This window comes from Methylobacterium oryzae, from assembly GCF_021398735.1.
GTDB lineage: Bacteria > Pseudomonadota > Alphaproteobacteria > Rhizobiales > Beijerinckiaceae > Methylobacterium.
Map to the genome: position 1 here is coordinate 895,921 of NZ_CP090349.1, position 218,762 is coordinate 1,114,682.

Consider the following 218,762-nt stretch of genomic DNA (forward strand, 5'->3'; position numbering starts at 1 on the left):
CGTCGCCGCGACAGCCAAGCGCGCGCTGCGGGCCGGGGAGCGGCTCGACGGCGAGGGCGGGTTCACCGTCTACGGCAAGCTGATGCCGGCGGCGGATTCCCTGGCGCAGGACGCCCTGCCGATCGGCCTCGCCCACAACATGGTCCTGAAGAACGACGTGCCCGCGGGCCGGGCCGTGCGCTGGAGCGACGTCGCGTTCGACGCAGATCAGGAGGCGATCCGCGTCCGGCGCGAGATGGAGGCCCTGTTCCGCGGGGCGGCGGGGCGGGCCGCCGGGTAGCGCCTCAGGCGCGCCGGCCGGCCGTGCGCCCGGTCGGCGAGCGCCCGACGAGCTTCCGGAACGTGCGGCTCATGGCACTGGCGCTCGTGAAGCCCGATCGCGCGGCGACCTCCGCCATCGATCCCGCGCCGGAGCGGATCAGGGCCTCGGCCCGGCCGACGCGCTCGCGCATGATGTACTGGTAGGGCGTGACCCCGGTGGTCTGGCGGAAGGCTCGGATGAAGTAGCCCTCGCTGAGCCCGACGATGCCGGCCAGGGCGGAGACGGTGATCTCCCGGTCCAGGTGCTCCCGGATATACGCGCAGGCCCGCCCGGCCTGCGACGCCGAGAGGTCGGGCGCCGCCGACCGGCCCGGAGCGCGCGCGGCGACGACCGAGCGCAGGATCGCCAGGTGGAGGCTCTCGATCAGCAGCGCGTCGGGCGACGGGTCGTCCCGGTGCGCGCAAGCCAGCGCGTCGAGGATGTGCCAGGTGCTGCGGCAGGCGCGGAGATCGCGCCCGTCCGCCGCGAAGGCGATCTTGCCGATCGGCGCCTCGGCCAGCCGCTCGACGGCGGCGGCCGAGAAGGAGAGGACGCGGCCGGCATACGGGCCCGCCCAACGGGTCGTGCCGTTCAGGCCGGGACGCCGGACCAGCAGGCCCTCGCGCTCGCTCAGCCGCGCCGCGATCTCGTAATCGACCGCGTGGTGCGCCCCCGCGGGCTGCGTGCTGGCGGCGACCTCGAGGCCCGTGACCGCGTGCGTGCTCCACCCGCCGGTCGGGAAGCGGAAATCGATGAAGGCGACCTCCGGGAGGCCGCGGTCGCTCGGTGCGTAGCAGGTCAGCTCGGGGCGGCCGGAGAGATGCCCGGTGCTGCCGCTCGTTGCGTACGCGATCGTCTCGGCTGTGGTCGCGGCTGAACTCTCGGCTGTGCTGTCCATGCGGGCCCGTGATTCCGGTGTCGTCGCGGTCACGCCCCGCGACGGAGGAGGGCGGCCCCGCGGCCGCCCTCCCGGTGTCAGACCGTCAGCGCAGGGAGCCGGTCACGCCGCCGACGACACCGCCGACCGCGCCGAGCACGCTGCCCACCAGGCCGCTCACCAGACCGCCGACCTGGCCCACGACCCCCGAGACCGCACCGAGCTCCTGGCTCGCGTCGACCCCGAGGCCGACAGTGAGGCCGACCCCGAGGCCACCGCCGACCTGGTCCAGCTCGGCGGCGCTCAGCTCGCGGACGGTATCGATGCTGTCCTGCATGATCGTTCTCCAGATTGAGATTCAGGTAGAAGGTTATTTGCTTCGATCTATTGCCTGATCGTAGCGTCTAGGCGCCTTGGACGTCGGCACCTGCCTTTAGGATTACAGAGATGTGCTTCGTGTCAATCGGTCATGGCCAGCCGATAATGCTCGCGGACGATCGAGCCCGGCCAATGCGCAAAAACTGACAGGCCTTGTCTTTCCCAGGCCGTGCTCCAGACGCTGTCGGCACTGCGGCCGCCTGCGCTGCGAAGCGGCGCGTCTCACCGCGTCTCACGCCGTCGAGTTTTCGCAGCGCAGCACGCGATGATGCAAAAACTGACGTCCTGTTGCGCTGCAAAGTAAGCTCGACGACGAACCGGAATAAGCCGTTGAAATACAGACGGTTTTCAACACGTGCGCGACGTTCTGACGCGGCCAGGATTATTCAAAATTCGCCGTGTCGGCAAGTGTTGACATGAAACTCCCGTGATGCGACCGAGTAAGGTGGCAAATGCGCTGAGCATTGTCCTCGAATACGGCTGTCTCCTTCAGGAAGGTTGCTTTCTCCGGGTGCCAAGTCCGCTCTTTCGACTTGAGGTTATCGAGGCGCGACGCAACGCGTGGCTGGGCGAGGCGCAGATCATCCAGCCTCTGCCGGTCCGCCTCGTGGCCGCGGCCTGCGTGATCATGGTGGCGGCGGTCGGCCTGTATGGCTGGCAGGGCACCTACACGCGCCGCATCCACGCCGTCGGCCTTCTCGCGCCCGATATCGGGCTGATCAGCCTCGCCAGCCCGGTGGCGGGGCGCGTCGGCTCGACCGGCGTCCGCGAGGGCGACAAGGTCGCGCGCGGGCAGCTCCTGTACACGATCGACCTCGACGCCGTGTCGGCGAGCGGCCCCACGCAGGAGCGCGTGATCGCCGAGCTGGAGCGCCAGCGCCAGAGCGTCGAGCGGCAGCGGACCGCCCGGGCCGATCTGGCCGGCACGGAGCGGCAGGCGCTGCGCGAGCAGGTGGCGAATCTGAGCGAGCAGTCGGCCCAGCTCGCCAAGCAGATCGACCTGCAGGACAAGCTCGTGCCGCCGCTCCGGGCGCGGGTCGAGGAACTCGCCGACGCCGTGGCGCGCGGCTACGCCCGCGCCGCCGACTTCCAGAGCCAGAACTACCTCTACATGCAGGCGAGCGCGCAGCTCGCCCAGTTCCAGCAGAGCCGCCTCCAGATCGACGGCAAGCTCGCCGACACGAAGTCCCAGCTCGCCGCCTACGACGACCGGTTGGCCCGCGACCTCGCCGACCTCGACCGGACCGCCGCCCAGCTGGCGCAGCAGAAGGCCGAGAGCGAGGCGCGCCGCGCCATCGAGGTCCGGGCGCCGGAGGCCGGGACCCTGACGTCGATCCGCGCGCAGGTCGGCCAGACCGTGGCGGCCGGGGCGACGCTCCTGACCCTGCTGCCGAGCGCCGGGCGCCTCCAGGCCAACCTGTTCGTCGATTCGTCGGCCATCGGCTTCGCCGAGGCCGGCGCGCCCGTGATGCTGCGCTACGCCGCCTTCCCGTTCCAGCGCTTCGGCCTGCACCGCGGCGTCGTCACCGAGGTCACGCGGGCGCCGCTGGGCAGCGACGACGCGCCCGACTTCGCGCGGCGCGCCGCCGCCCGGGGGGAGGGGACCGACCTCTACCGCATCGTGGTCCGGCCCGATTCCGACACCGTGCTGGCCTACGGCGAGCGGCGCAGCCTCGAGGCGGGCATGCGCGTCGAGGCCGACATCGCCCTGGAGAAGCGGTCGCTCTACCGCTGGCTGCTCGATCCCGTGACGCATGTCCGGGAGAGCCTCGCCCTCGTCACGCGCGGCGGCCTCGACGCCCTGCCGGTCCGGAAGGCCGCCCCGTGACGGCGCCGTCCCTCGCCGCCCGGCTGGATTTCGGGCTCCGCCGCCGGGTGCCGGTCGTCCTCCAGGCCGAGGCCGCCGAGTGCGGCATGGCCTGCCTCGCCATGGTCCTGGCCTATCACGGGCGCCAGATCGACCTCGCGACGCTGCGGCGGCGCCATCCCCTGTCCCTCAAGGGCATGACCCTGCGCAACCTGATCGACCTCTGCGGCGCCCAGGGCCTGACCGCCCGCGCGCTCCGGGTCGAGCTCACGGACCTGCCCCGCCTCCGGTTGCCCTGCATCCTGCACTGGGGCCTCAACCACTTCGTGGTGCTGACCCGGGTCGAGCGCGGCGGCCTCGTCATCAACGATCCGGGCCGCGGCCGGCGGCGGATCAGCCTCGCGGAGGCCTCGCGGGAATTCACCGGCGTCGCCCTGGAGGCGGTGCCCAATCCGGGCTTCCGGCGCGAGCGGGCCGCCCCGGGCCTGCGGCTGCGCGACCTGTTCCGCAACATGGCCGGCATCCGCGCGGTTCTGGCCCAGGTCCTGGCCCTCTCCCTCGGGATCGAGCTCGTCGCCCTCCTGATGCCCATCGCCTCGCAGGTCGTCATCGACGAGGTGATCGTGAACGCCGACCACGACCTGCTCCTCGTGGTGGCGATCGGCCTCGCGCTGCTGCTGCTGCTCCAGCTCGGCCTCAGCATCGCCCGCACCTGGGCGATCATGCTGGCCGGGACCCGGCTGAACTACCAGTGGTCGGCCGGCCTGTTCGACCACCTGTCGCGGCTGCCCCTCGACTACTTCGAGAAGCGCCATGTCGGCGACGTGATCTCGCGGTTCGGCTCCCTCGCCACCATCCAGAAGGGCCTGACGACCGATCTCGTCCAGGCCATGCTCGACGGGCTCATGGCGGTCGGCATGCTGGTGATGCTGACGGTCTACGGCGGCTGGCTGGTCGCCGTGGTCCTGGCCTCGACGGCGCTCAACGCGGTCCTGCGGGTCTTCGCCTACGGCGCGTACCGGGAGGGGAGCGAGGAGGCCCTCGTGGCCGAGGCCCGCCAGCAGACGCACTTCATCGAGACGGTCCGCGGCATGGCGAGCGTCAAGCTCCTCGACCTGCGCGAGCGGCGCGGCGGCGCCTGGATGAACCACTTCGTCACGGCCCTGAACGCCCGGCTGCGGCTGCAGCGCCTCGACCTCGTGTTCGGCCGCGCGAACGAGTTCCTGTTCGGCCTCGACCGGCTGATCCTGCTGGTGCTCGGCGCCCGCGCGGTCATCGGCGGGTCCCTGTCGCTCGGGATGCTGGTGGCGTTCCTGGCCTATCGCGACCAGTTCGCCACCCGGATCGGCAGCCTGATCGACGCGTGGTTCAAGCTGCGCATGCTCGACGTGCAGACCGACCGGCTCGCCGACATCGTGCTGTGCGAGCCGGAGGAGCAGGATCTCGCCGCCGGGGCGCGGCCGGGGGCGCCCCCGGTCGTCGCCCTGAAGGCCGGAACGCTCGCCGGCGCGGGCCTGGCGCTGCGCTACGGGGCCGACGAGCCCTGGATCTTCCGCGGCGTCTCGCTGTCCGTCCGGGCCGGCGCGTGCTTCGCGATCACCGGTCCCTCGGGATGCGGCAAGACCTCGCTCATGAAGGTGATGATGGGGCTGACGCCGCCCAGCGAGGGGATCGTCACCGCCGACGGCCAGGACATCCGCACCGCCGCCGGGTCCTACAGGCGCCGGATCGCCGGCGTGATGCAGAGCGACGGCCTGTTCGCCGGCTCGATCGCCGAGAACATCGCGGCCTTCGACGAGCATCCGGACGCGGGCTGGATCGCCGAGTGCGCCGCCCGGGCGGCGATCCTGGACGACATCCGCCGCATGCCCATGGGCTTCGAGAGCCTCGTCGGCGACATGGGCTCGACCCTGTCGGGCGGCCAGAAGCAGCGCATCGTGCTGGCGCGCGCCCTCTACCGGCGGCCCGAGATCCTGTTCCTCGACGAGGCCACGAGCCACCTCGACGAGGCCACCGAGGCGGTGATCGCCCAGGCCCTGCGCGACCTGCGGATGACGCGGGTCATCGTCGCCCACCGCCCGGCGACGATCGCCCACGCGGACGCGGTGTTCGATTTCCCCGCCCAGGTCCGCGACCGGGCGGATCTCGCCGCCGCGGGCTGACGCGCCCGACGCGCTTCGCCTAGGGGAGCGCGGGCCGGAGGTCGCCCGGGGCCAGGCCGAAGCGCTTGCGGAAGCCGCGGTTGAAGGTCGGCACGTCGGTGAAGCCGCACGCGTAGGCGATCGAGGCGATCCGCAGCTTGTCGTCGCGGCGGGCCTCGAGGCGCCGGCGCGCGAGGTCGAGGCGCGCGTCGCGGATCGCCGCCGCGATGCCGCCGGTCTCCGCGAAGGCGCGGTACAGGCTGGTCCGGGAGAGACCGAGCGCGCGCTGGATGTCCTGCGGGTTCAGGTCGGGATCGTGCATCCGCCGCGCGATGTGGGCGCGGGCGAGCGACACGACGGCCGCCTGCGAGACCGCCTCCGGATCGCCGCGCCGGGCCGCGCCGTCGACGAGGTGGCCGAGGAGGTGGAGCACGCCCTCGACGGCCGCCTGCGCCTCGTCGGCGGACATCCAGGCGACCGAGCCGGCCACCCCGCGCAGCCGCGCCCGAACCTCCGCCCCGGCCGGGAGCGGGCCGAGGCTGCGGCCCGCGAAGGCGTCGGCGTCGCCGACGAAAGCCTCGAACATCTTGCGCGGGACGGCGAGGCGGATCTCGCCGTAGGCGCTCTGGGTGCCGGCCACGAAGGGCCGGTTCCGCGTCAGGAAGCTGATGTCGCCGGGGGTCAGCTGGGCCCCGCGGCCGTTCTGTTCCTGGTAGCCGACGCCGTCGAGCGCGAGGCCGATCACCACCATCCCGCGGGCGTTCCGGTCGACGTGGCGGGAGCGGAACTCCACCGCGACCGGGCTGCTCACCGTGTGGGTCAGCGACCAGCCGGCCGAGGCCACGCTCAGGCGCTTGGCCGCGAACCGCTCCCGGGGGTGCCGCCGGCCGATGTCGCCGAACCCGGCCAGGGCCGTGCAGCGCCAGAACTCGAAGGTCTGCTTGGGGTCGACGTGGCTGGTCGTCTCGACGAGGCTCGGGACGAGCACCGGGCTAGACACGTGTGACACCCCCGGCGTGCCCGGCGGTTCCGTCCGGCTGCCTGCGCAACTTTATCGTGTGAATCTTGCCAGATTGGCAACCGACGCCATCCGGCGCGGCGCCGCGGGTCGGAGACCCGCGCTTCCGGGTTTCCCTAAGCAAGGGCCTGCCCGGACAGGCCGCGCGGTCCGGCGAGGAGCAGGGCCGCGCTCGCCGCGAGGACGAGCGTGATCACCGCGAACATCGCGTGCGGCCCGTAGGCCGAGAGGATCGGCAGGAGGATGATCGGCGCCAGCGCGGCCGCGACCCGGCCGCCGGCCCAGGCGCAGGTCATGGCCGAGGCCCGCAGCGGCGTCGGGAGCAGCTCCGTCGCGTAGACGGCGAGGATGCTGCCGTAGGTCGCCGCCGCGGTGTTGAAGGCGATGCCGACCAAGACCAGGGTCAGGAACGTGCCGCTCGCGGCGAAGGCCGTGCCGAGGGCCGCCATCGCCGCCGCCAGGGCCGTCAGGACGGCGCGCCGCTCGAGCCGGTCGATCGCCAGCGCGGTCAGCAGGGTACCCAGGGGCGGGCCGAGCATCGACAGCGCGGCGAAGACGAGGGATTGATCGACCTTGAAGCCCTTCTCCACCATCACGACGGCGCTGAGCAGCGGGAAGGCGATCGTCGCCAGGGGGGCGAGGGTGTAGAGGCCGACGAACAGGGCCGTCCGGCGCAGCTGGCGCGTCTCGGCGAACAGGCCCCGGAACCCCGCGGGCCCGGTCGCGGGCGGGTCCGTGTCCGGGTCGGCGGGGGCGGCGACCCGGCTCCGGCCGGCCGCGCGCTCGAACCGGCGGCAGGCGGCGTCGGCCTCGGCAGAGCGCCCGACCGAGGCGAGCCACCGCGGTGATTCCGGCAGCCGCGCGAATAGGACGCCGCCGAGCGCCGCCAGGGCGCCCCCGAGGATCAGCGCCCAGCGCCACGGCTCGATCCCGAGCGGCGCGGCCGGTGCCATCATCTGGACCAAGCCGATCGCGGCCAGGCCTCCGAGGAGCCCGAGTCCGGCGCAGACCAGCAGCGTCGCGCCGCGTCGGCGCGCGGGCGTCACCTCGGCGAGGTAGGTGGCGACCAGGGGCGGGAACCCGCCGATCGCGAACCCCGAGACCGTCCGGGCGATCGTCAGCGCCGTGAGCCCCTGGCTCGCGGCGGCCGCCAGCGATCCGGCGGCCATCAGCGCGAGGGAGGCCTGGAGCGCGCGCCTGCGGCCGAGGCGATCCCCCAGCATCCCGAAGACGGGCGCGCCCACGGCGCCGCCGGCGAACACGGAGGCGAGGAGCAGCGAGAGGCTGCCCCGCGACATGTTGTGGGGCGGCGCGAGGAAGATGGCCGCCAGGGCGTTGCTCAGGGCGACCTCGGCGATGTCGGTGAACAGGCCCAGCGTGCAGACGGCGAGCGCCGCCGCGTGAAGCCGCGTCATCGGAAGGGAATCGAGCCGCCGCGAGACGGCCGCGATCGACCCGGCGACCGATGCGGCGGCATCGGAGGCACTCGCGGTCTGGCTTCCGGCGTCGATCAAGCGTGTGAGTCCTCTCCGGCCGGAGCGTGCCCGCAACCGGTGACGCACCGCCACGGCAGCGTGTTCCCCACCGGGGAACGTGACGGCGTTCACAAATGCACCATGCGCGCCATGGTTGCGGGTCGCAGGGAGGTCGGCGGTCCGCGGGTCTTGCGGAGCTGTCGATCCGCCCTCCGCCGGGAGCCTCGGCGCGGGGGCCGCACCGCCGTTCCGCGCCTTGCTGATCGTCGATCGGGAGGACATCCTGCGCGGGGGATGTCGGGGCGGATGGCCGGGGCACGATGTTCGAGATCGCGCGGGACGACCTGTCCGATACGCAGACACGGGCGCTGCTGGCGCTCCATCTTGCCGGCATGCACGCATCCTCGCCGCCGGGCAGCGTGTTCGCTCTCGACCTGTCAGGCCTGCAAGCACCGGACGTGACCGTCTGGACGGCGCGCCGCGGCGGGCGGGTGGCGAGCGTCGGGGCGCTCAGGATGGCGACGGACGGCACCGCGGAGGTGAAGTCCATGCGGACGCACCCCGACTTCCTCCGCCTGGGAGCCGGCGCGGCGATCCTCGACACCATTATCGCGGCCGCCGCCGCCCGCGGCGCGCGATGCCTCAGCCTCGAGACCGGATGCGGACCCGCATTCGCGCCCGCGCTCGAACTCTATCGGCGTCGGGGCTTCGTGAACGGCCCCGCGTTCGGGACCTACGTGCCGAGCGACTTCAACCAGTTCCTCCATCTCGCGATCGCCTGACGGGTCGGGTCGGCGTCCTCGTCGCGCCGCCGTTCCCGAAGCGGCCCGCGCCGCGCGTCCGCGATCCGTACGTCCAGGCGCAGAGGCCGACTGGGTTAGGGCCAGCAAGGCTGGCTGTCGGCCCGGTGAGTCGCGCGCGTCAGGGGCCGCCCAGGACCCTCAAGGCCCGTCCAGGAAGCCGAGGAGCGCCGCGTTGAAGAGCGCCGGATCCTGGAGGAACGCGAAGTGGCTGGCATTGGGCAGGATCAGCAGCCCAGCCCCGGGAATCGTGGCAGCGAGGTACTCGGTGTGCGCGCGCTTGATAACCTCGTCGTGGTCGCCGTCCGCGATGAGGACCGGCGCGCGGATCCGCTTCAGATCGGCTTCGGTCCAGCGCGGCTGCCCGCCCCACATCCGGCCAACCGCGTCGACGAAGGCGGCGTAGTCCTTCGGGGTCGGCGAGAGGGCCTCGTACTCCTTGCCGGCTCGGTCGATGAAGGCGGCGAAGGTCGGGTTCGTCTCCACGCCCTCGATCAGGCCCGACGGGTCGGCGTTGGCCCCGAACGCGAACACCTTGCCGACGCGGTCGGGGTGGCGCATCGCCATGTCGAGACCGAGGATCGCGCCGTCGCTCCACCCGACGATGTCGGCGCGCGGGATCTTCAGCACGTCGAGCAGCCCGACCACGTCGTCGGTCATCAGGTCGTAGCCGAATGGCCGATCGTCCCGGGTGCTGCGGCCGTGCCCGCGGCTGTCCACGAGGATGACCGTGCGGCGGGCGGCGAGCGCCGCGACCTGGTGGCCCCAGTAATCGGAGTTCGACAGGCCGCCGTGCAGCAGGACGACCGGCGGACCGTTGCCGATCGTGGCGTAATACAGCCGGATGCCGTTGACAGCGGCGCGACCGGAGACCGTGCCGGCGACCGGCGCGGGGGTCGGCGGCAGGTCCTGCCAGCGCGGTCCGGCCCAGGCCGGGGCTCCGGCCAGCAGAAGCGTCACGGCGATCGCAGTCCGAAGCATCGAGCACCTGTCGTCGTTGCCGGGGCCGGGCTGCCGGGGCGATCCGGTCCAGCGCGACCCGCCGCGACCGCGATCTGCGGTCGACCTGCGCGCGGACCGTGACCGGCTCGGATTACAGAACGATTTCAGGCCGTGGCCCGCGGGCGGCGAGCGCCGTCTCCGCCGACGCCCGGGCGCCGAAGGCCGGCGCGCAGCACGGCGCTCGCGCGAGGAGCGGGGCCTCTAGAAGCGCGGGCTCGTGCGGCGGGGCCGGTCCGGCCGGGGCGCGGGGGCGGCTGGCGCATGTCGATGGCCGACCACGTCGCCGTTGCGGTAGGCCTCCTGGATGTTGCGTCGCGCGGCCCGCCCCGCCGTCCCACCGGGCTGCGTCACGGCCGAGTCTCCGGACGGGGCCAGGACGGTCTGCGCTGAGGCCGGTCCGATGCCGAGGAGAAGGAGGGCGACGCAGCCAGACAGACCCTTCATGGCCAGATCCCTCTCACCCGATCGCGTTGCCAGACGGGCCAACCCGCAGTGCCGGCACGCGCGCGCCGCCCCGCCCAGCGCATCTACGTCCGTGCGGGCCATCGGTTCACGGGGGCTCGGCGGACGGGCTGCGTCGATCAGGCGGCCTTGCTGCCGAGCCGGATCGCCTTGGCGATCTCTGACCGGCGCTCGGCGTAGCCCGGCGCGGTCATCGGGTAATCGTCCGGCAGCCCGTAGCGCGCGCGGTAGAGTTCCGGCGTCAGCCCGTGCGCCGTGAGATGCCGCTTCATGGTCTTGTACGACCGGCCGTCGATGAAGCTGACGATGCCGTCCTGGCGGACCGAGCCGCGGATCTGAGCGGCGTCGGGCTGCTCGGGCGGCGCCTCGACGACCGCGGGCCGGTCGGTGAGCGCGGAGAGCGCGCCGTGCACGGTGAGCAGGAGCGGCGGTATGCTGGTGTGCGGCAGCGCGTTGTTCGACAGATAGGCGGTCACGACGCGCAGGGCCACGTCGCTGATGGTCGGCTCGAGCTGGTCCTGGTTCTTGCGCAAAGCGATCGACCCCTTCTTCGACCCTGCCAACACCTATTATAGACCAGGAATACTCGGACATTATCGTCTGTCAATGCAGAATGACATGCTTGGCAAGTAACGAATTTTGAATGCAGAATTTCGATGCGACGCGCGCCGTCCGGTTGGTCAATGACATGGCCATGGTCCTGGCCGAGATTGGGAGAGCGCCGCCGGATTTTTCGGGTCGCGCCTGCCGGACACTTCGCCGGCGCGGTTCCGACGCTTCCACTTCGCAGATCTTCGTGATCCAATACGCTTCGAGCGCATCGCGAAGTCCGTTCATGGCCGCCACACGCCGCCCGTCCGTGCCGAGGTCGAGGGTCCGGAAGTCCCGCACCGTGCCTGGGGCGGGATGGGGACGCGCGATGCTGGCGGCGCTCCTCGGAGGCATGCTCGCGGCGCCGTTCGCCCACGGGCAGGGCGCCGACGATCTGGAGGCCGAGATGCGGGCGCGGGTCGCCGCGGCCTTCCCGGATGCGGGCCTCGTGAGATTCCGCAAGATCCGACCGATCCCCGCCGAGGCGGAGTCCGCCGTGGCGTTCTGCGGCCAGGTCAGCAGCGGCCCCGTCGGGCAGGGGCGGTCGGATTTCCAGGTGTTCCTGTACGACCGCACCGCGTCGGCCGAGACCGTCCGCATCCTCGGATCGGAATCCCTCAACGGCTACCGCGTCGGCCGGAAGCTGATCGGCGCCCTGCGGCGGGTCGGCTGCCTGTGAGGCGTGCGGCCGGGGTGGTCTGTCTCACACGTGACGAAAATGTGGCAGAAGCTTGACTATTGCTCCAAGGTCGGTTTATAGCTTGACCGTGGCGTTGCGGTTACACCCCCGAGTCCCATGGAGGTTCGGATGTGCGCGCGGAAGACCTTCTACATTTTCGTTTCGGCCTCGGACGAGGAGCAGTTCTGCGCCGTCCGACAGGACCAGCCCATCCCGTCGCTCATCGACGGTGTCCGATGGATGTATGTCGGCTGCATCGATACGACCCGGGACAGGCCGTACGGATTCGACGTGGACGCGGCGCACGCGGCGATGCGCCACCGCGGCGTCTACTTCTACCGGCGCGAATTGATGTTCCGCCGGGCCAACTTCCTCCTCGAAGCCGCCTGATGGTGGCTGCCCCCGGACCGATCCTGGCCGGCGCCCTCGTGGTCGCCGGTCTCGGGTTCGCGTCCGCCGCCGAGGCGCAGGTGCCGACGCGGGTCGGCACCTGCGCGGCGACCACCATCGCGCGGATCGGGACCCGGTTCAGCGACACGCTCGTGAAGCCGAAGGGCGACGGGATCGGCGACGGGACGAGCGTCGATCTCAAGAACGGCGTCTACGGCGTCTCCTACGCGTATGTCGAAGCGGTCGCGCGGTCGCGGGTCGGCGACCGGGTCATGACCTGCCTCGTACTCGTGCCGACGGGCTGCCCCAAGGGCGACGATCGCGGCAAGATGTACACGACGACCAACCTGCGCACGCTGGATTCCTGGACTTTGCCCGACTCCCAGCACATGTGCGGCGGGGCCTGATCGGGCGTCCGTGAACCCGCCGCCCGGAGGGGCGTGCTGCCTCAGGGGGTGGGATCCGGGGCTCGGTGAAGAGGAGAGGGATCCGTGTCGCTCAGGAACGCTCTTGCCGCCCTCGCACTGGCGGTGGCGGGCTCCGCGCCGGTCCCCGCCTGGGCGTGGGGCGTCCCCGGATGCATCAACCTTCCCGAGTACAACCGCGCCCTGGGCGCCCTGCAGGGCATGACGAGCGCCTGCGACATGAGCGTCGAGGAAGCCCGCCGGATCGTCGCCGCCCGTGACGGCGTCGCGCCCGGGCCCCCGGTCGCCGCCGCGGAGCCGCCGGCGGCGCCGCGGGTCGCGCCGCGGCACCGCAGGGCGCGGGCGCACCGGAGCGCGCGGCCGCGGCATCACCGCTGAGCCGGCCGACCGGCGCTCAGGTCCCGTCCTCCGGCGCCCCCGGGGGATCCGCGCGGGTGCGCGCCCAGTCCCGGTCGCGCTCCGCCTGCCGGGCGCGCTGCTCCGCCACGTAGGCCTCCTGGTCGGCGCGCTCCCGCTTCCGGCGGCGGTCGGCGGCGGCCGCGCTGCGCTTGCGCCACGCCTCCGTCTCGGCCTTCTGGCGCAGCAATTCCTCGACCGTGACGGGTGTCACCGGTTCCTTGGGTTGCGCCCAGGGATAGGACCGCCGGGGCGGGGGCGGGCGGGCCGCCCGATCGGCGGAGGCCTGCCCGCTCCGCCGGAGCGCCTCGGCCGCCGCCGCGAGGGTCAGCCCGGCACCCCGGGCGATGCGCTCGGCGGCCGCCCGGGCGGCCGCGCGCTCGCCCGCCGTGGCCCCCTGATCGGCGAGCGCGAGGCACTTCTCGAACCGGTCTCGGTCGGCGGGCGTCATGGGCGACGTCATGGGCAGCGTCTTATCGCCGAGTCGACCCGCCTGTCCCGTCGCACCGGATCCGTCGATCCGGTTTCGCGCCAGCCTCCGTGCCGGTCAGGCCGCCGCGGCCGCGCGTCTCGCCGGCCGTCCGGCGCCGCGACCCGCGCGGCTACGTCTGGGCGCGTCCGTTCCCGCCCGGACCGATCGCCGGCAGTCCGGCCCCGTCCGGCAGGCCGCCGAGCACCACGAGGATCCGTCCCAGGAGCACCCGCGAGTGCCGCGCACCGCTGCCGATGGCCGTGAGGTCCGGCCGGCCCGCGCGGGCCTCGTAGGCCGCGCGCAGCCGGTCGAGCTGCCGCCTGCGCGTCTCGGGATCGCTGGAACCCATGGCCCATCCTCCCGGCGGGCCCTGGCTCGCGGTGCGCCCCCGCGAGCGAGCCTTCGACCATCCCGAGTCGGGGAGTTGGAAAACCGTGTCTGAACGGTCCCTACGACCTTTAGCGCCGGAACGCCTGGACATACGCCGCAGGCTCCCCGACCGTGTGGCCAAGGATACGGGTGCCGTTGTGGTCGGCACCGACCATCAGACAGGGGGTTCCACGCCCCAGGGCCGCGCGTACGGCCCCGCTGGCCTTCTAGTCGCCTCTAGGAAGGAAATCCAGCCCGGCGTGCCGCGCCGCGCTCGAGTCGGCGGAAACCGCCGTCGATCAGGAGCGCCAGCGCGGACACGACGAGGCCGCCCTGCAGGACGTAGGCGGTGTTGCCGGTCAGCAGGCCGGAGATGATCACCTCGCCGAGGGTGCTGGCGGCGACCGTGGAGCCGATGGTCGCCGTCGCCAGCCCGATGATCGCGGCGAGGCGGATCCCCGACAGGATCATGGGCAGCGCCAGGGGCAGCTCGACGCGGACGAGTCGCTGCCGGTCGGTCAGACCCATGCCGCGGGCGGCCTCCATCAGCGCCGGGTCGAGATCCTCGAGCCCGGTGAGCGCGGTCTCGAAGATCGGCAGGAGCCCGTAGAGGACGAGGGCGATCAGGGTCGGGACCGCGCCGAACCCGAGGATCGGCACGGCCAGGGCCAGGACCGCGACGGGCGGGAAGGTCTGCCCGATTCGGGCCACCGACCGGGCGAAGGGCAGCACGTCGCGGCCGGCCGGCCGCGTGGCCGCGACCGCGAGGCCGAGGGCGATCGCGGCCGCGGTCACGGTCGCGGTGGCGACGAGCAGGAGGTGGTTGACGGCGAGCGTCAGCAGCGGCGTCTGGGCGTAGATCGGCGGCGTGTCGCCGGGGGCGAAGGGCCGGAACAGGGGCGCGAACCACCCCGGAGCGACCAGGAACGCCCCGAGCAGGGCGAGGAGCGCGGCCCGGGCGATCTGCGGGGCGCGGATCACGGCCGGGCGCCCCGCGCCTCGAGGGCCTCCCGCGTCACCCGGCCCAGGACGACGCCGTCGCGGCTGACCGGCAGCGCCGGGCGCCGGGACCACAGGCTCTCGGCGAGGGCGGCCCGCACCGTGGTCCCGGCCGGGATGGGCGGGCCCGGCGCCGGGCCGGGCTCGATCAGATCGTCCACGGCGCGCAGGGCCATGAGCTGGAAGGCCCGGTCGCCGCTGCCGAGGAGGGCGCCGACGAAGGCGGTGGCGGGCGCGCCGACGAGGTCTGCCGGCGCGGCCTCCTGCACGAGGCGCCCGCCATCCATCACGGCGACCCGGTCGCCGAGATGCAGGGCCTCGGTCATGTCGTGGGTCACCAGCACGATCGTGGTGCCGTAGCGCGCCTGGATCGCCAGAAGGTCCGCCTGCGCCCGCCCGCGGATGATCGGATCGAGGGCGCCGAAGGGCTCGTCCATGAGCAGGATCGGCGGCTCGGCCGCGAGCGCGCGGGCGACGCCGATCCGCTGCTGCTCGCCGCCGGAGAGCGCCGCCGGCAGGCGGTCCCGGTAGATCGCCGGATCGAGGTTGAACAGGCCGAGGAGCTCGTCGACCCGCGCGGCGATCCGCCGGCGGTCCCAGCCGACGAGCCTCGGCACCACCGCGATGTTCTCCGCGACCGTGCGGTGGGGGAACAGCCCGTGGCCCTGGATGGCGTAGCCGATCCCGCGCCGCAGCAGGTGCGGCGGCACCTCCCGGACGTCCCGGCCCGCGATCCGGATCGTCCCGGCGCTCGGCTCGATCAGGCGGTTGATCATGCGCAGCAGGGTGGTCTTGCCCGATCCCGAGGTGCCGACCACCGTCAGGATCGTCCCGGTCTCGACCCGCAGGGTGACGTCCGCCACCACCGTGCGCCCCTCGAAGACGCGGCTCACCCCGGCGAGGTCGATCATGGGATCCGCTCCGCCGCGCGGCCGCGGCTCAGGTCGATGACGGCGTCGAGCAGCACCGCGGCGCCGGTCGCCATGGCGACGGTCGGCAGCGCGCCGAGCAGGACGAGGTCGCCCGCGTTCTGGCTGATGCCCTGGAAGACGAACACGCCGAGGCCGCCGCCGCCCACGAGACCCGCGATCACCGCGAGGCCGATATTCTGGACGAGGACGATCCGGATCCCGGTCAGGATCGCCGGCAGGGCGAGGGGCAGGTCGACCTGGAACAGCCGCTGGCGCGCGGTCATGCCGACGCCCCGGGCGGCGTCGCGCACCGGCCGGGGCACCGCGTCGAGGCCCGCGACGGTCGCGGCGGCCACGGGCAGGAGCGCGTAGGCGAACAGCGCCACGAAGGCCGGCGCGGCGCCGATCCCCGCGATGCCGAGGGCGGCCGCGCCCGGCACCTCCCGGCCGATCCAGGCCAGGGGCGCGATCAGCATGCCGAACAGCGCCATGGACGGGACGGTCTGCACGACGTTGAGGCTCGTGAGCAGGCCCGCCCGCAGGGGCTGGACCGGGCGCGCCAGCACGGCCGCCGGGATCCCGACCAGGGCGGCGGCCGCCACCGATGCGAGGGCGAGGGCGGCGTGGGTCCGCAGCTCCCGGCCGAACGTGTCGGAGCGGCCGGCATATTCCCGCAGGACCGAGAGGTTGTCCCAGAAGCCGGTGCGCAGGGCGAGCCCCGTCGCGGCGACCAGCAGGGCGAGCGCGGCGATCCGCAGGACCGGCCCCGGCCGCAGCCGCGCCAGCCCGTCGCCGGCCGCGAGGGCCGCCGTCCCGGAGGCGAGCCACCAGCCCGCGTCCGGCGAGACCCGGCCGTACCGGTCGCCCGGCGCGGTCAGGTGATCGGCCGCCCAGCCGGCCGCGAGGCCGAGCAGCAGCAGGACCGCGGCGGCGGCAGCCAGCCGCAGGATCGGCGCCGACCGCAGGACCAGCGGCGGCAGCGCGAGGGCGACGACGCCCCCGAGGAGGAGCGCCGCGCCGGGAGGGAGCGCCGACCACGCCGTCAGCGCGGTGCCGGCCGCGATCCGGTTCGGCCGGGTCGTCATCAGCGGCAGGGCGAGCAGGCTCAGTGCCAGGACGGCCGCGAAGGCCGCGCCCAGCGGATCGACGCCCGGGCGAAACCGCCCGGTCGCGAGGGATTCCCCCATCCTCACGCTGCGGCGGCGCCCGGGGGCGCGACGATGGACGGAAATGCGGCGGGTCTCATGAGGCGGGTCACCGGCGTCGCGACGCTCTCGGGCGCCCCGCCGCGCATCCTTGCCGGCGGAGCCCCGGCTTGTCGACGCGGGATCCCGCGGGCCGCGGACGGCTCCGCCGGTGAGGGCGCGTCGCGCCGCGCTGTCCGCGCGGCCGGCTCACCGCACGAACCCGTTTTGCCGGAGGAAGTCCGCCGCGACCGCAGAGGCCGGCTCGCCGCCGATCTGGACCCGGCCGTTGAGATCCCGGAGCGTGGCCAGATCGAGCTTGCGGAAGATCGGGTCCAGCACCGCGGCGATCTCCGGATGGGCCTTGAGGACCGCGCCGCGGACCACCGGCGCCGGCTGGTAGACTGGCTGGACGCCCTTGTCGTCGTCCAGCATGACGAGGCGCGCGACCGCCATGCTGCCGTCGGTGCCGAACACCATGGCGGCGTTCGTGCCGGAGGTGCCCCGCGCCGCCGCCGCGATCGTCGCGGCCGTGTCGCCGCCGGCCAGGATGACGAGCTGGTCCGGCCGGAGGGTGAAGCCGTAGGCCCGGCCGAAGGCCGGCAGCGCCCCCGGGCTGGTCACGAATTCCGACGAGGCGGCGAGCTTGATCGCGCCGCCGCCCGCCACGTAGCGGCCGAAGTCGCTCATGGTCCTCAGGCCCGCGGCCCGCGCGACCTCCTCGCGCACCGCGATCGCCCAGGTGTTGTTGGCCGAGGCGGGCGTCAGCCAGACGAGGTCGTTGGCCGCGCGATCCAGGTCCCGGGCCGTGCGGTAGGCCGCCTCCGGGTCCTTCCAGACCGGGAGATCGGCCTTCCCGAAGAAGAACGCCGCGTTGCCGGTGTATTCGGGATAGATGTCGATCTGCCCCTCGATCAGGGCCTGGCGGACGATCGCGGTGGCGCCGAGCTGGATCTTGTCGACGGTCGGCAGGCCTCGGGCCTGGAGCGCCTGCAGGATGATGTTCCCGAGCACCCCGCCCTCCGTGTCGAGCTTGGAGGCGACGACGATCCCGGCCGCCGGCGCGCCGGGCGTGGGCGCGCACTGGGCTGTCAGCAGCGCGAGCCCTGCCGCGACGAGCCCCGCCCGGATCCGCTTCACCATGGCCTCCGGCTCTGCCCTGCGCCCCGTCGGTCCGGTCGGGCGCCCGCTTTCCGACATCTAGGGCCGGTCCCGGTCAAGTTGAGGCGGAGGCGCACCGAGCCTGTGCCGCACGGGAGAGGGGAATGGCGCGACTGACTCCGCCCGAATCGTCGTCCGTCGAGACCGCTGCGACACGATTGGGCACGGCTCTCGGGCCGGCGCCGCGGCGTGATTCGGTGCCCGAACCCGGTCGACAGCCGCGTCTCCCGCACCGGACCGATCCGGCGTCGCGGGCCGCGCGACCCCCGCGAAGACCTGCGCGCCCGGCGAGTCCAACCGGGGCCGTATCAAATCAACACATTCCCGTTAACGTTGTTTAACCTTTACACGATCCTTCCGCGAACGATCCTGGCTTTGACGATATAATCTTGAGTACATGCTTTGTGTCGAAAGGAGGGGGGATATGTCGTATTCGATTCTGGTTCGCGATCTCACCCGCGAGACCGACGGTACTCCCAAACTTCTGGCCTACGACATTCGCGACCGCTCGGCGGCCGAGACTCTCGTGTCGGTGATCGCCACTTCGTACCAGGATCACGGTTTCAATCCAGCGACCCGCGTCCACTGGTTTCGCCACGCGGGCGGGCTGCGCGAGATCTTCACGTGGCCGCGGTCCTGACCGGCGGCGCGCGGGCTCAGGTGCCGCAGAAGGTCCGGTAGCCGACGCCGCCGCCCGCGGGCGCCTCCGCGAAGGCGGCGTGGTCCGGCTGGTCGTCGTAGGGGCGGGCCAGGACGGCGAGGAGCGTCGCGAACGGCGCGAAGTCGTCCCGCTCCACGGCGGCCTCGATCATCGCCTCGACCCGGTGGTTGCGCGGGATGAAGGCCGGGTTCTCCCGGCGCATCGCGGCGGCGGTCTCGACCGGGTCGCGTGCCTCCTGCGCCAGCCGCGCGCGCCACGCGGCCGCCCAGGCATCGTAGCGCGTCGGGTCGACGAACAGGTCGCGCACGGCGGCGTCGGCCTCAGGCCGCGCCGCCGCGTCGCAGAGCCGGCGGAACGTCAGGGTGAAGTCGGCCTGGTTCTCGGCCATGCCCTTGAGGAGGTCGCCCGCCAGCTCGGCGTCGCCGTCGCGGGTCTCGGCGAGGCCGAGCTTGCGGGCGAGGCCGCCGTGATAGGCCGCCTCGAAGCGCGGCGCGAAGGTGGCCAGCGCCGCTTCGGCCTCGGCGACGGCGGCGTCCTCGCCCTCGGCGAGGAGCGGCAGCAGGGTCTCGGCGAGGCGGGTCAGGTTCCAAAGCGCGATCCGCGGCTGCTGGCCGTAGGCGTAGCGGCCGTTGCGGTCGATGGAGCTGTAGACCGTCCGGGGATCGTAGGCGTCGAGGAACGCGCAGGGCCCGTAATCGATCGTCTCGCCCGCGACCGACATGTTGTCGGTGTTCATCACCCCGTGGACGAAGCCGACGTGCAACCAGCGGGCGACGAGGGCCGCCTGGGCCGCGACGACGCCCTCCAGCAGCGCCCGGTAGGGATTGCCGGCCCCGGCCGCGTCCGGATGGTGCCGGGCGACGACGTGGTCGGAGAGCGCCCGCAGGCCCTCGACGTCGCCCCGCGCCGCGAAGAACTGGAAGGTGCCGACCCGGATGTGGCTCGCCGCCACGCGCGTGAGGACCGCGCCCGGCAGGAGCGTCTCGCGCACCACCGGCTCGCCGGTCGTCACGGCGGCGAGGGCCCGGGTGGTCGGGATGCCGAGCGCCGCCATGGCCTCGCTGACGAGGTACTCGCGCAGGACCGGGCCGAGCGCTGCCCGCCCGTCGCCCCGCCGGGAGAACGGCGTCGGGCCCGCGCCCTTCAGCTGGATGTCGCGGCGGCGCCCGTTCCGGTCGACGACCTCGCCGAGCAGGACCGCGCGGCCGTCGCCGAGCTGGGGCACGAACTGGCCGAACTGGTGCCCGGCATAGGCCGCGGCGATCGGGTCAGCGCCGTCCGGGACCGCGTTCCCCGCGAGCGCCGCGACGCCGTCCGGGCCGGCGAGCCAGTCCGGATCGAGACCGAGCTCCTCGGCGAGCGCACGGTTCAGCCGGACGAGGCGCGGCGCCGCCACGGGCGTCGGCGGCCGGCGGGCGTAGAAGCGCTCCGGCAGGCGGGCGTAGCTGTTGTCGAAGGGGAGTGCCGTCATCGTCGGGATCTATGGAGCGCGGGGTCGGGGGGCAAGCGGGGCCGTCGGGGCCGCGGGATCCGGGCGGTGCCGTCGGCGCCCGTGGGCCTCTCGGACATCGACCGGAGCCGCGCGGCGGCGACGGAACCGCGGATCGTCCACCGGGTCCGGGTCATCGTCGCGCCTTCCCCGCCCCCTGGCCCATCCGCCGGGCGCGGGGATGTTCGCGGCCCGACCCGTTCTCAGGCGTCGGCGGGCCGGATCGCTTCGAGCGCCTCGATCCTCCGGGTGGTGGGATCGCGCGCGGCGGGATCGGCCGTCGACCCGCGCCGCCGGGCGCGGCAGGCCAGGGCCGCGAGGGCCAGGAGACCGCCCGCCAGCACGTCCGGCAGGTAATGACCGCCCGACCCGACGGTCGCGACGATCACGGCGGCGTTCAGCAGGACGGCCAGGGGGCCAAGGAGCGGCATCGGCGCCAGCGCCCAGGCCGTGAGGATCGCGAGGCACACGTGGAAGGACGGGAAGGTCGCGAGGCCGCGCAGGTCGCCGAGCGCCAGCGTGTGCAGGGTGCCGGCCCGCAGCCGCGCCACCGGCTCAAGGTGCCAGAGCGCGCCGACCGTCTCCAGGGGCTCGGACGGGACGACCCGCGGGGCGTAGTGGGCGTAGGGGCCGAGGGCCGGCAGCAGGGCGGCGAGGACGATCACGCACAGCAGCGTCGCGGAAAACAGCCGGATGTAGGTCCAGAGCCGGCCGAGGCGGCGGGTCGCGCTCAGCGCGATCACCACGAGCCCGACCTGCGGGCCGCTGGAATGGTAGGCGAGCGCCAGCCACCACGACAGCGTCGGGTGCCGCGCCAGGAACGCCACGTGACCGGTCCAGTCGAAGCCGAGGGCGGCCTCGATGCGGGCCAGCGCGGGATCGACGAAGGGCAGCCCGATCCCGGCGGCGAGGAAGTGCAGGACCGCCACCGGCACCGTGAAGGCGATGAGGAACGCGCTCGCCAGGGCCATGCCGCGCAGGGGCGGGTCGGACTTCACCGTGCTCAGGCAGGAGGCGGCGCTCAGCAGGACGAGGACGGCGAGGCCGGCGAGCGCGAAGCCCAGGGGCGCGGCGGCGATGCCGGACGCGGCCATCCAGACGGCGTCGACCGCGACGATCGCCAGGGTCAGGGCCCAGAGACGCGGGTCCGGCGCGGCGATGCCGGTGCTGTGCCGGCGCAGCAGGCGCCACCAGGGACGTGCCGGGTTTCGAGCGCGGACGATGGGCGCGCGGCCGGCGTGAACGGCCCGGTCTGGACGCATGATCCGGCTCACCTCGCCCGACAGGGCCGATGCGCGGCCGGGACGAGGCTCGGCCGCGACGGGGATGTGGCCGCCGGCCGGGGGTGGCGGCGGGCGGACAGGGTTGGGGGTGAGGGGGGCGGACTCTACCGGCCGGTCGTCGGGGCGTCGCCCGTGGCCGGTGGCTTGCCGGTACCGACCGCGCCCTCGGTCGGCGGCACGGCGGAGGGATGCGTGACGGCCTCCGTCGCGGTCTTGCCCGGGTCCTTCGTGTCGGCCGCCGGCTTCGGCGCGGTCTCGGCCGGTGGCGCCGCCCCGGGGCCGGGCCGATCCTGCGCCCGGGCCGCGGCCGGAAGGGCGGCCAGCGTGGCGGCGGCGAGGACGAGGGCGGGGATCGATCGGGTCAAGCGTGGCTCCGTCGCGCGGTCGGGCGTTCAACCGGCCCAACGGCTGGCCGCAGGGGTCGTTCCGACGCGCGCCGGTCCGGGACCGGCCGGGAGGTGACGGGTGGGTCCGGCGAGGCCGTACCCGGTCCCGTCATCTCAGGTCCTGGCGCGCGGGGCGCCGGCAGTGCGCGCCGGTGCACGCGGCCGGGGGCCTCACGCCTCCGCGGCGGCCTTCCGGGTCTTGCGGCCCTTGGGAGCCTTCGTGCCGGCGCCGGCCTCCGCCGCGACGGTCTCCGCGGGCTCGCTCCGCTTGGCGGCCGGGCCGCGGCGCTTGTGGCCGAGGCCGGCGTTGCGGGCGAACTCGGCGCGCATCGCCGAGTAGTTGGACGCGGTCGTCGGGTAGTCCGGCGGCAGCCCGTAGCGCTGCCGGTACTGCTCGATCGTCATGCCGTTGCCGGTGAGATGCCGCTTGAGCGTCTTGTACGGCTTGCCGTCGATGAAGCTGATCAGGGCGTCGGGCGTGATCGACTTCTTGATCTGCGCGGGCGTCGCCTTCTTGAATTCGGGCTCCGACGTGACCGTCGCGTGCCCGAGACCGGCCAGCGCGGCGTGGACGCCGGACAGCAGCGACGGGAGGTCGGGAACCGGAACGGAGTTGTTGGCGACATAAGCCGAAACAATGTCGGCGGTCAGCTCGACGAAATCGATCGGGTCCTGATGCGGTGCAGGATTGCTATCTTCCATGGGCGCCTCTCACGTGTGAGTGATCCATGAACGTGCATTCGCTTCTCGGCAGTCAAGTCCTTATCTGCACGAAGATAACCCATTATGCCTGTTATCTACCGAATGGAGTGGCGAATACCAACATAGATCAGTGGCGCATTTCGCGCCGGATCTTTCGCCCGCCGGCACCCCGACTGCCGGATCCTCGGGCGCCTTCGGCCGCAGCCGACCAGCCGGACCGGGCGGGGCTCTTCACAAAGCGTTAACCCTGACCGTGGTCACTGACAGGGTCGCTCCGGCTTTGGGGGTAAGAAGCCGAACGACAGGCGGGCCGAGCCCTGCCCCTCCATGCTCGGCCCGCGCCCTCGCGCCGCGGCGACGCTCAGGCGTTGGCCGCGGTCCCGATCGGCGTGGCGATCGCGCCCCGCGTCCCGGGCGGGATGACGGCCTGCAGGACCCGCGCGGGCCCGGCCGCGTAGTCGGCGCGGTAGCTGCGCTCGAGGGTCATCAGGGTGCGCATCGGCGCCTCGGCCAAGTCGAGCAGGCGGGCGTCGCGCCAGCGGAGCTTGGTGAGGCCGGTGCGGCTGAACCACCGCGGCCTCTCTTCCTCGACGAGCAGGACCAGCTTGCCCGTCCACGTCTTGCGGAACCAGAACCGTCCCGTGAGCTTGGCCGCGCCGAACATGCAGCACCTCGCGTGAGAGCCCCTCGAGGCAACGCGGGTCAAGCTCGGCGGTTTCCGCGCGCGGCCCGTCGTCGGGCACCGGGCCGGCGCCGCGGCCATGCGCTGCCAGCATGGGCGGCGCGACGCGGCTCAGCCGCAGGTGCGGTCGCCCAGATCGCGGCCGGCCAGGGTGGTGCCGGTCACGGGGCCGCCGGCGAGGGCGCGGTCGGCCAGGATCGCGAGCGGGCGGCCCGCCAGGGCGCCGACGAGCCCGGCGGCGGCCTTGATCAGGAAGTCGTCGAACCGGCCGTGGCGGGTTCCGGTGAGGGTCTGGCCGGCTTCCAGGCCGCCGGCGAGGACGACGCTGCCCGCCAGGATCCAGAACCAGTGCCGCGGGTAGGCCACCGTCATGAGCAGCCCGGCCAGAGCGTAGGCCGCGACGCGCTCGTAGCCGGGATTGGCCGTGACCACCGGGCGGAGGCCGATCGGCACCAGCGTGACCGCGGCGATCAGCGCCACCAGGATCCAGGCCGCGACCCGTATCAGGCCGTGCCACTGCGCGTTCGATCTCAGCATCGCGGAAACGTAACCTCACGGCGACGGCGGCCGCGTACAACGATGGCGCGCCGCCCGACGTATCATAACGACGGCCGGGGACCGGAACATCTGATCATGCGTGGTACTCTGGTCGTCGCGACCCTTCTCGCCTTCTCGGCGGTGCCGGCCGCCATCGCGGCCAATCCGGTGCGGGACGTGCTCTGGGTGGCGCTGCAGGGCTGCGTGCTCGCCAAGAAGGCCGCGGACCGGAGCTTTCCCTGCCTCGCGGTCGATCTCGGCGACGCCGCGCGCCCGGGAACGGCGGTGCTGCGGGCGCCGGGTCAGCCCACCCACACGGTGGTGATGCCCACCGACAGCGTCTCGGGCATCGAGGCCCCCGTGCTCCAGGGACCGCGAGGGGCGGCCTACTGGCGGGCGGCGCTCGCGGCCCGGCACTACGTGTCGGACGCGCTGCAGGGCCGTCTGCCCCCCTCCGCGGTGGGCCTGGAGGTGAACTCCGTGGGCGGCCGCAGCCAGGATCAGCTGCACATCCACCTCGACTGCATGCGCCGGAGCGTCACGGCGGCCCTGAAGGCCCACGGCGACGCCGTCGGCGACAGCTGGGCCCCGTTCCCGGTGCCGCTGGCGGAGGTGTCCTACCTCGCCATGCGGGTCCCGGCCGACGCGGTCGCGGCGTTCAACCCGTTCGCCGCTCTGGCCCGCGTGCCCGGCTGGCAGGGCCACCTGCACGACGCGAGCTTCGCGGCGGTGGAGGCCGATCCCGGGGATCCGCGGGGCGGGATGATCCTGCTCGCCTATCGGGAGCCGGAGGCCAGCGCCGAATACCTGATGGATCACGGCTGCCGGGTGGCCAGGCACGGCCGGGCCGGCTGACCGGCCGCCGAGCCGACCCGCGCCCACCCGCGCCGAGCCGCGACCACTGTTGCTGCTACGTTCTATCCCTCGGGGGCACGAATCGGGCATAGAGCGAGCATGCGCATGCCGGTGCTCAGCTTGTCCGCGATGCTCCTCCTGACCACCGGACCCGCGGTTGCGGGGCCGGCCGCCGGAGCCGCCGATCCGGCCGAGCTGGAGCGCGCGTGGCACCGCTGCCTGCGGGACGCCACGGGGCATCAGCCGACGGGGCAGAGCCGCGCCGGCGACGAGCGCAACGCCCTCGACGAGTGCAAGACCCGCGAGGATGCCCTGGTGGCGGCCCTGATGTCCGGCGCGCGCCCGGCGGATGCCCGCACCGGCACGGTGTGGTCGCGGACCTGGGCGGCGTTCGTGGAGCCGCTCACCGCGTGGCTCGGCGCGCTGCGGCGCTGAGCGCGTCGCGGTCTCCGCGCCGACCGTGCCGGGTGGTACGGCGTCAGGCGCCGCCGATGCCGGTCGTCACCGTGCCGCTGCCCCGGCATTCGGAGCACTGCGCATCGGCGACCTTGCCGGTGCCGCCGCAGGTCCGGCACAGGTTCTCGCCGGTACCCGGCGTGCCGGGCGGGGCCTCGTCCCCGGGTTTGCGCGGATCCGCCTCGGCCATCGTCAGCCCTCTCCCGACGCTCGTTCCTGACCGGCAAACCGTGTCGGTCCGGCGCTGTTCCCGGTCGCGTGCGTCGTCGAGGCTCGGGGCCGTCCGCGGCGTCGCACCGCGCACGGCCCGGCGAACCGCGGCCCGCGCGGGCCGTTGGCCGACCATGAGCGATCAGACCTCCAAACCGCACCCGGATCCCGTCACCGAGGCGCGCCGGCGCGAGATGGCGACCGAGCATCTCCTGTTCGGGACGATGCGGTTCCTGGCGCGGCAGAACCCGGAGCTGCTGGACGAGCTCGAGGGCAGCCTCGTCCATCTGTGGGACACGGTCGAGGGCGAGGCGCGGGACGATGAGGCCGTGCGCACCATCGCCCGGCGCATGCTCAAGGGGCTGCGGGCCGAGCGATGATCGGCCCGGCCCGGCTCACCGCTGGGCGGCGTCGGTCACCTTGATGGTCGGGATCATCGCCACGGCCTGCGCGGTCACGCGGTCGAACGTCTCCCCGGTCAGGCCCCGCTCCGTCGCGAGCTTCCGGATCCGGTCCGCGTGCTGCGAGAGGGTCAGGCCGAAATAGGTCTTCTCTGCCGCCTGTTCGACAGACTCGTTTGCCACGTGGTCACTCCTGTTCATGGTCAGTGGAGGCGCGCTGATCTGGGCCAGGGCGGCCGGGGCTTCAACCCCCGGCGCGGCCACCGCACCCCGGCCATGAACCGCGGTCATGGCCGGGGCGCCGTCAGGACTACCGTCGTGCCGACGCCTTGCCGCCCCCGGGCAACCTCTCAGCGGTTGCAGCCGATGCAGATGCCGCGGGTGATCGCGTCGTTGCGCTCCTCGACGGCGTCGCGGCGCTCGATACTGCCGGTCTCGTTCGGGCCGAGGGCGCCGGGATTGGGCACCGTCTGGCCGGTCGCGGCGGTATGGGGCGCCTTGGCGGTGGTGGCGGGCCCGCCGCCGGTGCCCGTCTGGCTCACCGGGTCGGCCCAGGCGGTGACGGAGGCCAGGGTCAGGGCGGCGGCCATGGCGAGAGTCGCGGATCTGCGCATGTGAAGCTCCCAGCACTGCGTGCGTCGGTCTGTGCGAAACTGACGCACGCGCGCGCGAGAAGTTCCCGCCCCCGCGCGCGATCCGCACCCCGGCGCGAGTCGTTCGGCGGCTGAATGCGGCCGTTCACCTTCGGGCGTAACGGCTAAGCCATTTTGAGAACTGTCTTCGCTTCCGAATTCGGGAATCGTGGTGCTGTAACATTCGGAGGCGTACGTCATGAACCCGACCGTCAAGGCCGTGCTGCTGAACGAACGGGCCTCTGTGCTCTCGGCGATCGCGGCGCGTCAGGGCACCGTCTCCGACCTCCTCGTGCAGATCAACGGCGTCGAAAACGATATCTGGCGGCTGCGCCACCGCCTCATCGATATCGAGGCGTACCTGGTCGGGCATCGCGTCGAGCTGCCGGATCTCGGCGAAGGGCAGACGGAGACTGCGGACGGGACGGAGGTTCTCGTTCCGCGCAATGCGGCGCCGCAGGCCGCGCCCCGGTCGGTCGAGGTGATCGGACTGCCGACCTGCAAGCCCCTCGGCGATTTCGTCCGCCCGAAGACGTCCGCGCGGAAGGCCCAGGCGGCCGCGGGGCCCCGCCAAGTCGAGACCGCCTGAGGTCGTCCGGGGATCACGCCCATGCACCGCATCCGCCTCGGCCTTCGGCGGAGGGCCCCTGTGCCGCCGGCGCCGGCGCTGCCCGAGAGCCTGACCCGCTACGTGTCGCCGCCGGCTCCCGAGGCCGGGTTGATCACCGCACCGCTCCGGGACATCGGCATGGCGCTGCTGGTCGGTGTCGTCGTCGCGCTCGTCGGCGGCCGGATTCTCGAAGCCTGGTAGCCGGTCCTGACTGTGTCCCGGCCATGGCCTATGAGGATCGGTGAGGATCCCGAGGGGGTGGACGGATGGGCAACGGCGACGGCAGCGGCGCGCCGAGCGCGAAGATCGCGGAGGTTCAGCGCCTGGCCACGGCGCTCGCGGCGCGCGTGCGCTACGCGCAGCTGGTAGGCCGGCCGGTCTACGAGGCGCAGATCTCCGCGCTGGTCGGCGCGGCCCGCCTGATGGATGAGGAGAGGGCCCCCTGGCCGCCGATGGTGGAGGAGGTGCTGACCGAGCTCGCCCGCGCGATCGATGGGGCCGAACCCGCCGCGGAGGGCGCGGCGGACGATACCGGGGGAGACCCGGCGAAGGACGCGCCCGGACAGCCCTGAGCGCACCGCTCCCGTCGCCACAGTCCCGTCGCCGGCCCCGCCGCCCGCCCCGTCACAACCCTTGTACCGGTCATCGCGCGATCGCGCCGGGCTTCCGGCCGGGATCACCCGGAGACTGGCTGCGCCTGTCGCGCGCCCTCAGCCAGATGGCGGCATCCAGCATGACGACGGGCGCCACCGCCAGGGCCGCCGCCAGGGTGCGGTTGCGCCGCGGGTTCGAGGGCGTGGCGCGGGCCGCCAGCAGGCCGGCATCGAGGAGATCCCCGCCCACCCGCAGGCCGAGAAGCCGCTCCGGCTCGGCGGCAGCCAGGATCGCCGCCCCCGAGGCGATCTCGCGAAGGCCGTAGAGCTGGATCAGGCCCTCGTGGCCGTCGAGGCCGGTCGCGGCCGCGACGCGCCGGGGCGCGAAGGTCTCGGCGAGGCCGAGCCCGATCCCGAACCAAGCCAGCCCGCGGGCCATCTGCCTGTCATCCATCTGCGATCCTGCCCCGCGCGGCCACCGGTCCATGGTTGGCCAACCGGGCGGGCCCGGCCGTGTTCCGGACCGCCGCGAGGCCGGAACTTCGGGGCGAAGGGCTGATTGATCAGGGTGCCGGCACGGAGATCCGCGCCGCCGCCGCGGTGCGACGATCGCCTCCGGTCGCACACCCTCAACCCGCTCGCGTCGTGAAGGCGATGGCCGCATGATCCTGAGCCTGCAGGCCGTGCAGGTCGCGACCGGCAGCGACGATGCCGAGAGTCAGCTCGTCTTCGCCGACGGGTTCCTGGTCGCGATCCTGGTTCGTCTCTCGGCGCAGCACGGGGCCGATGCCGGGAAATGGTTCCTTGAAGCCGGGTTCGGCCCGATCGATCCCCTCGCGCCGCCGCTGTTCGCGGACCTGCCGGCGGCCCGGGCCTGGATCATGCGGCAGCTGATCGCCGCGGCCTGACGGCGTCGACGGCGAAACTCGGGGCGATCCTCAGGACGGCGTCCCGAGCCAGCGGAGGGAGCGCTTCAGGCGCGCCGCACCGTCCGCGGCGAACCAGGGTCCGTGCGCGAACACGACCCGCTCCGGCGCCAGGCCGACGAGATCCGCGGCCGCCCGCGCGGCGTCGCGCCGCCGGAGCTTGATCACGAGGCGCAGGTAGGGCGGCGGCTCGCCGTGCGGCGGCGTCATGCGGGCGAGGCGCAGGAGCGGACGCAGCAGCGCCGGCATCTTCGCGGGCTCCAGGTTGAGGACGAGATCGGTCAGGATCAGCGTGCGGCTCGTGCTGTGGAAGAACGCGACTTCCCGGAAGCCGAATCCGCCCGGCACGACGATCTGGCGCAGGTCCGCCGCCCAATCGGGCGGCGGCGCATCCTCCAGGACCCGGTCGACGCGCAGGCCGGCGCGGCGGACCTGGCGACGCTCGCGCAGGTTGGGGGCTGCCCAGGTCAGGGCCTCCGGACACTGGGTCTGCCAGTCCTTCAGGAAGGTCCAGTGGGCGATGTTGGGCGCGACCAGGTGGCGGATCGGTCCGAGCGCGGCGATCGCGCGGTGCAGTCCCGCGTCGTAGCGCGTGGGGGAGTGCAGCCAGACCGATCCGTCCCCGAGACGGACGACGGTCATCCGGACGGGCAGGGGGATGCCGAGGGCGCGGAGCGGCCCGCTGTCGACGATCCAGACGCCCTCGGCCACCGGCTTGAGCACGTCGAGGGGTGGATAGGTCGCGTCCGGCAAATCCCGCTCTCTTCCTCGGCCGCGGGACGTCACGCCCCCGCACCTGTGCAACGGCGGGGCCGCGGCGGATTTCCCGGATCGATCGCCGCAGGCGCAGGGTGCCTCACGCCCGCGCGCAGTCGGGCGCGACCGGCTCCATCGGCGGGACCGGGGCGGCGCGCAGCAGCGCGATCGCGAGACCGAGGATCGTCAGCACGTCGCAGGTCAGGCCGAAGACCGAGCCCACCAGCAGATTGTGCCCGGCCCAGCACAGGGAGGCGCCGAGGAAGAGCTGCCGCATCGCCTGCGGCGCCGCCTGGAGCCGCGCGCCGGTGGCGAGCAGCGAGCCCGCGGCCGCGCAGGCCGACGGCCAGCCGTTCCACGTGGCCGCCGTCAGGCACGCCGCCGCGAGGGTGCTCGCGGCGAAGACCGGCGGCACCCAGCCGCCCCGGCCGGGCGCGCCGACGCAGCGGAGGGAGACGAGGCTCTGCAGCACCGAGATGGCGCACATCGCCGTCCCGGTGAGCGCCCCGAGCGTCAGGTAATGCGCGCCGAAGCAGGCGGCACAGGCCGCCGAGGCCGCGAGGATCCAGGCGCGCCGCGGCATCACCCCCGCAGTAAAGCCCAGGATCAGGCCCAGCGACCCGAACAGATCGAGGTGCGTCGCGGCGGCGGCGGACCAGGAATACAGGAATGATGCGGCGTTCATCGTGCGCGACCGGCCGGCGCGGGGGCGCCGTTTCAGTCGATCGCGCTAGGATCGCCCGGTAATCGGATGGTTAACGCCGCCTCCGGCGACGATCGCGACCCGGCGAGCGTGTCCGCGCCGCCGCACCGCGGTCCCGCGCGGCGACCAGCCGTGCCCACATGTCGGTGGGCCCGATCATCGGTCATTCCGTGTGTCGATCTACATCATGTGAGTATTAAACCAAAACAAGATGTTTGAAATCCGGGATTAACATAGATCAGGGGCCGATCTGCGCGTATTGCGCAGGGAACAACGCCTGCGGCTTCCGGTTCTCCGGGCATTCGAGTCGGGACGACACCGCGGCCGGTCGGGCGGGGGTGCGCGCGCCGGCTACCGGTGGTGTGAACCGACGCTCCGATGCAGCTTCCCACGTATGACGATCACCATCCCGTCGCCGCGCGGTTCCGGGACTTCATCGGGCCTGGACGACGCCCGCATCTACCTGGCCCTGCTCGCCTTCCTCTGTCGGTACCGCGCGGTACCGCGCGCAGCCGGGCCTGTTCCGGAGCTTCGCGGTGCTGTTCGACCGGGGACGTCCGCCAGGTCGCCGCCGGTCGCGCGTCGTGCGCCTTCGTGATGCACCGGATGGACAGCTGAGGGCCGACCGATGACGCGTTCCGTTTCGACTGCCGCTCCGTTTCCCGCGGACGAGGAGGCGGTGCTGGCGCTGGCGCGCGCCCTGCGCGAGACCGGCTACACCTTCACCACCGTGACTCCGGCCACCCACGCCCACGTCAACGCCCGGCCGCGGCACGCCGAGGCGCGCAGCCTGCGCGACGTGTTCGGTTGGAGCCGGCCGTTCCGCGCCGACCTGGTCCCGGAGCCGATCCTGCGCCTGATGCGGGCGGCCGGCGCCGTGATCGAGGACGGCCCGCTGCTGCGGCCGACGCTGCGCGTCTCCAGCCTCGACGGCGAGCTGTTCGCCCATTCCGCGTATCCCCCGAGCGCGGCCGACGCGGTGTTCTTCGGTCCCGACACGATGCGCTTCGCCGCGGGGGTGATCGCGCATCTCGAGGCGCGGTCGCGGCCGGTGCGGCGCGCGGTCGATATCGGCTGCGGCTCGGGTGCGGCCGGGATCTGCGTCGCCAAGCGGGCACCGGGCGCCGAGGTGGTGCTCGTGGACATCAACCCGGCGGCCATGCGGGCGGCGCGCGTCAACGCCCGGCTCGCCGGGACCGACGGGGTCGATGTCCGCCGCAGCGACCTGCTGCGCGACGTCGAGGGCCCGTTCGACCTCATCGTGTCCAACCCGCCCTTCATGATCGACACGGCGGAACGGGCCTACCGGCACGGCGGCGGCCCCCTCGGGGCCGGGCTTCCGCTCGCGGTGGCCGAGCAGGCGGCCGGGCGGCTCGCGCCCGGCGGCAGCCTCGTCCTGTTCACCGGCGCGGCCATCGTCGACGGGGCGGACCCGTTCCGCGACGCCGTGGCCGACCTCTGCGGCTGGGCCGGGCTGGACTGGACCTACCGCGAGTTCGATCCGGACGCGTACGGCGAGGAACTCGCGACGCCCGCCTACGACGCGGTCGAGCGGCTCGCCCTCGTCGTCCTGACCGCCACGCGCCCGGTGACCCGGCCATGACCGACAGCATGACCGACAGCTCGACCGACAGCTCGACCGACACCTTCCTCCGGGACGCCCTCGCGGGCCTCTCCGCCGAGCCGAAGACGCTGCCGGGAAAGTATCTCTGGGACGAGACCGGCTCGGACCTGTTCGACAGGATCTGCCACAGCGCCGACTACTACCCGACCGCGCAGGAGATGACCGTCCTGCCGCAGGTCGCCGCAGACGTGGCGCGCCGGGTGACGCCGGGGGTGACCGTCGTCGAGTTCGGCAGCGGCGCGAGCCGCAAGATCCGCACGCTCCTCGACGCGCTGCCCGAACCGGCGGCCTACGTGGCGATCGACATCTCCGGGGCGTACCTGGAGGCCGCGATCCGGCGGCTCGCCGCCGATTACCCCGGCATCCCGATGATCCCGGTCTGCGCCGACTACTCGCAGCCGGTCCAGCTGCCGCGAGGTGCCGGGCCGGGGGGCATCCTGGGCTTCTATCCGGGAACGAGCATCGGCAACTTCGACCCGCGCGGGGCCCGGCAGTTCCTCGAGCGCGCGCGCGCCACGCTCGGGCCGAGCCTCTTCCTCGTCGGCGCGGACGGCACCGCCGACCCGGATCGCCTGCAGCGCGCCTACGGGCGCGCCGACGGCCTCATGGCCGCGTTCCACCGCAACATCCTGATGCGGCTGAACCGGGAACTCGGCGCCGATTTCGACAGCGACAATTTTCGGCACGCCGTGCGGATCTGCCCGGACCCGCTGCGGGTCGAGGCCCACCTCGTCGCGACCCGGCCGGCGAGCTACCGGCTGGGCGACCGGACCATCGCGTTCGCGGCGGGGGAGAGCGTCCGGACCGACACGTCGCACAAGTACCCGGCGGACGCCTTCCGGGCGCTCGCGGCCGAGAGCGGCTGGCAGCCCCGCGCCCTGTGGACGGGGGACGGCGGAGATTTCAACCTCCACCTGCTGCAGGCGGAGGCCTGACTCGGCGCGGAACTCTTCTCCCGACACGCTCGCGCGCGCCGGGCCAGTAGTTGATCCGGCGGCGGGCGCTCTAGACGGCCTCGATCGGCGCGTGCTTGCCGTCGTGGGCGGAGCCCGACTCCATGCTCCGCGTCTCGCCGGCCTGCCGCTGGTCCCGGGCCGGCGGCGGGTAATCCGTCAGCGGGCGCCAGGGGGCGGACGGAGTGCCGAGGCGCGCGCCGGACGGCCGCATCGACATCCAGATCGCGACGGCCATCCACGGGACGACGAAGAAGACGAAGGCGGCGAGCCCCACGGCGATCCTCCTTAGGTACGGTGACGCCGGGAGAACGCCGGAACAGCGGCCGCGGATCCGACGCGATCGGGCCTGGAGCCCGGCGCGGTCAGAACCTACAAGGATGGGCCGCTCGGCCGGGCCCACCGGGCCTGATCGGCGGCCCCGCCGGGCGCGGCCCGGTCCGGACGCCCGCGCGGCGCCGCGCAGCCTGCTGGAGCGAGCAATGGCAGATCTTTCTGGAAAGACGGTCCTGGTCACGGCGGCGGGTCAGGGGATCGGGCGCGCCAGCGCGCTCGCCTTCGCCCGCGCCGGGGCGCGGGTCCACGCCACCGACATCAACGCGGACGCCCTCGCCGACCTGCGCGCCGACAACCTCAGCACCGCGACCCTCGACGTGCTGGACGCGGAGGCGGTCGGGGCCCTGGTCGCGCGCATCGGCGCGGTCGACATCCTGTTCAACTGCGCCGGCACCGTCCACGCCGGCACCATCCTGGAGATGCGCGACGACGAGCTCGACTTCGCCCTCGACCTCAACGTCAAGGCGATGATCCGCACGATCCGGGCGGTCCTGCCCGGCATGCTGGAGCGCCGCGACGGCGCCATCGTCAACATGGCCTCGGTGGCCTCCTCGGTGAAGGGCGTGCCCAACCGCTTCGCCTACGGGGTGACGAAGGCGGCGGTGATCGGCCTGACCAAGGCGGTGGCCGCCGACTATGTCGGCCACAACGTCCGCTGCAACGCCATCTGCCCCGGCACGGTGGAGAGCCCGTCGCTGCAGGAGCGCATCCGCCAGCAGGGCGACTACGAGCAGACCCGCGCGGCCTTCATCGCGCGCCAGCCGATCGGCCGGCTCGGCACGCCTGAGGAGATCGCCGACCTCGCCGTCTACCTCGCGGGCGCGACCTACACGACCGGCCAGGCCGTCGTGATCGACGGCGGCTGGACGATCTGATCCGCCGGGGCGGGCCTCAGAACCGGGCGACCAGCGCCACGCCGCCGATCATCAGGGCGCCGCCGAGGATGCGCCACAGGCCGGCCTCGTGGACCTTGAAGCCCACGAGGCCGAAATGGTCGAGCAGGATCGACGTGACGACGCCCGCCGTCACGATCAGTCCGAGAAAGGTGGCGGCCCCGATCCGCGCGGAGACGGAGAGCTGCGCCATCGTCAGGCCCGCGCTCATCACGCCGCCGAGCCACGCCCACCAGGGCACCTGCGCGAGGCGGTCCAGCGTCGGCCACCCGTACTGCCCCGTCACCAGCATGGCGACGCAGATCGCCGCGACGCTGACGACGAGGCTCACCACGCCGGCGAGCAGCGGCCGCGCGAGGGACTTGGCGAGGCCCGCGTTCTGGCCCGGTTCGATCGCGGTGGCGATGCCCGCGAGCAGCGCGAAGCCGTACAGGAAGAGCATGCTGGGATCCTGAGGGTGCGAGGCGTTCGGATCGACGGGTCCGTCAGAACGCCGCCACGAGGGCGACGCCCGCGACCATCAGCGCGCCGCCGAGGATGCGCCAGCGCCCGGCGCGGTGGCGCGCGAAGCCCACGAGGCCGTGATGGTCGAGGATGATCGAGCCGACCACGCCCGCGGTGATCACGCAGCCCAGGAATGGCGCCGCGCCGACTTTCTCGGAGATGTAGAGCTGCGCCAGGACGACCGCCGCCCCGAGCACGCCGCCCGGCCAAGCCCACCAGGGCACGGGCGTGGCCGCTTCGGCCTGGGAGCGGCCGCGCAGCCGGGCGACGGCCATCGCGGCGAGGAAGCAGGCGATCGCGAGGCCGAAGCAGAACAGGCCGGCCAGCATCGGCTGCCCCGTGACCTTCGCCAGCGTGGCGTTCTGGCCCGGCTCGATGGCGTTCGCGACGCCGGCCACGAGGGCGATGCCGTAGAGATACCACTTGGACAAGGCGGCGCCTTCCCGACGAGGAGCGGATCGCACCCGGACGGGGCGGTCTGCTGCCAAACCCGCCGCCGCGCCGGGTGACTGCATCACAGGCCTGGTCGGCGCCGGGACACATCGCCCCAGGGCGGGGCGGGGCAGGGTGAGGCCGGGCGGGCCGGGCGCGGCGCGGGAACGTTTCCGGCCCCTCGCGTGCTGTGCCTGTGGCAGCCCGAGTGGACGATGGACGCCCGCAGCCCGACGATCACGCCGACGACGCAGGACCGTCAGGCCGAGCTGACCCTGCGGGGGATCGCGCTCGGCGCGGCCATCACGGTCGTGTTCATGGCCGCCAACCTCTACATGGGCCTGAAGACCGGGATGACGTTCTCGTCCTCGATCCCGGCCGCGATGATCTCGATGGGCGCGTTCCGGCTGATGGGCGGCGCCGGCATCCTCGAGAACAACATCGTGCAGACGCAGGCCTCGGCGGCCGGCACCCTGTGCAACGTCATCCTGGCGCTTCCCGGGCTCGTCCTCGTCGGCCACTGGCACGGCTTCCCGTTCTGGCAGACCACGGCGGTCTGCCTGCTGGGTGGCCTGCTCGGCGTCGCCTTCTCGATCCCGCTCCGCCGCGCGCTCGTGTCGGGCAGCGATCTCCCCTATCCCGAGGGCATCGCCGCCGCGGAGGTGCTCAGGACCGGCCACGAGGAGCAGGGCGGCCACGGCCTGCGGGACCTGCTCGGGGCCGCTGCGGCCGCCGGGACGATCGGGCTCGCCACCACGGGGCTGAAGGTTCTGGGCGAGGGGCTCAACGGCGCGGTCAGCCTCGGCGGCGCGGTGTTCCGCACCGGGACCGGCTTCTCGCTGGCGCTGGTCGGCGTCGGCTACCTCGTGGGCATCGGCGCCTGCCTCGCGCTGCTGACCGGCGTCCTGATCGCCTGGGGGATCGCGGTCCCGATCCTCACCGCCCTGTCGCCCGATCCCGCCAAGTCGGCGGGCGCGGCCGCCGAGGCGGTCTGGTCGGGCCAAGTGCGCCTCATGGGCGCCGGGATCATCGCGGTGGGCGGGCTCTGGACCGTGGGCTCGCTGGCGCGCCCGATCCTCGGGAGCATCCGCGCCGCCCTGTCGGGCAGCGGCGGTCTCGGCAAGGATCACCCGCGCGAGGACCGCGACCTGCCGATCACCTGGGTGGCCGCCGCGACCCTGGGCCTGTGCGTGCCGCTCGCGCTGCTGTTCTGGGCCTTCGCCGGGGCCGCCGACCTCGGCGGCCTGACGATCGTGCTGGCGGTGGCCGCCACCCTGTTCACCGTCCTGTTCGGCTTCCTGATGGCGGCGGCCTGCGGCTACCTCGCGGGCCTGCTGGGCTCCTCGTCGAGCCCGATCTCGGGGATCGGCATCCTGACCACGATGGCGACCGCGCTGCTCCTGCCCCTGGTCCTGGGGCATTCCGCCGGGCCCGAGGGAGACCGGTTCGTCACCGGCATGGCGCTGCTGCTGACGTCGGTCATCATCACCACCTCGTCGATCGCCAACGACAACCTGCAGGACCTGAAGACCGGGCAGGTGCTCGGCGCCACGCCCTGGCACCAGCAGGTCGCGCTCATCCTCGGCGTCGGGGTCGGCGCCGTGGTGATCGCCCCGCTCCTGTCGCTGCTCTACGAGGCCTACGGCTTCGTCGGTGCCCCCGCGCGGGACGGGCAGGACGCGGGGAGCGCCATGCCGGCGCCCCAGGCGGCCCTGATGACCCAGATCGCCAACGGCATCACGCACGGCGAGTTGCCCTGGACCATGGTGCTGATCGGCGCCGGGCTCGGGGTGGTCCTGGTGGCGGCCGAGACGTGGCTGAAGCGGCGCGACCTCACCTTCCCGGCGCTGACGGTCGGCATCGGCATGTACCTGCCGCTCTCGGTGGAGATGACGATCGCCATCGGCGGCATCCTCGGCTGGGTCGCCGAGCGCCGGCTGCGCGCCCGGGTCGGCGCGAAGGGCGACGCGAAGGCTGACAGGACGGTCGGCACTGCCCGCCGCCGGGGTGTCCTCCTCGCGTCCGGGTTCCTCGTCGGCGAGAGCTTCGTGGGCGTGCTGCTCGCCGGCACCGACCTACTGGCGGGCCACAGCTCGGCGATCGCCGTGGCCGGCAAGGATTTCGCGCCCTACGCCACCGGGCTCGGCCTCGCGGTCTTCCTGGCGGGGCTCGCCGTCTACCTGCGGATGGTCTCGCGACCGGAAGCGGTCCCGCGGGAGGCGTGACGGATCCGCCGGCGCCCCGGGCGGGTTCCCCGCAGGACGCCGTCGCCCGCGCGGCCGCGGCCTCCGCCACGCCGGAGTTGCGCATGAGAGCGGCTGACAGAGCGGCTGACAGAGCGGCTGACAGGGCGGTTGAGAGAGCGGCCGACACCCGGGAGCGCGTCTTCCCCGTGAGCGCCGGCATCCTGTTCGGGCTCGGCCTCGGCGGCTTCTTCGACGGGATCGTGCTGCACCAGATCCTGCAATGGCACCACATGCTGAGCAGCTGGTACCCGATCGACACGATCCCGAACCTCGAGCTGAACACCCGCTGGGACGGCTTCTTCCACAGCGCGACCTACGTCTTCGTGGTCCTCGGGCTGTTCCTCCTCTGGCGCGCCGCGCACCGCACGCACCTCTACTGGTCCAGCAAGCTGCTCGCCGGGTCGCTCCTGATCGGCTGGGGCCTGTTCAACCTCGTCGAGGGCCTGATCGACCACGAGATCCTCGGCGTGCACCACGTCAACGAGCGGGCACCGCCGGAGCAGTGGCTCTACTGGGACATCGGCTTCCTGCTCTGGGGCGGCGCCATGCTGGCCGCGGGTCTGGGCCTCGTGGTGGTCGGCAAGGGCGAGGAGGCGTCGCTGGCGCGGAATCCCGCGTGAGGGCCGCCGGTCCCGGCCTGCGCCCGGTCCTGCCCTGGCTCGCCCTGGCGGCCGGCCTGATCCTCGCCACCCTGCCGGCCTGGCGGCCCCTGGTCTTCGGGACCGCGCTCACCGTCGAGGATCTTCTCACGCTCCGCTGCCTGACGCGCTGAATCCCGCGTCCCGGCCCGTTCCGTAGGCCCCTTCTCACGCCCCTTCGGCCGCCTCGCCGAGCAGCGTCCGGACGAACCGGCGGGTGCGCGGGTCGGCCGGCCGGGCGAAGACGTCGGCGGCCGCGCCCTGCTCGACGATATGCCCCCCTTCCAGGAACACCACCGTGTCGGCGACGCGCCGCGCGAGGCGCAGGTCGTGGGTCGCCATCAGCATGGTCGTGCCCTCGCCCGCGAGGCCGGCCAGCACGTCCACCACCTCGGCGGCGAGTTCCGGATCGAGGGCCGAGGTCGGCTCGTCGCAGAGCAGCAGGCGCGGGGACGGGGCCAGCGCCCGGGCGATCGCCACCCGCTGCTGCTGGCCGCCCGACAGGCTGGCGGGCCAGTCCGCGGCCTTGTGGGCGAGGCCGACGCGCTCCAGCAGCTCCAGGGCGCGCGCCCGGGCCCGGGCCTGCGGCCACTTGCCGACGGTGACGAGCCCCTCGGTGACGTTCTCCATCACGGTCCGGTGGGGGAAGAGCTGGAAATTCTGGAACACCATCCCGGTCTGCCGGCGCACGGCGAGCACGTCCCGCCGCGCCGGCGGGCTGCCGGGCCGGAAGGTGAGGCGGATCTCGCCGAGGGTCAGCGTCCCGGCCTGCGGGACCTCCAGCAGGTTCGCGCAGCGCAGGAGCGTCGACTTGCCCGAGCCCGACGGGCCGATCAGCGCCGTGACCCGCCCCTCCGGCACCGCGAGGTCGACGCCGCGCAGGACCGGGTTGTCGCCGAACCGCTTCTCGATGGCCGACAGGGCGATCACGCGCGGGCCTCCAGGTAGCCGCCGTAGCGCCCGAGGCGTCGCTCCAGCAGCGTCTGGAGCCAGGACAGCAGCGTCGACAGGACGAGGTAGATCAGCGCCACCTCGATGTAGAGGATCAGCGGCTCGTAGGTGACGGCGACGATGCGCTGGGCCGCCTGGAACAGTTCCGGCACCGTGATGGCGGCCGCGAGCGAGGTGTCCTTCACCAGGGCGATGAAGGAGTTGGCGAGCGACGGCACCGCCACCCGCGCCGCCTGGGGCAGGATCGTGCGGCGCAGGGACTGGACCGGATTCATGCCGGTGGCGTAGGCCGCCTCCCACTGCCCCTTCGGGATGGAGGCGATGGCCGCGCGGACGATCTCCGACGTGTAGGCGCCGACGTTGAGGGTGAACCCGATCACGGCGGCCGGGAAGGCGTCGATCAGGATGCCGGCGCTCGGCAGGCCGTAGAAGATCACGAACAGCTGCACGAGGAGCGGCGTGCCCCGGAAGATCCACACGTAGAGCCACGCCAGCGCGGCCAGCGGCCGGGGCGCGAACAGGCGCACGAGGGCGGTCCCGAGCCCGAGCGCGAGGCCCAGCGCGAAGGCGATGAGCGTCAGCGGCACGGTGAAGCGCAGGCCGGCCGCGAGCAGCGGCCCCAGCGACTGGAGCATGAGGTCGAGCCAGTGCGGCACGGGGCGGCGTCTCCTACCGGGCGATCGAAGCGTGGGGCTGTACGGGGCGGCGCCCGGGCGAGATCCGTCCGGGCGGGCCCTCTGCGGACGGTCTACTTGGAGACGTCGGCCCCGAAGTACTTCTGGGCGATCGCCGCGTAGCTGCCGTCGGCCTTGATCGCCTCCAGCGCCTTGTCGATCGCCGCCTTCAGCGCCGGGTTGTTCTTGCGCATGATGATCCCGGAGGCGTCCGCGTCGGCCTGCTCGGCGGCGATCTTCACGGGGGCGTTCGGCTTCTGCTTGTGGAAGTCCAGGAACGACAGGCTGTCGTTGACGGTGGCGTCGGCGCGGCCGGTGAGGACGAGCTGGATCGACTGGTCGAAGCCGTCCGTCCCGACGAGCTCGGCGCCGGACTGCTCGGCGAGGCGCGCGAAGTTGCTGGAGAGGCTCTGGGCGGCCTTCTTGCCCTTGAGATCCGCGAAGGACTTGATGTCGGACCGGTCCGCCCGGGTGATCAGCACGGCCCGCGCGCGGATGTAGGGCTCGGAGAAGTCGAACTTCGCCTGCCGCTCCTTGGTGATGCCGACCTGGTTGATCACCACGTCGTAGCGCTTGCCGTCGAGCCCGGCGATCAGCCCGTCCCACTTGCCCTCGAGGAATTGCGGCGCGACGCCCAGCTGCTCGGCGACCTTGCGGCCGATCTCGACGTCGAAGCCGACGAGCTGCCCGGACGCGTCGTGGAACGTGAAGGGCGCGTAGGTGCCCTCGGTGCCGATGCGCAGGGTCTTGGCGGCGCGAATCGCGTCGAGATCGTCGGCCCGCGCGGGCGCGCCGGCGATTGCGCCGAGGAGCGTCGCCGCGACGAGAGCCGCGACGCGGCTCGCAGAGAAGAATCGCATTACAGTAGCTCCGAAAAGAAAACGCCGTTCTCGTGCGGCCGCCGCGCCCGATCTCGGCTGTCGATGGACAAAGCAAAGAAGATCTCGGCCGTACAGGAAAGTTGGCGGGCTTGTCGACAGCGCGTTGCGTGCCCCGAACGCGCCAGGATCGAGGCCGCGTGCTAAGAGGCGGCCGGATCCCGCCCGCGGACACGGTCGTCCGCCGGGATGCGCGATCCCGGCAGAAGGACCGCGCATGACCTCGTCCGTCCCCGCCTATCGCGGCGTCTTTCCGGTCGCCCCCACGGTCTTCGACGCCGCGGGCGCCCTCGACCTCGACGGGCAGCGCCGGGCCGTCGACTTCATGATCGACGCCGGCAGCCAGGGGCTGTGCATCCTGGCGAACTTCTCCGAGCAGTTCGTCCTCACCGACGACGAGCGCGAGCGGGTGATGCACGCCGTGCTGGACCACGTGGCCGGCCGCGTGCCGGTGATCGTGACGACGACGCACTTCGCCACGCAGGTCTGCGCCGAGCGCTCGCGCCGCGCCCAGGAGGCCGGCGCCGCGATGGTGATGGTCATGCCGCCCTATCACGGCGCCACGATCCGCGTGCCGGAGCTCGGCATCGTCGACTTCTTCCGCGCGGTCTCGGACGCGATCGCGATCCCGATCATGATCCAGGACGCGCCGGTGGCCGGCACGCCGCTGTCGGCACCGCTCCTGGCGCGCATGGCCCGGGAGATCGCGAACGTCGCCTACTTCAAGATCGAGACCGCTGGCGCCGCGGCCAAGCTCCGCGAGCTGATCGCGCTCGGCGGCGACGCGGTCGTGGGCCCCTGGGACGGCGAGGAGGCGATCACCCTGATGGCCGACCTCGACGCCGGCGCGACGGGTGCGATGACCGGCGGCGGCTACCCGGACGGCATCCGCCAGATCACCGACGCCTACGCGGCCGGGCGCCGGGAGGAGGCGATGGACGCCTACGCGCGCTGGCTGCCGCTGATCAACTACGAGAACCGGCAGTGCGGCCTGCTCGCCTGCAAGGCGCTCATGGCCGAGGGCGGGGTGATCGCGAGCGAGACCGCGCGGCTGCCGATCCAGCCCCTGCACCCGGCGACGCGGGCCGGCCTGATCGAGCTCGCCCGGCGGAACGACGCGCTGGTCCTGCGCTGGGGCCGCTGAGCCGCCTCCGCCCGACTCAGTGCGCCGCCGCGGCCGGCGCCCGGGTCCCGAGCACGCCCGCGAGCCGGCGCACCGCCTCCCGCGCCAGGTCCGGGCTGATGGCGAAGCACATCCGCACCAGGCCCTCGCCCTCGGGTCCGAAGGCGGTGCCGGGCGCCACGCCGACCTTGGCCTCCCGCAGCAGGCGCAGCGCCAGGTCGAGGCTCGGCTCGTCGCCGCCCATCCGGGCCATGAGGTAGAAGGCCCCGTCCGGCGGCGCGACCGTGACGCCCGGCAGGCGCGACAGCCCTTCCACCAGGATCGCCCGGGCCTCGGCGCAGCGATCCACCATCGTGCGGATGAAGCCGTCGCCCTCCTCGAGGGCCGCGATGCAGGCGTGCTGGACGAAGGTCGGGATCGAGGTGGTGCTGTACTGCCCGAGCTTGGCGAAGGTCGGTGCGAGGCCGCGGGGATAGATCACCCAGCCGGCCCGCCAGCCGGTCATCGCCCAGTTCTTCGAGAAGGTGTTGGTCACGATCAGCCGGTCGTCCTCCGTGCAGATCTGCAGGAAGGACGGCGCGATCCGGTTGCCGTAGGTGAAGTGGGCATAGACCTCGTCCGAGAGGATCCAGAGGCCGCGCTCCCGGGCGAGGTCGCGCAGGGCCGTCATCTCGGCGAGCGGCATGGTCCAGCCCGTCGGGTTCGAGGGCGAGTTCACCATGATCACCCGGGTGCGCGGTGTGATCGCCGCCGCGATGTCGGCGAGCGGCAGCGCGAAGCGCCCGTCCGGCAGGCGGCGATACGGCACCGTCACGGGCACGCCGCCGGCGATGCGGACCGCCTCGCCGAGGTTGGGCCAGGCCGGGGAGGGGATGATCATCTCGTCGCCCGGCTCCAGCAGCACCTGGGCCGCCTGCATGATCGCGTTCATGCCACCCGCCGTGACGCCGAACCGGTCCGGCGGGATCTCCACGCCCCAGTGGCGGGCGTGGTAGGCGCCGAGCGCCGCCCGCAGCGCCGGCAGCCCCAGCGACGTGGTGTAGCGGGTGTGCCCGTCGAGCATCGCCCGGTGCGCGGCCTCGACGATGAAAGGCGGCGTCGGCAGGTCGCCCTCGCCAATCCACAGTTTCACCACCTCCGGGTCGTCCCGCCCGCGATCCGCCACGAGGCCGATCTGGCTCGTGCCGATGCCGCGGATGCGCGCCGACAGCGCGGCGGCGAGATCGACGGGCGCGGCGGAGACGAGGGTGTCGGCCATGGCGGCGCGTGCTCTCCGTGCGTCGGGACGCGGCGTCCCGTCGCGCGGCGCGCGTCCAGGGGCCCGCGTGGTCCCGACCTGTAGGGAATGCCGAGACCCTGACGCGTTCGGGCGCGGACGTCCAGACCCCGAGGCCGGACCGACCCCGGACGCCGGCGCATGGCCAGGGCGCCGCATCGGCGACACAGGATGTTTTGACTTTTCAGAAATTTCTGAAATTGCTATACGCCGAGTCGCGCACAGAGCCGGAGGCACGACGTGCTCGCCAACCTCGATCCCTTGATCCTCGCCCGCATCCAGTTCGGGTTCACGGTCGCCTTCCACATCGTGTTCCCGGCCTTCTCGATCGGCCTCGCGAGCTTCCTCGCCGTGCTGGAAGGGCTCTGGCTCGCCACCGGGCGCCAGGTCTTCATGGATCTGTTCAAGTACTGGCTCAAGATTTTCGCCATCGCCTTCGCGATGGGCGTCGTGTCCGGCCTGGTGATGTCCTACCAGTTCGGCACGAACTGGTCGGTCTTCTCCGACAAGACCGGCCCGGTGCTGGGGCCGATGATGGCCTACGAGGTGCTCTCGGCCTTCTTCCTGGAGGCGGGCTTCCTCGGCGTGATGCTGTTCGGGATGCGCAAGGTCGGGCCGCGGCTGCACTTCGCGGCGACGCTGATGGTGGCGGTCGGGACCTGCTTCTCGGCGTTCTGGATCCTGGCGGTGAACTCGTGGATGCAGACGCCGGCGGGCTACGGCACGAATGCCGAGGGCCAGTTCGTGCCGCTGGACTGGTGGGCGATCGTGTTCAACCCGTCCTTCCCGTACCGCCTCGTGCACATGGTCCTGGCCGCCTACCTGACGACGGCCCTGGTGGTGGGCGCGGTCGGCGCGTGGCACCTCCTGCGCGACCGGGCCAACCCGGCCGCCCGGACGATGTTCTCGATGGCGATGTGGATGGCCGCCCTGGTCGCGCCGGTCCAGATCCTCGCGGGCGACGCGCACGGCCTCAACACCCTGGAGCACCAGCCCGCCAAGGTCATGGCCATGGAGGGCCACTTCCAGAGCCACCCGGACGGCGCGCCGCTGGTGCTGTTCGGCCTGCCCGACCAGGAGGCCGGGACGGTGCGCTACGCGGTCGAGATCCCGAAGCTGTCGTCGCTTGTGCTGAAGCACGCCCTCGACGCGCCCCTGAAGGGGCTCGACAGCCTGCCGCGGTCGGAATGGCCGCCGGTGCCGATCGTGTTCTGGTCGTTCCGCATCATGGTCGGCCTCGGGATGCTGATGCTGCTCCTGGGCGCGCTCAGCCTCCTCGCCCGCTGGCGCGGCACCCTCTACGCGTGGCGCCCCCTGCACCGGTTCGCGGTGGCCATGGGCCCGGCGGGCTTCGTGGCGGTGCTGGCCGGGTGGATCACCACCGAGGTCGGGCGCCAGCCCTACACGGTCTACGGACTGCTGCGCACGGCGCAGTCGGCCTCGCCGCTGCACGCGCCGGCGGTGGCGGCCTCGCTCACCGCCTTCGTGGTGATCTACTTCGCGGTCTTCGCCATGGGCACCGGCTACATGCTGCGCCTGATGGGCCAGCCCCCGCATGCCGGCGAGAGCGGGATCGAGCCCGGCGCGCCGATCCGGACGGCCGGCATCACGCCCGCCCCGGCGATCGACCCCGACCGCCACCTCCAGCCGGCCGAGTGAGGGACCCATGGCCTACAGCTTCGACCTCACGGTGGTCTGGGCGCTCGTGATCGCCTTCGCGGTCTTCGCCTACATCGTCATGGACGGCTTCGATCTCGGCATCGGCCTCCTGTTCCCGGTCCTGCCGCCGGGCGCGGAGCGCGACACCGCCATGAACTCGGTCGCGCCGGTCTGGGACGGCAACGAGACCTGGCTGGTTCTCGGCGGCGGCGGCCTGTTCGCCGTCTTCCCCCTGGCCTACGCGGTGATCCTGCCGGCGCTCTACGCGCCGATCATCGCGATGCTGCTCGGGCTGATCTTCCGCGGCGTCGCCTTCGAGTTCCGCTGGCGCGATCCCCGCCACCGCGCCGCCTGGGACGTGGCCTTCGCGGGCGGGTCGCTGGTGGCGGCCCTCGCCCAGGGCATCACGCTGGGCGCCCTCCTGCAGGGTATCGCGGTCGAGGGGCGGGCCTATGCCGGCGGCTGGTGGGACTGGCTCACGCCCTTCAGCGTCCTCGTCGGCGCGAGCCTGGTCGTCGCCTACGCGCTGCTCGGGGCGACGTGGCTGGTGATGCGCACCGAGGGCCTGCTCCAGCTGCGGGCCCGGCGCCTGGCCCTGCGCCTCACCGCGGCGACGGTGGCGGCCATCGCCCTCGTCAGCGCGGTGACGCCGTTCCTCCAGGGCCGCTACTACGAGCGCTGGTTGGCGATGCCCAACGTGCTCGTCACCGCGCAGGTGCCGCTGCTCGTGGCGCTCGCGGCCTTCGCCCTCTGGCGCACCCTGCGGGGCGGCGCCGAGCGGGCCCCCTTCCTGATCGCGCTGGGGCTTTTCGCCCTGACCTTCCTGGGGCTGGGCATCAGCATCTTCCCCGACATCGTGCCGGGCCGGATCACGATCTGGCAGGCGGCCGCCCCCGAGGCGAGCCAGTTCTTCCTGCTCGCCGGCGCCTCGGTTTTGATCCCGATCATCCTGTCCTACACCGCGTACGCGTACTGGGTCTTCCGCGGCAAGGTCGACGCGCACGGATATCACTGATGGCACCCGCAGCATCACAGCCCCTCTGGAAGCGCCTCGCGTGGTTCGCGGGGCTCTGGGCCTCCAGCATCGTCGGTCTCGGCTTCGTCGCGACGGTCCTCCGGTATTGGCTCAAGAGCTGATAGACCGGGGGGCGCCCGCCTGACCTCTCCCCGCGTCGGATCCCTGCCGTGCAGCTGCCCCCGCTCGTCCAGACCTTCGTGCTGCATTTCGGCGAGATGGGCTCGCGCTGGGGCATCAACCGGACCGTGGGGCAGATCTACGCCCTGCTGTTCGTGGCCGAGCGGCCGCTCAACGCCGACGAGATCGTCGAGCGGCTCGGGGTGTCGCGCTCCAACGTCAGCATGGGCCTGAAGGAGCTCCAGGCCTGGAACCTCGTCCGGCTCCAGCACCGGCCCGGCGACCGGCGCGACTACTTCACGACGCCCGAGGACATCTGGCAGATCGTCCGCACCCTGGTCGAGGAGCGCAAGAAGCGCGAGGTCGACCCGACGCTGACCCTCCTGCGCGAACTCCTGATGCAGGAGCCGGCGACCGAGGAGGAGCGGCACGCCCAGGCGCGCCTGCGCGAGATGCACGACCTCTTCGAGCTGTTCGCCGGCTGGTACGCGGACGTGCGCCGCCTCGACACCGAGCGCCTCGTCCAGCTCCTGACCCTCGGCTCGAAGGTCCAGAAGGTCCTGGAGATGAAGGATCGCCTGACCCGCCTGCCGGGCCGGATCGGCGGCCGGTCGGCCAAGTCGGACTGAGCCGCCTCGCGGCCGATCAGGCCTCGGCGAGCGCCCCCCGGTAGAGGGCGATGAGCGAGGCGCCGACATGCTCGATGTGGCGCCGCAGGCACGCGGCCGCCGCCTCGAACGCGCGGTCCTCGCACAGGGCCAGGATCTGCGCGTGCTCGCTGACCGCGCGGGTCGCGTCCTCGGAGGTCGCGATCTGCAGCCGCGTCGGCCGCTCGCAATCCTGCAGCAGCGCGGACACGATCGCCAGCGACCGCGGCCGGCCGGCGTGCCGGATCAGGTCGAGGTGGAAGCGGCTGTTCAGGTCGCCCCACCGGAGGACCTGACCGGTCTCCAGCGCCGCGCCGTACTCCTTCGAGAGGGCGTCGAGATCGCGGATGTCGTCGGGGGTCAGGTGCGGGGCGGAGAGCAGGAGCAGTTCCGGCTCGAGCTGGACGCGCAGCTGGAAGATGTCCTCGACCTCCTGCAGCGAGAGGCCCGTCACGACCGCCCCGCGATGCGGCACGATCCGCACGAGCTTGCTGGCTTCCAGCTGCAGCAGGGCCTCGCGCACCGGGATCCGGCTGATCCCGAACTCCTCCGCCAGGGCGTCCTGGCGCAGCTGCACCCCCGGCGGCAGTTCACCGTTCAGGATCTGCTCGCGGAGCGAGTCCGCGACGGCCGCCGCCACGGTCTTGTGCCGCAATCGGTCGGGTGCGGGACGTCCGGGGACCACAGGGGACATCAACGCCTCAGAAGAATCGTATACATTTATACGCGGCACGCTCATGCCCGGAAATTCCGTGGCTGTCCAATGCCAGATTGCCTTCGATAAACTTGAAGTTGGCTCACCCGGGGTTCGCAACCGCGCGGTAGGTCTCGGCGGTTCTCCCGGAGACGGAACAGCAAGGAGCAGGCCGTTGCCGGAGGCGCACGTGCTCGCCGGTAACGCACCTTCGTGAATACGGCATTGATCCAAGTAAATGACGCGCTCGGATCGAGCGCGCCGGCGCGGATTCACCGATTCGTCGAATCGTGCCGGAGGGGCGGCGCGGCCCAGGGTGCCTGGCCGAGGGTCTGGGCGAGATGGGCGATCAGGGCCGTCACCCGCGCCGGCCGCGGATCGCCCGGCGGCATGACGAGGTGCAGGGCGATCGGCGGCGGCGACCAGTCCGGCAGCACCCGCTCGAGGCGCCCGGCTTCGAGGTCGTCCCAGATCATGAAGTCGGGCTGCAGGGCGAGTCCGAGGCCGGCCCGCAGCGCCGGCGCCAGCGCCTCGGCGTTGTTCGCCCGGAGCTGGCCCGCCGGAACCACGACGGCCTCCGCGCCGCTCCCGTCCACGAAGCGCCAGCGGTCGGGTGTCGGCAGGTAGGCGTAGCCGAGGCAGGTGTGGCGGACGAGGTCGTCCGGGTGCCCGGGCCGGCCGTGCCGGTCGAGATAGGCGGGCGTGGCGACCAGCGAGCGGCGGATCTCGCAGAGCCGGCGCGCGCGCAGGGAGGAATCGGGCAGGGCCGCGATGCGCAGCCCGATGTCGAACCCGCCGCCGACGAGGTCGACGACCGCGTCCGACAGGTGGAGATCCACCGACACGGCCGGGTACTCCCGGAGGAAGGCCGGCAGGGTCGGGGCCACGTGCATCACCCCGAAGGTCATCGGCGCCGCGAGCCGCACGAGGCCGCGCGGCTCCGCGGCGCCCGCCGTCGCCAGCGCCTCCGCGGCCTCGCCCTCGGCGAGGATGCGCGCGGCGCCGTCCTTGGCGGCCTGCCCGGCCTCGGTGAGGGCGAGCTTCCGCGACGTGCGGTTGAACAGGCGGGCGCCGATCCGGAGTTCGAGCCGGCTCACCGCCTTCGAGACCGTGGCCTTCGACAGGCCGAGCTCCGCGGCGGCGCGGCCGAAGGAGCCGGTCTCCACCACCTTGGCGAACACGGCCCAGGCCTCGAAATCGGGCAGTCTCATCGATCAGATCCGGAAACGATAGGTTTCCACCGTTTCTATTTTCGCCGCCCATGGCAAGGGGCACATTCCCGTCATCGCAACAGGCCGCCCGCCGCGGCCTTCCGTCGGGAGACATCGCCATGGTTCAGACCGGCCTCCACCACGTCACGGCCTTTTCCGGGCCGGCCCTGCGCAACCTCGACTTCCACACCCGAATCCTCGGGCTGCGTCTGGTGAAGAAGACCGTCAATTTCGACGATCCGGGCACCTACCACCTGTACTACGGCGACGCGGCCGGGCGGCCCGGCACGATCCTGACCTTCTTCCCCGTCGAGCACGCCGCGCCGGGCCGGGTCGGGATCGGCGAGACCCAGGAGACGGCCTTCCGGGTTCCCCGCGCCTCCATCGGCTGGTGGACCCACCGGCTCATCGAGAAGGGCGTGGCCCACGAGCCGCTGGTCCAGGTCTTCGGCGCGCCGACGCTGCGCTTCCGCGACCCGGACGGCATGATGCTCGCGCTGGTGGGCGTCGATGTCGGCGACGCGGAGGGCTGGGCGTCGAGCGAGGTGCCGGCCGAGCACGCGATCCGCGGCCTGCACGGCGTCACGCTCCTCCTCGACAGGGCCGAGGCGACCGCCGCGATCCTCACGGAGGTGCTCGGGCTGGAAGAGGTCGGCCGCGAGGGCAACCTGATCCGCTTCGCGGGCAGCGCCGAGCTCGGCGGTCTCGTCACCCTGCGGGCCGTCGGCGGGTTCCTGCCCGGCCGCCCGGGGGCGGGCTCGGTCCACCACATCGCGTTCCGGGCGGCGGACGACGCCGCGCAGGCCGCGATGGGCCGGGCGCTCGCGGCGCGGGGGCTCCACGTCACCGAGCAGCGCGACCGCCAGTACTTCCGCTCGATCTACTTCCGCGAGCCCGGCGGCGTGCTGTTCGAGATCGCCACCGACGCGCCCGGCTTCGCGGTGGACGAGCCGATCGAGGCCCTCGGCCAGGCCCTCAAGCTCCCCGCCGGCCTCGAGCCGCACCGGGCCGAGATCGAGGCCGTCCTGCCGAAGGTCGCCTGAGCCGCGACACCACCATGCCCGCCCCGCGCCCGCGCGGGGCGGGACCTCTCCCCGTCACCCGTGAGGCCATCATGACCCAGGACACCGCCGGCTTCATCCACCGCTTCGAGCCCGGTCCCGACACCGCCCGTCCCCTGCTGCTCCTGCACGGGACCGGTGGCGACGAGACCGACCTCCTGCCCCTCGGCCGCACGGTCGCGCCGGAGGCCGCCCTGCTGGCGCCCCGCGGCGCCGTCAGCGAGAACGGCATGCCGCGATTCTTCCGGCGCCTGGCGGAGGGCGTCTTCGACGAGGCGGACCTGCGCCGCCGCACCGGCGACCTCGCGGCCTTCGTGGCGGCCGCCCGGACGCGGTACGGGCTCGGGACGCCGGTGGCGCTGGGCTTCTCGAACGGCGCCAATATCGCCGCGTCGCTGCTGCTGCTGCGGCCGGAGACCCTGGCGGGCGCGGTCCTGATCCGCCCGATGGTGCCGTTCGCCGAGCCCCCGGCCGCGGATCTCGCCGGCCGGCCGGTCCTGATCCTCTCCGGGGCGATGGACCCGATCGTGCCCGTCGAGAACGCGCGGCGCCTCGCGCAGCAGCTCACCGCGGCCGGAGTTCGCGTCGAGCACCGGATCCTGCCGACGGGCCACGGCCTGTCGCAGGCCGATATCGGCCTGGCGCTGAACTGGCTTCGCGGCCTCACACTTCCCGAAGCGGCCTGAGCCGGCCGCGCACGACAGGACGGAGCGTTCGACGATGCCCCCGATCTATTCTTCCAGCGCGACCGCCCTGTTGCCGGTGACCGGCCGGGTCCTGATGAGCGCGATCTTCCTCGTGAGCGGCGCCGGCAAGCTCGCGGCCCCGGCCGCGACGCTCGCCACCATCGAGGCCGCCCACCTGCCGCTGCCGCCGCTCGCCTACGCGGCGGCGACCTCCGTGGAGGTCGTCGGCGGGCTGCTGCTCGTCGCCGGCTACCGCACGCGGCTGGTCGCCCTGGCCCTCGCGCTCTTCGCGGTGGCCACCGCGGTGACCTTCCACGCGGCCCTCGGCGATCAGAACCAGATGTTCCACTTCCTGAAGAACCTCGCCATGGCCGGCGGCTTGCTTCAGGTCGCGGCCTTCGGGGCCGGCCCGCTCAGCCTCGACGCGCGGCAGGGCCGAGCCTGACCGGTCCGTCGGTCCGCGCGACCCCTGCTTCTCGCCCTCTGCCTTCTCGACCCTCGGGAGACCACGATGCCCTACGTCACCGCGCAGGACGGCACCCAGATCTACTACAAGGACTGGGGCGCCGGGCAGCCGGTGGTCTTCAGCCACGGCTGGCCGCTCAACGGCGACGCCTGGGAGGACCAGATGCTGTTCCTCGCGGAGCGCGGGTTCCGGGTCATCGCCCATGACCGGCGCGGGCACGGTCGCTCCGGGCAGCCCTGGTCGGGCAACGACATGGACACCTTCGCGGACGACCTCGCCGGGCTGATCGCCCATCTCGACCTGCGCGACGCGGTGCTGGTCGGCCACTCCACCGGCGGCGGCGAGGTCGCCCGCACCATCGGGCGGCACGGGACGGCGCGCATCGCCAAGGCGGTCTTGGTCGGGGCCGTGACGCCCCAGATGGTCCGGACCGACGCGAATCCGGGCGGCCTGCCCCGGGACGTGTTCGACGGAATCCGCGACTCGGTCCTGCGCGACCGGTCCCAGTTCTTCAAGGACCTGAGCGGCCCGTTCTACGGCGCGAACCGCGCCGGCGCCGCGGTCAGCGAAGGCCTGCGGGACACGTTCTGGATGCAGGGCATGATGGCGGGCCTGCGGAACGTGCACGCCTGCGTGGCGGCCTTCTCGGAGACCGACTTCACCGAGGACCTGAAGCGCATCGACGTGCCGACCCTGCTCGTGCACGGCGACGACGACCAGATCGTGCCGATCGACGCCGCCGCGCGCGCCGCCGTCAAGCTCGTGCCGGGCGCCGTGCTGAAGGAGTATCCGGGCGCCCCGCACGGGCTGGCCGCCACCCACAAGGACCGGCTCAACGCCGACCTGCTCGCCTTCATCCAGGGCTGAGATCCCGGGTCGCGTTGACCGGCGGTCTTCCCCGCGCCGGTTCGGGCTCCTAAAGCCTGCGACGGGCCGCGCCCCGCGGCCCGTCAGACGCCAGAAGCCGCACGGATCCCCGCATGCCGACCTCCGACGCACCGCTCACCATCGGGATCATCGGCGCGGGAATCATGGCCGAGCGCCTGCTCGGCGCGATCCACGGGGCGGCGGACTCGCCCGTGCGGGTCGCGGCGATCTGGGATCCGGCCCCGGCGGCCCTGGACCGGATCGGCGCGGCCTTCCCGGCGGTGCCGCGGGTGGCCGATTCCGCCGCCGTCGTGGCGGCGAGCGACTGCGTCTACGTCGCCTCGCCGCCCGCCTCGCATCTCGGCTACGCCCGCGCCGCCCTGGCGGCCGGCCGGAGCGTCTTCTGCGAGAAGCCGCTGGCCATCGATCGCGCCGATGCCCGCGCCTTCGTGGCGGAGGCGAGGGGCGCGGGCGCGGTCAATTTCCCGTTCGCCTCGTCGCCGGGCGTGGCGACGATCGAGCGCTGGATCGCGGCCGGCGCGGTCGGCACGCCACGGGCGCTCACCGTCGCGGTGGCGTTCGCCCGCTGGCCCCGGCCCTGGCAGGCCGACGCCGCCCGCTGGCTCGACGCGCGGCGCGAGGGCGGCTTCACCCGCGAGGTGGTCTCGCACTTCCTGTTCCTGGCCCGCCGCCAACTCGGCCCGCTCGCGAGTCTCGCCGGACGGATCGCCTTCCCGGAACCGGGCCGGTCCGAGCGCGCGATCGACGTGACGCTCACGGCGGGCGGGATCCCCGTCACCCTGACAGGCCGGGTCGGGGGCGTCGCGGCCGACGACCACAACACGTGGACGCTGGAGGGCGACGCGGGCGCCGTCCGGCTGCGCGACTGGGCCATCGCCGAGCGGCGGGGCGCCGACGGGCGCTTCGAGCCGGAGCCCGACGCGATCCCGAACGAGAAGCTGCGGCCGATCACGCTCCGGCGCCAGCTCGAGGGCGTCGTCCGCATGGCGCGCGGCGAGCCCCACCACCTCGCCACCTTCGCGGAGGCGCTCGACGTGCAGGAGGTCGTCGAGTCGATCCTGACCCTGTGAGGGCGGCCCGCGACGGGGTCAGGAATCCAGCAGGTCGATCAGGAACGGGATCAGCGGCGCGTCGGCGGGCGGCATCGCGAGGTCGCGCAGGGCCTTGGGGCGCACCCACTTGAGCGCCTGCCCCTCCATCGACCGCGGCGTCCCCGTCCAGCGCCGGCAGATGTAGAGCGGCATCAGCAGGTGGAAGTCCGGGTAGGCGTGGCTCGCGAAGGTCAGCGGCGCGAGACACGGCTCCTCGACCTGGATGCCGAGCTCCTCCGCCAGCTCGCGGATCAGCGTCTGCTCGGGGCGCTCGCCGGGCTCGACCTTGCCGCCGGGGAACTCCCACAGGCCGGCGAGCTGCTTGCCCGCCGGGCGCTCGCTCACCAGGACGCGGCCGTCGACGTCGACGAGGGCGACGGCGACCACGAGGAGCAGGCGCAGGGGGAGGCCATTGGGGGTGCTTCCGGGGGCGCTCACTGCGCCACCGCGAAGGTGGCCGAGACCTCGGAGGACATCGGGATCGTGCCCGCCTCCAGCGGCACCCGCCGTCCTTTGGCCGCCATCGGCGCCGCCCGGGCCATCTCCAGCACCGGGCGGTACGGCGTGCCGGCCGCGGTTGTGCTCAGCGTGCAGAGCGGGCCGAGCTTGGCGCCGACCGCCTCCGCGAGGGCCTCGGCGCGGCTCCGCGCGTCCCGGGTCGCCGCCACCTGGAGGGCCGCCTCGCTCTTGTCCGGGTCGCGCAGCCCGAAGCTCACGCCATCGATGCGGTTGGCGCCGGAGTCGAGGGCCTGCCGGAGCAGGTCGCCGAGGCGGTCCATGTCGGCGAGCCGGACGGTGACGAGGTTGCTGGCGCGGTAGCCGTCGGGCTCCTCGGTGACGGCGCCCCCCGGCCGGGCGACGGTGCGGGTCGCGGTCTGCAGGGTGACGGCGGCCGTGCCGAGATCGGCGGGCGGGATCCCGAGGGCGCGGGCCTGCGCTGAGACCCCGGCCACCGCCTTCGAGGCCGCGTCGAGGGCGGCCGCCGCACTCGCGCCGCGCGCCTCGATGCCGATCGTCACCTCGGCGAAGTCCGGCGCCCGCGTCTCCGACGCGCGCCCGACGACGCTGATGTGGCGCTTGCACGCCGCGTCGTCGGCCCGCGCCGCGGTCGCCAGGCTCAGGACGAGGAGGGCGCCGGACAGGACCGCCCTCACGAGCGGTAATCCCCGTTGATCTCGACGTAGGCCTTGGTCAGGTCGCAGGTCCAGACGCGGGCCGCGCCGCTGCCCAGGCCGAGATCGACCCGGACCGCGATCTCCGGCTCGCGCATCACGGCGCTCGCCGCCGCCTCGCTGTAATCGGGGTCGCGGGCGCCCTGGACCGCCACCCGCACGTCGCCGAACCAGATCGCGAGCCGGTCGCGGTCGGCGGGCTCGCCGGCCTTGCCCACGGCCATCACCACGCGGCCCCAGTTGGCGTCCTCGCCGGCCACCGCGGTCTTCACCAGCGGCGAGTTGGCGATCGACATCGCGATGCGGTGCGCGGAGGCGTCGCTCTCGGCGCCGGTGACCCGCACGGTGACGAACTTGCGCGCGCCCTCGCCGTCCTTGGCGACGAGCTGGGCCAGCTCGACCAGCAGGCCGTCGAGCGCCTCCCGGAAGCCGGCGAGGCGCGCGTCGGCGGGATCGGTGACCGCCGGGTTGCCGGCCCTGGCGGTGGCGAACAGCATCAGCGTGTCGGAGGTGGAGGTGTCGCCGTCCACGGTCACGCAGTTGAAGCTCGTCTTCGTCCCGGCCGAGAGGAGCGCCTGCAGCACGTCCTGCGGCAGGGCCGCGTCGGTGAAGACGAAGGACAGCATCGTCGCCATGTCGGGGGCGATCATGCCGGCGCCCTTGGCGATGCCGTTGATCGTCACGCGCACGCCGTCGATCTCGGCCGTGCGCGTCGCGAGCTTCGGGAAGGTGTCGGTGGTCATGATCGCCCGGGCCGCCTCGCTCCAGGCGGCAGGCCCGTCCTCGGCGCGGGCCGCGCAGTCCACCAGCACGCCCGCGAACCGCTCCGCCGGGAGCGGCTCGCCGATCACGCCGGTCGAGGCGACGTAGACCTCGCGCGCGCCGCAGCCCGCCGCCTCCGCGGCGATCTCGACGGTGCGCGCCACCGCGTCGCGCCCGAGCCGGCCCGTGAAGGCGTTGGCGTTGCCGGAATTGACCACGAGCGCCCGCGCCGACCCGTCGGCCAGGGCGTCGCGGCACCAATCCACCGGCGCCGAGGGACACTTCGACCGGGTGAACACCCCCGCGGCCCGGGTCCCGGCCTCCAGCGCCACGTAGAGCACGTCGGTGCGACCGCTGTAGCGGATCCCCGCCTGGGCGGTCGCGATTCGCACGCCCGGCAGGGGCGGCAGATCGGGCATCGCGGTGGGCGCCAGCGGGGAGACGGGAGGGGCTTTCGCGGACGACATCGGCTCGGGCTCCGGCAGCGCGCGGCTCAGGTCCCGCGGCGGCCCGGTGTTGCCCGCGCGACCCCGCCGGCGTCAACTCCGTGCCCAGCCTATGATCAGGCCGCCGGAGTGCTTCGCCATTGTGCAACGGCGGCGCCGAATGCGGCGCGATGACGGCGCCGGGCTTGCGTGTGGATTGCATCCCAGCTTAGCATGCTGCATCGCAAAGCCAGCGCGAAGTCGAGTGCGGAATGCCCCCAGCCGACGACGAGACTGCCTCGAGCAGCCTTCCCCAGGGCAGCTGCTACCGGATCCAGGTTCTGGTCGTCGGCCGCCACAAGCGCTGGCGCGACGAGGTCTCGGCCCAGGTCCGGATGCTGGGCTACCAGGTCACCGCCTGCGACCGCGGCGTCGACGCCATGACGGTGCTGGCCCTGGGCCTGCCGGTGGACGTGCTGGTGGTCGATACCGCGCTCCAGGGCGGCCTGTGCTGCGCGCAGCTGGCCGTCGAGGCCCGGGCCCTGCGCCCGGCCCTGCGCATCATCCTCGCCAGCGACCCGGTCGACGCCATGGGGCCTGAGGCGTCGGTCCGCGTGCCCGACGCGCTGCTGGTCCCGCGCGACCAGTTCCAGAACGGGATGATCGCCACGACCATGCGCGAGGCGCTAGCGAGCCGCGCCGCCTGAACTCCGGCGCGAGGCCTGATCGACCCGGACGGCCCGCGAGCCGAGGGTCTGCGCGACCCGTCGATCGAATCGCGGCCGACGCGCTTCAGGCCGTCGCCATGTCTCCCCGAAGGTCGGGACTGTAGCGCGGGTCTTCCTGCCCGATGTCAGCAACGCGGGCCGGACCGTGCCGCAATGCAAGTGCATCGCCCGCGTGATCCAGCGCGAGCGTGTACCGCGCGAAGTCTCGACGCCGCTCGGCAGCGGACACGCGCAGGGCGAAGCTTCCGGGCGGACTGGGAGGCGCCGTCAGAACTGATCCATCGCGACGAGAACGCACCGATTGCCGTTTGCGCGCGCAGCCCGGCAGGTTTGGTCACCTCGAGCGCCCGAGATATCGGGTCTGTCTCTAAGTATTGTCGTCTATCATCTATAATACAAGTTGAACTTGATCGCGCGACACGATGTTGTCATGATCGTATCGTCTATCGTAAGGCCGAAAGTCTGGCCTCTTCTATGGAAGATACGTCTGTGAGAACTGGGATACGCGCTCGTCTCTACGCGGGATTTGCGATGCTCGTCATGATCACGGGCATCATCGGCGCATTCGCGATCTACCAGCAGGCTGTCATCGGCGCGGACCACGCGCTTCAGGAGCGCGTGGAGCGGGGGGCGCAGTCGGTCCTGATGATCGACGGTCACGCCGCACGCCTCGTCGGGACGGCCGAACGGTACCGGCTCCAGCCGGATCCCGACCTGATCGCCGCGATGGAGCAGGCCCGGCAGGCGATCGAGCAGACCTGCGACCGATACTTCTCGCTGGCCATGACGGACGGGGGGCGGAAGCTCTACGACGACGTGCGGGAGGCCGCCCGCGCCATGAAGCCGGAGCTGGAACGCCTCGCGGCGTCGGGGGCGAGCCTGCGCGAGGCCAGGACGAAGCTCTACGAGACCGGCAACGCGCTCACCACCCTTCTCGCGAGCCTGCTCGCGGACGTGCGCGCCCGGGCCGGCGAGGCGATGCTCGCGCGGGTCGAGCACGTCGAGAACGCCGTCCTGCGGTCCCGCATCGCGTCGGCCCGCTTCGTGATCGGCCTGGACGCACATGACCGCGACGCCTTCGAGCAGCGGGTCGAGCAGGCTCTGGCGGCCCTGGATGCGTTCAAGGACGCGCAGGGCGGCGCGGTCTTCGGGCAGCAGGTCAGGGCCGTCCGCGACGCGCTGATCGCCGCCGCGGCCGGCTTCCGCACGTACGATCGGGCGGTGGCGTCGGCGAAGGCGACGTTCGAGACCGGGATCAAACCCCACGCCGACGCGATCGACCGGCTCGGCATCGCGCTGCGCGACCGGATCGTGGCCGCCGGCGAGACTATTTCCCGGGAGACCGCCCTGGCGGCGAGGCGGGCCCGGTACATCCTGATCGGCTTGGTCGCCGCGGCCCTGCTCCTCGGGGGTATCCTGGCCTTCGTGCTGGCCCGCAGCGTCATCCGACCGGTCGCCGGCATGACGGAGGCGATGACGCGGCTGGCCGAGGGCGATCTTCACGTCGCGGTGCCGTACCGCGCGGCGACCGACGAGATGGGCGCGATGGCCAAGGCCGTCGACGTCTTCCGCCAGAACGCGGTCGCGCGGGCGGAGCTCGAGGCGGCGCAGGCCGCCGAGCGGGAGGCCCGCCTGCGCCGGGCCGAGCGGGTCGAGCAGCGCGTCCACGCCTTCCAGGCGAAGATCGCCGCCTCGCTCGACATCGTCACGGCGGCGACCAGCGAACTCGACGCGACCGCGCAGGCGATGACCCGGGTGGCCGACAACACCAACAGCCAGGCCGTGACGTCGAGCTCGGCCGCCGCCCAGACCTCGGCCAACGTCCAGACCGTCGCGGCCGCCGCCGAGGAGATGGTCTCCTCGCTCCAGGAGATCGAGCGGCAGGTCGTGCGCTCGAACGCGGTGGCCGGTCACGCCGCCCACGAGGCCGAGGCGACCAACGCCGCCATGGCGAGCCTGCGCGCCGCCGCCGAGCAGATCGGGGCCGCCGTGATGATGATCTCCGGCATCGCGAACCAGACCAACCTGCTCGCCCTCAACGCCACCATCGAGGCGGCGCGGGCCGGCGAGGCGGGACGCGGCTTCGCCGTCGTGGCCTCCGAAGTGAAGGAGCTCGCCGCCCAGACGGCGCGGGCGACCGAGGAGATCGGCGGCCAGATCGCCGCGATCCAGGCGGCCTCCGGGCAGGCCGCGGAGGCGATGGCGCAGATCGCCCGCACGATCGCCTCCGTGAACGAGATCAGCGGCGCCATCGCGGCGACGGTGGTGCAGCAGACGGCGGCCACCGGCGAGATCTCGCGCAATGCCGGCGAAGCGGCGCGGGGGACGGAGGGCGTCTCGGCCAACGTGGCGCGCGTGCTGGCCGCCGCCCGGGAGGCCGGGAGCGCCGCCGCGCAGGTTCAGAGCGCGGCGGCCGAACTGGCGACGCAGTCCCTGACGGTCAAGCGCGAGGTCGACAGCTTCCTCAGCGACATCCAGGCCGCGTGAGCGACCGGTCTAGATGGCGGCAGCGGGGTCGCTCTCGTCACCGTCGCCGTCGCGGCTCCGCCGGTCGCGCGGCCGCCGGTCCAGGAACGAGCGGCCGATGGCGCGCAGGGGCGCCGTCAGGCGGCGAACGTCCTCGGCCCGCTCCATGATGCGCTCGCCGTTGCGGATCTCCTTGTCGAGCCGCGCCATCGTCCGGGCGAGCGCCGGATCGTCGTCGTCCAGCCAGACCTGGGTCACGCGGGCGAAGGCGATGACCACGCCCTGCAGCTTGAGCTGCCCGAGCGACCCCTCGGTGTCGATCCCGGCCGCCGCCAGCATGTAGCGGTGCGAGTTCAGCATCACGCCGTTCAGCGCCAGCATCGAGAGCGGCTCGCCCCGGAGCGCGTAGGCGATCCGGCGCAGCGCCGGCTTGTAGGGCTCCATGGCGTCGAGGCGGCGCATCAGCACGTCGAACAGCCGCTCGCGGGTCGGCTCCTCCTCGAGACCCGTGAGATCGCCCTCCAGAACCTTGCGGTCGATGATGCGTGTCAGCCCGCCGAGGACCGCCCCCTTCGACGGGAACAGGTCGCGCAACTCGGCGAGCGTCAGGCCCGCCTCCCGGGCGATGTCGCTGACCTCGATGTCGTTCCAGGGCTGCTCGGCGGCGAGGCGCATCAGGGCCTCGACGGCGGCCTCCCGGGGCGACAGCTTCGGCGCCCCGCCCTGCACCCCCGAATCGGCTGTCCCGGTCTGGCCGCTCCCCCCCGCCCCGCTCTCCTGCGCGACGCTCGCGTGGGCAGCGCTCTCTCGGGCAGCGCCTTCCTGCGCGTCGCCCGCCTTGGCGGGGCTCGCGGCCTTGCGGGGCCGCTTCGAGGGGGCTTTGCTGTCGGTCATGGATCGGTCGCCCGGTCTGATCGGTCGTGTGGCCTCATGTAGGCGGGCGGGCCGCGAAGGGCAGGTCCGTCGCGCGGCCATGCCGCACGGACGCCGCCCGATGTCAGCCCTTGATGCCAACGCCCGATGTCAGCCGGACAGTTCCCCCGCCCGCCGACGGGCCGCGGCCACGGCCTCGCGCATCAGCGCGCTGAGGCCGTCCTCCCGCATCAGCACGTCGAGGGCCGCCGCGGTGGTGCCGCCGGGCGACGTGACGTTGCGGCGCAACTCCGCCGCCTCGGCCGGGCTGGCATCGAGGAGCGCGCCGGCTCCCGCCACGGTCGCCCGGGCGAGGCGGCGGGCGACGTCGGGCTCCAGGCCGGCCGCGATGCCGGCCTCCGCCAGGGTCTCGGCCAGGAGGAAGACGTAGGCCGGTCCGGAGCCCGAGACCGCCGTCACGGCGTCGATCTGCGCCTCGTCGGCGAGCCACGCCACGGCGCCGTTGGCCGCGAACAGGGCCTCGGCGGCCGCCCGCTGCGCGGGGGTGACCTCCGAGCTCGCACAGGCACCGGTGGCGCCCCGGCCGATGCTCGCCGGCAGGTTGGGCATCGCCCGGACGATCGCCCGCGCCCGCGGCAGCCGGCCGCGGAGATCCGCGACGGTCTTGCCCGCCAGGATCGAGACGAGGAGCGTGTCGCGGCCGATGAGCCGATCGAGCCCGGGGGCCGCCGTGTCCAGGCCCTGAGGCTTGATCCCGAGGACCAGAACGTCGCCGGGCTCGGGATCGGACGGGTTCAGGGCGATGCCCCGCTCGGCGCAGAGATCCACGATCGGGCGCACGGGCACCGGGTCGATGATGGTGGTGCGGCGGGGATCGAGGCCCGCCTTTAGCCAGCCCGCCAGCATCGCGCCGCCCATCTTGCCGGCCCCGGCCAGGACCAGGGAGGCGGGCATCCGCGCCGTGGAGGCGCCGGGGGCGGTCACGCCTCGCCTTCGGTCTCGAACAGGACGGCGTCGAGGGCCTCGCGGGCGCTCTTGCCGGCCCAGAGGACGAACTGGAACGCCTGGAAGTAGCGCTCGCAGGCGTCGACCGCCGTCTTCATCATCGTGGCGCATTGCGGGTGGGTCGGGACGGCGCCGCCGGTCAGCAGGAGCGCGTGCCGGAACATCACCACGCTGTCGGTCGTCCAGAGGTCGAAATGGCCGACCCAGAGCTGCTCGTTGATCAGCGCGATCAGGCGCATCACCTCGGTGCGCTGCCGCTCCGGCACCTTGAGGTCGAAGGCGCAGGCGACGTGGAGCGCCTCGACGTCCTCGATCCACGTGAAGGCGACGTTGTAGTCGGTCCAGCGACCGGGGCTCGTGACCGACATCTCGTCGGTCTCGGCCCGGTCGAAGATCCAGTCGCGCAGGGAGGCCAGCCGCTCGACGACGTCGAGCGGATGCTCGTTCCGGTCCGGGTCGTGGAAGTCGACGTTGAGAAGCGGCATGACGATCCAAAAGGACGACCCGGACGAGATCCGGCCCGACGTGGCGGTGACGCGAAACCGGAGCGCGAGAACACTCCGAGAACTGGAACGACCGGCAGATCTAGGCCGGCGGTGACGCGATCGACTGTCGAAGCTCTGCGGACATCGCCCCGCAGCCCCCGAATCACCCTATGCCCGACTATAGACCGGCCGTGACTCGCGACACAAAGTGCAGGTCACATTCAGTGAACAGGAAACCGGATCGTCGACGCCGCTTCCTGTGTAAAAGCCCGCGGCGTTGCCGCGGCGACTCAGACCACCTCGCTCAGGCCCGCGGCGCCCGCTCCGGCGCTCCCGGATCGCGCCTCCAGGGCCGCCACGCGGGCCGTCAGGGCCTCGTTCTGCGCCTGGAGCTGGGTCACGAGGTCGCGGAGCACGTCGAGCTCTTCGCGGGAGGCGATGTCGAGGTCGCGGACGACGCGCTCGAGCTGCGCCCGGACCACGGTCTCGGCCTCGCGGCGGACGCCCTGGGCGGCGCCGGCGGCGTCCGTCATGAGGCGGGCGAGGTCGTCGAACAGTCGATTTGAGGGGGGCATCGGGGTCTCCCGGATCGGCCGGCTGCCGCAGCGGCCGCCTGACGGCGCGATTCGAGACGACGAGATAGGAATCTTCGGAACGGGGAGCAACGCCCGGTTCCGGCCGGGCGAGCGGAGCGGGGCCGGAAGACCCCACTCCGCCGTTCAATCACATGCGATGCATGCGGCGGTGCATGCGGTGATGCATCATCCGGCGCTCCATGCGGCGGTGCATCATGCGCCGCTCCATGCGGCGATGCATCATGCGCCGCTCCATGGGAGTCATCCGGGCATGCGTCACCGCGTCGGGCGCCGACACGGCGCCGGGCATCGCGGGCGCGGCCGAGGCCGGCTGGACGAGGGCGGCGCCGCCGAGCGAGGCCAGCACGGCGAAGGCGAAGGTCAGTTTCCTCACGAGGAGACTCCAGTTCTCTGAAGGCCGGGCTCGGCGCCCGGTTCATCCTCCCGAATGGGAGGTGCGGAGAGTCGTCTCGTGCCGGGGGACGGCACGGCGGGTCTGCGAGGACCCGCCGCCATCAACTTCCGATTTAGAGATTCGTTTCCTCGAACGCCTTCACCCACTCGGCGCAGATGCCGGAGCGGACGATGTCGTTGCGGGTGAACTCCACCACTGGGATCGGCATCATCCGGCTCTTGACCATGTGCATGACGGTCCGCAGGCCCGAGGTCTCGCGGAGATCCGTCTGCGAGACGTCGCCGTTGATGATGACCTGGCAATCGTCGCCGATGCGGGTCAGGAACATCTTGATCTCGTTGATCGTGGTGTTCTGCGCCTCGTCGAGGATCACGAGGCAGTTCTTGAAGGTCCGGCCGCGCATCACCTCGAAGGGGACGATCTCGATGTCGCCGGTCTTCAGAGCGATCTCGAAGGCGGCGGCGCCCATGCGCTCCTTCATGGCCTCGGTGAGCGGGGCGACCCAGGGGGCGATCTTCTCTTCCAGGGTGCCGGGGAAGTAGCCCAGCGACCGGCCCGAGGGCACGTTCGGGCGGGTGATGACCACCTTGGCGATGCGGCGCTGGCGGAGCTGGTCCGCCGCGCGGGTGCCGGCGATGAAGGTCTTGCCGGTGCCGGCGGGCCCCAGGACGATGACCTGCGGCGAGCGGGCGAGGGCGTCGAGGTACTCGGCTTGGCGTTCGGTGAGCGGCTGGATGGGAGCGAGATTGCGTTCTTCGTCGAAGCGTGTGCGATGAATGCGGGACGTGCGGTCTTCAACCAGTTCAAGTCGTGCGCGGCGTCTCTTCATGGATGTACACTCCAACGGGACTTGCCAACCTGGATCTGTCTCTGAACTGCCGTTTACCTGCTTGCTCCCGGTTCTACTCGCTTGCGGAACTTAATACCGGCCCACGGCCGAAGGTTCCGCCCCGCGCTCGTCCGCCTGTGGAGAGCGTCACGACGTTCCGTGCGCGGCCGAATACGCGATGCAACTGGCGCACCAGTGCGATTCGCGCCCGACGATTGCGCGCCGGGTGTGACTAAGGGGTGACGGTCGGTGGCGAGGCTTCGAAAAAGCCGCGCGGCTGGCGCGGATGCATCAGGTTCGGGACGGTGGTGTCGCGGTAACGCGGCATCCGGCACGGTCGCGATCCTCCCCGCCCGCGCGGGCGAAGCCGGCCGACCCTGCCGCCCTGACACGTCCGGGCTTGGTCGGCGGGACTAGCTCGATCCGGCCTGGACGAAGCTGTCGAGGACCATCTTCCGGCCGGCCTTGTCGAAGTCAACGGTCAGCTTGTTGCCGTCGACCGCCGCGACCGTTCCGGGGCCGAACTTGGTGTGGAAGACCCGCTGGCCGCCCTGGAAGGCCGAGGGCGCACCCGTCGACTTGGCGATCAGCTCGCCCTCGATCTGGCGGGGACCGCCGGACTGGCCCCCGGACCGGCCCCCAGGGCCCGCCGAGCGGAAGCCGCCTCCGGACCCCGATCCGAACCCGGACCGGCCGCCCGGCGCGGTGTTGGCCTGCGCGCGCTGCCAGCCCGGCGTGCCATAGCTCGATCCGAACGGCGTCGGGTTGCGGTCGAACCGCGAGGCGCCGGCGGAGAAGTGCGCCGGGGCTTCGACCACGTCGACCGCCGTCTCGGGCAACTCGTCGATGAACCGGGACGGGATGGTCGAGGACCAGAGGCCGTGGATGCGCCGGTTGACCGCGAAGGACAGCTTCGCGCGCTTGCGCGCCCGGGTCAGCCCGACATGGGCGAGGCGCCGCTCCTCCTCCAGGCCCGCCCGGCCGCTCTCGTCGAGCGCGCGCTGGTTCGGGAACAGGCCGTCCTCCCAGCCGGGGAGGAACACGGTGTCGAACTCGAGCCCCTTGGCGGCGTGGAGCGTCATCAGCGAGACCCGCTCGGCGCCCTCCGCCTCCGAGGCCTCCATCACCAGGGAGACGTGCTCCAGGAAGGCCGCGAGGTCGGGGAACTCCTCCATGGAGCGGACGAATTCCTTCAGGTTCTCCAGCCGGCCGGCGGCGTCGGCGGAGCGGTCCTTCTGCCACATCTCAGTGTAGCCGGACTCCTCAAGGATGGTCTGCGCGACCTCGCTGTGCGGCTGCGTCTCCGCGAGCCGCGCCCATCGCGAGAAACTCTCGGTCAGCGCCCGCAGGGTCGAGCGGACCCGGGGCTTCAGCTCGTCGGTCTCGCACAGGCGCGCGGCGGCGATGCGCAGAGGCAGCCGGTTGGCGCGGCCGTAGGTGTGGAGCTGCTGCAGGGTGGCGTCGCCCAGGCCGCGCTTGGGCGTGTTCACGATCCGCTCGAAGGCGAGGTCGTCGCTGACGTTCACGGTGGCGCGCAGGTAGGCCAGCGCGTCGCGGATCTCGGCGCGCTCGTAGAAACGCGGGCCGCCGATGACCCGGTAGGGCAGCCCGAGCTGGACGAACCGGTCCTCGATCTCGCGCATCTGCGCCGAGATCCGCACCAGCACGGCGATCTCCGACAGGGGATGCTGCTTCGACTGGAGGGACTCGATCGACTCGGCGAGCATCCGCGCCTCCTCCTCGGAATCCCACGCGCCCGTCACGGTGACGCGCTCGCCCGGCTCGTCGTCGGTGCGCAGAGTCTTGCCGAGGCGGCTCTCGTTCCTGGCGATCAGCCCGGAGGCGGCGGCCAGGATGTGGCCCGTGGAGCGGTAGTTGCGCTCCAGGCGCACCACCACCGCGCCCGGGAAGTCGTGCTCGAAGCGCAGGATGTTGTCGACCTCGGCCCCGCGCCAGCCGTAGATCGACTGGTCGTCGTCGCCGACGCAGGCGATGTTCTTCCGGGACTGCGCCAGGAGGCGCAGCCACAGGTACTGGGCGACGTTGGTGTCCTGGTACTCGTCGACCAGGATGTAGCGGAACCGGTCCTGGTAATTGGCCAGGACGTCGGGGTTCTCCCGCCAGAGCTTGAGGCAGAGCAGCAGGAGATCGCCGAAATCGACGGCGTTCAGCGTCGCCAGCCGGGCCTGGTAGGCGGTGTAGAGGGCGCCGCCCTTGCCGAACGCGAAGGCCGAGGCCTCGCCCGGGGGCACCTGCTCGGGGCCGAGGCCGCGGTTCTTCCAGCCGTCGATGGCGTGGGACAGGGCCCGGGCCGGCCAGCGCTTCTCGTCGACGTTCTGGTCGGCGATGACCTGCTTCATCAGCCGGAGCTGGTCGTCGGTGCCGAGGATGGTGAAGTCGGATTTCAGCCCGACCAGCTCGGCGTGGCGGCGCAGGATCTTGGTGCCGATGGCGTGGAAGGTGCCGAGCCACGGCATGCCCTCTCCGGCCGGCCCGATCAGCGCGCCGATCCGGTGCTTCATCTCCCGGGCGGCCTTGTTGGTGAAGGTCACCGCCAGGATGTCGAAGGGGCGCGCCCGGTTGGTGGCGATCAGGTGGGCGATGCGGGTGGTCAGCACCCGGGTCTTGCCGGTGCCGGCGCCGGCCAGCACCAGGACCGGGCCCTCCGTGGTCTCGACGGCGCGGCGCTGCTCGGGGTTGAGCCCCTCGAGGTAGCCGGCCGCGTCGCGCCGGAGGGCGCCCATGGCGCGGGCGGCGATGGACGTGGCGGGCGCGCCGTCCCCGGTGGGTTGCGGATGCGGGCGGTTCTGCATCCCGCTTCCCTGGACCAAATCGCGAACGGCGTCGAGGCCGTTCGCGCCGCGGCGGGGGCGCGGAGCCATGAAGCGCGGCTGTCCGCGCCGGGGTGATCCGCGTCCTTCGGGCTGGTCGCGTTCCGCGGCCGATCGCGCGATCCATAGGCCGCGGGCCCGGGATGCCCGAGGAACCTCGCGCGTGCCCCGACCGCCGCTCGGGACCGTGGCATCGCCGCTGGCGCCCCCGGCGGCTTATCGTGCTATGGCCGTGGCGACTGACTCGCGGGGGCACGCGGGGCACGGCGGCCCGGTGAGGTCGCGGCCTCGCGCAGAGATGGTGCGGAACGGGACCATTGCGTGATCTTCTGACCGCGCTGGCGTGCGCCGTCATCCTGGTTCTCGTGGCGGCGCTCGCGGTCCCGCCCTTCGTCGACTGGCAGGCCCATCGCGGGCTCGTCGAGCGGGCGCTCGCCCGGTCCCTGGGCGTTCCGGTCCGGACCGACGGCCGGATCGAGGTCCGCCTGCTGCCGTCGCCGCGGCTGCGCGTCGACCGCCTCCACCTCGGCGCCGATCCGGACCGCCCCAGCCTCGATGCCCGGTTCGTCAAGGCCGAGATCGCCCTGGCGCCGCTCCTCAAGGGCGAGTTCCGCTTCACCGAGACCCGGATCGGCCGGGCCGAGATCAAGCTCCCGGTCGCCGGCCCGGACACGCTGAAGCTGCCGCCCGATTTCGGCGGGGCCCTGCGCGACCGCGACCTCGCCATCGAGAACCTGCACATCCAGCAGTTCCTCGTCACCACGCAGGTCCCCGCCACCGGGCGGACCGACCAGCTCTACGTCCAGGACCTGCGCCTGCAGGCGCCGGCCCTGGTCGGGCCCTGGCGGATCGAGGGGACGAGCGGCGGCGTCCCGTTCCGGGCGGTCAGCGGCACGCCGGGACCGGACGGGCGCCTCGCCGCCAAGATCTCCGGCGGCGGCGACGCGACGCCGCGCTTCGAGGCGGACGCGCGGTTCGGCCTCGTCCCCGCCGAATCCGGCGGCGCCCAGGTCGAGGCCGAGGGCTCCGCCCGCCTCGTCGTCGGGCCGCCGACCCAGGCGGCCGGCGCCTACCTGCCGTTCTCGCTGGCCGGCACCTTCAAGGCCCGGGGCACGCAGGTGCGCTTCGAGGCCGTCGACCTCGCCATCGACCCCGGCGGCCGGGCCCTGCGGCTCGGCGGCACCGGACGGCTCGACCTGCGCCAGTGGCGCGCCGGCCTGACCCTGGACGCCCGCCGCCTCGACCTCGACGCCTTCCTGGCCTCGGCGGAGGGGCAGAACCTGATCGCCCGCGGCCTGCCGCGCTCGACGGGCAGCCTGCCGGCGATGCTCGACCTCGACCTCACGGTGGGCAGCGCCGTGCTGGGCGGCGAGGAATGGTCGAACCTCGCCCTCACCGGCACCCTGGAGCGGGCCGGCGGCCTGCTGCTGCGCCGCTTCGCGGTGACCGGCCCGGCCGAGTCCACCGTCACGGCGAGCGGGCAGGTCGAGACGGCGCCGCTGCGCTTCTCCGGCCCGGTGGCGCTCGCCGCCCCCGACTCGGAGGCGCTCGGCCGCTACCTGCGCCGCCTCGGCGCCGAGGGGCCGCTCGTCGCGCTCCTCGACGGGCGGAAGATCGAGGCCGCCGCCGACCTGTCGGCCGCCGGGACCGGCCTATCCCTGCGCAACATGCGCCTCGGCCTCGGGCCGGCGCGGATCACCGGGAACGCCCGCTACACCGCCGCCGAGGGCGCCGAGCGCGGGCGGTTCGAGGCCCAGATCCGCGCCACCGGCCTCGACATCGCCGGCCTGCCGCCCCTCGGGACGACCCTCGGCACCCTGCGCGACACCGACCTCGCCCTGACGCTCGAGGCGAAGGACGTCCGGTTCGGCACCGCGGGCTCCGGTACCGGCACGATCGCGGCGCGGATCCAGTCGGACGGCGCCGGCCTGGCGGTCGACAGCCTCGACGTCACCGACCTCGCCGGCGCCAGCGCCCGGCTGTCCGGTCAGATCGGCGCGGACGGGACCGGCCGCGTCTCCGGGCGCCTCAAGGCGCCGGCGGCGGCGCCGCTGCTTGGCCTGCTCGAGCGGGTCTGGGTGGGCGAGATCCGCCTGCTGCCCGCCTTCCTGCGGGACGCGCCCCTCGACCTCGCCGTCACCCTCGACCGGGAGGGCGGCGCGGCCGCGGCCCTGCGGACCCAGGCCCGGGGCAGCGCCGGCGGCGGCACCCTCGACCTGACGCTCGCGAGCCGTGGCACGCGGATCGAGGGCGGCACCGCCACCCTCACGGCGCCGCGGGCCGGACCGTGGTTCGGCCGCGCCGACCTCGCCGGCCTGCAGCAACCTGCCGAGCTTCGGCTGACCGCCGAGCGGCCGGACGGCCAGTCCCTTGCCCTGACGGCGAGCGGCACGGTCGCGGGCCTGCGCCTCGCCACGGGCCGCCCGATCCTGGTCGGTCCCGACTTCGTCCCCACCGGCGGCACGCTCCGCGGCGAGACGGCCGATCTGGCGCCGTTCCTGACGCTGGCCGGCGCCGCGACCCTGGCACCGGGCGCGTGGCCGGCCGACCTCACCGTCACGCTGTCGCGGCAGCAGGGCGAGGCCGCCGCCGCGCTCGCCGGCACGGTCGCGGGCGCGGGGGTGAACGGGACGCTGCTGCGGTCGGCAGGCGGTGCCCTGCACGGCCGCCTCGCCCTCGACCGGCTGTCGATCCCGCAGCTCGCGGCCGCCCTGGTGATCCCGCCGGGGGCGAACGGCGCGTTCGGCCCGCCGACCGCCCACCCGGCCCTGTCGCTCGACGCCCGCGTGGCCAGCCTGGATCTCGGCCGCGGCCTCGTCGCCACCGACGCGACCGCTGCCCTCGGCCTCGCCGACGCGGGCCTGACCCTGCGCGACCTGACCGGCAAGCTCGCCGGCGGCCGCCTCGCGGGCTCGGTGACGATCGCCCGGCTCGGGGCCGGCGCCTCGGTCTCGGGCTCGGGCAGCCTCGACGGCGCGGCGCTCCCCACCCTGGCCGGCGGCCCGTTCGGCGGCCGCCTGAGTGCCGACCTGCGCTTCGCCGCCACGGCCGAGACCCTGCCGGGCCTCGCCGACAGCCTCTCGGGCAGCGGCGCGCTCACCCTGACGGACCTGAGCCTGCCCGCGGCCGATCCCGCGGCGCTCGGCCGCGCTCTCGCCCGCGCGGCCGAGATGGACGACCCGCTCCGCGAGGGCCGGCTCCAGGCGCTCGTCACCGAGGAACTCGCCCGGGGCGGCGCGCAGGCGCGCGGATCCGCCCGGGCCGCCGCCACGATCGTGGGGGGCGTGCTGCGGGCCGGGCCGTTCGACCTCGATCTCGGGCCGGCCCGCTGGGTCGGCACCGTCGGCTACGACCTGCGCGCCGGGCGCCTCGACGCCCGCGGCACGCTCGCGGGCGGCCCGGTGCCCCGCGGCTGGAATGCCGGGCCGCCCGCGGTCCAGTTCGGCCTGACCGGGCCGCTCGGCGCGCCCGAGCGGGTGCTCGACGTCGGCACCCTGTCGAACGGCCTCGCGGCCTTCGTGCTGCAGCGCGAGCTGGAGACGATCGAGCTGACCGAGGCCGACCAGGTGGAGCGGCAGCGCCGCCGCGCCCGGATCGAGATGGATCGGGCCCGCGCGGCGGCCCTCAAGGCCGCGGCCGAGAAGGCCGCTGCGGACAGGACTGCCGCCGACAAGGCCGCCGAGGAGGCGGCGAGGCGGCCGCGCAACCCGGAGGAGGGTGCTGCCCAGCCACCGGCGCCGGCCGAGGCCCGGCCGTGAGGCCGGCCGCGTCCTGAGGGCGGGGGTGGGGCTGGCCAGCGTGACGGCCTCAGGCGCAGCACCCCTTGGAGCGCCGCGCCCGCACGGGCGGCGGCTCTACGCCTTCCCCACCGCCATGAGCGCGAAGGCGTAGATCAGCGCCACCTCCTCCAGCCGGTCGAACCGGCCGGCGGCGCCGCCGTGGCCGGCCTCCATGTTGATCCGCAGGAGCACCGGCCCGCCGCCCGTCATGGTGGCGCGCAGCCGCGCGACCCACTTGGCCGGCTCCCAGTAGGTCACCCGCGGGTCGGTCAGCCCGCCGAGCGCCAGGATCGCCGGGTAGTCCTTGGCGGCGACGTTGTCGTAGGGCGAGTAGGACAGGATCGTCCGGAAGGCGGCCTCGCTCTCGCCCGGGTTGCCCCATTCGGGCCATTCCGGCGGCGTCAGCGGCAGCTCCGCGTCGAGCATGGTGTTGAGCACGTCGACGAAGGGCACGTCGGCGACGATGCCGGCGAACAGCTCGGGCGCGAGGTTGGCCACAGCCCCCATCAGCATCCCGCCCGCCGACCCGCCATGGGCGACGATGCGTTTCTCGGCGGTGTAGCGCGCCGCGATCAGGGCGCGGGCGCAGGCGATGAAGTCCGTGAAGGTGTTGGGCTTCTTCTCGCGCTTGCCGTCGAGGTACCAGCGCCAGCCCTTCTCGGTGCCGCCGCGGATATGCGCGATGGCGTAGACGAAGCCGCGGTCGACGAGGCTCAGCAGGTTCGTGCGGAACGCCGCCGGCATCAGCGTGCCGTAGGAGCCGTAGCCGTAGAGCAGCAGCGGCGCGCTGCCGTCGAGGGCGAGGTCCCGCCGGTGCAGCAGCGAGATCGGCACCTGCTCGCCGTCGGGCGCGGTGGCGAAGAGCCGCCGGGTCACGTAGGCGGCCGGGTCGTGCCCGCTCGGCACCGCCTGCCGCTTGCGCAGGAGCCGGGTGCGGGCCGCGCAGTCGTAGTCCCAGGTCTCCGACGGGGTCGTCATCGACGAGTAGACGAAGCGGATCGTGGCCGTGTCGAAGGCGAGCCCGGCCCGCAGGCCGAGGGAGTAGGCCTCCTCGGCGAAGGCGACGCTGTGCTCGGTGCCGTCAGCGAGGTCTCTCACGACGATCCGCGGCTTGGCGTTCTCGATCTCCAGCCGGACCAGGTGGCCGGCCAGCAGGTGCAGGTGGCGGATCATCACCCCGGGCCGGTGCGGCACGAGGTCGGTCCAGTTGGCGCGGCCCGGATCGTCGAGCGGCGCGGTGACGATCTTGAAGTCCTCGGCGCCGTCCGCGTTGGTGCGGATGAACAGGCGGTCGCCGCGGTGCTCGACGCCGTAGATCAGCAGCGGCGTGCGCGGCTCGACGAGGCGCAGGGGGGCGTCTTCCGCGTGCCGGTCGAGCAGCCGGACCTCGGAGGTCTCGTGGTCGCTCACCGTCACGTCGAGGAAGGCGCCGGACTGCGTCTTGCCGATGTGGACGAAGTAGCCGGCATCGGCCTCCGTGTAGACGGTCTCGTCCTCGCTCTGCCCCGTGCCGACGCGGTGGCGCATCACCTTGGCGGGGCGGTGGTTGGCGTCCACCGCCACGTACCAGAAGCTCGCGCCGTCCGCGGCCCAGACCGCCTCGCCGGAGGTCGCCTCGACCCGGTCGTCGAGATCGAGGCCGGTGGCGACGTCGCGCACCCGGATCGTGTAGAGTTCCGAGCCCTTGGTGTCGGCGCTCCAGGCGAGCCGGGCGTGGTCGTCGGAATGCACCGCGGCGGCGATCTCGAAGAACGGCAGGCCCTCACCCTCGCGGTCGCCGTCGATGAGGATCGTCTCGTCCGGGTCCAAGCCCGACTCGGGCACGTCGGGTGATGTGGCCGGCCGCCGGCAGATCAGCGGGTGCTGCCCGCCCTCGCGGTGGCGGGTGTAGTAGGCGAAGGGCCCGTCCGGCTCGGGGACGCCGCTCTCGTCCTCCTGGATCCGCCCGCGCATCTCGGCGACGAGCTGCCGCCGGAGCTCCGCGCTCCCGGCGAGCGCCGCCTCGGCGAAGGCGTTCTCGGCGTTCAGGTAGGCGGCGATGTCCTCCGGCAGCGCGGCCGGGTCCTTCAGGACCGTCTGCCAGTTCTCGGCCTTCAGCCACGCGTAGTCGTCGGTGATCTCCTGCCCGTGGACGCTGAAGCGTCGCGGCCGGGCCTCGGCCACCGGCGCGCCGGTCCTGTGAGCGAGCAAGCCGTGGCCGATCTCCGTCATCGTCTCTCCCGTCGGGTCCCGTCGCGCGCGGGTGTCGCGTCCGGGTGAGGGGATGTGTCCCGCCGGGCGCGCGGATGCAAGGCGTCCGGGGGCGCGGCCGGGGCGGGCGGCGCGTATCGCCGGCCGGGACGGCGCGGCCACGGGACCGGGGCCGATCCGTTGCTTTCCGGCATCGGTGGCGCGGGAAACGGTCCGGCCGACGACGCGATCCGCCGGCGCGGTTCCGCGCCGGAGCGGCGTCTGGAGCCGCGCCGGGGCGGCCCGATCGTGCGGTCTCGGCGAAGGTCCCGAACCCGCCAGGGACTTGGCGCAGCGGCCGATTTCGGCCTCAACGCGGCACCGGAACGCCGCGGGTGCGCCACAGATCCTGACAAGTCGAGCCGAGCACAGGCCCGAGAAAATCGCTCTGGGATTATCCGGCTCCGCGATCCGTCCGACATGAAGGGGGACTTGCGGATGGTGGAATGGCCGATTCGATGCATGTTGTGTGTGCGGAGTACCGGAAACATCGTGCGAAGCGGGGGACAACGGGCGTACTGGCGGGTGTTGCGGGGTTGCTGAGTCTGCCGGCGGAGGCGGCGGAACTTCCCGATCGGCGAAAATCGCAGCTCATCGAGCACGTGCGGATCTGCTCGGCCTACGGCCAGGCCTTCTTCTTCATCCCCGGCACCGATACCTGCCTGCGCCTCTCCGGCCGCGCGCGCTACGAGTACGCCTACCAACCTTCCTACAGCCGTTCGGGGAGTGCGACCGCCACCCCGGGGGATTACAGCGGCTACCAGGGCCGCCTCCGGATCAACCTCGACGCCCGGTCCCAGACGTCCTACGGCACCCTGCGCGCCTTCCTCCGCCTCGACGCCGGGAGCCGGACCGGTTTCGCCACCATGCATGCCGGCGCGCTGAACCGGATCGGCGGCGCCTTCCCGGCCCTGGGCGTCGACCAGTTCGGGCGGGCCCAGCAGCAGTTCAACGTCGACAAGGCCTTCATCCAGTTCGCCGGCATCACCGCCGGCCGCGCCTCCTCGTTCTTCGATTTCTACGCTCACGACTTCGAGTTCATCGTCGCCTCCATCGGCTCGGACAATCCCTCGACCAACCTCGCCGCCTACACGGCGACGCTAGGCAAGGGCCTGTCCGCCTCGCTGTCGATGGAGGACCCGGTATTCCGCCGCACGCCGGTCTACGCGTCCCAGAACGCCGCGGCCTCGGCGTTCCCGAATCCCGGCGCGATCCTCTCGCCCGGGAACCCCGTCGCCCCGGTCTTCGTCGGCTACGACGCCGCCGGCCGCCCGACCGGGGTGGGCTTCGTGGACACGGTCCAGCGCAGCCGCATGCCCGACATCGTCGGCGTCCTGCGCTCCGACCAGTCCTGGGGCTCCGCGCAGCTCTCGGGGGCCGTGCACGAGGTCAACCACGGCCTGCTCAGCAGCGTCTCGTTCGCCGGCACCAACCTGGGGGCGCCCGTCTCGGTGGGCAACAACCGCACCCCGGGCGGCGCGGCCTCCGCCCTCGGCTGGGCCGTGCAGGGGGGCGTGAAGATCAACCTGCCAGCGATAGCGACCGGCGACACGCTCTACCTGCAGGGCGCCTACGGGGAGGGCACCGCCCTGTATACCGGCCTGCCGGCCTATAACGGCCCCTGGGCGCAATCGGCCACCGCGGTGCAGGGGGCGGCCTTCTCCCAGTTCTTCAGCGACGGCGTGATCAACCCCTTCACGCAGCGCCTGGAGCTGTCGACGAGCTACTCGTTCACGGCGGCGATGCTGCACTACTGGACGCCCGCGGTCCGCTCCGCCTTCTTCGGCTCCTACGGCGCCCTGAGCTTCGCCCGCGGCGCCCGCGCGGCGCAGGGCGCCTATTTCGGCGTGACCGGGACCGGGCCGGGCACCCCCGGCACGCGGTTCTTCGACCTGAGCCAGGTCCTGCGGGACAGCTACCGCTTCGTGGTCGGCGGCAACCTGATCTGGTCGCCGGTGAAGGAGTTCGATATCGGCGTCGAGGCGATCTACACGCGCTACGGGCCGCAGAGCGGCCGCATCCTCGACCTGGGCCGGTATCCCAACCAGAACGCGGCCTACGTCAACAACCTCGCCAACCCGGTCTCGACCGCCCGCCACGTCGACGTCATCCAGGTGCGCGCGCGCGTGCAGCGGGACTTCTGAGGGCGGCTGCGGATCCGGGGTGATCCAAGAGGGCTGGCGGCGATGCCGGCTCGGCCGGGAGCCGGTTCCGGCCTGGGGCGTTGAACCGCGGGCCGTGGCTTCGACCACGGTCGCCGGTTCGATCCCGAGGTGCCGACATGGACGCGACCCCCGATCCGCAGCCGGATCCGCAGGACGATCACCCCGCCGCGGACCTGGAGCGGGTGAACGACATCCTCGCCGCCTGGGCGGCGCGCTCCGCCACCGAGAGCGCCGCGCTGATCGACCGGTTCGAGGCGATGGGCTACGAAGTCCGCGGCAAGTCGGAGGGTGAGATCGCCGACATCCTGCACCGGCCGCCGACGCGCGCGGCCGTCGCTAGATAGCTGTGGGTTGTAGGTAAAAAAGCCTTGACCTTCTGATTTTTCCTGAGAAACTGGAGGCTTCGCACGTCCGTCGTCGCACACACGGAACAAAACATGAACATGCGAGTGAAGAGCGGCCGTTCCGCCTCCGCGGGGACGCGTCGCCGCGGCGCCGCTCCGGGGGATCTCCCGTCGGAGGCGGGGCGCCTGCTGGCGCGGCTCGGGGAGCCCGGCGCCTACGCGCGGCCCGACCCCCTGGTCGAGGACGCGCTGGTCGCCCGGCGCGGCGGCGACGGGATCTCGGTGGGGAGCGGCCGCTTCGCGGCCGCCTCCGGGCGCGCCCTGGCGGCGGCCGATCTGGCGACGTGGAACGCGGCCGGCACGCGCCTGACGATCAGCGAGGCCGGGCGGGCGCGCCTGCGCCGGGAGGCCCGGCCGGGCGACTTGGCCTTCGCGGACCAGCACCGCGACCTCGCCGTCGTGGAGGGCGGCGCCGGGCCGACCCTGCGCAACGCTGCCGAGAACCCCCTGGCCTGGATGGTGCGGCGGCGCGACCGGGACGGCGCGCCGCTCATCGACGCGGCCGCCTTCGAGGCCGGGGAGCGGCTGCGGCGGGACATGACCACCGCCGCCCTGCTGCCGCGGATGGGCGCGGATCTCGGGGCGCCCCGGATCGACGGCGGCGGCCCGCGCGACCCGGCCTCCGCGGCCGACCACGTGATCGCGGCCCGGCAGCGGGTGCGCGGCGCCCTCGACGCGGTCGGGAGCGACCTCTCGGGCCTGCTGATCGACCTCTGCGGATTCCTGAAGGGCCTGGAGCGGATCGAGGCCGAGCGCCGCTGGCCGGCCCGCTCCGCCAAGGTCGTGGCCCGCATCGCCCTGGGGCGGCTGGCCGAGCATTACGGGCTGGAGCGGGAGGCGACCGGTCCGGACCGAGCCCGCCTGCGCCTCTGGCGCGGGTGAGGCCGCTCAGGCCTCGGCGGCGAGCCGGACCGCGTCGCGGTGGATGCGCTCCGCCATCGCCCGGACGCCGTTGGAGCGCTTCGACGTGACGTGGGCGCCGAAGCGGAGCTGCCGGAACAGGTCGAGGCCGTCGGTCTCGGCGGCCTCCTGGGGCGTCTTGCCGGTGTAGAGCGCGATCATCAGCGCCACGAAGCCGCGGACGATGAACGAGTCGCTGAAGCCGTGCAGGACGAGGCGCGGCGTGCCGTCCGCCGGCTCCGCCCGCGTGTCGATCCAGACCTGGCTCTCGCAGCCGTGGACGCGGTTCGCCTCGGTCCGCTCCGATTCGGGCATCGGCGGCAGGGCGCGGCCGAGCTCGATCAGGTATTCGAGCCGCATGTCGTCGTCTTCGACGATCTCGAAATTCTCGATGATGGTGTCGATGGGAGGGAGCATGCTCGGCCGGGTCCGGAAAGGTCTGGGCCGCTATAGGCCGGCCGCGCCGTTGTGGCGACGGGGTCCGGCGCCGCGGGCGCTCATTGCGGGCCTGGGCGCGCCGCCGGCAGGGTCAGCCACAGGGGGTCGCCCGGGCTGGCATCGCCCGCGACGCTGATCTCCGCCTGGGCCGCGTAGGCGGCGATGAGGCGGGGGCCGAGCTTCGGGACGTTCGGTCGGCCCGACTCGGCCGTGTCGCTCACCTTCGAGACGATCGAGAGGCGCAGCGGCGCGGCGGCCTCGATGTCGATGGCGATGGCGCAGGCGACGTGCTCGGCGGTGGCGTCCAGGCACTCGGCCACGATCTCCGCGACGATCATGCCCAGGGCGTTGGCGGTGCGCGGCTCCACGAGACCGTTCCCCGAGCCGCCGACCTGGACGCCGATCCGCCCGGCCCGCCGGAGCTGCCCGAGCCCGGAGGCGAGGCGGTGCAGGTAGTCCTTGAGGTCGATCGACGCGATGTGCGGCGCCTCGTGCAGGTGCTGCTGCACCAGCGCGATCGCCCGGACCCGCTGGCCCAGCGCCTCGAAGCTGCCGCGGCAGGGGTCGGGGGCCGCCCGCCCGTAGAGGCCGATCAGGCTAACCATCACCTGGAGGTTGTTGCGGACCCGGTGGTAGACCTCGGCCAGCAGCGCCTCCTTCTCGGCCAGCGCGTGCTCGATGTGCTCCTCCGCGTGCTTGCGGTCGGTGATGTCGAAGCAGGAGCCGAGATAGCCCTGGAACCGGCCGTCCTCCACGAGGGGGCGGGCGGTGTCGAGCAGCCAGCGGTACTCGCCGTCGTGTCGCCGGAGGCGGAACTCGACGGTGAAGGGCGCCCGCGCCTCGAACGCCTCGGCGACGATCCGGGCGTGCCGCTCGAAATCCTCGGGATGCAGCCCGCGGCGCCAGCCCAGGCCGAGCTCCGCCTCCAGGGGGCGCCCGGTGAATTCCAGCCAGCACTCGTTGTGGTGGATCGCCTGACCGGCCTCGTCCGAGCGCCACATCATCAGCGGCACCACGTCGGCGAATCGCCTGAAGCTGTCGCTGAGGGCGGCGGCTTCCGCGGTGCCCTGCGCCGGGCCCCGACCAGGATCCCCCGCGGGGCCGTTGCCCAGCGGGTCTTCCGCGCCGGACCCTGGTGGCTCACCGACCATTCTGTACCCGATTCACTCTGACGAACTGCGTGAAAGGCGACGCCTGCGTGCGGATGGCGCCGGTCAACGTGTCGACCGGACGGCCGTTCCGGTCCTGAACCGCGTTCAGATCTGCCATTCACCGGGACATTAGCGGCAATACCTTTCGAGCCCGTTCAGCATCCCGCCGACATGCGGGGCCGCACCGGGCGCGCGGACGCGGCGGAGAGCCGGTCGGACGACCCCGGCCGAGGTCCGGCCCGCGCGCACCCCGTGACCCACGCGCACAACCTGTAGCTGGCTTCTGGATAACCACAGATAGTTCGTGACGCCCCGATCCGGTTGTGTCTCTTGGCAGATGATACAACCTTGAGGGTGCCGTGCTGCCTGTCCCGACCGCGACGAACGCCGCCCGCTGGCCGGTGCTCGCCGGCCTCGTCCTCCTCGGCCTGTCGGGCGGCGCCGTCGCCCGGCCGTTCTCGGAGCCCGACGACCGGAACCTCGACCGCCACGGCCACTACCGCAGCCGGGACGGGTCCGACGTCCACCGGCCGGCCAAGAGCCTCGACGGCAGGAAGCCCGCGGGCGCCACGGCCAAGTGCCGGGACGGCACGTGGAGCTTCAGCCACACCCGTCGAGGCACCTGCTCGGGTCACGGCGGCGTGGCGCACTGGGCGGGCTGAGACCGAACGATGCCTTAAGTCCTAGATCAGTCGAGAAATAGGAATTAACGCTTGACACCGGCGCGCTGCCGGGGTATCAACCAGGCACGGTCGAGACGTGTGCGGAGAGACCCCGATGTGGCCACCCCCTCCCAGCAGGGCGGACAGCCGCGCCGAGGCCCTGACGCTCCTGCGCGAGACCGACCTGACGTGCGACGCGATCGCGGCCCTTCTCGGCGTCCACCCGAAGACCGTGCACACCTGGAACGCCCGGGCCGGCTGGCCGAGGCCGCGGCAGCACCGGCCGCGGCTCCTGACGGGGCGCTGGCCGGCGGCGCGCCGGGCCGCCCTGATCCGCCTGCTGTGCACGCCTGGCGCCGATCCCGGCGACGTCACCGAGATCCTCGGTCTCGGCCGGCTCGACCCGGCGATGATGGCCACGGCCTTCGGGGCTGACCTGCCGCCGGCGGTCACCGGGCGCGGCGACCCCGCGGCCGACCCGGCGACCCTGCGGGCGCGTCTGCGCGCCCACATCGCCCGGCAGATCGCCGCCTTCGACGCGGCTCTGAGCGGGGCCGGGGCGGGCGCGGGCGACTCCGCCCGAATCCTGCGCGACCTCGGCGGCCTCAAGCGGCTCCTCGACACGGTGGATGCGGAGGGCGCGCGCGGCGCCGCGGGGGAGGGGGGCGATGGCACCGGACGCGACACCGAACCCGACACCGAGCCCGACCTGCCCGCCCTGCGCGCGGAGATCGCGCGACGCGTTGCTGGCTTTGTCGGCGGCCGGGCGGCTGCCTGACTTCCTCGAGACGCTGCCGCCGGACCTCCTCCGGGCGCTCGCGGGCGACTGGCTGCACCAGGCCCGGCCGGACCAGCTGCCGCCGCCCGACGCGGCGCCCTGGACCACCTGGGCGGTGATCGGCGGCCGCGGCAGCGGCAAGACCCGCACCGGGGCCGAGTGGGTCGACGCCCTCGCGCGCGGCGACCCGGCCTTCGCGGGCGCGCCGGTCGGGCGGATCGCCCTGGTGGGCGAGACCCATCTCGACGTGCGCGACGTGATGGTCGAGGGACCCTCCGGCCTCCTCGGCCTGCCGGCGCGGGGACGGGCCCGGCCCGCCTGGTCGCCGAGCCGCCGCCGGGTGGAGTGGAGCAACGGCGCCGTCGCGCTCGCCTTCTCGGCGGAGGAGCCCGACGCGCTGCGCGGCCCGCAATTCGGCGCCGCGTGGTGCGACGAGGCCGCCAAGTGGCGCCGGCCCGAGGTGGCCTTCGACATGCTGCAGTTCGGCCTGCGCCTCGGCGCCCGGCCGCGCAACCTCGTGACGACGACGCCCCGGCCGGTGCCGCTGATCCGCCGCCTGCTCGCCGACCCGCGCACGGTGGTGAGCCGTGCCCGGACCCACGACAACGCCGCGCATCTCGCGCCCGACTTCCTCCAGCAGGTGGTCGGGCGCTACGCCGGCACGCGGCTCGGCCGGCAGGAACTCGACGGCGAGCTCATCGCCGACCGGGACGACGGCCTGTGGACGCGCGCGGCCCTGGAGGCCGGCCGCCTCGCCGCGGCGCCCGATCTCGGGCGGATCGTCGTGGCGGTGGATCCCCCCGCCGCCTCGGGCGCGCGCTCGGACGCCTGCGGGATCGTGGCGGCCGGGCGCGCGGGCGGGCACGCCTACGTGCTGGCCGACGCGAGCCTCGCCCGCGCCACCCCGCAGGCCTGGGCGGCCGCGGCGCTGGCGCTCTACCACCGGCTCCGGGCCGACGCCCTCGTGGTCGAGGTCAACCAGGGCGGCGAGATGGCCGCCGCCGTGCTGGGCCAGTGCGACCCCGCCGTGCCGGTGACCCGGGTCCACGCCACGCGGGGCAAGTACCTGCGCGCCGAGCCGGTCTCGCTGCTCTACGCCCGCGGGCTGGTCCACCACGTCGGCGCCTTCCCGGCGCTGGAGGACGAGCTGTGCGATTTCGGTCCGGACGGCCTGTCCGGCGGGACCTCGCCCGACCGTCTCGATGCCCTGGTCTGGGCGCTCACGCACCTGATGCTGGAGCCCCGGGCCGAGCCCCGGATCCGGCGGTTGTGACAGCGGTCGCCGGAAACAATTCGGCGCGCTTCGGGTGAAGCGCGCCGGAGTCGGTTCGTGGTCTCTGGAACGAACTGCATGCTGTATACACAATGTCGTGCGCCAAATCTGTAGCGATCAGGCCACGGCACGCGGTCCTGAGCTGGGAATCCCCACCGTAATTCTCCGTATTGCGCGCCGACGGCGGGCGGATTGAGGGGCGCATCTGTCGGGTTGATCCCCGCCGTCCTTCCCGGGCGCCGCGGCCCGGCTCCGATTCCCGAACCGTCGTCGCTGCCCGACCCCGGCACATCGGCATGCCGGGTTCTTGGGCGTGCCGGGTTCCTGGGCGTGCCGGGCTCCTGGACGCCCGAGCGGTCGCTCAATCGCCGCCGCCACCGCCATCACCGCCGCCGCCGCCGTCGCCGCAGCTGCCGCCGTCGCTGCCGTGGCAGCCGCCATCGCCGAAGATCGCGCCGCCGTCGCCGCCGGAGCCCGAATCGTAGCTGAGGGAGCCGGAGCGGCGGGGCCCCCGGGAGCGCGTCGCGGAGGGCATGAGGCAGCGGAGGAAGGGGACGAGCGCGATGACGAAGATCGCGAGTTCGAGGGCCTGCTTCCTGTCCATCGGAACCTCCATCGGTTCGTCGGTCCGGACAGTCTAGCACAGGTCGGCGCCGGGCCGGTCAGGGCGGCGTGGTCAGGCTCCGCAGGGCGGCCCGGACGTCGGCGAGGGTGCCGACCAGGGCGTAGCAGGCGAAATCGTGCGCGCCGGCGGCGGCGTTCGCCAGCCGGAAGCGGCAGCTCAGGCGGTTCGCCCCGGCCTCGGGCGCGACCGCGAAGCCGGGCCGCGGCGCGTCGGGCTCCTGCTCCGGCGGACCCGGGGCCCAGACCGCGAGGGCGTGCGAGCCCTCCGGCGTCGCCAGGATCACCGGGTCCGGCCGCTCCCCCGCTCCGGGGCCGAGGGGCGCAAGCCCGCCGGTCGACGGGTCGAAGCGCCAGGCCGCGGAGAACTCCGCCGGCACCGCGGCGGCGAGGGGTTCGAGACGCAGCGCCGCCGCGGGCTCGGTCAGGTTGAAGCTCGCCTGCACCTCCACGGCGTTGCCGAGGCCCGGCAGGCCGAGGGCGACCCGCTTGCGCAGGAGCGGGGCCGGGGCCGGGATCGCGGGGCTCGCGGAGGCGGTCGGGCAGTCCGCGGGCGGCTCGTCGGCCGGGTCGGCGGGGCCGTCCCAGGCCATGCGGGTCTCGGTTTCGGCCCAGCTCCGGCCGGCGCGCAGGGCGCGGAGCCGCCGGGCCGCGGGCGCGCCGGACCCGTCCTGCGGGGTGCCGGCCTCGCTCGCCCGGCGGCAGGCGGCGCCGGAGCCGATCTCCGCCCGCGCCTGCAGGGCGTCGCCGGGCTCGGTGTCGGCGAGGAAGGTGACGCCGTCCCAGGTCAGCGTGTCCACCGCCCCGGCGACCCGCCGGGACAGGCGCAGGCTGATCTCGGACCGGCCGAAGGGGCGCGCCAGGATCAGGGTCCCGTCGGGCTCCGGCCACAGGGGCGCGGGTGCGGGCGCATCCGCGGCCCGGGCCGGCGCGGCCGGGGGCGCGGCCAGTGGCCCGGCCAGGGGCCCGCCCAGAGGCCCGACGACGAGCGCTGGGACCAGAGCCGCGACCCGCGCCGCGACGCGGGACTCCGCCCGGACCCGTCCCCGGACCCGTCCCCCGAACCGCGCCTGGGGCCGCGCCTGGGGCCGTGTGGGGATCCGGGGCTGCATCGCGTGACCATAGCTCAGGAACGGACCGGCATGTCGACCCTCCTCGAACGCCTGGCGCGGGTCGCGCGCCGCGCCGCCGGCGGCCCGGCCCTCGCCACCAAGGCCGCCGCGGCCCCGGCCTTCGCCCTCTACGCCGAGGGACGGGCCAGCTGGACGCCCCGCGATCCGGCGGCGCTCGCCCGGGCCGGCTACCAGGCCAACCCGGTCGTCCACCGGGCGGTGCGGCTCGTCGCTGAGAGCGCCGCCGGCCTGCCGCTGATCGCCACCGGCCCCGGCGCCGAGCGCGCGGGCGACCTGCTCGCCCTGCTGGCGCGGCCGAACCCCCGGGAGAGCGGGCCGCACCTCTTGGAGACGCTCTACGCCGACCTCCTCCTCACCGGCACGGCCTACCTGGAGGCGGTGAGCCTCGACGGGCGGGTCGCCGCGCTCCAGGCCCTGCGTCCCGGACGGATGCGGGTGCTGCCGGGCCCGGACGGCTGGCCGGCGGCCTATCTCTACACGGCGGGCGGGCGCAGCCGCCGGTTCGACCTGCCCGAGCCGGGGATCGCCGTGGCGCCGATCCTGGCGCTGACGCTGTTCCACCCGGAGGACGAGACCGGCGGGCTCGCCCCGATCGCGGCCGCCGCCGCCGCCCTCGACATCCACAACGCCGCGAGCGCCTGGAACAAGGCGCTGCTCGACAACGCCGCCCGGCCGTCCGGCGCCCTGGTCTTCGCCGGGGCGACGCTGTCCGAGCCGCAATTCGACCGGCTGAAGGCGGAGCTGGAGGCGAACTACCAGGGTTCCGCCAATGCCGGCCGGCCGCTGCTGCTGGAGGGCGGCCTCGACTGGAAGCCGCTCGCGCTCTCGCCGCGCGACATGGATTTCGTGGCGGCCAAGGACGCGGCCGCCCGGGAGATCGCCCTGGCCTTCGGCGTGCCGCCGCTGCTGCTCGGCCTCCCCGGCGACAACACCCACGCCAACTACGCCGAGGCCAACCGCGCCCTCTACCGCCAGACCCTGATCCCCCTCGCGGCCCGCACCGCCCGGGCGCTGGCCGGCTGGCTGGAACCCGCCTTCGGGGCGATCGACCTGGAGCCCGACCTCGACCGGATCGAGGCGCTGGCCGGCGAGCGGGAATCCCTGTGGCGCCGGGTCCAGGCCGCGGACTTCCTGTCGGCGGCGGAGAAGCGGGAGGCCGTGGGCTACCCGCCCGCGATGCCGGGGGCGCCGGGCACACCCTGAGGCGCGGGGCGCGCCCTCACTGTCCCATCCGAGGATCCCCCATGGACGGCCACTTCTCCGGCTATGCCAGCCTGTTCGGCGTGCCCGATCTCGGACGCGACGTGGTGGTGCCGGGCGCCTTCGCGGCGAGCCTCGCCCGCCGCGGGGCCGCGGGCGTGCGGCTCCTGTTCCAGCACGATCCGGCCGAGCCGATCGGCCGCTGGCTCGCCCTGCGCGAGGACGGCCGCGGCCTGTTCGCGGAGGGCGCGCTCAACCTCGCGGTGCAGCGCGCCCGCGAGGTCGACGCCCTGATGCGCGGCGGCGGCCTCGACGGGCTCTCGATCGGCTTCCGCACGCTGCGCGCCCGGAAGGGCACCGGCGGCGAGCGCCGGCTCCAGCAGGTCGACCTCTGGGAGATCTCGCTCGTGACCTTCCCGCTGCAGCCGGGGGCCAGGGCGAGCTCCGCGTCGATCCCGGCTCCGGACCCGGAGGCCGACGCGATCCGCGGCCTCGCCGGCCTGATCGCGCCGCCGGGCGCCCTCGGACCCGCCGCGAGACCCGCCGCGAGACCTGCCGCGAGACCTGCCGCTTGGCCGCTGCCGGCCGCGCGGTCCTGACTTCCACCCCCGACGAGGCCCATCATGGACGCCCAGACCCCGATCGCCGATCCCGCCCCGCTGGGCGGCCTGCCGCCGCTGGAGAACAAGGCCGCCCATTCCGACGGCGGCCCGGTCCGCTCCGCCCTGGACGAGCTCGCCGCCGCCTTCGCGGCCTTCAAGGAGACGAACGACGCGCGGATCGACCGGATCGAGGGCCGCCTCGGCGTCGACGTGCTCACCGAGGAGAAGCTCGCCCGGATCGACGCGGCCCTCGACGCCGCCCGCACCCGGCTCGACCGGATCGCCCTGGAGCGGGCCCGGCCGCCCCTCGGCCAGCCGGACGTCCGGGAGACGGGGGCCGCGCACGAGCACAAGGCCGCCTTCGACCTCTACGTCCGGGCGGGCGAGAGCGCCGGGCTCAAGCGCCTGGAGGCCAAGGCGCTCTCGGCCGGCTCCGGGCCGGACGGCGGCTACCTCGTCCCCGACACGATCGAGCGGACCGTGCTCGCGCGCCTCGGGCAGGTCTCGCCGATCCGGTCGATCGCCAGCGTGCAGCCGATCTCGGGCGCCCAGTACAAGCGCGCCGTCTCGGTGGGCGCGCCGGTCACCGGCTGGGCCGCCGAGACCGCGCCGCGCCCCGAGACCGCCGCGCCGGCCCTGTCGGAGATCGCGTTCCCCGCGATGGAGCTCTACGCGATGCCGGCCGCCACCCAGACGCTCCTCGACGATTCCGTGGTCGATCTCGACGCGTGGCTCTCGGCCGAGGTGGAGACCGCCTTCGCCGAGCAGGAGGGCGTCGCCTTCGTGTCCGGCAACGGCGCGAGCCGCCCGCGGGGCTTCCTGAGCTACGACACGGTCGCCAACGCCGCCTGGGTGCCGGGCAAGATCGGCACGGTCGCCACCGGGACGGCGGGTGCGTTCCCGTCGGCGAGCCCGGGGGACGCGCTGTTCGACCTGATCTACGGGCTGCGGGCGGCCTACCGGCAGAATGCCGGCTTCGTCATGAACCGGCGCACCCAGAGCGCGATCCGCAAGTTCAAGGATTCGGAGGGCAACTATCTCTGGCAGCCGCCCCTCGCCGCCGGCCGGTCCGCGACGCTGGTCGGCTTCCCGGTCACCGAGGCCGAGGCGATGCCGGACCTCGCCAAGGACAGCCTGTCGGTGGCCTTCGGCGACTTCCGCCGGGGCTACCTCGTGGTCGACCGGACCGGGATGCGGGTGCTGCGCGACCCGTACTCGGCCAAGCCCTACGTGCTGTTCTACACCACCAAGCGCGTCGGCGGCGGGGTGCAGGATTTCGACGCGCTCAAGCTCCTGAAGTTCTCCTGACGCGCGGCGGCGACCCTAGCCGGGGCAGCCCGCGCGGTCGCCGCAGCCCGCGAGCCGCCCGGCCTGCTGCTTGGCCCGCTCGAGATTGGTGCGGGCGGTGACCAGCCGCTCGCTGGCCTCCCGGCGGATCCGCACCGAGGTGCCGGGCTTCGCCTCGCGGACGTCCACGGCCTCCCAGTAGGCCATCGCGGCCTGCAGCTCGGCCTGCGCCTCCTTGAGGGTCGGAACCGGCGGCTGCGGCATCTCCGGCATCTCGGTGAGGCGGCCCTCCAGCACGGCCCGCGCCACGGCGATCTCGAACCGCCGGTCGACGCCGAACTGCGCCATCCGCTCCAGGTTCGGCTCGATCATCTCGAGGAGCGCCAGGGTCGGGACGACCAGCGCGTGCGCGTCCCCGCCCCAGCCCGGATCGCATTTCTCGCCGTTGACCGTCCAGAAGATCCCGCGCGCGGTGGCGATGCGGCCGTTCCGCACCTCGCGGACGCGCAGGAAGAAGAAGCGCTCGCCGTAGATCGGGTCGAGCGAGCGAATACAGGCCAGGCTGCCGGTTCTGGCCGCCTGATAATATGTCTCAAGATCGATTTCCACTGACGTCTCACAATTTCAAGGGCTGCATGACGCGGATCCGCTCGGGCGGACGCGCGGAAATCATGGAAACGCTGAAACGGTACGCGGACGACTCGGGCGTGGGACGGGATGAAACGAAGCGCTGCGCATGGGCGGCTCGCCTAGGGCCGATCGGCCGTGCCGATCGACCCGATGGGGTGAGAGGGGACCGGGACCCCGGCGCCGCCTCTCGATACCGAGCAGTCCGGGTCCGGTCCCGTCGGCAGACGTCCGTCGCTGCGGGGCCCGCGCACCGCCCGGCGCGGCGCCATCCTGCAGGGCGATCGGATCCGCGTCCGAGCCGGCCCGTGAGGGCTCGACGGCCGAATACCCCTTCGTTTCCGGTAGATCAATACGATCTGTCAGGGAAGTACAGTGTTTCTGCTAGAAACATGGTCTGTTAGTACGCTTTCCAGCCGAAACGCTCGTGCTGTGTCTGTTTCCGTCGGACAAACAAGATCATTTTTATGTGGCCGCGTGGCCACCGAATACATTGGCACGGGTGGCCGTTCCGATTTGGGATTGATGGCTGCGGCCATTTGCGGGAACTTATTCGAACAAGAGCTCGAAAGAACCAGAGCTCATCGGCAAGACGAATCAATTCGGCCGAAACAAATAATAGCAGCGCGGCCTGCGTGGCTGAATGCTGTCTCCAATATGGGTCTCGACGTTTTGGGGAAATCGATGAGGATCTTGAAGCACACGCTCCTCTGTTCCGCCGCGGCTCTGTCCGCGGCGAGCGCAGCGCAGGCGGCTGATCTGCCGGTCAAGAAGGCTGTCCCGATCGAGTACGTCCGCGTCTGCGGCGCGTACGGCGCCGGCTTCTTCTACATCCCCGGCACCGACACCTGCCTGCGTCTCTCCGGCCGCGCCCGGTTCGAGGGCGGCTACATGACCAGCTACTCGCGGCAGAACGGCTCGAACGTCGGTGATACGTCGGGCTACCAGGGCCGGATGCGCATCAACCTCGATGCCCGCACCCAGACCGCCTACGGCACCCTGCGCGCCTTCGTGCGCCTCGATGCCGGATCCCGCACCGGCTATTCCGGCGTCGGCCAGTCGGGCACCCAGCAGCGCATCGGCCAGGCCTTCCCGGCTCTCGGCATCGACCAGTTCGGTCGCGCCCAGCAGTTCGTGAACGTCGACAAGGCCTTCATCCAGTTCGCCGGCATGACCGCCGGTCGCGCCTCGTCGTTCTTCGACTTCTACGCCCACGACTTCGAGTTCGCCGGCGCCACGCTCGGCTCCGACATCGCCTCGACCAACCTGCTCGCCTACACGGCCACGCTCGGCAACGGCCTGTCCGCCACGATCTCGGCCGAAGACCCGGTCTTCCGCCGCAGCCCGATCTTCTCGCAGACCAACAACCCGGCCGGCGTGACGAACAACTCCAACATCGTCAATTTCGCTCAGACGAACGCTCCGGCCGAGGTGTTCATCGGCTACACCGGCGGCGTGCCGACCCGGTACAGCTTCGTCGACGTGATCCAGCGCTCGCGCATGCCCGACGTCGTCGGCGCCCTGCGCCTCGACCAGGCCTGGGGTTCGGCGCAGCTGTCGGCGGCCGTCCACGAGCTGAACGTCGGCAACGTGGCCAACGGCGCCGGCACCGGCACCGGCTCGAACATCAGCATCCCCCACACCAGCAACTCGTACGGCTGGGCGGTGCAGGGCGGCCTGAAGATCAACACGCCGTTCATCGCGCCGGGCGACGCCCTCTACCTGCAGGGCGCCTACGGCTCCGGCTCGCAGATGTACACCGGCTACTGCGCGTTCAGCGGCTGCTACTCGCAGAACCCGACGACCATCCAGGGGCAGAAGTTCGCGCAGTACTTCAACGACGCCACGGTGAACCCTTTCACGGGCCAGATGGAGCAGTCGACGAGCTTCACCGCGACGGCCTCGTACCTCCACTACTGGTCGCCGGAGTGGCGCTCGGCCTTCTTCGGGTCGTACGGTGAGATGAGCTACGGCAGCGGCGCCCGTCTGGCCCAGGGCGCGGCCTTCGCGCTGGCGAACAACACCGGTGGCAACTCGTTCGGTGTGAACGGCGTCGGCGTGCCGGGCACCCGGTTCTTCCAGCTGAGCGAGGCGCTGCGCGACACCTACCAGTTCGTGGCGGGCGGCAGCATCATCTGGTCGCCGGTCAAGGACCTCGATATCGGTGTCGAGGGCTTCTACACCCAGGTCGGCGTCAAGAACGGCCGCGTGATCGACCGCGACAAGAGCCCGACGGCCTACGCGAACGTCGCCGGCATCAACAACGGCACCTTCGTGCCGCGGACCACGACGGCGGACAGCGTGTCCACCTTCCGCTTCCGCGTCCAGCGCGACTTCTGATCCCCGATCGGGACCGGTTCGCCCTCCAAAGCTTCCCGGTCCTGATGTCCCCGTGCAAAGGGACCCCACTGAGCCCGGCCTCGCGGCCGGGCATTTTCGTATCCCCGATCGCGTCGAGTCGCGCCCCGCCCGAAGGCGGGGCGCCGCGATCCTCAGCGGCCCGCGTTGCCGTCGCGCAGGGTGCCGGTCGGCTCCTGCACGTGCGCCTCGAGGAACCAGAGGTGCTTGTCGACCGCCCGCGAGATCTCGGTGAACAGGTCGGCCGTGTCGGGGTCGCCCGCCTCGTCGGTCTCGTCGATGTTCTGCCGGACCGCGTTGGCGTAGGCGGCGTAGCTGTCGATCAGCGCGGCGATGTGGTCGGCGATGGCGTAGATGCCGGTCGGGTAGGCCGGCAGCTTGGTGCGCTCGGCGACCGCCTGGGTCGAGCCGAAGGCCGTGGCGCCGAGCTGGACCGCGCGCTCGGCGACGCTGTCGTTCAGCTCGTCGAGCTGGGTGCGGAACCCGTCGAGCATCTCGTGGACGCCGATGAACTGCGGGCCCTTGAGGTTCCAGTGGGCCTGCTTGATCGCCAGGGCGAGGTCGATGCCGTCCGCGAGCCGGGCGTTGAGCGCCTCGATCGAGACCTTCTTGGCGTTCGAGTCGGTGTTGTTGCGGGTCTTGTGCGTCCGCGGGGTGTTGCTGGTGCCGGTGTCGGCCATGCTCTCGCTCCGTGAGCCGGGAAGGTTCGGATGCGAAAAGTGCCGATCGGCCTCCGGGTTCCCGCAGGCGCGAAGGATCCGGGAGCGGGCAGCGGCTTTGCGGCGGTCAGGCCGCGGCCGGGCCGCGGCCCGACTGCGGTGAGGCCCCTCAGCGGCGGCGGCCCGGGCGGGCCATCCAGTCGGACCGGTTGCCGCGGGGCAGGGCGTCGCCGACCTGGATGCGCGACAGTTCCGCCGTGCGCGCGGCGATCCAGCCGGCATGCTCGGCCACCGGGGTCACGGCGGTGAAGCCGCCGCAGGCGGTCCGGCGCGCGCCCTGCTGCAGGGCGCCGCTCGACCAGCTCACCACGCCGACGATCCGGTAGCCGCCGGGGCCGCCGGTCAGGATCGGGCCACCGGAATCGCCCAGGCAGGCGCCGGCGCCCGAGGTCTCGGCCATGCGCCGCCGGTCGGTGACGACGGTCACCCGGTTGGCGACCTGGAGCGAGCCGATCGACACGAGGTGGGCGAGCCGCAGGATGCGCGCCGAGTTCCGCCGGTTCTCGGCCACCACGCCGAAGCCCGCGATGTCCACGGGCTGCCCGTCGGTGATCGAGCCCGCGCCCCGGGGATCGAGGGGCACGTAGTCGTTGCCGAGCGGGCGCTCGAGCTTGAGCAGCGCCAGGTCGACGCCGGGCTGGTCCTCGGGGGTCGTCCCGGGCACGAAGTCCGGGTGCATGGAGGCGGTGATCACCGCGGTCCGGTGCTGGCGGAAGTTCCGGTCGACGCTGATCACCGTGTAGCCGGCCGGCCGCATCACGCAGTGGGCCGCGCTCAGCACGAGGTCCGGGGCGATCAGGGTCCCCGAGCAGATCTCGCCCTCGGTGCTCTCGATCCGCACCACGAAGCTGCGCGCCCCGTTCGGGTCCCGCGTCGTCGTGCCGTTGATCACCGCCGCCGCGGGCGTGGGCAGCAGGCCTCCGAGGGCGCCGAGCAGCGACAGGCCCAGGAACCCGCCCCACAGGCCGCCGCGCAGGCTGCGCTCGCGGGGGCCGGCCTTTCGGATCGGGCGAGGGGACATCGGGAACTCCGGGCGCGCGCGGGCGCGGGTGGGGGACGCCGGAGGCGGCGCCGAGGGAGCCTGGGGCGAGGGGCCCCAGATCGAGTGAGCCTAGAGCAAGGCAATAGCCCGGCCAAGCTGAGGTTCCCTGCGCACGCGGCGCCGCGCCGCTACTGCACCCAGCGCGCCGTCCGGTCCCAGCCGTCGAGCACGCGGTCGATCCAGCCCCGCTGCGGCCCCACCAGGACGCCCTGGGTGAGGCCGCCGCAGGCGCCCCCGATCCAGGCCGACAGGGCCAGCACCGCCCCGTCCGGTCCCGCGATCGGGCCGCCGGAATCGCCCTGGCAGGCGCCGCCGCCCGCGCCCTTCAGCCAGACCAGGATGCGGCTCGGCCCGTAGGGCTCGATCACCGGCAGGCCGAGGCTGCGGTAGGTGCCGGTGGAGCGCGGGTCGCCGGGCTTGGCCGCGCCGTAGCCCGACAGGGTCAGGGTCTCGCCCGCCCGCGCCGGGGCGGCGCTCAGGGTCACGGGCGCGAAGCGCGGCGGCAGCGGCGTCTCGGTGCGCAGCAGCGCGAGATCGACGGAGCGCCGCCGGGAAGCGGCCGCGCCGGCGTCGTAGCCCGGATGGACCGCCTGGGCGGTGACGTCGACGAGCACCGGCGCCCCGGCGGCGTCGCGGAAATGGACGCGGTGCTCCTTGGCGTCGGCGAGGCAGTGGCCGGCGGTCAGCACCGTGTCGGGGCCGAGCACCACGCCGGTGCAGACACCGCCCTTCGACGACAGGACCATCACGGCCCCGCCGGCCGGCGCCTCGGTGCCGCCGACGATCGCCCGCGCCGGGACGGCCGCGAGCACCGGGATCGCCATCAGGATCGCCGTGACGGTCGCTACCCGCGCGGCGCGGGCCGCCGGGCGGCGCTTCGAGATCGGCATCGGACCACCTGCAGAGAGACGTGCGATGATCCCGTTACGCATCGCCGCCGCCGCCGTCGAGCCGGTGGGCGTGCCCGACCTGCGCGCCTACCTGCGCGTCGACTCCGACGCGGGCGCCGACGAGGACGGCCTGCTCCAGGCCCTGATCGCGGCGGCCCGCGCGAGCCTGGAGATCGAGACCCGGCGGATCCTGGTCCCGGGCCGGTACCGGATCGCCCTGACGGCCTGGCCGCCGGACGGGCAGGTGCCGCTGCCCCTGAGCCCGCTGGTCGCGATCCTCCGCGCCGGCCTCGCGGACCCGTCCGGAGGCGTCACCGACCTCGACGCCGGGCTGGTGCGCCTCGGCCCCGACCCGGACGGGGCACCGTCCCTGCAGGTGGATCCGGCCGCGCCGGATCCCGCCGGCCGCACGATCCTGATCGAGGTCGCGGCCGGGTACGGCGGCGACGGTCCGCCGCTTCCCGAGCCCCTGCGCCTCGCGATCCTGCGCCTCGCCGCCGCCCGCTACGAGCGTCGCGGCGACGAGCCCGACGCCGCCCGCACCGACGCCGCCGCGCTCGGCGCGCCGTTCCGGCGCCTGCGGCTGTGATCCTCGCACCCGGAGCTTCCCCGATGGCGACCTCGTTCCAACGCCCGCCCCTCGGCGCGCGGCGGCGCCGCTTCGTCCTCGAGCGGCCCCTGGAGGAGCCCGACGGGTTCGGGGGCGTGCTGCGCCGCTACGTGGCCGGCCCGGTCCTGTGGGGCGCGATCGCCCCGGCGGGACTCGCCGACCGACCGGCCGGCGGCCGCACCGACACGCGGCCCGCCTACCGCGTCACCCTGCGGAGCCGGGCCGCGCTCGACCCGACCATGCGGCTCGCCGCCGGGCCGCGCCGCTTCGCGATCCGCGCCGTCGCCGAGCCCGACGCGCGGGGCCGCGACCTGATCTGCCACGTCGAGGAGCTGCCCGGGGAGGGGCGGTCGTGAGCGATCCGGGCCCGCTCCTGGCGCTCCGCGCCGGCCTGATCGCCCGCTTCGCCGCCGACGCCGCCCTGGCCGCGCTGCTGGGCGGCCGCGTCCGGCTCTACGACGAGCCGCCGCGCGGCACGCTCCCGGTCTACGCGCTGTTCGGCGACGCCGAGATCGCGGACGAATCCGTCGACGGCGCCGAGCGCCACCGGCACAGCCACGCGATCGCGGTGATCGCCCAGGCGGGCTCGGTGCGCACCGCCCTCGACGCCGCTTCGCGCATGGCGGCGCTCCTCCGGGACGCCCCGACGCCCCTCGTCCTGCCGCTGGCCGGCTGCCGGCTCGTGACCCTCCGGGTGCGGGCCGTCCGCGCCCGGCGCGACGCCCGGACCGGCGAGGCCAGGGCGACCCTGACGGTCGAGGCCGTCACCGAGAACCTGTGAGGAGGGTGCCGATGGGCGCGCAGAAGGGCAAGGACCTGCTGATCCGGGCCGGCGACGGTGCGGGCGGCTTCGTGGCGGTGGCGGGCCTGCGCAGCCGCCAGATCACCCTCAACGCCGAGACCGTCGACGTCACCAACGCCGATTCCGCCGGGCGCTGGCGCGAGCTGCTCGCCGGGGCCGGGGTGCGGCGGGCCGCGATCGCCGGCTCGGGCGTGTTCCGCGACCAGGCCTCGGACGCGCGCCTGCGCCTGCTGTTCTTCGAGGGCGCGGTCGAGGTGTTCCAGATCGTGATCCCGGCCTTCGGGATCCTGGAGGGGCCGTTCCAGATCGCGAGCCTGGAGTACCGGGGCGACCATGCCGGTGAGGTCACCTTCGACATGAGCCTCGAATCCGGCGGCGCGCTCGCCTTCGCGGCGGTCTGAGCGCCGTGGCCAACCGGATCCGCGGCGAGGTGCCGCTCACCCTCGGCGGGCGGCGCTACACGCTCTGCCTCACCCTCGGCGCGCTCGCCGAGCTGGAGACCGCGCTCCAGGCCGGCGACCTCGCGGGCCTCGCCGCGCGCTTCGCCGGCGGGCGCGTCTCGGCCCGCGACCTGATCGCCCTCCTGGGCGTCGCCCTGCGGGGCGGCGGCCACGACCTCGACGACGCGGCGGTGGCGCGGCTGCCGCTGGCGGGCGGGCTCGACGCCGTCTCGGCCGCCCTGGGCGACGTCCTGGCGGCGGCCTTCGGGGAAGCGCCGGGCGGGGAGGCGGCGGGCGGGGAGGTACCGGGCCCGGCAAACCCTCCCTAGGGCCGGACGCGGAGCCGCCGCCGCGTCCGGCCCCGGAGCGCTTCCCCTGGGACGACGCCCTCTCCCTCGGCCTCGGCGCGCTGGGTTGGCGGCCCCGCGACTTCTGGTCGGCGACCCCGCGGGAGTTCGCCGCGGCGCTCGGCCGGCGCGCCGGCCCGGAGCCGCTGTCCCGCGCCGCCTTCGCGCGGCTCCTCGCCGCCCATCCCGACCCACCGTGAGGCACCGCCATGGCCGAGACCGACCCGCAGGCCGACTCGCTGTCCGACGACCGGATCCGGCAGCTCGAGACCCTGGACCGACTGGCGCAGAGCTTCGGCCGCAGCCTCGACACTGCCCTGACCCGCGGGGCCGCGTCCGGCCGCAGCCTCGACGGCGTGCTCGGCACCATTGGGGCGCGCCTCGCCGGCGTGGCGGCGCGGGCGGCGGCCGGGCCGATCCAGTCGGGCCTCACGGGCCTGATCGGCGCGATGCTGGGCTCCGGCGCGGAGACGGGCTTCGCCCGCGGGGGCGTGTTCCGGGGCGGCCGCGTCCAGCCCTTCGCCGCCGGCGGCGTCGTGGCCGCGCCGACCTACTTCCCCATGGCGGGCGGCGCCGGCCTGATGGGCGAGGCCGGCCCGGAGGCGATCCTCCCCCTCGGCCGCGGGCCGGACGGTCGCCTCGGCGTGGCCGCGGGCGGCGCCGCGGCGCGGCCGGTCTCCGTGACGGTCAACATCGCGACCCCCGATCCGGGCGCCTTCCGCCGCTCGGAGGCGCAGGTGACCGCGAGCCTCGCCCGGGCGGTGGCGCGCGGCCAGCGGGCGACCTGAGGCGCGCGCGGCCACAGCTCACGCCGCCCTGCGCGCCTCCGTCTCCCGCGCCCGGCTGGTGCGGCCGTCGACGCTCACCGGCGCGACGCCCTGGATCGTCACGCGGCGGACCACGCGGGGCGCCTCGCCGTAATCGTCCACCGCCCGGTGGACCGTGGCGCGGTTGTCCCAGATCGCCACGTCGCCCGTCCGCCACGACCAGCGCACGGTGTTCTCGGGCCGGGTCGCGTGGTCGTGGAAGATCGCCAGCAGGTGCTGCGAATCCGCGGTGGTCAGGCCCAGGATCCGCTGGATGAAGTGGCCGACGATCAGCGAGCGCTCCCCGGTCTCCGGGTGGACGTGGACCAGCGGGTGCTCGGTCTCGAACACGGTCCTGGTGAACACCTCGTCGTAGCGCCGCCGCCCGGCCTCCGACACGTTCACCCGGCCGCCGACATAGTCGTAGACGTTCGAGTGCAGCGCCCAGAGCTTGTCGGCGAGGTCGCGCAGGGGCTCGGGCAGGTCCGCGTAGGCCGCCGCCGTGTTGGCCCAGAGCGTGTCGCCGCCGTGGGGCGGCAGCGTCACGGCCCGCAGGATCGAGAGCGCCGGGTAGGCCGGCACGAAGGTCACGTCGGTGTGCCAGGAACTCGCCCGCTCGCCCCGGCTGCCGTCGATGTCGAGGATTCCCGCCGTGCCGGCGAGGGAGGGCACGGTCGGATGCGGGACGAGGTCGCCGAGGCGCCGGCCGAACGCCTCCTGCCCGGCCTCGTCGAGGTCCTGGTCGCGGAAGAACACCACTTTGTGGGTGTTCAGCGCCTGCCGGATCGCCGCGACCGTCCCGTCGTCCAAGTCACCCGAGAGGGTGACGCCGCGGATCTCCGCGCCGATGCGGCCGGCGACGCGGCGGATGTCGAGGGCAGGGGCGGATGCGTGCAGGGGCTGGGGGATGGCGCTCATCGGAAGGTTTCCCTGGCAGAACGGCGCCGCGTCGTGCGGATCGCGCGGTGAACCGAGATGTGCGGACCGAGAGGACTTCGGAGAACATCCGCTTCGGTGCGGCGATCTTCGATCAACTGCCGTCCCGTGTCGATGAACGGCGCTTTTGATTTTCCGGCGCCTCTCGGAAGACTTTTTTCAGCTGCTCCGATCCGGCAGCGATACCGTTCCCCGGGCGTCGCGCGGGATCTGCGGCCCGGCCTCCGTCCTCGCGGGCGGAGCGAAGCGATCCCGGAGTGCCACGGTCACGGATGTCGCGCTGCCCTGGGTCGCGTCGCTGCGCTCGCGAGGACGCCCCGGAAGACCGGCGCGGCCCTGTCGCCACCCGAACCGGAGAGGCCCGCCATGGCCGACGATTTCCACGAGGTGCTGTTCCCACTCGACGTCTCGCTGCGCGCCGGCGGCGGCCCGCAGCGGCTCACCGAGATCGTGACCCTGGCCTCGGGCCGGGAGCACCGGAACGGCCGCTGGGCCGATTCCCGCCGCCGCTACGAGGCCGGGTTCGGGATGCGCGGCCTCGACGCCCTGCACGCCGTGCTGGCCTTCTTCGAGGAGCGGCGCGGGCGGCTCTACGGATTCCGGTTCCGCGACCGGGTCGACGACCGCTCCGGGCCGCCCGGCCGACCGACGAGTCCCTCTGACCAGCCGCTAGGCACCGGCGACGGCGCCACCGCGTCCTTCCCGCTGGTCAAGACCTACGGGTTCGGCTTCGCGCCCTACAGGCGCCGGATCGCCAAGCCGGTGGCCGGCAGCGTCCGGGTGGCGGTCGGCGGCCGGGAGGTCGAGCCCGGCGCCTTCGCGTGCGACCCGACGACCGGCCTCGTCACCTTCGCGGCGGGCCGCGTCCCGCCGCCCGGCGCCGCCGTGACGGCGGGCTTCGCCTTCGACGTGCCGGTCCGGTTCGACACCGACGCGCTGACCATCGACCTCGCCGCCTTCACGGCCGGGGAGATCCCGAAGGTGCCGCTCGTCGAGATCGTGCCCTGAGGAGGCGTGACGCCATGCGCGACATCCCGGAGGCCTTCGCGGCCCATCTCGCCGGCGGGGTGACCACCCTGTGCCGCTGCTGGTCCCTGCGGCGGCGGGACGGGCTCGCCCTCGGCTTCACCGACCACGACCGCGACCTGACCGTCGCGGGCCTCGTCCACGCCGCCCGCACCGGGCTGGAGGCGGCCGAGGCCAGCGCCGAGCTCGGCTTCGCGGTCTCGGGCGGCGACGTGGCGGGAGCGCTCAGCGGCCTCGGCCTCACCGAGGCGGACATCGCCGGCGGCCTCTACGATGGCGCCGCCGTGGAGACCTGGCTGGTCGACTGGCGCGACACGGAGACCCGGCTCCTCCTCGACGTCGCCACGATCGGCGAGGTGCGCCGGGACGGCGACGCCTTCGTGGCGGAGCTGCGCGGCCTCGCGCACCGGCTCGGCGCCGAGCGGGGCCGCACCTACCGGGCGACCTGCGGCGCCGATCTCGGCGATGCCCGATGCCGGGTGGACCGCGCCGCGTGGACGACGGCCGGCCGGGTGACCGGCGTCCCGGAGCCGGCCACGCTCGCGGCGGCGCTCGCCGGGTCCTTCGCGGACGGCCTGTTCACCGGCGGGCGCCTGACCTGGACGACGGGCGCCAATGCCGGGCTCGCGGCCGACGTGCGCCTCCAGCTCGGGCCCCTGATCGAGCTCTGGACGGTGCCGCCCCGGCCGGTCGCCGCCGGCGACAGGTTCAGCCTGACGGCCGGGTGCGACAAGCGCCTCGCCACCTGCCGCGACCGCTTCGCCAACGCGGTCAATTTCCAGGGCTTCCCGCACATGCCCGGCAACGACGCGGTCATGCGGGCGGTCCCCGGCTCGGACCCCATCCTCGACGGCGGGAGCCTCTTCCGATGAGCGCGATGCGCCGCGAGATCGGCCGGGATATCGGTGTCGCGGCGCTCGGCGAGGCGCGGCTGTGGCTGGGCACGCCCTACCGCCACCAGGCGTCGCTGCGCGGCGTGGGCTGCGACTGCCTGGGCCTGCTGCGCGGGGTCTGGCGCGGGCTCTACGGCGCCGAGCCGGAGGTGCCGCCGCCCTATTCCGGCACCTGGGCGGAATCGGCCGCGCCCGGGACCGACCCGCTCACCGAGGCGGCCGCCCGCCACCTCGTGCCGGTGCCCGGACCCCTGGCGGACCTGGCGCCGCGGCCGGGCGACGTCCTGCTCTTCGCCTTCCGCCGCCACCTGCCGGCTCGCCACTGCGCCATCGCCACCGGCGCCGGCGCGATGATCCACGCCCACGACGGGGCCGCCGTCACCGAGGTGGCGCTCACCGGATGGTGGCGGCGGCACGCGACGGGGGTGTTCCGGTTTCCGGCGCGCTGCGGCGCCTACGAGGAACGCGTCGATACGGTGAGCTTGACGCCGAGCACGTCCATGATCTTGCGGACCGTCTCGTAGCGGAGCTTCGAGCCCGGCGTCAGCGCCTTGTAGAGGCTCTCCCGACCGACACCCGCTTCCCGGGCGATCTGCGCCATGCCGCGTGCCTTCGCGACATCGCCCAGGGCCGCGATGAACAGCTCGGGGTCGGGGTCGTCGAGCGCCGCCGCCAGGTATTCGGCAATCGCCTCCTCACTGTCGAGGAATTCCGAGGCGTCGAACGGTGTGAAACGCATCAGGTGATTCCGTCGAGAGAGGCGGCCATGGATTTGGCCCTCTGAATGTCCCGTGTCTGACTGGACTTATCGCCGCCGCACAGGAGCAGGTACGTTACCTCGCCGCGTCGGACATAGTACACGCGAAAGCCCGGGCCATACGGGATCCGTATCTCGAACACACCTGTTCCGACCGGTTCGGCATCCCCGAAATTGCCGAGCCCCGCGCTGCGGATACGTGCCGCGATGCGTGCCCTGGCGCGGTGATCCTTCAGGCCCGTGAGCCAAGTCCGGACGGTGTCGGACAGCAGGATCGTCGTCACCGATCGAACGTATCCGATCGGATACGGACCGGCAACCCGTCCACGCGATACCGCCATCAGATCCGGAGCCCCGCCATGGCGACGCTGATCCTGTCCTCGGCCGGCGCGGCGGTCGGCACCGCCCTCGGAGGCCCGATCGGCGGCCTGGTCGGGCGCGCGCTCGGCTCCGTCGCGGGCGCGGCCCTCGGCGGCGCCCTGTCGGGGTCCGGGCGGCACGCGCGCTTCGTCGAGGGGCCGCGGCTCGCCGACGTGGCCGGGCTCACCTCCACCGAGGGCGATCCGATCCCGCGGGTCTACGGGCGGGCGCGGATCGGCGGCACCCTGATCTGGGCGACCCGACCGCTGGAGGTCGCCAACACCACCGTCGCCCGCGCGGCCGCGCCCTCCAAGGGCCTGGGCGGGCTCGCGGGCGGCCCGAGGACCGTCACCACCCGCTACAGCTACTTCGCCAACCTCGCGGTCGGCCTGTGCGAGGGCGAGATCGCCTGCGTCCGCCGGATCTGGGCGGACGGGCGGGAGATCGACCAAGCCGGCCTGACCCTGCGGGTCCATACCGGCGGCCCCGGCCAGGAGCCGGACCCGCTGATCGTCGCCAAGGAGGGCGCGGAGAACGCGCCCGCCTATCGCGGCCTCGCCTACGCGGTGTTCGAGAACCTCGCCCTCGCGGCCTTCGGCAACCGCGTCCCGCAATTCGCCTTCGAGGTGATCCGCCCGGTCAACGGCCTGTTCGACCGCGTGCGCGCCGTCGACCTGATCCCCGGCGCCAGCGAGTTCGGCCTCGATCCGGACCGCGTCACCGTCGATCTCGGGCTCGGCCGCACCGAGGCCGCCAACCGGCACCAGCTCCAGCGCGGCACCGACGTGATCGCCTCCCTCGACGCGCTCCAGGCGCTGTGCCCGAATCTGCGCCGGGTCGCCGTGGTGGCGACGTGGTTCGGCACCGACCTGCGGGCGGGATCCTGCCGGGTCGTGCCCAAGGTCGAGGCCGCCGACAAGCGCGCCCGGCCGGAGGATTGGCGCGTCGCCGGGATCGCCCGCGACCGGGCCGAGACGGTCTCGACCCTGCCGGACGGCAGCCCGGCCTACGGCGGCACGCCGGCGGATGCGGGCCTGACCCGGCTGATCGCCGAGCTGGCGCGCCGGGGGCTGGCGGTGTCGCTCTACCCGTTCGTCATGATGGACGTGCCGGCCGGCAACGCGCTCCCCGATCCGCACGCCCCCGGCGCCGCGCAGCCCGCCTATCCCTGGCGCGGCCGCATCACCTGCGATCCGGCCCCGGGCCTTCCGGGGAGCCCGGACGGGACCGCCGCGGCCGACGCGCAGGTCGCGGCCTTCTTCGCGGGTGGCTACCGCGACGCGGTCCTGCACTACGCAGACCTCGCGGCCGGCTGGGCGGCCTCGGGCACGCCCCTCGCGGCCTTCGTGATCGGCAGCGAGCTCGTCGGCCTGACCCGGGTGCGCGGCGCGGCCGGCTACCCGGCGGTGCGGGCCCTGCGCGACCTCGCCGCCGCGCTCCGCGACCGCCTCGGCCCGGCCGTCACCCTGGTCTACGCGGCGGACTGGACCGAGTACGGCGCCCATGTGGGCGACGGCGGCGCCACCGTCCGCTTCCCCCTCGACGACCTGTTCGCCGACCCGAACATCGGCGCCGTCGGGATCGACTGGTACCCGCCCGTCTCCGACTGGCGCGACGACCCGGACCACGCCGACCTCGCGGTGACGGGCGACATCGCCGACCGGGCCTATCTGAAGGCCCGGGGTGCGTCCGGCGAGGCCTTCGACTGGTACTACGCCGACGCGGCCGACCGCGCCGCCCAGGCCCGCCGGCCGATCACCGACGGCGCCGCCGGCAAGCCCTGGATCTACCGGGCCAAGGACCTCGTCGCGTGGTGGTCGAGCCCGCACGTGGAGCGCGACGGCGGCGTCGAGACCCGCACCACCGCCTGGGTGCCGGCCGGCAAGCCGATCTGGCTCACCGAGATCGGCGTTCCGGCGGTGGACAAGGGCACCAACGGCCCCAACGTCTTCCCGGACCCGAAATCGTCCGAGAGCGCCGTCCCGCCGGAATCCCGCGCCCTGCGCGACGAGCTGATCCAGCTCCGCGGGCTGGAGGCCGTGATCGCGCGGTTCGACCCGGCCGTGCCGGGCTTCCGGGAGGCCGACAACCCGGTCTCGCCGGTCTACGGCGGCCGCATGATCGATCCCGACGGGATCTTCGTCTGGGCCTGGGACGCGCGGCCCTTCCCGGCCTTCCCGACGGTGCGGGGCGTCTGGGCCGACGCCGCCAACTGGCGGGTCGGCCACTGGATCACCGGCCGGATCGAGGGCTGCGACCTCGACCTGCTGGTCCAGCGGATCCTCGCGGATTTCGGGTTCGACGCGCCGGTCTCCGTGGAGGCCGCCGCCTATCTCGACGGCTACGTGATCGACCGGCCGCTCACGGCGCGGGGCGCCCTGGAGACCCTGGCGGAGGTCTACGGTCTCGACGTCTCGGCGGTGGCCGGGACCCTGCGGCTGCGCGGTCCCCGGCGCGACCGGCCCGTGATCCTGGCCGAGACCGACCTCGTCCGGCTGTCGGAGGAGCGGCCGGTCCTGCACCAGGTCCGGGCCGAGGAGAGCGCCCTGCCGCGCTCCGTGGAGCTCGGGATCACCGATTCCGAGAGCCCGGATTACCGGCGCGCCGCGGCCTCGGCCGTGCGGCCCGCCGGCCTGCGGCGGCGCGAGACCCGGATCGAGGCGGCGATCGTCACCCGCCGGGAGACCGCCGACGGCTTGGCCGAGGCGCTGCTCGACCGGCTGATCGCGACCCGCGACACCGCGGTGTTCACGCTGAGTCCGCGCCGGGTCGAGCTGGAGCCCGGCGACCTCCTGGCGGTCCCGGCCGACGTGCCCGGCGGCGCGGTCCTGCGCCGGATCGACCGGATCGACGACGCGCCCACGGGCCGCCGGATCGAGGCGAGCGGCGTGCCGCCCCGGGCGGGGCCCGGGCGCGGGCTGCCCCGCGCGATGGCCCGGGCCGAGGTGGCGCCGCCCGCCTTTCCCGGCCCGCCGCTCGCCCTGGCCCTCGACCTGCCGGTCGACCGCGGCGACCCCACGGTCCTTCAATCCTGCGCGGTGGCGGCCGAGCCCTGGCCCGGCGCGGTCGCGATCTGGCGCGCCGCGGGCGACGGGCCGCTCGCCCTGCACCGCCTCGTCGACTACCCGGCCTGCCTCGGGCGCACCCTGTCGGCGCTGCCGCCCGGCCCGCTCTGGCGCATCCAGCGGGGCGCGCATCTCGACGTCGCCCTGCGGCGCGGCGCGACGCTGGCCTCGATCGGGGCGGGCGCGATGCTGGCCGGGGGCAACCTGTTCGCCCTGCTCGGCGCGGACGGGACCGTGGAGTTGCTCGGCGCCGCGTCCGCGGTCCTGACCGGGCCCGACACCTACCGGCTGTCCGGCTTCCTGCGCGGGCTCGCGGGCAGCGAGGCGGCGGCGGGGCGGGTCTGCCCGGCGGGGAGCCTGATCGTGCGCCTCGACGACGGCGCCGTGGCGCCCCTGGTCGACCGGCTGGACGAGGTCGGCCGCGCGTTCCGCTACCGGATCGGGCCGGCGGATCGCGACCCGGCCGACCCGGCCTTCACCGAGATCACCGCCACGGCCGGCGTCGCGGCGCTGACGCCGCTGCGGCCGGTCCACCTGCGGGCGCGGCGCGCGGCGGACGGGGTGCGGCTCTCGTGGATCCGGCGGGCCCGCCGCGACGGCGACGCCTGGGAGCCGGCCGAGATCCCGCTCGACGAGCCGGAAACCTACGCCGTGACGGTGTTCTCGGACGCCGGTACGGCCCTGCGCACGCTCCGGGCCGAGGCCCAGCACTGCCTCTACGCGGACGAGGCGGCCGATTTCGGCGACGCCCAGACGCATCTCGACGTCGCGGTGGCGCAGATCGGTCTCGTCGTCGGGTCCGGACCCGCCTGCCGCGCCCGTATCCCTGTCCGCTCGGCCTGACCGCTCGACCTGACCGCCCGGGAGCCGCCCCATGTCCGACGCCACGCCCCATCTCGGCCTGCCGCTGATCGCCGCGAGCCAGGCGCAGAAGCACGTCACCCACAACGAGGCGCTCGGCCTGCTCGACGCGCTCGTCCAGCTCGCCTGCCTGGACAAGGACCTCGCCGCGCCGCCGCCGGGCCCCGCGGAGGGCGACCGCTACCTCGTGGCCGCCGCCGAGCCCGGGGGCGCCTGGGCGGGGCTCGCGGGCCAGGTGGTGCGCTACGCCGACGGGGTCTGGACCGGCGCCGCGCCGCGGGCCGGCTGGCTCGCCTGGCTGATCGACGAGGTCGACCTCTACGTCTTCGACGGCGCGGCCTGGACGAGCCTCCGCCGCGCGCTGACCGCGCTCCAGAGCGTCGGCCGCCTCGGGATCAACACGGCGGCCGACGCCACCAACCGTCTCGCGGTGAAGTCCGACTCCGCGCTCCTGACCTGGGACGACGCCACGCCGGGCACCGGCGACATGCGGGTCTTCGTCAACCGGAAATCCGCCGCCCGCGACGCCGCCCTGGTCTTCGAGACCGGCTACGCGGCGCGGGCGCTGCTGGGCACCCTCGGGAGCGACGACTTCACCCTGAAGGTCTCGCCCGACGGCGCCGCCTTCGCCACGGCGCTCACCGCCTCGGCCCGGACCGGCGGGATCGACTTCGCCTCGGCGGAGACCGCCCTCGCGGCCGCCCCCACCACCGACCTCGGCGCGGCCGGCACCCGGCGGGTGCTCGTCACCGGCGCGGCCCGGATCGCGAGCTTCGGCGCCGCCGCCGACCGGGAGCGGTTCGTGCGCTTCTCGGGCGCCGCGACCCTGGTCCACGATCCCGAAGTGCTGGTGCTGCCGACCCGCGCCGATCTCGTGACAGCCGCCGACGACACCTGCATCGCCACCTCGGATGCGGCGGGCCGCTGGCGCGTGCGCCACTACCAGCGCGCCGACGGGACGCCGCTGGCGACCGGCGCGCAGGTGCTCGGCGCGAACGGGTCGGTGCGGCTCCCGGGTGGCCTGATCGCGCAATGGGGGCTCGTCACCGCCGCCGAGGCGGATGTCGCGGTGGCGTTCGGCATCGCCTTCCCGGGGAGCTGCCTCGGCGTCTGGGCGCAGCCGGTCGCCGGCGCCGGCGACGCGCTCCACGCCGCGCAGGTCAGCGACGTGGCGGCCACCGGGTTCACGCTCCGCACCCGCCGCGCGACGTCCGGCTCCGTGGCGGGGGTCGGGTCGGTGCCGACCTACTGGCTGGCGCTGGGCGCGTGAGCGCCGCGGATCCGCAGGCGGCGCCTCGCGGCCGCTCTCAGTCCGGAACGGCGTCGAGGGCCCGGAGCATCGCCGGCTCCACGGCCGCGTAGCCCGCGCCGTTGAGGTGGATGCCGTCGTCGGTGAAGTCCCGCCGGAGCGCGCCCGCCTCCGTGGCGAGCGGCGGCCCGTAATCGACGAGGCGGGCCGGGCCCGCCGCGCAGTAGGCGCGCAGCCACCCGTTCAGGGCGCGGATCCGCGCCACCGGCCGCAGCTCGGGGCGCCAGCCCCAGAAGTCGCTCGGCATCACGGTGCCGATCGTGAGCGGCAGCCCGGCCGCGAAGGCCATCCGCCCCATGGCCATGATGTTCCCGGCGATCGCCCGGTCCGGCACCGGGCCGCCGATCTCCGCGATGTCGTTGATCCCGCAGAGCAGATGCACGCCCCGGGCGCCGACCGTGTCCCGCAGGAAGCGCGCCCGGATCTGCACGCTCGTCTCGCCCGGGACGCCCCGGGCCACGAAGCCGTGGCGCGCGAAGGTCTCGGCCCGCACTGCGCCCCAGGCGGCGGTGATCGAGTCGCCGATGAACACGAGCGGCCGGTCCTGTCCGCGTCCCACGCTTCCCTCTCGGCGCCGCCCACGGCGCGGGCCGCCTTAGCCCGGCGCGCCCGGGGAGGCCAGTTTCCGGAGCACGCCCATGCCGCCTCCCGTTCCGGCCGCGCAGGAGCCCTTCGCCGCCGCCTGCCGCCGGCTCGGCCCGCGGCTGATGCGCGATCTCGGCCTGAGCGACGTCCAGGCCGCCGGCCTGCTCGGCAATCTCGGCCACGAGACCGGCGGGTTCCGCCATCTCCAGGAGGTCGCCCCCGCAGTGCCGGGCTCCCGCGGCGGCTGGGGGCTCGCCCAGTGGACCGGGCCCCGGCGCCTCGCCATGGAGGCGTGGTGCCGGGCGCGCGGCCGCGATCCCGCCGACCCCGAGGCGGGCTACGGCTACCTCTGCGCCGAGCTGCGCGGTCCCGAGGCGCCGGCCCTCGTGGCCCTGCGGGCCACCACCACCCTCGCTGCCGCCACCGAGGCGGTCTGGCGCCGCTACGAGCGGCCCGGCGTCGTGGCGCCCGCGCGCCGCCTCGCCTGGGCCCGCCGGGCCCTCGCCGCCCTGCGCGACGGTCCCGCCGCGATGCCGGCTCAGCCGCCGGGCCGGCCCTGACCCGTCGTCACCCGATCCCGAGCCGGCCGGGTCCGCCGCGCGCTGAGAAGGAGTCCCACGATGATGCACCCGATCCGGGCGGCCGTCGCCCTGGCCGTCACCGGCCTGCCGCTCGCCGCCCTCGCCGGGCCGGCCGGCGGTGCCGCGCCCGCCGTTACTCCCGTCGCCGGCCTGCTGCCGTGGGGCGACTGGCTCTCCGGCCTGCTCCAGCCGGTGACGGCCGCCCTCGTTCCGCTCGCCGCCGCCGCCGTCACCGCCGGCATCGCCCGGGTCGCGCCCTGGGCCGCCTCGGTGCTCACCCGCGACCGGATCGAGGCCGCGATCCGCGCCGGGGCCGAGTTCGGCCAGAACGCCGTGGCCGGGGCCGCCCGGGGCCGGACCGTCAGCGCCGATCTCGGCGCCGCGGTGGTGGCCGCCGGCGCCCGGCACGTGCTCGCCACCGCCCCCGCGCACGTCGTGCGGAAGGCGGGCGGCCCCGAGGGCGTGGCCGCGCGGATCTTCCGGGCGCTGCCCCTCGATCCGCAGGCGAGCGCCGCCAACGTCCTCGCCCCGGCGCTCGCGCAGCTGCGCGGGGCGGACAAGCACCCGGCCTGAGGCCGGGCCTCGCCGCTTCGGCGGCGCGGGGGCCGTGAAACAGGGATCGTCACCATGAAGCCCCTCCGCACCGAGGCACGGCAATCCGCGCGCCCCCAGGACGCCGAGGGCGCGGGGGTCGCCCTCGGCGGGCGGCCCCGGACGATCCGCTTCCCGCCCGTCTGGCACGCGTGGTTCGCCCGGCAGTCCGAGCCGCGCCTCGCCGCCCTCGACGAGCTGGTCGACGCGCATCTCGAGCGCCGCGCGCTGCGCCGCTACCTGCGCCGGCTCAAGCACGCGACGGTGCTCGCCTTCGTCGCCGCGGCGGCGGCCGCGCACTGGTTCTCCGACCAGGTCGCGTGGCTCGCCGCGCATATCCCGGCCCTGCGGGCCCTCTGGAAGCTGCTGACGGGAGGGTGAGATGCGCCTGCTCTGGGACAGGGTTCTCGACCGAGCGTGGCTCGGCCTGGCGGCCGCCGCGGCGGTGACGGTCGCCGTCCACGAGGGTGCGGCGGTCGGCCGGCGTGCCTGGACGCTGGGGTCCGGCGGCGTCGCGCAGGCCGCGCCGGCGGGGACCGGCCGGGCCGGGCCGCCGGCCCGCGCCGCGGCCTGCGGTCCCGCCGCAGCGCCGCCACCGTGAGACCGGCTGCGGCGCCTGTGGGAAGCGGCGCGCGGCGTGGAACCGGGCGCCGCCTCGGCCGTCATGTCCGCACGATGCCGCCCGCCACCGAATCGACCGCGAAGGGACTGTCCGGACCGCCGCCGACGACCGCCGGGGGCGACGCACGGTCACGTATTCAGGACGCATTCAGTGCCCTGGGCTCACATCGTCTGCCAATGCGCTACGCCATCGCCCTCGTCGCCATCAGCCTGACCGCCGCGGCCCTCGCCGCGGGCGGCCTCGGCTCCATGGCCGACGACGGGCCGGCCCCCCAGACGGGCGCGGTGTCGAGCCAGCCGCCGCTGCGGATCGAGAGCTGCCTGTCCCCCGCGGACCTGCGCGAGGAGGTCGGCGAGCGCCGGGTGATCCCGCCGGTCGCGGCGATCCGCGCGGCCCGGACAGTGATCCCCCGCGCCGAGATCCAGCGGGCGAGCCTCTGCCGTCACGCGGACGGCCTCGTCTACATGCTCACCGCCTTGCGCCGCGACGGGCATTTCGTGCACGTGATCGTCGACGCGCGCACCGGCACCGTGGCGGGACAGTATTGAGCGGGCGCGGGGACCGTTTCGGAAGGGAGTGAGCCGTGCGTCTGCTGGTCGTGGAGGATGACAAGGACATCAACCGGCAGGTCGTGGCCGCGCTGGAGGAGGCCGGCTACGTCGCCGACAAGGCCTATGACGGCGAGGAGGGCGGCTATCTCGGCGAGAGCGAGCCCTACGACGCCATCATCCTCGACATGGGCCTGCCCAAGGCCGACGGCGTCACCGTGCTGCAGAAGTGGCGCCGGGCCGGCGTGAAGACCCCGGTGATCATCCTCACGGCCCGGGACCGCTGGTCCGACAAGGTCGACGGCTTCGACGCCGGCGCCGACGACTACGTCACCAAGCCCTTCCACATGGAGGAGCTGATGGCCCGGGTGCGCGCCCTGCTGCGCCGCGCCGCCGGCCACGCCACCAGCCAGATCGCCTGCGGGCCGGTGACCCTCGACACCCGCTCCGGCAAGGTCTTCGTCGACGGCGCCCAGGTGAAGCTGACGAGCCACGAGTACCGGCTGCTCTCCTACCTGATGCACCATACCGGCCGGGTGGTCTCCCGCGCCGAACTGACCGAGCACCTCTACGACCAGGATTTCGACCGCGACTCGAACACGATCGAGGTGTTCGTGGGCCGCCTGCGCAAGAAGCTCGCGGTGGACCTGATCCAGACCGTGCGCGGCCTCGGCTACCTCGTGGACCCCAACCAGCCGCCGGCGCGGATGTGAGCGCGGCCGCGCGTTCCGGCACGCTGCCGGCCGTCTTCATGCGCGGCGGCACCAGCAAGGCGCTGATGCTGCACCGCCGGGACGTGCCGGGGGATCTCGCCGCCTGGGAGCCGGCCTTCCTCTCCACCATGGACAGCCCCGACCCGTTCGGGCGGCAGCTCAACGGCATGGGCGGGGGCGTCTCGTCGGTGTCGAAGATCTGCGTGGTGGAGCGCTCCGCGCGGCCGGACGCCGACATCGACTACACCTTCGTGCAGGTCGTGGTCCGGGACGGCCGCATCGACCTCTCGGGCAATTGCGGCAACATGCTCGCCGCCGTGGGGCCGTTCGCGGTCGACGAGGGGCTCGTCGACGTCCCGGACGGCCCGGTGCGGCTGCGGATCTTCAACACTAACACGCGCAAGCTGATCGTGGCGGGCTTCGCGGCCGCGGGCGGCCGCAGCGTCTACCGCGGCGACCTCGCGATCCCCGGCGTCACCGGCACGGGCGCGCCGATCCAGCTCGACTTCTTGGATCCGGGCGGCGCCACGACCGGCCGGCTGCTCCCGACCGGCGCCGTCCGTCAGTGGCTCGACGTGCCGGGCCTCGGCGCGATCGAGGCCTCGCTGATCGACGCCGCCAATGCCTGCGTGTTCGTCCGCGCCGCCGATCTCGGCCTCGCCGGCACCGAGCTGCCCGCCGCCCTGGAGGCCGTGCCGGGCCTCCTCGACCGGCTGGCGCGGATCCGCCGGGCCGGCTCCGTGGCGATGGGCATCGCGCCCGATCTCGAGGCGGCGGCGCGCGTCGTCCACGTGCCCTTCGTCGGCCTCGTGGCGCCGCCGCAGGATTCCGGCAGCCTCTCCGGCGCCACGATCCGCGCCGCCGAGACCGACCTGACCGCCCGGGTCATCTCGAACGGCGTGCCGCACCAGGCGCTGCCGCTCACCGCCACCCTGTGCCTCGCGGTCGCCGCCCGGCTCGAAGGCAGCCTCGTCCACGAGGCCGCGCGCCCCACCGAAGCGGTCCTGCGGGTCGGCATGCCGTCGGGCATCCTCACCGCCGACGCCGCCGTGACCCGCGGGGCCGACGGCTGGCGGGCCGAGCGCGGCGCCTTCTTCCGCACGGCGCGCCCGCTGATGCGCGGCGCGGTGTTCTACGATGCGCCGCCGCACGTCTGAGCGACCGACGCATCCATGATCGACCTCATCGGCCTCTTCTCCCTGCGCCGCCGCTCCATCGCGGTGCGACTCGCCGTGTCGGCGTTCCTGTCGAGCTCCGCGATCCTGCTGATCGCGGCCTGGATCCTCACGACCCTCTACCGCGAGAACACCGAGCGCTCCTTCGACAGCCGGCTCCTCGTCTTCGCCAACAATCTCGCCACCGACCTCGTCTCGCCCAACGACCCCGAGAGCCGGACCTTCTCGCTCGGCGACCCGCGCTTCGACCTGCCCCTGTCCGGCTGGTACTGGCAGGTCGGCAAGCCCGACGCGAAGCCGCGCGACGTGCGCACCTCGCGCTCCCTCGTGGGCGTGCCGCTGCCGGCCGCGACCGATTCCGACGGCAAGGTCGGGGTCGGGCAGATCCGCCAGGGCTACGGCAAGGGGCAGGACGGACGCCTCCTGCGCATCATGGAGCGCGACGTCGATCTCGGCGAGGAGGGCCGCTACACGGTCCGGGTCGCGGGCCCCGCCGACGAGATCGTCAACGACGTCGACCGGTTCCGGAACTCGCTGACCATCACCTTCGGCCTGCTCGGCCTGTCGCTTGCGATCACCACGCTGCTGCAGATCCGCTTCGGCCTCGCGCCCCTCAAGAAGATGCGCGCTGCGCTCGGCGCCGTCCGCCGGGGCGAGGCCGACCGCATCACCGGCACCTATCCCCGCGACATCGCGCCGCTCACCGGCGAGGTGAACCTCCTGATCGAGACCAACCGCGAGATCCTGGAGCGCGCCCGCACCCAGGTGGGCAACCTCGCCCACGCCCTGAAGACGCCGCTCTCGATCATCGTCAACGAGGTCGGGGCCTCCGACGCCCCCGAGGAACTCGCGCAGAAGATCCGCGAGCAGGCCGCGGTGATGCGCGATCAGGTCAACTACCACCTCGACCGGGCCCGCGCCGCGGCGCTCGCCGGCACGCTCGGCACCTCCACGGAGGTCGAGCCGGCGCTCGCCGGCCTCGTGCGCACCTTCGGGAAGATCTACCGGGACAAGGACATCGCCTACGACGTCCACGTCCCGCCGGGCCTGCGCTTCCGCGGCGAGCGCCAGGATTTCGAGGAGATGGTCGGCAACCTCGTCGACAACGCGTCCAAGTGGGCCCACGGGCGGGTGGCGATCCGGGCCGAGGCGGTGAGCAAGGACGATTATCCCCACCTCGTCGTCGCCATCGAGGATGACGGTCCGGGCCTGCCGCCGGAGGCCCGGCAGGCCGTGCTCGGCCGGGGGCGCCGCCTCGACGAATCGAAGCCCGGCTCGGGACTCGGCCTGTCGATCGTGGCCGACCTCGCCGCCCTGTACCGGGGGCGCTTCACCCTGGAGCAGGCGGCGCTCGGCGGCCTGCGCGCGGTGCTGGAGGTGCCGGGGGACCTGCCGGTCGGCACGGCCGCCCACTGAGGTCGTCGGCCGCGCCCGGGCAAATCCGGGCACGTCCGGCCGCGTCCGGGTACGGGCCGGGAGGCGGCGCGCGGCCTCATGGCTCCCGCCCGGGGCCTTGTCATCGCAACAGAGTTGCGTGACACCGAGCCGCCGCCGGGAGGCGTCGTGGCATCACGCCGCCGGCTCCACAGGGCGTGGGGAGGGGCGGGCCGGTGCGGCCCGTTGGCGATAAGGTCCATGACGGCGATCTGGTTCATCCTGGCGGCCATGACCGCGGCGGCCGTGCTCGGCCTGCTCTGGCCGATGTCGCGGCGCGCCGCCGTGCCGACCGGCGAGGCCGGCGGCAGCGGGCTCGCCACCGAGACGGCGTTCTACGAGGATCAGATAGCCGAGATCGACCGCGACCTCGAGCGCGGCCTGATCGCCCCCGACGAGGCCGAGACCGCCAAGGCCGAGGCGGCGCGCCGCCTGCTCCGGTCGAGCCGCGAGGCGCAGCGCGAGGCCGAGGATTCCGGCATCGCCGAGGCCGCGCGCCCGGCCGAGCCGCGCCTGCGCCGCCGGCGCGCCGCCTCGGCCTTCGCGCTCTCCACCATCCCGCTCGTGGCGCTGATCGCCTACGGGCTCTACGGCTCGCCCGAGGTGCCGGCGCAGACCGAGGCCGACCGGCAGGCCGCCCGCGGCGGCGCCGACGAGCTGATGAAGGCGGTCGGGCAGATCGAGGCGCGCCTCGCCCGGGACCCGAACGATGCCCGCGGCTGGGCCGTGCTCGCCCCGGTCTACATGCGCACCGGCCGATTCGACGACGCCGCCCGCGCCTACGGCCACCTCGCGCGGATCAAGGGCGAGACCGCCGACCTCCTGGCCGACCAGGGCGAGGCGCTCACGGCGGCCGGCGACGGCACCGTGTCGCCCGAGGCCAAGGCGCTGTTCGAGAAGGCGCAGGCCAAGGAGCCGAACGCGCCCAAGCCGCGCTTCTACCTCGCCCGCGCGGCCGAGCAGGCCGGCGACACCGGCGAGGCGATCCGCCAGCTCACCGAGCTCGAGGCCAGCAGCCCGCCGAACGCCCCGTGGCTCGGGATCGTCAAGCAGAGCCTCGCCCGCCTCAAGGGCGAGCCGCCCCCGCCCGCGACGCCCCAGGCCGCCCCCGAGATCCCGGCCGAGCAGCAGGCGGCGATTCGCGGCATGGTCGACGGGCTCGACGCCCGCCTCAAGACCGGCGGCGGCACCCCCGACGAGTGGCTGCGGCTCGTCCGGTCCCGGATGGTCCTCGGCGAGCGCGCGCAGGCGACCGATGCTCTGGCCCGCGCGCGCACGGCCCTCGCGGGCGACCCGCAGGGTCTCGCCCAGGTCGAGCAGGGCGCCCGCGCCGTGGGTCTCGGCGCCGAGGGCGCGGCGCCCGCGCCGGCCGAATCGGGCCGGGCGGGACCGGGCGTCCAGGCCGAGAAGGAGGCCGCGATGGCGGCCGTGCGCGCCATGCCGCAGGCGGAGCAGCAGGCGGCGATTCGCGGGATGGTCGAGGGTCTCGACCGGCGCCTCGCCGCGCGGGGCGGCACGCCGGACGAGTGGATGCGGCTCGTGCGTTCCTACAGCGCGCTGGGCGAGCGCGACCAGGCGGTGAAGGCCCTCGATCGCGCCCGGATGGCGCTGGCCGCCAACAGCGAGGCTGTGGCGCGGCTCGACGGTCTCGCCCGGGAGCTGGAGCTCCCCGCCAAGCCCAATCCCTGACCGCCGGGCCTCCGCCAAGCCCGTTCCCCGGCGCCACGAAATCGCGAGCCCGCCTCCGCGGAGCGGTCCGTACGACAATCGGTCCCGACGCCCGCCCTTGACCCGCGGGCGCCTGGAGCCGACACCCTCAAGACTAGAATGAGAACGGTTCCGGTCGAGGCGGGTCTCCGCGCGCCGGACCGCGGGGTGGAAGTATCGTGACGCGTAAGAAACGCCGCCTGATCCTGATCGCCGCCTGCGGCAGCGTCCTGGCGCTCGCCGTGGGGCTGATGCTGTACGCCATGAGCGGCTCGATCGTGTTCTTCCGCTCGCCCACCGACATCGCCAAGCAGGCCATCGCCCCGGGCACGCGGCTGCGGCTCGGCGGGCTGGTGAAGGACGGCTCGCTCAGGCGCGGCCCCGACCAGACGGTCGAATTCGCCGTCACCGACACGAACGAGACCGTCGAGGTCCACTACAAGGGCCTGCTGCCGGACCTGTTCCGGGAAGGGCAGGGCGTGGTCGCCGAGGGCGTGCTGGAGCCGGGCGGGCAGTTCCGCGCCGACACGGTGCTGGCCAAGCACGACGAATCCTACATGCCCCGCGAGGTGGCCGACGCGCTGAAGGCGCAGGGGCGCTGGCAGGAGGGCGGCCCGAACAAGGGCGGCCCGGCGCCGAAGCCCGCCACCGCGGCGGCGGACAGCACCCTCGGTCCCCGCAGCGAGCGGTGAGGGAACCCGCATGATCGTCGAGACCGGCCACTTCGCCCTCGCGCTCGCGCTGGCGATCTCCCTCGTCCAGGTGGTGATGCCGATCTGGGCCGCCCGCTCGGGCGATCCGGCCCTGCGCCAGACCGCCTCTCAGGCGGCGCTCGGCGCCTTCGCCTGCGTGCTCTTCGCCTTCGCGGCGCTCACCTACGCGCACGTCACCTCGGACTTCTCGGTCCAGAACGTCGTCGAGAACTCGCACACGCAGAAGCCGCTGATCTACAAGATCTCCGGCGTCTGGGGGAACCACGAGGGCTCAATGCTCCTCTGGGTCCTGATCCTCACCCTGTTCGGCGCCTGCGTGGCGGCGGCCAAGAACTCGGTGCCGCCGCGGCTGCGGGCCAACACCCTGGCCGTGCAGGGGCTGATCACCTTCGTGTTCGTGCTGTTCATCATCACGACCTCGAACCCGTTCACCCGGGTGATCCCGGCCCCGCTCGAGGGCAACGACCTCAACCCGCTGCTGCAGGATCCGGGTCTCGCGGTCCACCCGCCGCTCCTCTACGTCGGCTATGTCGGCTTCTCGATCAGCTTCGCCTTCGCGGTGGCCGCGCTGATCGACGGGCGGATCGACGCCGTCTGGGCGCGGGCTGTGCGGCCCTGGACCCTCGCCGCGTGGTGCTTCCTGACGCTCGGGATCGCGATGGGCTCCTACTGGGCCTACTACGAGCTCGGCTGGGGCGGCTGGTGGTTCTGGGACCCAGTGGAGAACGCCTCCCTGATGCCGTGGATCGCCGGAACGGCGCTGCTGCACTCCACCGTGGTGATGGAGAAGCGCGACGCCCTGAAGGTCTGGACTGTGCTGCTCGCCATCCTGACCTTCTCGCTCTCGCTGATCGGCACCTTCCTGGTCCGCTCGGGCGTGATCACCTCGGTGCATTCCTTCGCCACCGACCCGACCCGCGGCGTCTTCATCCTGGCGATCCTGATCCTGTTCATCGGCGGCTCGCTGACGCTGTTCGCGTGGCGGGCGCCGCTGCTGCGGCAGGGGGGACTGTTCGCGCCGATCTCCCGCGAGGGCTCGCTCGTCCTCAACAACCTGTTCTTGGTGGCGGCCTGCGCCACCGTGCTGGTCGGCACGCTCTACCCGCTGGTGCTCGAGATGCTGACGGGCGAGAAGATCACGGTCGGTCCGCCCTTCTTCAATTCCACCTTCGTGCCGCTGGCGATCCCGCTGCTGCTGATCGTGCCTATGGGGCAGGCGCTGGCCTGGAAGCGCGGCGACGTGCTCGCCGCCGCCCAGCGCCTGTTCGCCGCGCTGGCGGTCGCCCTGGTGGTCGGCTTCGCGGTGCTGGCGCTGACCTGGGGCGGGCCGGCGCTGGCGCCGGTCGGGATCGGCCTCGGCGCCTACCTGCTGATCGGGTCCGCCCTGGAGATCGTCACCCGCGCCCGCGGCTACGGGGCGAGCCGCGCCCGGTCCCTCGGACAGATCGGCCGCCGCGCCGTCGGCCTGCCGCGCTCGGCCTGGGGCACCGCCATCGCCCATGCCGGGGTCGGCGTGGTGGTGCTGGGCATCGCCGCGCAGGGCTGGGCCACCGAGGGGCTGGCGACCCTCAAGCCCGGGGAGAGCCTGGCGACGGGGCCCTACGTGGCGACCCTGGACCGGGTCGCGCCGCGCAAGGGACCGAACTACGAAGAGGCCGCCGCCTACCTGACGATCCGCACCCGCGGGGGCGACGAGGTCGGGAAGGTCGAGACCGGCAAGCGCTTCTACCCGAGCCGCAAGATGGCCGTGACGGAATCGGGGCTGCTGACCAACGGTGTCAGCCAGGTCTACGCGAGCCTCGGGGAGATCGGGCAGGACGGCGGCGTCGGCCTGCGCCTCTACTACAAGCCGCTGGTCCTGCTGATCTGGCTCGGGGCGGTGGTGATGGCGCTGGGCGGCGGCCTGTCGCTCACGGACCGGCGGATGCGCGTGGGCGTCCCCGCCAAGGCGAAGGCGCGGCCGCTCCCGGTCGCGGTGCCGGCCGAGTGATGGCGCGCCGTTCGCTCCGCCCGGCGCTGGCCGCGCTCGCCCTGCTGGCGTCACTGCCGGCCCTGGCGGTGCAGCCCGACGAGGTGCTGAAGGATCCCGCGCTGGAGCACCGCGCCCGGGAGATCTCGGCCGAACTGCGCTGCCTCGTCTGCCAGAACCAGTCCATCGACGATTCCGACGCGCCGCTCGCCAAGGACCTGCGCCTGATCGTCCGCGAGCGGCTGGAGAAGGGCGACAGCGACACGGCGGTGCTCGACTACGTCGTGGCCCGCTACGGCGAGTTCGTGCTGCTGCGCCCGGTCTTCGCGCTGCACACCCTGCTGCTGTGGCTGACCCCGGTGCTCGCGGTGCTGCTCGGCGGGCTCGGCATCTGGCGTCTCGCCCGCCGCCGCCCGCCCGCGCCGGCCCGGAACCTGTCGGCCGCCGAGCAGGCGGAGGTCGCGGCGCTGCTGCGACGGGAGTAGAATCGCCGCCGGAAGCGATTCGCCCGCCCCGTTCGGCACGAGTCTTGGATCGGGCCTCGCAGACCGCACGATCGGCGACGCGCCCGGGGCAGGACGATGACGGCCGCTACGCTCACCATCTCGAGCCGCAACTACTCCTCGTGGTCCCTGCGGGGCTGGCTGATCTGCCGGATGGCCGGGCTCGACTTCCGGACGGAGGTCCTGTCCGGCACCGACGCCACCACCCGGGCGGAGCTGCTGCACCTGTCGCCCTCGTTCCTGGTGCCCCGCCTGCGCCACGGCGACGTGGTCGTCTGGGACACGCTGGCGATCGCCGAGTATCTCGCCGAGACCTTCCCGGAGGCCGGCTTCCTGCCCGGCAACGTGGCGGAGCGCGCCCATTGCCGGTCGATCTCGGGGGAGATGCATTCCGGCTTCGTCAATCTGCGCTCGGCGCTGCCGATGAACCTGCGCGCCTTCCACCCCGATTTCCGCGTGTTCAACGGTGCCAAGGCCGATATCGAGCGCATCGTCACGATCTTCGACGATTGCCTGGACCGCTACGAGGGGCCGTACCTGTTCGGCGCGCGGCCGTGCCTCGCCGACGCGATGTTCGCCCCGGTCTGCACCCGCTTCCGCACCTACGACGTCGCGCTGCCGCCCCGCGCCGCCGCCTACCGCGACACGATCCTGCACTGGCCGCTGATGGTCGAGTGGGCGGAAGCCGCCGCCGACGAGCCGGACGAGATCGAGGAACTCGAGATGGAGTTCTGACGCGGCCGAGGCTCAGGTCTCGGAAAGCGCCTCCGTCCTTGCGAGCGGAGCGAAGCAATCCAGTCGCGCCACGCTTGCCGAGGTCGCGCTGCCCTGGATTGCTTCGCTCCGCTCGCAAGGACGGAGGGCTCTTAGCGGACGTTCCGGACCCGACGTGGCGGAATGCAATTTCTTGCAGGGCACAAATTTATGTTGCGACGCACGCGACAAATCCTGACTGCCGATCGGATTTGAAAAATCGCGCTGCGGCAACAGGTTAACGAACTAGCTCCGCTCCTCAGGCCTGCGCGTTACAGCTCGACAAACGTCCTTTGTCGCCCGACCGGACAGCGCGATTGATGCCATTCGGCATTTCTGTTCCTCTTCGCATTAGAACAGGAACAGACTGGGCTGGAAACCATGGCGCGTCACGAGCCCTGGAGCGCGGAGCGCGCATCCGGGATCATCGCCGAGCACACCCATCTCGAGGGGGCCACACTGCCGATCCTGCACGCGCTGCAGGAAACCTTCGGCTACGTGGATTCCGGTGCCGTGCCGCTGATCGCGGACGCGCTGAACCTGTCGCGCGCCGAAGTCCACGGCTGCATCACCTTCTACCACGACTTCCGGGTGCACCCCGCCGGCCGCCACGAGGTGAAGCTGTGCCGGGCGGAGGCCTGTCAGGCCATGGGCTCGGACAAGCTGCACCGCGAGATCCTGGGCCGCCTCGGCTGCGGCTGGCACGAGACCACCGCCGACGGCAGCGCCACGGTCGAGCCGGTCTACTGCCTCGGCCTCTGCGCCAACGGCCCCGCCGCGCTGGTGGACGGTGAGCCCGTCGCGCACCTGACCGCCGACGCCCTCGAAGCTGCCCTGACGGAGGTGCGCCAGTGAGCGTCACGCTCTACGTTCCGCGCGACGCCGTCGCCCTCGGGCTCGGCGCCAACAAGGTTGCCCGCGCCCTCTTCGCCGGCGCCGAGCGCCGCGGCCTGGACGTCACCATCGTCCGCACCGGCTCCCGCGGCCTGTTCTGGCTGGAGCCGATGGTCGAGGTCGGCACCCCCGAGGGGCGCGTCGCCTACGGGCCGGTGACGGTCAAGGACGTCGATGCCCTGCTGGATGCCGGCCTGACCGCGGGCGGCGACCACGCCCTGCGCCTCGGCGATCCGGAGAAGATCCCCTACCTCGCCCGGCAGCAGCGCCTGACCTTCCACCGCTGCGGCGTGGTCGACCCGGTCTCCGTGGACGATTACCGGGCCCATGGCGGCTACCGCGGCCTCGAGGCCGCCCTGAAGCTCGATGCCGAGGGCATCGTGGCGGCGGTGCGCGATTCCGGCCTGCGCGGCCGGGGCGGTGCCGGCTTCCCGGCCGGCATCAAGTGGAACACCGTGATGCTCGCCAAGGCGGACCAGAAATACGTGGTCTGCAACGCCGACGAGGGCGATTCCGGGACCTTCGCAGACCGGATGATGATGGAGGGCGACCCCTTCAACCTCATCGAGGGCATGACCATCGCGGGCGTCGCGACCGGCGCCACCCGCGGTTACATCTACCTCCGCTCCGAGTACCCGCAGGCCTTCGCCACCCTGAAGGAGGCGATCGCCAACGGCGTGACGGCCGGCGTGCTCGGCGACAACATCCTGGGCTCGGGCAAGACCTTCCACCTGGAAGTGCGCCTCGGCGCCGGCGCCTATATCTGCGGCGAGGAGACCTCGCTTCTGGAGAGCCTGGAGGGCAAGCGCGGCATCGTGCGGGCGAAGCCGCCGATCCCGGCGCTCAAGGGCTTCCTGGGCAAGCCGACGCTGGTCAACAACGTCATGACCTTCACGGCCGTGCCGTGGATCCTGGAGAACGGGGCCAAGGCCTACGCCGATTACGGCATGGGGCGGTCGCTCGGCACCCTGCCGATCCAGCTCGCCGGCAACGTCAAGCACGGCGGCCTGATCGAGATGGCCTTCGGCATCACTCTCCGGCAGGTGATCGAGGATTTCGGCGGCGGCACCCGTTCGGGCCGGCCGGTCCGGGCCGTGCAGGTCGGCGGGCCGCTCGGGGCCTACTTCCCCGACCATCTCCTCGACACGCCCCTCGACTACGAGGCGATGGCGGCCAAGAAGGGCCTCGTCGGCCACGGCGGCATCGTGGTGTTCGACGACACCGTCGACATGGCCTCCCAGGCTCGCTTCGCCTTCGAGTTCTGCGCCACCGAGTCGTGCGGCAAGTGCACCCCCTGCCGCATCGGCGCGACCCGCGGCGTCGAGACCATGGACAAGGTGATCGCCGGCATCCGGCCGGACGCGAATCTCAAGCTGGTCGAGGACCTCTGCGAGGTCATGACCGACGGGTCGCTCTGCGCCATGGGCGGGCTGACGCCCATGCCGGTGATGAGCGCGATCACCCATTTCCCCGAGGATTTCAGGCGCGCCGGCGATCTGCCGGCCGCGGCCGAGTGAGGAGACGTCGATGGGCCTGATCAAGGAGATCGACTACGGCACGCCGATCCGCGTCAGCGAGCAGACGGTGACGCTGACGATCGACGGCATGTCGGTGACGGTGCCGGCCGGCACCTCGGTGATGGCGGCGGCGATGCAGGCCGGCACCCAGATCCCGAAGCTCTGCGCCACAGACTCGCTGGAGCCGTTCGGCTCCTGCCGCCTCTGTCTCGTGGAGATCGAGGGCCGGCGCGGCACCCCGGCCTCCTGCACGACCCCGGCCGAGAACGGCATGGTGGTGCACACGCAGAACGAGAAGCTCGCCAAGCTCCGCAAGGGCGTGATGGAGCTCTACATCTCCGACCACCCCCTCGACTGCCTGACCTGCGCGGCGAACGGCGACTGCGAGCTGCAGACCCAGGCGGGCGTCGTCGGCCTGCGCGACGTGCGCTACGGCTACGAGGGCGACAACCACGTCCGGCCGAGCTCCGAGAAGTACCTGCCGAAGGACGAGTCGAACCCGTACTTCACCTACGACCCGTCGAAGTGCATCGTCTGCAACCGCTGCGTCCGGGCGTGCGAAGAGGTGCAGGGCACCTTCGCGCTGACCATCGCGGGCCGCGGCTTCGACAGCCGCGTGGCCGCCGGCCCGACCAATTTCTTCGAGTCCGAGTGCGTTTCCTGCGGCGCCTGCGTCCAGGCCTGCCCGACCGCGACGCTCCAGGAAAAGTCGATCCACGAGTTCGGCCAGCCCGAGCACGCGGAGGTCACGACCTGCGCGTATTGCGGCGTCGGCTGCTCGTTCAAGGCCGAGATGCAGGGCGAGCGCGTCGTCCGCATGGTCCCCTACAAGGGCGGCAAGGCCAACGAGGGCCATAGCTGCGTGAAGGGCCGCTTCGCCTACGGCTACGCCACCCACAAGGACCGCATCACCAAGCCGATGATCCGCGAGAAGATCACGGATCCGTGGCGCGAAGTGTCCTGGGAGGAAGCGATCGACCGGGCGGCGAGCGAGTTCAAGCGCATCCAGGCGAAATACGGAAAAGATTCGGTCGGCGGCATCACCTCGTCGCGCTGCACCAACGAGGAAGCTTACCTCGTCCAGAAGCTGGTGCGCGCCGCCTTCGGCAACAACAACGTCGATACCTGCGCCCGCGTCTGCCACTCGCCGACCGGCTACGGCCTGATGTCGACGCTCGGCACCTCGGCCGGCACCCAGGACTTCAAGTCGGTCGAGAAGTCCGACGTGATCTTGGTGATCGGCGCCAACCCGACCGACGGCCACCCGGTCTTCGGCTCGCGCATGAAGAAGCGGCTGCGCGAGGGCGCCAAGCTGATCGTCGCCGATCCGCGCAAGATCGACCTCGTGAAGTCGCCCCACATCAAGGCGGACTTCCACCTGCCGCTGAAGCCCGGCTCCAACGTCGCCTTCATCAACTCGCTGGCGCACGTGATCGTCACCGAGGGGCTGATCGACGAGGCCTATGTCCGCGAGCGCTGCGACCTCGCCGAGTTCGAGTCCTGGGCCCGGTTCATCGCCGACGAGCGCCACTCCCCGGAGAACCAGCAGTCCTTCACCGGCCTCGACCCCGAGCAGGTCCGCGGGGCGGCCCGGCTCTACGCCAAGGGCGGCGCGGCCGGCATCTACTACGGGCTGGGCGTCACCGAGCACAGCCAGGGCTCGACGATGGTCATGGGCATGGCCAACATCGCCATGGCCACCGGCAACATCGGCAAGCTCGGCGCCGGCGTGAACCCGCTGCGCGGCCAGAACAACGTGCAGGGCTCCTGCGACATGGGCTCGTTCCCGCACGAGCTGACGGGCTACCGCCACGTCTCGGACGACGCCACCCGCGAGAGCTTCGAGGCCCTCTGGGGCGCCAAGCTCGACAACGCGCCGGGCCTGCGCATCACCAACATGCTGGACGAGGCCGTCGAAGGCACGTTCAAGGGCATGTACATCCAGGGTGAGGACATCGCCCAGTCGGATCCCGACACGCACCACGTGACCTCGGGCCTGATGGCGATGGAGTGCATCGTCGTCCAGGACCTGTTCCTGAACGAGACCGCCAAGTACGCCCACGTCTTCCTGCCGGGCGCCTCGTTCCTCGAGAAGGACGGGACCTTCACCAACGCCGAGCGCCGCATCTCGCGGGTCCGCAAGGTCATGGCCCCGATGGGCGGCTACGGCGACTGGGAGGGCACGGTGCTGCTCTCCAACGCGCTGGGCTACCCCATGAACTACAATCACCCGTCCGAGATCATGGACGAGATCGCCTCGCTCACCCCGAGCTTCACCGGCGTGTCCTACGCCAAGCTCGACGAGCTCGGCTCGGTGCAGTGGCCCTGCAACGAGAAGGCGCCGCTCGGCACGCCGATGATGCACGTGGACCGGTTCGTCCGCGGCAAGGGCCGGTTCATGATCACCGAGTTCGTGGCCACCGAGGAGCGGACGGGGGCGAAGTTCCCGCTGATCCTGACCACGGGCCGGATCCTGTCCCAGTACAATGTCGGCGCGCAGACCCGGCGCACCGAGAACTCGCGCTGGCACGAGGAGGACGTGCTGGAGATCCACCCGTTCGACGCGGAGCTGCGCGGCATCGTCGACGGCGACCTCGTCGCCCTGGAGAGCCGCTCGGGCGACATCGCGCTGAAGGCCAAGATCTCGGAGCGGATGCAGCCCGGCGTGGTCTACACGACCTTCCACCACGCCAAGACCGGCGCCAACGTCATCACCACCGACTACTCGGACTGGGCGACCAACTGCCCCGAGTACAAGGTGACGGCGGTGCAGGTCCGGCGGACCAATCGGCCCTCCGACTGGCAGGCGAAGTTCTACGAGGAGGACTTCTCCCTGACCCGGATCGCTCAGACCCTCGACGCGGCAGAGTAAGAGTTTCCGATGAGCGCCGTGACGCAGGCGGACAAGCTCGTCCGCATGGCCAACCAGATCGCCACCTTCTTCCGGTCCTACCCGGAGGAGGAGGCGGTCGCCGGGATCCAGAAGCACATCAAGGCGTTCTGGACGCCCAAGATGATCGCGCATCTCGAGGCCGCCCTGCCGGAGCAGGGCGACCGGGTCGACGGCTACGTGCGGCGGGCGCTGCAGGGCGAGGAACCGGCGGCCGACAGCCCGGTGCGACCCGCGACCCGGGATCCGCAACTCGCGGGCGCGGGCGCCAGCGACGCGGGCTGAGCCGCCCGAGGCCGGGCGGGACCCACAGCCCGCGCCACGCCTGGCCGGCACGCAGTCACGCGAAGCACCCCTGTCCCGACTGGGAGCGGGGGTGCTTCGCGTTCGATGCGGTTTCCGGGTCACCGACCGGTTCCGCCGTCCTCGCGAGCGGAGCGAAGCAATCCAGCAGCGCCCCGCTCTGCACGATGGCGCGACCCTGGGTCACTTCGCTGCGCTCGTGACGACGGAGCGCGCCGTCTGAACCGGAAACCGCCTGAGTCGATGTGGAAAGGCGGTGAGCGGCGGCACCGCGGGACAGTCGGGTGCCCGGCCGTCTCCCGCCCGGCGGACCCGGCGACGCCGGCCGCCGGGCCCCGAGACGTCAGTTCTTCAGGGCGACGGTGAAGTCGGCCTCGGTCTTGCCGCGGATCTCGTCCTCGGTGACGCCGTCGGCGAGCTCGATGAGTCTCATGCCGCCGTCGCCCTTCTTGTCGATCTCGAACACGCCGAGATCGGTGATCACCAGGTCGACCACCTGCGTGCCGGTGAGCGGCAGGTCGCAGGCCTTGAGCAGCTTCGGGCTCTCGGTGCCGTCCTTGTTCTTGGCGACGTGCTCCATCACCACGACCACGCGCTTCACGCCGGCCACGAGGTCCATGGCGCCGCCCATCCCCTTCACCATCTTGCCGGGAATCATCCAGTTGGCGAGGTCGCCGTTGCCGGCCACCTGCATGGCGCCGAGGATCGACAGGTTGATGTGCCCGCCGCGGATCATCCCGAAGGAATCCGCCGAGGAGAAGTAGCTCGTCGTCGGCAGAGCGGTGATCGTCTGCTTGCCGGCGTTGATCAGGTCCGGGTCCTCCTCACCCTCGTAGGGGAAGGGGCCCATGCCCAGCATGCCGTTCTCCGACTGGAGCTGCACCGACATGCCCTCGGGGATGTAGTTCGACACCAGCGTCGGGATGCCGATCCCGAGATTCACGTAGAAGCCGTCCTCCAGCTCCTTGGCGGCGCGCGCCGCCATCTGCTCGCGGGTCCAGGCCATCGTTCTCGCTCCCTTCCCGTCCGATCAGTGCGTGCCGCCGCCGGCCGCCGCGGCCGGGGTGCTGTCGCCGCGCTTGCGCGTGGTGCGCTGCTCGATGCGCTTGTCGCGCTGCCCGACGTCGATGATGCGCTTCACGAAGATGCCGGGCGTGTGGATCGTGTCCGGATCGATCTCGCCCGGCTTCACGAGGTGCTCGACCTGCGCCACGGTCATCTTGGCGGCGGTGGCCATCATCGGGTTGAAGTTGCGCGCGGTCATCCGGTAGCGCAGGTTCCCCTCGGTGTCGCCCGTGTGGGCGTGGACCAGGGCGAGGTCGGCGAACAGGCCGCGCTCCATGACGTATTGCTCGCCGTCGAACTCGCGGACTTCCTTGCCCTCGGCGACCTTGGTGCCGACGCCGGTCTTGGTGAAGAAGGCCGGAATGCCGGCGCCGCCGGCGCGGATCCGCTCGGCCAGCGTGCCCTGCGGGTTGAACTCGATCTCCAGCTCACCGCCGAGGTACTGCCGGGCGAACTCCTTGTTCTCGCCCACGTAGGACGAGATCATCTTGGCGACCTGGCGGGTGTCCAGGAGCTTGCCGAGACCGACCCCGTCGATGCCGGCATTGTTCGACACGACGGTGAGGCCCTTGACGCCGGAGAGGCGCACCGCCTCGATCAGCTCGTCGGGGATGCCGCAGAGGCCGAAGCCGCCGCACATCACCATCATGTCGTCGCGCAGGAGGCCGGCCAGGGCCGCGGCGGCATCCGTGTAGACCTTCTTCATCGAACCGTCCTTTTCCCGCCGGACCCGACCGGCCGAAACCTCGGGACGCGCGTGTCCTCGCGCCTGCTCTTCCCGATTCCGCGCGCGAAATCCAGTGGTGCACCGCACCGGCCGGCGCGGTCCCGGGCGATCCGTAACCGGCACTGCGCTGGGGAGGGCAGGGCGGCCCTGCGCGGGCGCGGCAGACAAAACCGGCCGGGGACGCTAAGTTGCCCACTCGACGTGCAGACCCTGCCGGGCCGTGGCAGCCCGAGGGGCCGGCGCGGCGCCCGGCTTCCGGCCACAGCCGCCGCCCTCTCGGAGCATGATGTCGCTGCGCCGCCCGATCTTCATCCTCGCTCTCGGGAGCCTGATCGCGGCCGGCCTCGGCCTGCGCGACTGGCCCCTGGAGGATGGCCGGGCCACGGCCTTCGCCCGCCGCGCCTTCGACGCCTACGGACTCGGGCTGACGCTGCAGGGGCCCGCGCGCCTCGCGGTGCTGCCCTGGCCGCGCCTGACCCTCGACCGCGTCCGGCTCGCTGCCGGTTCCGACGGCCCGGTCCTGGCGGATGAGGGCCGTCTGACCATCGATCTCGACCCGCTGAGCCTCCTCGGCGGCCGCGCCGCGGTGAGCGGCCTCCGCCTGGAGGGCGCGCGGCTGTCGGACGACCCCGCCGGCTGGGCCGCCCCCCTCGCGCGCCTCGCCGAGCAGGCCCGATCCGGCGAGACGGCCCGGCCGCGCCGGATCGTCGTGCGCGACGCGCGCCTCGCCGCCGGCGACACGGCCCGGGACATCGACCTCGACATCGCGTGGCCGCTCTGGGGCAAGGCCGCCGAGGGCCGCGCCAGCCTCATCTGGCGCGGCGTGCCGACCCGGATCGCCCTCAGCCACCTGCGTCCGGCCGAGATGGCCCAGCGCCGCGGGAGCCCGTTCACCGCGGAGATCACGTGGCCGGACGGCCGCCTCGCGGCGGACGGAACGGTGGCGCCGCCGGCGGAGGGGAGCGCGCTGCCCGTCATGTCCGGGCAGGTCCGGTTCGAGACGCGATCCCTGCCGGAGAGCTTGGCCTGGATCGGCCGCGATATGCCGCTGGCGCCGCTCGCCGGCGCCTTCTCGGTCGACGGCCGGTTCGAGACGGGCGAGCGGTCCGTCTCGTGGCCGAGCCTGCGCATCGGCCTGGGTCAGAACGTGCTCGAGGGGGCCGGCGCCGTCGCGTTCGGGCCCGGCAAGGCGCCGCGCCTCTCGGTGCAGGCGACCCTGGCGGCCGAGACGCTCGATCTCACGCCTCTCGTCGCGGATCTGTCGCGGCTCCTCGACCCCGCGCCCGCGTCGATCGCCCTGGCGCCCTTCACGCGCGGCGACCTCGACCTTCGCCTGTCGGCGGCCGAGGGGCGCGCCGGCGCCGTCCGGGTGCAGGATCTGGCGGCGAGTGTCCTGGTGCGGGAGGCCGCCCTGGAGGTCGCGGTGAACCGGGCCCGGATCCAGGACGGCACGTTCAAGGGGCGCGTCAATCTGACGAGCGGGTCCGATCCGGCCGCGACCGAACTGCGCACGCAGGGAAGCCTCGACCGCGTCGACCTCGGCGCGCTGCTCGGCGAGATCGGCGCGGCCCGCTGGGTGGTGGGGCCCGTGCAGGGGCATTTCGCCCTCGAATCCAGGGCCCGGGACACGGTCGGATTGCTGGCGCACCTGAATGGCCGGGCCACGCTCGCCATGGACGGTGGTGCCATCGCGGGCCTCGACCTCGCCGACGTCATCCACCGCAACGGCGCGGTGGCGTCCGGCGCCCTGGCGCGCCGCAATGGCCGGACGGCCTTCGAACGGGCCGTGGTGACGCTGCGCTTCGCCGACGGCGTGGGCGAGATCGCCGAGTCGGGTCTCCTGGGGCCGAGCGTCGGGGCGACCCTGCACGGCCAAGTCTCGCTGCCGGAGCGTCGGCTTGATGCCAAGGGCGACCTCGTCCTGCGTCCGCCCGGCGATTCCTCCCGCGGGATCCTGTTCGCGGTGACGGGCCCCTGGAGCGCCCTGACGGCTCAGACGGTCGCGCACAGCGAGATCCCCGACCCGGTCGGCCGGTACGGGGGCGCGATGCTCCCCGACCCGCTCAAACTGCCCGCCACGCTCGGCCTGCCCGGCAACGCCCGCGCGTACGCGCCGTGACCGCGGCGCCATGGCGCCGGCTCCGGCCAAGCTCTAAGATCGGGCCTCGAACGCCTTCATGATCCCCATGCGCCGCCTGCTCATCGAGGAACCCGTGACCCGTGCGGGGCCGCTGGCCCGGCGGCTCGCCGTGTTCTCCGTCATCGCCACCGGGATCGCGCTGGTCCTCGTCCGGGATCCGCGCTCCGACACGGACGCCGCCCTCGTGGCTCTCGTGGCCGGGCTCGGCGTCGCGCTGCTGGCGGCCGCGGCCGCGATCTTCGCCTTCGTGCGGGTCTGGCGCGATGGCGCCCGCGGTCTCGGGGCCGCCCTCGCCGGATTGATCCTGGCGCTGGCGGTTCTCGGCTACCCCGCCTTCCTGGGCCTGCGCGGCCTGCGTCTTCCCGCCCTGTCGGACATCACCACCGACATCGACAATCCGCCGGCCTTCTCGCGCTCGCGGGCGGCCTTCGCGGCCCGCGGCGGACGCTACCCGGCGGACCCGAGCGCGGCTGCGCGCGAGAGCCAGCGCGGCGCCTACCCGCAGATCGCGCCGCTGACCCTCGATATCGGCGCCGACGAGGCCTTCGAACTCGCCCGGCAGGCTGCCCTGAAGCGGCACTGGCAGATCGTCGAGGCGATCCGGCCGGGCGGCCGGACCGGCAACGGCCGGATCGAGGCCGTGGCGCGGGGGCTGATCCTCAACCTGCCGGACGATGTCACCGTGCGCATCCGCCCCCGCGCCGACGGGGCGCGGATCGACGTGCGCTCGGCCTCGCGGCTCGGCGGCCGCGATTTCGGCAGCAATGCCGACCGGATCCGGGCCTATCTCGACGACGTCGCCAACCTCGCCCTCGCGGTGAAGTGAGCCGCCGCGCCTCTCAGGCCGGCGCGTAGGTGCCGTCGAGGCGGGGGGCGCCGTCGCAGGACGCGAGCCCGCGTCCGACCAGATCCTCCAGGTGGGCGAAGACCGACAGCGCCGCCGCGCCGCGGAGCCGGGGATCGAGCCCCTGGTAGATCGCAGCGACGATGTCGGCGATTCGCCCGTCGCCGGCGGCCAGCCGCGCGCGGATCGCCGCCTCGCGCTGGCGGCGATGCCCGGCGAGCCCGCGGAGGAACCGGGCGGGCTCGGGCACCGGTCCGCCATGGCCCGGCCAGTAGACCGTCTCGTCGCGCCCGCGCAGCTTGTCGAGGGAGTCCATGTAGGCCCGCATCGCGCCGTCGGGCGGCGCCACGATCGTGGTCGACCACGCCATGACGTGGTCGCCCGAGAACAGCACCCGCGCCTCCGGCAGCGCGAAGGCGAGATGGTTCATCGTGTGCCCGGGGGTCTCGACGGCCACGAGGGTCCAGCCCGGGCCGGACACGGCGTCGCCCTCCACCATGATCCGTTCCGGCGCGTGCGCCCGGTCGGCGCTCGCGTCGAGCATCGGGGTCTCCGCTTCCGACAGGGCCCGCGCGGCCCTGTGCGGCGCGCATCCGACGATCGGCGCGCCGGTGCGCGCGGCGAGCAGCCTTGCTCCGGGCGAGTGATCCCGATGGGTGTGGGTGACCACGATGGCCTCGACCCGCTCGGTGCCGAGATCCCGAAGCAGCGCCTCGACATGGGCCGGATCGTCCGGGCCCGGATCGATCACCGCGACGCGATCCTGGCCCACCACGTAGGTGCAGGTGCCGCTCGCCGTGAACGGGCCTCCGTTCGGCGCGACCCGCCGGCGGATCAGTGGCGCGACCCGGTCCAGCCGGCCGGCCGGAGGCATCGACGGATCGAAGGTCAGAGTGGTCTCGTCGGTGTCCGCCATCGCGATCCCGTGCGATCGATACGGCGGTTCCTTGGACGGTTCGCGGCCGCGTGGCAATCGCCCTCAAGGCCTAGGGGATGCGAGGCCGCGGTGCGAGGCATTCTGGGGTGGCGGCAGGACCTGCCCGCTGTCCTGCCGGTGATCCTGACGCAGGGGTGATGCTGTCCGGCGCCTGTGAGGGACGCGGACGGGGTCGCGTCCGCTCCGGGGTCGCGCGCGTCCCGCGATCAGTCCTGCCGGCGCGGTCCGCGTGCGCGCACGCGGACCGGTACGGGCGCCGGTGCCGGCATGAGACCGAGCGCGGCCGCGCGCAGGGCGTCGCCGGCCCTGTCGACGATCTCGGTCACCCGCGCCGCCATCGCGGCGGCCTTCGATCGAACGGCACTCTTGGCAGATTGCAGCATCGCAAATCCCGGATCGAGCCTTAAGACCTATCTTCGAACGCTAGCGCCCCTGTCTCGTTCCGTCACCCCATGTCGCGGCCGGCGCTCGCGCCCGCGGGGACTCACAGGACTTCGCGATGGGGGGCGGAACCGGAGCGAAACCTTGGCGTTTTCGTGTTCAGAACGACGCGGCCCGCCCGCGTTGGTACTTTCTAAGGATACGAACCATGCTCGGTTGGGCCGTAACTTTTCTCGTCGTCGCTCTCGTGGCCGCTCTGCTTGGGTTCGGCGGCATCGCCGGCACCGCCATGGAGGCGGCCAAGCTGGTCTTCTTCGTAGCGATCGTCCTGTTCGCCATCTCGGCCGTCGTCGGCCTGATGCGGGGCCGTTCGCCGACACTTTGACCGAGGGCCGGAGCGGCCGGCCCCGTTCAGCGGGCCGGCGCACGGACCCACGGAAGAGCCGTCGCCGCAGGGCGGCGGCTTTTTCCATCGCGGCGCTGCCATCGCGCCGTTGCAGGGGTGGATTGTCCCGGTGACGGGACGAGCGGTTTCAGGCCTTGCGGTCGGCGCTGTCGAGCTTGGCGATCAGTTCGGCGAAGCGATCGGGTACGGGCTGCTGCGTGACCGTGTCGTACATCGCGCGCAGCTGCGCGGCGATGCGGTTCCGGGTCTGATCGCTGAGGCCGCCCTTGCTCCTGGAGCGGTCGGACGGGTCGGAAGCGGCCGTACCGCCGGAGCTGTTCTCGGACTCCGACAAGCGATCCGAAGCGGTCTCGACGTGCGGATCGCGCGCGCGAAGACCGGCCTCCTTTCCCTGGTCCACCATCAACACGCCCCTTGTTGCCGAAGTCGGCCCGGCCGCATTGTGCTGCGGCTCGACATACGCCATGGCTGCGCCGGCAACGCCTGCGCGCCGGCATCGGTTCCGCTGGGGGGTGGAACGGAGTGCGGGCCTCCGCGTTGGGCGGTAGGCTGCGCAGGACAGAAAGCCGGCCCCGGCAGGCCCTCGGTGACGGATCGAGGCGCTCGCGGCCGGGCAACACGGCGAGGCACAGGGGATCGAATGTCGACATCGCAACTCGTGGTACAGCACCTGCCGTACCTGCGCCGCTACGCGCGCGCGCTCACGGGTAGCCAAGTGGCGGGTGACGCGTACGTCGCCGCCACCCTGGAGACCCTCGTCAACGAGCCGGACACGCTCGGTCGCAGCACCAACATCAAGGCCGACCTGTTCCGCGTCTTCACGCGGATCTGGAACTCGCTCTCGGTCAACGGCCGCAGCGAGCAGGTCCAGCACGATCTGCCGGCGGAGGTCCGCCTCGGCCAGATCACCCCGCTGCCTCGCCAGGCCTTCCTGCTCTCCTGCCTCGAGGGCTTCTCCGAGGAGGACGCGGCGATCATTCTGGGCGTCGACGTGTCCGAGGTTCGCGACCTCGTGGACGAGGCTGGTCGCGAGCTCGCCGCCGACATGGCGACCGAGATCCTCATCATCGAGGACGAGCCCCTGATCGCGATGGATCTGGAGGCGCTGGTCGAGGGTCTCGGCCACAACGTCATCGGTGTCGCCCGCACCCGCACCGAAGCGATCAAGATCGCCGGCGAGGGCAAGCGCCCCGGCCTGATCCTGGCCGACATCCAGCTCGCCGACGGCTCCTCCGGCCTCGACGCCGTGAACGACCTCCTGAAATCCTTCGAGGTGCCGGTGATCTTCATCACCGCCTATCCCGAGCGCTTCCTCACCGGTGAGCGGCCCGAGCCGGCGTTCCTGATCGCCAAGCCGTTCCAGCCCGCCAACGTCTCGGCGGTGATCAGCCAGGCGCTGTTCTTCCAGCAGACCGCCCGTCGGCGGGAAGCCAAGACGGCCTGAGATCCGGCCTGAGGTCAGGCTTGGCGGTTCGCCCCCGGGAGTGACCCGGGGCGCCCGCGACCGAGAGTGACGACAACGAAAAAGCCCCGGCTCACGCCGGGGCTTTTTCGTTGTCGGTCCGCACGCCCTCGTCGGTCGCCGCGCACAAAAAAACGGGCCGGAGAGAGCTCCAGCCCGTCGCGAAGGTTCCGGCCGATGCACAAGGGGAATGCGGGGAGGACCAGGTGGCCGGGTGCACAGAGAACGGGTGCCGGCGCGGGAGGTTCCAGGAGGGGCGATTTTTCGTGGGGCGTGCCTTTTGTGCAACGAGCCGGGGCTGTGGATAGCGGGCGTGCGCCGCCGCACCAACAGCCGGGCTGCGTTCGAATACTCAGGCTTCGTAGACGCGAGACAGTCTAGGAACCTGCGATTGCAGGGCGCGTTGTACGAACATCCTGTCAAGCTCTCGCAATGAGGTCGGGGCGATGCTGCGGTCTGGTTTCATCCTGGGCGTGAGTGCTCCTGCGGCTCTTCTCACCGTTCTGGTCCAGCCGGTGGTTCGCGACACGGCGGATCGGTGGACGATGCCGGTCCCGACCGCGCAGACCATTTCGGCGCCGCTGCCCGGGATGCGACCCGTGTCGCTGTCGATCAGCCCGACGCGGGTGGCGGGGGTGCAGCGCCTCGACAGCCGGAACGCCCCGGTGGCCGGTGAGGCGCAGGATCTGGAGATCAAGCCGATCCTGCGGCAGCCGCCGCGGCGCATGCGCGAGGGGTGCGAGGCGGCGCTGAGCTCCCTGGTCGGTCCCGAGGCGCGTCGCATGACCCCTGGCCGCTGCATTTCCTGATCGGCGCCGACAAGGACTGGAAAGCAGAAGGCCCCGCCGTCTCGGCGGGGCCTTCTGCTGTGTGGATCGGCCCTAGATCGCGATCCGCGGCCTAAACTTGAAACGAAAACGGCGCCCGTCCCGAGGGACGCGGCGCCGCTACGCGGTACGGAACGGCAGCGGCCTCACTCGGCCCGGCCGGTCCCCGTGGACTGACCGCCCTTGCGGCCGGCGGACGAGGCGAGCTCACGATCCTGCGAGAAGGAGCGCTTCTCGGCCGGAACGCTGCGGCCGCCCTTGCTGGCGATCTCGCGCTGCCGCTCCAGGTCCATCGAGGCAAAGCCTCGCTTCGAGGTCGAATTTCCGGACGCCATCAGTTCCTCCTCAGGCTTCGCTTCACCCCGCAACAACCTTCAGCAATAACCAAGGTTCCTGTCCCGAGACCTGCTCAAGCTTCCGACAGCTAAGCTTGGCAGCAACCCCGACTTGTGTGCCGCGTTGGTCGACATTCGACCTTGGTTGAAGTCCGCGTCGGGTCCGACAGGCCCGGAGGCCCGGCGACTCGTCCCGGGCGGACGGCGCGGCCTCACGGCACGAGAGAAGGGTTTTCGCGCATGACGAACCGCAACATGGTCAAGGATGCCGCTCCGGGGGCACAGGCCACGCAGCCCAACACGCCGCCGCTGCCGCCGATGCCCGCGCCGGAAGATTCCGCCACCCCGACCACCCGCGAGGAGCCGACGGATTCGCCGCACCTGAATGCCAGTCTCAAGCGCGACGCGCCCCCTCCCGGGGGACAGGGGCTCTCGACGAAGCGCTGAGCCGGGCGAGGGCGTTCTCAGGTCCGGCGCCGGTGCGCGAGGCGCGTCAGGCCCGCGACGAGAAGGGCGATCGCCAGGATCGTGACGATCCCGGCCACCGTCAGGATCCGCTGGATGAGGGGCGTGTAGACGCCGCGCGCGGCATCGTAGCCGTAGCAGAGCAGGGTGAGCCGGTCGGCGATGCTGCCGACCCGGCCCTCGCCGGCTTCCGTCAGGGCGAGGCGCAGGTCGCGCCCGGTCAGCGCCAGGGGCGACAGCGCACGGGCTACCCGGCCGTCGGCGGTGAGGAGAAGCGCCGCCGCGGGATGCGCGAAGCTGTCGGTCCCGGCATCGTAGACAGCTTCATAGCCCAGCGCGCCGGTGAGGCGCGCGAGCGCGGCGTCCGACACGATGAGCGCCCGGGGCCGGACGGATCCCGCCCGATCCCCGAGCGTCTCCGCCAGCATGCGCCGGGCGGCCGCGGCGTCGTCGCGGGGATCGATCCCGACCAGCACGAGGGCGTAGTCGTCGATCGGCAGGCCGGTGGCCGCCAGCGCCTCCACCGACAGGGACAGCATGGGGTCGCAGACATTCCCGCAGGTGTAATCCACCGGCAGCAGAAGGGCCGCGCGGCCGCCCAGGGCCTGCCCGAGGGTGGTCGGCCGGTCGGTGCGCGCGTCGGTGGCGGCGAGGTCGAGCGGGGCCCGGGCACCCGGGGGCGGCGCGACCGCGACGCGGGCGAGGTCGGCCTTGACGAGGCGGGCCGCTGCCGGCTCTGGCGACAGGACGAGGCACAGTGCCAGGAGGGCGCCAAGACCACACCGACAGGTTGCGTAAGGCGCGGGGCTGGACAAGTGCCTGACGAACCGCATGGATAAGCGGGCCCGTCCGGCCCCGCCGTCCTGGGCGTGAGACCCGTCGCGGAGCCCCCGAATGACCCTCGACACCGAGGTTTCCTCCCTGAAGCAGGTGCCGCTGTTCCGCGAGGTGGAACCGGCGCGCCTGAAGCTCCTGGCCTTCACCAGCGAGCGGGTGCATTTCGAGCCGGGGCAACGCTTCTTCGCCCGCGGCGACGTCGCGGATGCGGCCTACGTGATCCTCTCGGGTACGGCGGACGTCAGCATCGACGGTCCCGCCGGCCCGGTGCGGCTGGCGCTCCTCGGCCAGGACGCCCTCGTCGGTGAGATGGGCATCCTGGCCGAGCAGCCCCGCTCCGCCACCGTGACGGCGCAATCCGCGGTGACCGCCCTGCGTATCGACCGCGGGGTGTTCCTGGAACTGCTGGCCCAGTTTCCACAGATCAGCATCGCCCTGATGCGCGTGCTGGCGCTGCGGCTGGAGCAGACCAACCAGGCGCTGGCCGAGAGCCGGGGCTGATCATCCCGCGTAGGTGATGAATTCCAGGAGCGAGCCGTCGGGATCCCGGAAGTAGACGCTGATCCCAGCGCCCGCGGCGCCGTGCCGCTCCACCGGGCCGAGTTCCACCGGGACCCCGGCGGCCTCGAGATGCGCGATGGCGGTCTCGATCGCGCCCGACCAGCGGAAGCACAGGTCGCTGTTGCCCGGCTGGACGGGTTTCGCCGCGACCGGTACCGACTCGACGCCCGGCCCGTGGCAATTGAGCTGGACGCCGCCGAACCGGTAGGCGAAGCCGGGACCGCGCGCGAGGATCTCGGCACCCACCACGTCGCGGTAGAAGGCGTTCGAGCGTGCCCAGTCGCTCACGTGGATCACGCAGTGATCGAGGTGTATCGCCGGGCTGAGCGGGACATCGGGAGTGACCGTCGCCTCGGTGGGAAGAGTTTCGGTCTCGGCCATCGTTCACCTCCGCTCCGGGCGCAGTAGAGCACCGCTGCGATTCAGAATTAGGGCACAACCGTGGCCGTGGGAGCGGCCCGCGCACGGCCGGCTGCGGCGCAAAAGCTACATCGTCACAGGCGCAGAGGCGGTAGGCATGGCGCGACGACCGTATCCCGCACGACAGGACCTATGATCGCCACGCTTCCCTCGGCCTGGAGCCGCCTGCGCCGGATCGTTCTCTCGCGAATCCTCCTCGCCGTCGTGGCGATCGCGCCCCTCGCGGCCTGCCAGACCCGTCCGGTCCAGGTCGCCCAGGATGACGAGGCGGCGTGGTACGTCGGCAGCAAGCCCGACAAGCCCTTCGACATTCCGCTGGTCGACACCCAGCGCCTCGATCCGAAGTACCGCCGCCAGCAGGTGAGCTACAACGGCCCCGAGCAGCCGGGGACGATCGTGGTCGACATCGACAAGCGGCAGCTCGTCCTGGTCCAGGCCGACGGCACGGCGATGCAGTACGGTGTCGGCGTCGGCAAGGCCGGCTTCTCCTGGAAGGGCGAGGCGCGGGTCGGGCGCAAGGGCGTCTGGCCGGACTGGAGCCCGACCGTCACGATGGTCTCGCTGCATCCCGACCTGCCGCGCACCCGCAAGGGCGGCCTCGACAATCCCCTCGGCGCGCGCGCCCTCTACCTCTACCAGGGCAACCGCGACATCCTGTTCCGCATTCACGGCACCAACGAGCCCTGGAGCATCGGCGAGCAGATGTCGTCGGGCTGCGTTCGGATGCTGAACGAGGATATCGCCGACCTGTATGAGCGCGTGCCGGTGGGCACCCGCGTGCTCATCAAGCGCAACGGCAAGTACCGGACCTGAGCGGGCGAGGCGCGGATTCCTGACCGGTCAGCCGGCCGGCGTCCCCGCGGCGGACGCGTCGCGGACCTCGCCGGAGACCCGCTTTGCGAGCCGGTCCAGAGCCGCTCGATCCAGATCACCCCGATCCGGGCCGCCGGGGGCCGCGGCCGGCTCGCCCGGTCGACCGTCCGGCCCCATGCCGTCGCTGGCCAGCACCGCGGCGGTGGTCAGGCCCGGACTGGTCCGGTCCGTCGGCCGCTCCGGGCCGATCGAGAGGCCGGCCCAGACGAGGAGAGCCGCGCACAGGGCCAGGCTGGCCAGCAGGGTCTTGAGAAAGGTCATGTTTCATAACGAGCGGCTCCGGGCCGTCGTTCCGTTGCCAAGCTTCGCTCCGACGGGCGGAACGCTTTGGCAACCACGGCGGTCGAAACTCGGCATCGCGCTCGCGAGGCCGATTCGGTCACCCGGCAAATTCGCCACATTGGCCGGGCACCGTCGCGGCCTCGACGCCCCCGTCACCAGCTGACTCGCCACGCGCGTGGACATTCCCGCTATGATCAGACCGATGCTCGCCCTGCTCCTCCTCTGCGGCCCCGCGGCCGCGGCCGGGACGGTCAGCGGCCCCGCGACCGTGATCGACGGTGACACGATCGAGGTGCAGGGCACGCGTATCAACCTCTACGGTATCGACGCCCCCGAGACCGCGCAGCGCTGCGAGACCGCCAATGGCCAGGAGTATCGCTGCGGCAGCAAGGCCGCGCAGGCCCTGCGCGCGCGGATCGGCGGCGGCGCGGTCACGTGCGAGCGGCGGGAGGGCGGCGTGCCCGGTCGCGTCACCGGGATCTGCCACGTCCACGGTGAGGACCTGTCCGCCTGGATGGTCGGGCAGGGCCTGGCGCTGGCCAACCGTCAAGTGACGGCTCCCTATATCCGCCAGGAGGGCCACGCCTGGGCGACCCGCCGCGGCATCTGGGCCGGCACCTTCGAGAAGCCGGCCGACTGGCGCCAGGACCGGCGCCGAGTCGAGGCCGCGGCCGGCACGAGCGCGGCCGACTAGCCGCTCCGGCGGCTCAGGCCGTCGCGTCCTGTCCCTCGGTGAATTCCCGCCAGAGGAGGACCAGGGCGGCCATCACGGCCGGCCCTAGGAACAGGCCGAGGAGCCCGAAGGTCTCGACGCCGCCGAGGATGCCGAGGAGCACCCACAGGAAGGGCAGCTTGGTCGTGCCGCCGATCAGCGCCGGGCGAATGAAGTGGTCGGCCACGAAAGTCACGACGAGGCCCGCCGCCGCCACCACGAGAGCCGCCGTCACCGACCCGGCCGCCACCAGGAGGAGCGCCGCGATCGCGATGGCCACGGCGGCGCCGAACGGGATCATCGCCGCCACCGCCGTGAAGGCGCCGAGCAGGACCGGGTGGGGCACGCCCGCGAAGTGGTAGACGATCCCGAGCACGAAGCCCTCGCCGAGGCCGACCAGCACCAGCCCGTCGACCGTGCCGTGCACGGAGGCCACCATCTGGCGGGCGACGCGCTCGCCGCGCGGCCCGAACAGCCGGTGGCAGGCGGTGAGCGACTGGTCCCGCACCGTCCGCCAGTCGCGGAACAGGAAGAACAGCGCCACGAGGCTGAAGCCGAACAGGACGATGCGGTGCAGCACCTCGCGGCCGACATTGCGGGAGGCCCCGAGCACCGAGTGGTTCTCGAACCGGCGCAGCAGGTCGGAGCCCGCCTGCGCGTGGCCGAGATTGTCGTTCCACCACGCGGTCGCCTGCGCGGCGCCGTAGGGCAGGTGCTGCAGGAATTCCGGCGCCGGCACCCCGTTCGCCTCGGCGTTCCGAACGAACTCGGCCACGTCGTGGGCCTCGCGGGCGGCCTGGATGCCGAGGATCGCGAGCGGCGCCAGGAAGACCAGCGCCACGGCCGCGGTCATCAGCGTGGGCAGGAGGATGTTGTGCTTGCCCGGCGGGAAACGGTGCTCGAGCCGCTGGTAGACAGGCCAGAGGGCGATCGCCAGGACCACCGCCCAGGCGAGCGCCGGCAGGAACTCGTGCAGGATCCAGAGGCCGAGCGCCGTCAGGGTCAGGACCAGCAGGACCCGGGCCGCTCCCTGGGAGCGCGCGCGCTCCTGCGGCGGCAGGGGCGGCGTCTCGACGCGCGCCGGCGGGGCGGCGGGCTTGGTGATCGGTGGCATCCGTCTGGTCTCCTGAGGACGCGCCTCGTCTCGCCGTCAAGCTAGGGCCGGCGCGGCCGGAGCGTACGCGCGTCCCCGCACCCGGCGGCGCACGCCTGTGGACAGGCGCTGAAACGCCGGGGAAGCGCCGCGGTTGCCGCTTCTGACACCCTCGTGTAGAGGTCGCCGCCATTCGACCGGGCCGCGTTCCAGGCCCCGTCCACGCGTCGGGCGGCCGCCCGGGCGGCGAGGGGGCTCCCGCACGACCGATCCGGAACTCGAACAGCCCGCGAGAAGACATGTCCGACGAGCCCGCCCACGGCAGCGCCACCTTCGAGCGCGTGGCCGACATCATTGCCGAGACCGCCGACATCCCGCGGGACAAGATCACGCCCGAGAGTCACGCCATCGACGACCTCGGCATCGACAGCCTCGCCTTCCTCGACATCGCCTTCGCGGTCGACAAGGCCTTCGGGATCAAGCTGCCACTCGAGCGGTGGACCCAGGAGGTCAACGAGGGCAAGGTCCCGGCCGAGGAGTACTTCGTCCTCAAGAACCTGTGCGCGCGCATCGACGGCCTCGTGGCCGAGAAGGCCGCCAAGGTCTGAACCGAGGCCGATCCGACCCGTCATGCGCCTCGAATACTTCGAGATGATCGACTCCGTGCGGCTCCTCGACAGGGCCGCCGGCCGCATCGAGGCGCTCGCCCGGGTGCCGATGGCGAGCCCGGTCTTCGAGGGCCACTTCCCCGGCCACCCCCTCGTGCCGGGTGTGCTCCTGACCGAGACGATGGCCCAGGCCTCCGGGTACCTCGTGCTCGCCCATCTCGACTTCGCCCGGATGCCGTTCCTCACCGGGGTCGACAAGGCGCGCTTCCGGTCCTTCGTCGGGCCCGGCGCGGACCTCCTCGTCACGGCCACCCTCGAGCACGACGGCTCGGGCTACGCGGTGACCAAGGCGGCGATCAGCCACGACGGCAAGGCGCTGTGCGACGCGGAACTCCGCTTCCGCACCATGCCGTTCCCGGACGGACTCGACGCGCCGATGCGCGAGCGCGCGCGGACCATCGGCCTGTTCCCCGATCCGGCTCCGGCCGAACGCGAGCCCTGAGCCAGCCATGAGCCAGCCATGAGCCGCCCCGTCGTCGTCACCGGCCTCGGCCTCGTCTCCTGCGCGGGCGAGGGCATTGACGCCCACCTGGCCGCCCTCGCCGATGAGGCGGCCCCGCGCACCGACAGCGAGACCTTCGCGCCCTATCCGGTCCATCCGGCCCCGGCGATCGTCTGGGACGGCCAGATCCCCAAGCGCAGCGACCAGCGCCAGATGGAGGCGTGGCAGCGGCTCGGCGTCTACGCCGCCGGCCTCGCCCTCGACGCGGCGGGCGTGAAGGACGACGCCGCCTTCAAGCAGGCGCTCCACCTCGTCGTGGCCGCGGGCGGCGGCGAGCGCGACTACGCGGCGGACGGAGCGATCCTGACCGGCCTGCGCGACGCCGCCGATCCGGGCGCCTACCTGAACGAGCGGCTCCAGAACGATCTCCGCCCGACCCTGTTCCTCGCCCAGCTCTCGAACCTGCTCGCCGGCAACATCGCCATCGTGCACGGGGTGACGGGCGCCTCGCGCACGTTCATGGGCGAGGAATCCGCCGGGGTCGACGCCCTGCGGATCGCCCAGGCACGGGTGGCGTCGGGCCAGATCGACGCGATCCTGGTCGGCGGCTCCTACAGCGCCGAGCGGCCGGACGTTCTGGTGATCCACGAGATGGGCGGCTACCTCGCCCGCGACGCCTACCGCCCGGTCTTCGCGCGGGGCGAGTCCGGTGGCGGGGCGGGCGGGTTCATCCTCGGGAGTTGCGCGGCCTTCCTGATGCTCGAATCCGCCGCCCACGCCGCGGCGCGCGGCGCCCGCGCCCTGGCCCGGCTGGAGCCGGTGGCGAGCGATCGGACCCGGCGCGCGCCGGGCAGTGTCGCCGGCAGCCTCGAGACGCTCTGGCGACAGGCCGGCCTCTCGGCTCCCGACACCGTCCTCTCCGGCGCTACCGGGGTGGCCCCGATCACCGCGGAGGAGCGGGACGCGCTGGCGCGGCTCGCACCGGGCGCGCGCCGGCGCGCCCTCGGGGACGTGATCGGGCACGGACTCGAAGTGGCGGCGCCGTTCGGGGCGGCCCTCGCCGCCGCCCTCGTCGCCGCCGGCGGTGCGCGCGAGGTCGCCGTGACGGCCGTCGGCCACCGGCGCGGCGAAGGGATCCTGCGCCTCGTCCCGGCCTGAGCGAACCCGCGTCACGGGGCCCATGTCGGCCGCGTCCGATCGTCCGGTCGGCAGCACAGCTTTCGCGCGGACGCGCCGTATTGAAATCCCTTATCCCGTTGTTCAAGCGACCGTTCCGGCGCCGCTCAACCGGAATTTCCGGAAAGAGTTTCCCGCATCGCTCCGGCGCTGGCCGAGGGAAATATTTCTCTGCGCTTGCCAAAGAACCGCCGGCGGTCTACTTCTACCGCATCGGCACGTGTCCGGATATCTTGGACCGTTACGCCTTCGCAGGGCGGTTCTGACTTTCCTATCGCTATCGGTCGATGCCGGCGCCCCCTCGTTCGGGCGGGTGCCATCTCTCACTATGCCTGCGAAGATCAAGGACTTCCATGAGCACCGGAACCGTCAAGTGGTTCAACGAGACCAAGGGCTACGGCTTCATCCAGCCGGATGACGGCGGCAAGGACGTGTTCGTCCACATCTCGGCCGTCGAGCGCGCCGGCCTGCGCGGCCTGAACGAGGGCCAGAAGGTCACGTACGAGCTGGAGACCGACCGTCGCAGCGGCAAGCAGTCCGCCGGTCAGCTCCAGACGGCCTGATCGTCGTCCTCAGCGTTTCTCCGGAAGCCGCTCCTCTGGGAGCGGCTTCTTCGTATCTGCCATCGTGTTTCTAACCCCCCCCCCTCTGCGGGTGACGGCCTTCGCCGCATCCGATCCAGGAGTGTCTGTGAGCTTTTTGAACAAGCAGGGTGTCGCCGATCGCCTCGAGACTGCCGCCAAGGCGCGCTCCGAGATGCTGGCCCGGTTCCGGGCCCGCCCGTCCGCCGACGACCCGGCCGTCCTCGCCCGCCAATCCGCCCGCCGCGCTGTGGTCGATGCCCGCGAAGTCCGCGCTGCCGAGCGCGCCGCCCAGCGTCAGGCCGAGATCGAGCGCGCCGCCGCCCTCGCCGAGGCGGAACGCCTCGCCGAGATCGAGCGCAAGCACGCCGAGCAGCTGGCCGCCCAGGAGCGCGCCAAGGCCCTGCAGGCCGAGCAGAAGGCCCAGCGCGACGCGCGCTATCTCGCCCGCAAGGCGAAGGCTCAGAAGAAGCGCTGAGGCGCGTTCCGCAGCGATGCCCGTCCAGGAGCTCGGCATGTCCCACAAGTTCAAGGTCGGCGAGCGCGTCTGCCGGTCCCGCCTGGGCATCCCGGGCGAGACGGGCGAGGCCGAGGTGTTCGAGATCCTGCGGCTGATGCCGGCGGATCAGACCGGCGAGCCGAGCTATCGGATCCGGACGAAGACCGGCGAGCGGGCGATCCGCGAGGGTGATCTCGTCGCCGCCCCGCAGGCCTGATCCGGACGCCTCAGAGCGTCCGGAACATCACCAGCGCGTCGACCGGCCCGAGCGTCGGGTGCCGGAAGGCGCCCGGCAGCCGGCCGACCACGTCGAAGCCGAAGCTCTCCCAGAGCCGGACGGCCCGGGCGTTGGTGCTCACCACGAAGTTGAACTGCATCGCCGCGAAGCCCCGCGCCCGCGCCCGATCGAGGGCGTGCGCGCACATGGCCCGCGCGACCCCGCGGCCGAGGGTGGCCGCTCCCGTCATGAAGCCGCAATTGGCGACATGGGCGCCCCCGCCAGCCTGGTTCGCGCGCAGGTAGTACGTGCCGAGCACCGTCCCTGCCTGCTCGGCCACGAAGGTCTCGCGGTCGGGGCCGGTCCAGTACGCGAGGGCCTCGGCCTCGCCGAGGTCGCGGTCCAGCGCGTAGGTCTCACCGGCCCGGATGGTCGGCACGATGATGCCGGTGATGGCCGCGTGGTCGGCCGCCTGCGCGGCCCGGATATGCAGACTCACCCGAATTGCTCCCGCAGGATGCGCTCGTCGAGGCTGTGGCCGGGATCGTGCAGCAGCACGAGCTCGGTGGCGCGGTCGAGGGACGTCTCCACCGTGCAGACCCGGCGGAACTCCGTGTGGTCGGCCACCGCCGCGACCGGGCGGTGCGGGGCGTCGAGGACGTCGATCCGGATCCGGGCGTAGTCCGGCAGAAGTGCGCCGCGCCAGCGCCGGGGGCGGAAGGCCGAGATCGGTGTCAGCGCCAGAAGCTTGGCGTCGAGCGGTAGGATCGGTCCCCCGACCGACAGGTTGTAGGCCGTGGAGCCCGCCGCGGTGGCGACGAGCACGCCGTCGGCGATCAGCAGGTCGAGCCGGACATTGCCGTCGACGGCGATCTTCAGCTTGGCGGTCTGGTGGGTCTGGCGCAGCAGGTAGACCTCGTTGATCGCCCGCGCCCGGTGGGATCGGCCCTCCGTGTCGAGCACGTCCATCACGAGCGGGTGGATGACGCTGCGCTGGGCGTTCTCCAGATGCTCCAGGAGGTCGTCGTCGCGGAACTCGTTCATCAGGAAGCCGACCGTGCCGCGGTTCATCCCGTAGATCGGCTTCGGGTGGTCCATGAAGCGGTGCAGCACCTGGAGCATCAGGCCGTCACCGCCCAGGGCCACGACGACGTCGGCCTCCTCGGGCGGGACGTGGTCGTAGCGCCGCATCAGGGCGGCCGCGGCCTCGCGGGCGTAGCCGGTCGGGCTCGCCACGAAGGCGATCTTCTGGAAACGCGGCATGGATCAGGCGCAGCCGCGCAGGCGCGTCGGGATCGCCTCAGGGTTCACGTCACGGCTCCAGTCTGACGAGCGAACCGCCCGGTTGACGTCCTTGCCCGGCATGCGCCTCACTCCGCGAGCACACGCGCAATTGGAGGCATAGCATGGAGCGTCCGCTCCTCGTCTACACCACCTTTCCCGACCTCGCCTCGGCGCTGAACATCGGCGAGGCGCTGGTCCGCGAGCGACTCATCGCCTGCATCAACGTGCTGCCGGGCATGCAGTCCGTCTACAGCTGGAAGGGTGCGGTGGAGCGCGGTGCCGAGGTCGCAGCCATCCTCAAGAGCCGCGAAGGTCTGGCCGACGCGCTGGCGGTCGCGCTGAAGGCCCGCCACCCCTACGACACGCCGATCATCCTGCATCTGCCGGTCGCCGGGGCGGACGCCGACACGGCCGCCTGGATCCTGGCGGAGACGCAGCCCGGTGAGCCGTATCAAGCGACATCCGGAACTGACCTCTTCGCGTCATGAGGATCTGACCCCCATGCTAATTTCCCACGCCTAGACGGGTGTGGGTTGGGGGACCGCAGCCGCCTTTTGCAGGAGGCCGCTGCGACGCTTCTCACGAAGCCGGTAGCTGTCGCCGCGGATGGTGACGACGTGGCTGTGGTGCAGCAGCCGATCGAGGATCGCGGTGGCCACCACCGCATCGCCGAACACGCTCCCCCACTCGCCTACCGCTCGGTTCGACGTCACCAGCATCGCGCCCCGCTCGTAGCGGCGGCTGACGAGCTGGAAGAACAGATGCGCGGCATCCGGCTCGAACGGCAGATAGCCGAGCTCGTCGATGATCAGCAGTTTCGGCTTGGCGTAGTGCGTCAGCCGCTCCTCCAACCGACCCTCAGCATGCGCCTTGGCCAGCTGCGCCACGAGCGTCGTGGCCGGGGTGAACAGCACGCCATAGCCGGCCACAATCGCCGCGCGCCCGATCGCCACCGCCAAGTGCGTCTTGCCCACGCCGGGCGGCCCGAGGAACAGCACCGCCTCGCCATTGGCGATGAAGCGGCCGGTGGCGAGTTCACGGATCTGCGCCTTGTCCAGCGAGGGTTGGGCGCCGAAGTCGAAGCCGGTCAGGTCCCGCACGAAGGGGAAGCGAGCCAGACCAAAGGCCATGTCGATGCGGCGCTGGTCACGCCGAGCGACCTCACGCTCGCAGAACAGGGTCAGCGCCTCACGGATCGTCAGCTCGCCCCGGCCGGCCTCGTCGATCAGGCTATCGAGCTGATCGCGCATGGCCGTCAGCTTCAGGCGGTCGAGCAGCAGGGTGAGGTGGTCATGGTCCATCAGAAGCCTCCCCCGGCGACCGCCTCGTACTCGGCCAGCGGCCGCAACAGCGCCGGCGGCATGATGGGCGACGGGTCGAGCCGGTGAGCCGGTCGCTCTCGGCTACCCACAAGCCCGGCCAGATGGGCATCGTCGACGACACGGCCGTGGCGCCCCTTCAACGCGGCGTGCACGGCGACCTCACGTCCGCCGTGGTGGACGCGCACCACCGCTCCGCTCACGGTGACGCGAACCCGCTCGCCGATCAGCCGCCACGGCACCGAGTAGGCGTTGCCGTCGACGCTGACCGCGCAGTCTGCCCCGACCCGGCGCACGAGATCGCGTGCGGCGGAGAACGGCGGCACGCCCGCCAGGGGCTGCAGCGCCCGGGCCTCGTCCCGGGCGAACCGCGCGCCCGGCGCCTCACCGGTCGTGCCGTGCGCGCGCCGGTCGGCCACATCCCGCGTCCAGGCATCGAGATGCGCCTCCAGGGCGGCAAAGCTCGCGAAGCGGTGGCCGGCTACAGCGTTCCTTTTGACGTAGCCAACGCCGCGCTCGTCCTTGCCCTTCGTGCGCGCCCGGTACGGGGCGCAGGCCCGCACCCGGAAGCCCCAATGCCGGGAGAAGGCGTGCAACCGCGGATGCAGGATGACCTCGCGGCTGATCGGGTCATGGTGCAGGACCAGGGCGCGGGCATTGTCGAGCAGCACCTCACGCGGCACACCGCCGAAGGCCTGGAAGGCGCTCTCCAATCCGGCGAACCAGTCCTCCTGCCGCTCGTGGCCGAAGGCGCGCACGTGCAGTCGACGCGAGTAACCGAGCGTCGCAACGAACAGCGAGACCCGGGTTGGCACACCGCCGATCTCGATCCGCCGCTCGCCGAAGTCGATCTGCATCTGCTCGCCTGGCCGCGTCTCGAACCGCACGCTCGCCCGCGCGGCGATCACCAGGTCCCGCCGCAACGGCGCCACAGCCCGTTCCACGGTGCGCAGGCTGACGTGGATGTCCTTCTCGTTGGCGAGGTCCTGGCGCACGACGTCGGCGTTGCCGGCATGCTGCCGGAACCGTTCGGCCAACCAGTCCGTCAAGCCGTCGAGCCGCTTCGATCGTGAAGGCGTTTTAGAGGGGCGCCAATCACCCTGACGGAGCCAGTGCTTGACCGTGTTCTTCGAACAGCCGAGCTCGGTCGCGATCCGCTTGGCACCCCAGCCCAGCGCCTTCAGCCGCACCATCGCCGATACGTCGTCCGGCGTCTTCATCTCGGCCCTCCGCGGATCGTCTGTCCGCTCAAGAGCCTGATCTTCGTTCCTGATCATCTCGACCTCCTCGCTCATCGAGGGGGTCAGGTCCTCATGGCGTCAGGGGGTCAGTTTGCCGTGTCGCCTGACAAGCCGTTCGAGAACGGGACCCAGGCGGACTGATCCGGCAGACTGCGCCGCGCTGCTTCCCACCCTGACCCTTCCGGCCGGTTCCGGCAGTGTGCCGGACAGGGTCCAGACGGCTGTGGACAAGCGCGCTTTGCCGTCGGTGCGGGCGCCACAATGGCTCGTCAGACACTGGTGCCATTGGCGTAGTCGTGGAGTCGAATTAAAAAGACATAAATATACGAATCTATACGAAAGATATCCGATGTTGAATTATGGAACGAGAATTTATACTGAGCGATTGGAGTAGAAGATTGAATTCATCTGGTGTGCTTGGCTAGAAAACCTCCGTGCGTACACCGCACGCGATGCGACGCGGAGGAAAATCATGGGACGTTTCAGGAATGCAGGACGGTTGGGGTTGGTCCTGCTCGCCGCAGTCGCGGGCGCCGTGCATGCGCAAGCGGCCGGGGCGCCGAAGAGCGAGCCGCTGATGACCGTCGCGCCGGCGCCGTCCGGTCCCGCCGGCCTCGCATCGGCCGATCCGCCCGCCTTGCGGTACGGTGTCCTCTATGCCGACGACAAGGGCCACAGCCATGTCCAGTATTGCGACCTGAAGAACTTCATCTTCAAGAGCTACGCGCCTCCGGCAGCGCCGCAATATGTCGGCTTCCCGCCGGGTGAGGTGACGTCGATCAAGTACGCGGTCCTGCCGGTCGGCTATGTCGGTACGTGGCACACGGCGCCGGGTCTCCAATGGGTGATCACCCTGTCGGGCCGCTGGTCCGTGGAGGCTACGGACGGGTCGGTGCTGGAGCAGGGCCCCGGCGAGGTGGAATTCAACGCCGATATGGGATCGACACCGCAGGGGCCTGAGGGCCATGTCGGACACCTGACCCGGCAGGTCGGCGACGTGCCGAACGTGCAACTCATCGTCTCGCTGAAGCCGCAGGTCGGAAAGGCCCGCTCCACCGATCCGTGCCAGCCGTCCCAGCCGTGAAGCACGGCGCGGGCCGGCGACGCTCGTTCCGCCGGCCCGTGCGGGTCAGCCGCCGCTCACCGGATAGCTGCGGCCCTTCCAGGTCGCTGCGCCGGCCCGTTCACGGCGCAGGAGCACGTTCCACTGAATCGCCAGGGCCACCGCGACCGCCGCGGGATGGAGCGGGATCGTCGCCCACGGGGCCCGGACCGCGACGGTGACGGCCGTTCGGGTCGCCAGGGACAGGCCGAGTGCCAGGGCGGCCGGGGTCAGGGCGGAGGCCGGCAGCAGCCCGAGCAGACCGGCCAGGACGAGGAGCGGCGGCAGAATCTGACCGCAGCCGAGGAGCAAGGTCCAGATCGGAAGGGCGCGGGGCGTGGCCATGCCCTCGTGGGCGTTCTTGGAGAAGCCGGCCCAGGCCTGGGCGAAGCCGTCGTACATCCGGCAGGTGGCCAGCGCGGCGGCGGCCACGAGATCCGTCCGGTAGCCCGCGGCCCGGAACAAGCGGGGCAGGCGGACTCCGTCGTGCAGGGAGGTGCGGATCGCGCCGTGGCCACCGGTGGCCGCGTAGGCCCCCCGATCCATCAGGATCAGTTGACCGCAGGCCGCGCCGAGCGACGGGTCGGACAGGCGGCGCATCAGCGGCACGGGCAGGAAGCCGAGGAGCAGGAAGTCGATCATCGGCACCGTCAGCATCTCGCCGACCGTGTCGGTCCGCTGCCGGGGCACACCGCTGACGAGGGCCGCGCCGGTGCGGCGAGCCTGCGCCGCGAGGGCGGCGGCTGCCCCGGCCTCGAGGCGCACATCGGCGTCGATGAACAGCAGGTGGTCGCCGTGGGCGAGCCCGGCCATGTGGCTGCAGGCGTGGTTCTTGCCCGTCCATCCGTCGGGCAGGGCCGGCACCGGGACGAGACGCAGGCGCGGGTCGCCGACGGCGCGCACGATCTCGGCGGTCGCGTCGGTGGAATGGTCGTCGCCGACGATCACCTCCACCGGGACCGCGGCGCTGGCGAGCGCCGCCCGCACGGTGGCGTCGATGTTGCCGGCCTCATTGCGCGCCGGGATCAGGATCGAGACGAGACCGGCCCCAGTCTCCACCACGGGCCGGCGCAGGACCGCGAGATTCACCGCCGCCAGGATGGCCGGCAGGAGGGCGGTGGCGAGGCAGAGGTACGCCAGGGCCGTGAGGATCGAGTCGGTCATCGTCTGCGCCGGCAGGGGGGCGCGCCACGATAGGGGATCGGGCGGGATCTGGCGCGCGCGGGCGGTCTCATCCGGCGCGATCCTGACCGCCCGCGGCGCGGTGCGCCGGATCGAACCGGCGGCCGGAGAGGCGGGCCGACAGGCGCCGCCACAGGTCGTAGAGGCCGCCGACGCCCTTCCGGCCGGAAAGCAGGGTGCGGAAGCGTCCGGGCTCCCGGCTGATCACGTCGGCGCTCAGGCGGTCGAGGGTTCGGGTCAGTTCGGATTCCAGGCGCGCGAGGCGCTGATCGCGCGGGAGCGCGGCGAGTTCGGATCCGGCGATCCCCGGCCCGAAGGCCGCGAAGGCTCCCGCGCCGCGCTCGTCCCAGAAGGTGTACTCGACGGCGAGCGGGACGAAGAGCGCGTCGGGGGCGATCTCGGCGAGCCGCGCGACGCCGGGACGCAGGGCCAGCGGCCGCGCGCGGGCGTCGGCGAAGCGGCCCTGCGCGGTGATCCAGAGCATGCCGTCGCGGGCTCCGAGGATCGACCGAGCGGCTGCCAGGAACTGCGCCGCCCCGCGCGGGCTGTCGAGGTCGACGCCGAAGGCCCCGATCCGCTCGAAGATGCGGTAGCGCGCCAGCATCGCGGCGTCGAACGGCGCGCGGCTCGCCCGCTCCGGATAGAGCCGGCCGCCCAGCACGATGATCAGCGCGGCGTCCCACCAAGCCGGATGGTTGCAGTAGACCACGATCGCGCCGGGATGGTTCGCGTCAGGTGGCGTGCTCCAGAGGGGCAGCCGCAGGGCGTCGAGGTGGCGGTGCAGGTATCGCTCGAACCACGCCACCATAAAGGCGCGGATCCGGGGCGAGACCGAGGGCAGGGGGGCGCCGTGCGCGCCTCTCGCGCCCCCCGCACCGGGGGGCGGAGATGGCGGCGTCGCGGTCACGCCGAGGCGCGCAGGGCGCCGCGCGCGTCCTGGTCATGCGCGTCGGCGGCGATCCAGCCCGACATCATCACCATCGGCATGCCGGGCCCCGGATGGGCGGCGCCGCCCGCGAGGTAGAGGCCGCGCACCTGCCGCGACCGGTTGCCGGGCTTGAACGCCCCCATCACGCGCCCGTGGGAGGCTAGGCCGTAGATCGCGCCGTTCAGGACCTTGTAGCGCTCGTGGATGTCCTGCGGCGTGAGGTGGCGCTCGACGACGATACGCTCTTCGAGGTCCGGCATGCCGGCGGTGCGCTTGAGCTTGTCGAGGATCGTGCGGCGGTAGTTCTGGAACAGCGGCCCGTCCGGACGCCAGTCGTGGTGCGGCCGCAGATACGGCGTGTGCACGAGGACGTAGAGCGCCTCGCCGCCCTCGGGCGCCACGCTCGGATCGGTGGAGGAGGGAGCTGCCAGATAGGCGGTGGGGTCCGGGGCAGGCTCGCCCTTGTTGTAGATGTAGTCGAACTCCTCCTCCGGGTCGCGGGAGAAGACGAAGTCGTGGTGGTTGAGGTGCTCGTAGCGCTTGTTCAGGCCGAGATAGAGCACCACGCCCGAGCAGGCCGGTTCGGGGTTCTTCTTGGCGTAGGCCTTGGCGGCCTCGCCGCCCACGAGCTCGCGGTAGGTGCGGACCGAGTCCATGTTGGAGATCACGGCGTCGTAGGGCGTGACCCCCGCGGCCGTCCGCACGCCCCGGACCGCGCCGTTGGCGGTCTCGATCCCGGTCACCTCGGTGTCGGTCTTGCACGTGGCGCCGAGTTCCTGGGCAAGCTTCGCCAGCCCCTCGGCGACGGCGCGGGTGCCGCCCATCGGGTACCAGACGCCGTCGGCCGTCTGCATGTGGGCGATGGCGCAGAGCACCGCCGGCGCGCCGTAGGGCGAGGAGCCGACATACTGCACGAAGTGGTCGAGCATCTGCGCGAGCCGCGCGTCCTTGACCTTGCCGCGGATCGTCGAGGCCACCGAGGCGTGCATGCGGAGTGACAGTACGTCGCGCAGCGTGCCCGGGTTCATGTTGGCGCGGATGTTGATCGTGTCGAACAGGTCCTCGACCGGCTTCCAGAAGAAGAATTTCTCGGACACGCCGTGAAGATGCTCGGAGATGGTGATGAACTTCTTGTAGCCCTCGCCGGTGCCGGGGGCGAAGCGCTCCATGTCGCCGGCCATCCGCTCGACGTCCTGCATCAGGTCGATATGCGTGCCGTCGTCGAAGAAGCAGCGCCACTGCGGGTCCAGGCGGCGCAGGTCCATGTAGTCGTGGACCGAGCGGCCGGACTCCGCGAAGATCCGCTCCAGCACCCGGGGCACGGTCAGGATCGTCGGCCCCATGTCGAAGCGGAAGCCGCCCTCGTGGAGCACCGCCGCCTTTCCGCCGAGCCAGCCGTTCTTGTCGTAGACCGTCACGCGGTGGCCCCGCGCGGCGGCGACGCACGCGGCGGCGAGTCCGCCGAGCCCGCTGCCGATGACGGCGACCGTGGAATCCTGGCTCATCCTGCTGGCTGGCTCCCCGGGCCGAGGAAGGCGTGGCCCGCAGAGCGAAGCTAGACCTGGGGCCGGGCGGGTCAACGCGCCACCCGGTCGCGGTCGCCTAGTGGCGGCGCTCGCCTGTGGACAGGCGCGCCAGGAAGTTCCCGATCTCCCGCCGGCGGAGCCCGGCCTCCAGCACTTCGGGCCCGACGCCGTGACGCCAGGCCAGGCGGCGCGCGGTCTCCGGGTCGTGGCCCTGGAGCGTCGCGACTTCGTCGGCATAGGCGGCCACGGCCCGCGAGTTCTCGGCGAGTCCCGCCTCGACAATGGCGGTGTCGCAGAGGCGCAGCATCGCGGCCAGCTCGTCGAGGTCGAGCTCGGGATGATACTGCGTTCCCCAGAACCAGCCGCGATCCCGGCGGATCTCGAGGGCCTGGATGCCGAGAACGCGGTTGCCGGCGAGTACGCGGGCGCCCAGGGGCGGCTCTAGGACGGCGTCGGAGTGGATCGCCGGGGCATCCCAGGTCGCCGGACGGCCGGCCAGCAGAGCGTGAGTCCGGCCCTCCTCGGTCGGGGTGATCGCCCGGGCGAAGCCGTATTCCGGCCCGCGGGGATTCTCGGCGGCGCGCCCGCCCGCCACCGTGGCGGCGACCTGCACTCCCCAGCACGAGCCGAAGACCGCGCGCCCGGCCTCGAAGGCCGCGCGCATCAGGTCGAGCTGCCGGTTCACGGCCGGCGTGCCCTCCGAGACCTTGAGGGTCGAGCCGGTGAAGATCAGGCCATCGAACTCCGCGAGACCCGCCGGCAGGGCCGCGTCGGCGTCGGCGGCGTTGACGTGCCGGCAGACGGAGCCCGGCGCGAGGTCCCGCACCACCGCCGCGTAGGACTCGGCCGAGGTTCGTCCGGTGGCCGCGACGTGGCGGTCGCGGGCAGCGCGATCGTTGCCGTCGGCGATGAGCAGGCGGAGCATGCGGGATACCGGGGAGCGCGGCCGTAGCGGAGGCGCCTCTATGTCGGTGCACACCGCGTCGCAGGAACGGCGCGGATCGTCGCGGGAGGCGGCCGCTGAAATCTGGCCCGACTCCTCCAAACGGGTGATGCGCCCCGCGAAGCCGGGTTTACCCCTGCCGTCTCGGACTCCGAGGAACGATCAGCGCGGAGGACAGGATGCCAGATCTCGCCGAGGTGGAGCTCTACTGCGCGGAAGCCCGGGATATCCTCGCTCACGCGGAGAACATCGTTGCCGACCTGGACCGGAGAGGTGCCTGCGAGGGGCACTGCCTGATGGCGAACCAGGGCCTCGCGGCGCTGCGGAACCTCGACCGCATCATCGAGCGGCACCGCAGGCGGCTGGCGTTCCTGGCCCTGCCCAACGCGGTCGGCCCGTCCCCACCTCCGTCCCCTCCGCGGAAGCGGAACTGGCTGCTCTTCCTCCGGCGGCGCGGCGGGTACGCGGGCCATGGCATCGAGGCGCATTCCTAAGGCTTCCCAGGAGGATCGGGCGAGCCACGCGAGGCGCGCAGATCCCCGCCTGCCGGTGACGCGGCGGTGCGACGGCCTGTCGAGAACCCTGCTGGTCGGGATCGTGCTGCTCGTCCTGGGGTTGGCCATCCCGGCCACCGCCCGGCGAGCACCCCCGCCGTTGCACCAGGCGGCCGAGATCGAGGCCCTGGTCAACAGGGCGGCCGACATGCTGGAGGCCGAGGGCGCGCGGGCGTTCGACGCGTTCCGGCGCAAGGGGAGCACCTGGCGATACGGGGACGTCTACCTGTTCGTCGTCGACCTGCGGGGGATCGTCCTCTTCAACGCCGCCCATCCGAATCGCGAGGGCCACGACCTGCTCCACGAGCGCGACGCCGACGGGAAGCAGTTCCACCACGATTTCATCGACGCCGTCACGCGGTTCGGGGCCGGATGGGTCGACTACATGTTCCCGAAGCCCGGCCAGTCGGCGCCGAGCGTGAAATGGAGCTACGTCTGCGCGACGCGCGTGGCCGGCGTGGAGGCGCTGGTCGGTGCCGGCGTCTACGTGGAGTAGCGCCGTCCGGGTCGGGACGCCGGGACCTAGGCCGTCCGCCGCGCCGCCAACGCGAGGGCGAACGCGAGACCGGCCAGGGTCAGCGCCGCCAGGACGCCCAGGGCCGGGGCCGCGGCGGAGAAGCCCTCGCCCAGGGCGCTCTGGTAGGCCTCGATCGCCCAGGCGTTCGGGGTGAGCCATCCGGCCTGCTGCAGCCAGGGCGGCATCAGGAACCGCGGGACCATCGAGCCTCCGACCGCCGAGAGCAGCAGCACCCCGAAGGTCGAGGCGAGATGCGCCTGCTGGCGCGAGGCCGCGAGCGCGCAGGCCGCGAGCGCCAGACCGGCCGCCATCGCGGAGACCAGCAGGCAGGCGGCCAGGAAGGCCGGCCAGTGCGGACCGATCTCGACGCCGTAGAGAAGCGCAGCGGCCAGGAAGATCAGTCCGGCCTGGACGAGCCCCTGCAGCGTCAGGAAGGCGAACTTTCCGAGCACCACGACGGGCAATCCACCCGGCCCGGCCATCAGCCGCTCGGTGAGGCCCGTCTCGCGCTCCTCGACCAGGGACATGGCGCCCTGCATGGCGGCGAAGAGCAGGAACACCGCGGTGATCGCGCCGGCGTAGTAGCTCACCCGGGCATTGGCGGTCCCGGACGCGGTGCTGCGGCGCTCCACCAGGGAGGCGAAGCTGAACGGTTCCTTCTTGGCACGCTGCTCGGCGAAGGCCTCGTCGAGGAACCGGCGCTCGTCTGGACCGATCTTGCCCGTGCGCTCGACGTCGGCGACGACCCGCGACAGGACCACGTCGGGCAGCGCCTCGTTCAGGACCCGCTGGAGCTGGCCGAGGGCGATCGGTGTCGCCAGCGCCTTGGCGGGGTTCTCGACCAGCACCACCGGCTGGTCCGCGGAACCGGGCGCGGCCTCAGCAGGGGCGGCGATCAGGTCTCCACGCAGGACCAGCGCCACGTCGACCTCGCCGGCCCGCACCGCCTGCGCCACGGCGTCGATGTCGGGCGCGGGCAGCCGCGTCACCCGGAGCGAGGGATCGGCCGCGAGCGCGTCGGCGAGGCGCTGTGTTGCCGCGGTGTGGACGAGGTCGGCCAAGCCGAGATGGATGCGGATCCGGTCGCCGATCGCACCGGAGAAGATCGCCGCGAAGATCGAGAAGATCACGGTCGGCAGCACGAAAGCCATCACCAGCGCGGCCCGGTCGCGCAGGAGGGTCAGGAGCATCACCCGGAAGGCGGCAGCGATCATCCGGCGGCCCCGACCCGGAGCGGGGTGGCTTCGGGATCCGTCAGTTCCCGCGGGCGGAGGGCGTCGAGATAGAGCGTCTCCAGCCGCGGCGCCCGCACCCGGATCTCGGCCACCGGCACGTTCTGGGCGCGCAGGGCGCCGAGCAGCGCCGCGCCGTCGAGGCCGGCCCGTTCGACCGACCGCCAGACGAGGCCGCCAGCCTCGGCGGGCACGAAGCCGGCCCGGCGCAGCACGCCCTCGGCCTGTCCCGTCACCGGGCCGGTGAGGCTCAGCTCCCGCTCGGGCGCGCCCGTCCGCAACTGCGCGAGCAGGTCGGCGAGACGGCCGGCACGCACGACCCGGCCCTGGGCCAGGAACGCGACCCGGGAGGCGAGGCGTTCCGCCTCGGCGAAATCGTGGGTGGCAATCAGGATCGCGGTGCCGGCGGCCTTCAGGCGATCGAGCACCGCGTGGATCGCGGCCCGCGCGGCGAGGTCGACGCCGCTGGTCGGCTCGTCGAGGAGCACCAGCCGGGGCCGGTTCATCAGGCTCGCGGCGATGTTCACCCGGCGCCGGTACCCGCCCGACAGGACGCCGACCGGGCGCCGAGCCACGTCGCCGATGTCGGCCATGGCCAGGGCGGCCTCCACGGCCGCCTTCCGGTCGCGGCGGGAAACCCCCGCCAGCTGCCCGAACACGCCGAGATTCTCCGATACGGTCAGCCGCGGATAGAGGGCGATCTCCTGCGGCACCCATCCGATGGCGCGGCGGGCCTGTCCCGCGCGGTACGGGTCCGCTCCGGCCACGCGCACCGAGCCCGCACTGGGCGCGAGCCGCCCCGCCACGAGGCGCATCAGCGAGGACTTACCGGCCCCGTTCGGTCCAAGCAGCGCCAAGGTGTCGCCAGTGCCGAGGTCGAGATCGACCTGATCCAGCACCCGTCGGCCGCGGAGGTCGAGGCCGACGCCCGCGAGCCGGACGAGGGGGGCGTCCATCGGTTCACCGACCCGGCAGGGCACGGCCGAGGCGCACCCGTACGGCGGCGCCGGGCTCCCGGAGGGCGAAGGCCGCCTCGGCGAAGTCGGGTCGCGCTCGCCGCCCGACGGCCCCCGAGAAGCCGTAGGGCTCGAGCGGCAGGCCGAGGCCGGTGCGGTCGAGGCGCCCGTTGCCGTTGGCGTCCTGGTAGGCTGCCACCGCGTAGGTTCCCGGCGGGACATCCCGGAAGGTGAACCGCGCCCGGTCAGTGGTGGCCGGCGCGTCGTCCCCCCTGAGACACGACGTCTCCGAGAGACCGCCCTGACAGAGCGCGACGCGCACCTGGCCGCCCCCGGGCTCGATGCCGTCGACCTCGACCTGGACGGCGGCGGCCCATGCCGGCACGGCCGCGGCGCAGAACCAGGCCGCCACGGCAACCGTCACGCGTCCTCTCGGCCTCCGGAGAAGGCTCCGGTCGGTCGCCGCGCTCACGAGGCCTCGCTGGAGGTGGCCAGCGGGGCGGTGTCGGGGATGCCGGCCGCGGCGGCGGCGCGGGCACCGGCAAGCTCCTCGATCAGCAGCCGGGCCGATATGCGGGCTCCTTCGTAGATCACCGGCAGGCCCGAGCCCGGATGGGTGCCGCCACCGACGATGTAGAGCCCCGGTCCGAAACGATTGTGCGGCCGGAAATACAGCATCTGCATCAGGTCGTGGGCGAGGTTGAAGGTGGCGCCCTCGTGGACGGCGAAATCCTCCTCCCACTGGGTCGGGTCGATGATCCGCTCGTAGCGGATGCGGGACTCGAGATCGTCGATTCCGAGGAGCTTCAGCCGTTCCAGGACCAGGGCGCGGTAGGTCTCCCGCATCGCCGCCCAGTCGATCCCCGCCTTCAGGTTGGGCACCGGCACCAGCACGTAGAGGGCTGTGTGTCCGGGCGGCGCCATGCCGCCATCCGTGTAGCCCGCGTGCTGCACGTACAGGGACGGCTGCATCGGCAGCGTGCCCTCCGTGATCTCGCGGATGTTCTTCTCGTAGCCGTCGGCCAAGAGGATCGTGTGATGCCCGAGGCTGTCGGGCATTTTCCCCTCGAGGCCGAGATATAGCATGAAGGTCGAGCAGGAGAGCCGAGCCTTCCGGATCTTGGCGTCGCGCCAGCGCGGCCGGTGCCGCTCCGGGACGAGGGCGCGCACGACCTTCGCGAAGTCACCGTTGATCAGCACCGCGTCGGCGTTGAAAGTCTCGCCGTCCGCCACCAATCCAGTGGCGCGCTTGCCGTCGAACAGCACCTCCTCGACGTTGCTGTTGAGCCGGAGGTCCACGCCCATGCGGCCGGCCAAGCCCGCCATCGCCTCGGAGACGGCGCCGCAGCCGCCCACCGGGTGATAGACCCCGTGCTCGTATTCGAGGAACGACAGGATGGTGAACAGGCTCGGGCACCGGAACGGCGACATGCCGAGGTACTTGGTCTGAAACGAGAAGGCGAGGCGCACCCGCGGGTCGGCGAAGTGGCGCTTGAGGTCTCGGTCCACGCTCCGGCCCGGATGCAGGTAGGGCAGGGCGGCCAGCATGGCCGGGCTCGCCATGCTGCGCAGGGTGTGGAAGGCCTGTTCCAGGACCGGCTTGAAGTAGTTCAGCTTGGTCCGGTTCTCGGAGAAGAAGGCCTTGACGTTCTTGGCGTCGTCCGGCGCGAGGCGGGCGACCTCGCGCTCCAGGCGCTCGACGTCGCCGGTCGCGCGGATCGTTCCCGAGATCCCCTCCGCGCCCTCGAACACGAGGTGGTACTGCGGGTCGAGCCGCTCGAGCTTGACGTGGTCTTCCAGCCGTTCGCCGCAGCTCGCGAAAATATCCGCAAGAATCTGTGGATAGAGGAAGAACGTCGGGCCGATATCGAACCGGTAACCGCCGGGAGCCTCGACGGTCTTCGTCCGACCCCCGACCTGCGGGTCCTTCTCGAAGATGGTGACGTGGATCCCGGCCCGCGCGAGCAGTAGGGCGGCGGCCAGTCCGCCCGGTCCGGCCCCGACCACGGCCACCCGGCGTCCGGTCAGCGCCCGCAACCCATCCCCAGACTGAAGCAACGTCCCCGACTCCTCACAGAATCCCGATACCCCGTCCAGCCAAGCTAGCTTCGCATCATCGCGCGGCAATTGCAGCCGTTTGTCGCGCGCACAACGCTGTATACGATCATACGGTGGATACACATCCGCAAGGTTTCTCGACGCGAGCCGCGTCGCGGACCGCCCGTGGCCTCACCGGCGGCCTCGCCAGCGCCGGATCGCGTGTCGGGCCGTCCTCGGTGGAGCGGGCGCGTCAGCGCTGGCCCAGACGCTCGTACCAGGCGTGGGCCTGGGCGGGCGTCCGCTCGAACGTCCGGGTGCCGTGGGGCCTCCGCGTCTGGCGCCATTCCCGCGGCGTCACCCCGAATCGAGCGCGGAAGGCGCGGCTCAGGTGGGCGGGATCCTTGAAGCCGTGCTCGCTCGCCAGGCGCACGAGCGCCCGCGTCTCGAGCGGATCCTCCAGGGCGATCCGGATCGCCTCCAACCGCTTCTCCCAGACGCGGTGCATGACGCCGCCGACGTTCTGGAAGGCGCGGTACAGCACGGTCCGCGAGACGCCCACCCCGTCGGCGAGGCGGTCCGGCGATAGGTCGGGCGAGGCCAGGTGGAGATCCATCAGGCGCTCGACGAGGGCGACGAAGCCGGCATCCAATTCCGGGCCCTGCAGCACGTCCGAGGCCGCGGACGGATCAAACAGGCGGCGGACGAAACCGGTCAACTCACCCGCGATCGCCGGCTCGTCGTCGGCGGTGGCCGTCGGCAGCCGGCGGTACAGGGCGTGCAGCCGGGCGACGAGCAGACGGTTCCGCTCCCTGTCGAGGAAGATCGGGATCCGCTCGACCGCGCAGTCGGCCAGCAGGCGTCGCGGGATGGTCAGCCCGATCGCGCTGGAGCTCACCCCGCGGGCATCGAGTTCCCGGCCCATATTGGCGGCCATAATCCGGTTGCGCTGCTGCACCACCGGGCTGCCCGCGACGTCCCCGGACAGGCCACCCGACACGTAGAGCATGAACGTGAAGTGATCCGGCGTCGCCGCGGCGTGGCGGCGATCGCGGACCATGTGCTGGGCCGAGAAGACCATCCGGCTGGCGAGGATGTCCCCCAGGACCGTGCAGGACGGGTTCCCGCGCGGCACCGGAGCCCCTTTGATCTGCTCGATCCGAACGATGGGTGCCATCAGATCGCGCCAGGCGGCGAAGGCCTGCGCGGGTTCGAGGGGATCGGTGTTGAAGTGAAGCGTCGGGAGACTCGACATGCGATCCGGCGCGGCGTCGTGACGGTCTTGAGATCTCAGCTTGCGCACACCCGCGCGCGGCGTCGAGATGTCCATGTGTTGCAGGCGGACGATTGTGTGCCGGCCCTATTTGGCGGCGTCCGCGCGGAGAATACTGAGTTCAGGAAACGGCCGGCCTGGGCGAAGGGAGCTGTCGTCGCGGCGCGTTCACGTCCTGCCGAGGCGCCCCTGGCCGTGCGCGATGGTGTAGAGGGCGACGCCCGCCGCGGTGGCGACGTTGAGCGAGTCGAAGCCGGCGGCCATCGGGATCCGGATCGGACGCGACCGGGCCAGCGTCGCCGCATCGAGGCCGGGTCCCTCGGTGCCGAGGATCAGGAGCGCGCGCGCCGGGACGTCGAGCGTGTCCAGAGTTTCGGTCGCCCCCGGGCTGAAGGCCAGCGGCTGGAGATCGAGGGTTTCGGCGAGCCGCAGCCAGTCCTGCCCTTCCGGCAGCCGCGCGAAAGGCTGGATCAGGGCGGCCCCTGCGGAGACGCGGATGCTCTTGCGGTAGAGCGGGTCGCAGCTCGCCCGGTCGAGGAGCACGGCGTCGGCCCCGAAGGCCGCCGCGTTGCGGAAGGCGGCGCCGACATTGTCGTGATTGGTCAGGCCCGCGAGGCCGACCACGAGGGCGGGGGCGGGCGGCGGCGGTACGAGGTCGGCCGCGCCGGGCTCCGGCCCGCGCAGGCCGACCGCGAGGACCCCGCGGTGGATCGGGAAGCCCGTCACGGCGCTCATCACCGCCTTCGAGGCGCCGAACACGGGCGGCGGCTCCGCGGCGGCGGCGACGTCGGCGGCGAGTCCGGGCCAGCGCTCAGGCGCGAGGAGGATCGATTCGGCGCGGAAGCGGCTGCGGCGCCCGAGGAGCAGCCGCAGGGTCACCTCGCCCTCGACGATGAAGCGCCCGGCGCGGCCCACGAGGTCGCGCTCGCGCATCCGGGTGTAGGGCTCGAGGCGGGGATCGTCCGGGTCGGCGAGGAGCTCCGGGACCGGAGTCACCTCAGCCCTGGGACCGGTCGGAGCGGTTCGCCAGCGGGTCGGCCTCGGCCTTGGTCGGCACCTTCACCAGGGCCTCGCCGTCGAGGACTGTCTCACCGCCCACCGAGCACTTGCAGGCGAGGCGCGCGCGCCGCCGCTCAGGCATGAGTTCGGCCACCGTCACGGTGACGTCGACGACGTCGCCGATCCGCACCGGGGCGCGGAAGTTCAGGGTCTGGGAGATGTAGACGGCGCCGGGCCCCGGCAGGCGGGTGCCGAGCACCGCCGAGATCAGCCCGGCCGTGTAGAGGCCGTGGGCGATGCGTGTGCCGAACGGCGTGCGCGCGGCGAAGTGCTCGGACAGGTGGATCGGGTTGCGGTCGCCGGTGATCTCGGCGAAGCCCACCACGTCCGAGGAGGCGATGGTCTTCGAGAGGGTCTCCGACAGGCCGACCTCGAGATCCTCGAAATAGAGCACGCGCAGTTCGGGCAGCATGACGCGGCAGACCTCCGGTTCCGGCCGGTCATTCGTCTCGTGCAGCCGGCTCCGGCAACGGCGTCGCACGATCCCGGCGGCGAATCCACCCGGACAAAGGCGTAACGGCGTCGAACTTTCTTGAGCCGCGGACAGGCTTTTCTCAACGGCCGCTCGACAGCGCCGCGCGCGTCGGCGAAGAGGCGTCCCGTGATCGCCGATGATGCGCCCCGGCCCGCGCCGCCCGCCCTCCGCCCGATCGTCGCCCGCGTGGCGGCGCTCAACCTCGGCTATTTCGGCATCGAGATCGCGGTGGCGCTCGCCATCGGCTCGGTGGCGCTGATCGCCGACAGCCTCGATTTCCTCGAGGACGCGGCGATCAACCTGCTGATCTTCGCGGGTCTCGGCTGGAGCGCGCGCAACCGCGCCCGCCTCGGGACCGCCATGGCGGGGATCCTGCTCCTGCCGGCGCTGGCGGGGGCCTGGGCGGCCTACGGCAAGATCGCTGACTTCACCGCCCCCGCGGCACTGCCCCTGACCCTCGCGGGGCTCGGGGCGCTCGCCGTGAACCTCACCTGCGCGCTCATGCTCGCCCGGCACCGCTCCGGCTCGGGCAGCCTGACCCGGGCGGCCTACCTCTCGGCGCGCAACGACGCCGTCGCCAACCTGGCGATCATCGCCGCCGGTCTGGTGACGGCCCTCCACCCGTCCCCCTGGCCCGACCTCGTGGTGGCGGCCGGGATCGTGATCCTCAACGCCGACTCGGCCGCCGACATCCTCAAGGCAGCCGCGGCCGAGCGCAGAGCCGCGCGGTAGCGGTCCCGAGCGGCGACACGGCAGCGACCATCATGCGCATCTTCCCCATCTCGGACCTGCACCTGGAGCGGCGTCCCCTCGACCGGATCGCGCCGCCCGCGGAGCCGTTCGACCTGCTCGCCTGCCCAGGCGACCTCCACGAGGGACATCCCGAGCGGGGGCTCGCGGCGCTGCTGCACCTCGCGCAGGGACGGCCGATCGTGCTGGTGCCGGGCAACCATGAGCGCTACGCGCCGACCGGGGACCGGCGGACCGCGCCGGAGCTGATCGCCGCCCTCGAGGCCGAGGTCGGCCGCCTCAACGGGCTCGGCGCGCGGATCCATCTGCTCCAGCACGCGCGGAGCTGCGTCATCGACGGTGTCCGCTTCGTCGGCACCACCCTGTGGAGCGACTGGACCCTCGCGGGGCGCTGGCTCGCACCGGACGCGCCGAACCGGCCCGACGATCCGGTGGCCTACGCGGCGTCGCGCATGACCGACCCAGTGACGGGCTCGCGGGAGTATCTCGGATCGATCCGCAAGGCCGACGGCAGCCCCTGGCAGCCGGCGGACGCGATGGCGGAACACCGGATCGAGCGGGCGGCCCTGCACGCGGCGCTCCGGACCCCGCACGACGGACCGACCGTGGTGGTGACCCATCACCCGGCGAGCCCGCTCGCGGCCGACCGCTTCCAGGACGCGCCCGGCGTCCCCTGGTGGGTGCCGGCCTTCTACGCCAGCACGGCCCTCGACGACCTCGCGGAGGCCGAGCGGCCGGAGCTGTGGATCTCCGGGCATTTCCACGCCGGCCACGACCTGCGGATCGGCCGTTGCCGCTGGATCTCGAACCCGGTGGAGGGCACGACCTACCGCGGCGACTTCGTCGTCGAAGTCGAGGGGCGGTGATTTAGTCCCCTCGCCAAGAGAACGGTCTGTCGACGCCGTGCGATCGCGCACAGCTTGGCCGTAACGGCGGGATGCTGTCGGAGTGAACGCCCGTCAAACCCTGATCGGCCCCGAATGACGGGGCTCAGGTTCGGGGTTTTCATGGCCGGATTTAGCCTGACGTCACGTTGGGTCGCGGCGGCGGCTCTTGCCGTCTCGGCCCCGATCGCCGCCGCGTCGACGGCCACGACCGCGCGGGCGGCGTCCGCGGCGCAGCCGGGACAGACGGTCGGCCTGCCGGTGGGCGACCAGCTGCCGGTCGGCCTGTATTTCGTGAACCTGTCGAGCTTCGGCGTGCGCGGCACGCTCCCGCGCGACTCGTCGACCAACGTCAACCTGCCGACCTTCGCGTGGGCGACGCCCTGGGATGTTGCCGGTGCGCGCCTGCAGTTCTTCTTCACCCAGCCGGTCGCGGCGGCGAGCAGCCAGGGCGCGCCCTATCAGAGCGGCGTCGGGCAGCAGCTGCTGGCGGCCCAGCTCGCCTGGGACCTCGGCGGCGACGTCGGCTTCAGCTACCTGTTCGGCGGCTACCTGCCGATCCAGACGCGGTTCCTGACGCAGTCGGCCTCGCTGACCCACCGCTTCGCGCTGAGCTACACCGGCCAGGGCTGGAACCTCACGGCGAACCTGCTCTACGGCGTCTTCCTCGACACGCGCTCGCCCAGCGGCACCCTCTACCCGGACTACATGAACCTCGACCTGACCATGACGAAGAAATTCGGCTCCTGGCAGATCGGCGCGGTGGCCTTCGGGTCGACGGACCTTCCTACCGGCGTGGCGAGCTACCGTCCGCAGGGCCAGATCGCGGTGGGCGGTCTCGTCGGCTACAATTTCGGGCCCGTGAACCTGCAGGCCTACCTCACGCACGACGTGGTCGAGCGCAATTACGGCGGCCGCGAGGTCCGCGGCTGGCTGCGCGCGATCGTGCCGCTGTATCAGGACAAGAACGAGGTCGAGCCGGGCCGCACTCTCGTGACGCGGCGGCAGGCCGAGTAGCCGAGCCGGCTGAAACTGTCCGGGCCGGTGTCATCCCTGGCATAGGCCGCGGGGCCGGGCGGGGGGCCGTACGAACGGGGCCTCCGAGATCGTCGCATCTCGGAGGCCCCTTCGTGCGTCCAGGACGGCGCCGCCGATCCGGCGCGGATTCGCGCCCCGACTGACGGGGCGCGGCGGAAGCCTCAGCCGTGCACCAGCACGTTGCGGAACTGCCAGGGATCGCTGGTGTCGATGTCCTCCGGGAACAGGCCCGGGCGGTCGGTGAGCGGCGTCCAGTCCGTGTACACGCCCACGACTGGGCCGAGATACGGGGTCTGGACCTCCAGGCAGCGGCGGAAGTCCATCTCGTCGGCCTCGACGATGCCGGCCTCCGGATTCTCCAGGGCCCAGACCATGCCGGCGAGCACCGCCGAGGTCACCTGCAGGCCGGTGGCGTTCTGGTACGGGGCAACCCGGCGGGTCTCCTCGATGGAGAGCTGCGAGCCGTACCAGTAGGCGTTCTTCGCGTGGCCGTAGACGAGCACGCCGAGCTCGTCGATGCCGTCGACGATCTCGGTCTCGTCGAGGATGTGGTGCTGCTCCTGCACCTGCGCCGCCTTGCCGAACATCTCGTGGAGCGACAGCACGGCGTCGTCGGCCGGGTGGTAGGCGTAGTGGCAGGTCGGCCGGAAGACCGGCTTATCGCCCTCGCGCACCGTGTAGTAGTCGGAGATGGAGATCGCCTCGTTGTGGGTGACGAGGAAGCCGAACTGCGACCCGGCGGTCGGCACCCAGGTGCGCACCCGCGTGTCGGCGCCCGGCTGCAGCAGGTAGATCGCGCAGCGCGACCCCTTCTCCTGCTCGCGGGCGTTGGCGGGCTTCCAGGTCTCGTGCGTCCCCCAGCCCAGCTCGGCCGGCTGGTTGCCCTCGGAGACGAAGCCCTCGACCGACCACGTGTTCACGAAGACGCCCCGCGGCTTCGGATTCTTGGCGCGCTGCGTGTCCCGCTCGGCGATGTGGACGCCCTTCACGCCCAGATCCTTCATCAGGGCGGCCCACTCGGCCTTGGTCTTCGGCTCGGGCCGCTGCAGGCCGGTATCCTGGGCGATGTTCAGGAGCGCCTGCTTGACGAACCACGAGACCATGCCGGGATTGGCGCCGCAGCACGACACGGCCGTGGTGCCACCGGGCTTCTGCGCGCGGGCGTCGAGGATGTTCTCGCGGAGCGCGTAGTTGGTGCGGTCGCCCTGGCTCTTGGTCTTGTCGAAGTAGAAGCCCGGCCAGGGCTCGGCCACGGTGTCGATGTAGAGGGCGCCGAGTTCGCGGCAGAGCTCCATGATGGCGCGCGAGGAGGTGTCGACCGACAGGTTGACGCAGAAGCCCTGGCCGCCGCCCTCGGTGAGGAGCGGGGTGAGCACGTCGCGGTAGTTCTCCGGCGTCAGGGCCACCTTCTCGAAGCGCAGTCCGTGCTTCTCGGCGAGCGGCCGGTGCGTGTCGACCGGGTCGATCACGGTGAAGCGGGCGCGGTCGTACTCGAAATGGCGCTCGATGAGCGGCAGGGTGCCCCGGCCGATCGAGCCGAAGCCGATCATCACGATGGGGCCGGTGATGCGGCCATGGATCGGGTGACGCGTCGGCTGGTCGGTCATGCGGGATATCCTCGTCTGGCGGACGCCGGGCGCGTCCGCTCATCTGGCTCGCGGGCGGGTTATGGCGCGCGTGTGACAGTGCGGCGACAGGCCCGCGCCGCCGGAGCGGTGCCGGAGCGGTCCAGGGTCCGAGTCGCCGGAAACGCGCTCAATGGCGGCTTGCCCGTCGCCGGTCAACCGCGCCCGCGGAACCCTTCGTTAACGTCCCCTTACCCGAAAGTCGCGCGGAGTATGAACTCAGCGCATGCGTCCCCCATCATCTGTCCAGTGGCAAGCTCGGGACGCGGGCCTCATATTGCGATGCAGCAAGGTCGCGCAGAGGGCCGCAGAAACTTGGGGAGCTTGGAAACGCCCGGGACCTCGCACCTGGAGTCCGTCATGCTCGCGCTCATCACCGCCCGGATCCCCGGCCCTGCCGTCGAGACCGCCGATCGCGATCCCGGCTTCCTGACCCTCGTCTTCGCGGTCGCCCGCACGCTGCGCGTCGGCGCGGAGAGTGCCTTCGCCCGCCGCTGCGCGCTCGCGCGCTCGATCGGTGGCCCGAATCCTCTCTGAGACGCGCGCAACCCACCGGCGCCGCCTCCGGCGATTGCGTCGCCCCGGCTTGGGCATTAGGCGGCACTGCCGCCCAATGGCTCTCCGGGGGATCGTGATTCCATGTCGACATTTCGTGCGCTTCTGCGTCTCAGCCTGATCGCGACGTCGCTTGCGGCGGTCCCGAACCTGGCGGCGCGCGCGCAGGATGCCGAACCCGACGCCGCTCCGGCCGCCGAGGCGCCCGCGAAGCCGAAGCCCAAGCCGCGGCCGAAGCCGGCTCCCCACAAGGCGGCCAAGCCTGCCGAGGCGGCGAAGCCCGAGGAGGCCGCCACGCCGGCGGCCGCTGCGGCGCACGCCGTGTGGCCCGCCGGCGCCAGCACCGTCAGCGAGAGCTACGGCGACTGGACGATGACCTGCACGCGCCCGAGCGACAAGGTCACCTGCATCGTGGCCCAGTCCCAGGGCGATTCGCGGACCGGCCGGCGCAAGTTCGGCTTCGAACTGCAGACGCCCGCGAACGGCCGGGCCGAGGGGATCGTGCTGATGCCCTTCGGGCTCGCCATCGAGCCGGGCGTGACCTTCAAGCTCGACGAGCAGACCCTCGGCAAGGGCGCCCCCTACACGACCTGCAGCGCCGAGGGCTGCATCGTGGCGATCAGCTTCCCGACGCTCGCCCTCGACGGCATGCGCACCGCCAAGGCCCTCACCGTGACCGGCGAGAAGGCGGGCGGGACCGAGCCGGCCACCGTCACGGTGCCCCTGACGGGCTTCTCGCAGGCCTTCGATCGCGCCGTCGCCCTCGGCGGCTGAGCCGCGCGGCGGCCCGCGGCCTTTTCCGGTTACGGTTAAGCCAGCGTTAGCCGCGGTCGAGCAGGATCCCGCCGAGAAGTGGCGCCGCGCGCCGCGGTCCCTCGGGTGCCGCGCGCCGGGTTCGGATCGGCGAGGCGATGGGATCGGTGGGCGGGCGACCCCGGAACGGTCGAGGACGCGGCGCGCGGGTGCTGACCGCGGCGCTGGCGCTGCTCGCCCTTCTGGCAGGGATCGCGCCCGCGCTGGCCGCGCGGCTCGTCAGCACCAAGGGCAGCGAGGTCGGCACCGGGGCCGGCGGCTACGGCCGGATCGTGCTCACCTTCGACAAGCCGGTCGCGGTCAAGGCGAAGCTCGCCGGCGGCGTCCTGCTCCTGAGCTACGGCGAGCGGGTGGCGCCCGGGCCCGAGCACCTCACGGACGAGATGCCGGCCTTCATCGCTAGCGTCCGCCGCGATCCCGACGGCACGGGGCTCCGCCTCGCCCTGCAGCGCCCTTACCGGGCCAACGTCCAGTCGGCCGGCGAGCGCGTGTTCGTGGACCTGCTTCCGGAGGGGTGGTCCGGCCTCATGCCGCCGCTGCCGGCCGAGGTGATTGCCGACCTCGCCCGCCGGGCCCGGGCGGCCGAGGAGGCGCTCAGGGCGCGCACGCCGGAGCCGGTGCGCCGGGCGCTGTCGCTCGAGCTCGCGCTGCTTCCGACCCTGACGCGGCTGTCGCTGCGCCTCCCCGCGGAGGCCGTCTCCACGGTGACCGCCGAGGGATCCGTGACGCGCGTGCGGGTGATCGGCGCCTGGACGATCGATCCGAGCGGCACCCGCGGCCGTCCGCGCCCCGGAATCGCCAAGCTGGCGACGGAGACCGACACGAACTCGGCGAGTCTGCTGATCACGCCCGAGGACGGGTTCAGGATCGGCACCGAGCGCGAGGACGGCGCCATGTACGTGGACGTGGTCCGCCCCAAGCCTCCGGAGCCGGCCGCGACCGCCGTCGACGTGCCGGGTCCCGCCGCCGCGAAGCAGGCGCCGCCGCTGCCGGTCGCGCCGCGCCCGGCCCAGGTCAGTGCGCCAGTCACTGCGCCAGTCACGGCGCCCGTCGCTGCGCCAGTCACTGCGCCGGCGGTCGCGCCGCGCCCCCCCGAGCCGCCGCCGACGCGCCGGGCCGGCGGCGGCTTGCTCTTCCCGTTTCAAACCCTCCCGCCGGCGGTCCTGTTCGAGCGCGGCGGGATCGCGACGCTGGTCTTCGAGACCGCCGAGCCGGTGGTCGTCCCGCCGGCGAGCCAGGGCCTCGCGCCGATGGGCGCACCCGCCCGGACGGGGCCGCTCACGGTCGTGCGGTTCCCGGTTCCGCCGGGTCGGCTCGTCGATCTCAACGCCGTCACCACCGGGACCGGCGTGGCCTGGGAACTCTCGGCGGGCAGTGCGCTGAGTCCGAGCGACACGATCGATCCCGTCCGCAAGCCCGATCCGTCCGGCCGCATCGCCGTCACCCTGACGCTGCCGCATCCCGGATCGGCGACGTGGCTCGCCCTCGACGATGAGCGGATCGCGGTGGTCACGTCGGCCGCGCAGCGCCCCGTCGGCAATCCGAAGAACCGTCGCTTCGTCGATTTCGAGATCCTGCCGAGCCGGCACGGCCTCGCGGTGCTCGCCGGCGCCGACGATCTGGCGGTGCGGCCCGAACTCGACGGCGTCTCGATCGGCCGCGAGGGCGGACTCGCCGCGTCCATGGCGGCGCGCAAGCCGGACGTGGCGCTCGTCGACGCGGGGGCCCTCGCGATCGCGAAGGAGCCCTGGGAGCGCGCCAGGATGGGGAATGTCCGCGCGACCCTGCGCGGCCTCTTCGACGCGGCCGTCGCGGCGACGCCGACCGAGCGCGGTCCGGCCCGCTTGGCGCTGGCCCGCGCGGATCTCGCCAACGGCCTCGATTACGAGGGCCTCACCGCACTGGAGATCGCGGCCGCCGACGATCCGCTCCTGGCCATCCAGCGCGACACCGCCGTCCTGCGGGGCATCGCCCTGGTCCGGATCGGCCGGAGCGCGGAGGCGCTGAAGGCCCTCAGCGTCCCGCTCCTGAGCGACGATCGCGAGGCCGCCCTGTGGCGCGCGATGGCCTCGGCCGGGGCGGGCGACTGGAAGACGGCGGAAACGGGCTTCCTCAAGGTGCTGCCGCTGGCCGACGGCTATCCCGCGGACGTCGCGCAGACGATCCGGGCCCGGGCCGCCGAATCGGCGATCGAGAACGGCGATGCCGAGACCGCTGCCGCGCGCGCCGAGGCCGAGCGCGACCTGCCGCCCTGGATCCGCGACCGGCTGGCGATGGTCCGCGCCCGCGTGGCCGAGGCGACCGGCCAGACCGAGGCGGCCCTGGACGCCTACGCGCGCCTCGACAACTCGGCCGTCCGCCCGGTCTCGGTCGAGGCCGCGCTGAGGGGCGCGCTCCTGGCGCAGGCCTCCGGCAAGCTCGCGCCCGACGCCGCCATCGAGCGGCTGGAGCGGCTCGCCCTGACCTGGCACGGGGGCCCGGTCGAGGACGGCATCACCGCCGGTCTCGCCCGCCTCTATCTCGCCGCCGGCCGGTGGCGCGACGCTTTCACGGTGGTGCGCCGGGCCAACGTCTTCGCGCCGAACGCCCCAGCGACCGCGGCGCTGGCGCGGGACGCGCAGACGGCCTTCGAGAACCTCTACCTCACCGACAAGGGCGACAAGCTCTCCGGGATCGAGGCCGTGTCGCTTTTCTTCGATTTCCGTGAGCTGAGCCCGATCGGGCGGCGCGGCGACGAGGTGGTGCGCCGTCTGGCCGACCGCCTCGTGACCCTCGACCTCCTCGATTCGGCCGCCGATCTGCTGCAGTACCAGATCGACAACCGCCTCACCGGCCCGGCGCGATCCGCGGTGGCGGCGCGCCTCGCGACGGTCCGGCTGATGGACGACAAGCCGATGGAGGCCCTGAAGATCCTCGACGCCACCGAGCTGCCCGAGCTTCCGGGCGAACTCAAGCGCGCCCGCGGGCTGGTCCGCGCCAGGGCCCTGTCGGACCTGACCCGCACCGACCTCGCGCTGGAAACGATCGAGGACGAGAGCGGTCCGGATATCGAGCGTCTTCGCGCCGACATTTACTGGGGCGCGCGCCGCTGGCGCGAGGCCGGGGAGGCCCACGAGGCCCTGCTGGGCGATACGTGGCAGTCCGGCCAGCCGCTGGACGATCAGGCGCGCGCCGACATCGTGCGCGCCGCGATCGCCTACGATCTCGCGCACGAGGCCGTGGGCCTGGAGCGGCTGAAGGCGAAATTCTCTGAGGGGATGGCGGCGAGCCCGGACGCCCGCACCTTCGCGCTCCTGACCGGCACCGACCCGACCCGGGCACCGGGCTTCCGGGACATCGCGGCGCGCGCCACGAAGGTCCAGACGCTGTCGGCCTTCCTCGCCGAGTATCGCAAGCGCTATCCGGATGCCGCCGCGCCCGCGCGCGGTCGACCCGAGGCGCCGGGTGCAGGCGGCGAGGCGCCCGCCGCCGGTGCCCAGGGCGGACAGCAGCAGAGCAGCGCCGGGACACCCGGCGCGCCGCCCGGGTGAGCGCGGCGGTCGTCGTCGACCCGGACGCCTTCCTCGAGACCGAGCGCGGCCGCGTCTGGACGCCCGAACGGAACGCCGAGGCGTGGCGGCTGGCCCTCGCGGCGCTGCGCGCGGCGCTCGCCGCGGACTCGGTCGAGCGGCTCGTGGTCGTGTGCGGGCTGCAGGGGGCCGGCAAATCGACCTGGATCGCCCGGCAGCGGCCCCGGCTCGGCCGCGTCTACTTCGACGCCGCCTTGCCCGGCCGGCGGCACCGTGCGCCGATCCTCGCCATCGCGCGAGCCTGCGGCGTTGCCGCGGAGGCGGTTTGGATCCGCGCGCCGCTCGCGGTCGCCCTCGAGGGGAATCGGCGGCGCGCCGCCGACCGACAGGTTCCCGAAGAGAGCATCCGCTCCGTCGACCGTCTGTTCGAGCCGCCGTCGCGCGCGGAGGGCTTCGCGGCGGTCCGGATCGTCGACGCGACGTCCCGCGCCGGCTGACGGCCCGGCACGGCCGCCGTCAGCCGCCGTAGCTCTGGACCAGGGAGCCGGCCACCAGGGTCCAGCCGTCGACCAGCACGAAGAAGATCAGCTTGAACGGCAGCGCGACCGTGGCCGGCGGGACCATCATCATGCCGACCGCCATCAGCACCGAGGCGACCACGAGGTCGATGATCAGGAACGGGATGAACAGAAGGAAGCCGATCTCGAAGGCGCGGCGCAGCTCCGAGATCATGAAGGCCGGCGTGACGATCTCCAGGCCGACATCCTCGGGGCCCTTCGGTGTCGGCACCTTGGCGAGGTCGAGGAACAGCTTCAGGTCCTTCTCGCGGACGTTGCGCAGCATGAAGGTCTTGAACGGCGCCGAGGCGCGCTCGAACGCCTGCGCCTGCGTGATCCGGCCGGCGATCAGCGGCTCGATACCGGCGCTGTAGGCGGCGCGGCCGGTCGGGGCCATCACGAAGGCGGTCAGGAACAGCGCGAGGCTGACGAGCACCGCTGTCGGCGGCGCCGTCTGGGTGCCCAGCGCCGACCGCAGGATCGACAGCACGACGACGATGCGGGTGAAGGCCGTGGCCATCACCAGCACCGAGGGGGCCACCGCCAGGACGGTGATCAGCGCCACGAGCTGGAGGGCGCGCTCGGTGGTGCCGCCGGCACCGAGATCGAGGGTGACGCTCTGCGCGAGGGCCGGACCGGCGGCGAGCACTCCGCCGGCCAGCGCGACCAGTGCGGCGAGCGCGACCGGCGGCAGGCGCAGATTCGGGACCTGGCGCATCGGGCGTGTCGGCACGGGAAGGTCTCGAGTCACGGACGGTCGCAGGTGGGTGTGGCCGGGCGAACGCCGGCGCGGCGGGCCTCGAGATTCTGCCAGACGAGGAGGGCCGGCAGGCCGAGCACCACGTCGGGCACGCGGCGGGCGAGCGACAGGGCGAGGGCGGTCCCCGCGTCGATGCCGAACAGGCCGCAGACCAGCACCAGCCCGCCCTCCTGGACGCCGAGCCCGCTCGGGACCACGAAGGCGGCGGCCTTGATCGCCTGGCTCAGCGCCTCGATCACCAGAATGTCGGCCCAGCCGACATGGTCCACGCCGATGCAGGCGAGGACGACCCCGACCTCGACCGTGCCGAGCAGCCAGGCCAGGGCGTGGAGCGCGAGCGACTGGGCGAGGTGGCCCCGGCGGCCCGGAGCCCAGACCGTGTCCAGGGCGCCCTGGATCCGGCGGTTCGGCTCGGGGCGCGCCTCGGCGTCGCGCACGAAGCGCCGGCCGAGGGCGGCGAGGCGATCCTCGAGCACCCGCACGATGCCGGTCCGCTGGAGGGCGAAGAAGGCCGCCACCGCCAGCCCGGCCACGACGAGCGTCCGCAGCGTCCAGCTGGCCAGGGCGGCCGCTTCGGCGCCCTCGACCCGGCTCAGGAGGCCGGCGCCGAGGCCGGCGAACAGGGCGAGCGTTCCCACCTGAAACAGCATGTCGGCCAGCACGGAGGCGGCCGCCAGGGAGCCGGCGACGCCCCAGAAGGTGAGGAGGCGGGCGCCCAGCACGTCGCCGCCCACCGAGGCCACGGGCAGCAGCACGTTGATGCCTTCGCGGACGAAGCGCAGGATCATGCAGGCCGAAGCCGTCGCGGGCGCCAGCCCGTCGAGAATGCGCGCCCAGGCGAGGCCGCAGAGCAGGATCACCACGATCCGCACCAGCGTGACGCCGGCGAAGCCCGCCACGCCGATCCGTCCGAAGGCCGCGGCCACCGCGGCGAGATCGTTGGTCGCCACGAGCCAGACGGCGAGGCCGAGGCCGATCAGGGTGCCGAACAGCGGCAGGCGACGCAGCACGGCGTGGGCCGCCCGCCGCTTCCGGGAAACAGGGTCGCCGGTCACGGTGTGCGGGCCTCGCGTCGAGAGGCGGGCAAGAGCGCGCTCCAGGTTGTGCCGGTCAGCGGACCGGCGGCGATTCGTCGGGTGGTATCGCCGCTAGAGCGGTATTGGGGCCGAATTCGGGGACCCTGCGACGCGGCAGGACGGGATTGAGCACCGCGGCGAGCGCCTCGGCGGGCCCGGCGGCGGGATCGAGCAGGACGACCCGGCCCTCGGCCAGGCTCGCGCCGGTCGCGACCGCCACGGCGCGCTTCGGACAGGGGCCGAGGCAGCCCGATTCCACGATGCGCAACTTCCGCCGGCGTCCGCCGCCGCCGTCGCGGGCGGCCCGCTTCCCGGCCTTCTTCAGCAGCGCGCAGACGTCCCGCCCGCGCAGGCCCTGCCGCTTCGCGCATTTCGAGCAGACGACGACGATCTCGGAGAGTTTGGTCTTGGCCGTGCGGCCGGTCGGGCAGCCATCAGGGGAGCCATCCGGGGCCGCGGCACGCGGTTCTGTCATCATTCAGAGACTGTAGGACGCGATACCGACCCCGGGCTACGGCGCCCGTCGCCGCGGTGCAGCAGCCGGGCGGCGGGCGGGCTGGGCGCCATAAAAAGGGCCTAAAAGAACGGGATTCCGGTAACCGCGCACGGGCCGCCCCTCGGCCGGCGCCGCGGCAGCGGAACCGGCGCAGACCCAGGAACAAAGAGCGGATGAGCTTCGACGACGTCAAGGACGACACGCGCGAAGGCGAGATCGTGACGTTCGCCGCTCCGACCATGACGGAGCTGCGGCGCAGCGCGGAGACGATCCGGCCGGTGCCGGAGAAGCGGACTGCCCGGGCCCTCGTGGCGACCGTGCGGCAGCGCCTCGACTGGAGCCGTCTGCCGGGCCTGCGTCCCCGCGAGGAGGACACCTCGACCTACGGCGCGCGGATCATCCGCCGCGTCGGCCTGTTCGTGCTCCTGCCGACCCTGGTGGTCGGCCTGTACCTGTTCGCGTTCGCGTCCAATCAGTACGTCGCGGAAGCCCAGTTCGCGGTCCGCGGCAACGTCGAGCCGATGGAGAACATCTCGCTCGGCCAGTACACGAACCTCATCCAGAAGCACAACAGCCAGGACAGCTTCATCGTCCGCGACTACATCAACAGCCAGACGCTCGTCGAGGCGCTGGAGAAGAGTATCGGCATCTCCAAGATGTTCTCGCGGTCCGAGGCGGATTTCTGGGCCCGCTTCGACCCCAGTGATCCGATCGAGGACCTGACCAAATACTGGCGCAAGCACGTCGAGGCGCATATCGACTCGATCTCGGGCGTGATCCGCCTGTCCGTGCGCGCCTTCACGCCGGAGGACGCCCTGACCATCGCCCAGGCGGTGGTGTCGCGCTCCGAGGCGCTGATCAACGACATCTCCAAGCGCGCCCAGGCCGACATGGTCGCCCAGGCCGAGGCCGACGCGAAGGTCGCCCAGGACCGGCTGCGCAAGGCGCACGTGGCGCTGCAGGCATTCCGCAATCAGTGGGGTGTGATCGATCCGATCAAGACCGCCGAGGGCACGCTGACCACGCTGACCCTGCTGCGGAAGGACAAGCTCAAGGCCGAGAACGACCTGCAGGTCCTGCGCGGCTCCAGCCTCGACGAGCGCTCGCGCTCGATCCAGACGCTGGTGGCCAACATCGCGGCCATCGACCAGCAGATGAAGTCGCTTCAGGACGAGCTGACGAGCGCCAACGCCGCCGCCGGCGGCCAGAACATGACCGAGGCGCTGCTCCAGTACGAGGGCCTGCTGGTCGAGCGGACCATCGCCGAGAAGCTGGAGGAATCGGCCCACAGCCTGCTCGACCGGGCGCGCATCTCGGCGAGCAAGCAGCACATCTTCCTGGCCACGTTCGTGCCGCCGGTCCTGCCGACCGACAGCCTCTATCCCGAGCGGGGCCACTCCCTCCTGGTGTCGTTCTTCTGCTTCCTGGTGATCTGGAGCTCGTCCGCGCTGCTGATCGCCGGCATCCGCGACCAGAGGATGTAGCGGCATCCGCGGCTCCCGGGATCTGGATCCCGGGCCGCGCGATCTGTAGAGGGAGGCGGCCCGGCCAACCGGGCGCACCTGGATGAGCGAAGTCTAACGGTCCATGTCGGATTTCTCCGATCTCGTCGCGAAGGCGATCCAGCCGTCGATGACCCGTGAGGAGCGCGAGGCGGTCTACACGGTCGTGCGGCAGGCCGTGCTCCGGCTGCAGGAGCGGGAGGCGTTCCCGCCGGACGACCCGCGGGTCGCCCTCCAGCGCCACCTCGTCGAGGAGACGATCCGCGACGTCGAGGGCGACGTCGCCCGCTACGAATCCCTGCGCAAGCTCGACGCGGCTTTCGCGGCCCAGGCCGAGGCCCACAAGGCGGCCCAGAGCGGGCGGCGCTAGGGCGTCACCGCCGGTCCGCCCCCGTCACGGCACGGGTAAGCCCGGCCCTTCACATCCGTGACGTTCGCCGTCGTCCGGCGCGTCCGCGCCGGGGCCGCTCCGTGGATGCGCGTCAGCCGCAGGCGACGCTCGCCCGGACGCTGCCGGGCTCGGCCACGTCGAGGCCCGCCGACACGTACTCGTTGAGCTTGTTGCGCAGGGTCCGGATCGAGATGCCGAGGATCTTGGCCGCGTGGGTCCGGTTACCGAGGCAGTGGTCCAGCGTGTCGAGGATCAGGTCGCACTCGACCTGCGCCACGGTCCGGCCCACCAGCCCGCGGGTGGCGGCCTCGGCGACCTGGGCGGCGCGCGCGGCCGGCCCCTCGACCGCGAAGGTCTCGCCCTCGGGCGACAGGATCGCCTCCGGGCCGATCGCGTCGCCCGAGGCGAGCAGCACCGCCCGGTGCAGGGTGTTCTCCAACTCGCGCACGTTGCCGCGCCACGGGTTCCGCAGCACGAGCGCCCGGGCCTCCGCGGAGAGCGGGCGGACCGGCATCCCGTTCACCGCGGCGTATTTGCGGGCGAAGTGGGTGGCGAGTTCGAGGATGTCGGCCGGGCGCTCGCGCAGCGGCGGGAGCCGCAGGCCGACGACGTTGAGCCGGTAGAGCAGGTCCTCCCGGAACGTGCCCTTGCGGACCTCCTCGGCGAGGTTGCGGTTCGAGGTGGCGAGCACGCGGATGTCGACCCGCACCGGGGCGGTCCCGCCGACCCGGTCAATGACCCGCTCCTGCAGGGCGCGCAGCAGCTTCGCCTGCAGGCGCACGTCCATCTCGGAGATCTCGTCGAGGAGCAGCGTGCCGCCGTTGGCCTCCTCGAACCGGCCGATGCGCCGGGCGACCGCGCCGGTGAACGCGCCCTTCTCGTGGCCGAACAGCTCGGATTCGAGCAGGGCCTCGGGGATCGCCGCGCAGTTCACCGAGACGAAGGGCTTGCCCGCCCGGTTGGACTTCTGGTGGACGTGCCGGGCCAGCACCTCCTTGCCGGTGCCGCTCTCGCCGGTGATCAGCACCGAGGCCTCGGAGCGGGCGACCTGCTCGGCGAGCTTGACCACCCGCTCCATGGACGGGTCGCGCCAGACGAAGGCGGCGCGGTCGGTGGCGACCGCCTCCAGCACCGCCGCGATCATCTCGGGATCGGGCGGGAGCGGGATGTACTCCTTGGCGCCCGCCCGGATCGCCGCCACGGCGGCCGAGGCGTCCGCCGAGACGCCGCAGGCGACCACCGGCGTGCGGATCCGCTCTCCCTCCAGCGCGGTGACGAGGTCGCGGATCGGTAGACCCACGTCGATCATGATGAGATCGGCGCCCCGCGCGCGCAGGACGGTGAGGCCCTGCGGCACGGCGTCGGCCTGCGTGACGGCGGCGCCGCGCTGCATCGCGATCTTCGAGGCGGTGATCAGCTCGCCGTTGAGCCGCCCGATCATCAGGAGCCGCATGGTTCGTCCCTCTCAAAACCCGCGCGCGGACAGCACACCGGCGTCCGCGGCTGAAAATCACTCACCCTTGACGATCTCGGTCATCGTCACGCCGAGCCGGTCCTCGACGAGGACGACCTCGCCGCGGGCCACCAGCCGGTTGTTGACGAACACGTCGATCGCCTCGCCGACCTTCCGGTCGAGTTCGAGCACCGCGCCGGGCGCGAGCCGGAGCAGGTCGCCGATCGGCATCCGGGCGGAGCCGAGCACCGCCGAGACCATCACGGGCACGTCGAAGAGCTGCTCCAGGTCGGCCGCGGTCTTCGGGGTGGTGGGCGCGTCGCGGATCGAGCCCGCGGCGTAGTCGGTGTCGTGCTCGCCGAGCTGGGGCAGGCTGAAATCGTCGGACATCAGGATCTCCTCACGGGCCCGTCGGCAGGCCGAGGGCGTCGAGCACCGCCGCCTCGATGCGGGCGCGCTCCCGAACGATGCCGCCGTCCGCCCACTCGATGCGGGCGTCGCCCGCCGCCATGTCGGGGTCGCCCAGCACCACGAGCCGGCCCTCGTAGCCGCGCTCGCGCGCGAGGCGCTTCACCAGGGTCTCGGCCTCCTCGACCAAGCCGTCGTGCACCCGCACCACCAAGTGCGGCACGCCGCGCAGGTGCTGGAGCGCCGTCCGGGCCGCCTCGCCGATGCCGGCGAGCGGGGCGGCGTCGAGGGCGTCGCCCGCGACCTTGCGGGCGATCAGCATCGCCACCTCGACCGCCTGCGCCTCGCGCTCGGCGTCGCGCGCGTCGGCCTGGGCGATCAGGCCCGCGGCGGCGAGCGCCAAGCGGGTCATGGCGTCGGCGAGCCGGCCCTGGACCTGCGCCTCGGCCTGGACCCGGCCCTCCTGCATGCCGCGGGCATGGGCCTCGGCCTCGGAGCGGGCCGCGGTCTCGGCGGCGCGCAGGGCCTCGGCGCTGGGGCGGCCGCTGCGGAAGTCGGTCTCGAACAGGAACGGCTTCGCGCTCCGGGCGGATTGGGCGCTCAATAGACCAGCTCCTCCTCGGCGCTATTCTTGGCGATCATGATCTCGCCCTTCTCGGCGAGGTCCTTGGCGATCTCGGTCATCTTGGCCTGCGCCTCATCCACTTCCTTGAGGCGGACCGGCCCGAGCGAGGCCATCTCGTCCGTGAGGTTCTTGGCCGCGCGGGTCGACATCTGCCTCAGGAAGAAGCCGCGGGTCGGCTCGTTGGCGCCCTTGAGCGCGCGGCACAGGGTCTCGTTGTCGATGCTGCGCAGCAGGGTCTGGACGCTGCCCGGATCGAGTTTCAGCAGGTCCTCGAAGGTGAACATCAGCTCGCGGATCCGCTTGGCCGAGCCGCGGTTCGCCTGGTCGAGCGCGGCGAGGAAGCGGCCCTCCGTCTGCCGGTCGAAGGCGTTGAACACGTCGGCCATCATCTCGTGGGCGTCGCGGCGCTGGGTCTGGGCGATGGTCGACACGAACTCGACCCGCAGCGTCTCCTCGATGTGGCGCAGCGCCTCCTTCTGCACCGTCTCCATGCGCAGCATCCGGTTGAGGACGTCGATGGCGAAGTCCTCCGGCAGGATGGTGAGCACCTTCGCCGCGTAGTCGGCGCGCACCCGCGACAGCACCACCGCCACGGTCTGCGGGTACTCGTTGCGCAGGAACGACGCGAGGATCTCCGGGTCGACCTGGGCGATCGAGGCCCAGACGCGCTTGCCCGACGCGCCCTTGATCTCCGCCATGATCAGCGAGACCTGATCGCTGGGGAAGATCTTGAGGAGCAGCGCCTCGGTCCGCTCGAAGTTCGACGAGATGCCGCCGCTGTTGCCGAGCTTGGTCACGAACTCGATGATCAGCTTCTCAACGGTCTGCGCCTCCAGCGTGCCGAGCTGGACCATGGCGGCGCTGACCTTCTTGATCTCCTCCTCCTCGAGCATCTGCCAGATCGGGGCGCCTTCCTCTTCCCCGAGCATCAGCAGGAGCGCGGCGGCGCGCTGCGGCCCGGGCATCGACGCGAACGAATCGCCGCCCGCCGTCGCCAGCGTGTTGGCCAGACCCAGTGCCGCACCTGCCGCCATCGTGTTGCCCTCGACGCCCTACGCTTCACTCTTCCTGGATCCAGGTGCGCAGCACCTCGACGGTCTCGGACGGGCTCGCCCGGACCATGTCGACCACGCGCTGGACCGTCTCGGCCTGGACCTGGCCGTTGATCTTGGCGAACTCCATCAGCCGCGCGGTCGGGTTGTCGCGGTCGATGACCGTCACGGTCTGGCCCGGACCCGCGACCGCGGCGGCGTCGCCGGGGAGCGCGATTCCGGACGCCGTCAGGACCGGGGCCTCTGGGACCGGCGCGAGCACCTGGCGCACCAGGGGGCGGACCACCGTGAGCAGGACGATGAGCGTCAGCAGCGCCAGGACGGCGAGCTCGGCCATGCGCAGCACGTCCTCCTTGGTGGGGGCGAGCAGCGACTGGATCAGCGTGGGCTCGGTGAATTGCGGCACGCTCGGCGCCTCCGCGAAGCGCAGGTTCACCACCTCGATCTGGTCGCCGCGGGCCTTGTCGAAGCCGACGGCGCCGCGCACCAGCGCGGTGATCCTCTCGATCTCGGCGGGCGTGCGCGGGCTGTAAGTCTGCTTGCCGTCGGGGGCGGTGGCGTAGACGCCGTCGAGCACCACGGCGACCGACAGGCGCTTGATCCGGCCGCTCTCGGCGATCTCGGTCTTGGTGACCCGCGAGATCTCGTAGTTGGTGGTTTCCTCGTTCTTGTTGGTCGCGTCCTTGGGCGTCGGCGTCTTGTCGCCGCCATTGGCGCCGGGCAACTCGTTGCCGACGCTGACCTGTCCCTCAGCATTGCCGGTGACCGCCGATTCGGTGCGGGTCTGGGCGGAGCGCACGACCCGGCTCTCGGGATCGAAGGTCTCGGAGCGGCTCTCGACCCGGTTGAGGTCGAGTTCCGCGTTGACCTGGACGCGGGCCCGGCCCGGGCCGACGATGCCGGCGACGACGTCCTCGATCTGGCCGCGCAGGCGCCGTTCGAGGCCGACCTGCCGGTCCTCGAACCCGCCGGCGACGTCGGCCGCGGCGTCCCGGGCGCCGTCGGCCAGAAGCCGGCCGCGCTCATCGACGATCGAGATCCGTTCGGGCTTGAGGCCCTCCACCGCGGAGGCCACGAGATGGCGGATCGCCCGGACCTGCCCGGAATCGAGATCGCCCATCAGCTTCAGCACGATCGCCGCGCTCGGGCTCTCCCGGTCCCGCTCGAACAGGCGGCGCTCCGGCAGCACGAGATGGACGCGGGCCGCCTGGACCCGCCCGATCGCCCGGATCGAGCGCGCCAGTTCGCCCTCCAGGGCGCGCAGGTGGTTCACGTTCTGAACGAAGTTGGTGGACGAGAACGCGTCGCCCTTGTCGAAGATCTCGTAGCCGACGCCGCCCTGGGTCGGCAGGCCCTTGCCGGCGAGGTCCATGCGCAGCTTGGCGAGGTCCGGGCGGGGGGCCAGGATCGTCTGCCCGGCATCGCCCCGCGTCTCGTAGCGGATGCCGCGGCTGTCCAGCTCCCGGACCACGGAGGCCGAGTCCTGCATCGACAGGTCGGAGAACAGCACGCCCATGTCGGGGCGCGAGACCCGCAGGATGATGAAGGCGAAGAAGCCGATGAGCGTCAGCGTCACCGCCGCCATGGCGGCGATTCGGGCCGGTCCGAACTTCGTGACGAGATCGAGAACCGGCTTCACGGGAGGATTCGCTGCCCTCTAACGCTGGCGGACCCCGGCGGCCCGCTCGGCAGAAATTGCCCAGGTCGTGGTTAGCGGGTCGTTAATGCGGGGGCGTCCCGCGGGCTCGGATGCGGGCGCCGGAACGACCGAAGCCGCGCCCGGGGTCCGGACGCGGCTTCGTGAGTCCTCGGATTCGACCGGGCCAGCCCCTCGGCGCCGTCTGAGGTCGTCGCTGCGGGCGGGTGGCCTTCGCGTCGGTCCGGGGCCGCGAAGCGGGTCCCTCGACCAGAGTCGCCGACGCGCCGGGTCCGGCACCCGCGGCCTCGATGAGACCCGGAAGCGCCGGCGGCGTCCCGGGATAGGGGCGCCCGGCACAGGCGCCGCGGATCAGTGACGGTAGTGCTGGATCCGGGTCGTCCGCAGGCCGGCGAGGCCGTGCTGGTCGATGGAGAACTGCCAGCTGAGGAATTCCTCTGTGGTCAGCGTGTAGCGCTTGCACGCCTCCTCCAGGCTGAGGAGACCGCCGCGCACCGCGGCCACGACCTCGGCCTTGCGCCGGATCACCCAGCGACGGGTGCTCGGGGGCGGAAGGTCCGCGATCGTCAGGGGGCTGCCGTCGGGCCCGATCACGTACTTCACTCTCGGGCGGCTCGGTTCGGTCATGATACGCTCTACACTCGACTGACCTGTCGAGCATTGAAGGTACTTGTGCCCGCTTAAGAGATGTTGAAGCGAGTCACTCGGATGTGATTCGTTAAGTGCCACTTGTGGACAACCCGATGGTCTGCACGCTGGACAGCGGCACGCGCTGCGAACCGATCACCAGCACCGGCGACGTTCCGCTGAGATCGACCTCGTCGACCGTGCCCGTGAGGCTCGTATCGACCGAAACGCTCGAGCCGGTGGCATCCGTGGCCGCCACCTTGATCGAGTAGTTCCCGTCGGGCGCGGTCAGGCCGGCCGAGGTCTTGCCGTTCCACGTGTAGGTCTGGCTGCCGGCATTGAGCGCGGTGGTCTGCGTGGCCACGACGTTGCTCTTCGAGTCTAGGACCGTGATCACCGCCTTCGAGGCGGCCCGGGCCGGGTTCAGCGTCCAGGAGGCGGAGCCGCCGGACAGCTGCGAGGCGCTGCCGTCGGCCGACACGGTCTTCCCGATGTAGCTCGTGGCCGAGGCCGAGCTCGCCGATTGCGAGGCGCTCAGGATGCTGTCGAGGCGGTCGTTGGTCTTGAGCTGCTGCTCGACGCCGGCGAACTGCACCAGCTGCTGCGTGAACTGGTTGGTGTCCATCGGGTCGAGAGGGTTCTGGTTCTTGAGCTGCGTGGTCAGCAGCGTCAGGAACTGCGTGAAGTTGCTGGCGATCTCGGTGGCGTTGCCGCTGCTGCTCGTGGAAGAGCCCGTCGTGTTCGTCGTGCTCGTCAGGCTCGATATGCCGCTCGTCATGCTGATCTCTCCCGTGCCGCGTCCTGGCGCAGGGGCCGGATGCGCGTCGTGTCTGTGTGGGTCCGCGATGCGGGCACCGCGCGCACCGCCTAGATCCTCATGTCGAGGCCGCCGTAGCCACGCAGGACGCGGATCGGGGCGACCTCCTGGTGGACTTCCGCCTGATCGCGCGACCAGCCCGTGCCGCCCCCGCGCGGGGAATCGCCCGGCTGACCGCCGCTGCCGCCGCTCTGGGCGCTTCCGTCGCCCCGCAGCGACAGGTTGATGCCGCCGGCCGAGGGATCGAAGCCGGCCTGGGACAGCGCCTGCTGCAGCTGGCCGGCGTCGCGCTGGAGCAGCGCGAGCGTCTCAGGCCGGTCGACCACCAAGTGGGTCATGACGCGGCCGTGCGCCTTGTCGATCTCCAGCTTGACGTCGATGCGCCCGAGCTCGGCCGGGTCGAGCCGGATCTGGAACTCGTTGGATCCGCGCAGCGACCTCAGGCCGATGGTCATCGGCACTTGGCCGATCGGGATGGGTGGGTCGGTCTGGAGCGACGCGGTCTGCGTCGGCGCGGCGGTCTCCTGGGCGGCGCGCGTCGTGTCCACGGCCTGGCCGGATGTCGCGGGCGGCGCCGGACCACCCTGCGCCGCCGCGGGCAGCGTCTGAAGCGGACCTGCGCCCTGGCCAACGTCGGTCAGGACGGTGAGGAAATCCTGGGCCGCCGCATCGGACGTCGCGGCCGCCGCGCCGCCGGCCGTCAGGCCGTCGACCGGGACGCTGCCCGGTCCGACTTTGCCGGGTTCGTGACCGGCGCCCGCCGATGCCGGAGTGGTCCCGGCGATGCTGGGGACGGTTCCGGCCGCGCGGCCGCCGCCCTGAGCGTTCGTGCCGGAAGGGCCCGCGGTTGCGCCGGTTCCGGAGAGAGCCGCCGAGCCGTCCTGCGCTGGCGCCGTGCCGCTACCCGCATCCGTCTCAGCCTCGGCCTCGGTCTTGACCGTCCCGGTCGCGCCGCCCCCCTCGGACAGCGCGGCGATGAGGGCCAGAAGGGAGGCGGACGGCCCCGAGGCCGCGGGTTGCGCGGGGGCCTCGGCCTTCTGCGGCGGCACCGCCGCGTCGGCCTCGGGGCCTGCGGTGCCGGCCGCCTCGGCGGCCGGATCCTGCCCGGCCGCGACGGCCTCGGAATCCTGCTGCCCGGCGGCTCCCGTCCGGCCGGTCTCGGCGGTGCGCGCCGCGCCCGCCTTCGGAGCCTCTGCGCGCGCGCCCGCGGCGGAGGGCGGTCCCTCGGCCTGCGCGGCCGAGGCCGGCGCATCCGCCGGCTTGGCGAGGCTGACCCTCTTGTCCGCGACCCGGGCCTCGGTCTGAAGCGCCGCATCCCGGGCGCGGTCGCCGGCCAGCCGCGCGGCGTCGGCCTGATCGCGCAGGTCGGCCTGACGGGCGCGGGCCGAGGCGGCGACGTCGCGCTGATCGGCGGCGCGGGCCCGCGCCGTCGCGGCGTCGTCGCGGGCCTGGGCCGCGCTCAGGGCGGCGCCGAAGCGGTCCTGCGCGGAATTGCCGGCGCGGGCCGCCACGCCCGCGGCCTCCCAGCCCGAACGCTGCGCCTGCGCGTTCCGCGCGGACGGAATCCACGTGGTGACATCCAAACGATCCGCCGCGCCGCTCGCCATTCCGGACTCCTCTGAGCCGCACAGCAGCAAGGCGCGCGCCACCGTGCCGGACGGATAAGTCTCTGAAAAATATCGTTCTCTGCTTGCAGCACGCGGGTCGGACCTGATCGAAGCTGCCGCCCGCCCGGCAGGATCTGCCGAGTGTCCGATCCCGCTGCCCTGGAAAGCCGGGCGAAGTCCCGCTATAGACGGCCCGTGCAGCCAGGGAGCTTCCGGGCCGGCGGCTGCGGACCCTCGCGATGAACGCCCTCGATCTTCCCAAAGCCCCCCACGAGACGCGCGTCGTCGTCGCCATGTCGGGCGGCGTCGATTCCTCCGTGGTCGCGGGCCTGCTGAAGCGGCAGGGCTTCGACGTGGTCGGCGTCACGCTCCAGCTCTACGACCACGGCGCGGCGAGCCACCGCAAGGGCGCGTGCTGCGCCGGCCAGGACATCCACGACGCCCGGGCGGCGGCGGAGCATCTCGGCATCCCGCACTACGTCCTCGATTACGAGGATCGCTTCCGCGACGAAGTCATCGAGAAGTTCGCCGAGAGCTACCTCGCGGGCGAGACGCCGATCCCCTGTGTCGAGTGCAACCGCACGGTGAAGTTCCGCGACCTGCTGGGCCTCGCCCGCGACCTCGACGCCGACGCGCTCGCCACCGGCCACTACGTGGCCAGCCGGGCGCTCCCGGGCGGCGGCCGCGCGCTCCACCGCGCCCTCGATCCCGCCCGTGACCAGAGCTACTTCCTCTACGCGACCACGGCGGAGCAGCTGGACTTCCTGCGCTTCCCCCTGGGCGAGATGGAGAAGACCGAGACCCGCGCGCTCGCGAAGGATCTCGGCCTGTCCCTCGCCGAGAAGCCGGACAGCCAGGACATCTGCTTCGTGCCGCAGGGCCGCTACAGCGACGTGATCGCGCGTCTGCGCCCCGACGCGGCGCGGCCCGGCGAGATCGTCGACCTCGCCGGCCACGTCCTCGGCCGGCACGACGGGATCGTGCATTACACGGTGGGCCAGCGGAAGGGCCTCGGCCTGTCCGGGCCCGAGCCGCTCTACGTCGTGCGGCTGGAGCCGGACTCGGCCCGCGTTGTGGTCGGGCCGCGCACGGCGCTGGCCACGACCCGGATCCGCCTCTCGGACCTCAACTGGCTCGGCGAGGGGCCGGTGGCGGCCGTGCGCGACCTGCCGGTGGCGGTCCGCGTGCGCTCGACCCGTCCGCCGCGCCCGGCGACGCTGACGGTCGGGCCGGACGGCGCGGCCGAGGTCGTGCTCGCCGAGCCCGAGGACGGCGTGTCGCCGGGGCAGGCCTGCGCGATCTACGCGGATGACGGCCCTCGGGCCCGGGTCCTGGGCGGCGGCACCATCCGGCGTGTCGACGCGTTGTCGGCCCGGCCCCGCGAGGCCGCCTGATCTCAACCTCTGGAACCTTCGAACGATGCTGAGCGAGCCGCAGATGGCCGGGCCGAGCACGGCCCTGATGCGCAAGGCCTATGCCCGCTGGGCCCCCGTCTACGACGTGGTCTACGACAAGCTCACCGAGCCCGCGGCCCGCGCCGCCGTCGAGGCGGCGGCCGAGCATGGGCCGCGGATCCTGGAGGCCGGCGTCGGCACCGGGCTGGCGCTGGGCTACTATCCGAAGGCCAGCTTCGTCTGCGGCGTCGACCTCTCCGAGGACATGCTCAAGCGCGCCCGCGCCAAGGTCCGGCGCCGGAACCTGTCCCACGTGAAGGGCCTCCAAGTGATGGACGTCTGCCACTTGGGCTACGCCGACGCGAGCTTCGACGCCGTCGTGGCCCAGTTCCTGATCACCCTGGTGCCCGACCCCGAGGCCGCGATGTCGGAGTTCCTGCGGGTGGTGCGCCCGGGCGGCGGCATCGTCCTCGCCAACCATTTCGGCCAGAGCGACGGCCCTCTGGCCCGGGTCGAGGAAGTCGTGGCGCCGCTCTGCACGAAGATCGGTTGGTCGTCGGACTTCAAGGCGACGCGGATCGAGGCCTGGGCGCGGCGCAACGGCGTCGAGGTCCTGGGATTGAAGCCGACCTTCCCGGGCGGGTTCTTCAAGATCCTGCGGATGCGCAAGCCCGGGTGAGCGAGACCGGCAACGCCCCCGTCGCCGAAGGCCGCGTCGAGAACCGCGAGGGGCGCTGGAAGCGCCTGCGGCGCTGGCTCCCGCTGGCGCTGCTCCTGACGGTGTCGGCGGTGGTCCTGGTCTCGGGAGCCGCGCAACTCCTCAGCCTCGACCGCCTGCTCGCGTCCCGCCTCTGGCTGCGCGGCTTCGTCGAGGCCGGGTATCTCCGCGCGCTGGTCGCGGCCTACTGCCTCTATGTCGGGGCCGTCGTCGTGTCGGTACCGGCCACGCTGATCCTCACGATGGTCTGCGGCTTCCTGTTCGGCATCGTGCCGGGGGCGCTCACCGCGGTCTGTGCGGCCACGACCGGGGCGGCCATCGTTTTCGCGATCGGCCGCGGGCCCGGCGCCGACCTGCTGCGGCGCATGGGCGGCACGCGCCTCGCCGGGCTGGCCGAGGGCTTCCGGCGCGACGCCTTCGGCTACATCGCGGTGCTCCGCCTCCTGCCGCTGTTCCCGTTCTGGGTGACCAACCTCGCGCCCGCCGCCTTCGGGGTGAAGATGCGGGTCTTCGTGCTCGCGACGTTCCTGGGGCTGCTGCCGGGCGCGGTCGTGTACGCCACCACGGGCGCGGGCATCGAGGACGTCGTCGCCGCCCACGAGGCCGCCAGGGCCGCCTGCCTCGCGACGGGGGCGGGCGGCTGCGACCAGGCCCTGACCCTGCGCGCCCTGGTCACGCCCAAGATGGTTGCAGGTCTCGCGATGCTGGCGGTCTTCGCCCTGGTCAGCATGCTGCTGAGCCGCCGCGCCCGACGCGGCTGAGATGCGCCGCCGAGACGCGCGATCCGCCGCCGGCTGTGTTTTTCGGTGTCTGAGGGCGCGTGCAACCGCTTGGAGGGGGATATCGTATAGTGCTCGCCGCCGGGAGCCTGTATTCCCGCCTGCGAATCTGTGGCTTGCGAACATGTATCCCGCGAAGGCCGAACCCGGCTCGAGCTTTCTCAATCCTCTCTCCGCCGATCCTCATCCGCGATGCCGGCGCGGAGCGTGACCGGCGTGTCCCTCGAGTCCCATCAGGCCGCGGCACCGGCGACGCCGGCGCCCGCACCGGCCCGCGACGTCCCCGAGCGGCGCACCGCGCGCCTCGGCCTGTCCGGGCGCCTGTTCCTCGTCACCGTCGCGTTCGTGGTGGTAGCCGAGGTGCTGACCTACGTGCCGGCGGTGGCCAATTACCGGATCGAATGGATGTCCGACCGCCTGGCGGCCGCGCAAGTCGCCGCTCTGGTGCTCGACGGGCGGACCGGCGAGCCGGTCTCCGAGCCGCTCGAGAGCCGGCTCCTGGCCGGCGTGAACGCCCGCGCCATCGCCGTCCGCGGCGGCGGCGCCCAGCGTCTGCTCGCCATCGAGCCCATGCCCGAGCAGGTCGCCGACACCGTCGACCTGCGCGACGTCACCGCCCTGTCGGCGATCCGGGGCGCGTGGCGCACCCTCGTGGCGCCGGTCCACGAGCCGATCCGCGTGGTCGGGGAGGGCGGCATCGGCTTCGACCGGGTCGAGATCCTGCTCGACGAGGCGCCGCTGCGCACCGCCATGATCGACTACGCGCTGCGCCTGCTGGTCTCCTCGCTGATCATCGCGGCGGCCGCCGCCGGTCTCGTCTTCGTGGTGCTGCAGGTGCTGATCGTGCGCCCCGTGCGGCGGCTCGCCACCAGCATCACGGCCTTCGCGGATGATCCGGAGGATGCCGGGCGGATCATCGCGCCGTCCCGCCGCAGCGACGAGATCGGCCAGGCCGAGCGGGCGCTCGGGCGGATGCAGCGCAGCCTCGCCGACCAGCTCCGGCAGAAGCGGCGACTCGCCGAACTGGGCTTGGCGGTCAGCAAGATCAGCCACGAACTGCGCAACCTGCTGACCGGCGCGCAGCTCCTGGGCGACCGCCTGGAGGGGACCGAGGATCCGACCGTGCAGCGCGTGGCCCCCCGCCTCGTCGGGACGCTGGCCCGCGCTATCCGCTTCTGCGAGGCGACCCTCGCCTACGGGCGCGTCTCCGAGCGCGCGCCGCTCCTCACCAGCACGCCGCTGGCACCGGTCTTCGCGGAACTTCCGGATCTCGCCGCGCTGGCGGCGCATCCGGTCAGCGTCCAGGTCGCGGCGGGCGATCTCTCCGTGCAGGCCGATCCGGAGCAGCTCGGGCGGGCGCTGGCCAACCTCGTGCGCAATGCCGTGCAGGCGCTGGACGGGGCGGCCGTGCCGGAGGCCGCCGTGAGCGTGGTCGCTGCCCGCGCGGCACCGGGCCGGGTCACGATCCTGGTCGCCGATAACGGTCCCGGTCTCCCGGCGCGCGCGCGGGAGAACCTGTTCGCGCCGTTCCAGGGATCCATGCGGTCCGGTGGCACGGGCCTCGGGCTGCCGATCGCCGCCGAGCTGATCGGGATCAACGGCGGCACCCTCACCCTCGACGATTGCGAGGCCGAGGGGCTGAGCGGCGCGCGCTTCCGGATCGTGCTGCCGGAAGGCTGACGGGACCGGACCCGCGGGACGTCGCCCCGCTGCCGCTACTCTGCCGCGGCCCGGACGGGCTCCCCGACCCGGATGCCGAGATCGGCCAGCAGCGCCGCGTCGTCGTCCTGCCCGTTATTGGCGGTGGTGAGCAGCCGCTCGCCGTAGAAGATCGAGTTGGCGCCGGCGAGGAAGCACAGCACCTGGGCCTCGCGGGTGAGGCTCTTGCGGCCGGCGCTGAGCCGCACGCGGGAGCGCGGCATCACGATCCGCGCCGTGGCGCACATGCGCACGAGATCGAACGGATCGACCGCCGGCTGGTCCTCCAGCGGGGTGCCGGGCACCGCCACGAGGGCGTTGATCGGCACGCTCTCCGGGTGGGGAGCGTGGTTGGACAGAACCTGAAGCATCGCGGCGCGGTCGGTGACACCTTCGCCCATCCCGACGATACCGCCGCAGCACACGCCGATCCCGGCCTCGCGGACGTTCGCGAGGGTCTGCAGGCGCTCGTCGTAGGTGCGGGTGGAGATGATGTCCTCGTAGAAATCCGGCCCGGTATCGAGGTTGTGGTTGTAGGAGGTCAGCCCGGCCTCGGCGAGGCGTCCGGCCTGCGAGGGCGTGAGCATGCCGAGCGTCACGCAGGCCTCCATGCCGAGGCCGCGCACGCCGCGCACCATGGCGAGCACCGCGTCGAATTCCGGGCCGTCCTTCGGCTGGCGCCACGCGGCGCCCATGCAGAAGCGCTGGGCGCCGGCGGCCTTGGCGGCGGCCGCCTCGGCCAGCACCGTCTCCACGGGCATCAGCCGCTCGCGCGCGACGCCCGCGCCCTTGTGATGGGCCGATTGCGGGCAGTAGGCGCAATCCTCCGGGCAGCCGCCGGTCTTGATCGACAGGAGAGACGCCCGCTGGATGTCGGCGGGGTCGTTGTGCCGGCGGTGCACCTGCGCGGCCCGGAACACGAGGTCCATCAGCGGCAGGTCGTGGATCGCGCGGATCTCCGCCACGCTCCAGTCGTGGCGGATGTCGCCGAGGTCGGGCTGCTGGGAACCGGGGAGGGAAGTCGCGCTCATGCGGTGTTTGAGCCGGATCGGCGGACAGAAATCAAGCGGGCCTCGCGCCCGAACCTCCGACCGAGGGGTCGGTCTGGACGATCATGCCGTACCAGCCCAGCCCGCGATAGGTCTCGTATCCCGGTGTCCGATGGTACGCCGTGACCGTGCCCGACCGCGGATCCCGCACGACTCCGCTCGTCTCGCCGTCCATCCGGCAGGAGACCCGCTCGGTCAGGAGACCGACCTGATCCGAGGCGGCCAGCACCCGGCCGCCGGCATCGACCAGCAGGGCGCGGGTGCGCCCTCGATCTTCCGGCGCGACCCGGATCCCCGAAACGATGGCGTGGGCCTGCGGTGCCCAGTCGAAGTGGATCGCCAGGACGCCGAGCGGTGCGCCGGTCGCCTGACCGCCCGCCCGCACGCTCGCCGCGTAGGTGGCGACCTGCGCGCCGCCCAGCGCATCCTCCTGCCGCACGTCGGCGCAGACGAAGGCGTCGCCGCTCTCCAGGGCGAGCGCCTCCCGGAACCACGCTTCCCCCGCGACGCTCCGGCCCTGCAGTCCCGGGTAGCGATCGGCGCGGCCGGTCGCGAGGATGCGGCCGTCCAGGCCGCAGATCCAGAGATCGAGATAGACCGTGTAGGCCGAGAGGATGATGCCGAGGCGGTCGCCCGCGAAGGCCGCCGCGGCCGGGCCGGGATCGGCCGCGCAGGCGACGACGGCGGCGTCGGTCGCCCACCAGCGCACGTCGCAGGTCCGCTCGTAGAGGTTGCGATCGATCAGCTCGACCGCGTTGAGCGCGAGATCGACCAGGCGTTCTCCCTGGACGCGGCCCGCCATCGTCTCGACGGTGCGCTGCAGCTCGACGATGCGGCCGGACAGGTGAAGCTCCAGCTCGCCGGCGATGACGTCCACGGATTCGCCGAGGGCGCGCACTTCCTGGGCGACGACCGCGAAGCCGCGTCCCTCATCTCCGGCCCGCGCGGCCTCGATGAGCGCGTTGAGGGCGAGGATCTTGGTCTGCGCCGTGATCCGCCGGATCCGGCCGGTCTTCTCCTGCGCCGCCTGCTTGACGGCATCGGCCAGGATCTCGATCGACCTGAGCGTCGGCGGCTCGGACTCCGATCCGGAGGTCCGGCCATTGGGGAAATCAGTTTTCGCACTCATGCCGGGCCCGATCGACGAGGCGGGCATTTTACAGCTATAATATAATACAGTCTTAACCGATCAAGGCCGGCGATATAACTTACAATACTAAAATCAATCCATAATTCAATCGAGAGTATATAGGTCCCGTCGGTCGCGGGTGCCGGGCGCTCGCCATTATCGGTGACGTTGCCCGGGCGCGGGGCCGCCGCCCGGGCTCGGGCGGCGGCCCCGTCTGTCAGTGCGTCGGCTCGCCGGCCGAGACCTTGGCGGTCCAGTCGTCGAAGGCGATGACCTTCTGCCGCTGCTCGCCGAGCCGGTCGATGCGCAGGACCATCTCGTCCCCGGCCTTGAGGTAGCGCGGCGGCTTCATGCCGAGGCCGACGCCAGGCGGCGTGCCGGTGGTGATCACGTCGCCCGGCTCCAGCAGCATGAAGTGCGACGCGTAGGCGACGAGTTGGGGAACGTCGAAGATCATCGTTGCGGTCGAGCCGGTCTGACGGCGCTCGCCGTTCACGTCGAGGCTCATGGCGAGGTTCTTCAGGTCGGGAATCTCGTCGAGGGTCACCAGCCATGGGCCGAGGGGGCCGAAGGTCGGCGCGCTCTTGCCCTTGGTCCAGGTCGGACCGCGGTTCATCTGCCACTCGCGCTCGGAGACGTCGTTGCAGATGCAGGCGCCCGCAACGTAGCTCAGCGCCTCGTTGGCGTGGACGTAGCTGGCGCGCCGCCCGATCACCACGGCGAGCTCCACCTCCCAGTCGGTGCTGTGCGACCCCTTGGGAATGATGACCGTGTCGTTCGGCCCGCACAGGCTGGACGGGGCCTTGTTGAAGATGATCGGCTCCGCGGGGATCGGCGAGCCGGTCTCGGCGGCGTGGTCGGCGAAGTTCAGGCCGATGGCGACGACGTTCCGGGTGCCGCCGACGCAGGGGCCGAGCCGCACGTCCGGGGGCAGCTTCGGCAGGGTCTCGGGATCCAGGGCGCGCAGCCGCACCAGCGAGTCGGGCGCGAGGGCCGGCCCGGCGATGTCGCGCACGATGCCCGACAGGTCGCGCAGCCCCCCGCTGGCATCCACGAGGCCGGGCTTCTCGTCGCCGCTCGGGCCGTGCCGGAAGAGCTTCATGGCCGCACTCCTCATCCTTCCCTGAACCGGTCTGCGCCGGACGCCGGGACCATGGCCGGGCCTCGACCCGGGTGCAAGGCCGGCCGCGTCGGCGTGTCGGTCCGCCGGGTGTCGCCGCAGGGCAACAGGACGGCGGAAAAGTGCAGGGTCGGCGACGTTCGGATATATTGTTCCTGTCGCCATCTCGGTGTGACAGCTCGGATCAAGACTGAAAAATCTCGATCATCACGGGCTTTCGCTCGTGAAGGTGCCGTTTACCGCTCCTTATCTACTACTATTCCTCTCGGTGCCGAAAATGGTCGGGGTCATTGCGGTTCCGCACCCGAAACCGGCACCATGCATGGAAGGTCGCCGCATAACGGGTCTCGAACAATCGACGGCGCCCAGCAGAACGAAGGCTTGGGGGAAGAGATGGGCGGGACGGTTCGCGCTGCGATGCTGGCGGCGACGGCGGTGGTCCTCGGCGCCGGGCAGGTGCAGGCGGGGGCGTTCGGGATCCGGGAGCAGAGCACCGAGGCCCAGGGGCTGGCCTTCGCGGGCGCGGCGTCGGGATCGGGCGGCGTCTCGTCGATGTTCTGGAATCCCGCGACGATCACGATGAACCCGGGCTTCGTCGCGGAGCAGAACTTCACCTATATCGGCCTGTCCTCGGAGATCCGGCCCGCGCCGGGCACCAATCCGGGCTTCGCGCGGCTGGGCGGCTCGGGTGAGCTGGGCCAGGGCGCCGTCGTGCCGGCGGGCGCGACCTCGTACCAGCTGAACGACCGCCTGTGGCTCGGCCTCTCGACCGGCGCCCCCTTCGGCCTCGTCACCAAGCCGCGGGACGTGTGGGCCGGCGAGGTCTACGGACGCTCGTCGCGGATCTTCTCGCTGGCGATCAACCCGGTCATCGGCTTCAAGGTCAACGAGTGGCTCTCGATCGCGGCCGGCCCGAACATCGAGTATTTCCGCCTGACCCTGCGGCAGGCGCTGCCGATCCCCGGCATCCTGCCGACCTCGTATCCGAGCTCCTTCCTCAAGGGTGAGTCCTGGGGCGCGGGCTTCACCGCCGGCGCCACGCTCACGCCCCGCGACGGGACCGTGCTGGGCATCGGCTACCGTTCCTCGGTGCACCACGACATCGACGGCTCGATCGGCGTCCCGCTCGTCGCCCTGGCGCCGCTGGCCGGACAGGTCCGCGCCAAGCTGAACACGCCCGAGAAGCTGAGCGTCGGCCTGACCCAGGCGGTCTCGCCGGTGGCGCGGGTGAATCTCGGCTTCGAGTGGGACAACTGGTCGAGGCTCGGCACCATCGGCATCGTATCGAAGACGATCGGCCTGCCGGTGAACAACCTGCCGCTCAACTACAAAGACGGGTTCACCTACGCGATCGGCGCCGAGTACGACGCGTCGCCGAACCTGACGCTGCGGACCGGCTTCGCCTACGAGACCTCGCCCATCGACTTCCGGAACCGCTCGGTGCGCCTGCCGGACGGCGACCGGTACAACGTCTCGGTCGGCGCCAGCTACCGCTGGAGCCAGCAGCTGACGCTGAACCTCGCCTACTCGCACTTCTTCCTGGACCGCTCGCGGATCCTCGCGGGCATCGGCCGCGACTACAACATCAGCAACATCGCCTTCGCGGGCGTGGTGGATTCCAGCGCCGACATCGTCTCGGTGGGCTTCCGCTACGTCTTCGGCGCGCCGCCGGCCCCGGCCCCGGCGCCGCTCGTGCGGAAGTACTGACGGGCAGCTCCGGTCGTGTCCTTCGCTGCCGCCGTCTTCGCGAGCGGAATGAAGCGATCCAGGGCAGCGCCACGCCGACAGGTGTCGCGCTGCCCCGGGTCACTTCGCTCCACTCGTGATGTCGGGGCGGCTCCGTGACCATCGGGGCCGATCACCCATCGATCCGAGCGCGTCGCGCGCCTCAGGCGCGCATCCGCACGTATGTGCCGGGCGCCGGCCCTAAGGATTGCAGCGCGTCGCCGCCCGGCTGCCGGGCCGGCACCCGCTCCGGGGCCTGCGCCTCAATCCACTGGAACCAGTAGGGCCACCACGAGCCCTTGGTCTCGACCGCGGCCCTGATCCACTCCTCGAGCGTCCCCTTCACGGGGCCGCCGGTCCAGTAGCCGTATTTCGGCTTGGACGGCGGGTTGATCACGCCGGCGATGTGGCCGGAGCCGGCGAGGACGAAATCGACCTTCCCGCCGAAGACCTTCGAACCCTCGAAGACCGACAGCGCCGGCGCGATGTGGTCCTCGCGGGTCGCGAGGTTGAAGATCGGCACCTGGACCTTCCTGAGGTCGAGGCGGACGTTGCCGAGCACCATCCGCCCCTGCGCCAGCGTGTTGTCGAGGTAGCAGTTGCGCAGGTAGAACGAGTGGTTGGCCGCCGGCATCCGGGTGGCATCGGAGTTCCAGTACAGCAGGTCGAAGGCCGAGGGTGCCTTGCCCTTGATGTAGTTGTTCACGACGTAGGGCCAGATCAGGTCGTTCGGCCGGAGCATGTTGAAGGCGTTCGCCATGCGGGCGCCCTCCAGGTAGCCCTGCTCGGCCATGCGCGCCTCGACCTGGCGGATCTGCTCCTCGTCGGCGAAGACCTTCAAGTCGCCCGCGTGGGTGAAGTCGACCTGTGTGGTGAGCAGCGTCGCGCTCTTGATCCGCCGGTTGCCGGTGGCCGCCTGCATGGCGAGCGTCACCGCGAGCAGCGTGCCGCCGACGCAGTAGCCCGCCGCCGTGACCTCGCTCTCACCGGTGGCGACGCCGATCGCGTCGATGGCCGCCTCGATCCCCTCGCGCATGTAGGACTCGAAGTCCTTGTCGGCGTGGCGGGAATCGGGATTGACCCAGGAGATGCAGAAGACCGTCAGGCCCTGGTCGACCATCCACTTCAGGAAGCTCTTCTGCGGATTGAGGTCGAGGATGTAGAACTTGTTGATCCAGGGCGGGACCATCAGGAACGGGCGCCGCAGCACGGTCTCGGTGGTGGGCGCGTACTGGATCAGCTCGATCAGGTCGTTGCGGAACACCACCTCGCCGGGGGTGACCGCCATGTTGCGCCCGACCTCGAACCCGCTCGTGTCGGTCTGGCGCACGCGCAGCTGCCCGCCGCCGGCCGCCAGATCCTCCTCGTACATCTTGAGGCCGCGGACGAGATTGGCGCCGTTCTCCTGCAGGGTGTGGCGGATCAGCTCCGGGTTGGTCGGCAGGAAGTTCGAGGGCGACAGCATGCTGGTCACTTGGCGCAGGTAGAACTGCGCCTTGTGACGCGTGTGCGCGTCGAGCCCCTCGGCCTCGTCGACGAGGCTCTCCGCCCAGCGGGTGGCGAGCAGGTAGGCCTGCTTGAGGAAGTCGAAATACGGGTTGGTCGTCCACTCGGCGTGGGCGAAGCGCGCGTCCCGGGGCTCGGGCAGCGCCACCGGATCGGCGGGCTGGCCCTGCAGGCGCAGGTAGGTCGAGCCCCAGAGCGACAGGAAAGCCTGCGACAGGCGCGCCTGAGCCTCGGCGCTGCGGTTCGGATCGGCGAGCCAGGTCTCGGCCACCTGACCGAGCACCTTGGCCGCCTCGTTCATCTCGCTGCCGGGTGCGGCCGCCTGGCCCTCGGGCCCGAGGAGGCGGGCGACGTTGCGCCCCATCGCCTCGACGAACTGACCGGCATTGCGGGAAATCGCCTCGAAATCCGGCATCGGGGCGACCGTGCCGTCCGGCATCGCGCCGTTCGAGACCGACTTCGGAGGGGCGGTCCGATCCGGCGCCTGCGGGCTCGTCAAACGTGCCTCCCTGTGCTTCATCTGTTGACCCGATGGCGCGGGCCTCGTTTCCGACAAAATAAGGAGCGAGCCAGAGTTTTCGCCAGCCCGGCTCAGGACGTCGCCGAAACATCCGGCCGATCTTTTCATACGCATGTGACGATGGATCGTGCCATTTTGAACCCCGCTATCCGCCCGCATCGCGCCGGTCCGCTGCGCCGCCTGACGCGCGCGGCCGGCCTGGGCGTGCTGGTCGGCGCGCTCGGGGCCTGCTCGGGCGACGTCGTCCGCTCGCTGGCCTCCGATGCAGGCTACGGGCCGCGGGTCGTCGCGGCCCCGGATTTCGTCACGGACACCCGCAGCAAGGCGCAGCCCGACTTCATGCCGGTTGGCGTCGACGCGCCGAAGCGGCCGGTCCGGGCCAAGTCGGTCACGGGCCAGAAGGCCCTGGAGGCGGAGCTGGAGGGTGCCCGCGGCCGCAACGAGGCCCGGGGGCGGGCCGCCGAGAGCGCCGGGCGGGGCGCGGCCGCCACCGTCAAGCCGGCTCCGGCGGCGCAGTAGCCGGCCCTTTTTCAGGGTCGGCGGCGGCCCGCAACTCTGGTAGAGCACGTGGTTCGCCCGACCGGCCCAAACGAGAGACGCCGGATCCGGGACGCGCCGATGGACACGCCCATGACCGACTTCCACCGCATCAAGCGACTGCCGCCCTACGTCTTCGAGCAGGTCAACCGGATCAAGGCTGCCGCCCGCGCGCAGGGCGCCGACATCATCGATCTCGGCATGGGCAACCCCGATCTGGACGCCCCGAAGCACGTCATCGCCAAGCTGTGCGAGACGGCCGGGCGGCCGCGCACGGATCGCTACTCGGCCTCCAAGGGCATCGCGGGCCTGCGCAAGGCCCAGGCGGGCTATTACCAGCGGCGCTTCGGCGTGACCCTGAACCCCGACACCCAGGTGGTGGCGACTCTCGGGTCCAAGGAAGGGTTCGCCAACATGGCCCAGGCGATCACCGCGCCGGGCGACGTCGTGCTGGTGCCGAACCCGAGCTACCCGATCCACGCCTTCGGCTTCCTGATGGCCGGCGGCGTCATCCGCTCCGTGCCGGCCGAGCCGACCCCGGCGATGTTCCCCGCCCTGGAGCGGGCCATGCGCCACTCGATCCCGAAGCCGGTGGCGCTGGTCGTCTGCTACCCGTCGAACCCGACCGCCTACGTGGCGAGCCTCGACTTCTACCGCGACCTCGTGGCCTTCGCGAAGCAGCACGAGCTGATCCTGCTGTCGGACCTCGCCTACGCGGAAGTCTATTTCGACAACAACCCGCCGCCCTCGGTGCTGCAGGTGCCCGGCGCCATTGACTGCACGGTGGAGTTCACCTCGCTGTCGAAGACCTACTCGATGGCCGGCTGGCGGATGGGCTTCGCGGTGGGCAACGAGCGCCTGCTCGCGGCGCTCACCCGGGTGAAATCCTACCTCGATTACGGCGCCTTCACGCCGATCCAGGTCGCCGCGACGGCCGCCCTCAACGGCCCGGACGATTGCATCCACGAGATGCGCAGCATCTACAGGAAGCGTCGCGACGCGCTGGTGGAGTCCTTCGGCAAGGCCGGCTGGACCATCCCGTCGCCCGCCTCGTCGATGTTTGCCTGGGTGCCGATCCCCGAGCGGTACCGGGAACTCGGCAGCCTCGAATTCTCCAAGCTGCTCCTGGAGAAGTCCGACGTGGCGGTCGCGCCCGGCATCGGCTTCGGCGAGTTCGGTGACGAGTACGTCCGCATCGCGCTCGTGGAGAACGAGCAGCGCATCCGGCAGGCGGCGCGCAATATCCGCCGGTTCTTCGACGGCACCGACAAGACGCTGCACAACGTCCTGCCGATGGCCCGGACCGGCTAGACCGGCCCGCGCAAATTGTTGCCGCGGGGCGACAGACGCCGTCAAAGGTGTCGGCGCCCCGCGCCGGCGCTTGTCAGCGCGGGGCGCGATGGCCAGGGTCAGGTGCGGGGGTCTTCCCGCGTCCCGAGTCTCGCATGCGCCGCCTGAACCTCATCGCCGCCCTGCTGCTCGCCGCCGCGGCCTCGGCCTGCGCGCCGAACCCGATCATCGCCCGGGACCCGATCCCTGCGCCAGGGCCGGCGGACGTGTACGCGTGCGACTCGAAGCCGTTGCCGGTCAACGCCTTCACGACCGATTGCCGCCCCGTCCCGGCGAGCCCGCAGGTCGTGCTGCGCGCGCGGGGCTGAACCCGCCCGGAATTTCGGTAACCGGTCGATTCGGACGGGCCGGACAAGCCGCCCGCGATCAGCTAGACTGTAGGCCAGATGCCGGCCCGCCCGGCCCCCTGACGGAGCATCGCGTGAGCACCAAGACCCTGATCGCCGCCGGATTGCTCGCCCTCCTGGCGGGGCAGGGCGCCTCGGCCTCCGACGCCGCCTACCCGCCGGCGCCCTACCAGCCCCGCGCCTTCGTGTTCACCGCCCCGAACGGCCCGACGGTCCTGCAGACCGAGGGCTGCTGCCAGGTGGTGGTGCCGCCGGGCCGGCCCGATCTCGCCCAGCCCGCCGTGCCGGTGGCCGAGGTGATGAACGGCGGCGGCTTCGGCTACACTGGGTTCGACTACTACAACGACCAGATCACCGAGGGGCGGTTCGGCGCGCGCAAGCGGCCGCGGGAGTACGTGATCGCTCCGTCCTACATCGTGCCGCCGCGCTACTGAGCCGCCGGGCGTTCCGGGGCCTCAATCCTTCTGCGGATCGTGGCCCCAGTTCATCAGCGACATCCGCCATGGGGAGTCGGGGTCCTTCCGGGCCTCGCCGCCCTGCTTGAGATGGCGGTGGACGTAGCCCACGACCTTGCGCATGGCGGCGTAGTCGTCGTCCGTCAGGTCGGCCTTCTTGGTGTCCTTGATCGCCAGGATCCGCCGGCCCATCTCGTGCCCGGTCGACTCGCCGCCGTCTTTCTTCTGGCCGACCCCCCGGCTCGCCGCGCTGTCGAGGTGCTTCCTCAGCGCCGCCGGCGTCATGTTGACGGCCTCGTTGAAGTCCTTCCACGTCTCCGCGTGATCGTCCGCCATCCGCCTGCCTCCCGGGCCGTGTCGCTCGTCCCCGACAACGCGCCCGAGGCTCGCCGGCTCGCCGCCATCCCTGCGGTCGGGCGCCGCACGGGCGACGGGCGACGCGGCGGGCGACGTGGCGGGCGACGTGGCGGGGAAGCGTTTACAGGCCGGGTCCCGGGGGGTATCACCCCGACCCGACGAGCTTCCATTCTCTCCCCACACCCCATTCCCGAAAAGCCAGATGCGCGCCGAGATCGAGCAAGCCTCGGATGCCGCCAAGCAGTCTATAGGGCTGCTGAGGAGGCATCTTTGACTGGGATACAGTCGATAAACGCCTCGCGGAGCTGAACGCGGCTTCCGAGGACCCCGACCTCTGGAACGACGCCGAGGCCGCCCAGAAGGTCATGCGCGAGCGGCAGCAGCTCGACGAGGCCGTCACGGCGATCAAGAAGCTGGAGCGCGACCTCGAGGACGGCGCCACGCTGATCGAGCTCGGCGAGATGGAGGGTGACGAATCCTCGATCCGCGAGGGCGAGGCGGCGATCCTAGCCGTCGAGAAGGAGGCCGCGAGCCGGCAGGTCGAGACGCTTCTGTCGGGCGAGGCCGACGGCTTCGACACCTATCTCGAGGTCCATGCCGGGGCCGGCGGCACCGAGAGCCAGGACTGGGCAAACATGCTCCAGCGCATGTATGCCCGCTGGGCCGAGCGCCGGAAGTACAAGGTCGAGGTCGTCGAGATGACCGACGGCGAGGAGGCCGGGATCAAGGGCGCCACGCTCCTGATCAAGGGCCACAACGCCTACGGCTGGCTCAAGACCGAGTCCGGCGTGCACCGTCTGGTCCGGATCTCGCCCTACGATTCCAGCGCCCGGCGGCACACCAGCTTCGCCAGCGTCTGGGTCTATCCGGTGATCGATGACCGGATCGAGATCGAGATCAAGGAATCCGACTGCCGGATCGACACCTACCGGTCGTCCGGCGCCGGCGGCCAGCACGTCAACACCACCGACTCGGCGGTGCGCATCACCCACAACCCCACCGGGATCGTGGTCGCGTGCCAGCAGGAGCGCTCCCAGCACAAGAACCGGGCGACCGCCTGGAACATGCTGCGCGCCCGGCTCTACGAGGCGGAGCTGAAGAAGCGCGAGGAGAAGGCCAACGCCGAGGCCGCCTCCAAGACCGATATCGGCTGGGGCCACCAGATCCGGTCCTACGTGCTGCAGCCGTACCAGCTGGTGAAGGACCTGCGCACCGGCACCCAGTCCACCGATCCGGACGAGGTGCTCGACGGCGACCTCGACCCGTTCATGGAGGCCTCGCTCGCGCAGCGGGTCTACGGCGGCGGCGAGGCGGTCGAGGATATCGACTGAGGCGGCGTGAGCTGCCTCCCCGTCATCACGAGCGCAGCGAAGTGACCCAGGGCGGCGCGCGATCGATCGGCGTGGCGCGACCCTGGATCGCTTCGCTCCGCTCGCAATGACGGCGGTGCTGACAGAGAGCGCCGTTGAGGCCGCCAAAGGATGAGCGCCGGCGGCGCCCATCCTCCCACGCCTCTCAATACCCCAGCGCCGCCCCGTCCTTGCGCGGGTCGGATCCGGCCGCCAGCGTGCCGGCCTTGCGGTCGATCCAGATGACCTGCCCCCCGCCGAGCGGCAGCGGCGCGCGGATCGCCGGGTGGCCGCGCTCGACCAGCCCCGCCATCACGGCGTCGGAGATCCCGCCCTCGACCTCCAGGCTGCCGCCGTAGGCGAAGCTGCGCGGGGCATCGAGGGCCTCCTGCACGTCGAGGCCCCGGTCGAGGAGACCGGAGAGCAGCTCGACATGGCCCATGGCTTGGTAATGGCCGCCCATGACGCCGAACGGCGCGACGGCCTGCCCGTCCTTCATCAGCATGCCGGGGATGATCGTGTGCATCGGCCGCTTGCCCGGCCCGACGCTGTTCGGGTGGCCGCCCTCCGTGCGGAACGACAGGCCGCGATTGTGCAGCAGCACGCCGCTCTCGGGCGCCAGGATGCCGGAGCCGAAGCCCTGGAAGATCGAGTTGATCAGCGACAGCGCGTTGCCGTCCCGGTCGACCACGCAGAGGTAGACCGTGTCCTTGTGGGCGCGGCCCTCGGCCATCTCGCGGGCGATCTCCGGATAGATCTCCGGCGCGCGGGCGCGGCCCATGTCGATCGCCCCGTGGGCGGCGGCCTTCCAGGCGTCGGAGAGCAGGTGCTCGGCCGGCACGTTGGCGAGGGCCGCGTCGCCGAACAGCACGTCGCGGTGATGGTAGCCCTGCTTGCAGACCTCGGCGAAGAGGTGGAGCCGGTCGAGGTCGGAGAGCGCGCCGACGTCGTAGTGCGACAGCACGTTCAGCATCATCAGCGCCGTCAGACCCTGGCCGGCGGGCGGGCACTCGTAGACGTCGTAGCCGCGGTAGCGGGTCGAGACCGGTGCGACCACGTCGGGCTGCGCGGCGGCGAAGTCGTCCAGCGTGTGCAGGCCGCCGAGGGCGTTCAGCCGGCTTACCATGTCCTCGGCGACGGGGCCCTCGTAGAAGGCGCGCGCCCCCGCCTCGGCGATCGCCCGGAGCGTCGCCGCGAGCTTCGGCAGGCGGACGACGCTGCCGATCGTCGGCGCCTGCCCGCCGGGCAGGTAGGTCTCGGCGGCGTACGGATCCGTGGCGACGCGCTCGGCGCCGCGCAGCCAGTCCCAGCCGACCCGCTGCTGCACGACGAACCCGTCCTCCGCGTAGCGGATCGCCGGCTGGAGCAGCTCGCCGAGGGACCGGGTGCCGTGCTCGCGCACGAGTAGATCCCAGGCCGCGACCGCGCCGGGCACCGTCACGGCGTGTGGCGAGGTCGGCGTGATGGTGACGCCGTGCTCGGCGTACCAGTCGGGCATGGCGGCGGCGGGCGCCCGGCCCGAACCGTCGAGGGCGATGGGCTTCGTGGCGCCCGCGGGGGCGTAGAGGGCGAAGCAGTCGCCGCCGATGCCGGTCATGAGCGGATCGACTACGCACTGCACGGCGACCGCCGCGATGCCGGCATCGATGGCGTTGCCGCCGGAGCGCAGAACCTCGATGGCGGCGAGCGTCGAGAGCGGGTGCGAGGTCGCGACCGCGGCGTTGGCGGCGTAGACCGGGGAGCGGCCGGGGGCGGAGAAGTCTCTCACGGGATGTCCTGCTCTGCTGGGCGACTTAAAGAATCACCGCTCGATGCATATCGCCACCTCGGGATGAGGCGGTGACGGAGATGACGGCGCGGCCTCGTCCATGACGGATGGCTTCGCCGCCTCGTCTCTGCGAGCGCAGCGAAGCAATCCAGTCGGCGCAACGCTGAGCAACCTCGCGCTGCCCTGGGTCACTTCGCTGCGCTCGTGATGACGGCGGAGGCCGGGCTGACCGGTTGTTCCGATCGAGGATCGCCTGGACGATCACGCGTGCTGCCCTCTCGGCAGCGCCACCCAGTGCCCAGGCGCCACCTCGGTGAGCGGCCCGTCGGGCGGCTGGTCGTGGCCAGTGAGGTCGCGCGCGGCAAGGCGCGCCCGCTCCTCGGCCGGGTGCGGCACCGGCACGGCGGCGAGCAGGCGCCGGGTGTAGGGGTGGCGCGGATCCTCGTAGAGCGCGGCGGCCTCGGCGAGCTCGACGATCCGCCCGCGCCAGAGCACCGCGACCCGGTGGCAGAGGTAGCGCACCATGCGCAGGTCGTGCGAGATGAACAGGTAGGACAGGCCCATCTCGTCCTGCAGGTCCTGCAGCAGGTTCACCACCTGCGCCTGGATCGAGACGTCGAGCGCCGCGATCGGCTCGTCGGCGACGATGAAGCTGGGCTTGAGGGCGATCGCCCGGGCGATGCAGATGCGCTGGCGCTGGCCGCCCGAGAACTGGTGCGGGTAGCGCCCCATGAACCGCGGATCGAGCCCGACCCGCTGGAACAGGGCGGCAACCGCCTCCCGCCGCTCCGGGCCGCGCATGTCCCGCCGATGCAGCTTGAACGCCTCCGCGACGTACTCGCCGGCGCTCATCCGCGGGTTGAGGGCCGCGTAGGGATCCTGGAACACGGTCTGGATTCGCGCGCGCATCTTGCGCATGGCGCCCGCCGAGAGCTTGGCGAGGTCGGTGCCCTCGAAGGCGATCGTGCCCGAGGTCGGCGGGTTGAGCATGGTCACGGCCCGGCCGATTGTGGATTTGCCGGAGCCGGACTCGCCCACGAGGCCCAGGGTCTCGCCGGGGCGGATGTCGAAGCTCACGCCCTCGACGGCGCGGAACACCGCGCCCTTGCCGCCCCACCAGGAGCGGAGGGGATAATGCTTGGACAGGTCGCGCACCGAGACGACCGGCTGCTGCGACGCGTTCATCGCGCGGCCTCCTCACCCAGGAGCTTCGGCAAGTCGTACCAAGCGGCGACGAGGTGGCCCGGAGCGGCGCCGGGCGCCTGCGCCAGGGGCGGCATCTCGGCCCGGCAGCGCGGCGTCGCGAAGGCGTTGCGCGGCGCGAACGGGTCGCCCGGCGGGAGATGGCGCATGTCCGGCGGCGCGCCCTCGATCTGGTGGAGGCGCCGCCGCCCGGCGCGGCCGCCGGAGAGATCCGGCAGGGACCGCAGCAGGCCGAGCGTGTAGGCGTTGCGGGGATCGGCGAAGATGTCGTCGACCGGGCCGCGCTCCAGGATCCGGCCGGCATACATCACCTGCACGGTGTCGCTGATGCCCGCCACCACGCCGAGATCGTGGGTGATCCAGATGATCGCCATGCCGAGCTCACGCTTCAGCTCCTGCACCAGGGCGACGATCTCGGCCTGGACGGTGACGTCGAGCGCCGTGGTCGCCTCGTCGGCGATCAGAAGCTTCGGCCGGCAGCTCAGGCCGATCGCGATCATCACGCGCTGGCGCTGGCCGCCGGAGAACTCGTGCGGGTACTGGTCGAGGCGCGCGGCCGCGTTCGGGATGCGCACGAGGTCGAGCAGCTCCCGGGCCCGGGCGCGGGCCGCGCGGGCGTCGAGGCCGAGATGGATGCGCAGCGGCTCGACGATCTGCGCCGCCACGGTCATGCCGGGGTTGAGCGAGCTCATCGGGTCCTGGAACACGAAGCCGATCGCGCCGCCGCGGATCTTGCGCAGGTCCCGCTCCTTCAGGGCGAGGAGGTCGCGTCCCTCGAACAGCACCTGCCCGCCGGTGATGCGGCCGGGCGGGCGCGGGATCAGGCCCAGCATGGCCAGCACGTGCACGCTCTTGCCGGAGCCGGACTCGCCGACGATCCCCAGCGTCTCGCCCTCGTGCAGCGTGTAGGACACGCCGTTGACCGCGTGGACCGCGCCGCCGTCGGTGTCGAAGGCGACCGCGAGGTCGCGGACGTCGAGGAGGGGCTTCGTCATCGCGGCCGTCATGTGCGCTGCCTCGGATCGAGGGCGTCCCGCAGGCCGTCGCCGAACAGGTTGAAGGCGAGTACCGCGAGGAAGATCGACAGGCCGGGCCAGATCGCCATCCAGGGCGCCTCGTCCATGAAGTTCTTGGCGGTGTTGAGCATCGCCCCCCAGGACGGCTCGGGCGGCTGCTGACCGAGGCCGAGGAACGACAGGCTCGCCTCCGCGATGATCGCGGCCGCGATGGTCAGCGTCGCCTGGACGAGGATCGCCGGGACGATGTTGGGCAGGATGTGGACCCGGGCGATCCGCCAGGGCGGGTTGCCCATGGCGCGCGCGGCCTCGACGAACTCCTCCGCCGCCACGGCGCGCACCTGCGCCCGGGTCAGCCGGATGAAGGTCGAGGTCGCCGAGAGGCCGATCGCGATCATCGCGTTGACGAGGCTCGGGCCCAGGAAGGCGGCGAGCGCGATCGCCAGGATCAGGAACGGTATCGCCAGCAGCGCGTCGGTGAGCCGGGAGATCGCGCCGTCGATCCAGCCACCCGCGTAGCCGGCGAGCAATCCCAGGGGCAGGCCGAGGGACACCGCCAGCGCCACCGAGACGAGGCCGGCGCCGAGCGAGGCCCGGGTGCCGAAGATGATCCGTGAGAGCACGTCGCGCCCGACCTCGTCGCCGCCGAACGGGTGCGCGAGGCTCGGGGGCCCGCGGACGTTGCCCCAGTCGGTGGCTGTCGGGTCGTAGGGAGCGATCCAGGGCGCGAACACCGCCATCAGCACCAGCAGGCCGACGATGACGAGGCCCACGACCGCGCTCCGGCGCGCGCGCAGGCGTCGCCAGAAGGCCGCGAGGGTGCCGGGCTCTTGGAGGATGGCGTGGGCGGGGGCGCCGGACGGGGCGGCCTCCAGGCCGACCGCCTCGGCGCGGGCGATCTCGCTGCCGGTGCTCATGCCCGCCTCAGCTTCGGGTTCACGGCCGCCGCGAGCAGGTCGGCGGCGAGGTTCAGGGCGATGTAGGTGGCGGCCGTGCAGATCACGACGCCCTGCACGGTGGCGAAGTCCCGGTTGAACACCGCATCGACCATCAGCTTGCCGAAGCCCGGCACGGAGAAGACCTGCTCGGTGAGCACCGCCCCCGACAGGAGCTGGCCGAATTCCAGCGCCCCCAGGGTGATGATCGGGATCGCGGCGTTGGGCAGCGCGTGCCGCAGGGTGACCCGCAGCGGCGAGACGCCCTTGGCGCGCGCGGTACGGACGTAGTCGGAGCCGAGCACGCCGAGCATCGCCGCGCGGGTGTGGCGCATCATAACCGCCGCGATGGCGTTGCCGAGCACGAAGGCCGGCATCGCCATGGCGGCGAGGTTCTCTGACAGGCTCTCGAATGGTGAGACATAGCCCGAGGCCGGCAGCCAGCCGAGCTCCACCGAGAACAGCAGGATCAGCAGGATCCCGAGCCAGAAATTCGGCACCGACAGGCCCCAGAGGGCGATCCCGTTGGCGACCGTGTCGGCGGCCTGACCGCGCTTGACCGCCGAGAGCACGCCCATCGGCACGCCGATGGCGAGCGCCACCAGCATGGCGAGGCAGGCGAGTTCCAGCGTGACCGGCAGCTTCTCGACGATCAGCTCGGAGACCGGCTTCTGCAGCCGGATCGACTCGCCGAGATCGCCGCGCAGCACGCCGCCGGCCCAGTAGGCGTAGCGGACCGGCAGGGGCTCATCGAGGTGGTACTTCTCGCGGATGAAGGCGATCACCTGCGGGTCGCGCTCCTCGCCGGTGAGCGCCGTGGCGACGTCGCCCGGCAGCAATTGCTGCAGGGCGAAGATGATCATCGAGGCGAGGATCAGGGTCGGGACCGCCAGGGCAAGGCGCCGTGCGAGAAACCGCAGCATCAGTTCAGCTTCAGCCCGGTGAAGCGCACGAGCCCGTCCGGGTAGGGCACGAAACCCGTGATCTTCTGGCTGTAGGCCCAGAGCAGCTTGCGGTGCAGGATGTAGATGCCCGGCCGGTCCTTCAGGACCTGATCGGCCAGGGCCTTCCAGGCAGCCTTGCGCTTGGCCGGATCCACCGTCCCGCGCTCCGCCTGGAGGGCCGCGTCGGCTTCCGGGCTGCAGTACTTGGGATAGTTCAGCGCCGCCTTGCAGGCCAGGAAGCTGAACGTGTTGCCGTCCGGGTCCGAGCGGCCGCTCCAAGAATAGAGCTGCGCCTCGTAGTTGCCCTTGTCGGCGGCATCGAGCGCGGTCGTGAAGTCCACGGCCTGGATCTTCACGTCGAAGCCGGCCTCCTTGGTCATCGCCTGGATCACCTGGCCGACCTGCGGCGACTCGCTGTTGGCGTAGACGGTCAGCGTGATCTGCGGGTTCGGCTTCCCGGCCTCGGCCAGCAGCGCCTTGGCCTTGGCGACGTCCCGCTTCGGGATCGGGTACTCGGCGACGTAGTTCGGGTTCTTCGGGTTGACCCACTGGTTCCCGGCCAGGAACTCGCCGTTGTAGACCACCTGATTGATGGCGTTGCGGTCGATGGCCGCCTCGAAAGCGGCGCGCACCTTCGGGTCGGAGACCGGCGAACCGGCCTTGTGGGGGTTGAACAGGATCTCTTGGAAGCCGAGCTCGTAGGTTGAGTCGAGCTTCAGCTTGGCGTCACGCTTCACCTGTGCCACGTCGGTGGGGGCGAGGCGCTCCAAGAGGTCGAGCTGACCCGCGCGGAGGTTGGTGAGCCGCACGGTGGCGTCAGGGATCGGCCGGAACTCGATCCGCTGGATGTGGATCGCGTCCTTGTTCCAGTAGTCGGCGAAACGCTCAACCACGATCCGGTCCTGAGGCACCCGCTCGACGAACTTGTACGGACCGGCGCAGACCGGCGCGGAGGCGAACTTGTCGCCGAGCCGTTCAGCGGCCTTGGGCGAGACCATCATGCCGGCCCGGTCGGTGAACTGCGCGAGCAACGGCGCGAACGGCTGCTTCAGGTTGATGCGGAAAGTCAGGTCGTCGACGACATCCACGGAGTCGATCGGCGCGATCTCCGAGCGGCGCTGCGAGCCCGGCATCTTCATGTGGCGCTCGATCGAGAACTTGGCCGCCGCGGCGTCGAGCCTCTCGCCGTCGTGGAACAGCACGCCCGGGCGCAGGTGCATGGTCAGCGCCTTCTCGTCAGGCGAGAGTTCCCAGGAGGTCGCGAGCTGCGGCACCGGTTTCAGATCGGGCCCGATATCCACGAGCTTGTCGCAGAGCGCGGCGAACACCATCCGGCTCGCGAAGGTCCGGGCGAGCGTCGGGTCGAGGGCGTCCGGATCCTCCATCATGCCGTAGCGCAGGGTCTGCGCGGCGGCGGGCCCGGTGAGGGCGAGCCCGGCGAGGAGACAGGCGGCGTAACGCAACATGAGACCGATCCGGGTGGAGGCGGGAGAAGCGGAGCGGACCGGCCGGTCCGTTCCGGAGGCGACCGGCAGTGTTGCGCGGCCGTTTGGCATGCACAATCCCAGGCAGCATCCATGCCATACAATCAGGATGCATCTTTTATTCAATCCGCGCCGCGAGCCTCTGAGGCCGCCGTTTCGAGCCGGCCGGCGGCGTTCGATGACGGCGCGACCGCGCCAAGGTCGAGATCGGCCTGCGAACAGCTTCGTGAGCGCCGGATCTGAGGTGCGACTTAGATCGGGATAAGTCCAATTTTACGCATTGCTTGAACAGGCCAGAAGAAACTTCGGCCCCAGAAGGTCGCCGATGTATTCTTTATGATGATGCGGGTGTGATGGTCCGGCGGCACATCGTCATGTTGCCCGCGTTGTGCTGGAACCAGCGGCGTCGCGATTTCTACGCCGTGACCGCCGACGTCTCGACCGAGGGCATCCGGTTCCGCTCCTCGTCGCTCCTGGTGCCGGGTGAGCATCTCACCTGCAGCATCCGCCATATCGGCACGCTCGAGGCCCGCATCGCCCGCGTGGCCGGTCAGGAGTTCGTTGTCTGTGTCCGCGGTGGACGCGCGACTCTCACTGACGTCGCCCGTCAGTTCGTGACGCTGGCAAAGGCCCAGGACCTGCAACCCGAACCGATCCGCGCGCACCGTCGGATCGTGCCGAAGCAGAAGATCGTCCAGATCACCACTTCATCGGGCGAGGCCCTCCAGGGACACGTCCTCAACGTTTCGGCCTCCGGCGTCGCCCTGCTCGTCGACCACGCGCTGGAGATCGGGGCGATGATCCGGGTCGGGCGAAAGACCGCCACCGTGATGCGCCACTTCACCCACGGTGTCGGGGCCGCCTTCTCGGAGCCGTTCGCGCCGTCCGCGGTCCACGAGGCGATGTCGCTCTGAGGGCCGCCCGCGAAACCGGGCGCCGCCGCGGTGCGGCGATCGTCGGCCACCCGCCCCTCGCAGAGGCGGCGGAAGGGCGCTACAACTTCGCGGGTCCAGCGAAGGATCACCGATGAAGCGACCGCTCTCCGCCCGTTCCGCCACATGCCTCGCGCTCCTGCCGGCCGCACTCGCCCTGCTGCCCCAGGTGGCCTTCGCCCATCCGGGGCACGGCACCGCGACGGGCGCGGAGGCCGGGTTCCTCCATCCGCTCCTGGGCGCCGACCATGTTCTCGCGATGGTCGCGGTCGGCCTCCTCGCCAGCCTGCGCGGCGGACGGGCGCTCTGGGCGCTGCCCCTGTCGTTCCTGGCGTTGATGAGCGTGGGGGCGGGGCTGGGCATGGCCGGCGCGGTGCTGCCGCATGTCGAGCTCGGGATCGCGCTGTCCATCGTCGTGTTCGGCCTCGCCGCCATCGTCGGCCTGCGCGCGCCGGTGGCCCTGCTGGCTGCCCTGGTCGGCGTCTTCGCGGTGTTCCACGGCTACGCCCACGGTGCCGAGATGCCCGAGACCGCCTCCGGCCTGTCCTTCGGCCTCGGGTTCCTCGCGGCCACCGCGCTCCTGCACGCCGCGGGGATCGGACTCGGCGCCGCGGCGTCGCGGATCGGAGCGACGCGGGCCGCCCCGGCCCTCGGTGTCGGCCTCGCCGCGGCCGGTCTCGCGCTGCTGGCGCTCCCCGCCTGAGCGCCGTACCCGACCCGCTCCGGAGCCCCGCCCGGGCCGCGGGCGCGGCGCCCCGGCTGAGCATCCGCATCGATCTCGGGCCGGGGCACCGCCTCGGCCCCGGCAAGGTGCGGCTCCTGGAGATGATCGCCGAGCACGGTTCCATCGCGGGCGCCGGCCGCGCGCTGGGCATGTCGTACCGCCGGGCCTGGCTGCTGGTCGAGGCGATGAACAGAGGCTTCGGTCGCCCCGTGGTCGAGGCGCAGACCGGTGGCCGGGCCGGCGGGGGCGCGCGCCTCTCGGCCTTCGGCACCGACGTGGTGCGGCGCTACCGGGCCGTCGAGGCGGCCGCGGAGGCTGCGGCCGCGCCGTTCCTGATCTGCCTGGGACAGGCCGGGGACGCGTAACCGGGCCGGGCACGGGCGCGAACCCGGATGCGATGTCACAGGCCCTCGTGGGCTGACGTCCCATCATCCCGCCCCACGTCCAGCCGGTCGCGACAATCCCGGCACCAGGAAGAGAACCCCCATGGCAAAACTCACGACGCTCGCCCTGATGAGCCTGCTGGCCGTCACCACCGGTGCGCAGGCGGCGCCGAAGGTCGAGCGCCTGCGCGGGACCGTCGAGGCGGTCGCGGGCGGCGGCTTCACGCTGAAGACACGGGACGGCGCGTCGGAGACCGTGGCGCTCGCCCCCGACGCCAAGGTTTCCTGGGTGGTCCCGTCGAGTCTCGACGCGATCAGGGACGGGGTCTTCATCGGCACGGCCACGAAGGGCGAGCCGCCGGTGGCCCTGGAGGTGGTGCTGTTCCCCGAGGCGATGCGCGGCACCGGCGAGGGACACTACGACTGGGACATGATCCCCGACCACACCGCGGGCGGGGCGTCGGTGCGGAGCGCCATGACCAACGGAACCGTGAAGGCGGACGTGCGCTCGACCGCTCCCGACGCGCCCCGCGTGAAGAGCGCGATGACCAACGGGACGGTCAAGGCGAGCCGCGGCGGGGCGGAGCGGACCCTCACGGTCGATTGCGGTCAGGGCCAGTCGCTGCAGATCCTGGTACCGCCACAGGCGCCGGTCGTCAGCTTCGAGCCCGCCAGCGCCGCGGCCGTAGCGCCCGGCGCCAAGGTCTTCGTGATCGCCGCGCGCGGGGACGACGGCCGCATCACGGCGCGGCGCGTCGCCGTCGGAAAGGACGGGCTGACGCCGCCCATGTAAGGCGCCCGTCCGGCGCCGGCGAATCGGCTGGGACGGCGTGAGCCGCCCGGTCCCGGGTCGGGGCCGGGCGAAAGGCTGCCCGTCGGCGCGGCAGCTCAGCCGCTCAGGACAGCATTCGTGCACATTCGGCGGACCGTTGCCGACTAAAGCGCCCCGAGAATGTTGCCAGGCCGCAACATCGCGCTGGAACTGCCAAGGCAGCCGCGAATCCTCGTTGCTCGCGGAAACCCGTTCGCACATGGTGATCGTGCACGGGGGCATCGCCAAGCGAGAGCCCGCAGGAGCCTGCCACCTAAGACGCGGGCCAAACCTACAGAACGTGCGGCTAGACCCGGATAACCGGGCAGGTCCGCATCATTGGGTCTCGAAGCTTTGGAGATGTCTATGAAGCTCTTGAAGAGCTCATTGCTCGGGTCTGCTGCTGCGTTCGCGGCCGTAGGCGCAGCCCACGCCGCCGACCTCCCGGTCAAGAAGGCGGTCCCGATCGAGTACGTCCGCGTCTGCGGCGCCTACGGCGCCGGCTTCTTCTACATCCCCGGCACCGACACTTGCCTGCGTCTCTCCGGCCGCGCCCGGTTCGAGGGCGGCTACATGACCAGCTACTCGCGCCAGGGCACCAACGGCGACACGTCGGGCTACCAGGGCCGGATGCGCATCAACCTCGATGCCCGCACCCAGACCGCCTACGGCACCCTGCGCGCCTTCGTCCGCCTCGATGCCGGATCCCGCACGGGCTACTCCGGCGTCGGCACCTCCGGCACCCAGCAGCGTATCGCTCAGGCCTTCCCGGGCCTCGGCATCGACCAGTTCGGTCGCGCCCAGCAGTTCGTGAACGTCGACAAGGCCTTCATCCAGTTCGCCGGCATGACCGCCGGTCGCGCCTCGTCGTTCTTCGACTTCTACGCCCACGACTTCGAGTTCGCCGGCGCCACGCTCGGCTCCGACGTCGCCTCGACCAACCTGCTCGCCTACACGGCCACGCTCGGCAACGGCCTGTCCGCCACGATTTCGGTCGAAGATCCGGTCTTCCGCCGCAGCCCGATCTTCTCGCAGACCAACAACCCGACCGGCGCCACCGTTAACGCGACGATCCAGAACTTCGCTCAGACGGCCGCGCCCGCCGAGGTGTTCATCGGCTACACCGGCGGCGTGCCGACCCGGTACAGCTTCGTCGACGCGATCCAGCGCTCGCGCATGCCCGACTTCGTCGGCGCCCTGCGCCTCGACCAGGCCTGGGGTTCGGCTCAGGTCTCGGCCGCCGTGCACGAGCTGAACGTCGGCAACGTGCAGAACGGCGCCGGCACCGGCACCGGTTCGAACATCAGCATCCCGCACACCAGCAACTCGTACGGCTGGGCGGTCCAAGGCGGCCTGAAGATCAACACGCCGTTCATCGCGCCGGGCGACGCCCTCTACCTGCAGGGCGCCTACGGCTCCGGTGCCCAGATGTACACCGGCTACTGCGCCTTCAGCGGCTGCTACTCGCAGAACCCGGCCACCATCCAGGGGCAGAAGTTCGCGCAGTACATGAACGACGCGACGATCAACCCGTTCTCGGGCCGACTCGAGCAGTCGACGAGCTTCACTGCGACGGCCTCGTACCTCCACTACTGGACGCCGGAGTGGCGCTCGGCCTTCTTCGGGTCGTACGGTGAGATGAGCTACAGCAGCGGTGCCCGTCTGGCCCAGGGCGCGGCCTTCGCGCTCGCCAACCCGGCCGGTGCCAACTCCTTCGGCGTGAACGCCGTCGGCGTGCCGGGCACCCGGTTCTTCCAGCTCAGCGAGGCGCTGCGCGACACCTACCAGTTCGTGGCGGGCGGCAGCATCATCTGGTCGCCGGTGAAGGATCTCGATATCGGTGTCGAGGGCTTCTACACCCAGATCGGCGTCAAGAACGGCCGCGTGATCGACCGCGACAAGACCCCGACGGCCTACGCGAACGTCGCCGGCATCAACAACGGCACCTTCGTGCCGCGGACCACGACGGCGGACAGCGTGTCCACCTTCCGCTTCCGCGTCCAGCGCGACTTCTAAGCCACTCCACCGGCGCCGGGGCCTCGGCCTCCGCGCCGGTCCCCGTGCTTCAGAAACCTCAAGGCTCGGCTTCAGCCGGGCCTTTTTCGTTGTGCCGGGCCGCCCTGGATCCGTAACGCCTCCGGCCGCCAGCGCGCGGTCGGCACGCGACCCGGTGCGTTCCGCGCCGCGATCCCGCCCGCTCCCGGCCGGTCCGTTGACCGACCCATGATAGGGTCCGGCGATGCGCCGCCCCGCGCGCAGGGCGCCGCCGATGCGCGCCATCGTTCGTTCGGACCCGCTTTCCGGGCGCGCGCCGCGTCCATCGAGCCGGGCAAACGCCGCCGCGCCGTGCGACACGTGCCATCCCGCAAATGAGCCGAGCCTCCGGCCGACGCGTCGGACGGGCAGGATTCGCGCGTCGAATCGCTCGCCGGCGACCGCGTGCCGTTCGCGGGGCACCCAGGCGGTTCTGACTGCATCCGCCACGCCTGTCCGGTCAGAGACGGCCCGCACGACAGCTCCGAGTTGACTTCCGGGCCATCGCTTCTCGATTGGTGCTGGTCGTTCGAACGAGCCGATTTTATCAATATTTCATCCGCTCGGCTAACCTGATAATATATAGATATACTGAGTAATTATCTCCGATTTTGCATTATTGGATAACATTTTGTTGCGTACGCGCAACGTTCATATGCAGGATTGAAGATAAATCCGAATCTTTGTTGCACGCGGTGGTGCCGCTGCACATCGTCGCCGGGCAAATGGGCCTCAAAACCGCCGTGGCGAGCGAAAACATGCCAATGATCTGCGAACAAATCGTGGATTATATTTGGTGTGTCCGGTCTCGCTCATCCGTTTGCGAGAATTGAGCTTGAAATTCCGGAGACATCGATGACATTACTGAGATCATCGCTGCTGGCGACTGCCGCCGCGTTCGCGACAATGGGCGCTGCGCACGCCGCCGACCTGCCGGTCAAGAAGGCTGTCCCGGTCGAGTACGTCCGCGTCTGCGGCGCGTACGGCGCCGGCTTCTTCTACATCCCCGGCACCGACACCTGCCTGCGCATCTCGGGCCGCGCCCGGTACGAGGGCGGGTACATGACGGCGTCGACGCGGCAGGCCGGCACCAACGCCGGCGACAGCGCGGGCTATCAGGCGCGTCTGCGCATCAACCTCGATGCCCGCACGCAGACCGCTTACGGCACCCTGCGCGCCTTCGTCCGCCTCGATGCGGGATCCCGCACCGGCTACGCGCGCTCGGGGACGCAGGCGCGCATCGGGCAGGCCTACGACGCCACCGGCGTCGACCAGGCCGGGCATGCGCAGCAGTTCATGAACGTCGATAAGGCGTTCATCCAGTTCGCCGGCCTGACCGCCGGTCGCGCCTCGTCGTTCTTCGACTTCTACGCCCACGACTTCGAGATCTACGGCGCGACCGCGGGCTCGGACGTCTCCTCCACCAACCTCCTCGCCTACACGGTGACGGCCGGCGCCGGGCTGTCGGCCACGCTGTCGGTCGAGGACCCGGTCTTCCGGCGCAGCCCGATCTACGCGCCGGCCGGCACCGCGTCGCCGGTCAGCCCGGTCTTCGTCGGCTACTTCAGAGGCGCACCGATCGGGGTCAGCGGCGTCGACAGCATCCAGCGCGAGCGGCTGCCCGATGTCGTCGGCGTCCTGCGCGTCGATCAGGGCTGGGGCTCGGCGCAGGTCTCCGCCGCGGTTCACGAGCTGAACGTCGGCAACATCGCGGCGACGCCCGCGGCGGGCGCCAATGTCAGCGTCGCGCACACCAGGAGCGTCGAGGGCTGGGCGGTGCAGGGCGGCCTGAAGATCAACGCCCCCTTCGTCGCGCCGGGGGACGCCCTCTATCTCCAGAGCGCCTACGCCGACGGCGCGCAGATGTATACGGGATACTGCGCCTTCACCGGCTGCTACACGCAGCTCAACAACGGCTTCCAGGGCCAGAAGATCTACCAGAGCTTCTCGGACGCGACGGTCAACCCCTTCACCGACCAGTTGCAGACATCGCAATCCTTCTCGGCGGTCGCGTCGTTCCTGCATTACTGGACGCCGGAATGGCGCTCGGCGGTCTTCGGCGCCTACGGAGAACAGGACTTCTCCCGCAACGCGCGCCTCGCACAGGGCGCGCTCTACAACGTCCTGAGCTTCAACGGCGCCGCCAATCTCGGCTCCAACGCGGTCGGCGCGCCCGGAACCCGCTTCTACCAGTTGAGCCAAGCGCTGCGCGACACCTATCAGTTCGTCGCGGGCGGCAGCATCATCTGGTCGCCCGTGCGCGACCTCGATATCGGCGTCGAGGCCTTCTACACCCAGATCGGCGTGAAGCACGGTCGCGCGATCGACTCCGACAAGAGTCCCACCGCCTACGCCAACGTCGCCGGCATCAACAGCGGCACGTTCGTCCCGCGCACCGTGACGCAGGACTCGGTCTCGCAGGTCCGCTTCCGCGTCCAGCGCGACTTCTGATCGACGATCCCGGCGGCGGGGCCTCAGTCCCGTCGCCTGTCCCCGTCCGATGCCGTCATGGCCCGGTCGGCCGCTTGGCCAATTCTCTGAGCTGTGATCACGACGGAGACGGGATCTTAATCCCGGCCGACGGGACAGGTCGCGTCCTTTGTTCCCTGGATCGCGTTGCCGCCCTTCATCCGCGCTGATACGCCGGATGTCACTTTATTGCCGCCGATCGTGCGCGATCCGATGGATCGCGGCCCGGCGCGCGGTCGCGAGGGCGCGGCGAAGCGGCCCGCGAGCGGTCAGAGATCCGGGGGGACGCCATGACCAGCACCGTTTCACCGAGCCCGATCCCGTCGCCGGCGGAGGGCCGGGCCGAGGACGGGCGCGCGGCCCGGTTCTGGCCGGACGTCTGGTGGCGGCTGATCGACTTCAAGATCGGCATCATACCGCTCCCGATCTTCGTCGTGCTGGCGATCCTGCTCACCGTCCTGGTCCAGGAGGGCGAGATCAAGCCCGACGGGCCGACCATGATCGCCGTGCTGGTGATGGGCGGCTTCACCTGCGCGGAGATCGGCAAGCGGATCCCGATCCTGAAGAACATCGGAGCCGGGGCGATCTTCGCGACCTTCATCCCCTCGGCGCTGGTCTACTACGCCCTGGTGCCGCCGCAGATGGTCAAGGCGATCACCGATTTCACCAAGTTCACCAACTTCCTCTACATCTACATCGCCACGATCATCGTCGGCTCGATCCTCGGGATGGACCGCGAGGTCCTGATCAAGGGTTTCCTCAAGATCTTCGCGCCGCTCGCCCTCGGCTCGGTGGCGGCGGCCCTGGTCGGGACGCTGGTCGGCACGCTCCTCGGCCTCGGCCCCTACAAGACCTTCTTCTTCATCGTCGTGCCGATCATGGCGGGTGGCGTCGGCGAGGGGGCGATCCCGCTCTCCATCGGCTACGCGGCGATCCTGGGGATGCAGCAGGGCGTGGTCTTCGCCCAGGTGCTGCCGCCGGTGATGCTGGGCTCCCTGACCGCGATCATCCTGTCGGGCACGCTCAACTCCGTCGGCAAGCGCTACCCGCACCTCACCGGCGAGGGCCGCCTCCAGCCCGATTCGGACGGCATCAAGTCGAGCGACGCCCAGGCCAAGGCCGAGGCGGCCAAGGGCCAGATCGATCCCGCCACGATCGGTGCGGCCGGGCTCACGGCGATCACCCTCTACCTGCTCGGCGTCATGGCCCACCACCTCGTCGGCCTGCCGGCGCCGGTGGCGATGCTGTTCCTCGCCGTCCTGGCGAAGCTCGCCAGCGCGGTGTCGCCCCATCTCCAGGCCGGCGGCTTCGTGGTCTACAAGTTCGTCCAGATCTCGATGACCTACCCGCTGCTCTTCGCCATCGGCGTCGCGCTGACGCCCTGGCACGAGCTGATGGCGGCCTTCACTCTGGTGAACCTGATCACGATCGTGTCGACCGTCGTGACCCTGATGACGGTCGGCTTCTTCGTCGGCCGCTGGCTCGGCATGTACCCGATCGAGACCGCCATCGTGAACGCCTGCCACAGCGGCCAGGGCGGCACCGGCGACGTGGCGATCCTCACGGCGGCGAACCGCATGGCCCTGATGCCCTTCGCGCAGATCGCCACCCGCATCGGCGGCGCGCTGACGGTGACCGGCACGATCGTCGCCATGAAGTGGATCGGTGCCTGACGGGCACCCGGAAAGGACGTCGTCATGGCCGGTGATCCCGGGGCCGTCGGGGCCACGCTCAAGTCGCGGATCGGCGCGATCCTCCGCTCGACGAGCGGCAACTTCCTGGAGATGTTCGATTTCTTCCTGTTCGGGTTCTACGCCACCTACATCGCGCGGGCGTTCTTCCCCTCGGGCAACGAGACCACCGAGCTGCTCCTGACCTTCGGCACCTTCTGGCTCGGGGCGCTGATGCGGCCGCTCGGGGCGATCGTGCTCGGCGCCTATATCGACCGGATCGGCCGCCGGAAGGGCCTGATCATCACCCTCGCCATCATGGCGAGCGGCACGGTGCTCATCGCCTTCTGCCCGAGCTACGACACGATCGGGGTCGCGGCCCCGCTGATCGTGCTGGCCGGGCGCCTGCTGCAGGGCTTCTCGGCGGGCGTCGAGATCGGCGGCGTCTCCATCTACCTGTTCGAGATCGCCACGCCGGGCCGGCGCGGCTTCTACACGTCGTTCCAGTCGGCGAGTCAGCAGGTGGCGATCATGTTCGCCGCCCTGATCGGCTACGGGCTGAACGCGTTCCTGACCAAGCAGCAGCTCGGCGATTTCGGCTGGCGCATCCCGTTCTTCATCGGCTGCCTGATCGTGCCGTTCATCTTCTTCATCAGGCGGTCGCTCCAGGAGACGCAGGAATTCGCCAAGCGGACCCGCCACCCGACCACCCGCGAGATCCTGACCACGGTGGCCGCCAACTGGCGGATCGTGCTGCTCGGCATGATGCTGACCACGATGACGACGGTGACGTTCTACATGATCACCGTCTACACCCCGACTTTCGGCAAGAACGTCCTCAAGCTCACCGAGACCGACAGCCTGATCGTGACGCTGTTCGTGGCGATCACCAACTTCGTCTGGCTGCCCGTGGGCGGAGCGCTGTCGGACGCCATCGGCCGCAAGCCGGTGCTGCTGACGATCTCGACCCTGTCGCTGCTGACGACCTACCCGGCGCTGCACTGGCTCGTGGCCGACCCGACCTTCGGCAAGATGCTCGCCGTCGAGCTGTGGTTCTCGTTCTTCTTCGGTGTCTACAACGGCGCGATGGTGGTCTCGCTCTCGGAGGTCGTGCCGGCCCATGTCCGCGCCAGCGGCTTCTCGCTGGCCTACAGCCTCGCCACCGCGCTGTTCGGCACGGCGACGCCCATGGTCTCGACCTTCCTGATCGAGAAGACCGGCGACCGGGCGGCGCCGAGCTACTGGCTGATGGCGGCGGCCGCCTGCGGCATCGTCGCGACGCTCGCCCTGTTCCGCGGCCGGCCCAGTCTGGAGCGCGTGCCGGCCCACGCCTGAGGGTCGGGGGCCCTCAGCTCTCCTGCCAGATCCGGATCCGCGCCTTGAAGGCGGCGCGGATATGGGCCCGGGCCGCGGCCTCGGCGGCATCCCCGTCGTGGGCCCGGATCGCTGCCACGATCGCCGCGTGCTCGGCGAGCGATTCCGCGGCGCGGTCGGGCGCCGCCAGCGTGGTGGCGCCCGGGAGCAGCACCAGCGACAGGCGCATCGTCTCCAGCGTGCCCTGCAGGAAGCGGTTGCGCGCCGCCCCGTGGATCTGGCGGTGGAACAGCCGGTTGGTCCGTGCCAGCGCGGGCGCGTCGCCGAGCAGCGTCCGGTCCCGGGCGACCATCTCCTCCAGGATCTCGGTCTCGACCGTGCTGGCGTGGATCGCCGCGAGGCGCGCGGCCGTCCCCTCCAGCACCTCGCGCAGGTCGTAGAGCTCGCTCACCTGCCCGTAATCGAGCTGCGCCACGCTGGCGCCCCGGTGCGGCTCGTGGGCGACGAGTCCCTGCGCCTCCAGCCGGCCGAGCGCCTCGCGGACCGGCGTGCGGCTGATCTGGAACCGCTCGGCGAGCTCCGCCTCGCGCAGGCGGCTGCCAGGGGCGAGCTCGCCCTCCTCGATCGCCCGCAGCAGCCGCTCGTAGGCGCCGGCGCCGCTGGAGCGCTCCGCTTCGCTGGCCTTCATGTCCGGCTCTCCTCGGCTCGGCCATAGCGCGAAAGCGTGACGCCTGAAACGCTTGCGAAGAATTGCATGCAAACGTATACAATGCTTCGAGAGCAGCTGTTGGAGAGGAGGCAGGCATGCAGCGTCCGGACGATGCGCCGTGGGATGTGGTGGTGGTCGGCTCGGGCAACGCCGCCATGAGCGCCGGCCTCGCCGCCCTGGAGCGCGGCGCCTCGGTGCTGATGATCGAGAAGGCCGAGCGGGACCTCGCCGGCGGCAACACCGCCTACACGGCCGGGGCCATGCGCTTCGTCTACGCGGGCAACGACGACCTGATCCCGCTGCTGGTCGATCCCGAGGACCCGCGCCTGCCGCGGACCGATTTCGGTGCCTACACGGCACAGAAATTCGAGGCGGACCTGCTCGGCTTCAACGACGGGCGGCCGCTCTCGCGCGAGCAGCGCATCCTGATCGACGAGAGCGGCGCGGCCCTGCGCTGGCTGGCGACGCAGGGGGTGAAGTTCGAGCCGATCTACTCCCGTCAATCGTTCGAGAAGGACGGGCGCTTCGTGTTCTGGGGCGGCCTGACGCTCGCCACCCACGACGAGGGCTTCGGCCTCGCCCGGGCCGAGCTGGAGGCCTTCACCCGGGCCGGCGGCGAGATCCGCTACGGCTGCCCGGCCCGGGGCCTGATCGTGGAGGACGGGCGCGTCGTCGGCGTGGAGACGCCGCAGGGTCCGGTCCGGGCGACGTCCGTGGTGCTGGCCTGCGGCGGCTTCGAGGCGAACGCTGCCCTCCGGACACGCTTCATCGGCGAGGGCTGGGACAAGGCCCGGGTGCGCGGCACGCCCCACAACCAGGGCGACGGGCTCCAGATGGCGCTCGACCTCGGCGCGAAGGCCCACGGCTTCTACGGTGGCTGCCACGCCACGCCGATGGACCTGCACACCCCCGATTACGGCAACCTCGAGCTGCCGCATGGCGAGCGCAAGCACTACCGGAAGATCTGCTACTTCCTGGGCCTCATGCTGAACGCGGACGGCGAGCGATTCGTCGACGAGGGCAAGAATTTCCGCAACTACACCTACGCCCAGTTTGGCCGCTCGATCATGGAGCAGCCCGGGCACGTGGCGTGGCAGATCTTCGACGCCAAGGTAGATCACCTGCTCTACAGCGAGTACCGGTTCCACGACGCGCACTTCGTCGAGGCCGACACCTTGGACGGGCTCCTCGACAAGCTCGAGGGCATCGACCGCGCGGCGGCGCGGCGGACCATCGCGGCGTTCAACGCCGCCGTGGACGAGAGCGTGCCCTTCGACCCGACCGTGAAGGACGGGCGCGGCACGAAGGGGCTCGCCCTGCCGAAGTCGAACTGGGCGCAGAGGATCGAGACCGGGCCGTTCAAGGCCTACCCGGTCACGGGCGGCATCACCTTCACCTACGGCGGCGTCGAGGTCGGCGACGACGGCGGCGTGAAGCGCGCGGACGGCGGCGCGATTCCCGGCCTCTATGCCTGCGGCGAGATGGTCGGTGGCGTGTTCTTCAACGGCTATCCCGGCGGCTCGGGGCTGACCTCCGGCGTCGTGTTCGGCCGCCGCGCCGGCTACGGCGCCGCCGCGAGGGCGAAGGGCTGAGGTCAGCGGCGGAGCGCGACCGAACTCCTCCGATGCGGGGAGGGAAGCCGCGCGATCGTTCCCCAGCGGCCCATCGTCCCCTGTCCGCCGCCCCGGCGCGGGCGTAGAAGCCCAGCCATGCCCGCCCGACAGGCCGTTTTCACCATCTCCCGCGGCGTCCCGTTCCTGCCGACGCTCGCCGAGGCGCTGCTCTCCGGCCGCCTCGTCGGGCCGGTGGCGGACGATCCGCTGGCGCGCGCCTCCGTCACGATCTACCTGCCGACCCGCCGCGCGGCCCGGGCGCTCGGCGCGATCCTGGCCGAGAGGCTCGGCCGGGACGCGCCCGGCCAGGCGACGCTGCTGCCGCGGATGGTGCCGCTCGGCGAGGCCGACGAGGCCGAGCTCGACCTCGCCGCCGAGCCGCTGCTGGAGGAGAACGCCGATCCCCTGAGCATCCCGATGCCGCCGCTGGAGCGCCGGCTGATCCTGGCCCGCCTCGTCCAGGCCTGGGCCAGGACCGTCGACCGGACGCTGCTGCCGCTGGACGCCGAGGTGCCGTTCCTGGTGCCGTCCTCCCCCGCCGACGCGGTCGGGCTCGCCGGCGATCTCGAGCGCCTGATGGACGCGCTCACCGTCGAGGGCCTGCCCTGGTCGGAGATCGGCGCGGCCGTCGAGGCCGAGTATTCCCGCTACTTCGGCCTGACCCTCGACTTCGTGAAGATCGCCGCCGAGAACTGGCCGAAGCTCCTGGCCGAGCGGGGCCTCGCCGATCCGGTCGCCCGCGCCCGCGGGCTCGTGCTCGCCGAGGAGCGGCGCCTGTCGCGCGGCGCGACGCTGGACCCGGTGATCGTCGCCGGCTCGCTGGGCTCCGTCCCCGCCACGGCCCGGCTCATCGCCGCCGTGGCCAAGCTGCCCCACGGCGCCGTGGTCCTGCCCGGGCTCGATCTCGACCTCGACGCGGCCGGCTGGGACGGCATCGACACCGGCGAGGGTTTTTCCCGCGTGATCGCGCACGGCCATCCGCAGGCGGTGCTGCACCGGTTGCTCGGACCGGAGAACCTCAACCTCGACCGCGCCGAGGTCGTCGCCCTCGGCGAGCCCGACCCCGGCCAGGCGGCGCGAGCCGCGCTCCTGTCGCAGGCCCTGCGGCCGGCCGATACCACCGACGCGTGGGCCGCCCTCGACCCGGCCGAGCGCGACACCGTCGCCCGCCTCGGCCTCGAGGGGCTCGCGCTCGCCGAAGCGGCCGACGAGCGCGAGGAGGCGCTGGTCGCGGCGCTGGCGCTGCGCGAGACCCTGCAGACCCCCGGTGCGACTGCGGCGCTCATCACGCCCGACCGCGGGCTCGCCGGCCGGGTCGCCGTCGAGCTGCTGCGCTGGGGCATCGTGGCCGAGGATTCCGCCGGGCTGTCCCTGGCCGTGAGCCCGGCCGGGCGGCTCGCCCGGCTCGCGGCGGAACTCGCCGCCGACCTCGCCCGCGATCAGGCCGACGCGATCCCGGCCCGGCTGATCGCGCTGCTCTCCCATCCGATGGTCCATCTCGGTCTGCCGCGTCCCGACGTGGTCCGGGGCGCGGCCGCCCTGGAGATCGGATTGCTGCGCGGTCCGGTCCCGGCCCCGGGCTTCGACGGCCTGCGCAAGGCCCTCGCCGCCGAGCGCGCCGGGCCGCCCGAGCACCGGCCCCGGGCCAAACGCCGCCTGAAGGACGTCGACTGGGAGCTGGCCGCGAACCTGCTGGACCGGCTCGATCTGGTGTTCCGGGATTTCCCGGGACCGGACGGGGCGGGGGAATGCGACCTCGTCACCACCGCCGCGGGTCACCGTGAGGCGTGCGACCGGCTGATCGCCGGGCCGGAGGACGGTCCCCCGGTCGAGACGGACGGATCCCTGTCCTGCCTCGACGCCCTGTTCGACGACCTGGAGATGGCGGAGCCCGGCCTGATGCCGGGGCGGTTCGACGACTACGCCACCTTCTTCACGTCGCTCGCCCGGGAGCGCAAAGTCGCCTGCTCGGGCGACGCGCCGCATCCGCGCCTGCGCATCCTCGGGTTGCTGGAGGCGCGCCTCCTGTCGGTGGATCGCGTGGTGCTCGGCGGGCTGGACGAGGGCGTCTGGCCGGTGCGCACGCTGACCGACTCGTTCCTCAACCGGCCGATGCGCGAGCGGGTCGGCCTCAACCCGCCCGAGCGGCGGATCGGGCAGATGGCCCACGACTTCGTGCAGGCGCTCGGCTGCCGCGACGCGGTGATCACCCGCGCGCTGAAGCGGGAGGGCGCCCCGACCGTGCCGTCGCGCCTGATCCAGCGCCTGCGCGCGCTCTCGGGCGACGCCCGCTGGGACGCCGTCCTGCACGCGGGGCGCCGGCTCGCGGGCCTCGCCGCGCGGCTCGACGCGGCGCCGCCGGAGCCGCGGCTGAAGCGCCCCGCGCCGAAGCCGGACCCGGCGCTGTTCCCGCGCTCGCTCAGCGTCACCGAGATCGAGACGCTGGTGCGCGATCCCTACAGCATCTTCGCCCGCCACGTGCTCGGACTGGACCCGCTCGATCCGCTGGCGGCGGCGCCGGGCGTCGCCACCCGCGGCTCCCTGGTGCACGACGTCTTCGCGGAATTCGCCAGTCGCCATCCCAAGGACCTGCCGCCGGACTTCGCGGAGCGGCTGCTGAACTTCGCGGTGAACGCCTTCGGCGACATCGAGGCGGAGTACCCGAACCTCTACGCCGAGTGGTGGCCGCGCTACGAACGCATGGCTTCGGCCTATCTGGACTGGGAGGCGCGGCGCCGGCCCGGCCTGACCCGGGTCTACCCGGAGGTCTCCGGGCGCTGGGCGATCCCGATGGGGCGCGAGACCTTCACGCTGCGCGCCCGGGCCGACCGGATCGAGCTGCGGCCGGACGGCACCGCCTGCATCGTCGATTACAAGACCGGGACGCCGCCCTCGGGCAAGATGATCTTCTCCGGGTTCTCGCCGCAGCTCACCCTGGAGGCGGCGATGCTGATGCACGGCGCCTTCGCGGATCTGCCGGCCGTGACGACGACGCCGGACCTGCTCTACGTCCACGCCTCGGGCGGCCGGAAGCCCTTCGTCCCGATCCCGGTGAAGCCGCCCCGGGGCGAGGAGCGCGGCGTGGAGGCGATCGTGGCCGAGCACGCCGCGCGGCTCCGGGGGCTGGTGGCCCGGTTCATGACCGGCGAGGCGGCCTACACGGCGCGGCCCTACCCGCAATATGCCAGCCGGTACGGCGCCTACGACCACCTCGCCCGGGTGCTCGAGTGGTCGCTCGCCGGGGACGAGGGCGGGGAGTGACCCCGCCCGGGCCCTCATCCTGAGGTGCCGAAGCGCAGCGGAGGTCTCGAGGAAGCCTCCCGATATCGCCGCGGTTCCGGGGGACTTCTTCGAGGCGACTGCGCCGCACTTGAGGATGAGGTGACCCGGTGGGAGGCGCGTCCTCCGCGCCTCAGAAGAACGCCTGCAGCCCCGTCTGGGCCCGGCCCAGGATCAGGGCGTGGACGTCGTGGGTGCCTTCGTAGGTGTTCACCGTCTCGAGGTTCTGGGCGTGGCGCATCACGTGGTACTCGCCCATGATGCCGTTGCCGCCGTGCATGTCGCGGGCGGTGCGGGCGATGTCCAGCGCCTTGCCGCAATTGTTGCGCTTGACCAGCGAGATCATCTCGGGCGCCATCTTGCCCTCGTCCATCAGCCGCCCGACGCGGAGCGAGGCCTGGAGGCCCAGCGCGATCTCGGTCTGCATGTCGGCGAGCTTCTTCTGGACGAGCTGGGTCTGCGCCAGGGGCCGGCCGAACTGCTTGCGCTCCAGCGTGTAGGTGCGGGCGCGGTGCCAGCAATCCTCTGCGGCGCCCATCGCGCCCCACGAGATGCCGTAGCGCGCCCGGTTGAGGCAGCCGAACGGCCCCTTCAGCCCCGAGACGTTCGGCAGCAGCGCGTCCTCGCCGACCTCGACGCCCTCCATGACGATCTCGCCGGTGGTGGAGGCGCGCAGGGATAGCTTGCCCTTCAGCGTCGGGGCGGACAGGCCCTTCATGCCCTTCTCGAGGACGAAGCCGCGGATCGCGCCCTCGTGGGCCTCGGACTTCGCCCAGACCACGAAGACGTCCGCGAAGGGGGCGTTCGAGATCCACATCTTGGCGCCGGAGATCCGGTAGCCGCCGTCGATCTTCTCGGCCTTGGTCTTCATGCCGGCCGGGTCCGAGCCGGCATCCGGCTCGGTGAGGCCGAAGCAGCCGATCCACTCGCCCGAGGCGAGCTTCGGCAGGAACTTCTGGCGCTGCTCCTCGGAGCCATAGGCGTGGATCGGGTACATCACGAGGGAGGATTGGACGCTCATCATCGAGCGGTAGCCGGAATCCACCGCCTCGACCGCCCGCGCCACGAGCCCGTAGGCCACGTAGGAGGCGCCCGCGCAGCCGTACTCCTCCGGGAGCGTCACGCCGAGCAGGCCGAGCTCGCCCATCTTGCGGAACAGGCCGGGATCGGTCTTCTCGGTGGCGTAAGCCTCCACGATCCCGGGCAGCAGCTGCTCCTGCGCGAAGCTCTGGGCGACGTCGCGGATCGCCCGCTCGTCCTCGGTGAGCTGATCCTCCAGCAGGAAGGGATCGTCCCAGACGAAGCGGGCCGAGGCCGGGGCCGACGGGGAGGCGCTGCCCGGAGGGCGCATCGGAGCGTTCATCGAGATTCCTCGCCTGCAGGGTGGCGCGGGTCTTCGCGGCCCGCGCGCTTGACCCTACCCTAGACCCGCGCGCCGCCCGGTCCAACGCGCGCGGTGACGCCGGGGCGCCGCCGTCACGCCCGGCCGAGGAGCATCAGCCAGAGCAGCGTGGTGAGCGGCGCCAGCAGCGTCGAGACCAAGACCGAGGCCGCGACCATGCCGGTCTCGGTCCGGTAGCGCGCCGCCAGCAGGTAGGCGTTGATCCCCACCGGCATGGCGGCGAACAGGGTCGCGACGCCCGCGTAGGCGGCCGGCATCGCGAAGACGTGGAAGGCCAGGACCCAGACCGCCAGCGGGTGCAGGAGGTTCTTCAGGAGCGCGATCACGAGCGCACCCTTGAGGTCGAACAGCACCCGGTAGCGCTTCAGGCCGGCGCCCAGCGCCACCAGGGCGCAGGTGGAGGCCGTGCCGGCGAAGGCGTCGATCAGCGACTGGGCGATGCCGACCGGCGCGAGGCCGAGGGCCTTCATGGCCATGCCGATCAGCAGCGCCACGAAGATCGGGTTGCGCAGCAGCACCAGGGCGAGCCCGCGGATCCGCGCCAGGACCGGCAGGCCGGAATCGGACTCGATCAGGAAAGTGGCGCTGCCCATCATCAGGGGCAGGTGGACGGCCAGCAGCATGAACAGCGGGAAGGCGCCCTCCTCGCCGTAGGCCTGGAGGATCATCGGGACGCCCACGAACACCGTGTTCGACTGGCTCGCCGCGAAGCCGTGGAGGATCGCACCCCGGCGCTCGATCCCGGCCCGCCGCCGGGCGATCAGCGTGCCGACGGACCACGAGATCGCCGCGCCGCCGAAATACGCGACCCAGTAGGACCACGCGATGGTCCCGCTCATCCCGGGCTTGGTCAGCGTGGCGATGATCAGCGCCGGGACGGCGACGGCGAAGACGTATTCCGACAGCCCGTCGCTGACCTTGTCGGAGAGGAGCCCCGCGAGGGCGGCGGCCCAGCCGATCAGGACGATCCCGAAGATCGGGGCGATGATGGCGAGGGCGTTCACGGGGCCGGCGGGAGCGGGGGCTGGTGCGCGGGGGGAGGACTCGGCCCATAGCACGCCCGCGCGCCGCGTCGCGCCCCGTCGGAAGCTGTGCTGGCATGCCGGACGAGAGGGGGGAGAATCACCGCGCCGCCGAGCGCGCCCGGGTCGCCGCGGCGGTGCGGGCCCTCATCGCGGGCACCCAATAACGCGCCGGCCGCGAGACCGTCGACCTCCCCTCCGTCACCAAGGCCGACAGCGGCGCGTGACGGCGCCCGCGCCGCCTACTTGTTCTCCAGCACCTGGATCGGATCCGTGCGCTGGCTCGCGGGCGGTTCCTTGGTCAGGTTGGCGCCGCCCTCCCGCTGCACCTTGACGTCCTTCGGCGCACCCGGCCCGCCCACCGCGCGGCCGCCCTCGGCGCTCTGGGTCGGCACCGTGCCGGACGCCAGTTCCAGGCAGGTCACCATCTCGACGTAGGAGGGGAAGCCGCCCGCCTTGAATTGGTTCTGGCACTGGCTCTTCGCGGCGGGCGTGTAACTGCTCCAGTGGCGCTCAGCCTCCTTCTTGGCATCGCGCTCGGAGCGGATGCAGCCGTCGTAATTCGCCTTGTCGCTGATGCTCGTGTTGGCGACCTGAGCCGACCGGCAGGTCCGCTCGACGTCGAGATCGGGCACCGCGTCGGCCCGGGCGGAGGCCGGCGCGAGCGCCAGCATGAGCAGCGCGAAGGTGCCGGGGACCAACGTGCGGGAACGGGTCGTCATGTCGTCAGACTCGCGATCTGTGGCGGTTCGCGCCGCCGGAACTGCCGGCACAACGCGCCAGGAGCCGGTTCGGCACCAAGCGCCCGCGACGATCAGCCCGCGTGGGCGCCGCGCAGGGCCTGGTCGAGATCGCCGTACAGGTCGTCCGTGTCCTCGATGCCGGTGGACAGGCGCAGCAGGTCCGGCGGGCAGGGG

The 218,762-nt window shown here is 72.4% G+C and carries 232 protein-coding genes and 1 pseudogene (2 of these 233 only partly in view); 122 read left to right on the top strand and 111 right to left on the bottom strand.

Annotated features, from left to right (window positions below; genetic code table 11):
* Nucleotides 1–280, top strand: the 3' end of a protein-coding gene (locus LXM90_RS04175) for an NAD(P)H-dependent oxidoreductase (RefSeq protein ID WP_234081845.1). Its footprint begins 1,082 nt before the window's first position; only the last 280 of its 1,362 coding nucleotides appear in the window; the start codon falls outside the window, past its left edge; its stop codon occupies nt 278–280.
* A 4-nt stretch (nt 281–284) separates the two neighbouring features.
* On the opposite strand, the gene LXM90_RS04180 is transcribed toward LXM90_RS04175, so the two are convergent.
* Nucleotides 285–1,199, bottom strand: coding sequence for an AraC family transcriptional regulator (locus LXM90_RS04180; RefSeq protein WP_234081850.1), 915 nt, complete (start codon nt 1,197–1,199; stop codon nt 285–287).
* A gap of 85 nt (nt 1,200–1,284) precedes the next feature.
* The gene (locus LXM90_RS04185; RefSeq protein ID WP_012321783.1) at nt 1,285–1,515 is read right to left on the bottom strand and encodes a hypothetical protein; all 231 of its coding nucleotides are present in this window, start codon (nt 1,513–1,515) and stop codon (nt 1,285–1,287) included.
* A gap of 552 nt (nt 1,516–2,067) precedes the next feature.
* On the opposite strand from LXM90_RS04185, the gene LXM90_RS04190 reads away from it, so the two are divergent.
* Entirely contained in the window at nt 2,068–3,384 is a 1,317-nt protein-coding gene (locus tag LXM90_RS04190) for an HlyD family secretion protein (RefSeq protein WP_234081852.1), read from the top strand.
* Nucleotides 3,381–5,525 (top strand): peptidase domain-containing ABC transporter, encoded by a 2,145-nt coding sequence (locus LXM90_RS04195; RefSeq protein WP_234081854.1) that lies wholly within the window; start codon nt 3,381–3,383, stop codon nt 5,523–5,525. Before LXM90_RS04190 ends, LXM90_RS04195 begins: the two co-directional genes overlap by 4 nt.
* A gap of 19 nt (nt 5,526–5,544) precedes the next feature.
* Here LXM90_RS04195 and LXM90_RS04200 read toward each other — a convergent pair whose 3' ends face one another.
* Entirely contained in the window at nt 5,545–6,504 is a 960-nt protein-coding gene (locus tag LXM90_RS04200; RefSeq protein ID WP_234081857.1) for a helix-turn-helix domain-containing protein, read from the bottom strand.
* 134 nt (nt 6,505–6,638) lie between these two features.
* Nucleotides 6,639–7,937, bottom strand: coding sequence for an MFS transporter (locus LXM90_RS04205; RefSeq protein WP_234081859.1), 1,299 nt, complete (start codon nt 7,935–7,937; stop codon nt 6,639–6,641).
* 380 nt (nt 7,938–8,317) lie between these two features.
* Between LXM90_RS04205 and LXM90_RS04210 the strand changes: the two genes are divergently transcribed.
* Nucleotides 8,318–8,779, top strand: a complete 462-nt coding sequence (locus tag LXM90_RS04210) for a GNAT family N-acetyltransferase (RefSeq protein WP_103984613.1) — start codon at nt 8,318–8,320, stop codon at nt 8,777–8,779.
* 159 nt (nt 8,780–8,938) lie between these two features.
* Here LXM90_RS04210 and LXM90_RS04215 read toward each other — a convergent pair whose 3' ends face one another.
* From LXM90_RS04215 to LXM90_RS04230, 4 genes are all read right to left on the bottom strand, one after another.
* Nucleotides 8,939–9,778 carry an alpha/beta fold hydrolase gene (locus tag LXM90_RS04215; protein WP_234081861.1) on the bottom strand — a complete coding sequence of 280 codons (840 nt, stop codon included), beginning with the start codon at nt 9,776–9,778 and terminating at the stop codon, nt 8,939–8,941.
* Nucleotides 9,779–10,000: 222 nt separating this feature from the next.
* Nucleotides 10,001–10,243, bottom strand: coding sequence for a hypothetical protein (locus LXM90_RS04220; protein ID WP_091676038.1), 243 nt, complete (start codon nt 10,241–10,243; stop codon nt 10,001–10,003).
* A gap of 137 nt (nt 10,244–10,380) precedes the next feature.
* Nucleotides 10,381–10,794, bottom strand: coding sequence for a MucR family transcriptional regulator (locus LXM90_RS04225; RefSeq protein WP_020091004.1), 414 nt, complete (start codon nt 10,792–10,794; stop codon nt 10,381–10,383).
* 70 nt (nt 10,795–10,864) lie between these two features.
* Nucleotides 10,865–11,107: a hypothetical protein gene (locus LXM90_RS04230; protein ID WP_128083334.1), complete on the bottom strand. Its 243-nt coding sequence runs from the start codon at nt 11,105–11,107 to the stop codon at nt 10,865–10,867.
* 73 nt (nt 11,108–11,180) lie between these two features.
* Between LXM90_RS04230 and LXM90_RS04235 the strand changes: the two genes are divergently transcribed.
* From LXM90_RS04235 to LXM90_RS04250, 4 genes are all read left to right on the top strand, one after another.
* Nucleotides 11,181–11,531 (top strand): hypothetical protein, encoded by a 351-nt coding sequence (locus tag LXM90_RS04235; RefSeq protein WP_020091003.1) that lies wholly within the window; start codon nt 11,181–11,183, stop codon nt 11,529–11,531.
* A 129-nt stretch (nt 11,532–11,660) separates the two neighbouring features.
* Nucleotides 11,661–11,921: a hypothetical protein gene (locus LXM90_RS04240; RefSeq protein WP_042671974.1), complete on the top strand. Its 261-nt coding sequence runs from the start codon at nt 11,661–11,663 to the stop codon at nt 11,919–11,921.
* Nucleotides 11,921–12,328 (top strand): hypothetical protein, encoded by a 408-nt coding sequence (locus LXM90_RS04245; protein ID WP_020091001.1) that lies wholly within the window; start codon nt 11,921–11,923, stop codon nt 12,326–12,328. The genes LXM90_RS04240 and LXM90_RS04245 overlap by 1 nt, the downstream gene beginning before the upstream one ends.
* Before the next feature lie 84 nt (nt 12,329–12,412).
* A complete protein-coding gene (locus LXM90_RS04250) occupies nt 12,413–12,724 on the top strand; it encodes a hypothetical protein (protein WP_026604598.1) in 312 nt (103 codons plus the stop codon).
* A gap of 16 nt (nt 12,725–12,740) precedes the next feature.
* Here the strand turns inward: LXM90_RS04250 and LXM90_RS04255 are convergent, their stop codons facing one another.
* The 6 genes from LXM90_RS04255 to LXM90_RS04280 form a co-directional block, all read right to left on the bottom strand.
* Entirely contained in the window at nt 12,741–13,205 is a 465-nt protein-coding gene (locus tag LXM90_RS04255; protein WP_020090999.1) for a hypothetical protein, read from the bottom strand.
* 139 nt (nt 13,206–13,344) lie between these two features.
* Complete coding sequence (locus LXM90_RS04260; RefSeq protein WP_020090998.1) at nt 13,345–13,563, bottom strand: hypothetical protein; 219 nt, start codon at nt 13,561–13,563, stop codon at nt 13,345–13,347.
* 257 nt (nt 13,564–13,820) lie between these two features.
* On the bottom strand, nt 13,821–14,564 hold the full coding sequence (locus LXM90_RS04265; RefSeq protein WP_020090997.1) for an ABC transporter permease: 744 nt from the start codon (nt 14,562–14,564) through the stop codon (nt 13,821–13,823).
* Nucleotides 14,561–15,493, bottom strand: coding sequence for an ABC transporter ATP-binding protein (locus LXM90_RS04270; RefSeq protein WP_020090996.1), 933 nt, complete (start codon nt 15,491–15,493; stop codon nt 14,561–14,563). Before LXM90_RS04270 ends, LXM90_RS04265 begins: the two co-directional genes overlap by 4 nt.
* Complete coding sequence (locus LXM90_RS04275) at nt 15,490–16,680, bottom strand: ABC transporter permease (protein ID WP_103984617.1); 1,191 nt, start codon at nt 16,678–16,680, stop codon at nt 15,490–15,492. Before LXM90_RS04275 ends, LXM90_RS04270 begins: the two co-directional genes overlap by 4 nt.
* Nucleotides 16,681–16,887: 207 nt before the next feature.
* Nucleotides 16,888–17,820 carry an ABC transporter substrate-binding protein gene (locus tag LXM90_RS04280; RefSeq protein WP_020090994.1) on the bottom strand — a complete coding sequence of 311 codons (933 nt, stop codon included), beginning with the start codon at nt 17,818–17,820 and terminating at the stop codon, nt 16,888–16,890.
* Between the two features lie 442 nt (nt 17,821–18,262).
* Between LXM90_RS04280 and LXM90_RS04285 the strand changes: the two genes are divergently transcribed.
* Nucleotides 18,263–18,478 (top strand): hypothetical protein, encoded by a 216-nt coding sequence (locus tag LXM90_RS04285; RefSeq protein WP_026604595.1) that lies wholly within the window; start codon nt 18,263–18,265, stop codon nt 18,476–18,478.
* A gap of 16 nt (nt 18,479–18,494) precedes the next feature.
* Here the strand turns inward: LXM90_RS04285 and LXM90_RS04290 are convergent, their stop codons facing one another.
* The 6 genes from LXM90_RS04290 to LXM90_RS04315 form a co-directional block, all read right to left on the bottom strand.
* Nucleotides 18,495–19,970 carry a protein adenylyltransferase SelO gene (locus LXM90_RS04290; RefSeq protein ID WP_020090992.1) on the bottom strand — a complete coding sequence of 492 codons (1,476 nt, stop codon included), beginning with the start codon at nt 19,968–19,970 and terminating at the stop codon, nt 18,495–18,497.
* A 221-nt stretch (nt 19,971–20,191) separates the two neighbouring features.
* Nucleotides 20,192–21,250, bottom strand: a complete 1,059-nt coding sequence (locus tag LXM90_RS04295) for a phosphatase PAP2 family protein (RefSeq protein WP_043712067.1) — start codon at nt 21,248–21,250, stop codon at nt 20,192–20,194.
* 125 nt (nt 21,251–21,375) lie between these two features.
* The gene (locus LXM90_RS04300; protein WP_020090990.1) at nt 21,376–21,636 is read right to left on the bottom strand and encodes a hypothetical protein; all 261 of its coding nucleotides are present in this window, start codon (nt 21,634–21,636) and stop codon (nt 21,376–21,378) included.
* A gap of 192 nt (nt 21,637–21,828) precedes the next feature.
* Nucleotides 21,829–22,359 (bottom strand): MucR family transcriptional regulator, encoded by a 531-nt coding sequence (locus tag LXM90_RS04305; RefSeq protein WP_020090989.1) that lies wholly within the window; start codon nt 22,357–22,359, stop codon nt 21,829–21,831.
* A gap of 361 nt (nt 22,360–22,720) precedes the next feature.
* Entirely contained in the window at nt 22,721–23,023 is a 303-nt protein-coding gene (locus tag LXM90_RS04310) for a hypothetical protein (protein WP_020090988.1), read from the bottom strand.
* Nucleotides 23,024–23,152: 129 nt separating this feature from the next.
* Complete coding sequence (locus LXM90_RS04315; protein WP_234081863.1) at nt 23,153–23,578, bottom strand: hypothetical protein; 426 nt, start codon at nt 23,576–23,578, stop codon at nt 23,153–23,155.
* Between the two features lie 96 nt (nt 23,579–23,674).
* On the opposite strand from LXM90_RS04315, the gene LXM90_RS04320 reads away from it, so the two are divergent.
* Together LXM90_RS04320 and LXM90_RS04325 are read left to right on the top strand one after the other, a co-directional pair.
* Nucleotides 23,675–24,433: a CDP-diacylglycerol diphosphatase gene (locus tag LXM90_RS04320; protein WP_234081864.1), complete on the top strand. Its 759-nt coding sequence runs from the start codon at nt 23,675–23,677 to the stop codon at nt 24,431–24,433.
* 105 nt (nt 24,434–24,538) lie between these two features.
* Nucleotides 24,539–24,868 (top strand): hypothetical protein, encoded by a 330-nt coding sequence (locus LXM90_RS04325; protein ID WP_234081866.1) that lies wholly within the window; start codon nt 24,539–24,541, stop codon nt 24,866–24,868.
* A gap of 43 nt (nt 24,869–24,911) precedes the next feature.
* On the opposite strand, the gene LXM90_RS04330 is transcribed toward LXM90_RS04325, so the two are convergent.
* Nucleotides 24,912–25,079 (bottom strand): hypothetical protein, encoded by a 168-nt coding sequence (locus LXM90_RS04330; protein ID WP_165923156.1) that lies wholly within the window; start codon nt 25,077–25,079, stop codon nt 24,912–24,914.
* Nucleotides 25,080–25,233: 154 nt separating this feature from the next.
* On the opposite strand from LXM90_RS04330, the gene LXM90_RS04335 reads away from it, so the two are divergent.
* A complete protein-coding gene (locus LXM90_RS04335; protein WP_170868072.1) occupies nt 25,234–25,479 on the top strand; it encodes a hypothetical protein in 246 nt (81 codons plus the stop codon).
* A 15-nt stretch (nt 25,480–25,494) separates the two neighbouring features.
* Here LXM90_RS04335 and LXM90_RS04340 read toward each other — a convergent pair whose 3' ends face one another.
* Both LXM90_RS04340 and LXM90_RS04345 read right to left on the bottom strand, forming a co-directional pair.
* The gene (locus LXM90_RS04340) at nt 25,495–25,683 is read right to left on the bottom strand and encodes a hypothetical protein (RefSeq protein ID WP_020090982.1); all 189 of its coding nucleotides are present in this window, start codon (nt 25,681–25,683) and stop codon (nt 25,495–25,497) included.
* 167 nt (nt 25,684–25,850) lie between these two features.
* Nucleotides 25,851–26,114: a hypothetical protein gene (locus LXM90_RS04345; protein WP_026604594.1), complete on the bottom strand. Its 264-nt coding sequence runs from the start codon at nt 26,112–26,114 to the stop codon at nt 25,851–25,853.
* Between the two features lie 217 nt (nt 26,115–26,331).
* Between LXM90_RS04345 and LXM90_RS04350 the strand changes: the two genes are divergently transcribed.
* The 3 genes from LXM90_RS04350 (at nt 26,332) to LXM90_RS04360 (ending at nt 27,314) form a co-directional block, all read left to right on the top strand.
* Nucleotides 26,332–26,721: a hypothetical protein gene (locus LXM90_RS04350; RefSeq protein ID WP_234081868.1), complete on the top strand. Its 390-nt coding sequence runs from the start codon at nt 26,332–26,334 to the stop codon at nt 26,719–26,721.
* 21 nt (nt 26,722–26,742) lie between these two features.
* A complete protein-coding gene (locus LXM90_RS04355) occupies nt 26,743–26,943 on the top strand; it encodes a hypothetical protein (protein ID WP_234081872.1) in 201 nt (66 codons plus the stop codon).
* Nucleotides 26,944–27,008: 65 nt separating this feature from the next.
* Complete coding sequence (locus LXM90_RS04360; RefSeq protein ID WP_234081875.1) at nt 27,009–27,314, top strand: hypothetical protein; 306 nt, start codon at nt 27,009–27,011, stop codon at nt 27,312–27,314.
* 70 nt (nt 27,315–27,384) lie between these two features.
* Here LXM90_RS04360 and LXM90_RS04365 read toward each other — a convergent pair whose 3' ends face one another.
* The gene (locus tag LXM90_RS04365) at nt 27,385–27,789 is read right to left on the bottom strand and encodes a hypothetical protein (RefSeq protein WP_234081878.1); all 405 of its coding nucleotides are present in this window, start codon (nt 27,787–27,789) and stop codon (nt 27,385–27,387) included.
* Nucleotides 27,790–27,997: 208 nt separating this feature from the next.
* Between LXM90_RS04365 and LXM90_RS04370 the strand changes: the two genes are divergently transcribed.
* Nucleotides 27,998–28,243 (top strand): hypothetical protein, encoded by a 246-nt coding sequence (locus tag LXM90_RS04370; RefSeq protein ID WP_234081882.1) that lies wholly within the window; start codon nt 27,998–28,000, stop codon nt 28,241–28,243.
* A 30-nt stretch (nt 28,244–28,273) separates the two neighbouring features.
* Here the strand turns inward: LXM90_RS04370 and LXM90_RS04375 are convergent, their stop codons facing one another.
* Together LXM90_RS04375 and LXM90_RS04380 are read right to left on the bottom strand one after the other, a co-directional pair.
* Nucleotides 28,274–29,014, bottom strand: coding sequence for a DUF4336 domain-containing protein (locus LXM90_RS04375; RefSeq protein ID WP_234081885.1), 741 nt, complete (start codon nt 29,012–29,014; stop codon nt 28,274–28,276).
* Nucleotides 29,015–29,117: 103 nt separating this feature from the next.
* The gene (locus LXM90_RS04380) at nt 29,118–29,702 is read right to left on the bottom strand and encodes a YgjV family protein (RefSeq protein WP_020090974.1); all 585 of its coding nucleotides are present in this window, start codon (nt 29,700–29,702) and stop codon (nt 29,118–29,120) included.
* 646 nt (nt 29,703–30,348) lie between these two features.
* Between LXM90_RS04380 and LXM90_RS04385 the strand changes: the two genes are divergently transcribed.
* Nucleotides 30,349–31,323 (top strand): methyltransferase, encoded by a 975-nt coding sequence (locus tag LXM90_RS04385; protein ID WP_026604593.1) that lies wholly within the window; start codon nt 30,349–30,351, stop codon nt 31,321–31,323.
* Nucleotides 31,320–32,279, top strand: a complete 960-nt coding sequence (gene egtD / locus LXM90_RS04390; RefSeq protein WP_020090972.1) for an L-histidine N(alpha)-methyltransferase — start codon at nt 31,320–31,322, stop codon at nt 32,277–32,279. The genes LXM90_RS04385 and egtD overlap by 4 nt, the downstream gene beginning before the upstream one ends.
* 70 nt (nt 32,280–32,349) lie before the next feature.
* Here the strand turns inward: egtD and LXM90_RS04395 are convergent, their stop codons facing one another.
* Nucleotides 32,350–32,574 carry a hypothetical protein gene (locus LXM90_RS04395; RefSeq protein ID WP_020090971.1) on the bottom strand — a complete coding sequence of 75 codons (225 nt, stop codon included), beginning with the start codon at nt 32,572–32,574 and terminating at the stop codon, nt 32,350–32,352.
* Nucleotides 32,575–32,779: 205 nt separating this feature from the next.
* On the opposite strand from LXM90_RS04395, the gene LXM90_RS04400 reads away from it, so the two are divergent.
* Entirely contained in the window at nt 32,780–33,508 is a 729-nt protein-coding gene (locus LXM90_RS04400; protein WP_020090970.1) for an SDR family oxidoreductase, read from the top strand.
* Between the two features lie 16 nt (nt 33,509–33,524).
* Here LXM90_RS04400 and LXM90_RS04405 read toward each other — a convergent pair whose 3' ends face one another.
* Together LXM90_RS04405 and LXM90_RS04410 are read right to left on the bottom strand one after the other, a co-directional pair.
* Nucleotides 33,525–33,968, bottom strand: coding sequence for a DMT family transporter (locus LXM90_RS04405; protein WP_020090969.1), 444 nt, complete (start codon nt 33,966–33,968; stop codon nt 33,525–33,527).
* A gap of 43 nt (nt 33,969–34,011) precedes the next feature.
* Nucleotides 34,012–34,461 (bottom strand): DMT family transporter, encoded by a 450-nt coding sequence (locus tag LXM90_RS04410; RefSeq protein WP_020090968.1) that lies wholly within the window; start codon nt 34,459–34,461, stop codon nt 34,012–34,014.
* Nucleotides 34,462–34,677: 216 nt separating this feature from the next.
* Between LXM90_RS04410 and LXM90_RS04415 the strand changes: the two genes are divergently transcribed.
* The 3 genes from LXM90_RS04415 (at nt 34,678) to LXM90_RS04425 (ending at nt 37,480) form a co-directional block, all read left to right on the top strand.
* Nucleotides 34,678–36,687 (top strand): OPT family oligopeptide transporter, encoded by a 2,010-nt coding sequence (locus LXM90_RS04415; protein WP_020090967.1) that lies wholly within the window; start codon nt 34,678–34,680, stop codon nt 36,685–36,687.
* Nucleotides 36,688–36,854: 167 nt separating this feature from the next.
* Nucleotides 36,855–37,328, top strand: a complete 474-nt coding sequence (locus tag LXM90_RS04420) for a DUF2243 domain-containing protein (protein WP_020090966.1) — start codon at nt 36,855–36,857, stop codon at nt 37,326–37,328.
* Nucleotides 37,325–37,480: a hypothetical protein gene (locus LXM90_RS04425; protein ID WP_020090965.1), complete on the top strand. Its 156-nt coding sequence runs from the start codon at nt 37,325–37,327 to the stop codon at nt 37,478–37,480. The genes LXM90_RS04420 and LXM90_RS04425 overlap by 4 nt, the downstream gene beginning before the upstream one ends.
* 34 nt (nt 37,481–37,514) lie before the next feature.
* On the opposite strand, the gene LXM90_RS04430 is transcribed toward LXM90_RS04425, so the two are convergent.
* From LXM90_RS04430 to LXM90_RS04440, 3 genes are all read right to left on the bottom strand, one after another.
* A complete protein-coding gene (locus tag LXM90_RS04430) occupies nt 37,515–38,276 on the bottom strand; it encodes an amino acid ABC transporter ATP-binding protein (protein WP_020090964.1) in 762 nt (253 codons plus the stop codon).
* Nucleotides 38,273–38,953, bottom strand: a complete 681-nt coding sequence (locus LXM90_RS04435; RefSeq protein WP_234081890.1) for an amino acid ABC transporter permease — start codon at nt 38,951–38,953, stop codon at nt 38,273–38,275. Before LXM90_RS04435 ends, LXM90_RS04430 begins: the two co-directional genes overlap by 4 nt.
* Nucleotides 38,954–39,045: 92 nt before the next feature.
* Nucleotides 39,046–39,831 (bottom strand): amino acid ABC transporter substrate-binding protein, encoded by a 786-nt coding sequence (locus tag LXM90_RS04440; protein WP_103984621.1) that lies wholly within the window; start codon nt 39,829–39,831, stop codon nt 39,046–39,048.
* A 235-nt stretch (nt 39,832–40,066) separates the two neighbouring features.
* Between LXM90_RS04440 and LXM90_RS04445 the strand changes: the two genes are divergently transcribed.
* Complete coding sequence (locus LXM90_RS04445; protein WP_234081892.1) at nt 40,067–40,993, top strand: dihydrodipicolinate synthase family protein; 927 nt, start codon at nt 40,067–40,069, stop codon at nt 40,991–40,993.
* Between the two features lie 16 nt (nt 40,994–41,009).
* Here LXM90_RS04445 and LXM90_RS04450 read toward each other — a convergent pair whose 3' ends face one another.
* Nucleotides 41,010–42,230, bottom strand: a complete 1,221-nt coding sequence (locus tag LXM90_RS04450) for a pyridoxal phosphate-dependent aminotransferase (RefSeq protein ID WP_091977879.1) — start codon at nt 42,228–42,230, stop codon at nt 41,010–41,012.
* A 258-nt stretch (nt 42,231–42,488) separates the two neighbouring features.
* Between LXM90_RS04450 and LXM90_RS04455 the strand changes: the two genes are divergently transcribed.
* From LXM90_RS04455 to LXM90_RS04470, 4 genes are read left to right on the top strand one after another with little or no spacing between them, the layout of a single operon-like run.
* Nucleotides 42,489–43,907, top strand: coding sequence for a cytochrome ubiquinol oxidase subunit I (locus tag LXM90_RS04455; RefSeq protein WP_091676122.1), 1,419 nt, complete (start codon nt 42,489–42,491; stop codon nt 43,905–43,907).
* A 7-nt stretch (nt 43,908–43,914) separates the two neighbouring features.
* On the top strand, nt 43,915–44,922 hold the full coding sequence (gene cydB, locus LXM90_RS04460) for a cytochrome d ubiquinol oxidase subunit II (RefSeq protein WP_020090958.1): 1,008 nt from the start codon (nt 43,915–43,917) through the stop codon (nt 44,920–44,922).
* Nucleotides 44,922–45,044 carry a DUF2474 family protein gene (locus LXM90_RS04465; protein ID WP_020090957.1) on the top strand — a complete coding sequence of 41 codons (123 nt, stop codon included), beginning with the start codon at nt 44,922–44,924 and terminating at the stop codon, nt 45,042–45,044. The genes cydB and LXM90_RS04465 overlap by 1 nt, the downstream gene beginning before the upstream one ends.
* Nucleotides 45,045–45,092: 48 nt before the next feature.
* The gene (locus LXM90_RS04470) at nt 45,093–45,671 is read left to right on the top strand and encodes a GbsR/MarR family transcriptional regulator (protein ID WP_020090956.1); all 579 of its coding nucleotides are present in this window, start codon (nt 45,093–45,095) and stop codon (nt 45,669–45,671) included.
* A 16-nt stretch (nt 45,672–45,687) separates the two neighbouring features.
* On the opposite strand, the gene LXM90_RS04475 is transcribed toward LXM90_RS04470, so the two are convergent.
* The gene (locus LXM90_RS04475; RefSeq protein ID WP_026604591.1) at nt 45,688–46,383 is read right to left on the bottom strand and encodes a GntR family transcriptional regulator; all 696 of its coding nucleotides are present in this window, start codon (nt 46,381–46,383) and stop codon (nt 45,688–45,690) included.
* Between the two features lie 272 nt (nt 46,384–46,655).
* Complete coding sequence (locus LXM90_RS04480) at nt 46,656–47,594, bottom strand: LysR family transcriptional regulator (RefSeq protein ID WP_042670592.1); 939 nt, start codon at nt 47,592–47,594, stop codon at nt 46,656–46,658.
* A 119-nt stretch (nt 47,595–47,713) separates the two neighbouring features.
* Here LXM90_RS04480 and LXM90_RS04485 point away from each other — a divergent pair, with 119 nt between their 5' ends.
* From LXM90_RS04485 to LXM90_RS04505, 5 genes are all read left to right on the top strand, one after another.
* Nucleotides 47,714–48,637, top strand: coding sequence for a ring-cleaving dioxygenase (locus tag LXM90_RS04485; protein WP_042670591.1), 924 nt, complete (start codon nt 47,714–47,716; stop codon nt 48,635–48,637).
* A gap of 71 nt (nt 48,638–48,708) precedes the next feature.
* On the top strand, nt 48,709–49,341 hold the full coding sequence (locus LXM90_RS04490; protein WP_020090952.1) for an alpha/beta hydrolase: 633 nt from the start codon (nt 48,709–48,711) through the stop codon (nt 49,339–49,341).
* Between the two features lie 34 nt (nt 49,342–49,375).
* A complete protein-coding gene (locus LXM90_RS04495; RefSeq protein ID WP_020090951.1) occupies nt 49,376–49,786 on the top strand; it encodes a DoxX family protein in 411 nt (136 codons plus the stop codon).
* A 66-nt stretch (nt 49,787–49,852) separates the two neighbouring features.
* The gene (locus tag LXM90_RS04500) at nt 49,853–50,674 is read left to right on the top strand and encodes an alpha/beta fold hydrolase (RefSeq protein WP_234081894.1); all 822 of its coding nucleotides are present in this window, start codon (nt 49,853–49,855) and stop codon (nt 50,672–50,674) included.
* A gap of 113 nt (nt 50,675–50,787) precedes the next feature.
* Nucleotides 50,788–51,765 (top strand): Gfo/Idh/MocA family protein, encoded by a 978-nt coding sequence (locus LXM90_RS04505; RefSeq protein ID WP_234081898.1) that lies wholly within the window; start codon nt 50,788–50,790, stop codon nt 51,763–51,765.
* Nucleotides 51,766–51,783: 18 nt separating this feature from the next.
* Here LXM90_RS04505 and LXM90_RS04510 read toward each other — a convergent pair whose 3' ends face one another.
* The 3 genes from LXM90_RS04510 to argJ are packed head-to-tail and all read right to left on the bottom strand — an operon-like array spanning nt 51,784 to nt 54,187.
* The gene (locus LXM90_RS04510; RefSeq protein WP_234081899.1) at nt 51,784–52,224 is read right to left on the bottom strand and encodes a (deoxy)nucleoside triphosphate pyrophosphohydrolase; all 441 of its coding nucleotides are present in this window, start codon (nt 52,222–52,224) and stop codon (nt 51,784–51,786) included.
* Complete coding sequence (locus tag LXM90_RS04515; RefSeq protein ID WP_234081900.1) at nt 52,221–52,940, bottom strand: SIMPL domain-containing protein; 720 nt, start codon at nt 52,938–52,940, stop codon at nt 52,221–52,223. The genes LXM90_RS04510 and LXM90_RS04515 overlap by 4 nt, the downstream gene beginning before the upstream one ends.
* Entirely contained in the window at nt 52,937–54,187 is a 1,251-nt protein-coding gene (gene argJ / locus LXM90_RS04520) for a bifunctional glutamate N-acetyltransferase/amino-acid acetyltransferase ArgJ (protein ID WP_234081901.1), read from the bottom strand. The genes LXM90_RS04515 and argJ overlap by 4 nt, the downstream gene beginning before the upstream one ends.
* Nucleotides 54,188–54,417: 230 nt before the next feature.
* Between argJ and LXM90_RS04525 the strand changes: the two genes are divergently transcribed.
* The gene (locus tag LXM90_RS04525) at nt 54,418–54,852 is read left to right on the top strand and encodes a histidine kinase (RefSeq protein WP_020090945.1); all 435 of its coding nucleotides are present in this window, start codon (nt 54,418–54,420) and stop codon (nt 54,850–54,852) included.
* Between the two features lie 561 nt (nt 54,853–55,413).
* Nucleotides 55,414–57,360: a methyl-accepting chemotaxis protein gene (locus tag LXM90_RS04530; protein ID WP_234082948.1), complete on the top strand. Its 1,947-nt coding sequence runs from the start codon at nt 55,414–55,416 to the stop codon at nt 57,358–57,360.
* Nucleotides 57,361–57,369: 9 nt separating this feature from the next.
* Here the strand turns inward: LXM90_RS04530 and LXM90_RS04535 are convergent, their stop codons facing one another.
* From LXM90_RS04535 to LXM90_RS04565, 7 genes are all read right to left on the bottom strand, one after another.
* The gene (locus LXM90_RS04535) at nt 57,370–58,233 is read right to left on the bottom strand and encodes a TetR/AcrR family transcriptional regulator (protein ID WP_234081903.1); all 864 of its coding nucleotides are present in this window, start codon (nt 58,231–58,233) and stop codon (nt 57,370–57,372) included.
* A 129-nt stretch (nt 58,234–58,362) separates the two neighbouring features.
* A complete protein-coding gene (gene proC / locus LXM90_RS04540) occupies nt 58,363–59,166 on the bottom strand; it encodes a pyrroline-5-carboxylate reductase (RefSeq protein ID WP_103984698.1) in 804 nt (267 codons plus the stop codon).
* A 26-nt stretch (nt 59,167–59,192) separates the two neighbouring features.
* Nucleotides 59,193–59,702, bottom strand: a complete 510-nt coding sequence (locus LXM90_RS04545) for a YbjN domain-containing protein (protein WP_020090942.1) — start codon at nt 59,700–59,702, stop codon at nt 59,193–59,195.
* Between the two features lie 290 nt (nt 59,703–59,992).
* Nucleotides 59,993–60,277, bottom strand: coding sequence for an accessory factor UbiK family protein (locus tag LXM90_RS04550; protein ID WP_020090941.1), 285 nt, complete (start codon nt 60,275–60,277; stop codon nt 59,993–59,995).
* A gap of 148 nt (nt 60,278–60,425) precedes the next feature.
* Nucleotides 60,426–60,671 (bottom strand): hypothetical protein, encoded by a 246-nt coding sequence (locus LXM90_RS04555; RefSeq protein ID WP_103984629.1) that lies wholly within the window; start codon nt 60,669–60,671, stop codon nt 60,426–60,428.
* 133 nt (nt 60,672–60,804) lie between these two features.
* A complete protein-coding gene (locus LXM90_RS04560) occupies nt 60,805–61,521 on the bottom strand; it encodes a PhoH family protein (RefSeq protein WP_012321860.1) in 717 nt (238 codons plus the stop codon).
* A 413-nt stretch (nt 61,522–61,934) separates the two neighbouring features.
* Entirely contained in the window at nt 61,935–64,334 is a 2,400-nt protein-coding gene (locus LXM90_RS04565) for an ATP-dependent helicase (protein WP_103984699.1), read from the bottom strand.
* A gap of 335 nt (nt 64,335–64,669) precedes the next feature.
* Here LXM90_RS04565 and LXM90_RS04570 point away from each other — a divergent pair, with 335 nt between their 5' ends.
* Entirely contained in the window at nt 64,670–68,110 is a 3,441-nt protein-coding gene (locus LXM90_RS04570) for an AsmA-like C-terminal region-containing protein (protein WP_020090938.1), read from the top strand.
* A 96-nt stretch (nt 68,111–68,206) separates the two neighbouring features.
* Here the strand turns inward: LXM90_RS04570 and LXM90_RS04575 are convergent, their stop codons facing one another.
* Nucleotides 68,207–70,342, bottom strand: a complete 2,136-nt coding sequence (locus tag LXM90_RS04575) for a S9 family peptidase (RefSeq protein ID WP_020090937.1) — start codon at nt 70,340–70,342, stop codon at nt 68,207–68,209.
* Nucleotides 70,343–70,806: 464 nt separating this feature from the next.
* Here LXM90_RS04575 and LXM90_RS04580 point away from each other — a divergent pair, with 464 nt between their 5' ends.
* The 3 genes from LXM90_RS04580 (at nt 70,807) to LXM90_RS04590 (ending at nt 73,811) form a co-directional block, all read left to right on the top strand.
* Entirely contained in the window at nt 70,807–72,504 is a 1,698-nt protein-coding gene (locus LXM90_RS04580; RefSeq protein ID WP_026604586.1) for a porin, read from the top strand.
* A 137-nt stretch (nt 72,505–72,641) separates the two neighbouring features.
* Nucleotides 72,642–72,869, top strand: a complete 228-nt coding sequence (locus tag LXM90_RS04585; RefSeq protein WP_103984631.1) for a hypothetical protein — start codon at nt 72,642–72,644, stop codon at nt 72,867–72,869.
* Nucleotides 72,870–72,968: 99 nt separating this feature from the next.
* Nucleotides 72,969–73,811 (top strand): DUF6456 domain-containing protein, encoded by an 843-nt coding sequence (locus LXM90_RS04590; protein ID WP_419149861.1) that lies wholly within the window; start codon nt 72,969–72,971, stop codon nt 73,809–73,811.
* Between the two features lie 6 nt (nt 73,812–73,817).
* Here LXM90_RS04590 and LXM90_RS04595 read toward each other — a convergent pair whose 3' ends face one another.
* On the bottom strand, nt 73,818–74,246 hold the full coding sequence (locus tag LXM90_RS04595) for a SufE family protein (protein WP_020090933.1): 429 nt from the start codon (nt 74,244–74,246) through the stop codon (nt 73,818–73,820).
* An 80-nt stretch (nt 74,247–74,326) separates the two neighbouring features.
* Complete coding sequence (locus LXM90_RS04600; RefSeq protein WP_234081908.1) at nt 74,327–75,418, bottom strand: sensor histidine kinase; 1,092 nt, start codon at nt 75,416–75,418, stop codon at nt 74,327–74,329.
* Between the two features lie 359 nt (nt 75,419–75,777).
* Here LXM90_RS04600 and LXM90_RS04605 point away from each other — a divergent pair, with 359 nt between their 5' ends.
* The 3 genes from LXM90_RS04605 (at nt 75,778) to LXM90_RS04615 (ending at nt 78,131) form a co-directional block, all read left to right on the top strand.
* Nucleotides 75,778–76,080: a DUF3761 domain-containing protein gene (locus LXM90_RS04605; RefSeq protein WP_091676159.1), complete on the top strand. Its 303-nt coding sequence runs from the start codon at nt 75,778–75,780 to the stop codon at nt 76,078–76,080.
* A gap of 115 nt (nt 76,081–76,195) precedes the next feature.
* Complete coding sequence (locus LXM90_RS04610) at nt 76,196–76,858, top strand: helix-turn-helix domain-containing protein (protein WP_103984632.1); 663 nt, start codon at nt 76,196–76,198, stop codon at nt 76,856–76,858.
* Nucleotides 76,833–78,131 carry a DNA-packaging protein gene (locus LXM90_RS04615; protein ID WP_234082951.1) on the top strand — a complete coding sequence of 433 codons (1,299 nt, stop codon included), beginning with the start codon at nt 76,833–76,835 and terminating at the stop codon, nt 78,129–78,131. The genes LXM90_RS04610 and LXM90_RS04615 overlap by 26 nt, the downstream gene beginning before the upstream one ends.
* A gap of 361 nt (nt 78,132–78,492) precedes the next feature.
* Here LXM90_RS04615 and LXM90_RS04620 read toward each other — a convergent pair whose 3' ends face one another.
* Nucleotides 78,493–78,735, bottom strand: a complete 243-nt coding sequence (locus LXM90_RS04620; protein ID WP_234081909.1) for a hypothetical protein — start codon at nt 78,733–78,735, stop codon at nt 78,493–78,495.
* 58 nt (nt 78,736–78,793) lie between these two features.
* Nucleotides 78,794–79,864 carry a hypothetical protein gene (locus LXM90_RS04625; protein ID WP_234081910.1) on the bottom strand — a complete coding sequence of 357 codons (1,071 nt, stop codon included), beginning with the start codon at nt 79,862–79,864 and terminating at the stop codon, nt 78,794–78,796.
* A gap of 30 nt (nt 79,865–79,894) precedes the next feature.
* Here LXM90_RS04625 and LXM90_RS04630 point away from each other — a divergent pair, with 30 nt between their 5' ends.
* From LXM90_RS04630 to LXM90_RS04640, 3 genes are read left to right on the top strand one after another with little or no spacing between them, the layout of a single operon-like run.
* Nucleotides 79,895–81,088: a phage portal protein gene (locus LXM90_RS04630; protein ID WP_234081912.1), complete on the top strand. Its 1,194-nt coding sequence runs from the start codon at nt 79,895–79,897 to the stop codon at nt 81,086–81,088.
* A 41-nt stretch (nt 81,089–81,129) separates the two neighbouring features.
* Entirely contained in the window at nt 81,130–81,684 is a 555-nt protein-coding gene (locus tag LXM90_RS04635) for an HK97 family phage prohead protease (protein WP_020090926.1), read from the top strand.
* Nucleotides 81,685–81,708: 24 nt separating this feature from the next.
* Nucleotides 81,709–82,995: a phage major capsid protein gene (locus tag LXM90_RS04640; protein WP_234081913.1), complete on the top strand. Its 1,287-nt coding sequence runs from the start codon at nt 81,709–81,711 to the stop codon at nt 82,993–82,995.
* Nucleotides 82,996–83,010: 15 nt separating this feature from the next.
* On the opposite strand, the gene LXM90_RS04645 is transcribed toward LXM90_RS04640, so the two are convergent.
* Entirely contained in the window at nt 83,011–83,583 is a 573-nt protein-coding gene (locus LXM90_RS04645) for a hypothetical protein (protein WP_234081914.1), read from the bottom strand.
* Nucleotides 83,584–84,285: 702 nt separating this feature from the next.
* Between LXM90_RS04645 and LXM90_RS04650 the strand changes: the two genes are divergently transcribed.
* Nucleotides 84,286–85,941 carry a porin gene (locus tag LXM90_RS04650; protein ID WP_234081915.1) on the top strand — a complete coding sequence of 552 codons (1,656 nt, stop codon included), beginning with the start codon at nt 84,286–84,288 and terminating at the stop codon, nt 85,939–85,941.
* Nucleotides 85,942–86,093: 152 nt separating this feature from the next.
* Here LXM90_RS04650 and dps read toward each other — a convergent pair whose 3' ends face one another.
* From dps to LXM90_RS04665, 3 genes are all read right to left on the bottom strand, one after another.
* Nucleotides 86,094–86,639, bottom strand: a complete 546-nt coding sequence (dps, locus tag LXM90_RS04655; protein ID WP_012321876.1) for a DNA starvation/stationary phase protection protein Dps — start codon at nt 86,637–86,639, stop codon at nt 86,094–86,096.
* Nucleotides 86,640–86,787: 148 nt separating this feature from the next.
* Entirely contained in the window at nt 86,788–87,699 is a 912-nt protein-coding gene (locus LXM90_RS04660) for a S1 family peptidase (protein ID WP_020090922.1), read from the bottom strand.
* 149 nt (nt 87,700–87,848) lie between these two features.
* Nucleotides 87,849–88,610 carry a S1 family peptidase gene (locus LXM90_RS04665; protein WP_020090921.1) on the bottom strand — a complete coding sequence of 254 codons (762 nt, stop codon included), beginning with the start codon at nt 88,608–88,610 and terminating at the stop codon, nt 87,849–87,851.
* A 25-nt stretch (nt 88,611–88,635) separates the two neighbouring features.
* Between LXM90_RS04665 and LXM90_RS04670 the strand changes: the two genes are divergently transcribed.
* From LXM90_RS04670 to LXM90_RS04700, 7 genes and pseudogenes are all read left to right on the top strand, one after another.
* On the top strand, nt 88,636–89,199 hold the full coding sequence (locus LXM90_RS04670; protein ID WP_020090920.1) for a head-tail connector protein: 564 nt from the start codon (nt 88,636–88,638) through the stop codon (nt 89,197–89,199).
* 23 nt (nt 89,200–89,222) lie between these two features.
* On the top strand, nt 89,223–89,576 hold the full coding sequence (locus tag LXM90_RS04675; RefSeq protein ID WP_020090919.1) for a head-tail adaptor protein: 354 nt from the start codon (nt 89,223–89,225) through the stop codon (nt 89,574–89,576).
* A complete protein-coding gene (gp17, locus tag LXM90_RS04680) occupies nt 89,573–90,001 on the top strand; it encodes a tail completion protein gp17 (RefSeq protein ID WP_020090918.1) in 429 nt (142 codons plus the stop codon). The genes LXM90_RS04675 and gp17 overlap by 4 nt, the downstream gene beginning before the upstream one ends.
* A gap of 11 nt (nt 90,002–90,012) precedes the next feature.
* Nucleotides 90,013–90,423 carry a phage major tail protein, TP901-1 family gene (locus tag LXM90_RS04685; protein ID WP_020090917.1) on the top strand — a complete coding sequence of 137 codons (411 nt, stop codon included), beginning with the start codon at nt 90,013–90,015 and terminating at the stop codon, nt 90,421–90,423.
* 5 nt (nt 90,424–90,428) lie between these two features.
* Entirely contained in the window at nt 90,429–90,791 is a 363-nt protein-coding gene (locus tag LXM90_RS04690; protein ID WP_020090916.1) for a gene transfer agent family protein, read from the top strand.
* Nucleotides 90,792–90,844: 53 nt separating this feature from the next.
* Nucleotides 90,845–91,009 (top strand): annotated as a pseudogene (locus tag LXM90_RS04695) (phage tail assembly chaperone); the annotation flags it as partial.
* A 9-nt stretch (nt 91,010–91,018) separates the two neighbouring features.
* Nucleotides 91,019–91,597 (top strand): phage tail tape measure protein, encoded by a 579-nt coding sequence (locus tag LXM90_RS04700; protein WP_020090915.1) that lies wholly within the window; start codon nt 91,019–91,021, stop codon nt 91,595–91,597.
* Nucleotides 91,598–91,615: 18 nt separating this feature from the next.
* Here the strand turns inward: LXM90_RS04700 and LXM90_RS04705 are convergent, their stop codons facing one another.
* Nucleotides 91,616–92,533 (bottom strand): TauD/TfdA dioxygenase family protein, encoded by a 918-nt coding sequence (locus LXM90_RS04705; RefSeq protein WP_020090914.1) that lies wholly within the window; start codon nt 92,531–92,533, stop codon nt 91,616–91,618.
* A 384-nt stretch (nt 92,534–92,917) separates the two neighbouring features.
* Here LXM90_RS04705 and LXM90_RS04710 point away from each other — a divergent pair, with 384 nt between their 5' ends.
* From LXM90_RS04710 to LXM90_RS04720, 3 genes are read left to right on the top strand one after another with little or no spacing between them, the layout of a single operon-like run.
* Nucleotides 92,918–93,559, top strand: coding sequence for a DUF2460 domain-containing protein (locus tag LXM90_RS04710; RefSeq protein WP_234081917.1), 642 nt, complete (start codon nt 92,918–92,920; stop codon nt 93,557–93,559).
* Nucleotides 93,560–93,573: 14 nt separating this feature from the next.
* Complete coding sequence (locus tag LXM90_RS04715) at nt 93,574–94,449, top strand: DUF2163 domain-containing protein (protein WP_234081918.1); 876 nt, start codon at nt 93,574–93,576, stop codon at nt 94,447–94,449.
* Nucleotides 94,446–94,994 (top strand): NlpC/P60 family protein, encoded by a 549-nt coding sequence (locus LXM90_RS04720; RefSeq protein WP_020090911.1) that lies wholly within the window; start codon nt 94,446–94,448, stop codon nt 94,992–94,994. Before LXM90_RS04715 ends, LXM90_RS04720 begins: the two co-directional genes overlap by 4 nt.
* Here LXM90_RS04720 and LXM90_RS04725 read toward each other — a convergent pair.
* The gene (locus LXM90_RS04725; RefSeq protein ID WP_056527585.1) at nt 94,925–95,209 is read right to left on the bottom strand and encodes an addiction module antidote protein; all 285 of its coding nucleotides are present in this window, start codon (nt 95,207–95,209) and stop codon (nt 94,925–94,927) included. The genes LXM90_RS04720 and LXM90_RS04725 overlap by 70 nt on opposite strands.
* On the bottom strand, nt 95,209–95,511 hold the full coding sequence (locus tag LXM90_RS04730; RefSeq protein ID WP_234081919.1) for a type II toxin-antitoxin system RelE/ParE family toxin: 303 nt from the start codon (nt 95,509–95,511) through the stop codon (nt 95,209–95,211). The genes LXM90_RS04725 and LXM90_RS04730 overlap by 1 nt, the downstream gene beginning before the upstream one ends.
* 75 nt (nt 95,512–95,586) lie before the next feature.
* Between LXM90_RS04730 and LXM90_RS04735 the strand changes: the two genes are divergently transcribed.
* Together LXM90_RS04735 and LXM90_RS04740 are read left to right on the top strand one after the other, a co-directional pair.
* The gene (locus tag LXM90_RS04735; RefSeq protein WP_234081921.1) at nt 95,587–99,495 is read left to right on the top strand and encodes a baseplate multidomain protein megatron; all 3,909 of its coding nucleotides are present in this window, start codon (nt 95,587–95,589) and stop codon (nt 99,493–99,495) included.
* A gap of 31 nt (nt 99,496–99,526) precedes the next feature.
* Nucleotides 99,527–100,783, top strand: a complete 1,257-nt coding sequence (locus LXM90_RS04740) for a DUF2793 domain-containing protein (protein ID WP_234081922.1) — start codon at nt 99,527–99,529, stop codon at nt 100,781–100,783.
* A gap of 37 nt (nt 100,784–100,820) precedes the next feature.
* Here LXM90_RS04740 and LXM90_RS04745 read toward each other — a convergent pair whose 3' ends face one another.
* Complete coding sequence (locus tag LXM90_RS04745) at nt 100,821–101,381, bottom strand: GDSL-type esterase/lipase family protein (protein ID WP_234081924.1); 561 nt, start codon at nt 101,379–101,381, stop codon at nt 100,821–100,823.
* A gap of 79 nt (nt 101,382–101,460) precedes the next feature.
* Here LXM90_RS04745 and LXM90_RS04750 point away from each other — a divergent pair, with 79 nt between their 5' ends.
* From LXM90_RS04750 to LXM90_RS04830, 17 genes are all read left to right on the top strand, one after another.
* On the top strand, nt 101,461–101,967 hold the full coding sequence (locus tag LXM90_RS04750; RefSeq protein ID WP_234081925.1) for a phage tail tip lysozyme: 507 nt from the start codon (nt 101,461–101,463) through the stop codon (nt 101,965–101,967).
* A 60-nt stretch (nt 101,968–102,027) separates the two neighbouring features.
* Entirely contained in the window at nt 102,028–102,561 is a 534-nt protein-coding gene (locus LXM90_RS04755; RefSeq protein WP_049961863.1) for a hypothetical protein, read from the top strand.
* Nucleotides 102,562–102,615: 54 nt separating this feature from the next.
* Nucleotides 102,616–102,960: a hypothetical protein gene (locus LXM90_RS04760; RefSeq protein WP_234081927.1), complete on the top strand. Its 345-nt coding sequence runs from the start codon at nt 102,616–102,618 to the stop codon at nt 102,958–102,960.
* 1 nt (nt 102,961) lies between these two features.
* Nucleotides 102,962–103,180: a hypothetical protein gene (locus LXM90_RS04765; RefSeq protein ID WP_234081929.1), complete on the top strand. Its 219-nt coding sequence runs from the start codon at nt 102,962–102,964 to the stop codon at nt 103,178–103,180.
* A 197-nt stretch (nt 103,181–103,377) separates the two neighbouring features.
* Complete coding sequence (locus LXM90_RS04770; RefSeq protein ID WP_020090901.1) at nt 103,378–103,749, top strand: PepSY domain-containing protein; 372 nt, start codon at nt 103,378–103,380, stop codon at nt 103,747–103,749.
* Between the two features lie 35 nt (nt 103,750–103,784).
* Complete coding sequence (locus LXM90_RS04775; RefSeq protein ID WP_012321897.1) at nt 103,785–104,462, top strand: response regulator transcription factor; 678 nt, start codon at nt 103,785–103,787, stop codon at nt 104,460–104,462.
* On the top strand, nt 104,459–105,619 hold the full coding sequence (locus LXM90_RS04780) for a 2-methylaconitate cis-trans isomerase PrpF family protein (protein ID WP_234081930.1): 1,161 nt from the start codon (nt 104,459–104,461) through the stop codon (nt 105,617–105,619). Before LXM90_RS04775 ends, LXM90_RS04780 begins: the two co-directional genes overlap by 4 nt.
* A 15-nt stretch (nt 105,620–105,634) precedes the next feature.
* On the top strand, nt 105,635–107,053 hold the full coding sequence (locus LXM90_RS04785; protein WP_020090899.1) for a sensor histidine kinase: 1,419 nt from the start codon (nt 105,635–105,637) through the stop codon (nt 107,051–107,053).
* Nucleotides 107,054–107,272: 219 nt separating this feature from the next.
* Entirely contained in the window at nt 107,273–108,760 is a 1,488-nt protein-coding gene (gene ccmI / locus LXM90_RS04790; RefSeq protein WP_234081931.1) for a c-type cytochrome biogenesis protein CcmI, read from the top strand.
* A gap of 197 nt (nt 108,761–108,957) precedes the next feature.
* Nucleotides 108,958–109,470: a cytochrome c maturation protein CcmE gene (ccmE, locus tag LXM90_RS04795; protein ID WP_234081933.1), complete on the top strand. Its 513-nt coding sequence runs from the start codon at nt 108,958–108,960 to the stop codon at nt 109,468–109,470.
* Between the two features lie 10 nt (nt 109,471–109,480).
* On the top strand, nt 109,481–111,481 hold the full coding sequence (locus LXM90_RS04800) for a heme lyase CcmF/NrfE family subunit (protein WP_234081935.1): 2,001 nt from the start codon (nt 109,481–109,483) through the stop codon (nt 111,479–111,481).
* Nucleotides 111,481–111,945, top strand: a complete 465-nt coding sequence (locus LXM90_RS04805; RefSeq protein WP_020090895.1) for a cytochrome c-type biogenesis protein — start codon at nt 111,481–111,483, stop codon at nt 111,943–111,945. Before LXM90_RS04800 ends, LXM90_RS04805 begins: the two co-directional genes overlap by 1 nt.
* A gap of 96 nt (nt 111,946–112,041) precedes the next feature.
* Nucleotides 112,042–112,698, top strand: coding sequence for a glutathione S-transferase family protein (locus tag LXM90_RS04810; protein WP_020090894.1), 657 nt, complete (start codon nt 112,042–112,044; stop codon nt 112,696–112,698).
* A gap of 399 nt (nt 112,699–113,097) precedes the next feature.
* Nucleotides 113,098–113,571, top strand: coding sequence for a formate dehydrogenase subunit gamma (locus tag LXM90_RS04815; protein ID WP_063110363.1), 474 nt, complete (start codon nt 113,098–113,100; stop codon nt 113,569–113,571).
* Nucleotides 113,568–115,127, top strand: a complete 1,560-nt coding sequence (locus LXM90_RS04820; protein ID WP_234081938.1) for a formate dehydrogenase beta subunit — start codon at nt 113,568–113,570, stop codon at nt 115,125–115,127. The genes LXM90_RS04815 and LXM90_RS04820 overlap by 4 nt, the downstream gene beginning before the upstream one ends.
* Before the next feature lie 10 nt (nt 115,128–115,137).
* Nucleotides 115,138–117,999, top strand: coding sequence for a formate dehydrogenase subunit alpha (gene fdhF, locus LXM90_RS04825; protein ID WP_234081939.1), 2,862 nt, complete (start codon nt 115,138–115,140; stop codon nt 117,997–117,999).
* A gap of 9 nt (nt 118,000–118,008) precedes the next feature.
* The gene (locus tag LXM90_RS04830; RefSeq protein WP_020090890.1) at nt 118,009–118,302 is read left to right on the top strand and encodes a formate dehydrogenase subunit delta; all 294 of its coding nucleotides are present in this window, start codon (nt 118,009–118,011) and stop codon (nt 118,300–118,302) included.
* A gap of 361 nt (nt 118,303–118,663) precedes the next feature.
* Here the strand turns inward: LXM90_RS04830 and LXM90_RS04835 are convergent, their stop codons facing one another.
* Entirely contained in the window at nt 118,664–119,326 is a 663-nt protein-coding gene (locus LXM90_RS04835) for a 3-oxoacid CoA-transferase subunit B (protein ID WP_042671934.1), read from the bottom strand.
* Between the two features lie 24 nt (nt 119,327–119,350).
* Nucleotides 119,351–120,091 (bottom strand): CoA transferase subunit A, encoded by a 741-nt coding sequence (locus LXM90_RS04840; protein ID WP_020090888.1) that lies wholly within the window; start codon nt 120,089–120,091, stop codon nt 119,351–119,353.
* Between the two features lie 304 nt (nt 120,092–120,395).
* Here LXM90_RS04840 and LXM90_RS04845 point away from each other — a divergent pair, with 304 nt between their 5' ends.
* Complete coding sequence (locus tag LXM90_RS04845; protein WP_234081940.1) at nt 120,396–122,231, top strand: AsmA family protein; 1,836 nt, start codon at nt 120,396–120,398, stop codon at nt 122,229–122,231.
* Between the two features lie 67 nt (nt 122,232–122,298).
* A complete protein-coding gene (locus LXM90_RS04850; protein WP_234081941.1) occupies nt 122,299–123,078 on the top strand; it encodes a DUF1499 domain-containing protein in 780 nt (259 codons plus the stop codon).
* 13 nt (nt 123,079–123,091) lie between these two features.
* Here LXM90_RS04850 and LXM90_RS04855 read toward each other — a convergent pair whose 3' ends face one another.
* Nucleotides 123,092–123,970, bottom strand: a complete 879-nt coding sequence (locus LXM90_RS04855; RefSeq protein WP_419149862.1) for an MBL fold metallo-hydrolase — start codon at nt 123,968–123,970, stop codon at nt 123,092–123,094.
* A gap of 269 nt (nt 123,971–124,239) precedes the next feature.
* Nucleotides 124,240–124,416, bottom strand: coding sequence for a hypothetical protein (locus LXM90_RS04860; RefSeq protein ID WP_020090884.1), 177 nt, complete (start codon nt 124,414–124,416; stop codon nt 124,240–124,242).
* Nucleotides 124,417–124,622: 206 nt separating this feature from the next.
* Between LXM90_RS04860 and LXM90_RS04865 the strand changes: the two genes are divergently transcribed.
* The gene (locus tag LXM90_RS04865; protein WP_007568853.1) at nt 124,623–124,799 is read left to right on the top strand and encodes a DUF1328 domain-containing protein; all 177 of its coding nucleotides are present in this window, start codon (nt 124,623–124,625) and stop codon (nt 124,797–124,799) included.
* Nucleotides 124,800–124,947: 148 nt separating this feature from the next.
* On the opposite strand, the gene LXM90_RS04870 is transcribed toward LXM90_RS04865, so the two are convergent.
* On the bottom strand, nt 124,948–125,286 hold the full coding sequence (locus tag LXM90_RS04870) for a NepR family anti-sigma factor (protein ID WP_234081943.1): 339 nt from the start codon (nt 125,284–125,286) through the stop codon (nt 124,948–124,950).
* 174 nt (nt 125,287–125,460) lie between these two features.
* On the opposite strand from LXM90_RS04870, the gene LXM90_RS04875 reads away from it, so the two are divergent.
* A complete protein-coding gene (locus tag LXM90_RS04875; RefSeq protein ID WP_012321915.1) occupies nt 125,461–126,264 on the top strand; it encodes a response regulator in 804 nt (267 codons plus the stop codon).
* 563 nt (nt 126,265–126,827) lie between these two features.
* The gene (locus LXM90_RS04880) at nt 126,828–127,091 is read left to right on the top strand and encodes a hypothetical protein (RefSeq protein WP_020090882.1); all 264 of its coding nucleotides are present in this window, start codon (nt 126,828–126,830) and stop codon (nt 127,089–127,091) included.
* Between the two features lie 164 nt (nt 127,092–127,255).
* Here LXM90_RS04880 and LXM90_RS04885 read toward each other — a convergent pair whose 3' ends face one another.
* Nucleotides 127,256–127,444 (bottom strand): general stress protein, encoded by a 189-nt coding sequence (locus tag LXM90_RS04885; RefSeq protein ID WP_010683678.1) that lies wholly within the window; start codon nt 127,442–127,444, stop codon nt 127,256–127,258.
* 240 nt (nt 127,445–127,684) lie between these two features.
* On the opposite strand from LXM90_RS04885, the gene LXM90_RS04890 reads away from it, so the two are divergent.
* Nucleotides 127,685–127,891 carry a hypothetical protein gene (locus LXM90_RS04890; protein ID WP_020090880.1) on the top strand — a complete coding sequence of 69 codons (207 nt, stop codon included), beginning with the start codon at nt 127,685–127,687 and terminating at the stop codon, nt 127,889–127,891.
* 17 nt (nt 127,892–127,908) lie between these two features.
* Here LXM90_RS04890 and LXM90_RS04895 read toward each other — a convergent pair whose 3' ends face one another.
* On the bottom strand, nt 127,909–128,724 hold the full coding sequence (locus LXM90_RS04895; protein WP_042674045.1) for an electron transporter: 816 nt from the start codon (nt 128,722–128,724) through the stop codon (nt 127,909–127,911).
* Nucleotides 128,725–128,803: 79 nt separating this feature from the next.
* Here LXM90_RS04895 and LXM90_RS04900 point away from each other — a divergent pair, with 79 nt between their 5' ends.
* Nucleotides 128,804–129,247: a cyclic nucleotide-binding domain-containing protein gene (locus LXM90_RS04900; protein ID WP_020090878.1), complete on the top strand. Its 444-nt coding sequence runs from the start codon at nt 128,804–128,806 to the stop codon at nt 129,245–129,247.
* Here LXM90_RS04900 and LXM90_RS04905 read toward each other — a convergent pair whose 3' ends face one another.
* Complete coding sequence (locus LXM90_RS04905) at nt 129,248–129,688, bottom strand: VOC family protein (RefSeq protein WP_042674042.1); 441 nt, start codon at nt 129,686–129,688, stop codon at nt 129,248–129,250.
* Nucleotides 129,689–129,859: 171 nt separating this feature from the next.
* Here LXM90_RS04905 and LXM90_RS04910 point away from each other — a divergent pair, with 171 nt between their 5' ends.
* Complete coding sequence (locus tag LXM90_RS04910) at nt 129,860–130,540, top strand: L,D-transpeptidase (RefSeq protein ID WP_020090876.1); 681 nt, start codon at nt 129,860–129,862, stop codon at nt 130,538–130,540.
* A gap of 27 nt (nt 130,541–130,567) precedes the next feature.
* Here LXM90_RS04910 and LXM90_RS04915 read toward each other — a convergent pair whose 3' ends face one another.
* Nucleotides 130,568–130,861 (bottom strand): hypothetical protein, encoded by a 294-nt coding sequence (locus tag LXM90_RS04915; RefSeq protein WP_020090875.1) that lies wholly within the window; start codon nt 130,859–130,861, stop codon nt 130,568–130,570.
* 211 nt (nt 130,862–131,072) lie between these two features.
* Between LXM90_RS04915 and LXM90_RS04920 the strand changes: the two genes are divergently transcribed.
* Nucleotides 131,073–131,576 carry a thermonuclease family protein gene (locus LXM90_RS04920; RefSeq protein ID WP_026604576.1) on the top strand — a complete coding sequence of 168 codons (504 nt, stop codon included), beginning with the start codon at nt 131,073–131,075 and terminating at the stop codon, nt 131,574–131,576.
* A gap of 13 nt (nt 131,577–131,589) precedes the next feature.
* Here LXM90_RS04920 and LXM90_RS04925 read toward each other — a convergent pair whose 3' ends face one another.
* A complete protein-coding gene (locus LXM90_RS04925) occupies nt 131,590–132,708 on the bottom strand; it encodes an AI-2E family transporter (RefSeq protein ID WP_020090873.1) in 1,119 nt (372 codons plus the stop codon).
* A 278-nt stretch (nt 132,709–132,986) separates the two neighbouring features.
* On the opposite strand from LXM90_RS04925, the gene LXM90_RS04930 reads away from it, so the two are divergent.
* The 6 genes from LXM90_RS04930 (at nt 132,987) to LXM90_RS04955 (ending at nt 136,270) form a co-directional block, all read left to right on the top strand.
* Nucleotides 132,987–133,295, top strand: coding sequence for an acyl carrier protein (locus tag LXM90_RS04930; protein WP_010683687.1), 309 nt, complete (start codon nt 132,987–132,989; stop codon nt 133,293–133,295).
* A gap of 22 nt (nt 133,296–133,317) precedes the next feature.
* Complete coding sequence (locus tag LXM90_RS04935) at nt 133,318–133,797, top strand: 3-hydroxyacyl-ACP dehydratase FabZ family protein (protein ID WP_056527639.1); 480 nt, start codon at nt 133,318–133,320, stop codon at nt 133,795–133,797.
* Nucleotides 133,798–133,815: 18 nt separating this feature from the next.
* The gene (locus LXM90_RS04940) at nt 133,816–134,955 is read left to right on the top strand and encodes a beta-ketoacyl-ACP synthase (protein ID WP_234081945.1); all 1,140 of its coding nucleotides are present in this window, start codon (nt 133,816–133,818) and stop codon (nt 134,953–134,955) included.
* Between the two features lie 371 nt (nt 134,956–135,326).
* Nucleotides 135,327–135,536 carry a cold-shock protein gene (locus LXM90_RS04945; RefSeq protein WP_020090869.1) on the top strand — a complete coding sequence of 70 codons (210 nt, stop codon included), beginning with the start codon at nt 135,327–135,329 and terminating at the stop codon, nt 135,534–135,536.
* Nucleotides 135,537–135,663: 127 nt separating this feature from the next.
* Nucleotides 135,664–136,032 carry a DUF6481 family protein gene (locus LXM90_RS04950; protein WP_026604575.1) on the top strand — a complete coding sequence of 123 codons (369 nt, stop codon included), beginning with the start codon at nt 135,664–135,666 and terminating at the stop codon, nt 136,030–136,032.
* Between the two features lie 37 nt (nt 136,033–136,069).
* Complete coding sequence (locus tag LXM90_RS04955; RefSeq protein ID WP_026604574.1) at nt 136,070–136,270, top strand: hypothetical protein; 201 nt, start codon at nt 136,070–136,072, stop codon at nt 136,268–136,270.
* Nucleotides 136,271–136,280: 10 nt separating this feature from the next.
* Here the strand turns inward: LXM90_RS04955 and LXM90_RS04960 are convergent, their stop codons facing one another.
* The gene (locus LXM90_RS04960; RefSeq protein WP_419149863.1) at nt 136,281–136,763 is read right to left on the bottom strand and encodes an N-acetyltransferase family protein; all 483 of its coding nucleotides are present in this window, start codon (nt 136,761–136,763) and stop codon (nt 136,281–136,283) included.
* A 2-nt stretch (nt 136,764–136,765) separates the two neighbouring features.
* Nucleotides 136,766–137,533 (bottom strand): NAD kinase, encoded by a 768-nt coding sequence (locus tag LXM90_RS04965; RefSeq protein ID WP_020090865.1) that lies wholly within the window; start codon nt 137,531–137,533, stop codon nt 136,766–136,768.
* Between the two features lie 143 nt (nt 137,534–137,676).
* Between LXM90_RS04965 and cutA the strand changes: the two genes are divergently transcribed.
* Nucleotides 137,677–138,042 carry a divalent-cation tolerance protein CutA gene (gene cutA / locus LXM90_RS04970; RefSeq protein WP_234081947.1) on the top strand — a complete coding sequence of 122 codons (366 nt, stop codon included), beginning with the start codon at nt 137,677–137,679 and terminating at the stop codon, nt 138,040–138,042.
* Between the two features lie 30 nt (nt 138,043–138,072).
* On the opposite strand, the gene istB is transcribed toward cutA, so the two are convergent.
* Nucleotides 138,073–138,855 (bottom strand): IS21-like element helper ATPase IstB, encoded by a 783-nt coding sequence (gene istB, locus LXM90_RS04975; protein WP_170861908.1) that lies wholly within the window; start codon nt 138,853–138,855, stop codon nt 138,073–138,075.
* On the bottom strand, nt 138,855–140,093 hold the full coding sequence (gene istA, locus LXM90_RS04980; protein ID WP_075381867.1) for an IS21 family transposase: 1,239 nt from the start codon (nt 140,091–140,093) through the stop codon (nt 138,855–138,857). The genes istB and istA overlap by 1 nt, the downstream gene beginning before the upstream one ends.
* Before the next feature lie 526 nt (nt 140,094–140,619).
* Between istA and LXM90_RS04985 the strand changes: the two genes are divergently transcribed.
* Nucleotides 140,620–141,198, top strand: coding sequence for a hypothetical protein (locus LXM90_RS04985; RefSeq protein ID WP_234081948.1), 579 nt, complete (start codon nt 140,620–140,622; stop codon nt 141,196–141,198).
* A gap of 45 nt (nt 141,199–141,243) precedes the next feature.
* On the opposite strand, the gene LXM90_RS04990 is transcribed toward LXM90_RS04985, so the two are convergent.
* From LXM90_RS04990 to LXM90_RS05005, 4 genes are all read right to left on the bottom strand, one after another.
* The gene (locus LXM90_RS04990; RefSeq protein ID WP_234081949.1) at nt 141,244–142,380 is read right to left on the bottom strand and encodes a glycosyltransferase; all 1,137 of its coding nucleotides are present in this window, start codon (nt 142,378–142,380) and stop codon (nt 141,244–141,246) included.
* Between the two features lie 67 nt (nt 142,381–142,447).
* The gene (locus LXM90_RS04995; RefSeq protein WP_234081950.1) at nt 142,448–143,206 is read right to left on the bottom strand and encodes a lysophospholipid acyltransferase family protein; all 759 of its coding nucleotides are present in this window, start codon (nt 143,204–143,206) and stop codon (nt 142,448–142,450) included.
* 95 nt (nt 143,207–143,301) lie between these two features.
* A complete protein-coding gene (locus LXM90_RS05000; RefSeq protein WP_020090860.1) occupies nt 143,302–144,831 on the bottom strand; it encodes a phytoene desaturase family protein in 1,530 nt (509 codons plus the stop codon).
* 97 nt (nt 144,832–144,928) lie between these two features.
* Nucleotides 144,929–145,777 (bottom strand): type 1 glutamine amidotransferase, encoded by an 849-nt coding sequence (locus LXM90_RS05005; RefSeq protein ID WP_020090859.1) that lies wholly within the window; start codon nt 145,775–145,777, stop codon nt 144,929–144,931.
* Nucleotides 145,778–145,974: 197 nt separating this feature from the next.
* Between LXM90_RS05005 and LXM90_RS05010 the strand changes: the two genes are divergently transcribed.
* Nucleotides 145,975–146,289: a hypothetical protein gene (locus LXM90_RS05010; RefSeq protein ID WP_020090858.1), complete on the top strand. Its 315-nt coding sequence runs from the start codon at nt 145,975–145,977 to the stop codon at nt 146,287–146,289.
* Between the two features lie 55 nt (nt 146,290–146,344).
* Nucleotides 146,345–146,845: a cache domain-containing protein gene (locus tag LXM90_RS05015; RefSeq protein ID WP_020090857.1), complete on the top strand. Its 501-nt coding sequence runs from the start codon at nt 146,345–146,347 to the stop codon at nt 146,843–146,845.
* 26 nt (nt 146,846–146,871) lie between these two features.
* On the opposite strand, the gene LXM90_RS05020 is transcribed toward LXM90_RS05015, so the two are convergent.
* The 7 genes from LXM90_RS05020 to croR form a co-directional block, all read right to left on the bottom strand.
* Complete coding sequence (locus LXM90_RS05020) at nt 146,872–148,080, bottom strand: ABC transporter permease (RefSeq protein ID WP_042674036.1); 1,209 nt, start codon at nt 148,078–148,080, stop codon at nt 146,872–146,874.
* Nucleotides 148,077–149,054 (bottom strand): ABC transporter ATP-binding protein, encoded by a 978-nt coding sequence (locus LXM90_RS05025; RefSeq protein WP_020090855.1) that lies wholly within the window; start codon nt 149,052–149,054, stop codon nt 148,077–148,079. The genes LXM90_RS05020 and LXM90_RS05025 overlap by 4 nt, the downstream gene beginning before the upstream one ends.
* A gap of 4 nt (nt 149,055–149,058) precedes the next feature.
* Nucleotides 149,059–149,478 (bottom strand): DUF2141 domain-containing protein, encoded by a 420-nt coding sequence (locus LXM90_RS05030; RefSeq protein ID WP_020090854.1) that lies wholly within the window; start codon nt 149,476–149,478, stop codon nt 149,059–149,061.
* A gap of 44 nt (nt 149,479–149,522) precedes the next feature.
* Nucleotides 149,523–151,112 carry a phytoene desaturase family protein gene (gene crtI, locus LXM90_RS05035; RefSeq protein WP_026604568.1) on the bottom strand — a complete coding sequence of 530 codons (1,590 nt, stop codon included), beginning with the start codon at nt 151,110–151,112 and terminating at the stop codon, nt 149,523–149,525.
* Nucleotides 151,113–151,344: 232 nt separating this feature from the next.
* Nucleotides 151,345–152,346 (bottom strand): helix-turn-helix domain-containing protein, encoded by a 1,002-nt coding sequence (locus LXM90_RS05040; RefSeq protein ID WP_020090852.1) that lies wholly within the window; start codon nt 152,344–152,346, stop codon nt 151,345–151,347.
* Nucleotides 152,347–152,532: 186 nt separating this feature from the next.
* Nucleotides 152,533–153,360, bottom strand: a complete 828-nt coding sequence (locus LXM90_RS05045) for a TrmH family RNA methyltransferase (protein WP_020090851.1) — start codon at nt 153,358–153,360, stop codon at nt 152,533–152,535.
* 1 nt (nt 153,361) lies between these two features.
* Complete coding sequence (gene croR / locus LXM90_RS05050) at nt 153,362–153,835, bottom strand: 3-hydroxybutyryl-CoA dehydratase (RefSeq protein WP_020090850.1); 474 nt, start codon at nt 153,833–153,835, stop codon at nt 153,362–153,364.
* A 189-nt stretch (nt 153,836–154,024) separates the two neighbouring features.
* Here croR and LXM90_RS05055 point away from each other — a divergent pair, with 189 nt between their 5' ends.
* The 3 genes from LXM90_RS05055 to LXM90_RS05065 all read left to right on the top strand — a co-directional run bounded on the left by LXM90_RS05055 (nt 154,025) and on the right by LXM90_RS05065 (nt 156,549).
* Nucleotides 154,025–154,630 carry a cation transporter gene (locus LXM90_RS05055; protein ID WP_234081952.1) on the top strand — a complete coding sequence of 202 codons (606 nt, stop codon included), beginning with the start codon at nt 154,025–154,027 and terminating at the stop codon, nt 154,628–154,630.
* A gap of 32 nt (nt 154,631–154,662) precedes the next feature.
* Nucleotides 154,663–155,514: a metallophosphoesterase gene (locus LXM90_RS05060; protein ID WP_020090848.1), complete on the top strand. Its 852-nt coding sequence runs from the start codon at nt 154,663–154,665 to the stop codon at nt 155,512–155,514.
* Nucleotides 155,515–155,655: 141 nt separating this feature from the next.
* Nucleotides 155,656–156,549 carry a transporter gene (locus LXM90_RS05065; protein WP_020090847.1) on the top strand — a complete coding sequence of 298 codons (894 nt, stop codon included), beginning with the start codon at nt 155,656–155,658 and terminating at the stop codon, nt 156,547–156,549.
* A gap of 182 nt (nt 156,550–156,731) precedes the next feature.
* Here the strand turns inward: LXM90_RS05065 and LXM90_RS05070 are convergent, their stop codons facing one another.
* Nucleotides 156,732–158,177: a homospermidine synthase gene (locus LXM90_RS05070; RefSeq protein WP_020090846.1), complete on the bottom strand. Its 1,446-nt coding sequence runs from the start codon at nt 158,175–158,177 to the stop codon at nt 156,732–156,734.
* Nucleotides 158,178–158,555: 378 nt separating this feature from the next.
* Between LXM90_RS05070 and LXM90_RS05075 the strand changes: the two genes are divergently transcribed.
* From LXM90_RS05075 to LXM90_RS05090, 4 genes are all read left to right on the top strand, one after another.
* Nucleotides 158,556–158,732, top strand: a complete 177-nt coding sequence (locus tag LXM90_RS05075) for a hypothetical protein (protein ID WP_020090845.1) — start codon at nt 158,556–158,558, stop codon at nt 158,730–158,732.
* Between the two features lie 102 nt (nt 158,733–158,834).
* Nucleotides 158,835–159,524 (top strand): invasion associated locus B family protein, encoded by a 690-nt coding sequence (locus LXM90_RS05080; protein ID WP_020090844.1) that lies wholly within the window; start codon nt 158,835–158,837, stop codon nt 159,522–159,524.
* Between the two features lie 137 nt (nt 159,525–159,661).
* Nucleotides 159,662–163,093: a hypothetical protein gene (locus LXM90_RS05085; protein WP_026604567.1), complete on the top strand. Its 3,432-nt coding sequence runs from the start codon at nt 159,662–159,664 to the stop codon at nt 163,091–163,093.
* The gene (locus LXM90_RS05090) at nt 163,090–163,569 is read left to right on the top strand and encodes an AAA family ATPase (protein ID WP_020090842.1); all 480 of its coding nucleotides are present in this window, start codon (nt 163,090–163,092) and stop codon (nt 163,567–163,569) included. The genes LXM90_RS05085 and LXM90_RS05090 overlap by 4 nt, the downstream gene beginning before the upstream one ends.
* Nucleotides 163,570–163,588: 19 nt before the next feature.
* On the opposite strand, the gene fliP is transcribed toward LXM90_RS05090, so the two are convergent.
* From fliP to LXM90_RS05105, 3 genes are read right to left on the bottom strand one after another with little or no spacing between them, the layout of a single operon-like run.
* On the bottom strand, nt 163,589–164,347 hold the full coding sequence (fliP, locus tag LXM90_RS05095; RefSeq protein WP_020090841.1) for a flagellar type III secretion system pore protein FliP: 759 nt from the start codon (nt 164,345–164,347) through the stop codon (nt 163,589–163,591).
* A 29-nt stretch (nt 164,348–164,376) separates the two neighbouring features.
* On the bottom strand, nt 164,377–165,444 hold the full coding sequence (locus LXM90_RS05100) for a lysylphosphatidylglycerol synthase domain-containing protein (protein ID WP_234081953.1): 1,068 nt from the start codon (nt 165,442–165,444) through the stop codon (nt 164,377–164,379).
* 55 nt (nt 165,445–165,499) lie between these two features.
* Nucleotides 165,500–165,943, bottom strand: a complete 444-nt coding sequence (locus LXM90_RS05105; protein WP_026604565.1) for a hypothetical protein — start codon at nt 165,941–165,943, stop codon at nt 165,500–165,502.
* Nucleotides 165,944–166,134: 191 nt separating this feature from the next.
* Between LXM90_RS05105 and LXM90_RS05110 the strand changes: the two genes are divergently transcribed.
* Entirely contained in the window at nt 166,135–167,445 is a 1,311-nt protein-coding gene (locus tag LXM90_RS05110) for a capsule polysaccharide transporter (RefSeq protein WP_020090838.1), read from the top strand.
* Nucleotides 167,446–167,548: 103 nt separating this feature from the next.
* Nucleotides 167,549–167,833 (top strand): hypothetical protein, encoded by a 285-nt coding sequence (locus LXM90_RS05115; protein WP_020090837.1) that lies wholly within the window; start codon nt 167,549–167,551, stop codon nt 167,831–167,833.
* A gap of 112 nt (nt 167,834–167,945) precedes the next feature.
* On the opposite strand, the gene LXM90_RS05120 is transcribed toward LXM90_RS05115, so the two are convergent.
* The 8 genes from LXM90_RS05120 to LXM90_RS05155 all read right to left on the bottom strand — a co-directional run bounded on the left by LXM90_RS05120 (nt 167,946) and on the right by LXM90_RS05155 (nt 176,004).
* Nucleotides 167,946–169,307, bottom strand: coding sequence for a sigma-54 interaction domain-containing protein (locus tag LXM90_RS05120; RefSeq protein ID WP_020090836.1), 1,362 nt, complete (start codon nt 169,305–169,307; stop codon nt 167,946–167,948).
* 57 nt (nt 169,308–169,364) lie between these two features.
* Nucleotides 169,365–169,697 (bottom strand): flagellar motor switch protein FliN, encoded by a 333-nt coding sequence (gene fliN, locus LXM90_RS05125; RefSeq protein WP_012321962.1) that lies wholly within the window; start codon nt 169,695–169,697, stop codon nt 169,365–169,367.
* A 10-nt stretch (nt 169,698–169,707) separates the two neighbouring features.
* Entirely contained in the window at nt 169,708–170,319 is a 612-nt protein-coding gene (locus tag LXM90_RS05130; protein WP_020090835.1) for a FliH/SctL family protein, read from the bottom strand.
* Nucleotides 170,316–171,374 (bottom strand): flagellar motor switch protein FliG, encoded by a 1,059-nt coding sequence (gene fliG / locus LXM90_RS05135; RefSeq protein WP_020090834.1) that lies wholly within the window; start codon nt 171,372–171,374, stop codon nt 170,316–170,318. Before fliG ends, LXM90_RS05130 begins: the two co-directional genes overlap by 4 nt.
* Before the next feature lie 25 nt (nt 171,375–171,399).
* Nucleotides 171,400–173,031, bottom strand: coding sequence for a flagellar basal-body MS-ring/collar protein FliF (fliF, locus tag LXM90_RS05140; protein WP_020090833.1), 1,632 nt, complete (start codon nt 173,029–173,031; stop codon nt 171,400–171,402).
* Between the two features lie 369 nt (nt 173,032–173,400).
* Nucleotides 173,401–173,676: a DUF1153 domain-containing protein gene (locus tag LXM90_RS05145; RefSeq protein WP_007569077.1), complete on the bottom strand. Its 276-nt coding sequence runs from the start codon at nt 173,674–173,676 to the stop codon at nt 173,401–173,403.
* Nucleotides 173,677–173,767: 91 nt separating this feature from the next.
* Nucleotides 173,768–174,454, bottom strand: coding sequence for a flagellar hook assembly protein FlgD (locus LXM90_RS05150; RefSeq protein WP_020090831.1), 687 nt, complete (start codon nt 174,452–174,454; stop codon nt 173,768–173,770).
* A gap of 89 nt (nt 174,455–174,543) precedes the next feature.
* Entirely contained in the window at nt 174,544–176,004 is a 1,461-nt protein-coding gene (locus LXM90_RS05155; protein WP_234081954.1) for a flagellar hook-length control protein FliK, read from the bottom strand.
* A gap of 335 nt (nt 176,005–176,339) precedes the next feature.
* On the opposite strand from LXM90_RS05155, the gene mnmA reads away from it, so the two are divergent.
* From mnmA to LXM90_RS05175, 4 genes are all read left to right on the top strand, one after another.
* Nucleotides 176,340–177,494: a tRNA 2-thiouridine(34) synthase MnmA gene (gene mnmA, locus LXM90_RS05160; RefSeq protein WP_020090829.1), complete on the top strand. Its 1,155-nt coding sequence runs from the start codon at nt 176,340–176,342 to the stop codon at nt 177,492–177,494.
* 25 nt (nt 177,495–177,519) lie between these two features.
* Nucleotides 177,520–178,173 carry a class I SAM-dependent methyltransferase gene (locus LXM90_RS05165; RefSeq protein WP_020090828.1) on the top strand — a complete coding sequence of 218 codons (654 nt, stop codon included), beginning with the start codon at nt 177,520–177,522 and terminating at the stop codon, nt 178,171–178,173.
* Nucleotides 178,170–178,973 (top strand): TVP38/TMEM64 family protein, encoded by an 804-nt coding sequence (locus LXM90_RS05170; RefSeq protein WP_020090827.1) that lies wholly within the window; start codon nt 178,170–178,172, stop codon nt 178,971–178,973. The genes LXM90_RS05165 and LXM90_RS05170 overlap by 4 nt, the downstream gene beginning before the upstream one ends.
* Nucleotides 178,974–179,183: 210 nt before the next feature.
* Complete coding sequence (locus tag LXM90_RS05175; protein ID WP_020090826.1) at nt 179,184–180,671, top strand: sensor histidine kinase; 1,488 nt, start codon at nt 179,184–179,186, stop codon at nt 180,669–180,671.
* Between the two features lie 35 nt (nt 180,672–180,706).
* Here LXM90_RS05175 and bioB read toward each other — a convergent pair whose 3' ends face one another.
* The 3 genes from bioB to LXM90_RS05190 form a co-directional block, all read right to left on the bottom strand.
* Entirely contained in the window at nt 180,707–181,720 is a 1,014-nt protein-coding gene (gene bioB, locus LXM90_RS05180; protein WP_020090825.1) for a biotin synthase BioB, read from the bottom strand.
* Between the two features lie 31 nt (nt 181,721–181,751).
* The gene (locus tag LXM90_RS05185; protein ID WP_106735891.1) at nt 181,752–182,867 is read right to left on the bottom strand and encodes a methyl-accepting chemotaxis protein; all 1,116 of its coding nucleotides are present in this window, start codon (nt 182,865–182,867) and stop codon (nt 181,752–181,754) included.
* Between the two features lie 217 nt (nt 182,868–183,084).
* Nucleotides 183,085–183,969, bottom strand: a complete 885-nt coding sequence (locus LXM90_RS05190) for a fumarylacetoacetate hydrolase family protein (RefSeq protein WP_020090823.1) — start codon at nt 183,967–183,969, stop codon at nt 183,085–183,087.
* Between the two features lie 411 nt (nt 183,970–184,380).
* Here LXM90_RS05190 and LXM90_RS05195 point away from each other — a divergent pair, with 411 nt between their 5' ends.
* The gene (locus LXM90_RS05195) at nt 184,381–185,694 is read left to right on the top strand and encodes an OmpP1/FadL family transporter (protein ID WP_026604564.1); all 1,314 of its coding nucleotides are present in this window, start codon (nt 184,381–184,383) and stop codon (nt 185,692–185,694) included.
* Nucleotides 185,695–185,875: 181 nt separating this feature from the next.
* Here LXM90_RS05195 and LXM90_RS05200 read toward each other — a convergent pair whose 3' ends face one another.
* Nucleotides 185,876–187,657, bottom strand: a complete 1,782-nt coding sequence (locus LXM90_RS05200; RefSeq protein WP_326491904.1) for a class I poly(R)-hydroxyalkanoic acid synthase — start codon at nt 187,655–187,657, stop codon at nt 185,876–185,878.
* Nucleotides 187,658–187,873: 216 nt separating this feature from the next.
* Here LXM90_RS05200 and LXM90_RS05205 point away from each other — a divergent pair, with 216 nt between their 5' ends.
* From LXM90_RS05205 to LXM90_RS05220, 4 genes are all read left to right on the top strand, one after another.
* Complete coding sequence (locus LXM90_RS05205) at nt 187,874–188,257, top strand: hypothetical protein (RefSeq protein ID WP_020090820.1); 384 nt, start codon at nt 187,874–187,876, stop codon at nt 188,255–188,257.
* Nucleotides 188,258–188,368: 111 nt separating this feature from the next.
* On the top strand, nt 188,369–189,586 hold the full coding sequence (locus tag LXM90_RS05210; protein WP_026604561.1) for an LL-diaminopimelate aminotransferase: 1,218 nt from the start codon (nt 188,369–188,371) through the stop codon (nt 189,584–189,586).
* A 134-nt stretch (nt 189,587–189,720) separates the two neighbouring features.
* Complete coding sequence (locus tag LXM90_RS05215) at nt 189,721–189,933, top strand: hypothetical protein (RefSeq protein ID WP_020090818.1); 213 nt, start codon at nt 189,721–189,723, stop codon at nt 189,931–189,933.
* A gap of 113 nt (nt 189,934–190,046) precedes the next feature.
* Nucleotides 190,047–190,406 carry a hypothetical protein gene (locus LXM90_RS05220; protein WP_020090817.1) on the top strand — a complete coding sequence of 120 codons (360 nt, stop codon included), beginning with the start codon at nt 190,047–190,049 and terminating at the stop codon, nt 190,404–190,406.
* Nucleotides 190,407–190,427: 21 nt separating this feature from the next.
* Here the strand turns inward: LXM90_RS05220 and LXM90_RS05225 are convergent, their stop codons facing one another.
* A complete protein-coding gene (locus LXM90_RS05225) occupies nt 190,428–190,763 on the bottom strand; it encodes a DUF3140 domain-containing protein (RefSeq protein WP_020090816.1) in 336 nt (111 codons plus the stop codon).
* 223 nt (nt 190,764–190,986) lie between these two features.
* Between LXM90_RS05225 and prfB the strand changes: the two genes are divergently transcribed.
* A protein-coding gene (gene prfB / locus LXM90_RS05230; protein WP_103984661.1) for a peptide chain release factor 2 occupies nt 190,987–192,115 on the top strand; the annotation gives its coding sequence in 2 pieces (ribosomal slippage) (nt 190,987–191,055 and nt 191,057–192,115; 1,128 coding nt in all).
* A gap of 184 nt (nt 192,116–192,299) precedes the next feature.
* Here prfB and ggt read toward each other — a convergent pair.
* The 6 genes from ggt to LXM90_RS05260 all read right to left on the bottom strand — a co-directional run bounded on the left by ggt (nt 192,300) and on the right by LXM90_RS05260 (nt 199,465).
* Nucleotides 192,300–193,901 carry a gamma-glutamyltransferase gene (gene ggt, locus LXM90_RS05235; RefSeq protein WP_234081956.1) on the bottom strand — a complete coding sequence of 534 codons (1,602 nt, stop codon included), beginning with the start codon at nt 193,899–193,901 and terminating at the stop codon, nt 192,300–192,302.
* Between the two features lie 261 nt (nt 193,902–194,162).
* A complete protein-coding gene (locus tag LXM90_RS05240) occupies nt 194,163–195,086 on the bottom strand; it encodes an ABC transporter ATP-binding protein (RefSeq protein ID WP_020090813.1) in 924 nt (307 codons plus the stop codon).
* Nucleotides 195,083–196,111 (bottom strand): ABC transporter ATP-binding protein, encoded by a 1,029-nt coding sequence (locus tag LXM90_RS05245; protein ID WP_020090812.1) that lies wholly within the window; start codon nt 196,109–196,111, stop codon nt 195,083–195,085. Before LXM90_RS05245 ends, LXM90_RS05240 begins: the two co-directional genes overlap by 4 nt.
* The gene (locus LXM90_RS05250; protein ID WP_020090811.1) at nt 196,108–197,037 is read right to left on the bottom strand and encodes an ABC transporter permease; all 930 of its coding nucleotides are present in this window, start codon (nt 197,035–197,037) and stop codon (nt 196,108–196,110) included. Before LXM90_RS05250 ends, LXM90_RS05245 begins: the two co-directional genes overlap by 4 nt.
* The gene (locus LXM90_RS05255; RefSeq protein ID WP_020090810.1) at nt 197,034–197,978 is read right to left on the bottom strand and encodes an ABC transporter permease; all 945 of its coding nucleotides are present in this window, start codon (nt 197,976–197,978) and stop codon (nt 197,034–197,036) included. The genes LXM90_RS05250 and LXM90_RS05255 overlap by 4 nt, the downstream gene beginning before the upstream one ends.
* Complete coding sequence (locus tag LXM90_RS05260) at nt 197,978–199,465, bottom strand: ABC transporter substrate-binding protein (protein WP_042671929.1); 1,488 nt, start codon at nt 199,463–199,465, stop codon at nt 197,978–197,980. Before LXM90_RS05260 ends, LXM90_RS05255 begins: the two co-directional genes overlap by 1 nt.
* 392 nt (nt 199,466–199,857) lie before the next feature.
* Between LXM90_RS05260 and LXM90_RS05265 the strand changes: the two genes are divergently transcribed.
* The 8 genes from LXM90_RS05265 (at nt 199,858) to LXM90_RS05300 (ending at nt 209,841) form a co-directional block, all read left to right on the top strand.
* On the top strand, nt 199,858–200,397 hold the full coding sequence (locus tag LXM90_RS05265) for a PilZ domain-containing protein (protein WP_106735895.1): 540 nt from the start codon (nt 199,858–199,860) through the stop codon (nt 200,395–200,397).
* Nucleotides 200,398–200,509: 112 nt separating this feature from the next.
* Entirely contained in the window at nt 200,510–201,118 is a 609-nt protein-coding gene (locus LXM90_RS05270) for a HupE/UreJ family protein (protein WP_020090807.1), read from the top strand.
* Between the two features lie 62 nt (nt 201,119–201,180).
* Nucleotides 201,181–201,504, top strand: coding sequence for a winged helix-turn-helix domain-containing protein (locus tag LXM90_RS05275; RefSeq protein ID WP_026604652.1), 324 nt, complete (start codon nt 201,181–201,183; stop codon nt 201,502–201,504).
* A 121-nt stretch (nt 201,505–201,625) separates the two neighbouring features.
* Nucleotides 201,626–202,315, top strand: a complete 690-nt coding sequence (locus LXM90_RS05280; protein ID WP_234081957.1) for a metal ABC transporter permease — start codon at nt 201,626–201,628, stop codon at nt 202,313–202,315.
* Nucleotides 202,316–202,699: 384 nt separating this feature from the next.
* Complete coding sequence (locus LXM90_RS05285) at nt 202,700–204,349, top strand: porin (RefSeq protein WP_234081958.1); 1,650 nt, start codon at nt 202,700–202,702, stop codon at nt 204,347–204,349.
* Between the two features lie 873 nt (nt 204,350–205,222).
* Nucleotides 205,223–206,818, top strand: coding sequence for a porin (locus tag LXM90_RS05290; protein ID WP_234081960.1), 1,596 nt, complete (start codon nt 205,223–205,225; stop codon nt 206,816–206,818).
* A 308-nt stretch (nt 206,819–207,126) separates the two neighbouring features.
* On the top strand, nt 207,127–208,509 hold the full coding sequence (locus LXM90_RS05295; RefSeq protein ID WP_091926519.1) for a 2-hydroxycarboxylate transporter family protein: 1,383 nt from the start codon (nt 207,127–207,129) through the stop codon (nt 208,507–208,509).
* A gap of 24 nt (nt 208,510–208,533) precedes the next feature.
* Nucleotides 208,534–209,841, top strand: coding sequence for an MFS transporter (locus tag LXM90_RS05300; RefSeq protein WP_056531485.1), 1,308 nt, complete (start codon nt 208,534–208,536; stop codon nt 209,839–209,841).
* 13 nt (nt 209,842–209,854) lie between these two features.
* Here LXM90_RS05300 and LXM90_RS05305 read toward each other — a convergent pair whose 3' ends face one another.
* Nucleotides 209,855–210,508, bottom strand: coding sequence for a GntR family transcriptional regulator (locus tag LXM90_RS05305; RefSeq protein ID WP_056531487.1), 654 nt, complete (start codon nt 210,506–210,508; stop codon nt 209,855–209,857).
* A gap of 116 nt (nt 210,509–210,624) precedes the next feature.
* Between LXM90_RS05305 and tcuA the strand changes: the two genes are divergently transcribed.
* Nucleotides 210,625–212,121 carry an FAD-dependent tricarballylate dehydrogenase TcuA gene (gene tcuA, locus LXM90_RS05310; protein ID WP_234081961.1) on the top strand — a complete coding sequence of 499 codons (1,497 nt, stop codon included), beginning with the start codon at nt 210,625–210,627 and terminating at the stop codon, nt 212,119–212,121.
* Between the two features lie 117 nt (nt 212,122–212,238).
* On the top strand, nt 212,239–215,403 hold the full coding sequence (addB, locus tag LXM90_RS05315) for a double-strand break repair protein AddB (RefSeq protein WP_020090798.1): 3,165 nt from the start codon (nt 212,239–212,241) through the stop codon (nt 215,401–215,403).
* 151 nt (nt 215,404–215,554) lie between these two features.
* Here the strand turns inward: addB and LXM90_RS05320 are convergent, their stop codons facing one another.
* From LXM90_RS05320 to LXM90_RS05335, 4 genes are all read right to left on the bottom strand, one after another.
* A complete protein-coding gene (locus LXM90_RS05320) occupies nt 215,555–216,784 on the bottom strand; it encodes an acyl-CoA dehydrogenase (RefSeq protein WP_020090797.1) in 1,230 nt (409 codons plus the stop codon).
* A gap of 113 nt (nt 216,785–216,897) precedes the next feature.
* Nucleotides 216,898–217,827 carry an AEC family transporter gene (locus tag LXM90_RS05325; RefSeq protein WP_020090796.1) on the bottom strand — a complete coding sequence of 310 codons (930 nt, stop codon included), beginning with the start codon at nt 217,825–217,827 and terminating at the stop codon, nt 216,898–216,900.
* 260 nt (nt 217,828–218,087) lie between these two features.
* Nucleotides 218,088–218,567: a hypothetical protein gene (locus LXM90_RS05330; protein WP_020090794.1), complete on the bottom strand. Its 480-nt coding sequence runs from the start codon at nt 218,565–218,567 to the stop codon at nt 218,088–218,090.
* Between the two features lie 92 nt (nt 218,568–218,659).
* Nucleotides 218,660–218,762, bottom strand: the 3' end of a protein-coding gene (locus LXM90_RS05335) for a trans-sulfuration enzyme family protein (protein ID WP_020090793.1). The gene runs 1,100 nt beyond the window's last position; 103 of the gene's 1,203 nt are visible here — the last part of the coding sequence; its start codon lies beyond the right edge, outside the window; the stop codon is at nt 218,660–218,662.

Coding starts and splice junctions, on each gene's coding strand:
- LXM90_RS04180 (WP_234081850.1), bottom strand. CDS start 1,199: ATGGACAGCACAGCCGAGAGTTCAGCCGCGACCACAGCCGAGACGATC.
- LXM90_RS04185 (WP_012321783.1), bottom strand. CDS start 1,515: ATGCAGGACAGCATCGATACCGTCCGCGAGCTGAGCGCCGCCGAGCTG.
- LXM90_RS04205 (WP_234081859.1), bottom strand. CDS start 7,937: ATGACGCGGCTTCACGCGGCGGCGCTCGCCGTCTGCACGCTGGGCCTG.
- LXM90_RS04210 (WP_103984613.1), top strand. CDS start 8,318: ATGTTCGAGATCGCGCGGGACGACCTGTCCGATACGCAGACACGGGCG.
- LXM90_RS04215 (WP_234081861.1), bottom strand. CDS start 9,778: ATGCTTCGGACTGCGATCGCCGTGACGCTTCTGCTGGCCGGAGCCCCG.
- LXM90_RS04220 (WP_091676038.1), bottom strand. CDS start 10,243: ATGAAGGGTCTGTCTGGCTGCGTCGCCCTCCTTCTCCTCGGCATCGGA.
- LXM90_RS04235 (WP_020091003.1), top strand. CDS start 11,181: ATGCTGGCGGCGCTCCTCGGAGGCATGCTCGCGGCGCCGTTCGCCCAC.
- LXM90_RS04240 (WP_042671974.1), top strand. CDS start 11,661: ATGTGCGCGCGGAAGACCTTCTACATTTTCGTTTCGGCCTCGGACGAG.
- LXM90_RS04245 (WP_020091001.1), top strand. CDS start 11,921: ATGGTGGCTGCCCCCGGACCGATCCTGGCCGGCGCCCTCGTGGTCGCC.
- LXM90_RS04255 (WP_020090999.1), bottom strand. CDS start 13,205: ATGACGTCGCCCATGACGCCCGCCGACCGAGACCGGTTCGAGAAGTGC.
- LXM90_RS04260 (WP_020090998.1), bottom strand. CDS start 13,563: ATGGGTTCCAGCGATCCCGAGACGCGCAGGCGGCAGCTCGACCGGCTG.
- LXM90_RS04270 (WP_020090996.1), bottom strand. CDS start 15,493: ATGATCGACCTCGCCGGGGTGAGCCGCGTCTTCGAGGGGCGCACGGTG.
- LXM90_RS04275 (WP_103984617.1), bottom strand. CDS start 16,680: ATGGGGGAATCCCTCGCGACCGGGCGGTTTCGCCCGGGCGTCGATCCG.
- LXM90_RS04280 (WP_020090994.1), bottom strand. CDS start 17,820: ATGGTGAAGCGGATCCGGGCGGGGCTCGTCGCGGCAGGGCTCGCGCTG.
- LXM90_RS04285 (WP_026604595.1), top strand. CDS start 18,263: ATGTCGTATTCGATTCTGGTTCGCGATCTCACCCGCGAGACCGACGGT.
- LXM90_RS04290 (WP_020090992.1), bottom strand. CDS start 19,970: ATGACGGCACTCCCCTTCGACAACAGCTACGCCCGCCTGCCGGAGCGC.
- LXM90_RS04295 (WP_043712067.1), bottom strand. CDS start 21,250: ATGCGTCCAGACCGGGCCGTTCACGCCGGCCGCGCGCCCATCGTCCGC.
- LXM90_RS04305 (WP_020090989.1), bottom strand. CDS start 22,359: ATGGAAGATAGCAATCCTGCACCGCATCAGGACCCGATCGATTTCGTC.
- LXM90_RS04310 (WP_020090988.1), bottom strand. CDS start 23,023: ATGTTCGGCGCGGCCAAGCTCACGGGACGGTTCTGGTTCCGCAAGACG.
- LXM90_RS04315 (WP_234081863.1), bottom strand. CDS start 23,578: ATGCTGAGATCGAACGCGCAGTGGCACGGCCTGATACGGGTCGCGGCC.
- LXM90_RS04320 (WP_234081864.1), top strand. CDS start 23,675: ATGCGTGGTACTCTGGTCGTCGCGACCCTTCTCGCCTTCTCGGCGGTG.
- LXM90_RS04325 (WP_234081866.1), top strand. CDS start 24,539: ATGCCGGTGCTCAGCTTGTCCGCGATGCTCCTCCTGACCACCGGACCC.
- LXM90_RS04330 (WP_165923156.1), bottom strand. CDS start 25,079: ATGGCCGAGGCGGATCCGCGCAAACCCGGGGACGAGGCCCCGCCCGGC.
- LXM90_RS04335 (WP_170868072.1), top strand. CDS start 25,234: ATGAGCGATCAGACCTCCAAACCGCACCCGGATCCCGTCACCGAGGCG.
- LXM90_RS04345 (WP_026604594.1), bottom strand. CDS start 26,114: ATGCGCAGATCCGCGACTCTCGCCATGGCCGCCGCCCTGACCCTGGCC.
- LXM90_RS04350 (WP_234081868.1), top strand. CDS start 26,332: ATGAACCCGACCGTCAAGGCCGTGCTGCTGAACGAACGGGCCTCTGTG.
- LXM90_RS04355 (WP_234081872.1), top strand. CDS start 26,743: ATGCACCGCATCCGCCTCGGCCTTCGGCGGAGGGCCCCTGTGCCGCCG.
- LXM90_RS04360 (WP_234081875.1), top strand. CDS start 27,009: ATGGGCAACGGCGACGGCAGCGGCGCGCCGAGCGCGAAGATCGCGGAG.
- LXM90_RS04365 (WP_234081878.1), bottom strand. CDS start 27,789: ATGGATGACAGGCAGATGGCCCGCGGGCTGGCTTGGTTCGGGATCGGG.
- LXM90_RS04370 (WP_234081882.1), top strand. CDS start 27,998: ATGATCCTGAGCCTGCAGGCCGTGCAGGTCGCGACCGGCAGCGACGAT.
- LXM90_RS04380 (WP_020090974.1), bottom strand. CDS start 29,702: ATGAACGCCGCATCATTCCTGTATTCCTGGTCCGCCGCCGCCGCGACG.
- LXM90_RS04385 (WP_026604593.1), top strand. CDS start 30,349: ATGACGCGTTCCGTTTCGACTGCCGCTCCGTTTCCCGCGGACGAGGAG.
- egtD (WP_020090972.1), top strand. CDS start 31,320: ATGACCGACAGCATGACCGACAGCTCGACCGACAGCTCGACCGACACC.
- LXM90_RS04400 (WP_020090970.1), top strand. CDS start 32,780: ATGGCAGATCTTTCTGGAAAGACGGTCCTGGTCACGGCGGCGGGTCAG.
- LXM90_RS04405 (WP_020090969.1), bottom strand. CDS start 33,968: ATGCTCTTCCTGTACGGCTTCGCGCTGCTCGCGGGCATCGCCACCGCG.
- LXM90_RS04415 (WP_020090967.1), top strand. CDS start 34,678: ATGGACGCCCGCAGCCCGACGATCACGCCGACGACGCAGGACCGTCAG.
- LXM90_RS04440 (WP_103984621.1), bottom strand. CDS start 39,831: ATGCGATTCTTCTCTGCGAGCCGCGTCGCGGCTCTCGTCGCGGCGACG.
- LXM90_RS04445 (WP_234081892.1), top strand. CDS start 40,067: ATGACCTCGTCCGTCCCCGCCTATCGCGGCGTCTTTCCGGTCGCCCCC.
- LXM90_RS04450 (WP_091977879.1), bottom strand. CDS start 42,230: ATGGCCGACACCCTCGTCTCCGCCGCGCCCGTCGATCTCGCCGCCGCG.
- cydB (WP_020090958.1), top strand. CDS start 43,915: ATGGCCTACAGCTTCGACCTCACGGTGGTCTGGGCGCTCGTGATCGCC.
- LXM90_RS04465 (WP_020090957.1), top strand. CDS start 44,922: ATGGCACCCGCAGCATCACAGCCCCTCTGGAAGCGCCTCGCGTGGTTC.
- LXM90_RS04475 (WP_026604591.1), bottom strand. CDS start 46,383: ATGTCCCCTGTGGTCCCCGGACGTCCCGCACCCGACCGATTGCGGCAC.
- LXM90_RS04480 (WP_042670592.1), bottom strand. CDS start 47,594: ATGAGACTGCCCGATTTCGAGGCCTGGGCCGTGTTCGCCAAGGTGGTG.
- LXM90_RS04485 (WP_042670591.1), top strand. CDS start 47,714: ATGGTTCAGACCGGCCTCCACCACGTCACGGCCTTTTCCGGGCCGGCC.
- LXM90_RS04490 (WP_020090952.1), top strand. CDS start 48,709: ATGACCCAGGACACCGCCGGCTTCATCCACCGCTTCGAGCCCGGTCCC.
- LXM90_RS04495 (WP_020090951.1), top strand. CDS start 49,376: ATGCCCCCGATCTATTCTTCCAGCGCGACCGCCCTGTTGCCGGTGACC.
- LXM90_RS04500 (WP_234081894.1), top strand. CDS start 49,853: ATGCCCTACGTCACCGCGCAGGACGGCACCCAGATCTACTACAAGGAC.
- LXM90_RS04505 (WP_234081898.1), top strand. CDS start 50,788: ATGCCGACCTCCGACGCACCGCTCACCATCGGGATCATCGGCGCGGGA.
- argJ (WP_234081901.1), bottom strand. CDS start 54,187: ATGTCGTCCGCGAAAGCCCCTCCCGTCTCCCCGCTGGCGCCCACCGCG.
- LXM90_RS04525 (WP_020090945.1), top strand. CDS start 54,418: ATGCCCCCAGCCGACGACGAGACTGCCTCGAGCAGCCTTCCCCAGGGC.
- LXM90_RS04530 (WP_234082948.1), top strand. CDS start 55,414: ATGATCACGGGCATCATCGGCGCATTCGCGATCTACCAGCAGGCTGTC.
- LXM90_RS04535 (WP_234081903.1), bottom strand. CDS start 58,233: ATGACCGACAGCAAAGCCCCCTCGAAGCGGCCCCGCAAGGCCGCGAGC.
- proC (WP_103984698.1), bottom strand. CDS start 59,166: ATGCCCGCCTCCCTGGTCCTGGCCGGGGCCGGCAAGATGGGCGGCGCG.
- LXM90_RS04545 (WP_020090942.1), bottom strand. CDS start 59,702: ATGCCGCTTCTCAACGTCGACTTCCACGACCCGGACCGGAACGAGCAT.
- LXM90_RS04550 (WP_020090941.1), bottom strand. CDS start 60,277: ATGCCCCCCTCAAATCGACTGTTCGACGACCTCGCCCGCCTCATGACG.
- LXM90_RS04560 (WP_012321860.1), bottom strand. CDS start 61,521: ATGAAGAGACGCCGCGCACGACTTGAACTGGTTGAAGACCGCACGTCC.
- LXM90_RS04565 (WP_103984699.1), bottom strand. CDS start 64,334: ATGCAGAACCGCCCGCATCCGCAACCCACCGGGGACGGCGCGCCCGCC.
- LXM90_RS04575 (WP_020090937.1), bottom strand. CDS start 70,342: ATGACGGAGATCGGCCACGGCTTGCTCGCTCACAGGACCGGCGCGCCG.
- LXM90_RS04580 (WP_026604586.1), top strand. CDS start 70,807: ATGGCCGATTCGATGCATGTTGTGTGTGCGGAGTACCGGAAACATCGT.
- LXM90_RS04585 (WP_103984631.1), top strand. CDS start 72,642: ATGGACGCGACCCCCGATCCGCAGCCGGATCCGCAGGACGATCACCCC.
- LXM90_RS04590 (WP_419149861.1), top strand. CDS start 72,969: ATGCGAGTGAAGAGCGGCCGTTCCGCCTCCGCGGGGACGCGTCGCCGC.
- LXM90_RS04595 (WP_020090933.1), bottom strand. CDS start 74,246: ATGCTCCCTCCCATCGACACCATCATCGAGAATTTCGAGATCGTCGAA.
- LXM90_RS04600 (WP_234081908.1), bottom strand. CDS start 75,418: ATGGTCGGTGAGCCACCAGGGTCCGGCGCGGAAGACCCGCTGGGCAAC.
- LXM90_RS04610 (WP_103984632.1), top strand. CDS start 76,196: ATGTGGCCACCCCCTCCCAGCAGGGCGGACAGCCGCGCCGAGGCCCTG.
- LXM90_RS04620 (WP_234081909.1), bottom strand. CDS start 78,735: ATGGACAGGAAGCAGGCCCTCGAACTCGCGATCTTCGTCATCGCGCTC.
- LXM90_RS04625 (WP_234081910.1), bottom strand. CDS start 79,864: ATGCAGCCCCGGATCCCCACACGGCCCCAGGCGCGGCCCCAGGCGCGG.
- LXM90_RS04630 (WP_234081912.1), top strand. CDS start 79,895: ATGTCGACCCTCCTCGAACGCCTGGCGCGGGTCGCGCGCCGCGCCGCC.
- LXM90_RS04635 (WP_020090926.1), top strand. CDS start 81,130: ATGGACGGCCACTTCTCCGGCTATGCCAGCCTGTTCGGCGTGCCCGAT.
- LXM90_RS04640 (WP_234081913.1), top strand. CDS start 81,709: ATGGACGCCCAGACCCCGATCGCCGATCCCGCCCCGCTGGGCGGCCTG.
- LXM90_RS04650 (WP_234081915.1), top strand. CDS start 84,286: ATGAGGATCTTGAAGCACACGCTCCTCTGTTCCGCCGCGGCTCTGTCC.
- dps (WP_012321876.1), bottom strand. CDS start 86,639: ATGGCCGACACCGGCACCAGCAACACCCCGCGGACGCACAAGACCCGC.
- LXM90_RS04660 (WP_020090922.1), bottom strand. CDS start 87,699: ATGTCCCCTCGCCCGATCCGAAAGGCCGGCCCCCGCGAGCGCAGCCTG.
- LXM90_RS04665 (WP_020090921.1), bottom strand. CDS start 88,610: ATGCCGATCTCGAAGCGCCGCCCGGCGGCCCGCGCCGCGCGGGTAGCG.
- LXM90_RS04670 (WP_020090920.1), top strand. CDS start 88,636: ATGATCCCGTTACGCATCGCCGCCGCCGCCGTCGAGCCGGTGGGCGTG.
- LXM90_RS04675 (WP_020090919.1), top strand. CDS start 89,223: ATGGCGACCTCGTTCCAACGCCCGCCCCTCGGCGCGCGGCGGCGCCGC.
- LXM90_RS04685 (WP_020090917.1), top strand. CDS start 90,013: ATGGGCGCGCAGAAGGGCAAGGACCTGCTGATCCGGGCCGGCGACGGT.
- LXM90_RS04700 (WP_020090915.1), top strand. CDS start 91,019: ATGGCCGAGACCGACCCGCAGGCCGACTCGCTGTCCGACGACCGGATC.
- LXM90_RS04705 (WP_020090914.1), bottom strand. CDS start 92,533: ATGAGCGCCATCCCCCAGCCCCTGCACGCATCCGCCCCTGCCCTCGAC.
- LXM90_RS04710 (WP_234081917.1), top strand. CDS start 92,918: ATGGCCGACGATTTCCACGAGGTGCTGTTCCCACTCGACGTCTCGCTG.
- LXM90_RS04715 (WP_234081918.1), top strand. CDS start 93,574: ATGCGCGACATCCCGGAGGCCTTCGCGGCCCATCTCGCCGGCGGGGTG.
- LXM90_RS04720 (WP_020090911.1), top strand. CDS start 94,446: ATGAGCGCGATGCGCCGCGAGATCGGCCGGGATATCGGTGTCGCGGCG.
- LXM90_RS04725 (WP_056527585.1), bottom strand. CDS start 95,209: ATGCGTTTCACACCGTTCGACGCCTCGGAATTCCTCGACAGTGAGGAG.
- LXM90_RS04735 (WP_234081921.1), top strand. CDS start 95,587: ATGGCGACGCTGATCCTGTCCTCGGCCGGCGCGGCGGTCGGCACCGCC.
- LXM90_RS04740 (WP_234081922.1), top strand. CDS start 99,527: ATGTCCGACGCCACGCCCCATCTCGGCCTGCCGCTGATCGCCGCGAGC.
- LXM90_RS04750 (WP_234081925.1), top strand. CDS start 101,461: ATGCCGCCTCCCGTTCCGGCCGCGCAGGAGCCCTTCGCCGCCGCCTGC.
- LXM90_RS04755 (WP_049961863.1), top strand. CDS start 102,028: ATGATGCACCCGATCCGGGCGGCCGTCGCCCTGGCCGTCACCGGCCTG.
- LXM90_RS04760 (WP_234081927.1), top strand. CDS start 102,616: ATGAAGCCCCTCCGCACCGAGGCACGGCAATCCGCGCGCCCCCAGGAC.
- LXM90_RS04765 (WP_234081929.1), top strand. CDS start 102,962: ATGCGCCTGCTCTGGGACAGGGTTCTCGACCGAGCGTGGCTCGGCCTG.
- LXM90_RS04770 (WP_020090901.1), top strand. CDS start 103,378: ATGCGCTACGCCATCGCCCTCGTCGCCATCAGCCTGACCGCCGCGGCC.
- LXM90_RS04785 (WP_020090899.1), top strand. CDS start 105,635: ATGATCGACCTCATCGGCCTCTTCTCCCTGCGCCGCCGCTCCATCGCG.
- ccmI (WP_234081931.1), top strand. CDS start 107,273: ATGACGGCGATCTGGTTCATCCTGGCGGCCATGACCGCGGCGGCCGTG.
- LXM90_RS04800 (WP_234081935.1), top strand. CDS start 109,481: ATGATCGTCGAGACCGGCCACTTCGCCCTCGCGCTCGCGCTGGCGATC.
- LXM90_RS04805 (WP_020090895.1), top strand. CDS start 111,481: ATGGCGCGCCGTTCGCTCCGCCCGGCGCTGGCCGCGCTCGCCCTGCTG.
- LXM90_RS04810 (WP_020090894.1), top strand. CDS start 112,042: ATGACGGCCGCTACGCTCACCATCTCGAGCCGCAACTACTCCTCGTGG.
- LXM90_RS04815 (WP_063110363.1), top strand. CDS start 113,098: ATGGCGCGTCACGAGCCCTGGAGCGCGGAGCGCGCATCCGGGATCATC.
- fdhF (WP_234081939.1), top strand. CDS start 115,138: ATGGGCCTGATCAAGGAGATCGACTACGGCACGCCGATCCGCGTCAGC.
- LXM90_RS04830 (WP_020090890.1), top strand. CDS start 118,009: ATGAGCGCCGTGACGCAGGCGGACAAGCTCGTCCGCATGGCCAACCAG.
- LXM90_RS04835 (WP_042671934.1), bottom strand. CDS start 119,326: ATGGCCTGGACCCGCGAGCAGATGGCGGCGCGCGCCGCCAAGGAGCTG.
- LXM90_RS04840 (WP_020090888.1), bottom strand. CDS start 120,091: ATGAAGAAGGTCTACACGGATGCCGCCGCGGCCCTGGCCGGCCTCCTG.
- LXM90_RS04845 (WP_234081940.1), top strand. CDS start 120,396: ATGATGTCGCTGCGCCGCCCGATCTTCATCCTCGCTCTCGGGAGCCTG.
- LXM90_RS04850 (WP_234081941.1), top strand. CDS start 122,299: ATGCGCCGCCTGCTCATCGAGGAACCCGTGACCCGTGCGGGGCCGCTG.
- LXM90_RS04855 (WP_419149862.1), bottom strand. CDS start 123,970: ATGCCTCCGGCCGGCCGGCTGGACCGGGTCGCGCCACTGATCCGCCGG.
- LXM90_RS04860 (WP_020090884.1), bottom strand. CDS start 124,416: ATGCTGCAATCTGCCAAGAGTGCCGTTCGATCGAAGGCCGCCGCGATG.
- LXM90_RS04865 (WP_007568853.1), top strand. CDS start 124,623: ATGCTCGGTTGGGCCGTAACTTTTCTCGTCGTCGCTCTCGTGGCCGCT.
- LXM90_RS04870 (WP_234081943.1), bottom strand. CDS start 125,286: ATGGCGTATGTCGAGCCGCAGCACAATGCGGCCGGGCCGACTTCGGCA.
- LXM90_RS04875 (WP_012321915.1), top strand. CDS start 125,461: ATGTCGACATCGCAACTCGTGGTACAGCACCTGCCGTACCTGCGCCGC.
- LXM90_RS04880 (WP_020090882.1), top strand. CDS start 126,828: ATGCCGGTCCCGACCGCGCAGACCATTTCGGCGCCGCTGCCCGGGATG.
- LXM90_RS04885 (WP_010683678.1), bottom strand. CDS start 127,444: ATGGCGTCCGGAAATTCGACCTCGAAGCGAGGCTTTGCCTCGATGGAC.
- LXM90_RS04890 (WP_020090880.1), top strand. CDS start 127,685: ATGACGAACCGCAACATGGTCAAGGATGCCGCTCCGGGGGCACAGGCC.
- LXM90_RS04900 (WP_020090878.1), top strand. CDS start 128,804: ATGACCCTCGACACCGAGGTTTCCTCCCTGAAGCAGGTGCCGCTGTTC.
- LXM90_RS04905 (WP_042674042.1), bottom strand. CDS start 129,688: ATGGCCGAGACCGAAACTCTTCCCACCGAGGCGACGGTCACTCCCGAT.
- LXM90_RS04910 (WP_020090876.1), top strand. CDS start 129,860: ATGATCGCCACGCTTCCCTCGGCCTGGAGCCGCCTGCGCCGGATCGTT.
- LXM90_RS04915 (WP_020090875.1), bottom strand. CDS start 130,861: ATGACCTTTCTCAAGACCCTGCTGGCCAGCCTGGCCCTGTGCGCGGCT.
- LXM90_RS04920 (WP_026604576.1), top strand. CDS start 131,073: ATGATCAGACCGATGCTCGCCCTGCTCCTCCTCTGCGGCCCCGCGGCC.
- LXM90_RS04925 (WP_020090873.1), bottom strand. CDS start 132,708: ATGCCACCGATCACCAAGCCCGCCGCCCCGCCGGCGCGCGTCGAGACG.
- LXM90_RS04930 (WP_010683687.1), top strand. CDS start 132,987: ATGTCCGACGAGCCCGCCCACGGCAGCGCCACCTTCGAGCGCGTGGCC.
- LXM90_RS04935 (WP_056527639.1), top strand. CDS start 133,318: ATGCGCCTCGAATACTTCGAGATGATCGACTCCGTGCGGCTCCTCGAC.
- LXM90_RS04940 (WP_234081945.1), top strand. CDS start 133,816: ATGAGCCGCCCCGTCGTCGTCACCGGCCTCGGCCTCGTCTCCTGCGCG.
- LXM90_RS04945 (WP_020090869.1), top strand. CDS start 135,327: ATGAGCACCGGAACCGTCAAGTGGTTCAACGAGACCAAGGGCTACGGC.
- LXM90_RS04955 (WP_026604574.1), top strand. CDS start 136,070: ATGTCCCACAAGTTCAAGGTCGGCGAGCGCGTCTGCCGGTCCCGCCTG.
- LXM90_RS04965 (WP_020090865.1), bottom strand. CDS start 137,533: ATGCCGCGTTTCCAGAAGATCGCCTTCGTGGCGAGCCCGACCGGCTAC.
- cutA (WP_234081947.1), top strand. CDS start 137,677: ATGGAGCGTCCGCTCCTCGTCTACACCACCTTTCCCGACCTCGCCTCG.
- istB (WP_170861908.1), bottom strand. CDS start 138,855: ATGGACCATGACCACCTCACCCTGCTGCTCGACCGCCTGAAGCTGACG.
- istA (WP_075381867.1), bottom strand. CDS start 140,093: ATGAAGACGCCGGACGACGTATCGGCGATGGTGCGGCTGAAGGCGCTG.
- LXM90_RS04990 (WP_234081949.1), bottom strand. CDS start 142,380: ATGACCGACTCGATCCTCACGGCCCTGGCGTACCTCTGCCTCGCCACC.
- LXM90_RS04995 (WP_234081950.1), bottom strand. CDS start 143,206: ATGGTGGCGTGGTTCGAGCGATACCTGCACCGCCACCTCGACGCCCTG.
- LXM90_RS05000 (WP_020090860.1), bottom strand. CDS start 144,831: ATGAGCCAGGATTCCACGGTCGCCGTCATCGGCAGCGGGCTCGGCGGA.
- LXM90_RS05005 (WP_020090859.1), bottom strand. CDS start 145,777: ATGCTCCGCCTGCTCATCGCCGACGGCAACGATCGCGCTGCCCGCGAC.
- LXM90_RS05010 (WP_020090858.1), top strand. CDS start 145,975: ATGCCAGATCTCGCCGAGGTGGAGCTCTACTGCGCGGAAGCCCGGGAT.
- LXM90_RS05020 (WP_042674036.1), bottom strand. CDS start 148,080: ATGATCGCTGCCGCCTTCCGGGTGATGCTCCTGACCCTCCTGCGCGAC.
- LXM90_RS05025 (WP_020090855.1), bottom strand. CDS start 149,054: ATGGACGCCCCCCTCGTCCGGCTCGCGGGCGTCGGCCTCGACCTCCGC.
- LXM90_RS05040 (WP_020090852.1), bottom strand. CDS start 152,346: ATGTCGAGTCTCCCGACGCTTCACTTCAACACCGATCCCCTCGAACCC.
- croR (WP_020090850.1), bottom strand. CDS start 153,835: ATGCTGCCCGAACTGCGCGTGCTCTATTTCGAGGATCTCGAGGTCGGC.
- LXM90_RS05060 (WP_020090848.1), top strand. CDS start 154,663: ATGCGCATCTTCCCCATCTCGGACCTGCACCTGGAGCGGCGTCCCCTC.
- LXM90_RS05065 (WP_020090847.1), top strand. CDS start 155,656: ATGGCCGGATTTAGCCTGACGTCACGTTGGGTCGCGGCGGCGGCTCTT.
- LXM90_RS05070 (WP_020090846.1), bottom strand. CDS start 158,177: ATGACCGACCAGCCGACGCGTCACCCGATCCATGGCCGCATCACCGGC.
- LXM90_RS05075 (WP_020090845.1), top strand. CDS start 158,556: ATGCTCGCGCTCATCACCGCCCGGATCCCCGGCCCTGCCGTCGAGACC.
- LXM90_RS05080 (WP_020090844.1), top strand. CDS start 158,835: ATGTCGACATTTCGTGCGCTTCTGCGTCTCAGCCTGATCGCGACGTCG.
- LXM90_RS05085 (WP_026604567.1), top strand. CDS start 159,662: ATGGGATCGGTGGGCGGGCGACCCCGGAACGGTCGAGGACGCGGCGCG.
- fliP (WP_020090841.1), bottom strand. CDS start 164,347: ATGCGCCAGGTCCCGAATCTGCGCCTGCCGCCGGTCGCGCTCGCCGCA.
- LXM90_RS05105 (WP_026604565.1), bottom strand. CDS start 165,943: ATGATGACAGAACCGCGTGCCGCGGCCCCGGATGGCTCCCCTGATGGC.
- LXM90_RS05110 (WP_020090838.1), top strand. CDS start 166,135: ATGAGCTTCGACGACGTCAAGGACGACACGCGCGAAGGCGAGATCGTG.
- LXM90_RS05115 (WP_020090837.1), top strand. CDS start 167,549: ATGTCGGATTTCTCCGATCTCGTCGCGAAGGCGATCCAGCCGTCGATG.
- LXM90_RS05120 (WP_020090836.1), bottom strand. CDS start 169,307: ATGCGGCTCCTGATGATCGGGCGGCTCAACGGCGAGCTGATCACCGCC.
- fliN (WP_012321962.1), bottom strand. CDS start 169,697: ATGTCCGACGATTTCAGCCTGCCCCAGCTCGGCGAGCACGACACCGAC.
- fliG (WP_020090834.1), bottom strand. CDS start 171,374: ATGGCGGCAGGTGCGGCACTGGGTCTGGCCAACACGCTGGCGACGGCG.
- LXM90_RS05145 (WP_007569077.1), bottom strand. CDS start 173,676: ATGACCGAACCGAGCCGCCCGAGAGTGAAGTACGTGATCGGGCCCGAC.
- LXM90_RS05150 (WP_020090831.1), bottom strand. CDS start 174,454: ATGACGAGCGGCATATCGAGCCTGACGAGCACGACGAACACGACGGGC.
- mnmA (WP_020090829.1), top strand. CDS start 176,340: ATGAACGCCCTCGATCTTCCCAAAGCCCCCCACGAGACGCGCGTCGTC.
- LXM90_RS05165 (WP_020090828.1), top strand. CDS start 177,520: ATGCTGAGCGAGCCGCAGATGGCCGGGCCGAGCACGGCCCTGATGCGC.
- LXM90_RS05175 (WP_020090826.1), top strand. CDS start 179,184: ATGCCGGCGCGGAGCGTGACCGGCGTGTCCCTCGAGTCCCATCAGGCC.
- bioB (WP_020090825.1), bottom strand. CDS start 181,720: ATGAGCGCGACTTCCCTCCCCGGTTCCCAGCAGCCCGACCTCGGCGAC.
- LXM90_RS05185 (WP_106735891.1), bottom strand. CDS start 182,867: ATGAGTGCGAAAACTGATTTCCCCAATGGCCGGACCTCCGGATCGGAG.
- LXM90_RS05190 (WP_020090823.1), bottom strand. CDS start 183,969: ATGAAGCTCTTCCGGCACGGCCCGAGCGGCGACGAGAAGCCCGGCCTC.
- LXM90_RS05195 (WP_026604564.1), top strand. CDS start 184,381: ATGGGCGGGACGGTTCGCGCTGCGATGCTGGCGGCGACGGCGGTGGTC.
- LXM90_RS05200 (WP_326491904.1), bottom strand. CDS start 187,657: ATGCCGGACGGCACGGTCGCCCCGATGCCGGATTTCGAGGCGATTTCC.
- LXM90_RS05210 (WP_026604561.1), top strand. CDS start 188,369: ATGACCGACTTCCACCGCATCAAGCGACTGCCGCCCTACGTCTTCGAG.
- LXM90_RS05215 (WP_020090818.1), top strand. CDS start 189,721: ATGCGCCGCCTGAACCTCATCGCCGCCCTGCTGCTCGCCGCCGCGGCC.
- LXM90_RS05225 (WP_020090816.1), bottom strand. CDS start 190,763: ATGGCGGACGATCACGCGGAGACGTGGAAGGACTTCAACGAGGCCGTC.
- LXM90_RS05240 (WP_020090813.1), bottom strand. CDS start 195,086: ATGAACGCGTCGCAGCAGCCGGTCGTCTCGGTGCGCGACCTGTCCAAG.
- LXM90_RS05245 (WP_020090812.1), bottom strand. CDS start 196,111: ATGACGGCCGCGATGACGAAGCCCCTCCTCGACGTCCGCGACCTCGCG.
- LXM90_RS05250 (WP_020090811.1), bottom strand. CDS start 197,037: ATGAGCACCGGCAGCGAGATCGCCCGCGCCGAGGCGGTCGGCCTGGAG.
- LXM90_RS05255 (WP_020090810.1), bottom strand. CDS start 197,978: ATGCTGCGGTTTCTCGCACGGCGCCTTGCCCTGGCGGTCCCGACCCTG.
- LXM90_RS05260 (WP_042671929.1), bottom strand. CDS start 199,465: ATGTTGCGTTACGCCGCCTGTCTCCTCGCCGGGCTCGCCCTCACCGGG.
- LXM90_RS05265 (WP_106735895.1), top strand. CDS start 199,858: ATGTTGCCCGCGTTGTGCTGGAACCAGCGGCGTCGCGATTTCTACGCC.
- LXM90_RS05270 (WP_020090807.1), top strand. CDS start 200,510: ATGAAGCGACCGCTCTCCGCCCGTTCCGCCACATGCCTCGCGCTCCTG.
- LXM90_RS05280 (WP_234081957.1), top strand. CDS start 201,626: ATGGCAAAACTCACGACGCTCGCCCTGATGAGCCTGCTGGCCGTCACC.
- LXM90_RS05285 (WP_234081958.1), top strand. CDS start 202,700: ATGAAGCTCTTGAAGAGCTCATTGCTCGGGTCTGCTGCTGCGTTCGCG.
- LXM90_RS05290 (WP_234081960.1), top strand. CDS start 205,223: ATGACATTACTGAGATCATCGCTGCTGGCGACTGCCGCCGCGTTCGCG.
- LXM90_RS05295 (WP_091926519.1), top strand. CDS start 207,127: ATGACCAGCACCGTTTCACCGAGCCCGATCCCGTCGCCGGCGGAGGGC.
- LXM90_RS05300 (WP_056531485.1), top strand. CDS start 208,534: ATGGCCGGTGATCCCGGGGCCGTCGGGGCCACGCTCAAGTCGCGGATC.
- LXM90_RS05305 (WP_056531487.1), bottom strand. CDS start 210,508: ATGAAGGCCAGCGAAGCGGAGCGCTCCAGCGGCGCCGGCGCCTACGAG.
- tcuA (WP_234081961.1), top strand. CDS start 210,625: ATGCAGCGTCCGGACGATGCGCCGTGGGATGTGGTGGTGGTCGGCTCG.
- addB (WP_020090798.1), top strand. CDS start 212,239: ATGCCCGCCCGACAGGCCGTTTTCACCATCTCCCGCGGCGTCCCGTTC.
- LXM90_RS05320 (WP_020090797.1), bottom strand. CDS start 216,784: ATGAACGCTCCGATGCGCCCTCCGGGCAGCGCCTCCCCGTCGGCCCCG.
- LXM90_RS05330 (WP_020090794.1), bottom strand. CDS start 218,567: ATGACGACCCGTTCCCGCACGTTGGTCCCCGGCACCTTCGCGCTGCTC.